This window comes from Chimaeribacter coloradensis (genome assembly GCF_002858715.1).
Taxonomy (GTDB): Bacteria; Pseudomonadota; Gammaproteobacteria; order Enterobacterales; family Enterobacteriaceae; genus Chimaeribacter; species Chimaeribacter coloradensis.
This window is the reverse complement of record NZ_PJZH01000001.1, coordinates 283,837-497,230: the sequence shown is the minus strand read 5'-3', so window position 1 is coordinate 497,230 and position 213,394 is coordinate 283,837. Positions and strand designations below refer to the sequence as shown.

The window sequence follows — 213,394 nt, the reverse complement described above, 5'->3', positions numbered from 1 at the left end:
CCCGAGCGGCCAAAGGGAGCAGACTGTAAATCTGCCGTCACAGACTTCGAAGGTTCGAATCCTTCCCCCACCACCATCCTTTCAGATAGCAGTAACTCCCTGATAAGCATCCCAGTAACAATGAACTTCCCATTCGGGGAAAAACGAAGAACCTTCGGCCAAGATCCGGGCGTTTCAGCCATAAGTAAAGATGATACGCGTGCCCGGCCGGAGAGCGCCGGGCAGCAAAGGCGGGAATCAGGTGCGTGGGCTGCTTTTGCTCAGCGCGCCTTTGACCTGACCAACCAGATCACGGCGGAAATCCCCCAGGCGTGGTTTATCATCTTCCAGCCACGGCAGGGGGCGGCACAACTCCATCGCTTTGATGCCCAGCCGCGCGGTGAGCAGCCCGGCACCAATCCCCTGGGCCGCCCGGGCGGAGAGACGGGCAGCCAGATCCTGCGACAGCCAGTCCACCCCCACTTCACGGGCCAGCTCAGACGCCCCGGCAAAGGCCATATTCAACAGCACCAGCCGGAACAGCCGCAAGCGGCTGAAATAGCCCAGTTCTATGCCGTACAGCGCCGCAATCCGGTTGACCAGCCGCAGGTTGCGCCAGGCGATAAAGGCCATGTCCACCAGCGCCAGCGGGCTGACCGCAATCATCAGCGCCGATTCCGCCGCCGAATGGCTGATCTCCCGGCGGGCCTGCCTGTCCAGCACCGGCTGCACCAGCCGGGCATAGAGCGCCACCACTTCGCGGTCATTTTGCGTCTCATGCAGTGAAGCCTGCCAGCGCTGCAGCGCCGGGTGGCCCGGCTCAATCCCGGCCTGCCGGGCCAGGTTCTCGCAAAAGGCCCGGGCCTGCCCCACGCCGTGACTGTGCAACAGATCGCGCGCGGTATCGCGCATTTCAGCGCGCTGGCGCAACCGGTATAACCGCCGCCACTCGGTGATCAGCGACCCGGCCCCGGCCAGCACAATCAGCCCACCGGCCGCACAACCGCCCAGGGCGATCCACTGCTGTTCCAGCCAGGCCTGATGCGCCCACTGCACGCCCTGCGCGACGAGGCTGACGCCAAATATCGCCAGCCCCAGCGTCACCATGTTGCGCCACAGGCTGCGGCGTGGTTTCAGCACCTGCGTCACTACCGCTTCCGCCTCGCCTTCGCTCTCCTGCGGCTCCGGCCCGGCGGGCAGAAATTGTTCCGCCTCGCGCTCGCTGAACGCCTGCGCCGCGCGCAATACCGGCTGCGCCGGGGCATCAAGCGGCTGATCGAAATCGATGCGCGGTTTTATCGGATCGTTCATCGCAATTTATCTCCCAGTAAAAACTCCATGACGGCATCCAGCCGGATGTGCGGCAGCGGCGTGTCTACGGGAAGGGACGGCGGCCGGAACTGCTCAAAGCGGAACCCCTGCTGCTGCCAGAACGCCCCGCCCGGCAGGCGCGCCGGCACTTCGCCGGGGAACACAGTCAGCGGCGCGCCATCTTCCAGCCGGTGCCCCTTCAGCGCCGGCACCGGCTGCCCCTGATACTCAATGATGCCGCTCTGGGTCGCCTGCACCGAGGCCAGGCCGACGCAGTCCATGCTGATGCCCTCAAAGGCGGCATTCTGCCACGCCTCCTGTACCAGCTGCTGAAGCAAGGAGACCAGGTTGGCATGCTGCTCGCCGGTGATGTGGTCCGCTTTGGTGGCGGCGAACATCAGCTTATCAATGCAGGGGGCGAACAAGCGGCGGAACAGCGTGCGTTTGCCGTAATGGAAACTCTGCATCAGCTGGGTCAGCGCCAGGCGCATATCATTGAAGGCATGCGGGCCGCTGTTGAGCGGCTGGAGGCAGTCCACCAACACAATCTGCCGGTCGAAGCGCACAAAGTGCTCTTTGTAGAAACCCTTGACGACGTTCTGGCAATAGTAGTGGTAGCGCTCACGCAGCATGCCGAAGTTGGTCTGCTTGCCGGCCTGCGCCAGCCGCGCCTCCCCGATGCCGTTAACGTCCGGCCAGGGGAAAAATTGCAGCGCCGGCGCACCCGCCAGCTCCCCGGGCAGCACAAAGCGCCCCGGCTGGATAAAGTGCAGCCCCTCCTGCTTACAGCGCACCAGATAGTCGCTGTAAGCCTGGGCGATGGCCGCCAGCAGGTTTTCATCCGCCGGGGCGAAAGGATCGCACTTCCGGCAGAGGGCGAGCCAGGGTTCCGCCCAGGTCGCGCGCTCCCCCTGTAACAGCCCGGCCATCTGCAAAGACCAGCCGGCGTAGGATTGATCCAGCATCGGCAGGTCGAGCAGCCATTCGCCGGGGTAGTCCACAATTTCCAGGTAGAGCGTCGAGGTCTCTTTGAGGTGGCGCAACAGGGAGGCCTGCGAGCGGAAACGCAGCGCCAGCCGCATTTCACTGACGCCGCGTGTCGGCAGCGGCCAGGCGGGCGGCGTGCCGTGCAGCGCCGCCAGCCCTTCATCGTAACGGAAGCGGGGAATACCCAGGTCGCGCTGGGGCACGCGTTTCACGCCCAGCAGGCGATCTTCGCGGGCGGCGGCGAACAGCGGCAACCGGGCACCGCTGTGCAGATGCAGGAGTTGGTTAACGAAGGCGGTAATAAAGGCGGTTTTGCCGCTGCGGCTCAACCCGGTGACGGCCAGCCGCAGATGGCGATCCATGCCGCGGTTGACCAGAGAATTCAGTTCATTTTGTAATCGTCTCATTCGGCTCCCTGGTGAAACGTCCAAACAGCGCGGTAAACCCGCGTTTCAGTAGTGGTTCCAGCACCAGCGCCAGTACAAAGCGCAATGGGCGGCTGCCCACCACACCCAGAATACGGGCAGCCACACCGGCCGGTCCATAGCTGATCGCCATCATAAACAGAAAGCGCAGCACTTTTTTAAGGGTAACGCCGGACGCCGAGCGTGTCATAAGTTAACTCCAGAGTGAATGATTCTGCATGATGTTAAGGCGGCAATCAGCCATAAAAACGGCGCGTACCGCCGGGCGATACGCGCCGTCATGGGTAAACTCAAAGCTGGCGGAAACGGCTGCGCACCCCGAAGGTTTCCGATGTGACATAGCGCTCTACCTCGCGTAAGCGGCGCTCACTGTGGCGCAGCACCGCATCGGCTTCGTCCAGCAGCTCATGGGGCGTGGCCGCCTCTTCACCGCTGAAACGGCTGGCAGGTGCCGGGTCGAGCACAAAGCTGAGGATGATGTACGCCAGCACGGTAAAGGCAAACAGCCCGAAGAACAGCGAGAGCACCACCATGACCCGCAGCAGCTTGACCGGCACGTTAAAGTAGTGGGCCAGCCCGGCCAGCACCCCTTTCACCATGCCCTCTTCCGGCACCCGGTAGAGTTTTTTCTCTGTGAAATTATTCTTCATTATGACTCTCTCCAGTGCGGGTGTTCAGCATCCAGGATCTCTTCCAGCGCCCGGATGCGCTCTTGCATCCGGCGTGCATCCTGCGTCAGTTGGGTCAGGTGTTGCACATCCTGCTGGCTGAGCTGCCCGCCACGCTGCTGGCGGCTGCTGTAGTGCAGCCAGAGCCAGATCGGCGCCACGAACAGCACGAAAATGGTCAGCGGAATTGCTAAAAATAAGACGCTCATTCCTTCTCCTTAATGTGTGACATAAGCGCGGCAACCGGCCCGCGCATGGGCCGGCATTCCCTGTCCCTGTTATTCCGGGCGCTGCATTTTGGCTTTCAGGGCCGCCAGTTGCGCACTGATCTCATCATCTGCTTTCAGTTCCGCAAACTCCTGACTGAGCGACTTCTGTTTGCCGAGGCTGACGCTCTCCGCTTCCGCTTCCATCTGGTCGATGCGGCGTTCAAACTGCTCGAAGCGCACCATCGCCTCGTCGAGTTTGCCGCTGTCGAGCTGGCGGCGCACCTCACGTGACGAAGAGGCTGCCTGGTGGCGCAGCGTCAGCGCCTGCTGGCGGGCGCGGGTCTCCGTGAGCTTTTTCTCCAGCTCGCCGATTTCGCCCTTCATGCGGCCCAGCGTCTCTTCCACCACCGCCACTTCGGTTTTCAGGGTGGTGACCAGATCGGCCAGTTTCTGCTTCTCGATCAGGGCAGCACGGGCCAGATCGTCTTTGTCTTTACGCAGCGCCAGCTCGGCCTTCTCCTGCCACTCCGCCTGCTGGGTCTCGCCCTGCTCAATGCGGCGCAGCAACTGTTTTTTCTCTGCCAGCGCGCGGGCAGAGGTTGAACGCACTTCCACCAGCGTGTCTTCCATCTCCTGAATCATCAGGCGGACCAGCTTCTGCGGGTCTTCGGCTTTGTCCAGCAGGGAGTTGATGTTGGCATTTACGATGTCAGCAAAACGCGAAAAGATACCCATAAAACACTTCCTCTTTGACGGTCACGCGGCAATGGCCGCAAAATTTTTCTCTCGCCAGCCGCCTGTTGCGTTGGCGGATTTCTGTAACGCAAAGGGTAATACAATTGCCGTGCCAACTTTTGGCAGAAAATATCTTCTTGAAATAACAGCGCTTTATGAAAAAGAGTCTGCTAGCCTTAAGGTGAGACTGGTCAATTTAACCAATGGGTGGTGAATTTAATCATGAGTGAAACCCTGGATAACCTGCTGGGTGAGGCCAACAGCTTTATTGACGTGCTGGAACAGGTGTCGCAACTGGCGAAGCTGAACAAACCGGTGCTGGTGATTGGCGAGCGCGGCACCGGCAAGGAGCTGATCGCCCACCGGCTGCACTACCTCTCCGAGCGCTGGCAGGGGCCGTTTATCTCCCTGAACTGCGCCGCGCTGAATGAAAACCTGCTCGATTCCGAACTGTTCGGCCATGAGGCCGGGGCGTTTACCGGCGCGCAGAAGCGCCACCTGGGCCGTTTCGAGCGCGCCGATGGCGGCACGCTGTTTCTGGATGAGCTGGCCACCGCGCCGATGCTGGTGCAGGAAAAACTCTTGCGGGTGATTGAGTATGGCCAGCTGGAACGCGTCGGCGGCAGCCAGCCGCTGCGGGTGGATGTGCGGCTGGTGTGCGCCACCCACGCGGATCTCCCGGCGCTGGCGGCAGCGGGCCGGTTCCGCGCTGACCTGCTCGACCGGCTGGCGTTCGATGTGGTGCAGCTCCCGCCGCTGCGGGAACGCCAGCAGGACATCATGCTGCTGGCTGAACATTTCGCCATTCTGATGTGCCGCGAGCTGCACCTGCCGCTGTTCCCCGGCTTCAGCGAGCGCGCCACGTCCACACTGCTGGGCTACACCTGGCCGGGCAACGTGCGTGAGCTGAAAAACGTGGTTGAGCGCTCTATGTACCGCCACGGCACCAGCGACGCACCGCTGGATGAGATCATCCTTAACCCCTTCCGCCCGCGCGCGCCTGCCGCTGCCCCCGCCGCCGAACCCGGCAGCCTGCCTGCGCTGCCGCTCGACCTGCGGCACTATCAGCACCAGCAGGAGCACGCGCTGTTACAGCAGGCGCTCACCCAGGCGCACTACAACCAGCGCCGGGCGGCCGGGCTGCTGGGGCTGACTTACCACCAGCTGCGCGGGCTGCTGAAAAAACATGCGTTGCTGGCCGGTGATGCGCCCGATGGGGCAAAAAACCCCTGACTCAGCCGGCCACAAAGGTGCAACAGATTGGGGTGATCGCCAGAGTACGGTACAATCATCTTATTGCTTACTTAACAATGAAGCGTTTATGCGAGTCTTAACTTACTGGGTGCTGGCGCTGGCCGGGCTGGCCGGCAGTGTCTGCGCCGCACCGAAACCGGTGCCCGCCACCCCGCCCGACATCCGCCAGAGCGGCTTTGTCTACTGCGTCAGCGGCATCCTCAACACCTTCAACCCGCAGATGGCCAGCAGCGGGCTGACGGTGGACACATTAGCCGCCCAACTCTATGACCGCCTGGTGGATGTTGACCCTTACACCTACCGGCTGATCCCGGAGCTGGCGCAACGCTGGGAAGTGCTCGACAACGGCGCGACCTACCGTTTCCACCTGCGCAAAGATGTGCCGTTCCAGACCACCGGCTGGTTCCGCCCCACGCGCCTGATGAATGCCGACGATGTGCTTTTCAGCTTCCAGCGGATAGTGAACCCCCGCCACCCTTACCATGAGATTAACGGCGGCAGTTACCCCTACTTTGACAGCCTGAAATTTGCGGACTCCATCAAACGCATCCGCAAGATTGATGATTTTACCGTGGAGTTCCGCCTGAACCAGCCGGACGCCTCGTTCCTCTGGCACCTGGCAACCCATTATGCGCCGGTGCTCTCCGCAGAGTACGCCGGCGACCTGACCCGCCGCGGCCATGAGGAGGAGCTTGACCGCCAGCCGGTGGGCACCGGGCCGTTTATGCTGAACGAGTACCGTGCCGGGCAGTATATCCGCCTGGCGCGCAACGGCGCCTACTGGAAAGGGGTGCCGCGTATGCCGCAGGTAATCATCGACCTCGGCGCGGGCGGTACCGGCCGCCTCTCCAAGCTGCTCACCGGCGAGTGCGATGTGCTGGCTTACCCTGCCGCCAGCCAGCTCACCATCCTGCGGGACGACCCGCGCCTGCGGATGACCCTGCGCCCCGGCATGAACGTCGCCTACCTGGCGTTCAACACCGGCAAGCCGCCGCTGGACAACCCCAAAGTACGCGAGGCGATTGCGCTGGCCATCAACAACCAGCGGCTGATGCAGTCGATCTACTACGGCACGGCGGAGACGGCGGCCTCGATCCTGCCGCGCGCCTCCTGGGCCTACGACAACGCCGCGCAGGTCACGGAATATAACCCGGAGAAAGCGCGCCGCCTGCTGCAAAGCCAGGGCATCTCCGGGCTGCAACTCTACCTCTGGGTGCCGACCGCCTCGCAGGCCTATAACCCCAGCCCGCTGAAAACCGCCGAGCTGTTGCAGGCCGATCTGGCACAGGTGGGCATCCAGATTGTCATCGTGCCGGTGGAGGGGCGCTACCAGGAGGCGCGGCTGATGGAGATGAACCACGACCTGACGCTCTCCGGCTGGGCCACCGACAGCAACGACCCGGACAGCTTCTTCCGGCCGCTGCTGAGCTGCGCGGCGATCCATTCGCAGACCAACTATGCTCACTGGTGTAACCCGGAGTTTGACGCCCTGTTGCAGCGCGCCCTGCTCTCCCAGCAGCTCTCCCAGCGGATGGATGAGTACCAGCTGGCCCAGCGCATCCTGGAGCAGCAGCTGCCGGTGCTGCCGCTGGCCTCCTCACTGCGGTTGCAGGCCTACCGTTATGACATCAAGGGGCTGGTGCTCAGCCCGTTCGGCAACGCCTCCTTTGCCGGGGTGTACCGTGAGGCTCCGGAAGGAACACAACCATGATTATCTTTACCCTGCGCCGCCTGTTGCTGCTGCTGATCACGTTGTTCCTGCTGTCGCTGGTCGGGTTCAGCCTGAGCTACTTCACCCCGCACGCCCCCCTGAGCGGCGCGGCGCTGCTGGACGCCTACAGCTTCTACTTCCAAAGCCTGATGCAGTGGGATTTCGGCGTCTCCAGCATCAACGGCCAGCCGATCCGCGAACAGCTGCATGAGGTGTTCCCGGCGACCATGGAGCTGTGCGTGCTGGCGTTCGGACTGGCGCTGCTGATTGGCATCCCGCTCGGCATCACCGCCGGGGTGATGCGCCACAAGTGGCCGGACACGCTGATCAGCATGCTGGCGCTGATCGGCTTCTCTATGCCGGTGTTCTGGCTGGCGCTGCTGCTGACGCTGTTCTTCTCGCTGCACCTCGGCTGGCTGCCGGTCTCCGGGCGGCTCGACCTGCTCTACCAGCTGAAACCGGTGACCGGCGTGACGCTGATTGATGCCTGGCTTTCCGACTCCCCCTACCGGGACGACATGCTGCTCAGCGCCCTGCGTCATATGGTGCTGCCGATTGCCGCGCTGGCCGTGGCCCCCACCACCGAGGTGGTGCGCCTGATGCGCATCAGCACCGATGAGGTGTTCAGCAAGAACTATATCAAGGCGGCGGCCACCCGCGGCCTGTCGCGCTTTACCGTGATCCGCCGCCACGTGCTGCACAACGCGCTGCCGCCGATCATCCCCAAACTGGGGCTGCAGTTCTCCACCATGCTGACCCTGGCGATGATCACCGAAGTGGTGTTCAGCTGGCCGGGCCTGGGCCGCTGGCTGATCAACGCCATCCGCCAGCAGGACTATGCCGCCATCTCTGCCGGGGTGATGCTGGTCGGCGCGCTGGTGATTGTGGTCAACGTGCTCTCCGACATTCTGGGCGCGCTGACCAACCCGCTGAAACATAAGGAATGGTATGCCCTTCGATAATGTCTACCACGAGAAGCGGATTGCCGGGCCGCTGCGGGCGATGTGGCGCGCGTTCTACCGCGACACCCTGGCGATGATCGGCTTCTACGGCGTGGTGCTGCTGATGCTGCTCTGCGTGTTCGGCCACTACCTCGCCCCCTATACCCTCGACCAGCAGTTCCTGGGCTACCAGCTGTTGCCGCCCTCCTGGTCGCGCTACGGTAACGTCTCCTTCTTCCTCGGCACGGACGACCTGGGGCGAGACATCCTGAGCCGCCTGCTCTCCGGTGCCGCCCCGACCCTCGGTTCCGCCGCAGTGGTGACGGCGGCGGCGGCGCTGTTTGGGCTGATCCTCGGGGTGCTGGCGGGCATCACCCACGGCCTGCGCTCGGCGGTGATGAACCATGTGCTGGATACCCTGCTTTCGATCCCCTCGCTGCTGCTGGCGATCATCGTGGTGGCGTTTATCGGCCCGAAGCTGGAACATGCGATGCTGGCGGTGTGGCTGGCGCTGGTGCCGCGCATGGTGCGCACCGTTTACAGCGCGGTGCATGACGAGCTGGAGAAAGAGTATGTGGTGGCCGCCCGGCTCGACGGGGCGTCCATCCGCTACCTGCTCTGGTATGCCATACTGCCTAATATTGCCGCAGTGCTGGTCACCGAATTTACCCGCGCCCTCTCAATGGCGATCCTGGATATTGCCGCCCTGGGCTTCCTGGATCTCGGCGCACAGCTGCCCTCGCCGGAGTGGGGGGCGATGCTGGGCGACTCGCTGGAGCTGGTCTATGTCGCGCCCTGGACGGTGATGCTGCCGGGCGCGGCGATCATGGTCAGCGTGCTGCTGATCAACCTGATGGGCGACGGGATGCGCCGGGCGATAAACGCGGGGATTGAATCATGAAACAGGCCGTTATGCGGCGTCACCTTACCCGCCGGGAGGGCCAATAATGCCTCTGCTTGATATCCGTAACCTGACCATTGAATTTATGACGCCGGATGGCCCGGTCAAAGCGGTTGACCGCGTCAGCATGGCGCTGATGGAGGGCGAAGTGCGCGGGCTGGTGGGTGAATCCGGCTCCGGCAAGAGCCTGATCGCCAAGGCGATCTGCGGCGTCACCAAAGATAACTGGCGCGTCACCGCTGACCGGTTCCGCTTTAATGACATTGACCTGCTGCAACTGACGCCGCGCGAGCGGCGCAAGGTGGTCGGCCATAATGTCTCCATGATCTTTCAGGAGCCGCAATCCTGCCTTGACCCGTCCGAGAGCATCGGCCGCCAGCTGATGCAGGCGATCCCCGGCTGGACCTACAAAGGCAAGTGGTGGCAGCGGCTGCACTGGCGCAAGCGCCGGGCGATTGAGCTGCTGCACCGGGTCGGCATCAAGGATCACAAAGACATCATGGGCAGCTTCCCCTACGAACTCACCGAAGGGGAGTGCCAGAAGGTGATGATCGCCATCGCGCTGGCCAACCAGCCGCGTCTGCTGATCGCCGATGAGCCGACCAACGCCATGGAGCCGACTACCCAGGCACAGATTTTCCGCCTGCTGGCGCGGCTCAACCAGAATAACAACACCACCATTCTGCTGATCAGCCACGACCTGCAGACCATGAGCAAGTGGGCTGACCGCATCAATGTGCTCTACTGCGGCCAGACGGTGGAGAGTGCGACCTGTGAGGATCTGCTGGCCGCGCCGCACCACCCTTACACGCAGGCGCTGATCCGGGCGATGCCCGATTTCGGCCGTTCCCTGCCGCACAAAAGCCGGCTGAACACCCTGCCGGGGGCGATCCCGTCGCTGGAGCATCTGCCGATCGGCTGCCGGCTGGGGCCGCGCTGCCCCTACGCACAGAAAAAATGCATTGAGACCCCGCCGCTCAAGCCGGTGAAAACCCATGCGTTTGCCTGCCACTTCCCGCTGAACATGGAGAAGTCGTGATGGCCGAGACCCTGTTTGAGGTGCGCAACCTCAGCAAGACCTTCCGTTACCGCACCGGCCTGTTCCGGCGCATGAACGTGGAGGCGGTGAAGCCGGTGAGCTTTACCCTGCGGGAGCGCCAGACGCTGGCGATCATCGGCGAGAACGGCTCCGGCAAATCAACCCTGGCGAAAATGCTGGCGGGTATGGTGGAGCCAAGCGGCGGCGAAATGCTGATCGACAACCATCCGCTGGCCTTCGGCGATTACGGCTACCGCAGCCAGCGCATCCGCATGATCCTGCAAGACCCCAGCACCTCTCTGAACCCGCGCCAGCGCATCGGCCAGTTGCTGGATGCCCCGCTGCGCCTGAATACTGACCTGGATGCCGCGGCACGCGTACAGCGCATCAACCAGACGTTGCGCCAGGTGGGGCTGCTGCCCGACCACGCCGCCTACTACCCGCATATGCTGGCGTCCGGCCAGAAACAGCGCGTGGCGCTGGCGCGGGCGTTGATCCTGCAGCCGCAGGTGATCATCGCGGATGAGGCGCTGGCCTCGCTGGATATGTCCATGCGCTCACAAATTATTAACCTGATGCTGGAATTGCAGGAAAAACACGGCATATCGTATATCTACGTCACCCAGCATCTCGGCATGATGAAACATATCAGTGACCAGGTGCTGGTGATGCACCAGGGCGAGGTGGTGGAGCGCGGCTCTACTGCGGAGGTGCTGGCGGCCCCGCTGCATGACCTCACCCGCCGGCTGATTACCAGCCACTTTGGCGAAGCCCTGACCGCCGATGCCTGGCGGCGTGATACCCGCTAAGCCACACTGATCGGAGCAGATGGCGAATCATCTCCTAATTTCGTCCGGGCATGCTAGAATCGCCCGGTTTATTAACGCGGAAGCGCGGCCCGGCGCTGCTGCCGGGCAGTCAGGCTTCCGCACGCACAATGACCACAAGGATTATTGCTATGGGTTTTCTTACCGGCAAACGCATTTTGATTACTGGCGTTGCCAGCAAACTTTCCATCGCTTACGGTATCGCTCAGGCTATGCACCGCGAAGGCGCGGAACTGGCCTTCACTTACCAGAATGACAAGCTGAAGTCCCGCGTTGAAGAGTTCGCGACCGAGCTGGGTTCCAACCTGGTGCTGCCGTGTGACGTGGCAGAAGATGCCAGCATCGATGCAATGTTTGCTGAACTGGCTAAATCCTGGCCGAAATTTGACGGTTTCGTTCACTCCATCGGTTTCGCCCCGGCTGACCAGCTGGACGGCGACTACGTGAATGCCGTGACCCGTCAGGGCTTCGGTGTGGCCCACGACATCAGCTCCTACAGCTTTGTCGCGATGGCGAAAGCCTGCCGTACCATGCTGAACCCGGATTCCGCCCTGCTGACCCTCTCTTACCTGGGTGCAGAGCGCGCGATCCCGAACTACAACGTAATGGGCCTGGCCAAAGCCTCCCTGGAAGCCAACGTGCGCTATATGGCGAACGCCATGGGCCCGGAAGGCGTGCGTGTGAACGGCATCTCTGCCGGCCCGATCCGCACCCTGGCGGCGTCCGGCATCAAGAACTTCCGTAAGATGCTGGCCCACTGCGAAGCGGTTACCCCGATCCGCCGTACCGTAACCACCGAAGACGTGGGCAACTCCGCCGCGTTCCTCTGCTCCAACCTGGCAGCCGGTATCTCCGGTGAGATCCTGCACGTAGACGGCGGCTTCAACATCGCTGCCATGAACGAGCTGGAAATCAACTAAGCCTCTCTCCGGCAGCGCCTCTGCTGCCGGGTGACCCAACCGGCCCCGGGCCGGTTTTTTTATGCCCTTCACCTTCTGGGAGTGCCCTCCTGCCCTGCGGCGGGGCTGAACTTTCCCTCTCCCCATTTTCTGCCGGAATTGTGATTTAAAACGGATAAACCCCTGCGTCTTCCCCGGTTAATCACCTCATCTGGTAAAAACATTTTTTTCAACCTGAAATTTAAGCCAGAAATGGGATCTTCTTCACGTTTTCAGGCTGAGACAAAAAAGCAGCGAATCTTCTGCCTTCATTGAAAAGGGGAATATAGGGGAAAAGGCCACCCTGCCCTTATCATCTTCAATCAGACTATTCAGAGATAAGCAGATGAACCATAAGTGGGCTAAAAAGCAGAATATATCACTGATAAAAAATTGGATGGCGATTAATCAATATAATAGTTTGGAAAAGCCGCTGAACATAAACGTTAATCCTGCATAACATTTGCAACACCTGCTCATTATGCCACTGGGAATATATGTAACAGGTTATGTCAAATAGCTTGCCTCATTGACAAAGATCGTGAACATTACCTGCCGCTATCCATCTTATAACAATGCAAAGGATGCTTTCGGCATCACTTCTGCGCCATCCCTGTGCAACTTAAAACAGGCTGTGAATAAAGAGGTTTCAGTGTCAACATCAAACAAACAGACATCACAAGACGTCAGCTTAAACGCCTTTAAACAACCCAAAGCGTTTTACCTGATTTTCTCCATCGAACTCTGGGAACGGTTCGGCTTTTACGGTTTACAGGGCATCATGGCGGTGTACCTGGTCAAACAGCTTGGCCTGAGTGAAGCCGACTCCATCACCCTGTTCTCCTCCTTCAGCGCGCTGGTGTATGGCTTTGTGGCCATCGGCGGCTGGCTGGGGGATAAAGTCCTCGGCTCCAAACGCGTGATTATCCTCGGCGCGCTGGTGCTGGCGGTGGGTTATGCCTGCATCGCCTACTCTAACCACGACGTCTTCTGGGTTTACGTCGGTATGGCGACCGTGGCCGTGGGCAGCGGCCTGTTCAAGGCCAACCCCTCTTCCCTGCTCTCCACCTGCTATGAGAAAGATGACCCGCGCCTCGATGGGGCCTTCACCATGTACTACATGTCGGTGAATATCGGTTCCTTCTTCTCTATGCTGGCGACGCCGTGGCTCGCGGCCAAATATGGCTGGAGCGTGGCCTTCTCCCTGAGCGTGGCCGGGATGCTGATCACCCTGGTGAACTTCCTGTTCTGCGCCAAATGGGTCAAAAACCACGGTTCCAAACCCGATTTTGAACCGCTGCAGGTAAACAAACTGCTGATGACCCTGGTGGGCGTTGTTGCGCTGGCGGCGGCCTCAACCTGGCTGCTGCACCACCAGGACATCGCCCGCATGGCGCTGGGCGTGGTGTCACTGGGGATTATCATCATCTTCGCCAAAGAGACCTTTGCCCTGCACGGCATCGCCCGCCGCAAGATGATCGTGGCGTTCCTGATGATGCTGGAAGCGGTGGTGTTCTTCGTGCTCTACAGCCAGATGCCAACCTCCCTGAACTTCTTCGCCATCCATAATGTGGAGCACAGCCTGTTCGGCTTCCAGATGGAGCCGGAACAGTATCAGGCCCTGAACCCGTTCTGGATCATGCTGGCCAGCCCGCTGCTGGCGGCGTTCTATGCCAAAGCGGGTGACCGCCTGCCGATGCCGCACAAATTCGCGATCGGGATGGTGCTCTGCTCCGCCGCGTTCCTGGTGCTGCCGTGGGGCGCGACCCTGGCGAACGACGCCGGGATTGTCTCCGTCAACTGGCTGGTGCTGAGCTATGCGTTGCAGAGTATTGGTGAGCTGATGATCTCCGGCCTGGGCCTGGCGATGGTGGCGCAGCTGGTGCCGCAGCGCCTGATGGGCTTCATCATGGGTTCCTGGTTCCTGACCACCGCGGCCGCGGCCATCATTGCCGGGAAAGTGGCAAACCTGACCGCCGTGCCGCAGGACATCACCGATGCCCACGCCTCCCTGGCGATCTACAGCCATGTCTTCCTGCAAATCGGCATCGCCACCGGCGTGATCGCGCTGCTGATGATTATCGCCGCGCCGAAACTGCACCGCATGACGCAGGATACCGAGCAGGAACGCAAAGCGATGGATCTGGCGAAAGCGCGTTAATCCGCCGCCCGTTATCTGCAAAAACGCTCCCCCGGGAGCGTTTTTTTATGCCTGTGGCCCGGCGTGCATCAGGATCAGCGCTTTCGCCATGCAGTTTTCCACCCCGGCGACAAAGGAGACCGGCGCGATCAGCCCCACCTGCGCCTGATGCGCCTGATCCGCCCCCTGTTTCAGTGCGTCTGCCAGCGCCGCATAGAGCGGGGTCTGGAGGGCGATCGCCTGTAACAGCATCGCCTTTTTTACCGGGTAGAGCCGGGACAGCAGCAGCTGCGCCCGTTTCCCCGCCTCGCCCCCCTGTTTGCTGACCACCTCAAGCTGGGCCAGTGTGCGGTTGAGTTGCTGCATCAGGCTTTCACTCATGATTGACCTCCCCTTGTGCCGGCAGTGAGAGTAACGGCATCAGCCGCCCGGCATAGCTGACCCGGCGGCTGTACTCTTCCAGCGCCGGGTGGGCATCCACCGGTTCATCCAGGTTGCGCAACGTCTCCTGCTGGGCGGCGTACAGCGACGTCACCATGCCGACCATCCGGGTGCTCAGGGCCTGCCCCTGCGCCTCTGCCTGCTCAGCATCATTCAGCGCCTCCAGCGCCTGCCGCCGCCGCGAAGCGCCGGTCTGCGGGTCGTCCAGCACCTGCCGGGCGGTGTTGCGCAATTCTGCGGCACTGGTCAGGTAGAGCGCCATATAGCCTGAGCCGTTGGCCTCGAAATCCTCCGCCAGCAGACCGGCCAGCTGGCCCACCACCGGCTGGTAGGCGTTCATCAGCAGCCTGACCCGGGTGAGTTTGCGCTGGAAGTAGTACCGCTGCCCCAGCGTCTCCCCCATCGCCCGGATCTGTTTCGTCACCATCACCGGCAGAAACATGCCCAACGCCAGCTGGGTATTATCCAGCAGGCCGTTAAAGGCTGCGGTGGCCTCCGGCGTCCGCTCCTGGCGCAGCAGCGCCTGCATCGCCTCGCCGTAGCGTTGCAACGCCCGGGCGGCCGCCACGCGCTGCACCGTGTGCTCCAGCGGCAGATCCTGCCGCGGCGGGATGCCGCTGTCGCGGGTCAGCAGCAGGAACTGCTGCTGATAGGCCATGCGGTTAATGCCCTGATGCATCATGATCAGCGCCTGTTCACTGAGTTTGCCCGCCTCGGCATTCTGCCCGGCAAAATTTTCGGCGGTGTGCTGCGGTTGCGTATCGGCGGCGCACCCCGCCAGCAGGCAGGCGACAAGTAACGCCAGTGCCGGCCACACTCTTTTTACCCAGCTTCTTTTTATCGATTTGCTTTCTATAGACATCGTGCCCTGTTCCCCTGCCCGTTACACAGGGATAACCTTAGCCTGCCGGGATCGCGCCCGGCAGAGGGCGCGCGGCTAAATGAGGAAAAATGAGGAAGATGAGTGAGGCAGAGGGCGGCTTACCCGGGTTACAGGTGGCTGACCCAGTTCAGGTGGGTCGGCGTCCCGGCGGCCGGCGGCGGCGCATTCAGCAGCGCGGTGCGGACATCACGCGATGACATGCCATACTCCTGCACCAGCAGGCGGCGCAGGGTGGCGGGCGACAGGCCGCAGCGGCGGGCAATGGCCGTCAGGCTCAGATCCGAGAGGGAGGTGGTACGCATCAGCCGCCGCGCCAGGGTGGCGCGCCGGTTACGGATAAACAGCGCAATGCCACCCATCGGCTCAAACAGCCGGTAGAGCGCCGCGCGTGACAGGCCAAACTGCCGGCACAGCATCTCCGCCGTCAGCGGCTGCGCCAGATGCTGCTCAATATAGAGGCAGACCTGCTCCAGCCGCGAGCTGTGGGCGAACGGTGCCTCGACCGGCACGCCCGCCACCAGCGACAGGGTGTGCAGGATCAGCGCCGCCGCCCCTTCGCCGGTCGCCAGCACCTCCGGCTCGCTCAGGGTGTCAAACACCTGCAACATACCGTTGAAATGCTGGCGCAGCAAAAAGCTCATCGGCGACGCGGCAGGCAGCACCCGGCCATGCAGCGCGGCAATATCCAGGCTCAGGGCGACCGTGTGTTTCGGCAGAATAATGTACTGGTAGGTGCAGAGATGGGGCGGCGAGCTGCTGGGGTGAACATGGATGGCGATCGGTTGCGAGGAGTCCTGGATCAGGATGTCCCCCTGCTGCACCGAGAAACGGCGGCCAAAACAGCGGCACTCCATGCCGCCCAGCACCATGATGAAAATCAGCACATGATCGGGCATTGAGAAAATATTGCCGCGCTGGCGATGAATATCATGCTCACTGACGTTCAGTATCCCGCCGACCAGACGGCCGAAGTTATAGCCAGTGACCTCCCAGTCAAACCCGGTGAAGGCCTGCCGTGACAGCTCCAGCTTGAGGCCGGCCGAGGACATGCCATCTTCCCACTCATAAAAACGCGTATCGAAATCCTCATAGATATGGGCTGAATCGGTAATTTTTCGCGTAATAAGGTGGCTCATCGTCCTCTCCGGGCGCAGGCACAAGGGTAAGGCCCCCGGTGCAGTGTCGTCCGGAAGCGGTTTCTTTCATTATCGGCATGGCGTGGCGGATATTTACTGCCTCCGGTGGATTTTTGAGCGGGCCTTTTGCTTTTGCCGCCCGCCCCCTTCTATAGTCATGGTAAGGCAGCCGGCCGGTTGCCCCTTTCAGGGAGGTGCGCGATGCTGACGATTCTGGGGAGAACCTCCTCGATCAATGTCCGGAAAGTGTTATGGACCTGCGATGAGCTGGCGCTTGATTATCAGCAGGAGATGTGGGGCCACGGCTTTCAGTCTACCCACCAGCCTGCGTTTCTGGCGCTGAACCCCAATGCCCAGGTGCCGGTGCTGCGGGACGGGGAATTTGTGCTGTGGGAGTCCAATGCCATCTGCCGTTATCTGGCGGGCGGACCGCCGGGCAGCGCCCTCTACCCGCAGGAACGGCGCGCCCGGGCGGATGTCGACCGCTGGATGGACTGGCAACTCGGCGATCTCAACAGCGCCTGGCGCTATCTGTTCAACGCCCGGATGCGTAACACCCCCGCCGAGCCCGATCGCACCCTGCTGGCGGAGAGTGAAGCCAGCTGGAACCACCACCTCACGCTGCTCGCCCGCCGGCTGGAACAGACCGGGGCCTATGTCACGGGGCATGAATTTACCCTGGCGGATATTGTGCTGGGCCTTTCGGTGCACCGCTGGCTGATGACGCCGGTGTCACGCCCGTCACTGCCGGCCATCGACCGCTATTATGACCGGCTGCGTGAACGGCCTGCGTTTGCCCGGTACGCCACTCAGCAGTGGCCCTGATGTGATAGGTGCACGGCAATTAATTGCTCGCGCAAAGTAATCACTCTTTGCTACCCTTTATCCTGCTGAGAATTCAGCAACATGACCGTTTTTTCCCCACTTTACCCGCTACCTGAGAAGACGATGGAAAAAAGAAAATTCCTGGATGAATCGCGCCAGCTCAAGCGGCTGAATGCCCTGACCCGGCGGCAATCCCACGTCTATAAATGGTTTGCGATTGTTGCCGCCCTGGACTGCCTGCTGGTCTCATTCTATGACCAGGATATGCGCAATATCCTTTTCTCCGGGGCGGTCTGCGCGGTCAGTACCTATCTCTATTTACGTGACCGCGCCAGGGCGCGCCGCTACCGCCGGGAGTGGGATGAGAAGTTCGGCCCAAAGCCGTGAGCGGTGCGGCGGCGCTTAGCGCCTGACAGGACGCGCCGCATGGCGGTTCAGACGGTTTCCCCCGGCCGGATAAAATAGGGCGGGCGGCACTTAGAGCGTGATAAACAGTTGATGATACTTAAATAATCAGAATGGCGTTATGATTGGCTGGCAAAATCAAAAAAGCCAGTAAAATAATTCACTTATCCTTCGCCCTGCGCGAGACGCCGCCATATTTCAGTGCTAATCTTGCCGCATTCCCCTGCTCAGGACGTTTGAAAATGCTCAATGACATTGCCATATGTCAGGCTGTGCTGAATGCACTTCCGGAAGCCACCCTTATTAAAGATGATTCACTGAAACTGGTGTTTGTGAACCAGCGAGCCTGTGAGTTTTTCGGTTATTCCTATGACGAAATGGTTGGGCAGGATTTCACCTTTTTCATGACGGCTGAGCAGTCCGCACGGCACACCAGCCGTGTGCTGAAGGTATTAAAAAGCGGTGAGCCGCTGGAGAGCGAGGAGATCATCACCGACGCGGCCGCCAAGAGCCGCACGGTGCTGATCCGTAAAACCCGGATCGTGATGAACAACCGTTTCTTCGTGCTCTCTATCCTCAGCGACATCTCCCTGCTGCGCAGCTCTGAGGCGCAGATCCGCTATCTCGCTTACCATGACACCCTGACCGGCCTGCCGAACCGCACCTCCCTGAATGAGGAGCTGAACCAGCTGGCCGCCCGCAGCCTCTACCATCCGCAGCATTGCGCGCTGCTGGTGTTTAACCTCAACCATTTCACCGTGCTGAATGACACCTACGGCTACCAGTCCGGTGACAGCATCCTGTGTGAATTTGGCCAGCGCCTGCGGGCGCTGATTGGTCAGCAGGGGCTGCCGGCGCGGCTGGGCGCGGATGAGTTCGCCCTGTTGTTGCGCGGCAAATCCTCGGTGGCGGAGGTGGAGCCGGTGGCCAACGCCATTATTTCGATGATGCATGAGCCCTTTACCCTGACACAGGCCAAGCCGGTGGTGACGATCTCCTGTGGGATCGTCAGCATCAACAGCGAAAACCTCACGGCCGGGGAGATCCTGCGGCGCGGTAATGCCGCCCTGCGGGAGGCGCAGCGCCAGGGGCAGAATACCTTCTGCTTCTACTCCGAGGCGCTGGATGCCGGGTCAGAAAACAAGCGGGTGATGGTGAAGGCGCTGGCGGAATCCCTGACCAAAGAGGGCGAGCTGACCTGCGTCTACCAGCCGATTTTGCGCAGCAGCGATGAGAAGATCATCGGGGTTGAGGCGCTGGCGCGCTGGACGCACCCGCAGCTGGGGCCGGTGCCGCCGGTGCAGTTTATCGCGCTGGCGGAAGAGACCGGGCTGGTCAGCCAGCTTGGCGAGTCGGTGCTGCGCCAGGCGTGCCGCCACATCCGGCCGCTGGGGGATCTGCGGCTGGCGATTAACGTCTCTGCGGTGCAGTTACGCGAAACGCAGTTTGCCGAGAAAACCCTGGCGCTGCTGCAGGAGGAGGGGTTCCCCTGCCACCGGCTGGAGCTGGAACTGACTGAAACCGCCGTGCTCAACGCCGACGCGCGCAGCCTGCAACAGCTGAAGCAGCTGCGTACCGCGGGCATCAAAATTTCGCTGGATGATTTCGGCACCGGTTACTCCAGCCTGAGCCTGCTGAAAGACATTGCGGTGGACAGCGTCAAAATCGATCGCTCCTTTGTGCAGTACGTCAATGACGTCACCGACACGGCGGCGATTGTCACGGCCGTGTCGCAGCTCGGCCATAAGATGAAGCTGAACGTCATTGCCGAAGGGGTGGAGAATACGTCGCAAAAGAGCTTCCTGCTGACGGCCGGCTGCTCCCATATGCAGGGTTTCCTGTTCTCACGCCCGGTGCCGGTGGATGTGCTCGCCGCCCTGCTGCCCGCCGCCTGAGGGTATGGCCGTCCCTGCCGCGGCAGGAACGGCAACCTATAAGCAAAATCAATAATACCTTTTTTGGTATTAATTCATTCAATTGGTACTTCGCCCTGCGCTGCGTCATAGTCTTTACAGGCGGCCACCCCCGCTTAAAGAAGCCTAAAATCAATCCACTATGGAACAGCTTATGACGCACTCTGCCCCCCTGACCGGCCCTTACGGCACCCCTGCGGTGACCCTGGCCCGTGGCGCGCGTGCTGCTGATAAATCCAAGAAACAGTCGCTCATTTGACCGGGCGCTGTCCCGTCAGGTGAGATGACAGGACAGCGGTACCACGGCAACGTGATTCCCCCCTGACCTCTTCTCCCTGACGGTACCCTACTTTTACAAGGAGAAGTCTATGTCACATTTTTCAGGTATCTGGGTTCCGCTGGTTACCCCGTTCCGCCAGGGCGCGCTGGATCTGCCTGCGCTGCAACAGCTCGCCACCTCCCTGATTGCCCGCGGCGTGTCGGGCGTGGTGGTCTGCGGCACCACCGGTGAGGCGGCGGCGCTGAGCCATGATGAGCAGTTACAGGCGCTGGACGCGGTGCTGGACGTGGTGCCGGGCGCACAGGTGGTGATGGGGCTGGCCGGTAACCACCTGCCGTCGGTGCTGGCGATGCAGGATGCCATCCAGCAGCGGCCGGTGGCCGGGCTGCTGGTCGCGGCACCTTACTATATCCGCCCGACCCAGGCGGCGCTGGCCCACTATTTCACTACCCTGGCCGACCGCACCCACCTGCCGGTTATTCTGTATAACGTTCCTTACCGCACCGGCATTGCGCTGGAGTGGGAGACGCTGCGCACCCTGAGCGATCACCCGCGGATTGTCGCCATCAAAGATTGCGGCGGCAATGCTGAGCTGACGCTGGACCTGATCAACGACGGCAAGCTGGATGTGCTGACCGGTGAAGACACGCAGATGCTCACGGTGCTGGCGCTGGGCGGCACCGGGGCGATCACCGCCTCTGCCCACCTCTGCCCGGAACGCTTTGTGGCACTGGTGCAGCAGGTGGCCGCGGGTGACCTCCCGGCCGCGCGCGCCACCTTCTTCGGCCTGCTGCCGATGATCCGCCTGCTGTTCTCCATTGCCAACCCGGTGGCGATCAAATGCGCGCTGGCGCTGGACGGCCAGATGGAAAACGAGCTGCGTGAACCGATGCTGCCGGCCCCGGCAGAAGTGGAACAGGCGCTGCGCGACTACTTTACTCTGCATCTGCACTGAACCCCCGGCGGCGAACCGGTGCCCCTGCGCCACGCCGCTGTTTTATTTGCTTTTGCGCACGGTTGCCCCCTGACTTTTCCCCCATCCACTTCTAGGATAAAGGCTTAATCAACCCCCCGATGGAGCCTTTACCATGAAACTGTATTACAAGCCGGGTGCCTGCTCGCTCTCCCCCCATATTGTGCTGCGTGAAGCCGGGCTGGACTTCAGCATTGAGAAGGTCGACCTGGCCTCAAAAAAGACCGAACACGACGCTGACTTCCTGGAGATTAACCCGAAGGGCCAGGTGCCGGTGCTGCAACTCGATGACGGCAGCATCCTGACCGAGGGCGCGGTGATTGTGCAGTACCTGGCCGACCAGAAGCCTGACCGGCAGCTGCTGCCGGAAGCGGGCAGCGCGGCGCGTTACCATGCGCTGGAGTGGCTGAACTATGTCGCTACGGAGCTGCACAAAGGGTTCAGCCCGCTGTTCAACCCGCGCCTCCCGGAAGAGGCGAAAGCGGTGATGCGTGAGCTGCTGGAGAAGAAGTTTGTGTTCCTGGATGGGCAACTGGCGGATAAAGAGTATCTGTTGGGCAGCCGCTTCAGCGTGGTGGATGCCTACCTGTTTACCATTCTGGGCTGGGCCAAGGCGCTGAAATTTGATTTTTCCGGCCTGCCGCACCTGCGCGCCTTTATTGACCGCATGGCGGCCCGCCCGGCGGTGGATGCGGCGCTGTTCGCGGAAGGGCTGAAATAACGCAGACGCGTTCCCAAAAGCAGGGGCAGCGCATGCCCCTGCCGGGCTTCAGAGTTTTTCTGCGCTGAAGTGGTGGGTCGGGCGGGCGATCGCGTCCTGTGCGGCCACCACCTGCAACTCATACTCCCCCATCTCACGCGTGGTCAGCATCACGTCGTAGACCGCCGCCGTCACATGCTCCAGTGCCTTGTCCAGCGGTTCGCCCTTCAGCAGGTTCACCAGCAGCAGGCCGCTGGTCAGGTCGCCGACGCCCACCGGCTGGCGATCCGGGAAGGTCACCAGCGGGCGGCTGATGTGCCACGCCTCATCCGCCGTCACCAGCAACATCTCAAAGGCGTCGGCACTGCGGGCCGCGCGGGCCAGGTGTTTTACCAGCACCACTTTCGGCCCCTGGGCGCAGAGCGCGCGCGCCGTGGCCACCGCCTCCTCCACGCTGTTGATTGCCCGGCCGCTCAGCTGCTCCAGTTCAATCAGGTTAGGCGCAATCACATCGCTGCTCGGCAGCGACTGCGTGCAGTGGAACTCCGCCACGCCCGGCGCGACGATGCAGCCCTTTTCCGGGTGGCCCATCACCGGGTCACAGAAGTAGAGCGCCTGCGGGTTGGCCTCCTTCACGCGGCGGACAACCTCCTGGATATGCTCGCCCTGCTCGGAGGAGCCGATATAACCGCTCAGCACCGCATCGCACTTTTGCAGCTGGCCGATGTCCGCAATGCCCTGCACAATCTCAGTGAGGTGGCTGGCGGGCATCACGCAGCCGGTCCAGCGGCCATATTGGGTATGGTTGGAGAACTGGACGGTATTGAGCGGCCAGACGTTCACGCCCAGGCGGCGCATCGGGAATTCGGCGGCACTGTTACCGGCGTGGCCGAATACCACATGCGATTGAATAGAAAGTATATTTTTCATAGCAACACCCTGCTGACTTACCCTTACCAAAAGCGCCGTTACGGCGGCATGTCGTGTTCAACCGGTCAGGCCGGTTTGCGTTATTGTCCCGCGACGCGGGTAAAAATAAAGGGGGCATTACGCCCCCTTCTGACTCTGGTGCCGGTTATTTCCAGCTCACCAGGCAGTAATGTTTCTTGCCGCGGCGCAGCAGGGTGTATTTGCCGAACAGGCGGTCATCCGCGGTGAAGCGGTATTCGGCGTCAGCCTGTTTCTCACCGTTCACCTGCACCGCATTGGAGGTGATCATGGTGCGCGCCTGCCCGCGGGAAGGCACCAGCTCAGCGTTGACCAGCGCCTGTTGCAGGTCAGCATCCTGTTCCAGTTCGATGGTCGGCATCCCGTCCTGCGCCAGTTGCGCAAAGTCCGCCTCGGTCATCTCACCCAGCGCCCCGGAGAAGAGGCTGGCGGTGATGCGGCGGGCCGCGGCCAGCCCTTCTTCACCATGCACCATCCGGGTGACCTCTTCCGCCAGCACATACTGCGCGCGCGGGGCTTTGCCGCTGTTTTTGTCTTCCTCTTCCAGGGCGTTGATCTCCTCCAGGCTCAGGAAGGTGAAGAACTTCAGGAAGCGGTAGACGTCGGCGTCTGCGGTGTTGATCCAGAACTGGTAGAACTTGTACGGGCTGGTTTTTTTCGGGTCGAGCCAGACGGCGCCGCCCTCGGTTTTCCCGAATTTGGTGCCGTCCGATTTGGTGATCAGCGGCACGGTCAGGCCAAAGACCTGTTTCTGGTGCATACGGCGCGTCAGGTCGATGCCGGAGGTGATGTTACCCCACTGGTCAGAGCCGCCGATCTGCAGCTCAACGCTGTGCAGGCCATAGAGCGAGGCGAAGTCATACCCCTGCAACAGGTTGTAGGAGAATTCGGTGAAGGAGATGCCGCTGTCTTCACGGTTCAGGCGCTGCTTCACCGCTTCCTTGTTGATCATCTGGTTCACGGAGAAGTGCTTGCCGATGTCACGCAGGAAGGTCAGCACATTCATGTTGCCGAACCAGTCGTAGTTGTTGGCGGCGATGGCGCTGTTGTCACCGCAGTCAAAATCCAGGAACGGGGAGACCTGGCGGCGGATCTTCTCCACCCACTCCGCCACGGTGTCGCTGGTGTTGAGCTTACGCTCCGCGGCTTTGAAGCTCGGGTCACCGATAAGCCCGGTCGCCCCGCCCACCAGCGCCACCGGCTTATGCCCGGCCAGCTGGAAACGTTTGAGGCAGAGTAACGGAACCAGATGGCCCAAGTGCAAGCTGTCTGCGGTGGGATCGAAACCGCAATAGAGTGCAATTGGCCCTTGCGCCAGTCGCTCTGCTAACGCTTTTTCATCCGTAACCTGGGCGATAAGGCCCCGCTCTTGCAATTGTGCAATCAAATTACTGCTGGTCATCAATGACTCCGTGAGGGTTGATAAGTGTGCTGCCCTGCCGCTTACCGGGCCAGGCGTGGCCTGTGGATAAGGGCGAAATTCAGAAAGGACATAGAATAAAGCGCCCGTAGCCCGAGCGCCAGAAGTAAGCACGGTTTTTACGGTTCAGGGGGCGAGACGGTCGATTTTCCAGCCATCCGCCTGGCGCTGATAGATAAACCGGTCGTGCAGGCGGTGCTCGCCGCCCTGCCAGAACTCCACCGAGTCAAAGGCCACGCGGAACCCGCCCCAGAAACTCGGCAGCGGCACTTCGCCATGCTGGAATTTCTGCTTCAGCTCGAGGAACTTGCTCTCCAGCACGCCGCGCGCCGAAATCCGCGAGGATTGCTGCGACACCCAGGCACCAATCTGGCTCTCTTTCGGCCGGCTGCTGAAATACTTCATCACCTCCAGCGTGGAGAGCCGCTCCGCACGCCCCAGGAAGCTCACTTGGCGCTCCAGCGTATGCCACGGGAAGTGCAGGCTGATTTTGGGGTTGTGGCTGAGGTGTTGCGCCTTGCGGCTGCCGAGGTTGGTGTAGAACACCAGCCCTTTTTCGTCATAATGTTTGAGCAGCACGATGCGCTGGAACGGCTGGCCGCTTTCGTCAACGGTGGCCACGCACATCGCGGTGGGGTCTGCCAGCTGGGCGTCGCACGCCTGCTGGAGCCAGAGGCTGAAGAGATCCAGCGGATCGTCCGTCAGGTCGTGGCGGCGCAGGCCGCCTTTAGTGTATTCGCGCCGTAGATCGGCGATAGAGAGTTTTTCAGTCATAGCCCATGCGATCCTGTCAACATGTACAACACGGCCAGCCTCCGGCCCGCCGGGTGGCGGTACCCGGTCAGCGGCTGACCACACAATCTGAGATAATTACCTCATCGTCCCGCTGGATCAACGCTTTCTCACCCTGTGACCAGTAGGTGTAACGGCCGTCGCTGTATTTGGCACCGGAGGCCGCCTCCACGTGCGGCAGGTGCAGCTGTTCGCCATCCAGCAGCAGGCTGACGCTCTCGCGGTCAGCGGCCTGGGTGACCGTGAGCGGCAGCGTGCCGCACTGGTAATGGATAACCTGCGCCACCGGCTTAGTGAAATGGCTGCATCCGGCCAGCGCCAGCAGCAGCGCCGCCGGGATACTCTGTTTACGCATTGTTTTCCTCACGCTTTGGGCAGCCTCAGCACAGGTGTGCACCGGCCGCAGGGTAAATCGCGCCCAGCACCGCAGCCTCTGAGGCACCGGTCACTGACGGCAGGTTGCCCGGCAGCCCGGAGAGTGTCCGGGCGGCCAGCCAGGCAAACGCCAGCGCTTCCATATCGTCCCCGCTGATGCCGAACGGGTCAGTGGGGCTGACCTCGGTGCCCGGCAGCAGTGCCGCCAGGCGGGCCATCACCAGCGGGTTACGCGCGCCGCCGCCGCAGACCAGCAGCCGCTCACAGCCGCCGCTGAGCAGCACCTGCTCGGCGATAGTGACCGCCGTCAGCTCTGCCAGGGTGGCCTGGACATCCTCCGGGGCCAGCCCCGGATAGGCCGCCAGATGGCGCTCCAGCCAGGCGAGGTTGAAATACTCCCGCCCGGTGCTTTTCGGGGCCGGGGCCGCAAAATAGGGGTCTGACAGCATCTGCTGCAACAGCGCAATCGCCGGCCGCCCCGCCAGCCCCAGCGCGGCATCCTCGTCGTAGGGCAGCGCGCGCTGACGCCAGATCCAGGCATCCATCAGCATGTTGCCGGGGCCGGTGTCGAAGCCGCGCACCGGCTGGCCCGGCAGCAGCAGGGAGAGGTTGGCGATGCCGCCGATATTGAGCACCATCCGCCGTTCGCCGGGGTGGGCGAGCAGCGCGTCATGGAACGCCGGTACCAGCGGCGCACCCTGCCCGCCCAGCGCAATATCACGCCGCCGGAAGTCGCCCACGGTGGTGATGCCGGTCAGGGCCGCAATACGGTGGTTGTCACCCAGCTGCATTGAAAACGGGGCCTCCCCGCCGGGTTCATGCCAGACAGTCTGGCCGTGGCACCCGATCGCCGTGACATCGCCCGCGGCCACGTTTTGCTCAGCCAGCATGCTCTGAATCGCCTCCGCAAAGAGCTGGCCAAGCCGGGCGTCCAGTTGCCCCACCTGTGACAGTGTCACCTGTTGCCCCTGGCACATCCCGAGGATCGCCTGCCTGATTGCCGGCGGCATCGGGTGGGTGTAGCGGCCGAGCTGGGCCACCCGCTGTTCATCAATGGCGGCCAGCACCACATCAATCCCATCGAGGCTGGTGCCTGACATAACGCCGATATAACGGCCTGATTTCATAACCTGTCCTCTTACTGCGGTATCATCGTTCTCTCTTCACTACATCAGATTTACGGGGTTAACGCCATGAAAGCGGCTGATTTTTTAACATTTCCGCGATCGCGCTCCCTGCGCAGGGCACTTCATGGCTGCGGGGCTGTCAGAAACGTAAATGACCGTTTATTATCAGTTGACGTCCCAACGGGTATGCTGGCCCGCAGCGAACCGGCAACATAGCGGTTAAGCCGGTTATCAGCCATACTTTTACCGGTCGTCATCATCATTACGTCGCCAGGCAGGAAGTGCCGGGGACGGAGCGTAAAAAATAGGAGTTTTTTATGATTAAGCGTCTTCTCGTGGTGGCATTAACGGGCGCAACGCTGGCAGGTTGTGTCAATGACAGCGGCCTGTCCGGCGATGTCTACACTGCCGATCAGGCCAAACAGGTGCAGAACGTGACGTACGGCACCATTGTTTCTACGCGCGCAGTGCAGATTCAGGGCGGTGAAGAGAACAACGTTATCGGTGCCATTGGCGGCGCGGTACTGGGCGGGTTCCTGGGTAACACCATTGGCGGCGGCTCCGGCCGGAGCCTGGCGACCGCCGCAGGCGCAGTGGCCGGTGGGGTCGCGGGTCAGGGCGTCCAGGGTGCGCTGAACCGCAGCAACGGCGTGGAGCTGGAGATCCGCAAAGATGACGGCAACACCATCATGGTGGTGCAGAAAGCTGATGCCAGCAAATTCAGCGTTGGCCAGCGTGTCAGCCTGGCGAGCAGCGGCAGCACGGTAACGGTCTCTCCGCGCTAAGCGGCAGCGCCCGATGTAAAACCGGCGGCCAAGGGCCGCCGGTTCTGTTTCTGTGCTGTGAAGTCTTCAAAAATTATTATTTATTTTGTAATTCAATAATATTCTCTTCTAATTTCTCAATCAGTTTTGTCAGTACCTCGACCTCATGTGGCGTAATGCCGGCCAGAATCTCCCGGCGGGTAGAGTCGATCACGTTTTCGACTTGATTAATCACCGGCGCGGCCGCGTCCGTGAGCTTGATACGTTTGGCCCGGCGATCGTTGGCGCAGGTATGGCGCGTGATAAGTCCCTTCTCTTCCAACTGGTCAAGCGTGCGGACCAGCGACGGCTGCTCAATCCCAATGGCTTTTGCCAGCTGGATTTGTGACTGCTCAGGCGGTAGCCTGTTGATATTGTGCAACGTCACCCAGTGGGTCTGGGTCATTTCCAGTGGCTTGAGCCGGTGGTCAATCAGGGCACGCCATACACGTACCAATCGTGCTAAATCAGAACCTAAGTTGGACTCCAATTGTCCCTCCTTATAATTAGCGTGCTAACATTACTTCCCAGAGTGTAGCCTATTTTGGAGAGATAAGAACCCAAATTCAATTATATATAACATTATAATGATGTCTGGTTTAATAATTTATGACGTGAATCATTGATACGCTTTTAAAACAAATTATGTATTCATCAAAAGGATAATACCATTGTGAATATTCCCTCCTTTTTGGCTGCCGACCCCTTTCAGGAGGTGGTATTTGGTGCCTCTCTCTATTTCCCCCCGATATTTAAGGCGTTTGCACTGGGTCTTGTATTATGGCTGGTGATACATCACGTCTTACGTGAAAAGATCTATGCCGGTGACATCTGGCACCCGGTGTTGATGGATCTTGCCCTGTTTGTGCTCGCGGTAAGTGTTTCCCAATGGATTTTGGTGAAGTGGTAAATAAATAATGACATTTAAAAGCCTAAAATATTTCTCTACTCTGTTGATCTGCGTCGTGGCAATTTTCGCAGGATGGTGGTTGTGGAATTATTACATGCAGTCACCCTGGACGCGTGACGGAAAAGTCCGGGCAGAAGTGGTCACCATTACCCCTGAAGTCTCCGGCCGCCTGATCACTATTCCGGTGCGGGATAACCAGTTTGTCCGCGCCGGTAGCCTGCTGTTTGCCCTCGATCCTGAACCTTTCCGGATAGCGCTGGACAACGCCCGCGCCACACTGGCCAATGCCGATGCCGGGCTGGCGAAGGCGACCCATGAACTGGCGCGCCGCCAGGGGCTGAAGGGGGTGATCTCTGCGGAAACACTGGATGAAGCGCGGCTGGCGGTGAAATCGATGCAGGCGCAGTATCAGCAAGCACAGGCGGCGGTGGCCCAGGCGCAGTGGAACCTGAGCAAAACCCGGCTGGTGGCCCCCACTGACGGCTATATCACTAACCTGCAGGCCCGGCAGGGAAACTACGCCAGCGCCGGGACGCCGCTGGTGGCGCTGGTGGATGCGCATTCGTTCTATGTGATGGGCTATTTTGAAGAGACCAAGCTGCGCCATATCCGGGAGGGGGATCGCGCCCGGCTGGTGCTCTATGACGGCGATGTGCCGCTGACAGGCCGGGTGGAGGGCATCGGGCGCGCCATCTCTGACCAGAGCCTGGACAGCAGCGGCACCCTGCTGATGGAGGTGAAGCCCAATGTTCCCTGGGTGCGGCTGGCACAGCGGGTGCCGGTGCGCATCGCCCTGGAGCAGGTGCCGGCCGGGGTAAGGCTGGTGGCCGGCACCACCTGCACCATCTCAATCGGGGAGTAGGCGCGTGACCCTCTCCCGGCTGACCTGGCCCCGCACGCCCTGGGGTAACGCCACCGCCGCCCAGTGGCGCTATGCGCTGCGCAACAGCCTGGCGATGGCGCTGGCGCTGTGGGTGGCGTTTTACCTGCAACTGGATGAGCCGACCTGGGCGCTGACCTCGGCGGCGGTGGTGAGTTTCCCTACCGTGGGCGGCGTGATCAGCAAAAGCCTGGGGCGGATTGCCGGCAGCCTGCTGGGGGCGGCGGCCTCGATCCTGATCGCCGGGCACTGCCTGAACGACCCGTGGCTGTTTACGCTGGTGATTGCCGCCTGGATCGGCAGCTGTACCTTTGTCGCCAACCATTATCAGAATAACGTCTCCTACGCCTTTGCCCTGGCCGGGTATACGGCAGCGATCATCGCTTTCTCCACGGTTAACCTCACCGACACACAGGCGATCTGGGACGTGGCGCAGGCGCGGGTCTGTGAAGTGGTGACCGGCATTCTGTGCGGCGGGCTGATGATGATGATCCTGCCCAGCACCTCTGACGGCAGCACCCTGCTCGCCTCCCTGCGCAGCCTGCATACCCGGCTGCTGGAGCATGCCGCCATGCTGTGGCAGCCGGAGGTCAGCCCGCGTATCCGTACTTCCCATGAAGGGGTCATCAGCCAGATTCTGACGCTGAACCTGCTGCGCATTCAGGCCTTCTGGAGCCACTACCGCTTCCGGCGGCAGAACCGCACCATCAATTTCCTGCTGCACCAGCAGCTTACGCTGACCAGCGTGATCGCCGGCATCCGCCGGATGCTGCTGAACTGGCCCTCGCCGCCGGCGCACCTGCCGGCGACGCTGGAGCAATTACTGGCCCAGCTGGCCCGCCCGCACACCACCTACTATGAGCTGGCTAAGACACTGCAACCTCTGGCCCCGGCCGGGGATGCGGATTTCCGGCAGCGGGCGCTCTGGCTGCGCCTGCACCACTTCTGCCGCCTCTACCTGCAAAGCGGGCGCTGGTTACGGCGCATTGAGCATGCCGGGCCGGTGACAACGCTTGCCCCGCCTGCCACCCGCCGCCTCGCCCGCCATACCGACACCTATGAGGCGGCCTATAATGGCCTGCGCACTTTTTTATGCATCGTCATCGGCTGCGCTTACTGGATCACCACCCAGTGGGAAGCGGGCAGCGCCGGGCTGACGCTGGTGGCGATTAGCTGTGTGCTCTACTCCTCCACGCCCTCGCCCATCAACAGTATTACCACCCTGCTGAAGGCGATGCTGCTGCTCTCGATCGCCACCTACCTGATCAAATTCGGCCTGATGGTGCAGATCAGCGAGTTATGGGTATTTACCTGTTTCCTGTTGCCGCTGCTGATCACCATGCAACTGCTTAAGTTGCAGCAGGCCCGTTACGCCGCGCTGTGGGGGCAGTTGATTGTGTTCAGCGGATCGTTTTTATCCATTGCCAACCCGCCGGCGTATGACTATCAGGCCTTTATCAACGACAGCCTGGCAAAACTGGCCGGGGTGATGCTGGCCGGGGTGGCGTTCCAGGTGCTCAGGCCAAGTTCCGACACGCGGAAAAGCCGCCGTTTGATCCGCGCCCTGCGGCGTGACTTCATTGACCAGTTACGGCCGCGGCCGCAGCGCACCCAGGCTGATTTTGAGTCACTGATTTATCACCGCATCAGCCAGCTCAATCAGGGTAAGGATGAGGTGTCGCGCATCTGGGTATTACGCTGGGGGGTGGTGTTGCTGAACTGCGCCCAGGTGGTATGGCAACTGCGTGAGTGGGAGACGCGGGCCGACCCGCTGGCCCTGGTACGGGACCGCTGCCTCCGCTGCCTGATGGGGATCATGACCGAGCGCGGCGTCAACCCTGTTGCGCTGGCGGAGAGCCTGGATGAACTCCAGACCATGAGTGAGGCGCTGGCGCGCCACCCGACACCGGCCGCACGCGACCTTGCCGGCGTCATCTGGCGGCTCAGCGCCTCGCTGTCACAGTTGCAGCAGGCGGTACCGGACAGCGCGCCCCCGGCGCTGAAACCGGCCTGATACCCAGGCCGGGCCGGGGTGCCGGGTCAGATCACGCCGCAGGCGATGCGGCCGCCCCCGCCGCCGAGCGGCATCGGCATATCCGCGTGGTTATCGCCCCCGGCATGGATCATCAGCGCCTTGTTATCAATCTCTGAGAGCTGTTTCAGGCGCGGGGCCAGCACCTGATCGCTGGCGCTGCCGTCCTCATGCACAAACAGCACCGGCAGGTCACCCAGGTGGCCGTTTTCATACGGCCCCAGATGTTTGCCGGTTTTCTGCGGGTCGAAGTGATCGCCGGCCGCCTGCGCCGCCACTTTTTTGCCGTCTTTCATCGCCGCATCGCAACTGCCGTTCTGGTGGACATGGAAACCATGTACCCCCGGCGGCAGAGAGGTCAGTTTTGGCGTAAACAGCAGGCCATATTGCGTTTCGCTGATGGTAACGGTGCCAATGGCTTTGGGTTCGCCGTCGGCAGAGACCAGGTTCATGGTGACATCTTTGCTGGCGGCCTGTGCCGCGCCACAGACCATTACCGCCACCAGCGCCACGCCGGAAAGAGAATTCATGCTGCCTCCAGTGCCTGTTGATTCAGAACCCTGAGTATAGGCAACCTCCCCCTGTTCCGTGCTGCCGCCTCGCTTGTCTCCGGGACAACCCTGCGGATTGTGACGCAGATCACTTTTTCATCAGGGCACGTCATACCCCAGCGCCGCCTTACGGATGCGGAACCACTGCTGGCGGCTGAGCGACAGGGAGAGGGCCGCGCACGCCTCCTGCACCCGCGCAATCTTCCCGGTACCGAGGATCGGCAACGGCCGGCTCGGCAGCCGCAGGATCCAGGCGTAGACCACCTGTTCCGGTGACTGTGCGCCAATCTCCCCGGCGATCGCCTCCAGTTCATCACGCAGCGCCTGGTAGCGCGGTTCGGTAAACAGGCGGCCGCCGCCCAGGCATGACCAGGCCATCGGCCGGACGCGCAACTGCTGGCACTGGTCCAGCGTGCCGTCGAGGGTCACCGTCTGGTTCAGCGGGGAGATCTCCACCTGGTTGGTCGCCAGCGTAAACGGCAGGCGCGATTGCAGCAGGCTGAACTGGGCCGGGGTAAAGTTGGAGACGCCGAAATGGCGCACTTTGCCGCTGCTGTGCAGGGTGGTAAAGGCGTCGGCCACCTCGTCGGCGTCCATCAGCGGGTCCGGCCGGTGGATAAGCAGCAGGTCGAGGTAGTCGGTATGCAGGTTTTTCAGCGACTGCTCCGCACTGGCCACGATGTGCGCCCGGTCAGTGATGTAGTGGCCGAGGGCGTGGTCCGGCCTGGCCGTCGTGGCGATGCCGCACTTGCTCACGATCTCCATGCGCTCACGCAGCGCGGGCTTCAGGCGCAGCGCGTTACCGAACGCGGCTTCGCACTGGTAGTCACCGTAAATATCGGCGTGGTCAACGGTGGTGATGCCCAGTTCAATATGCTGCTCCATAAAGGCCAGCAGCGCCTGCGGTGACATTTCCCACTCCATCAGCCGCCAGTAACCGGCAATCAGCGGGGAGAATTCAGGGCCTTGCGGAGAAATCTGACAACGTTGATGCATAACCGCTTCCTCAGAAAAGATAAGGTGCCCAGCATACACAAATGCCCGGCCGGACTCGACGGCAGCGCCGCGCTTTGCGCGTTGCTTCGCAAGAAACAGGAAAAATCCGGGGTGTTAAAACAGGGAGGGTTGTTCCGGCGGCGGATCCTCAGCCTGACGCGCCAGCCGCTGTTGCCGCAGGAAACGCTGGCGGCAGAGGTAGAGCACGTGCCGCTTCTGGGCATCGCTCAGGGTGCCCCAGTTAAAACGCTCCTCCCGGCTGCGCAGGCAGCCGCGGCAAAACCCTTTGGCATCCATCTGGCAGATGCCGCGGCAGGGGCTGGGAATGGCAAAAAACTCCAGTTGCTCGGCCATGAACCTCTCCTCGGAAACCTGCAATTGCGCGGCACGGGCGGTGAATAAAAGGTAATACCGTTAATTGAAGCCCCTTTCTCCCCGGCTGGCAAGGCAACCGTGCCCGGCCGCGGTGCGATTATTCAACGCGGCTGATGGATCCTGTCTATGCTTCATGCAGGCGTACGCGCCGTTTTCCCTTCGCCCGGGGTCAGGCGGGTTACCCGCCTGTTTAAGGTTCTCTTAAGTTTCAACTGATAACCTGTGCTGACTCCTTTCAGACGGATCTCCTATTTCAATGCGAACTTTGCGAACGTTACACTGTAACTCCCTGGTCTATGTGCTGGTGACGGCACTGCTGTTTGTGGTGTTCCAGAACCTGTTATTCCTGCATAAGACCTGGTCACTGATCAATTTTGGCCGGGCACACGACGTCCTGTTCGCCATGACGGTACCGCTGGTGCTGTTTCTGGCGCTGAATATTATTTTCAGCGTGCTGGCCCTGCCCTATATCCGCAAACCCCTGATCATTGCGCTGCTGCTGTGCGGCGCGGGCGTCAACTACTTCATGTTCAGTTATGGCGTGGTGATTGACAGCAACATGATGCAGAACACCTTTGAAACCACGCCGCAGGAAGCCGGGGCGTTGCTGACGCCGGAGTTGCTGCTCTGGCTGCTGGGGGCCGGGGTGCTGCCGGCGCTGCTGATAAGCCTGATCAAGGTGCGTAACCGCCGCCCGTGGTGGTACATGCTGGGGCTGCGGGCTGCAAACATTCTGGCGTCAGTGGTGATCATTCTGCTGATTGCGGCCTTCTTCTATAAAGATTACGCGTCGCTTATCCGCAATAACCGCTCAATTGTGAAGATGCTGACGCCCTCCAACTATGTCAGCGGGACGATCTCCTTCGCCCACCACCGCTATTTTGACGAGAACCTGCCGCTGGTCCGCATCGGTACGGATGCCCATAAAGGCCCGGTGATTCTGGCGCAGCCGAAAAAAACGCTGGTGGTGCTGGTGGTCGGCGAGACGGCGCGTGCTGAGAATTTCTCCCTGGGCGGCTATGACAAACTGACCAACCCCCGGCTGGCGAAACAGGGGGTCAGCTATTTCCGCCACGCCTCCTCCTGCGGCACGGAGACGGCGGTCTCTGTGCCCTGCATGTTCTCCACCATGCCGCGTGAGCACTATGACGCCACGCTCGCCAGCCACCAGGAGGGGCTGATGGATGTGTTCAAACATGCGGGGGTGAATGTGCTGTGGCGCGAAAATGACAGCGGCTGCAAAGGCGTCTGTGACCGGGTGCCGCATCAGGATGTGACCCAGCTCAAGCTGGCGGAATGGTGTAAAGGCGACCTCTGCCGCGACGGCGCGCTGCTCGCCGGGCTGGATAACTACATCAATGGTCTGAAGGATGACAGCGTGATCGTGCTGCACCAGATCGGCAGCCACGGCCCGGCCTATTACCAGCGTTATCCGGCGGAGTTCCGCGTCTTCACGCCGACCTGCGACAGCAACCAGATCCAGAACTGCGATCATGAAAGGCTGGTCAATACCTATAACAATACGCTGCTCTACACCGACGCCATGCTGGATGACACCATCAATGCCCTGAAACAGCACAGCGACAGGTTCAACACGGTGATGGTTTACCTCTCAGATCATGGTGAATCCCTGGGGGAGAACGGCATGTACCTGCACGGGACGCCCTATTTGTTCGCCCCGTCGCAGCAGACCCATATCCCGTTTTTGATCTGGATGTCGCCGCAATATGAGAAGAGTTACGGCATTGACCGCCAGTGCCTGAATACTCTGGCCGCTAACGAGGCCGTTTCCCAGGATAACCTCTTCTCCCTGATGCTGGGGCTGATGAACATCCGGACGCAGGCGTACCAGCCGGCGCTGGACATCATGCAGCGCTGCCGCCACAGCTGACACCCTCTGCACTCCCCTGGCCGGCGTGATAAGACGCCGGCTTTTTTATGCCCCCGCGTTTACCCCTTCAGGCAACCCGCCGCCGCGCTGCGCACATTTAAACAATCTGCCGCGGCCCTGCCCTTGCATAGTGTCCGCTGATATTCGTTTGTTTTCTGGAGATAAGATGAGCACACTTTTCACGCCGTTAACCGTCGGCACACAGACCCTGCCGAACCGCGTTTTTATGGCCCCGCTGACCCGCCTGCGCAGCATTGAGCCGGGCGACATCCCCACTGAGCTGATGGGCGAGTACTACGCCCAGCGTGCCGGTGCCGGGCTTATCATCTCCGAAGCGACCCAAATTTCCTTCCAGGGCAAAGGCTATGCCGGTGCGCCGGGCCTGCACACCCCGGAGCAGATCGCTGCCTGGAAAGCCATCACCGCCCGGGTGCACGCCCAGGGCGGCCACATGGCCGTGCAGCTCTGGCACGTCGGCCGCATCTCCCACCCGGAACTGCAACCGGGCAAACAGCTGCCGGTAGCACCTTCCGCCCTGCCGGTGAATACCCGTACCACGCTGCGTGATGAGGCAGGCCAGCCGGTCCGGGTGGATTGCCCGGTACCGCGCGCGCTGGAGACCCATGAAATCCCGGGTATTGTGGAGGATTTCCGCCAGGCCGCGGCCAACGCCGTTGAGGCAGGTTTTGACTATCTGGAGCTGCACGCCGCCCACGGCTACCTGCTGCACCAGTTCATCTCCCCGGAATCGAACCAGCGTACCGACCAGTATGGCGGCAGCCTGGAGAACCGCGTGCGCCTGACGCTCGAGGTGGTGGATGCCGCAGTGGCCGAAGCGGGGGCTGACAGCGTCGGTATCCGTATTTCGCCGCTGGGCACCGTCAGCGGGCTGGGCAACGGCGAAAACGAGGTGGAAGATGCGCTCTACCTGATTGAGCAGCTGAACCAGCGCAAACTGGCCTATCTGCACATCTCCGAGCCGGACTGGGTCGGCGGGGCCTCGTATACCGAGACTTTCCGCGATGCGGTACGCGCCCGTTACCAGGGGGTGATTGTGGGTGCCGGCGGCTATACGCAGGAGAAAGCGGAGACGCTGATCGCCAAAGGCTATATTGATGCCGCGGCCTTTGGCCGTGACTACATCGCCAACCCGGACCTGGCCGAACGTTTCCGCCAGGGCGCGCCGCTGAACGAACAGCGTACTGAGCTGTTCTACGGCGGCGGCGCGGAAGGCTATACCGACTACCCGACGCTGTAACCGCACGTCATGCGCCGCTTCAGGCGGCGCTTTTTTGCATCACATTGAATTTATTCGCCTGCGAAGGCTATACTTAACTGTTTTTACCTTAATGGCGTGGGAGTCTCCCGCGCCCAAACTTGTTATCAGAGGACAATATGCGCTTACTCCATACCATGCTTCGCGTCGGTGATCTGCAACGCTCCATCGACTTCTACACCAAGGTATTAGGCATGCGTCTGCTGCGTTCCAGTGAAAATACCGAATACAAATACTCCCTGGCGTTTGTGGGTTACACCGACGAGAGCGAAGGCGCGGTGATTGAGCTGACCTACAACTGGGGTGTTGAGAGCTACGAAATGGGCACCGCTTACGGCCACATCGCGCTGGGCGTGGACGATGTCGCCGCTACCTGCGACCAGATCCGCAACGCGGGCGGCAACGTGACCCGTGAAGCCGGCCCGGTCAAAGGCGGCACCACGGTGATTGCGTTTGTTGAAGATCCGGATGGTTACAAAATCGAACTGATTGAAAACCGCCACGCCGGCCACGGCCTGGGCAACTGAGTCCCTGCCTGACGGGTGCGGCTCCGCACCCGTTTCTCCCGCCCTGTTTTTCCCCGCCTGCATCCGCTGCAAAAATTTGCCATAATGCGCGCTGAATTCGGACAAGATAAGAAACTGATGGCTGATAAAAGTGATCTCAACGCCCTGAGTGGCCGCTTCCGCGGGTTCTACCCCGTCGTCATTGATGTTGAAACCGCCGGTTTCAACGCCCGCACCGACGCCCTGCTGGAGATTGCCGCAGTAACCCTGCGCATGGACAGTGACGGCTGGCTGATGCGTGACGAAACCCTGCATTTCCACGTCGAGCCGTTTGAAGGGGCGGTGCTGCAACCGGAAGCCCTGGCGTTTAACGGGATTGACCCGCACAACCCGCTGCGCGGAGCCGTCAGCGAATATGACGCGCTTCATGCCATTTTCAAAGCCGTGCGCAAAGGCATGAAAGAGCAGAACTGCAACCGGGCGATTATCGTGGCGCACAACGCCACCTTCGACCACAGCTTCCTGATGGCCGCAGCGGAACGGGCCGGGCTGAAGCGTAATCCCTTCCACCCGTTTGCCACTTTTGACACCGCCGCGCTGAGCGGGCTGGTGCTGGGGCAGACGGTGCTGGCCAAAGCCTGCATCACCGCCGGGATTGCGTTTGACAGCACCCAGGCACACTCGGCAATTTATGACACGGAGCAGACGGCGCTGCTGTTCTGCGAGCTGGTCAACCGCTGGAAACGGCTGGGCGGCTGGCCGCTGGCGACGCCCGATGAGGCACCTGAGGCCGAGGGCTGAGGGCTGAGGGCTGCCCTGCCGGGCAACGCCGGCGCAAAAGAAAACGGGCGGCCCTGAGGCCGCCCGTTTTTTTGCATGGCGGGCCACTGCCCGCCCGATACGCTTACTGCTGGTCTTCCTGAGACTTGTGCTTCTCAGCAGTCTCTTTGATCAGCTGCTGCAGTTCGCCGCGCTGGTACATCTCCAGAATGATGTCACAGCCGCCGACCAGCTCGCCATCCACCCACAGCTGCGGGAAAGTCGGCCAGTTGGCATATTTCGGCAGTTCGGCGCGGATGTCCGGGTTCTGCAGGATGTCCACATAGGCAAAGCGCTCGCCACAGGCAGACAGCGCCTGCACCGCCTGAGCGGAGAAGCCGCAGCTCGGCAGCTTCGGTGAGCCTTTCATGTAGAGCAGGATCGGGTTTTCAGAGATCTGGGCCTGAATTTTATCAATCGTCGTCGTCATTATCTTGCTTCCTCACGCCATTAGCTGGCTGTTATGCGTCACGTCAAATCGGCACTGGGTCTATTGTAACGATGGCAGCTACCGGATAAAAACGCCATTTTTTACAGGGTTTTTCCCGCCGCCCGGCCACACAGCGCATGACCTGCCACCCGGAATCAATAAACATTCATTCAGAGTAGCACTATTATCCGGGGCTTTTCACCCTAAAACCCTGGTGCTTCACCGGCCGTTTTTCTTCGCTAACCCGTTGAGCAGAGAATAAAATAGCAGCAAATGGGCCTGTTTTTTCATTTGTGAAAAAAGCTATTAACGTTTTCTGACAATATGAATTAGAATCGATGCGTTTCGTGCTTTTTTGTGCGGCGGGTTTCAGGAATACTGAGCCTCCTTTGTCGTTCTTTCCGGGGCCATTTTTGGTAGCGTTACTATGCGTTTAATCGTCACGCTTTTTGTCCTGTTGTTGACACAACTGTTTATGAATCTGGCGCATGCGTCGCCACACGCCCGTGTTTCCGCTGAACCGCGTAAAAGCCACGTCAGCGAGGCCAAAACAGACGATCGCAAAAAGCGCAAGCCGGTGAAAACCAGCGCCAAAAAGAAAAGCAGCGCCCCGGAAAAGTCACGCGTGGTGAAAGTGACCACCAAAAGCGGCAAGAGCCGTAAAACGGCCTCGACGCGGCTGGTGAAAGTGACGCCGCCTAAAAAAGGTTACAAAAAACGTTATGGCCGCCAGCGTGCGGGCGGCAGTGACGCGCAGGAATTGGCGCAGATCAGCAAGCCGCTGACGCTGAGCCCGGCGCACAAAAAACGCTACCAGCACGCCAAGCAGACGGCGATGGCCAAGCTGATGAACCAGGTCGGCAAGCCGTACCGCTGGGGCGGCACCTCGCCCAATACCGGGTTTGATTGCAGCGGGCTGGTCTATTACGCCTACAAAGATGTGATGAAGATCCGGATGCCGCGCACCGCCAATGAGATGTACCACCTGCGTGATGCCGCGCCGGTCAAACGCGGTGAGCTGGAAACGGGCGATCTGGTGTTCTTCCGCATCAATAACCGCGGCGCCGCTGACCATGTGGGCGTCTATCTCGGCAACGGCAAATTTATTCAGTCACCGCGTACCGGCGAGGAGATCCGCATCAGTTTCCTCGACAACGACTACTGGCAGGATCATTACGTGGGCGCCCGCCGGGTGATGACACCGAAAACCATCCGCTGAGTGCGGCAGTCATCGCGATAAAAAACGCCGGTTTCCCGGCGTTTTTTTATGCGCATTTTTTATGATGTCATGTTGTTCAGTGCAGCACGGCGGTAAAGCTGTACACTAAAATCATTGCCAGCGCGCCCACGGTGGTGATGAGCGACATCTTCAGATCACTGTCCATTATTCCTCCTTTGTCAGAAACAGAAAAGACCACACACTCTGTGTGCCTGCGCTAGTTTCCCACTAAATAAAGAAATTCCTAAGCTATTTCGGCTGGCGCGGCACAATTTTCCCCTTTCCCTTTTCACCATAATGAGTGAAAATTCGCGGTTTACGCACTGCGTACCCGGCTGGCTGTTATGCCCCACCGCGTAATTCAGCGAAGATGACCGCTCCCTCCCCCCAGAATCCACTGCACTTCTTTCAGCGGGCAGGAGAAAAAACGCAGGCAAACGATTAACATAATAGTTACGTGCTGTAACACGTACTATCAGGAGTCATTTTTCCCATGGCAACGATCAAAGATGTCGCCAGGCGTGCCGGCGTATCCACGACTACCGTGTCACACGTCATTAATAAAACACGTTTCGTCGCTGAAGAGACCAAGGCGGCGGTCTGGGCTGCCATTAAGGAATTGCACTATTCACCCAGCGCCGTGGCGCGCAGCCTGAAAGTCAACCACACCAAATCGATCGGCCTGCTGGCGACGTCCAGTGAAGCGCCCTATTTCGCCGAAGTGATCGAGGCGGTAGAGAACAGCTGCTACAGCAAAGGCTACACGCTGATTCTGTGCAACTCCCATAACAACCTCGACAAGCAGCAGGCCTACCTGGCGATGCTGGCGCAAAAGCGCGTGGATGGGCTGCTGGTGATGTGCTCCGAATACCCCGACCAGCTGATCGGCATGCTGGAGGAGTACCGCAACATCCCGATGGTGGTGATGGACTGGGGGTCGGCGCGCAGCGATTTCACCGACTCGATCATCGATAACGCCTTTGAAGGCGGCTACCTGGCCGGGCGTTACCTGATTGAGCGCGGCCACCGCGACATCGGGATCATTCCCGGCCAGCTGTCGCGCAACACCGGCGGCGGGCGGCACCAGGGCTTTTTGAAAGCGATGGAAGAGGCCAACATCCCGGTGCGGGAGGAGTGGGTGGTTCAGGGCGATTTCGAGCCGGAATCGGGCTATAAGGCAATGCACCAGATCCTGACCCAGAAGCAGCGCCCGACGGCGGTGTTCTGCGGCGGTGACATCATGGCGATGGGCGCGATTTGCGCCGCGGATGAGCTGGGGCTGCGCGTGCCGCAAGATGTGTCAGTGATCGGTTATGACAATGTGCGCAACGCGCGCTACTTCTCCCCGGCGCTGACCACCATCCACCAGCCCAAAGAGCGCCTCGGCGAGAACGCCTTTGCCATGCTGCTGGACCGCATCACCAGCAAACGTGAAGATCCGCAGACCATTGAAGTGCATCCGAAACTGGTGGAGCGCCGCTCCGTGGCGGACGGCCCTTACCGCGACTACCGCCGTTAATCCCCCTGCCGGGCTGCCTTGTGCGGCCCGGTTTGTTAATGCTGCCCTTCCCCGCGCAGCCACTCGCGGTTCAGCGTGTCACTCTCCCCAAGATAATCCAGCAACCAGCCCAGCGCAGGCGACGACTTCTCCTGCGCCCAGGTCAGGCAGCAGGCGCTGTCCGGGAAGGGCTGCTTCAGCGTCAGCACCACCAGCTCGCCGCGGTCAATCAGCGGCTGCACCATATGCGCCGGGATCATGCCGACGCACAGCCCGGCCAGCAGGCAATCCAGCGCGCTGGTCCAGTCCGGCACCACCAGCCGCCGCTGGTTATCGAGCGTCCAGGTGTCGCGTTTCGGCAGGCTGCGCGAGGTGTCTTCCAGGCAGAGCGCCGGATAGGGCCGCAGCTGGTCATCCGTGAGCGGCGCGGCCTGCTGCGCCAGCGGGTGGCCGCGGCTCACCACGCAGTGCCACGGCATAAAGCCCATATCGCGGAAGCGGTAGCCGCCGCCCACCGGCACAGCCTGGGTCGCGCCGATGGCGGCATCGACCCGCCCGTCGGCCAGCGCGTCCCAGACGCCGTTAAACACCTCCGGGGAGATCAACAGCTCCATATCCGGGAATTCACGGTAGAAATCCAGCACCAGTTGCCGGGTGCGATCGGCCCGCACCACCCTGTCCACCGCGATGCTCAGCTGGCCGCGCCAGCCGTTGGCCACCTGCTGGCACTGCCGCCGGGTAGCCTGCATTTTTTTGATAAGCAGCCGCGCCTCCTGCACGAAAACCCGCCCGGCCTCTGTAATAACCACATCCCGGTGGCGGCGCTCAAACAGCTCCACCGCCAGCCACTGCTCCAGCTGCCGCACCGTATAGCTGACGGCAGAAGGCACCCGGTGCAGCTCCTGCGCGGCCGCACTGAAACTGCCGGTGCGGGCCACGGCATCAATCACTTCCAGAGAGTATTCAGACCACATATTCTGCCTTCAATTTTTTTCACAGCATGGTGCAAATTTTACCGTTTCACAACCCCCCGGTGCTACCGTAGAGTGCGCGACGGTATAGGTTTTTTGTATTACCTCTGACGAAAAAATTGAGATTACTTATGACACGCTCCCCTTTTTTCATGCTCTATCTCGCTGTGCTGAGTATGCTTGGCTTCCTTGCCACGGATATGTACCTGCCCGCCTTCGCCCTGATGCAGGAAGATCTCGCCCTGTCGCCTAATGCCATCAGTGCCAGCCTGAGCCTGTTTCTGGCCGGTTTTGCCTGCGCCCAGCTGATCTGGGGGCCGCTTTCTGACCGCATCGGCCGTAAGCCGGTGCTGGTGCTGGGCCTGCTGATGTTCGCCGCCGGTTGTGCCGGGATGATGTGGGTGACCAATGCCCACCAGCTCTGGCTGATGCGCTTTGTACAGGCGGTGGGGGTCTGCTCCGCAGCCGTAAGCTGGCAGGCGCTGGTGGTGGATCGCTACAGCGCCCAGCAGAGTAAAAAAGTGTTCGCCACCATCATGCCGCTGGTGGCGCTCTCCCCGGCGCTGGCCCCGCTGCTGGGGGCGTGGCTGCTGAACCATTTCGGCTGGCGCAGTATTTTCCTCGCCCTGCTGGCCATTACGCTGCTGCTGCTGATCCCGACGTTACGGCTGAACGCAGCGGCCCCGGCGGCGGGCGCAGCACCGGCCCCCAAAACCAGCCTGTGGATGCTGCTCAGCTCCCGGGTGTTCAGCGGCAATGTGCTGATGTATGCCGCCTGCTCCGCCGGTTTCTTTGCCTGGCTCACCGGTTCGCCGTTTATCCTGCACGCCATGGGCTACAGCCCGGATGACATCGGCCTGAGTTATGTGCCGCAGACGTTCGCTTTCCTGCTGGGCGGCTTCGGCTGCCGGATGGTGGTGAGCCGCCGTGACGGCAAAGTGCTGATCCCCTGGCTGCTGGCCGGTTATGGCCTCAGCATCGCGGCGCTGTTCCTGCTGGCCTGGCTGGCGCAACCGGGCCTCGCGGCACTGCTGGTGCCTTTTTGTGTGATGGCTCTGGCAAATGGCGCGCTTTATCCCATAATTGTTGCGAATGCATTGCTGCCTTTCCCGCAAAACACCGGTAAAGCGGCGGCGTTGCAGAATGCGTTGCAGTTAGGGTTGTGCTTCGTGGCCAGCCTGGCCGTATCCGCCTTTATCAGCCAGCCATTGATGGCCACGGTGAGCGTGATGCTCATGACGGTAGGGTTAGCGCTGCTGGGTTTTTATCTGCAACACGGTGCGGTAAACAGCCCCCAGCCGGCGGCAACAGGGCTGAAAAACAGTAACCAGGCGGCATAATCGCCTTAGTTAATAGTTACTTAAAGAATATACGGGCCGGAGGCGATTTGCTGTTGAGTATCGTTTCCGGCGCGCTTATACTCGGTTTTAGCCAATAAGAATAACGATTTTACAAATCTTTTATTACAGCGCTTTTGGTGCGGATGGAACGCACCGGCTTTATCAGGGATGACATCTCCGCCGCCTGCTCCGTGGGCGATCTGGGGTGCTTCCTGCTTTTTCCTCTGTTCATAGTCGGATATCAGATACGGCGGGCGACCGCGGGTTCTTGTATACGCCTGCAAACTGTTGATGCTTTTCCTTGCAGGTTATAAGTCAGAAGAAAGATGATGGAGAAGCTATGAGTTCATCGTGTATAGAAGATCTAAGCATCCAGGATAATCAATGGTACCGCATTGCCCATGAGATGCTCAGCATGGCGGATATCGAAATCAACGGCTCCCGGCCTTTCGATATTCAGGTGACCCACCCCGATTTTTTTAAACGTGTGTTACAGGAAGGCTCGCTGGGGCTTGGCGAGAGTTATATGGACGGCTGGTGGACCTGCGAACGGCTGGATATCTTTTTCCACCGCGTGATTGCTGCCGGGCTGGAAAAGAAGCTTCCGCACCACCTGAAAGATACCCTGCGCATTGCCGCCGCCCGCCTGACCAACCTGCAATCCAAAAAACGGGCCTGGATCGTCGGCAAAGAGCATTACGATCTCGGTAATGACCTCTTCTCCCTGATGCTTGACCCCTACATGCAGTACTCCTGTGGCTACTGGAAGGAAGCGGACACGCTTGAGCAGGCACAGGAGCACAAATTACGCATGATCTGCGAGAAGCTGCAGCTGAAACCGGGCATGACCCTGCTCGACATCGGCTGCGGCTGGGGCGGGCTGGCGGCGTTTGCCGCGCGCCATTACGGCGTGGCGGTCAGCGGCGTGACCATCTCCGCGGAGCAGCAGAAGCTGGCCCAGCAACGCTGTGAGGGGCTGGACGTCACCATTCTGTTGCAGGACTACCGCGATCTGGACCAGCAGTTTGACCGTATTGTCTCGGTGGGGATGTTTGAGCATGTGGGGCCGAAGAATTACCAGACCTATTTCGATGTGGTCTCCCGCAACCTGAAGCCGGACGGCCTGTTCCTGCTGCACACCATCGGTGCCAATAAAACCGATATGCATGTCGACCCGTGGATCGACAAATATATCTTCCCCAACGGCTGCCTGCCCTCGGTGAAACATATCGCCCAGGCGAGCGAGGGGCTGTTTGTGATGGAGGACTGGCACAACTTCGGCGCGGACTACGACCGCACGCTGATGGCATGGTATGAGCGCTTCCTGGCCGCTTGGCCACAGCTGGCCGGTGATTACTCTGAGCGCTTCTACCGCATGTTCACCTACTACCTGAACGCCTGCGCCGGTGCCTTCCGCGCCAGGGACATTCAGCTCTGGCAGGTGGTGTTCAGCCCGCATGGGGTCGAAGGTGGGATCCGCGTCCCGCATTGACGTTGACCCAAACATTGCCCATAAAAAAACCGGTCACGTGACCGGTTTTTTTTGCCTGATGTTCAGGTCATCAGATATAGACCCGCAGGTATTCAGAGAGGCAAAGCACCGCCATCGCCTGTCCATACGGCATGGAGGTGAGCGGGATTTCCCGGTAGAAGTCGAGATCATTGCCCATCGCCGTGCCGAAGGAGACCTGCGTCAGCTCGCCCTGGCTGTTGATGTGGCGCACCACGCCCTGCGCCGCCCGCAGCCCCATTTCTGCATACTCTTTGCCGACGTAGCGCTTGCGCACCGCTTTCAGGATGCCGTAGGCAAACCCGGCGGTAGCCGAGGCCTCCAGGTAGGAATCGCGGTCATCAATCAGCGTATGCCAGAGGCCGGAGGCATCCTGATACTCTTGCAGCGCGGCGATCTGGCTCTCCAGCACCTGTAACAGGAAGCGGCGGGTGGCGTCCTGCTCCGGCAGTTCCAGCATCTCGATAAAGTCCGGGATGGCAACGGTCAGCCAGCTGTTGCCGCGCGCCCAGCGCGCTTCGGCAAAGTTATGGTTGCCTTCAAACGTCCAGCCGTGGAACCAGAGGCCAGTTTTGCGATCCATCAGATACTGCACATGCAGCATAAACTGGTATTTCGCCTCTTCGATATATTCCGGCCGGTTGAGCAGCTTGCCAATCTTCGCCAGCGGCAGCACGCTCATCATCAGGGTGTCGTCCCACATCTGCTGATGGTTTTCATTGTTGTAAACAATATGCTGTAAACCGCCCTTCTCCGTGCGCGGCATCTGGTACATCACCCAGTCGGCCCAGGCTTCCAGGTAGGGCAGCCAGCTCTGGTTGCGCGTCTCTTCATAGCGGTAAGCCAGTGTCAGGAACGGGCACATGGTGTTGACGTTTTTGGTCGGCATCGGCTCTTTGAAGCGCGCCGCAAACCAGTCATCAATAATGGCCAGCGCCTGCGGGTCATTGGTCTGCTGGTAATATTTATAGATGCCGTACAGCCCGACGCCGTGCGTCCACTCCCAGCCCGCCCAGCCTTTGGTATCAATGACGCGGCCGTCATCCAGCCGCAGCAGGAATTCGCCGGTTTCATCTTTGATATTGATCAGGTTATCGGCCGTGAGCCGGATCAGGCGCGTGACTTCATCACGGGTAATAAAGTAGTCAGGCTGGCGCAGCAGTTCACTCTGTTTGACGGGGAATACGTTCATTTTTCACCTTTGCAAAAGAACAAGTCAGGGCTTATCTCTGCAGTGTAGGGAGGTGAAAACCGGGCTGCCTTTGGCTGACTGCCACGCTGCGCCGGGGGCTGGCAACACCGGAAAGGGCACGCCGCTGCGCCGGTGGTTTTGTGATCGCCGCCACAATGAAAAAACCCGGCGTTAAGCCGGGTTTGCATAGGGCAGGCGGAGGTTATTCCGCGAGGTTTTCGCCGATCGCTTTGGCGGTGGCGATCGCCGCCTCACGGCTGGCGAGCACCCGCTCCACGGTGTCAACAATGGCCTGGGTCTGCGGGTCGATCTCGATGTTCACTACCTCCCCCAGGCGCTTTTTGCCGAGCGTGGTGCGCTCCAGCGTCTCCGGGATCAGGTGGACGCAGAACCGGTCTTTGACCACCTCGCCTAAGGTCAGGCTGATGCCGTCGATGCCGATATAGCCTTTGTGCAGGATATATTTCATGTACTCCGCATTGGCGATGCGGAACCAGACCTGCCGGTTGTGCTCCGAGGTGACGATTTTGCTGATCTCCGCAGTGCAGATGATATGGCCGGACATCAGGTGCCCGCCAATCTCATCACTGAACCGCGCCGCCCGCTCCAGGTTGACCCGGTCGCCCACCTGCAGGGCGCCGAGGTTGGTCAGGCGCAGCGTCTCTTTGATCAGATCGAAGCTGACGCGGTCACCGTCAATGGAGGTTACCGTCAGGCAGCAGCCGTTGTGCGCCACGGAGGCCCCCAACGCCAGGCCGGGCAGCATCTCCGCCGGGAACTGCACCACATGGGTACGGAAGTTCGGTTTTTCGTCAATCGCGACCAGGGGCGCGGTGCCCTGAACAATACCGGTAAACATCAGCAAGCCTCTTTCATATTTTCAGGCGTTATCAATCTACCCAGTGTGCCGCAGTTTGCCCGGCTTGCCAACTCAGGGCTTTTCGCTGCCGGGGTTTGCTTCGCCGGGGTGCAGGGGTACAATCTTGCACTTATTCTTATTTTCTTTCTTGCCGCCAGTGACGGCCGGCTCCCCTGCTCTTTCCCCATAACAAGAAGGTGTTAGCGTGCAGAAGTATCTGATCGAAGCACGGAGTTTATTGGCGTTAGCCATCCCGGTGATTATTGCGCAAATTTCCCAGACCGCGATGGGCTTTGTCGACACCATCATGGCCGGCTCTGTCAGCGCGACGGACATGGCGGCGGTGGCGATCGGCACCTCCATCTGGCTGCCGACCATTTTATTCGGTCACGGCATCCTGCTGGCGATGACGCCGGTGGTGGCGCAGCTGAACGGCGCGGGCCGCCGCGATCGCATTGCGCACCAGGTGCGGCAGGCGTTCTGGCTGGTGGCGGCGCTGTCGCTGCTGGTGATTGGGGTGATTTCACAGAGCGGCCACCTGCTGAACCTGATGCAGGACGTAGACCCGGCGCTGGAAGCCAAAGCCGTGGGCTATCTGCATGCGATTATGTGGGGTGCGCCGGGCTACCTCGGGTTCCAGGTGTTGCGCAACCAGTGTGAGGGGCTGTCAAAAACCAAACCGGGGATGGTGATCGGCTTTATTGGCCTGCTGGTGAATATCCCGGTTAACTACATCTTTATTTACGGCAAGTTTGGTGCCCCGGCGCTGGGCGGCGTGGGGTGCGGCGTGGCTACCGGCACAGTGTACTGGGTGATGTTCCTGCTGATGGGCTGGTACGTAAAACGCGCGCCCTCCATGCGTGACATCCATTTACAGAGCAAACCGGCCCTGCCGGACTGGCATATCCTGCGCCGCCTCACCCTGCTGGGGCTGCCGATTGCGCTGGCGCTGTTCTTTGAAGTGACGCTGTTTGCCGTGGTGGCGCTGCTGGTCTCCCCGCTCGGCATCGTGCCGGTGGCCGGGCACCAGATCGCCCTGAACTTCAGTTCGCTGATGTTTGTAATCCCGCTGTCAGTGGGCGTCGCGGCGACGATCCGCGTCGGCCACCGCCTTGGTGAAGGCTCGCCTGAGGCGGCGCGGGTGGCGGCCTATGCCAGCCTGGGTACCGGCGTGGCGATGGCCTGCTGCACTGCCGTGTTCACCGTGCTGATGCGGGAGAAAATCGCCCTGCTGTATAACGAAAACCCGGCCGTGGTGGCGATGGCCAGCCACCTGATGCTGCTGGCGGCGATCTACCAGATCTCTGATTCGTTGCAGGTCATCGGCTCCGGCGTGCTGCGCGGTTATAAAGATACGCGATCTATCTTCTTTATTACCTTTGTCGCCTATTGGGTGCTGGGCCTGCCGGGTGGCTACCTGCTGGCGCTGACCGATGTGCTGGTGCCGCGCATGGGGCCGAGCGGTTTCTGGTGCGGCTTTATTCTCGGGCTGACCTTCGCGGCGGTGATGGTGATCTGGCGGATGCGCCGGCTGCAACGCCAGCCGGCTGCCGCGATCCTGAAACGCGCGGCCCACTGAGGCCCTGTCCGCTCCCGGCCGCCGCCGGGAGTGCTGAAAAAAACAGCGGAGTGCGCACTCGCTCGGCAATCGCGTGAAATCTGGAAGAAAATTGCGTTTTTCCGCTTGCCAGTACCCGGCCGCGCCGTTAATATTCGTCCCCGTTGCCGGCACCGGTAATCAGAAAAGTGATGCGTCCGTAGCTCAGTTGGTTAGAGCACCACCTTGACATGGTGGGGGTCGGTGGTTCGAGTCCACTCGGACGCACCAAAATTTCTGGCAGTGATAATGTGATGATATGTGCGTCCGTAGCTCAGTTGGTTAGAGCACCACCTTGACATGGTGGGGGTCGGTGGTTCGAGTCCACTCGGACGCACCACATTACATCAGCTTCTCCGATGCGTTCTTAGCTCAGTTGGTTAGAGCACCACCTTGACATGGTGGGGGTCGATGGTTCGAGTCCATTAGAACGCACCATTCTCATGCTTCTCCTGTTTTCCCTCTCTTCTGATTCCCTGATTGCTCTCTTACTCCGTCTGCTCTGCCCTTTTCCGGCCTGCCCTGCTGCGTGACGCCTTTACCTGACTTCAGCAGATGAAAACCAGCGGTTAACACGTTGCGCAACAACCCCGGCTAAAAAGTTTCATTTGCGTCACATTCCTGATCTTTTGTATTAATCAAGCCGTCTCTTTCTGATTTTTGTTTTGTTTCCCCGTCGCTTACCCTCTATAATGCGGAACGTCATTTCAATTGAAAGGTTTCAGCGCCTTGAACTGTCGATACGCCTTACAATTATTACCCCGACCTCTTCAACCGGCCGATGCCACGCCCGGCGCTGTTTCAACACCTATTTTCACAATCCTGCTGCCATCGCCTATCCTTAGGTATGTTTTGCAGCGCCCAACACCGTTCCTATTCCACGCTGGTCGCACAGCGCCCAGCCATACGCACTTTTCAATCCATCACAACTTGTAGAAATCATTGTCATGAAAAAGACCAAAATTGTTTGTACGATCGGCCCGAAAACGGAATCAGAAGAGATGCTGACCAAGCTGCTGGATGCCGGCATGAATGTGATGCGTCTGAACTTCTCCCACGGGGACTACGAGGAACATGGCCAGCGCATCAAAAACCTGCGCGCGGTTATGGAGAAGACCGGCCACAAGGCAGGCATCCTGCTGGACACCAAAGGCCCGGAAATCCGCACCATGAAACTGGAAGGCGGGAAAGATGCGCCGCTGGTGGCCGGCCAGACCTTCACCTTCACCACTGACCAGAGCGTGATCGGTAATGCTGAGCGTGTGGCGGTGACCTACGCCGGTTTCGCCGCTGACCTGAAAATCGGCAACACCGTGCTGGTGGATGACGGCCTGATCGGCATGGAAGTCATCGAAGTCACTGAAACGGAAGTGATCTGTAAAGTCCTGAACAACGGTGACCTGGGCGAGAACAAAGGCGTTAACCTGCCGGGCGTCTCTATCCAGCTGCCGGCGCTGGCTGAAAAAGACAAACGTGACCTGATCTTCGGTTGTGAGCAGGGTGTTGATTTCGTGGCAGCCTCGTTCATCCGTAAGCGTTCCGACGTGCTGGAGATCCGCGAGCACCTGAAGGCCAACGGCGGCGAGCAGATCCAGATCATCTCTAAAATTGAGAACCAGGAAGGCCTGAACAACTTCGACGAAATCCTCGACGCCTCTGACGGCATCATGGTGGCGCGTGGTGACCTGGGCGTGGAAATCCCGGTTGAAGAGGTGATCTTCGCGCAGAAGATGATGATTGAGAAGTGTAACCGCGCCCGCAAAGTGGTGATCACCGCCACCCAGATGCTGGACTCCATGATCAAGAACCCGCGCCCGACCCGTGCAGAAGCCGGTGACGTGGCCAACGCCATCATCGACGGCACTGACGCCGTGATGCTTTCCGGTGAGAGCGCCAAGGGTAAATACCCGCTGGAAGCGGTCACCATCATGGCGACCATCTGTGAGCGCACCGACCGCGTGATGCAGAGCCGCATTGATACCCTGAACGACAGCCGCAAGCTGCGTATCACCGAGGCCGTCTGCCGCGGTGCAGTGGAAACCGCTGAGAAGCTGGATGCCCCGCTGATCGTGGTAGCTACCGGTGGCGGTAAATCTGCTAAAGCCGTGCGTAAATACTTCCCGCATGCCACCATTCTGGCGCTGACCACCAATGAAGTGACGGCCCGCCAGCTGATCCTCAGCAAAGGGGTGATCACGCAGGTGGTGAAAGAGATCGCCTCCACGGATGACTTCTACCGCATCGGTAAAGAAGCAGCACTGGAAAGCGGCCTGGCCCAGAAAGGCGATGTCGTGGTGATGGTCTCCGGCGCGCTGGTGCCAAGCGGCACCACCAACACCTCTTCGGTCCATGTGCTTTAATTAAAAAGTGACAGTCTGAACAGAATATAAACGCCGCCCTTCAGCGGCGTTTTTTTCATGTGCCGGATCGCTATTTTCAGAAAAACGCTACTTTTTTAAGCGAACAAAAGTTAAGAGTGTTCTGAGAGAAGCAGCATGTTTTCGCTGGTTTTTTTAAGATTTAAGTAAAACCAGATGCTTCTTTGAGCGAACGATCAAAATAATGTGCTTCTGCCCTAAAAATTTATTCTCATTAGAAAAAGGTTTGTGTAATACTTGTAACGCTACATGGAGATTAACTCAATCTAGAGGGTATTTATAATGAATCGCACTAAACTGGTACTGGGCGCAGTAATCCTGGGTTCTACTCTGCTGGCAGGTTGCTCCAGCAATGCTAAAATCGATCAACTGTCTTCCGACGTTCAGACTCTGAACGCTAAAGTTGACCAGCTGAGCAACGACGTGAACGCAATCCGTTCTGACGTCCAAGCCGCTAAAGACGATGCAGCACGCGCTAACCAGCGTCTGGACAACCAAGCTCACGCTTACAAAAAGTAATCGAGCTCGGCTAATAAAAATGGCGCACAGTGTGCGCCATTTTTTTCGCCTGTAATTATCTTCCTGTCATCATCTTTCTGCCCGGCGCTCTGTCCCTCTTCCGTTTTTCAGGCTCGCGTCCTGTCTCTTCTCTGCCCCAACTCAGGCCCTGCCCTGTTTACTGCACGTCCCTGCGCAGTATAACGATTATTGCAGGCTCTGTGGCGGCTCAGCGTCCGTTACCGGTGCAGCGGGCTGGCTGCTGGCACTCTGCGGCATAATCGCCTCTGGAACGCGCTCATTGGCTTCCGGCCCGGTGTTGACGAGAACCGGCATTCCGGAGCGGCGCGCGATCGCCTGCTTCACCACGTCGGCATTGGTTTCCGGCGTCTTGATAAACGCATTGATCACCTTGGTTTTCGCAATCGGCATGGTTTGCGGGTCATCCTTATCCGTATGGGATAACGGCTGATGCACCTCAATGTAGCGTTTGCCGTCCGGCTCCACCGCCACTTTGATGGGCTGGTTGATTACCTGCACCCGCGTGCCTTTCGGCACCTGGTTAAACAGCGCTTCGATGTCAGCCGCCCGCAAGCGGATGCAACCGGAGCTGACGCGCATCCCGATGCCGAAATTGGCATTGGTGCCGTGAATCAGGTAGACGCCGCCCCCGGCCGCCATACGCAGCGCAAACAGCCCCATCGGGTTATCCGGCCCGGCAGGCACCACGGCCGGCAGGGTGATGCCCTGCTCTTCCAGATAGTGCTTGCGGATGTTGGCGGTCGGCGTCCAGGTCGGGTTGGGGATCTTCTGGATGATGGAGGTCACCATCGTCGGCGTATTGCGGCCAAGCTGGCCGATGCCGATCGGGTAGACCACCACCTTATTCTCCCCTTTCGGATAGTAGTAGAGCCGCAGTTCGGCGAGGTTAATCACAATGCCTTCGTGCGGCGTGTCCGGCAGCAGCATCTGGGTGGGGATGGTCAGCACCGAGCCAGGCGCAGGGAGGTAAGGGTCGGTGCCCGGGTTGGCTTCCAGCATCCCCAGCAGGCCGATTTTATAGTCGGCGGCGATCATCTCCAGCGAGCGGCCGTCATTGGGCACGGTATAAGTTACGTTTTCGCCAATCAGCCGGCTGTTGTCCGGCGGCAGCGGGTAGTCAGTGGAAAAGGCAGAAAACGAGGTGAACAGCCAGAGGGTGCTGATGAAGGTCAGCAGCAAACGTACTTTTTTCATACCTGATTTATCCTTATCACGTCACACAAAGGTGGGTGGCGATCCTGGTGCCCGGAGGCCAGGCCAAAGAAAAAGCCGCGCCAGAGGCGCGGCTTACAGGACGTTTAAAGCTCTGCAGCGTTGGTGCGGATGGCGCGGATCATCGCCTCCAGCCCCTGCGATCGCGAGGGGGTAAGATGCTGGCTCAGCTCCAGCTCAGCAAAGAACGGGCGCACATCCAATGCCACGATCTCCTGCGGGGTCATGCCGCTATAGAGGATAAAGACAATAGTCAGCAGGCCTTTCACAATGGCCGCATCGCTGTCACCCTGGAAGGTGACCCGGCCATCGCTGTTCTCCATCGCAATCCATACCTGGCTCTGGCAGCCGGAGATACGGTAGCGGTCCTGACGAAGTTCCTCACTCAGCGGCGGCAATTTTGCCCCCAGCTCAATCACATACAGGTACTTCTCTTCCCAGTTTGCGCAACGGGAGAAGTTGCGCAGCAATTTTTGTTTGTCCGGCAACGTCGCCATAAAGCCTATCCTGCCTCAGTTAACATAAAAAGCGGCCGGGCTTCAGCCCAACAGCCGGTGGATCCGCAGCAAGCCGGCCACCAGACGGTCCACTTCTTCACGGGTGTTGTACATGGCCAGAGAGGCGCGGCACATGGCCGGAACCTGATAAAACGCCATCAGCGGCATCGCACAGTGGTGCCCGGTGCGGATGGCAATGCCGTACTGGTCGAGGAAACTGCCGACGTCATAAGCGTGGTGTTTGCCCAGATTAAACGGGATCACCCCGGCGCGGTCGGCCGGGCCATACAGCGTAATATCCGGCACCTGCGCCATCGCTTCCAGCGCGTAACGCATCAGCGAGGTTTCGTAGTCATGGATGGCGTCCAGGCCCACCGATTCGACATAGTCGATCGCCGCGCCCAGCCCCATCATACCGGCGGTATTGGGGGAACCCGCCTCAAAGCGCCACGGCGCGGCCACGAAGGTGGTCTCACCGGTCAGGCTGACTTCGCGGATCATCGACCCGCCCCCTTCCCACGGCGGCATCTGCTCCAGCAGCTCCGCTTTGCCGTAGAGAATGCCAATACCGGACGGCCCATACAGTTTGTGGGCCGAGAAGACGTAGAAATCGCAATCCAGCGCCTGCACATCCACTTTCTGGTGCATCACCGCCTGCGCCCCGTCCACCAGCACTTTCAGCCCGGCAGCTTTCGCCTGCGGGATAATCTGTTCCAGCGGGTTAATGGTGCCGAGCACGTTAGAGACCTGCGTCAGCGCCAGCAGTTTGGTGCGCGGGGTAATCAGCTGCTCCAGCATCCCCGGTTGCAGCTCGCCCTCTGGCGTCAGCGGCCAGACGTCGATGTGCAGCGAGCGCGCCTTCGCCAGCATCTGCCACGGCACGATGTTGGCGTGGTGCTCCATCTCGGTGATCAGGATGCGATCGCCGGGTTGCAGGAAGGTGTTGCCGAAACTGTTGGCGACCAGGTTGATCCCTTCCGTCGAGCCTTTGACGAAGATGATCTCCTCCGGCGAGGCGGCATTGATAAACCGGGCCACCTGCGCGCGGACGCCTTCCATCTGCTCGGTGGCTTCCGCGCTGAGGGTATGAATGCCGCGATGAACGGCGGCATAACCGTGGCGGTAAAACGCCGCCTCACGGGCGATCACCTGCTCCGGCTTCTGCGCGCTGGCTGCGCTGTCAAGATAGGCCAGCGGCTGGCCATTTACTTCACGCGCCAGCAGCGGAAAGTCCTGCCGTATCCGTTCAATCGGGTAACTCATTGCTGGCCTCCACGTAAGCGCCCGGCGATACGGTGCAATACCGTTTCGCGCAGGGCGTCGTCCTCCAGCGCCTCGGTGAGTTCGGCGGCAAAGGCGAAGATAATCATCTCCTGCGCCGCATCACCGGCAATGCCGCGTGAACGCAGGTAGAACAGCTGCTCATCATCAATGCGCCCGACGGTGGCACCGTGGCTGCATTTTACGTCATCGGCGTAAATTTCCAGCTGCGGCTTGGTGTCCACTTCAGCCTGCTTGCTCAGCAACAGGTTGTTGTTGGTCATCTGGCCGTCGGTTTTCAGCGCATGTTTAGCCACTTTGATCATGCCGTTGAACACCGCTTTGGCGCGGTCATGCACGATCACTTTATGCATCTGGCGGCTCTGGCAGTACCCCTGATTGTGCTCGAGGTAGGTGCGCGTGTCGCTGATCTCATCATCCACCGGCAGTACCAGGCTGTTGATGTTCAGCGTGGTGTTCTCACCGTTCAGCTGTGCGCTGGTGTTGTGGCGGGAGAGGCCCGCGCCCAGCAGGAAGCTGTGGCTGGTCACCTGGGCATCACGACCCACCACCAGATCGTTATGGGCGAAGTGGTAGCTCGCCTGGCTCTCAAACGCCAGCTTGATGTGGCTCAGTACCGCGTTGTCACCGATTTCCGCCGTGAGGCGCGCGCCGGTGAAGTGGCCGTTCTCGCTCAGGCTGAGGTAGTGCTCAATCACCTGGGCCTGGGCACCGCGGCCGATCTCCAGATGGTAACGGTGATGCACGGTATTGATCTCAGCCGCCTCTGCCCGGCCGCTGGAGATATGCAGCAGGTAGAGCGGCTTGCCGGCCTGTTTGCCGGCCGGCAGGCGGATCAGCTGCGGCTGGTGCGCCAGGCTCTCCGTCAGGTGCAGGAACACCTCGGACTGAACCGGCTCCGGCAGCGCATTATGCAGCGACGGCGTCAGCGTTTCGACGATAAATTCGCCGGTAGCGCTGTCGCTCAGTTCCGCATTGAACACACCGTCCACAAACACCAGGCGGTAAGCCTCTACCGGCAGGGCGCGCTCATCGCACTCACTGCGGCTCAGCGGCTGCGCTTGTGGGGCGAAGAACTGTTTGCCCAGCAGCGGGGAGACCGGCGTATATTTCCAGTTCTCCATTTTCGCGTGCGGGAAGCCTAGGCGCATTACCTGTTGCCAGTGGTTATGGGCGTGGGCGGAGTGCTCCCCGCCGCGGCTCTCAAATAACCGGTAAAGCTGTTGCATCGCGTGCGGGCTGCCGGCCTGGGGTGCATCACTCTTGCTCGGTAAGCCAGCCATAACCCTGCTCCTCTAACTGTTTGACCAAGGTAAAGTCACCGGACTTCACGATACGACCCTGATACAGCACATGCACGAAATCGGGCTTGATGTAGTCCAGGATGCGCTGGTAGTGGGTCACGATGATGAACGAACGCTTGCCGTCACGCAGCGCGTTAACGCCGTTGGAGACGATTTTCAGCGCGTCGATGTCCAGGCCGGAATCGGTTTCATCCAGAATGCAGAGTGACGGCTCCAGGGCAGCCATCTGCAGGATGTCGTTACGCTTTTTCTCACCGCCGGAGAAGCCGACGTTGACGGAGCGGGTCAGCAGGTCAGACGGCATCTTGAGCAGTTCAATCTTCTCTTCGATGAAATCAGCGAAATCAAAACGATCCATCGCTTCCTGGCCGCGGTATTTACGCACGGCGTTCACGGCGGTCTGCAGGAAGAAGTTGTTGCTGACGCCCGGGATTTCCACCGGATACTGGAAGGCCATGAACACCCCTTCCCCCGCCCGGTCTTCCGGGTCGAGTTCCAGCAGGTCTTTTCCGTTGAAGAGGACATCACCGTCAGTGACCTCATACTCTTCACGGCCCGCCAGCGTGGCTGACAAGGTGCTTTTCCCGGAGCCGTTCGGCCCCATGATGGCGTGAACCTCGCCCGGCTTGATCTCCAGATCGATGCCTTTGAGGATCTCCTTGTCTTCGATGCTCACTTTTAAATCTTTAATGCTTAACATGTCTGTCCTTTAGCGCGCCTGCGCCCTGTTCAGCGTGGACCTGCACGCTCTTGACCGCAAAATCCGGTGTTGTTCAACATTGATAACGTTCTGAACGGGAGCCGATTCCGCTCCCGCGCCGGTTACCCGACGCTGTGTTCGAGGCTTATCGCCAGCAGTTTCTGTGCTTCTACGGCAAACTCCAGCGGCAGCTCGGAGAACACGTCTTTACAGAAGCCGTTTACGATCATGGAGATCGCGTCGTCTTCACTGATGCCGCGCTGCAGGCAGTAGAAGAGCTGGTCGTCACCAATTTTCGAGGTGGTGGCCTCGTGTTCGAGCTGGGCGCTGTTGTTGCGCACTTCCACGTAAGGGAAAGTGTGCGCCGCACTGTCCGGCCCGATCAGCATCGAGTCACACTGCGTAAAGTTACGCGCGTTCTCGGCACCCGGCAGCACTTTCACCAGGCCGCGGTAGCTGTTCTGGCTCTGCCCGGCAGAGATACCCTTCGAGATGATGGTCGATTTGGTATTTTTGCCGATGTGGATCATCTTGGTGCCGGTGTCCGCCTGCTGTTTGCCGCTGGTCAGCGCCACAGAGAAGAACTCACCGATCGAGTTGTCCCCTTTCAGGATCACACTCGGGTATTTCCAGGTGATCGCCGAGCCGGTCTCAGACTGGGTCCAGGACATCTTCGAGCCGTTGCCTTCGCACAGTGCACGTTTGGTCACGAAGTTCAGGATCCCGCCGCTGCTCTCTTTGCTGCCGGAGAACCAGTTCTGCACCGTGGAGTATTTCACTTCCGCGTCTTTGTGCAGGATCACTTCCACCACCGCCGCGTGCAGCTGATAGGTGTCACGCACCGGTGCGGAGCAGCCTTCGATGTAGCTGACGTAGCTGCCTTCATCCGCAATCAGGATGGTACGCTCGAACTGGCCGGTTTTGGCCGCGTTGATGCGGAAATAGGTCGACAGCTCCATCGGGCAGCGCACGCCCTTCGGCACGTAGACGAAGGTGCCGTCAGAGGCGACGGCGGCGTTGAGCGCAGCAAAGAAGTTGTCCTGCGCCGGTACTACGGTGCCGAGGTATTTGCGCACCAGATCCGGGTACTCCTGGATCGCCTCACCGAAGGAGCAGAAAATCACGCCATGCTCAGAGAGCTTGTCACGGTAAGTGGTGGCCACGGAGACCGAGTCAAAAATGGCGTCAACGGCCACTTCCGCCCCTTCACGTACCGGTACGCCCAACTGGTTGAACGCCGCTTCCACTTCGCTGGTCAGGTAGTTTTTGTGGGTCTCCAGCGCCGGCACGCCCAGCGCATCCGCCGCGGAGGGCTGTTGCGTGGCGCCGGGCTGCGAGCCGCAGACGTCATCACAGCTGCCGCAGGAGGGCGCGGAGTAGTAGCTGTAGTCCTGATAGTCGAGCGGCTTGTAATAGGCTTTCAGCCAGTGCGGCTCTTCCATCTTGGTCCAGGCGTGGTACGCCTTCAGCCGGAAGTCGAGCATCCATTCAGGTTCATTACGCTTGGCGGAGATGGCACGGACCACATCCTCATTGATGCCGGAGGCCAGCTCGTCGGTCACCAATTGGGTAAAGAAACCTTCCTTGTATTTGCTGCCCTCACCGACCCAAGCCTGTACGTTCTCAGGAATTTCTACATTGCTTCGTGTCATGTTGGAGTCACTTAAACGCCAAAGCTCTCGCCACACCCGCAGGCGTGCTGAGCTCTAGGATTGTTGAATTTAAAAATCTGATTCAGCCCTTCACGGACGAAATCGACCTCAGTGCCGTCGATAAACGGCATCGCTTTCAGCGGGACATACAGCCGGGCACCGTCGCGCTCATAGACCAGATCGTCTGCGGCCGGATTTTTGGTCAGATCCAGCACGTAGGCGAAGCCGGCACAGCCGGATTGCTTCACCGCCAGTTGCAGCCCCTTGACCTCCGGGTCCTGCTCCACCAGCTTTTTGACCTGCCGGGCCGCGGCATCGGTTAATGAAAGCCCCTGCCAGATATTCTCTTCCAGCGAGAACGTCCCGACATTTTCCTTTGGCAACGTGTTGTCTGTCTGCATCGTAACCACCTCGTGATGAGCAAAAATTGTGCGCGCCGCGCGTCACTGTTAACGAAAAAGCGGCGTCACCCAATCTGATCTTACCAAAATTATAGTGTATCGGCGCTGGCCCTGAATGGCGCTGCCGGTCAGGAAACGCTGTCTCATGGCGACTATCTTAGTGATAAGATTAATCACTTCAACCTCTTGTTTTGAGAGGGTATCCCGATGAGGGCTTTCCTGACGGGGCGCCGGGCAGGCAGGTCTGGTCATGCTGTGGTTCATGCCCGCTGCCGGCCGGGCCGAACGCGTTGAAATCGTTGTGAATTTAATGTTAACAGATTAATGCTTAACGGTATATCTCATGTAACATCTTAGACAGCCATTGGTCATTAAACATTCATCGGCAATACCTATTTATCTTACAGCTCCTGACTATGAAGCGAAACCGGTTTAAAAAAGGATGTGATGTTCCGGTTAACGAGAGATGAAAAAGTACGCAAACAGCCATTGATCGCCGCCTCGTTTATTCATATGATAATAATTATCATTCATGATTTACGGAGCCGCTATGACGGCGTCATTTAATGCCTGGCTACAGGGCAAAATCGATGAGTATAAATTTCAGGTGCGCGACGCCACTGTCGACTTTTATATGGCCGACGCCGCCCTGAAACGCCCGCAGGCGACAATTGAACAGCTTACCCGCTTTAACCGCCAGTGCCTGGAGCTGGCCAACCTCTGCGCCATGAACGGCGACGAAGAGAGTTACCTCCATGCGCTGTGCAAGCTCCATAACCGGCTGATCATGGAGATCAACAACCCGGAACGGGCTTACCTGTTCCGGGTGCAGTGTTACCACTTTGCGCGCCATACGCTGAAACTTATCTGCCAGCACTACGCCCGGCTGGGTATCTGGGAGAAAGCCACCGCTTTCCAGGACGATTTTGTCAAACGCGTGCCGAACCCGCTGTAAGCACTTACGCCCCGTTTAGCCGTTGCGGATGGCGGTGGTCAGCCGCGCCGCACAGCAGTGCTGCCCCGCCTCATCATAGATGTCGATCTGCCACACCTGATGGCTGCGCCCGCTGTGCAGCGCCCGGCAGACGCCGCGCACGCTGCCGTGGCGCACCGCCCGCAGGTGGTTGGCGTTGACCTCCAGCCCCACCACCTGCTGCTGCCCTTCCGTGCAGAGGTAACCGGCCACCGACCCCAGCGTCTCCGCCAGCGCCACCGAGGCACCGCCATGCAGCAGCCCGAACGGCTGGGTGGTGCGGCTGTCCACCGGCATGGTGGCCTCCAGATGATCCGCCTCCAGCCGGGTAAAAAGAATGCCCAACTGCCCGACCAGGCAGCCGGCGCTCATCTGGTTGAGCGCCGCCAGTGTGGTAGTGCGTTTCCACAGGCTCATACCAGCTCCAGCAGCGCCTGAAGCGGATGGCGCAGCCCGTTGCCTTCGATGCGTTTCACCTGGCTGCGGCAGGAGTAGCCGGTCGCCAGGCAGCGCTGGCGCGGCAGCCGTTGCAGGGACTGGTGCCAGGAGAGCTCATAGATCCCCAGCGAGTTGGCGATGTTTTTCGCCTCGTGCCCATAGGTGCCGGCCATGCCGCAGCAGCCCACGCTGATGTTTTCCAGCTTCGCGCCGAAGCGGGCGAAAATGTCCGCCCACTGCTGGCTGCTGGAGGGCAACGAGGTGGTTTCGGTACAGTGGCCGAACAAATACCACGACTCCCCGCTGATCTGCTGTACCGGCCGCGCGGCCAGCGCCTGTTGCAGCCACTCATGCACCAGCTGCACCTGGAAACTGCCGCGGCGGCTGCCGAGAATTTCGCGGTACTCTTCGCGGTAACAGAGCACCAGCGCCGGGTCCACCCCCACCATCGGCATCCCCAGCTGGGCGATGCGGTTGAGGAAGTCGGCGGTTTTAGCGGCGGTTTTGGCAAAGCGCACCAGGAACCCTTTGATGTGCTGCGCTTTGCCGTTCGGCGCAAACGGCAGCAGCACCGGTTTCAGCCCCAGCTTATCCACCAGATAGACCAGATCGCTGACCACTTCCGCATCGTAGAAGCTGGTGAACGGGTCCTGCACAATCAGCACATACTCATGGCGCTGGCTCTTCGGCACGCTTTCGAGCTGTTCCAGCGTCATGGTCACGGCGCGGTGGCCGATCAGCTGCTGCTTCAGCGTCGGGCTGGAGAGCAGCGGCAGGTCTACCATGCCGAGGGCGTTGCGGCTCATCTCGCGCACCCAGGGCTGTTTGAAGAAGAAGTTAAACACCCGCGGCGCTTTCGCCATCAGCGGGGTGTAGCTCTCCACCCCGGCCACCAGGTGATCCCGGGCCGGGCGCAGGTAGCGGGTGTGGTAGAGCTGGAGGAAGCGCGCGCGGAAGCCGGGCACGTCAATCTTGATCGGGCACTGGGTCGAGCAGGCTTTGCAGGCGAGGCAGCCGGACATCGCCTCTTTCACCTCATGGGAGAAGTCATACTCGCCTTTGTTGGCGTGCCAGCTGTTGCGCATCTTCTCGATCATGCCGCGCAGGCTGATGCGGTTTTCCGCCAGCCGTTTTTCCAGCTCCAGCGGGTCGACGCCCTGCTCTGCCAGCAGCCGCAGCCACTCCCGCACCAGCCCCGCCCGCCCTTTCGGCGAGTGGATGCGGTTGCCGGTGATCTTCATCGACGGGCACATCGGGCTTTTCACATCGAAGTTGAAGCAGAGGCCGTTGCCGTTGCACTCCATCGCGCCGCGGAATGACGTCCGCACCGCCAGCGGGATGCGCCGGTCAAAGGTGCCGCGTTTCACCGCGTCCACTTTCATCATCGGCGCGTCACTGTTCAGCGGAGCGCAGATCTTGCCGGGGTTGAGGCGGTTGCCGGGGTCAAAGGCGGCCTTGATGCGGCGCAGCTCGGTAAACAACGCTTCGCCAAAAAAGGCCGGGCTGTATTCGGCCCGGAAGCCTTTGCCGTGCTCGCCCCACAGCAGGCCGCCATATTTGGCGGTGAGCGCCACCACCTGATCGGAAATCTGCTTCAGCAGCACCTCCTGGCGCGGGTCGCACATGTCCAGCGCCGGGCGCACGTGCAGCACCCCGGCATCGACGTGGCCGAACATGCCGTAGCTGAGGTCGTAGCTGTCGAGCAGCGCGCGGAACTCCACAATATAGTCAGCCAGGTGCTGGGGCGGCACGCAGGTATCTTCGGCAAACGGCAGCGGCTTGGCCTGCCCTTTGGCGTTGCCGAGCAGCCCCACCGCCTTTTTGCGCATCGCATAGATGCGCTCAATCTCCGCCAGCTCGCCGCACACCTGGTAGCCGATCACCCCGTCCTTGCCGTCGGACATCAGGCCGTCGAGCCGGGAGCAGAGATCCGTGACCTGGTTTTCGATCAGGTCATGGTCGTCACCGGCGAACTCCACGATGTTCAGCCCGAGCATCTCTTTGTCCGGCACGTCTTTGATCAGATCTTTCACCGAATGCCAGACGATGTCCTCGCGGGCCAGGTTCAATACTTTGGAATCCACCGTCTCCACGGAGAGGGCGTTGGCGCGCACCATAAAGGGCGCGTTGCGCAGCGCGGAGTCGAAGGAGTCATACTTGATGTTCACCAGCCGCCGCACTTTCGGGATCGGCGTGATGTCGAGGCGCGCCTCGGTAATAAAGGCCAGCGTGCCCTCGGCACCGGTGAGGATGCGCGTCAGGTCAAAGGTCTGGAGATCGTCACTCAGCACATGGCGCAGGTCGTAACCGGTGAGGAAACGGTTCAGCTTCGGGAATTTCTCCAGGATCAGGCTGCGCTGTTCGCGGCAGCGGGTCAGCACGGTGCGGTAGATGGTGCCGATCGGCGAATCCTCTTTCGCCAGATGCTCCGCCAGCGCGGTGGGCATGGCGCGGGTGTCGAGGATCTCCCCGCCCAGCAGCACGGCGCGCAGCCCCAGCACATGGTCAGAGGTTTTGCCGTACACCAGCGAGCCCTGCCCGGAGGCGTCGGTGTTGATCATGCCGCCCAGGGTGGCGCGGTTGCTGGTGGAAAGCTCCGGCGAGAAGAAGTAGCCGAACGGCTTCAGGTAGGCGTTGAGCTGATCCTTGATCACCCCCGCCTCGACCTTGACCCAGCCCTGCTCGGTGTTGATGTCGAGGATGCGGTTCATGTAGCGCGACATGTCCACCACAATCCCGCTGTTCAGCGCCTGGCCGTTGGTGCCGGTGCCGCCGCCGCGCGGGGTGAAGACCAGGCTGCGGAAACGCTCTTCCGCCGCCAGCCGCGCCAGCAGGGCCACGTCCGCCGTGGAGCGGGGAAACACCACCGCATCCGGCATCAGCTGGTAGACGCTGTTATCGGTGGCCATGGTCAGGCGGTCGGCATAACTGGTGGCGGTGTCACCGTTAAAGCCGTTTTTCTCTAATGCTTCCAAAAAATCGAGCACCCGCTGAATCAGCCCCGGTGCCTGAGAAATCTGTGGGATCATGACGATTGACCCTGTCCATATAAGAGTGTGTTCACGCCTGATCCCCGGAAAACCGGATGCACAGGCCCTTCCCGTCTGCCGTGCCTTGTCGTGTTGTTGTTTGAGGAGTCGCGGCGTGCGGCACATGCAGCGCTACAGAAAATTACCACACTTCTTTTTTCTGCGCGCCGTCACCTTACCATAAACTTTTCTGAGGCAGGCGATTGCAACTAATCCCCGTTGCCGCGGGAAAAAATGCCTATAATGCGCCATGATTTAGCGGTTAGACGTTGGCATTGTTGCCTTTTCTTGAGATGAGATCCTTCCATGATGTATTCGAATAAGAATTATGATCTGCCCCAGATCATGTTTGGCGTGCTGTTCATCTCGCTGATGACCATCGCCAGTATCTGGGTGGTACAGCCTTTTATCCTGGGCTTTGCCTGGGCCAGCATGGTGGTCATCGCCACCTGGCCGCTGCTGATTAAAGTGCAGGCGCTGCTGTGGGGCCGGCGCTCGCTGGCGGTGGTGGTGATGACGCTGCTGCTAATCCTGCTGTTTGTGCTGCCGATCGCCCTGCTGGTCAACAGCGCGATTGAGAACGGCGCGCCGCTGGTGGATCTCGCCAGTGACCCGTCGAAGCTGCAACTGCCGGCGCTGGAGTGGCTGCATGACATCCCGATGGTCGGGGACAAGTTCTACAACGGCTGGCACAGCCTGCTGGATGGCGGCGGCAGCGCCCTGATGGCGAAAATGCAGCCCTACATCGGCCGCACGGCCAGCTGGGTCGGCATTCAGGCAGCGCACCTCGGCCGCTTTATTATGCACTGTGCGCTGATGGTGCTGTTCAGCGCCCTGCTCTACAGCCGCGGTGAGCAGGTCGGCATGGGCATCCGCCACTTCGCTTTCCGTCTGGCAGCGGAACGTGGTGATGCCGCCGTGCTGCTCGCCGGCCAGGCGATCCGCGCCGTGGCGCTCGGCGTGGTGGTGACCGCCATTGTGCAGGCGGTACTGGGCGGCGTCGGGCTGGCGATTGCCGGCATCCCTTATGCCACGCTGCTGACGGTGGTGATGTTTACCCTGTGCGTGGCGCAGCTGGGGCCGTTGCTGGTGCTGATCCCGGCCATTATCTGGCTCTACTGGTCAGGCGACACCACCTGGGGCACGGTGCTGCTGGTCTGGAGTTGCGTGGTGGGCACGCTGGATAACGTGCTGCGCCCGGTCCTGATCCGGATGGGGGCGGATTTGCCGATGATCCTGATCCTGTCCGGCGTGATCGGCGGCTTGCTCGCCTTCGGGATGATCGGGCTGTTTATCGGGCCGGTGGTGCTGGCGGTCTCTTACCGTCTGATCTCGGTCTGGGTCAGTGAGGCCCCGGAACCGGAAAAAGATATGCGTGACGCAGCGCACGGTCTGGATGAATTAAAATAAAAATAGTTAAGGCGGATTCAGTAGGGTTACTGAATCCGCCCCGGCCGTTTCCCGGTTATTTTCCCGTCGCTAAGCCCATCCCCCCGTTGATAAAAGCGTAAGACGCTTGTCAGAAAACCGGTTTATTTATCATTATAAATAATCATGTTCTCTTGAAATGCTTAAGTCACCGTAATCATTTATGTCACAATGCCATAATGATTAGGATGATTCTTAAAGACTCCTTACGCCCATCTCTCTAGTATTGTTGGTAATTCGGATTTCAACCCACTGATTTATATACAACCTTTCCCCTGAGTGAGTATAGCTAATCATCGAATTGCTGTGTGTAGTCTTTGCCCGTCATCCTATGATGGGCTTTTTTTTTGCCGGTACCTGCCGTAACCGGATAATTACTCAGCCTTTTAATTAACCCACGCCAAAAATCCCACGGGGCTAATTCCCGGCAACGTGAAAAACTGCCCTCTTATTTTCTCACTGAGGCGGATGTTAGCGTTTTTTAAGGGCGGATTTATAAACGCGGCCGCAACAGAAAAAAAAGCCGGTAAGGTAAAGCGGTTTACACCAGAGCAGGTAAAAAAAGCGGAATAATAACGGGATTGATAATAACGTGACGGTGGCATCACCTTTATTTCTGTGATGCCACCGGGTCAGGGGTTATGCCGGTTGTTCAGCCAGCGCCAGCCAGGTCTGTACCACCGTATCCGGGTTAAGGGAGAGGCTGTCGATCCCCTGCTCCATCAGCCAGGCGGCGAAATCCTCATGGTCAGACGGCCCCTGGCCGCAGATGCCCACATATTTGCCCTGACGCTTGGCCGCCTGAATCGCCATCGCCAGCAGCGCTTTCACCGCCTCGTTACGCTCATCAAACAGCTCGGAGACCACCCCGGAGTCGCGGTCCAGCCCCAGCGTCAGCTGTGTCATGTCATTGGAGCCGATGGAGAAGCCGTCAAAGTACTCAAGGAACTGATCGGCCAGCAGCGCATTGGAGGGGATCTCACACATCATGATCACCTTAAGGCCGTTTTCGCCGCGTTTCAGCCCTTGCGCCGCCAGCTCCGCCACCACCGCCTCTGCCTGCGCCACGGTACGCACGAACGGCACCATGACCTCGACGTTAGTCAGCCCCATGTCGTTGCGTACCCGCTTCATCGCCTCACACTCCAGCGCAAAACAGGCTTTGAAGCTGTCGGAGACATAGCGCCCGGCACCGCGGAAGCCCAGCATCGGGTTCTCCTCGTGCGGCTCATACTTCTCGCCGCCGACCAGGTTGGCGTACTCGTTGGACTTAAAGTCAGAGAGGCGCACAATCACGCGTTTCGGCCAGAAAGCCGCGCCCAGGGTCGCGATCCCTTCGGTCAGCCGCGCCACGTAGAACTCAACCGGGTCATCATAGCCCTGCATCAGCGTGTTGATCTCCGCCTGCAGCGCCGGCTCCTGCTGGTCGAACTCCAGCAGGGCGCGCGGGTGGACGCCGATCATGCGGTTGATGATGAACTCCAGCCGCGCCAGCCCGACCCCCTCATTCGGCAGGCAGGCGAAATCGAAAGCGCGGTCCGGGTTACCGACATTCATCATGATTTTCAGCGGCAGCGACGGCAGCTCATCCACCTCTGAACTGTGGACGCTGAAATCCAGCACTTCGCCATAGACGTAGCCGGTATCCCCTTCCGAACAGGAGACGGTGACCTGCTGGTTTTCCTGCAAACGCTCGGTGGCATCGCCACAGCCGACCACGGCCGGGATGCCCAGCTCACGGGCGATGATCGCCGCATGGCAGGTACGGCCGCCGCGGTTGGTGACGATCGCCGAGGCTTTTTTCATGATCGGTTCCCAGTCCGGGTCGGTCATGTCGGTGACCAGCACATCACCGGGCTGGATGCGGTTCATCTCACTGATGTCATGGATCACTTTCACCGGGCCGGCCCCGATGCGGTGGCCGATGGCGCGCCCCTCCACCAGCACCTTGCCGCTGGCGTTGAGCTGGTAGCGCTCCATTACCTGGCCGTTGGAGCGCACGGTTTCCGGGCGCGCCTGCACGATGAACAGCTTGCCGGTGTGGCCGTCTTTCGCCCACTCAATGTCCATCGGCCGTTTGTAGTGCTGCTCGATCAGCACCGCCTGCTGCGCCAGCGCCTGCACTTCCTCATTGCTCAGGCAGAAACGCCCGCGCTGCGCCTCCGGCACATCCTCAATCTGCACCTGTTTGCCGTGCTCCTGGCTGTCGGCGTAGACCATGCGGATTTTTTTCGAGCCGAGCGTGCGGCGCACAATCGCCGGGCGGCCGTTGGCCAGCGTCGGTTTATGCACGTAAAACTCATCCGGGTTGACCGCGCCCTGCACCACCATCTCCCCCAGGCCATACGCGGCGGTGATGAATACCACCTGGTCAAAGCCGGATTCGGTATCAATGGTGAACATCACGCCGGAGGCCGCCAGATCGGAGCGCACCATCCGCTGCACGCCGGCGGAGAGCGCCACGCCGCGGTGGTCGTAACCCTGGTGCACCCGGTAGGAGATGGCGCGGTCATTGAACAGTGAGGCAAACACATGCTTCACCGCCACCAGCACCGCATCAAACCCCTGTACGTTGAGGAATGTCTCCTGCTGCCCGGCGAAGGAGGCGTCCGGCATATCTTCGGCGGTGGCCGAGGAGCGCACGGCAAACGATGCCTCGGCATCATCGGCGGAGAGCGTCTCATAGGCTTCGCGGATCGCCTGCTCAAGGGAGGGCTGGAAAGGTGTTTCGATAATCCACTGGCGGATCTGGTTACCCGCTTGCGCCAGTTGGGTGACATCATCAATATCGGTCTGGTCCAGCAGTTCATAGATACGCTGGTTGACGCCGCTCTGGTCCAGGAATTCATTAAACGCCTGGGCCGTGGTGGCAAAGCCATTGGGCACAGAGACGCCCAGTTCAGAAAGGTTTGTGATCATTTCACCCAGGGAGGCGTTCTTGCCGCCCACTTTATCAACGTCATGCATACCGAGCTGGTTGTACCAGAGGATATTACACACGTCAGACTTTTCATTGGACATCGAAGCAATCCTTTTGACATTCAGTAAGATACAAACGGAAGCATTTCTGGCTGATTATTCAGCAGTCTCAGCCTAGCACAATGATCCATATGGATTGGATTGGTGAATCGATACAACTGTCCCAATCTCCGCGCTTTAGGATTAATCCCGGCTGTTTCCGCCGTGGTGAAAACGTGACAATCGGTGCAGGGGGCGGCGCGCGCCCCGGATTAACAAGGAGTCCTGCATGGAAAGGTGTGTGTTCTATATCTCAGACGGAACGGCCATTACGGCAGAAGTGCTCGGCCACGCGGTGCTGTCACAATTCCCGGTGAAGGCGACCATTTTTTCCCTGCCGTTTGTGGAGAACGAGGGGCGCGCCCGGGCGGTCTGCCAGCAGATCAATGAGATCCACCAGAAAACCGGCGTCCGCCCGCTGGTGTTCTATTCGATTATCTCCCCGGCGGTGCGTGACATCATCAACAGCAGTGCCGGGTTCTGCCAGGACATCGTGCAGGCGCTGGTGGCCCCGCTGCAACAGGAGCTGGGCGTCGACCCGACCCCGGTGGCCAACCGCACCCACGGCCTGACCGAGAGCAACCTCGGCAAATATGACGCGCGTATCGCCGCCATCGACTACACCCTGGCGCACGACGACGGCATCTCCCTGCGTAACCTCGATCAGGCGCAGGTGATCCTGCTCGGCGTCTCCCGCTGCGGCAAAACGCCCACCAGCCTCTACCTGGCGATGCAGTTCGGCGTGCGCGCCGCCAACTACCCCTTCACCGCCGACGACATGGACAATATCCAGCTGCCGGCCGCGCTGCGCCCCTACCAGAACAAGCTGTTCGGGCTGACCATCAACCCGGAGCGGCTGGCGGCGATCCGCGAGGAGCGACGGGAGAACAGCCGCTACGCCTCGCTGCGCCAGTGCCGGATGGAGGTGGCGGAGGTAGAGGCGTTGTTCCGTAAACACCAGATCCGCTACCTCAACAGCACCAACTATTCGGTGGAGGAGATCTCCACCAAAATCCTCGACAGCTTCGGCATGAGCCGCCGGCTGTTCTGACCTTCTGCGCCGGCAGGTTGCCGCTGCCGGTGCGTTCTTTTGCTGCATTACTTGTCTCTGCATCAATCGCGGCCGCATAACGCCGCACAGATGGTTGAAATCATCGTAATTTGCTTTATTGTGATCGCCATCACTTCCCGGCATTCCTGCCGCAGCGAAGACCCAATTTGAGACCGTTATGAACAAAACCGATGAATTGCGGACCACGCGCATCGACAGCCTGATCACCCCGCACACCCTGGCAGAACGCCTGCCGGTCTCTGCGGCGGTGGCCCAGGGTGTGACCACAGCGCGTCAACGTATTGAAAAGATTATTACCGGCGCGGATAAGCGCCTGCTGGTGGTGATTGGCCCCTGCTCGATCCACGATGTGGAAGCGGCCATTGACTACGCGCAACAGCTCAACGCCCTGCGGGTGCACTATCAGGACCGGCTGGAAATCGTGATGCGCACCTATTTTGAGAAGCCACGCACGGTGGTGGGCTGGAAAGGGCTGATCTCCGACCCGCACCTCGACGGCAGCTTCCAGGTTAACCAGGGCATTGAGCTGGCGCGCCGCCTGCTGCTGGCCGTCAATGAGCTGGGCCTGCCGACCGCCACCGAGTTCCTGGATATGGTGATCGGGCAGTATATTGCGGACCTGATCAGCTGGGGCGCGATCGGCGCCCGCACCACCGAGAGCCAGATCCACCGTGAGATGGCCTCCGCGCTCTCCTGCCCGGTGGGCTTTAAAAACGGCACCGACGGCAACACCCGCATCGCCATTGATGCGATCCGCGCCGCACGCGCCGCCCATATGTTCCTCTCACCGGACAAACATGGCCAGATGACGGTCTACCAGACCAGCGGTAATCCTTACGGCCATGTGATCATGCGCGGCGGCAAAAGCCCGAACTACCAGGCGGAATACCTGCAACAGGCGTGTGACAACCTGCGTGAATTTGGCCTGCCGGAGCGGCTGGTGGTGGACTTCAGCCACGGCAACTGCCAGAAAGTGCACCGCCGCCAGCTCGACGTGGCCCAGGACATCTGCAACCAGATCCGCAACGGCAGCACACAGATCGCCGGGATCATGGCGGAAAGCTTCCTGGTGGAGGGCACCCAGCAGGTGATCGCCGGGGAGCCGCTGACCTACGGCCAGTCGATCACTGACCCTTGCCTCAGCTGGAATGACAGCAAAACGCTGCTGGCGATGCTGGCCGACGCCGTCGACAGCCGCTTCTGAGCGGTGCCCGCGCCGGCAAAAGAAAAAGCCTTGCATCTGCAAGGCTTTTTTTATGGCCGGATTAACTGGAGCAGGAGATCTCCAGACGTTTGCCCCAGTCCGGCGGCAGGGCCGCGAACTCATCAAAGGCCGGATCGTCGCTGTACGGGTCACGCAGCGCCTGATGCAGCCGCGTCAGCATACTGATGTCATCTTTTTCTGCGCCGTCAATCGCCTGCTGCGCCAGGTAATTGCGCAGGATAATGCGCGGGTTGACCGCTTTCATCGCCTGCTGGCGCTCGCCGTCGCTGACACCCTCTTCCCGCAGCCGTTCACGGTAGCCCTGATACCAGCGGTCAAACGCCTCACGGTCGATAAACTCATCGCGCAGCGGTGAACGTTCCTGATCCTGCTGCACGTCGCTCAGCAGGCGGAACGTCCGGGTGTAGTCACGCCCCTCTTTGGCCATCAGGCCCAGCAGGCCGGTCAGCACATCGTTGTCTTTGGCGCTCTGGGTAAACAGCCCCAGCTTGGCGCGCATCTTTTCGCCGAACGCCGCCATCAGCGCCGGTTCATAGGCTTTCAGCGCCTCCTGCAACACCTCGGTAGGCATCAGCTCCGAGAGCGCCTGTGCCAGCCGGTGCAGGTTCCAGAAGGCCACCGCCGGCTGGTTGTCAAAGGCGTAGCGCCCCTGATAGTCCGAGTGGTTGCAGATGTAGCCGGGCTGGTAATCGTCCAGGAAACCAAACGGGCCGAAGTCGATGGTCAGGCCGAGGATCGACATATTGTCGGTGTTCATCACCCCGTGGGCGAAACCGACCGTCTGCCAGTGGGCCATCAGCCGCGCGGTGCGCTCTACCACATCGGTGAACCAGCGCGCGTAGCGATCCGGGGCCTGGGCCAGGTGCGGCCAATGTTTGGCAATCACATACTCTGCCAGCTGCTGTACCTGCTCCGGCTGCTGGCGGTAGTAGAAGTGCTCAAAATGGCCGAAGCGCACATGGCTTTCCGCCACGCGCAGCAGCATGGCACCGCGCTCCTGCCGTTCGCGGTAGACCGGCTCATCGCTGGTGACGATGGTCAGCGCGCGGGTGGTCGGGATACCGAGATGGTGCAGCGCCTCTGATGCGAGGAACTCACGCACCACTGAGCGCACCACGGCGCGGCCATCGCCCATGCGTGAGTACGGGGTCAGCCCCGCTCCTTTCAGGTGCCAGTCCATATGGCGGCCGTCGCCGAGCCGTTGCTCGCCCAGCAGGATGCCGCGCCCGTCGCCGAGCTGCCCGGCCCAGACGCCGAACTGGTGGCCGCTGTAGACCTGCGCCAGCGGCTGCATGCCCGGCAACAGCCGCTCCCCGGCCCAGACCGGTGTGTTTTCTGTACTGAACCAGGCATCCTCCAGCCCCAGATCCCGCGCCAGCGGTTCACTGTGGTAGAGCAGGCGGGCGTTTTTCAGTGGGGTGGGTGTCAGGGCGGTATAGAAGCCCGGTAGTTGGGTAAAGTAGGTATTATCAAATTGTGGCATTAATGTATCCCCCTGCTGACAGTGTAGAACGCCGGGCGGGGAATGCCTACCGGGCAATGCCCGGCGGCACGCAGCCTGCCGGCGATTTCAGCGGAATTCGGGGGGAACGTCGAGCAGCGTGTCGAGCTGGCTGTCATCCCGGCTGGGCCAGAGCTGGCCCTGAACGCCGGCCAGCGGCAACTCAGAAAAGGCGTTGAAGTACGCGGGTGTATCCACCCCTTCAATAATGATGCCGTGGCAGAAACGGTTCACGTTGCGGATCAGGGAGGGCATCACGATGGTGAAATGCTCACCGTCCACCAGTTGCCAGAAGAAGGTTTTATCCACTTTCACATAGTCAAACAGCCCGTCGAACAGCGGCGTCAGGGTGGCATTGCCGGAGCCGAAGCTGTCCAGCCAGAGGGTGAAGTCGCGGCGCAGCGCCGAAAGCACCGGGTTACGCTTGCCGCTGGAGAGCGCCGGGTAGGACTCGGCAATCTCCAGGTGGATAAACGGCAAGGCTTTCAGGTGGCGGCGCAGCAGCGGCTCCTGCACGATGGCGCGGGCGCACGCCTCACCCACATTCAGGTTCAGCGGCACCCCGGCCCGGCGGAACCATGCCGCGTGCTGCTCGGCCCAGGCCAGCTGCTCCATCAGCAACGCCACAATCTGCGGCCGCTCCAGGGATTTCAGCACCAGTTCAGTAGGGGCGCTGAGTTTATGGTCTTCGCTATTAAAACGGACGAGCAGTTCAATGGCCAGCAGTGCCCCTTGCAGCGTATAAACAGGCTGGTAAAAAAAGCTGCTGATGAACGTCGTATCACGTTGTATTTTCATCTCAGTTCCGAGCAGGCGTGAGGAGATCGCCGGGGTGAGCGCCGCCGGCCCCCGGCCGGGCCATGCCGCCCTGCCTCCGGCACGGCACGCACTATGTGTAGATATGAAGCATTATCTTGTTTTCCAAGAAAAATTTAAAGACAGGGCCGGTTTTTTAAGAATTTATCTTGCCGCTCTCCTGATACCACGCATCCTCATTAGTTAAGCATTAACTGGTTAAAAAGTAACCATACAGCGCACATTCTGCTACCTGCGGCACGCAGGCGATTATTTGAGTACCTGCGCCAGCCAGGCGGCCAGCGCCTGGAGTTCGGCCTGCTGCTGCGGGTAGTCCACGGCCAGCGCCAGGCAGCGGGCAGCCACCGCCTCACTCTGGTAGGCGCAGCCCACCAGCCGCCCGGCCAGCGCCTGAAAAGGCTCCGGCTGGAGGCTGTCAGTGAAGAGTTGCGCCCGGCTGATGTGCCCATGCTCAATGTCCAGGTAGAGATCGATGCCGCCCCAGCTAAAGCGTTCATCCAGCAGGTGGCTGAAGGCGGGAGCCTTGCCGAAATTCCATGCCCAGCTGCTCTGCCGGGCAAACTGCTCAGGGAAGCCCGGCAGATCCGGGAAGACGTCCGGCGAGATCACCTCGGCCTCCACCTCTTCGCCATACCACGCAAAGAAGGCGTCGGTCACCGCACGGCATACCTGTTCATGGGTCAGGCCGGGGTGCAGCTCACTCAGGTTGGCCACCCGCCCGCGCACCGAGGTGATGCCCTTGGCCTGGAGCTTTTTGATGTCGGGGTTCAGGTAGTTGGCCAGGCGGCTGAGGTCAGCATCCAGTAGCAGGGTGCCGTGGTGGAAACCGCGGTCGGCCGTCTCCCGGTAAGCGGAGCCGGAAATTTTCCGCTCGCCCTGCGGGGTGCTGACCACCAGATCGTTGCGCCCCGATGCCGATGCCGGGATGCCCAGCGACTGCAAGGCGTTGAGGATGATCTGCGTGGAGACGGTTTTGTCATACTCTGGTTTACCGGCCATAAAGGTAAAGCAGGTATTGCCCAGATCGTGGAACACCGCCCCGCCGCCGCTGCTGCGGCGTGCCAGCTTGATGCCGTCCTGCTCCATGCGCCGGGTGTTGCACTCTTTCCACGGGTTCTGCGCCTGCCCGATCACCACGGTTTCCGCGTTGCGCCACAGGAACAGCACCCGCTGGGTGGTCATCTGCCGGAAGATGCACTCCTCCACCGCCAGGTTAAACCACGGGTCATAGGAGTCAGAAATAAGTAAACGTAAACCGGGTGCCATAGGCCCTCCTTGGGCGGGAGAAAGGAGCTAAATACGCCGCGCCTGCCAATAAACGCGCTTCCAGTAGACATTGTCGAGGGATGACCGGGTCACCCCCTGGCTGGTGGAGGCGTGGATAAAGGTGTCGTCGGTGTCATAGATGCCGACGTGCAGGCCATTTTCACCGCTGCCGGTTTTGAAGAAGATCAGATCGCCGGGCAGCAGCTCATCCCGCGACACTTTGGTGCCGATGCGGGTCTGCGCTTTGGTGGTTCGCGGCAGTTGCAGATCGAACCGATCCTGGAAGGTCAGGTAGACGAAGCCGGAGCAGTCCACCCCGCCGTGGCTGAGGCCGCCGTAGCGGTAAGGGGTGCCGTGCCACTGCTGCAATTGGTCGTTAAGCTGCGCTACCACGGTGATCGAGTCCGCCAGCCGTCCGCTGGGCGGCGGCGCATGGCTGCTGCACCCTACTAAAACGCCACTGATGAAAATAATGCAGATGAGTAACGGCCAACGTCGCATGGCAGCGCATCCTTGATGGAGAAGCGGAACAACCCTTATTTCCCGGGGGGAAATCTCCTTGCACCCGCAGTGAAGGTCGCGGGGCGCGATGCTCAATGTAGCCTGATTTTTTCCGCTGTTCCAACGGAAACGTGATGTTTTTGCAAGGAAATAGGCGTTTTATGCCGTGCTGCCACATAATTTGGCTTAATGTTCGGCATCAGGCGGTGCGGGTAATGAGCCACTGGCGGTCGGCCGCCTCATGCCGCTGGAATGCCACCCCGTAGACCGGCTCCAGCATGGCCGGCTGCATCACCTCTGCCGGGGCACCCGCGGCCACCAGCCGCCCCTGGTGCAGCAGCCAGACGTCGTCGGCCTGATGCAGGGTATGGTTGAGGTCGTGGGCGCTGAGGATGACGCACAGCCCATGATGGCACAGCTCAGCAATCAGCTGATCCAGCGCCGCCTTCTGGGCCACGTCCAGGCTGTTGGCCGGTTCATCCAGCAGCAGCAGCCGGGCGTGGGGATTGATCGCCGGCCAGATTTGCAACAGCACCGCCATCAGCCGTACCCGCTGCCATTCGCCGCCGGAGAGCGCGGTGGTGGGCCGCGCCAGTTTGTCCGCCATGCGCAGTTGCCCGGCCAGCCGGGCAATGACAACTTCAACCGCCTGCGCTGCCGCACCCAACGGCTGATGCAGGGCGAGGTACTGGAACACCGGCATCATGGAGACCGGCGGCTGCTGCTGGCTGAGGTAAGCACGGCACCCGGCCTGCTGCGGCCCCTGCTGCCTGAGCAGCGGCTCGCCTGCCAGCCGCGCCTCCCCCTGGCTGCCCGCGACCCCGGCCAGCGCTGCCAGCAGCGAGCTTTTGCCGGCCCCGTTCGGGCCGATCAGGTGTACCTGCCGCCCGGCGGCCGCCTCCGCGCTGAACGGGGCCAGACGCCCCGCCACCGCAAATTGCCGGAGTTGCAACATCCCTATTTGGCCAGCGCGATCTTGATCGCTTCCATGATGATCGGGTCTTGCGGGTCCATGTCCGGCGCGAAACGCTGGATCACGGTGCCGTCCCGCGCGACCAGGAATTTCTCAAAGTTCCACAGAATATCCTGGGAGAACTTCGGCTCGCGCCCTTTGCTGGCCAGGCGGTTGTAAAACTCGCTGCCTTCCGCCTGTACCGCCGTCGGACAGGCTTCGACCAGCGTCTGGTAAAGGGCGTGGCGGTTGTCGCCATTGACCTCAATTTTGCTGAACATCGGGAAAGTGACCCCGTAGGTGCTGCGGCAAAATGCCTGAATCTCCTCTTCGGTGCCCGGTTCCTGGCCGGCAAACTCATTGCTCGGGAAGCCCAGCACCTCGAAGCCACGTGGGTGCCACGCCTCGTAAATCCCTTCCAGTTGCTCATACTGCTTGGTCAGGCCACATTTTGACGCGACATTCACAATCAGCAGCACAGAGCCTTTATACGCCTCCAGGGTGGTGGGTTTGCCGTCAATGGTTTGCAGCGGGGTGCTAAAATCGACTTTATTCATCACATCTCTCCTTCTGTTAGCGTGTTCCGGGCAGCACTCTGCCGCGGAGAAAAGGGAAACCAGTGGGACGGCGGCCTTACGCCTGCCGCTCTTTCAGCCGCACCAGTAACCAGATAAACACCGGCGCGCCGAGGGTGGCGGTGACCACGCCAATCGGCAGTTCGGCCTCCGGCAGCAGCGTGCGGGCCAGCACATCCGCCAGCAACAGGATGGCCGCCCCGGCCAGCGCACAGCCTGGCAGCAGGCGGCGCTGGTCAGTGAGGCCGCAGAGCCGCAAAATGTGGGGAATCACCAGCCCGACGAAGCCGATCACGCCCGCCAGCGCCACGCTCACCCCCACCAGCCAGCCCACGGCCAGCACCAGCAGGTTACGCCACAGGGCGACATCCAGCCCCAGTTGCCGTGCCGGCACCGCGCCAAGCGCCAGCAGGTTCAGCGCCTTGCCCTGCGCGCCGAGCCAGAGGGTCACCGGCAGCAGCCCCAGCATCAGCCAGCCCTGCTGCCAGTCTACGCCGCCGAAGCCGCCCATCATCCAGTACATCAGCTGGCGCAGATCGAGCTCGGTGCTGAAATAAACGGCCCAGGTCATCACGGCGCTGCAGACAATCCCCAGCGCCACGCCGACTAATAATAGCCGCGCATTGCTGAGTAAGCGCCGCCGGGCAACCATCAGTAACAAAAAGGTGACAATCAGCGCCCCGGCCACCGCGCTCAGGCTGATCAGCCAGCCGGGCACGCTCCCCTGCCCCAGCAGCAGCGCCATCACCAGCGCCACCCCGGCACCGTTCGCCACACCCAGCAGCCCCGGCTCGGCCAGCGGGTTCTCAAACAGCGACTGCATCACCGCGCCGGCCATCGCCAGCGCAGCCCCTGCCAGCAGCACGGCCAGGGTGCGCGGCAGCCGGATCTGCCAGACAAACAGCCGGCTGTCCGGTGCCCACCAGTGCGCAGGCCAGATCCAGGCCTCCCCGGCGCTGAGGCTCAGCACCATGACACCGGCCAGCATCAGCGCCAGCAGCAGCAGCCCCCGGCGATCGCGGCGGCGCTGCTGTTGCAGCAAGCGGGAAAAGGTCAGGTCAGCGGGAGCGCGGTGCATGGCAGTATCCGGGGCGGTAAGGCCGGTAAATCAAGGGGATCGGTTCCTCATCCTACCGGGAAGCGGGCCTTAGCTCCAGCGGGGAAACCGGAAGGCGAACAACGTATAAAAAATCAGGCCGCATTGCGCGGCCTGATTGTCAACAGGAGGGATTAATGGTGGGGGCCATTCCCCTGCGGTGGAACCGGCTGGCCATTGCCACCGTGGCGATCGTCGCCATGATTCCCATTGTTCCCATTGTTCCCATTACCATGATTGCCGGGATTCCCGCGGCCATGATCCCCATTACCGCCGCGGTCGTCGTGGCCGCGGTTATCATGGCCGCGCGGGCCGTTGTCATGCTGCGGGCCATGTTTGTTTTTGTGCTCATGCCACCACTGCGGCGGCCGCCAGTCGTAGCCGTCCCAGTAGTAACCGCGGTTATCCTGGTCACCCAGATGTAATGAAACGCCAGGAACATTAATATCAAGAGACACGCCTGCCTGCGCAATCGCCGGCAGTGCCAGAACGCCGCACAACACCACACTACGCAACAGGAAAGAAGAAGTTTTCATTTTATGCTCACCTTATTTAATTAGGCATGGCTTCTTATATCAACTCTTTATTTTTGCCGCTATCACCGCAAAGCGGATTTGCACATCACTTTCGGTGATCTTACGAAATCCTTACACTTAATCGCCCCCTCGCCCGTTTATTTTTATCGGCCGCGAATAAGTACCGCCCTTAACAACTCTTAACGATAAGCTTACGTGCTTTATTTATTGGCGCTTTTATACTGAGGAGGCTTTCAATTAGAGGGTTATAAAAATGATGCGTAAATTAATTGCACTGTTTGGTATTGCTCTGGTGGTGACCTCTCTTTCCGGTTGCCTGTTCCCGCCTCCGGGCGGCGGTGGCTGGGGCGGCGGCCACGGCGGGGGTGGCCACGGCGGCGGCCCGGGTATGCGTTTCGACCGCTAAGCCGTTCTTTTCGATAACGGGTTTATTTGACTTAGTACAGCATAACCACGTTATAGCCATAGATAAAAGGGAGCGATGCTCCCTTTTTTATTTTCTCTGCCTGCCTTTCTTTTCTTTTTTTCTCTGCCTTTATATACGCTTTACAGATATCAGAATAATCCTGAAGTTAATTTACCTTTCCTGAAATAAAAATAAAAAGCACGCACCGCTAAAATAAGCGGGAGAAAACGGCCGATATACACACGATAGGTTAATACCAAAAGAAAAGGCCGCACAAGGCGGCCTTTTTTTAACAGGGTGATTGCTTACTCTTTCGGCGTCGCATTTTCTACCCGGCTTTTTAACTTCTGCCCCGGACGGAAAGTGACCACACGACGCGCCGTAATCGGAATGTCCTCGCCCGTTTTCGGGTTACGGCCCGGACGTTGGTTTTTGTCGCGCAGATCAAAGTTGCCAAACCCCGACAACTTGACTTGTTCTCCATTTTCCAAAGCACGGCGTACTTCTTCGAAGAACAACTCCACCAGGTCTTTGGCATCCCGTTTGCTCAGCCCGAGCTTTTCAAACAGGTGTTCTGACATTTCAGCTTTAGTAAGCGCCATAGGTTCAATCCCTCAAGGATGCTTGGAATCGCTGTTTCAGAGCCTCTACACATTTTGCAACGGTAGCGGCGATCTCCTCTTCTTCCAGTGTACGAGCGGTATCCTGCAATACCAGACTGATAGCCAGGCTCTTAAAACCGTCTGCCACGCCCTTGCCACGGTACACATCAAACAAGTTTACGCCAACTACCTGATTTGCGCCAACTTTCTTACATTCGACCAAAATATCGTCTGCGGGAACGTTTTCTGCCACTACAATCGCGATGTCACGGCGGTTTGCCGGGAAGCGGGAAATCTCGCCCGCATCAGGCAGGACGCGGTCTGCGACCTTATTCCACAGCATTTCAAACACCACGGTGCGTCCGTTCAGATCCAGCTTGCGCTCCAGCTCCGGGTGCACGACCCCAATGAAACCAATACGTTCGCCCTGCAAATAAATCCCGGCGCTCTGGCCCGGGTGCAGAGCCGGGTTGGCCTCAGCGCGGAACTGAATCCCGGCGGATTTACCGGTAAGATCCAGAATTGCTTCGAGATCGCCCTTCATATCGTAGAAGTCAACCGGCTGGCGCGCCAGGTCCCAGTGCTCTTCGTAACGATGGCCGGCAATAACCCCTGCCAGCATGAGATCCTGCCGGATAGCGAGATCTGCCGCACTATCAGGCACAAAACGCAGGCCGCTTTCAAACAGGCGTACGCGTCCCTGCTGGCGGTTCTGGTTGTAGACCACGGCAGAGAGCAGGCCGGTCCACAGAGAGAGACGCATCGCGGACATCTCAACCGAAATCGGGCTCGGCAGAATCAGCGCCTCTTCACCCGGATGCAGCAACGCCTGCACTTTCGGGTCAACAAAGCTGTAGGTGATCGCTTCCTGGTAACCGCGGTCCACCAGCAGGGTTTTCACCCGCTTCAGTGACAGATCCGCTTCGCGATGGGTGGTCATCTCCAGGTTCGCTTTGACCGGGACATCCGGGATGTTGTTGTAGCCATAGATGCGGGCCACCTCTTCCACCAGATCCTCTTCGATCTGCATATCAAAGCGCCAGCTTGGGGCTACGGCCTGCCAGCCACCGTCAATGACGGTTACGGTGCAGCCGAGGCGGGTCAGAATGTCACTGACTTGCTGGTCGTCGACATGAATGCCGATCAGGCGGTCGAGTTTTTCACGGCGCAAGCTGATGGTGGCCGGGCGCGGCAAAGTGGCCTCGTGGGTGACATCAATCACCGGGCCGGCCTCACCGCCGCAGATCGCCAGCAGCAGCGCGGTGGCTCGCTCCAGGGCCTGAGGTTGCAGTGCCGGGTCTACCCCGCGCTCATAGCGGTGTGAGGCGTCAGTGTGCAGGCCGTAGCGGCGTGCGCGGCCGGTGATCGCCAGCGGATCGAAGAAGGCACACTCCAGCAGGACGTTTTGCGTCTCGCCATTGACGCCGGAATGCTCGCCGCCAAAAATGCCGCCCATCGCCAGCGCTTTCTGGTGATCGGCAATTACCAGGGTGTCATCACGCAGTTTGACGTTGGTACCGTCCAGCAGCGCCAGCGACTCATCCGGTTGCGCCATACGCACCACGATCCCGCCGTCAATGCGGTCGAGATCGAAAGCGTGCATTGGCTGGCCCAGCTCGAGCAGCACATAGTTGGTGACGTCAACCACCGGGTCAATGGAGCGGATGCCGCAACGGCGCAGCTTCTCACGCATCCACAGCGGGGTGGCGGCTTTCACATTGATGCCTTTGACCACGCGGCCAAGGTAACGCGGGCAGGCTTCTGTGGCCTCAACCTTGATTGGCAGGGTATCCGCAATGGTCGCAGCGACCGGTGCGATCGCCGGCGCATTGAGTACCATCTGGTTATTTACCGCCACGTCACGTGCCACACCAATCAGGCTCAGGCAGTCTGCCCGGTTCGGCGTCACGCTGATTTCAATGGTGTTGTCATCCAGCTTCAGGAATTCGCGGATGTCAGTGCCGATCGGCGCATCTTCCGGCAACTCAATGATGCCGCTGTGATCATCGGAAATACCCAGCTCGGAGAAGGAGCAGAGCATCCCTTCAGACGGCTCGCCACGCAGTTTCGCGGCTTTGATTTTGAAATCGCCCGGCAGCACAGCGCCCACGGTGGCGACGGCCACTTTCAGGCCCTGGCGGCAGTTTGGCGCACCGCAGACGATGTCCAGCAGGCGATCGCCGCCGACATTCACTTTGGTGACGCGCAGTTTGTCCGCGTTCGGGTGCTGGCCGCACTCCACCACATGCCCGACCACGACGCCGTGAAACGCCCCGGCCACCGGCTCAATGCCGTCCACTTCCAGGCCCGCCATGGTGATTTGGTCGGCCAGTTCATTGCTGCTGATGGCTGGGTTTACCCACTCACGCAACCAGAGTTCACTGAATTTCATGTGATATTCCCGCCTTACTTAAACTGTTTGAGGAAACGCAGATCGTTTTCGAAGAATGCACGCAGATCGGTCACGCCGTAACGCAACATGGTCAGGCGCTCCATACCCATGCCGAAGGCGAAGCCGGAGTAAACTTCCGGGTCAATACCGACGTTACGCAGCACATTCGGGTGCACCATGCCGCAGCCCAGCACTTCCAGCCATTTGCCGTTTTTGCCCATCACATCCACTTCCGCGGAAGGTTCGGTGAACGGGAAATAGGAAGGACGGAAGCGGATCTGCAGGTCGGCCTCGAAGAAGTTATTCAGGAAGTCGTGCAGTGTGCCTTTCAGGTTGGTGAAGCTGATGTCTTTATCAATGATCAGCCCTTCCATCTGATGGAACATCGGCGTGTGCGTCTGGTCGTAGTCGTTACGGTAAACGCGGCCCGGCGCGATGATGCGGATCGGCGGCTGCTGGGCCTTCATGGTGCGGATCTGTACGCCGGAAGTCTGGGTGCGCAGCAGGCGGGTGGCATCGAACCAGAAGGTGTCGTGGTCAGCACGGGCCGGGTGATGGCCGGGAATGTTCAGCGCATCGAAGTTATGGTAATCATCTTCGATCTCAGGGCCGGTCGCCACGGAGAAGCCCAGCTCGCCGAAGAACTGTTCAATACGGTCAATGGTGCGGGTGACCGGGTGCAGGCCACCATTTTCCATGCGGCGGCCCGGCAGGGAGACGTCGATGGTCTCTTCGGCCAGCCGTGCATTCAACGCGGCACTGTCCAGATCCTGTTTACGGGCATTCAGGGCGTCCTGCACCTGCTGCTTGGCGTCATTGATCACCGCACCGGCGGCCGGGCGCTCTTCCGGCGTCAGCTCACGCAGTGACTGCATCTGCAAGGTAAAATGACCTTTCTTGCCAAAATATTCGACGCGTACCAACTCCAACGCGGCAACATCCTGGGCATCTTCTACGGCTGCTTTCGCGTTGGCAACCAGCTCTGCGAGATGTGGCATTGCTTTCCTCTTCTTCAGGCCGGATGGCCTGATGTCTGTTTATTATCCGTGCCGGTCAATGGGGTGACGGCCTGTAACCTGCTGATTCTTTGCACAGCACCGCCTGAGCCGTGCGTAACGCCAAAAAAAAAGCCTCCGCGAGGGAGGCTTTGGCGCTATTTTCCGTTTCTTCTCTTACGCGCAGAAGCCTCCTGAAATCAGGCGCTAAAGTAAAAAAAGAAGCGGAAAACAACAGCATTCATGCGTGCATTACCTTAAAAATCAACTGACGGCTATTGTCAGGTCTTGCGGGGCAAAAAGTCAAACGTTCTCTTTGAATTACAACGTAAAAGAGGGAGCAAGCTCCCTCTTTTAACTGACTTACGCCAGTGCTGCTTTCGCTTTCTCAACCAGTGCGCTGAAGGCCACTTTGTCGAAGACGGCGATGTCAGCCAGAATCTTACGGTCGATTTCAATAGAGGCTTTTTTCAGGCCGTTAATGAATTTGCTGTAAGACATGTCGTTCTGACGGGCTGCGGCGTTGATACGCGCAATCCACAGTTGACGGAACTGACGTTTCTTTTGACGACGGTCACGGTAAGCGTATTGACCAGCTTTGATAACAGCCTGGAATGCAACACGGTATACGCGAGAACGGGCACCGTAGTAGCCTTTCGCCTGTTTTAAGATTTTTTTGTGACGTGCACGTGCAATCACACCACGTTTTACGCGAGCCATATGCTCTCCTGAGTATTATTCTTGATTAAAAAAAGTGTAATTATGCGTACGGCAGACATGCGACGACAAGGACCAGATCACTCTTGGATACCATGCCTTTAGGACGCAGATGACGTTTACGCTTAGTAGCTTTTTTGGTCAGAATATGACGCAGGTTAGCGTGCTTACGCTTGAAACCACCGTTGGCGGTCTTTTTAAAGCGTTTAGCGGCGCCACGTACGGTTTTGATCTTTGGCATTTTAATTTCCACTTCGCATTGTTAATTACAACGAACCAGAAGGCGAAAAAATCCCACGCTACGCGGACGCAGCGCGGGATTGATTACTTGGAAGCCTTACTGTTTCTTCTTAGGTGCGAGCACCATAATCATCTGACGGCCTTCGATCTTCGTAGGGAAGGATTCGACAACGGCCAGATCAGAATCTTCACACAGGTCTTTACGGACGCGGTTAAGCACTTCCATACCGATCTGTTGGTGCGCCATTTCACGCCCACGGAAACGCAGGGTGATTTTGGCTTTATCGCCATCTTCCAGAAAGCGAACCAGGTTGCGCAGTTTGACCTGATAGTCGCCATCATCGGTACCAGGCCGGAATTTGATTTCCTTGACCTGAATAACTTTTTGTTTTTTCTTCTGTTCTTTTGTGGACTTGCTCTTCTCGTAGAGGAATTTGCCGTAATCCATCACGCGGCATACCGGCGGTTCGGCATTGGGGCTGATTTCGACTAAATCAACGCCTGCTTCCTCAGCTTTCTCAAGAGCTTCATTCAGACTGACAATACCAATCTGCTCGCCATCGACGCCTGTAAGGCGCACTTCTTGGGCGCGAATTTCTCTGTTAATGCGATTCGGACGCGCCGGTTGAACTCTTTTTCCGCCTTTAATACTTTATTCCTCCAGTTGATGAAGACTTCTGCTGCGTATCTCGCTGAGCAGTTTGTCTACGACTTCGCTGACGTCCAGGCTCCCCAGGTCTTTACCACGGCGGGTGCGAACGGCCACTTTGCCTGTTTCCACCTCTTTATCACCGCAAACCAGCATGTAGGGAACACGACGCAGCGTGTGTTCACGAATTTTAAAGCCTATCTTCTCGTTTCTCAAGTCCGCTTTCACACGAATGCCGACTTCCTGCAATTTTTTGGTCACTTCATGGACGTACTCTGCCTGGCTGTCGGTGATGTTCATCACCACAACCTGCACCGGCGCAAGCCAGGTTGGGAAGAAGCCGGCGTACTCTTCGGTCAGAATACCGATGAAACGCTCCATTGACCCAAGGATAGCGCGGTGAATCATGACCGGGACCTGGCGGTCGTTATTCTCGCCGACATAAGAGGCGCTTAAACGGCCCGGCAGAGAAAAGTCGAGCTGCACGGTACCACACTGCCACGCGCGATCCAAACAATCATGCAGGGTAAATTCAATTTTCGGGCCGTAGAAGGCGCCCTCACCCGGCTGATATTCAAACGGGATCCCGTTTTCAGTCAGGGCAGCGGCGAGGTCCTCTTCAGCGCGGGTCCACATCTCATCAGAACCGATGCGTTTTTCCGGGCGGGTGGACAATTTTACCACAATTTTTTCAAAACCAAAGGTGCTGTACATGTCGTACACCATCTTGATGCAGGCGTTCACCTCGTCACGCACCTGATCTTCTGTACAGAAGATATGCGCGTCATCCTGGGTGAAGCCGCGTACGCGCATCAGGCCGTGCAGCGCACCGGACGGCTCGTTGCGGTGGCAGCTGCCGAACTCCGCCATACGCAGCGGCAGGTCGCGGTAAGATTTCAGCCCCTGGTTGAAGATCTGCACGTGGCCCGGGCAGTTCATCGGCTTGATGCAATATTCACGGTTTTCGGACGAGGTGGTAAACATCGCCTCTTTGTAGTTGTCCCAGTGGCCGGTTTTTTCCCACAGCACACGGTCCATCATGAACGGGCCTTTGACTTCCTGGTACTGGTAGGCCTTGAGTTTCATGCGCACAAAGGCTTCCAGCTCACGGAAGATTGTCCAGCCGTCATTGTGCCAGAACACCATCCCCGGTGCCTCTTCCTGCATGTGGTAGAGGTCGAGCTGCTTGCCGATGCGGCGGTGGTCGCGCTTGGCCGCCTCTTCCAGGCGCTGCAGGTAGGCATTCAGCTGTTTCTTGTCTGCCCAGGCGGTGCCGTAGATACGTTGCAGCATCTTGTTGTTGCTGTCGCCACGCCAGTACGCGCCGGAGGTCTTCTGCAGCTTGAAGTGGTGGCAGAAGCGCATGTTCGGCACGTGCGGGCCGCGGCACATGTCCACGTACTCTTCGTGATGGTAAAGGCCCGGGCGGTCATCATGGCTGATGTTCTCATCCAGGATCGCCATTTTATAGGTCTCACCACGGGCGGCGAAGGTGTCACGCGCCTCCTGCCAGCTCACTTTCTTCTTGATGACGTCGTAATCTTTGTCCGCCAGCTCATGCATACGCTTTTCGAGCAGATCCAGATCTTCCTGCGTCAGCGTGCGGTCGATGTCGACATCGTAATAGAAGCCGTTATCGATCACCGGGCCGATCGCCATTTTGGTGTCCGGCCAGAGCTGTTTGATGGCATGGCCCAGCAGGTGCGCGCAGGAGTGGCGCAGGATCTCCAGGCCTTCCGGATCTTTGGCGGTGATAATGGCGAGCTGGGCGTCAGTGTCGATCAGGTCGACGGCGTCTACCAGCTCCCCATTCACACGGCCGGCGATGCAGGCTTTTGCCAGGCCGGGGCCGATGTCCAGGGCGACATCCATCGGGGATACGGCGCGGTCATAATGACGCTGGCTTCCATCAGGAAGAGTAATAACAGGCATGATAATTCCTTATCTACAGTGGTGAACCACACGACAGTTCACATGCAGTAATAAATTTGAGTGTATTTTCAACGTAATGGATAAAAATCTAACCCACAATTGTTACATTTCCATCCATACGGGCAACAAGTTTGGCGGCCCGCCAGGCGGCAGACAGCCTGCGGATAGTAACACTAAATAATTTAGGGATTCCAACCTCTTTCTTCGGATTTCTCTGAGCAAGAATCCGGCCCGGCACGCTTTTCACCGGGCCGGGCCGCGGCTCAATGGGCTGGGGCGGGTGAAGCCAGCACCCCGGTGCCTGCCGGCAGCGTGGTGAAACGGCTCAGGATCGTCTGCCAGGTCTGGTTCGGGTCGAGGTCCGGGAACTGCTGCGGATAGATAAACTTCGCCAGGAACTCCAGCCCGACGATGTTATATGGGTGGTTATAGAAGTTGTGGTAGATGCCGTAGAAGCGCTGGTTGCGGATGGCCGCCACTTCGCTGAAGCCCGGGCGCTTTTTCATGGTATTGAACGCGGCATCCACCTGCGGCTGCGTGACGTTGTAACCGAACGGCACCGCGGCATTATTTTTACTCGCCCACTGGGAGCCGGAAACGATATAGACATCTGGCTTCAGGCTGATCACCTTCTCCAGTGAAATGTCGCCGGTGGCTCCCGGCAGCAGCGAGGAGCCGATGTTACGCGCGCCCACCGCTTCTACCAGCGCGCCCCACCCGACATGCGCATGGGTAAAGCAGCAGGCGTCCAGCCCGCCCAGCCCGGCTTTGGCTTCGATAAACACCAGGGGTTTAGGGTTCACGCTTTTCACCTTATCCAGCACCGCCTGATAGTGCTGCTGATAAAAGTCCGTGTAGGCTTTGGCTTCCTGCTCGCGGTTCAGCGCCTCACCCAGCAGGGTGACGCTTTTCGGCGTGTCCTCTACCGGTTTCAGCATGGTGTCGATAAACAGCACCGGCACGTTCAGCGCTTTCATTTTTTCCAGCACACCGGTTTCGGTCAGGGAGGGTTTGGCGCGCAACTGCGCCACCATCAGATCCGGGCGTTCGGCAATCACGCTCTCCAGGTTGACCTCGCCTTTATCACTGAAGCCCATATCCAGGATTTTTTTCGCTTCCGGCCATTTCTTGTCGAGGAGTTCCCAGGTCGCACCGTCACTCTTTTTCAGCAGGTTATTCCAGGCCACCACGCGGGCAAACGGGTCTTGCCGGTCAAGCAGGGCCAGCGTCAGGATGTCACGGCCATCCTGCACAATAATGCGTTTTGGCTCCTGTTTCAGGGTAACGGCCTGACCGGCAGTGTCAGTCAGGGTAAGGGGATAAGTTGATGCCATCGCCGGGGCGGCACAGCAGAAGGCCACAACGGCAGACAGCAGGGAACGGGAACGCGGCACGGGAAACTCCTGTAAAAAAATGTGCAGGGATAGTAATGAGAATTGATTACATTATCAATCATGCACATTTGCCGGTTCCCTTTTCCCTCTCACCTGCGGGTCATCACGCCTCCGGCAACAGGGACTGATAGGCGTTATTGACCTTCCAGAGGTAGCGCGGTGCCTGCGGGGCGGGATGGTTCGCCTGGATGTGGGCATAAAAGGCGTTGGGCGAGAGCCGGTTAATGGCGCGCACCGCCTGCTTGCGATCCGGCGAGAAGGTGCGCAGCAGCGCCCCGGCCCCGTTTACATAAGCGACCGTGACGGCATAACGCAGCGTCAGCGGGTCGTCGATCCCGGCCAGTTGCCGCTGGAGCATACTGAGGTAAGCCGTGCCCAGCTCGATATTGGTCTCAGGATCTTTCAGCTCGCGGCTGCTCGGCTGCCCGCGCCGCCCCTGAAGCTGGTAGGCGTCCCGCCCGGCGGTGGACGCTTTCAGCTGCATCAGCCCGATGGCATTGGAGTGGCTGACCACATCCGGGTTGAAGCCGGATTCCACCTGGATAATCGCTTTGACCAGCGTTTCATCCACCCCGTAGCGCCGTGCGGCCTGGTGAATCGTCTGATTGTAGGCCAGGGCATTCATATTGGTGCCGGTAAAGACGTTACCGCGGGTCTGGTGCTCTTTCTTTTCGCCGGCACACCCCGCCAGCAGCAGCACTGCCAGCAAATAGCTCAGTTTTCGGTTCACGCACATTCCCTTTTCCACTGCGTTAGTAAATTCAGCCGGCGTCAGGATACCCACTCCGCGGCGCTACCTGAATAAGAATATTGAACTATTCTGAATAATATCCCAATAAACAATGAGGTGAATTATGGCGCTGTCACATTCTGACCCCTATGTGGTCACCTTCCGCTACCAGGAGCAGGGGCTGGCGGACCTGGCAAAACTCACCAATCAGCTGACGCTGGCCGGGTTTACCACCTCGCTGACCAGTGGTGACGGCGTGCTGCATGAGCTGGGTACCAACAGCTACGGCGTCAGCAGCCTGCACAGCAAAGAGGATGTCATTGAGCTGGCGACGCGCCTGGGTGAAACGGCGCTGGGCCAGACGCCGGAGGTGACATTGACCACGCTGGACGACTACCTCCGGCAGATTGAACAGGTGAAATTGTCGCCGAAAGCGTGATCCCCGGTGTGGCGGATTGCACAAATTTTGCGCTTTTTTCAGGCGTACTATCAATCGCGTATATACTTCCTAGGGCAAGCTGCCCCGGCAGCGCCCTTCCGGCGTCTGCCTGTGCGCCAGATCGTTTTTTATCAGTGCCCCGGCGGCGCTGATGAATCACCGGCCGGACGGAGGGTACTACCATGTGGCAAGCCATTAGTCGTCTGTTGAATGATCACCTGGGGGCCGCGGAGATACGCGAGCGTGTCGAGCTGCCCGGCGGAGAGATCCACCCGGCCTGGCGGGTCAGCTACGGCGAGCATCAGGTGTTCGTCAAAGCTGACCAGCGTGAGCTGCTGATGATGTTCACCGCCGAAGCGGACCAGCTCGAACTGCTGGCGCGCAGCAAAACGGTGCAGGTGCCGCAGGTCTATGGCGTGGGCAGCGACCGGGACGACAGCTTCCTGCTGCTGGAGTATATCCCTCTGCGGCCGCTGGATGAGCAGGCCGCCTACCGGCTGGGCCAGCAGCTGGCGGCGCTGCATCAGTGGAGTGAGCAGCTGCAGTTCGGGCTGGACTTCGATAACGACCTGGCGACCCTGCCGCAGCCCAACAGCTGGCAGCGGCGCTGGAGTACCTTTTTTGCCGAGCAGCGCATCGGCTGGCAGCTCCAGCTGGCGGCGGAAAAGGGCATGGTATTCGGCAATATGGAAGAGATTATCGATCTGGTGAAACAGCGGCTGCATAACCACCAGCCCCAGCCTTCCCTGCTGCACGGCGATCTCTGGCCGGGGAACTGCGCCCTCGGCCCCCACGGCCCGGTACTGTTTGACCCGGCCTGCTACTGGGGTGACCGCGAGTGTGACCTGGCAATGCTGCCGCGTTACCCTGACCTGCCTGCCCAGCTTTATGACGGCTACCAGAGCATCTGGCCGCTGCCGGAGGACTTCCCCACCCGCCAGCCGCTCTACCAGCTCTACTATCTGCTTAACCGCAGTAACCTGTTCGGCGGTCAGCACCTGGTGGCGGCCCAACGCGCCGTAGACCAGCTGCTGCACCCGGAGCCGTTCTGAACGCATAAAAAAACCCGGCAGCACCGGGTTGTTTCAGGCTTCTGTTGCCTCAGGCGATAAGCCCCAGCAACTTCAGCATCAGCCAGGCGATAACCGCGATCACCACCGGCAGGATATAGAGTGGGAAAATCTGTAAAAAGATCGTGTGGCGCGGCAGAACGATCCGCTCTTCCACCTGCGCCCGCGAGCGCCCTTCACTGCCGCGCGCCTGTTCCAGAATCATCTGGTCCTCCACCCCTTCGCGGATATGGCGAACCTGCCGCGACATACGCGCGCCGGAGGCCTGCAGCGCCAGCCCCACAAAGATCAGGATATAGATGATGGCGAACATCAGGTTCGCCCCGCTCAGCCCCTGCCCCAGCACGGGCACCGGCGAGTTATGCCAGAAAACGTTCAGGAACGGGGTATTGAAGCGGACCATATCGATCATGACATGCAGGAAATCCAGCATGACGGCATTGATGCCCTGAGTCTGCTTGCTCTGGCTGTAGATAAAGTTCAGCAGCGATACCATTGTCGACAGCAGGGCCGGAATAAATACCACCCAGCCTGCTACCCGTTTGAGCACGGCAACGCGCCCAGCCTGTTGATACGTCATGTATTCCCCTTGTAAAGACGTCTTTCCTGTCAGCAAGTGTACCTACAGATGTAAAAAGCGCCCAAACTTTTAATCATTTAGCCGGGTTGCCGCGCGATGTGAACAAAGCATATTCAGCCTGGGGCGGGCAGTGCTAAAGTGGTGGCAGTCACCTTCCCTTTCCCGGTTTTAAGGAGCGTCTGCGCATGGCCTATGTCCGACCGATACATGCAGCAATTTTTGATATGGATGGTTTGTTGATTGATTCAGAACCGCTATGGACCCAGGCGGAGCTGGATATCTTCGGCAGCCTGGGGCTGGATCTCAGCCAGCGGGACGCCCTGCCGGACACGCTGGGGCTGCGCATCGATCAGGTGGTCGAGATGTGGTATCAGGCGATGCCGTGGCAGGGGCCCAGCCGGGCGGAGGTCACGGAAAGGGTCATCGCCCGCGCCATTGCGCTGGTAGAGCAGCACCGCCCATTGCTGCCCGGCGTCAGCCATGCGCTGGAACTCTGCCGGGAACAGGGGCTGAAGATCGGCCTCGCCTCGGCGTCACCGCGCTATATGCTGGATAAGGTGCTGGCGATGTTCGGGCTGGAGGACTTTTTCCCGGTACGGGTATCGGCACAGCCCCTGGCCTACAGCAAACCGCACCCGGAAGTTTACCTGCTGGCGGCAGCGCAATTGGGGGTAGACCCCCTGAACTGCGTGACCCTGGAGGACTCCGTTAACGGCATGGTCGCCACCAAAGCGGCCCGGATGCGGTCGATTGTGGTGCCGGCCGCAGAGAACCGTGACGACCCGCGCTGGGCGCTGGCGGAAGTGAAACTGGCATCGCTGGCGGATCTGCGCGCTGAGCATCTCGCCTGACCCGCTTCTCCGGCACAATCGCCTGATACGCGGCCGGGCGGGAACCGCTGCCCGGCCGCTGTTTTCTGCTAAAGAAAATCATCCCGCTTCGGCGAGAAGGTATCAATCAGGATGCTGCCCGCCTCCAGGGCGACCACGCCATGCATCTCATGCTTCACCGCCCGGTAGGCGTCACCGGTTTTCAGCACCTTTTTTACCCCCTCGATCTCCACTTCAAAGCTGCCTGCGGCAACGTAGGCGATCTGATCATGGATATCGTGCTGATGTGGCGTGCCGATCGCCCCTTTTTCAAAATGTACCGCCACCATCATCAGTTCATCGCTCCAGGTCATCACTTTGCGCTTAATGCCCTGCCCCAGATCGTCCCACGGGGTCTCCTGATCGAAAAAGAAGGTGTTCATTGCTTGCTCCTGTCGCTAAGGGGTTACAGCGCCCCATACTACGGGCTAGCCGCGTGCCGTCAGCGCAAAAATAGCAAAAGCATGACGCCCTTCAAAAAATAAATAAAACGTCATTTCATATTTATTGAATTCATATCTCGCAGGCACTATGCTTTTTTCAGAACGAGGATGAACCGGGCATACTCCAAAGAGGCGGGCTGGCGCTGCCACGCGGCCCACCTCTTTGCCCGGTGCATTCCCTCCTACGGGCCTTCGCCCGCTCCGCCACTCCCTCAAGAGGCACTGACATGCAAGTCCGTCAAAGCATTCACAGCGAACACGCCAAACACCTCGACACCGCCGGGTTACGCCGGGAATTCCTGATCGAGAAGATCTTCGAAGATGACACCTACACCATGACCTACAGCCATATCGACCGCATCATCATCGGCGGCATCAAGCCGGTGCAGAACAGCGTGTCGATTGGCGGTGAAGTGGGTAAGCAGCTGGGCGTCAGCTATTTCCTTGAACGCCGCGAGCTGGGGGTCATTAACATCGGCGGGCCGGGCCTGATCGTGGTGGACGGCGACACCTTTGAAGTCGGCACTGAAGAGGCGCTTTACGTCGGCAAAGGGGCGCAGGAGGTGGTCTTCAGCAGCGTTGACGCCGCGCGCCCGGCCAAGTTCTACTACAACAGCGCCCCGGCCCACACCACCTTCCCGACCCGCAAAATCACGATGGCGGAGGCCTCCCCGCAGACGCTGGGCGATGACGCCACCAGTAACCGCCGCACCATCAATAAATTTATCGTGCCGGACGTGCTGCCGACCTGCCAGCTCACCATGGGGCTGACCAAACTGGCTGACGGCAACCAGTGGAACACCATGCCGTGCCATACCCATGAGCGCCGCATGGAGGTCTACTTCTATTTCGATATGGATGAGGACACCGCCGTCTTCCATATGATGGGCGAGCCGCAGGAGACCCGCCATCTGCTGGTGCACAACGAGCAGGCGGTGATCTCGCCGAGCTGGTCGATCCATGCCGGGGTCGGCACCAAGCGCTATACCTTTATCTGGGGCATGATCGGTGAAAACCAGGTATTTGATGATATGGACCACGTGGCCGTGGCCGACCTGCGCTGACCGGCCCCCTGCCGCTGACGGCATAACCCGCGCCCATCCGGCTGCGACCAAGAGAAGCGAGAGATGATGCTGAACGCGTTTGAACTGAAAGAGAAAGTGGCCCTGGTCACCGGCTGCAACACCGGCCTGGGCCAGGGAATGGCGATCGGCCTGGCCCAGGCGGGCTGCGACATCGTCGGCGTCAACATGTCGGACCCGGACGAGACCCGTCAGGCGGTCGAGGCGCTGGGACGGCGCTTCCTGACGGTAAAAGCTGACCTGAGCCGCACAGACGTGATTCCGTCCGTGGTGGAGCAGGCGATTAGCGGCTTCGGCAAAATCGATATTCTGGTCAACAATGCCGGCATCATCCGCCGGGAGGATGCGCTGGCCTTTACCGAGCAGGACTGGGACGACGTGATGAACGTCAATATCAAAACCCTGTTTTTCCTGTCTCAGGCGGTGGCGCGGCAGTTTATCAAACAGAGCACCGGCGGGAAGATCATTAACATCGCCTCTATGCTCTCATTCCAGGGCGGTATCCGCGTACCCTCGTACACCGCTTCCAAAAGCGCGGTGATGGGCGTTACCCGGCTGCTGGCCAACGAGTGGGCCAGGCACCGGATTAACGTCAATGCCATCGCGCCGGGCTATATGGCCACCAACAATACCCGGCAGTTGCGTGACGACGAAGACCGCAGCAAAGAGATTCTGGACCGCATCCCGGCCGGCCGCTGGGGCGCACCGGAAGACATGATGGGGCCGGTGGTGTTCCTCGCGTCAGCCGCGTCCGATTATGTTAATGGCTATACGCTGGCGGTTGACGGCGGCTGGCTGGCACGGTAACGTCTCTGCGCATCACGACAACGCGGCCCCGGCCGCGTTTTTTTATTGTTTTTACCTTCCCCTCTCCGGCGTCGCCTGCTTGCAAATAGTTACAGGGTAACGGCTTCCGCGCTGCAACAATATGTTTTATACTGGATAAATTACCAGTTTTTCAGTCAGGATTGTCGTATGACTGCCGAAGGGCATCTCATTTTTTCTGTTGCCTGTGCCATTTTTGCCAAAAAGGCAGAGCTTTCCCCTGAACTGGCACAGGGTGACTGGTGGCATATTATTCCCGGTGCGCTGGTGACCTCACTGCTGCCGGATATTGACCACCCCAACTCTCTGCTGGGCCAGCGGCTGAAATGGCTCTCCTTGCCCATTTCGCGCCTTTGCGGCCACCGGGGCTTTACCCACAGCCTGCTGGCCGTCGCCGGCGGCATCTTCCTGTTCCGCTCTCAGGTGCCCGCTGACTGGGGCATTCCCCTGGATGTACTGCATGCGATGATCGTCGGCTATCTGAGCCACATCATGGCAGATATGCTCACCCCGGCGGGCGTCCCGCTGCTGTGGCCCTGCCGCTGGCGCTTCCGCCTGCCAATCCTCAACAGCCAGAGAGGCAACCAGTTAGAGCGCACGCTCTGCCTGGTGCTGGTCGGGCTGGCGGTGTGGTGGCAGCAGGGGCCGGGCTTTATCGACACCCTCCACCTCCAGAACATCGGCCAGTTCCTGAAGAACATTACCTCGATCTGAGCGCCTTATCGCCATCTTGCTCAAATAGCACCCTGAATTGCAGGAAAAGTTATAAGCCATAAGATCTGGTTATAAGCGCCTCTATTGCGGCCTGTTACCCTATGCGCAAGCAAAAGTCAGGGGAAACCGTCTGAAAAAGCGGACGCCCCGGCACAATGCACTATAAATTGGATAACTTCTGGAGAGTTGGGTATGAATCTTCCGCTCGTGATTAACGTAGTGGTCTTCGTTGCCCTCCTGTGGCTGCTGGCGCAAACCCGCCATAAGCCGTGGAGCCTGGCAAAAAAAGTATTAGTGGGGCTGGTACTGGGCGTGCTGTTTGGCCTGGGCCTGCAGGCTGTTTACGGCTCAGACAGCGACACGCTGAAGACCTCGATCAGCTGGTTTAACATCGTCGGTAATGGTTATGTGCAGCTGCTGCAGATGATCGTGATGCCGCTGGTGTTTGCCTCTATCCTGAGTGCGGTAGCGAAGCTGCATAATGCCTCCTCGCTGGGGAAAATCAGCGTGCTCACCATCGGCACCCTGCTGGTGACTACCATGATTGCGGCGCTGGTCGGCGTGCTGGTGACCTGGCTGTTCCACCTGACGGCGGACGGCCTGGTACAGGGCGCGCAGGAGACGGCCCGTCTGGCCGCTTTGCAGACCAACTATGCCGGTAAGGTGGCGGACCTCACCGTTCCGCAGTTGCTGCTCTCTTTCGTGCCGAAAAACCCGTTTGCCGAACTCACCGGCGCCAGCCCGACCTCGATCATCAGCGTGGTGATCTTCGCGGCGTTCCTGGGTGTGGCGGCACTGCAACTGCTGAAGGATGACAAAGCCAAAGGCGAGCGTGTGCTGGTGGCCATCGACACCCTGCAATCCTGGGTGATGAAGCTGGTGCGCCTGGTGATGAAACTCACCCCGTACGGCGTACTGGCGCTGATGACCAAAGTGGTGGCCGGTTCCAACCTGCAGGACATCATCAAGCTCGGCAGCTTCGTGGTCGCCTCTTACCTCGGTTTGGGCATCATGTTTGTGGTCCACGCCCTGTTCCTGGCCGGCGTCGGCGTCAACCCGGGCCGCTTCTTCCGCAAAGTCTGGCCGGTGCTGACCTTCGCCTTTACCAGCCGCTCCAGCGCTGCAACTATCCCGCTGAGCGTGGAAGCGCAAACCCGTCGCCTGGGCATCCCGGAATCGATCGCCAGCTTCTCCGCCTCCTTTGGCGCGACTATCGGGCAGAACGGCTGTGCGGGCCTCTACCCGACCATGCTGGCGGTGATGGTGGCCCCGACCGTGGGCATCAACCCGTTTGATCCGGTCTGGATTGCGACCCTGGTGGGCATCGTGACCCTCAGCTCTGCCGGTGTGGCGGGTGTGGGCGGTGGCGCGACCTTTGCCGCGCTGATTGTGTTGCCGGCGATGGGCCTGCCGGTGACCCTGGTGGCGCTGCTGATCTCCGTGGAACCGCTGATCGACATGGGGCGTACCGCCCTGAACGTCAGCGGCTCAATGACCGCCGGGACAGTCACCAGCCAGCTGATGCGCCAGACGGACAAAACCCTGATGAATGCCGACGAGACCGCAGAACTGGCGCACCGCTAAGCCTGCCGCCCCACGGCGTTCCCAAAAAAACCGGCGCGATAAGCGCCGGTTTTTTTATGCCCAACAGAGCGGGTCAGAACGGGTAGTCGTGGTAGCCCATCTGCTCCGAGATATTGCGGGCCGCGGTGTGCAGCATCGCCACATAATCCACTTTGGCCTCTTCGGAGAAGCGGATGGTCGGGAAAGACATACTCAGGCCGGCAATCACCACCCCGAAGCGGTCGAACACCGGCACCGCCAGGCAGCGCAGCCCCTCTTCCTGCTCTTCGTTGTCTTCGCCGTAGCCCTGCTCGCGCACCAAGTCGAGCACCGGCATCAGCTCCTCCGCACTGCCGACCGTGCGCGTGGTACTGCGGGTAAACTCCACCTCTTTGAGAATCTCCGCCACGTCTTTGCGGTCGCGCCACGCCAGCAGCACTTTGCCGATGGCAGTGCTGTGCAGCGGGTTACGGCGGCCGATGCGCGAATACATGCGCAGGTTATACATCGAGTCAATTTTATGGATGTAGACGATGCTGTCTTCATCCAGCGCGCCGAGGTGAATCGTCTCACGGGTCAGTTTCGACAGCTCACGCATTTCGATGTCTGCGCTGCGGATCAGGTCAACGTTCTGCAACGCCTTGGCCCCCAGCTCAAACAGCTTCAGCGTCAGCGAGTATTTTTCCGACTCCCCCTCCTGCGCCACGTAGCCCAGCGACTTCATGGTTTGCAGAAAGCGATAGACGGTGCTTTTCGACATCATCACCCGCTGGGAGAGTTCCGTGATCCCAATTTCCCGCTCTTCGCCCAGCGCCTGAAGGATGCCGAACACCTTCAGCACAGAGGAGACGGAGTCCGGTTGTTTATCAAAATCTGCAATAGCCATGGTTGCCTTACCTTCTCCGGGGCCCGTGCGGGCCGCCCGGATCAATGAGTTTCAAAAAAATCAGAACAGTAATTCAGTATAAGAGAAATAACGCCTGGTTAGCAATCTACGGCACTTTTGCCCGCCTTTCACCCTTTCTTGCAAGCAAGTCGAAAATATCTCACCGCCGTCACAATTTAATGAAACGCGGGTTTATTTTTTTTATTTATACGTTTTAATTGAATTTATCCCCCCCATTACGGGCACTGCTCCTTGTTGCCCCGCCAGAGTGAGAGACCCATGTATACCTTGCGCAGCTATGATTTTTTCCCGCGCCAGGAGGATGCCGTGGCCCTGGCATTCCGTGAGCCGCAGGAGCCGTTTCCTGAGCATACCCACGACTTCAATGAAATCTTTATTGTGGATGGCGGCAGCGGGTTACACGTTCTGAATGATTTCCCCTACACCATTAATTGCGGCATGTGTTTTTACATCAATGCGGCCGATCGCCACCTGTTTGAGCAGGTCGACGATCTGCGGCTGGTCAATATCCTCTACCGGCCCAACGCCTCGTTTACCTTTATTAAAAACTTCAGCCACCTGCTGCCCTCGCCGGATGACGGCTGCGTCTGGAGCATCAGCCCGGCGCTGAAAAAATCGCTGAAAAGCCTGCTGGATGAGATGAAACTTCAGGTGGAGCAGGAGCCGCTGATTGAACAGTGCCGACAGGAGACGCTGTTTCTGCGCATCCTGATGCTGCTGCGCCAGGGGCGCTACCGCATCACCCACACCGGCTCCAATCAGGATAAACTGCAACAGATCCTGCTCTATCTGCAACAGAACCCGCAGGATGAGATTAACTGGGAGGCCCTGGCCGATCGCTTTTACATCACGCCACGCACCCTGCATCGCCAGTTCCTCAGCCACACCGGGCAGACCCCGCAAAAATACCTGAACACCCTGCGGCTTAACCGGGCGAAATACCAGATCCAATCCACCGATGACACGCTGACGGAGATCGCCTTTGCCTGCGGTTTCAGCGACAGCAACAACTTCTCGACCTCGTTTAAAAAAGCGTTCGGCGTCAGCCCCAGCCAGTTGCGTAAATCCCTGCACTATAACTGACCAGAACGGCAGAGGTTGCTTAAAAAAAAGAGTGACCACCCGCCGGAAAGGCCGCGCTTAAATAGTTAGCGTGTTAATATTTCAGGCATCACCTGTTTACTATCAGACTGTTTTCATGACCGCAACCCCTGCTGACGGCTTGCCCGTCCCCCAGCGTTATGGCGCGATCCTGGCCATCGCCCTGGGTATTATTGTCTCTGTGCTGGATGGCGCGATTGCCAACGTGGCCTTACCGACCATCGCCCGGGATCTGAACGCCAGCCCGGCGTCCTCGATCTGGATTGTGAATGCGTACCAGCTGGCGATTACCATCTCCCTGCTCTCGCTCTCCTCATTGGGGGATATTCTGGGCTACCGCCGCGTTTACCAGGCGGGGCTGCTGGTATTCAGCATCACCTCCGTGCTGTGCGCGCTGGCCGACTCACTGACGACCCTGACCATCGCCCGCGTCTTACAGGGGTTTGGTGCGGCGGCGATCATGAGCGTGAATACCGCGCTGGTGCGCATCATCTACCCGCAGCGCTATCTGGGGCGCGGCATGGGCATCAATGCGCTGATTGTGGCCGTCTCGTCGGCGGCCGGGCCGACCGTGGCCTCCGCCATCCTCTCCTTTGCTGACTGGCCCTGGCTGTTTGCCATTAACCTGCCGATCGGCCTGGTGGCGCTGGCGCTCGGCATGAAATTCCTGCCTGCCAACCCCAGCCGCCGTACAGGACAGCGGTTTGATCTGCTGAGCGGCGTGCTGAACGCGCTGACCTTCGGTTTGTTGATTACCGCCCTGAGCGGCTTTGCACAGGGGCAGAGCCTGCTGCTGACGCTGGGCGAACTGCTGGCGCTGCTGATTGTGGGTGTGGTGTTTGTCCGCCGCCAGCTGAATCAGCCCTTCCCGCTGCTGCCGGTTGACCTGCTGCGTATCCCGATCTTTTCGCTTTCCATCGGCACCTCGATCTGCTCGTTCAGCGCGCAGATGCTGGCTTTTGTCTCCCTGCCGTTCTTCCTGCAAACCGTGCTGGGGCGCAGTGAGGTGGAAACCGGCCTGCTGCTGACGCCGTGGCCGCTGGCGACGATGGTCATGGCACCGATTGCCGGCAGGCTGGTGGAGCGCTATCACGCCGGGCTGCTGGGCGGCATCGGCCTGCTGGTGTTCGCCTGCGGCCTCTATGCCCTGGCGCTGCTGCCCTCCCACCCCAGCGATGTTGATATCATCTGGCGGATGATCCTGTGCGGTGCCGGGTTCGGGCTGTTCCAGTCACCTAACAACCACACCATTATCAGCGCCGCGCCGCGTGAACGCAGCGGCGGTGCCAGCGGGATGCTCGGCACCGCCCGCCTGCTGGGCCAGACCACCGGGGCAGCCCTGGTGGCGCTGATGTTTAACCTGTTTTCACAAAGCGGCACCCACGCGTCTCTGCTGTTAGGCGGGACGCTGGCCGCCGGCGGTGCCGTGGTCAGCTTCCTACGGATGACCCAGCAGAGCGCCCCGGCCGCATAACGCCGGTCTCCTGTTGAAGGCCTAAAAATGAAGGCAAAAAAAGCCCCGCACACTGGCGGGGCTTTTTATTATCCGGTTACGGTCAGTTCAGGTACTGGCCGCTGCGCAGCGCTTCAATGCGCTTATCCAGCGGCGGGTGAGACATAAACAGCTCGCTGAGTGATTTATTCTTACCGTTAATGCAGAACGCCATCAGGCTGCCCGCTTCCTGCGGCTCGTGGCTGGTTTTCAGCCGCTGCAAGGCGGCGATCATCTTGTCACGCCCGACCAGCTTCGCAGAACCGGCGTCAGCGTGGAATTCACGGTGGCGCGAGAACCACATGGTGATGATGCTGGCCAGAATACCGAACACCAGCTCCAGCACGGTCGCGACCGCAAAATAGATCAACGGGTTGCCGTTGCTGCCGCCCTCTTCCTCCCGGTTGCCGCCGAGGAAACCGGCTGCCACCTGCGCCAGCAGGCGCGAGATGAAGATCACGAAGGTGTTCACCACCCCCTGGATCAGGGTCATGGTCACCATATCGCCATTGGCGATGTGGCTGATTTCATGGGCCAGCACCGCTTCGGCTTCCGCCTGGCTCATGTTCTGCAACAGGCCGGTACTTACCGCCACCAGCGACGCATCACGGCGCGCACCGGTAGCAAAGGCGTTGATGTCCGCGGCGTGGTAGATCGCTACCTGCGGCATGGCGATGCCCGCCTGCTGTGACTGCACGCGGATGGTGTCGAGCAGCCAGCGCTCGGTAGCATTACGGGGTTGTTCAATCACTTCGCCGCCGACCGAACGCAGCGCCATCCATTTGGACATCAGCAGCGAAACCAATGCGCCGCCAAAACCAAACAGCCCGGCCATGATCATTAACCCCATGACACTGCTTGATTGGATCCCTGTCAGGCTGAGTACCAGCCCGAAGACCACCATCACCGCCAGGTTGGTCAGCAGGAATAACGCTATACGCATCATAAAATGGTCACTTCCTCATTGTTAGTTCATGCAGGCAACATGCCTGCCTTGTGATCGTATGGTCTTGGCGGGAGGTTTCAAGGGATAGGTGCGCTTAAGCTGCTAAAATCACAAAACTTTACAAAATGCAGCGATCTGTCTCGCATTGTGAGGAGACTTAACCAAAACAGGCCAGCCAGATGGTTAAAAGGTGCGCACCGGCCCCTTCCGCAGGCATAAAAAAAGCGCACCGGAGTGCGCTTTTTTCAGGATGGGCCGCTTATTTCGCCGCCGCATTCCCCTCGGTAGATTCCGCCTGGGAGAGATCCAGCGCGATGTGCGCCGTCTCATCCAGGTAGGGGTCCGGCTGCTGGTAATCTTTCGGCAGATCGTCGAGAGATTTCAGCGGCTTTTTGCCTTCGCGTTTGAAACGTTCATTGATCCGGTTCAGGCGGATGGCGTCATCATCATGGTTCTCTTTTTCGCGCTGGGCAAAATTGAGTGACACGATGTCACGCTTATCTTTGGTCGCCTTGTACTTCTCAATGTCCTGCGCGATGCTCTGGAACTCCGGATCGTTGGCGATGCGGGCCGCATGCGTTTTCAGCAGTTCCGGCACAAAGGGTTTCATGTCGCCGGTTTTGCTGTAGGTAGCCGCATTAATGCTGTCCCACGGCAGGGCGTTATCTTCGAACGCCTCGCCGGTTTCCGCCGCTTCGACGCCGGTCGGCATCAGGATATCCGGCGTGACCCCTTTACGCTGGGTACTGCCACCGTTAACGCGATAGAACTTCTGGATGGTGTACTGCACCGAGCCCAGCGCCGGCCACTCAGGGCGCAGCATCTGGTCGTAGATACGGTTCAGGGAGCGGTACTGCTGCACGGTGCCTTTACCGAAGGTCGGCTCACCGACAATCAGCGCACGGCCGTAATCCTGCATGGCGGCCGCAAAGATCTCAGACGCCGAGGCGCTGAAGCGGTCAACCAGCACCACCAGCGGCCCTTTGTAGTAGACCACGCCGTCAGTGTCGCTGTCTTCACGCACCTTGCCGTTGTTGTCCCGCACCTGCACCACCGGGCCGCTCGGGATAAACAGGCCGGAGAGCGACACCGCCTCGGTCAGCGCGCCGCCGCCGTTGGTCCGCAGGTCGATCACCAGGCTGTTGACGTGCTGTTTTTCCATCTTCTGCAGCTGCACTTTGACGTCATCCGTCAGGCCCACGTAGAAGCCCGGGATATCCATCACCGCCACTTTCTGCTTGCCGAAGGTTTTCACCGTCATCTTCACGGCGCGGTCTTCCAGACGGATGCGCTCACGCGTCAGCGTCACGGTACGGGTTTTGGTGCCCTTCCCGGCCGGCAACACTTCCAGGCGCACTTTACTGCCCTTCGGCCCTTTGATCAGCGCGACCACATCATCCAGACGCCAGCCAATCACATCCACCATCGGTTTGCCGCTCTGGCCTACGCCCACGATGCGGTCGCCCACGGTGATGTTTTTGCTTTTCGCCGCCGGGCCGCCCGGCACCATGGAGTTAATCATGGTGTAGTCATCATCCTGCTGCAGCACCGCACCGATCCCCTCCAGGGAGAGGCTCATCTCGGTATTGAACTGCTCGGTGTTGCGCGGGGAGAGGTAGTTGGTGTGCGGATCAATCTCATGCGCGAAGGCGTTCATGATCAGCTGGAACACATCCTCGCTGTTGCTCTGCGCCAGGCGTTTGATGGCGAAGTGGTAGCGTTTGCTGAGCACCTCGCGGATCTCTTTCTCATCTTTGCCGGTCAGCCTGAGGTTCAGCTCGTCATATTTGACTTTGGCGTCCCACAGGCTGTTCAGCTCATTGATGTCCTTAGGCCACGGCGCTTTGCTGCGGTCAAGGTCAATGGTGTCGTTGCCGGTAAAGTCCATCGGTCTGGCCAGCACCGTCAACGCATATTGGAAGCGTTCAAACCGGCGTTTCTGCGCCAGGTTGAACAGGGCATAGGCGGTATCGAGCTTGCCGGTTTTCAGCTCCTCGCCCAGGCTGGTTTTTTTATCCGCAAACTGCGCCACATCGGCGGCCATCAACACGTTGTGGTTGAAGTCCAGCATATTGAGGTAGCGATCGAAGATTTTTGCGGAGAAGTTCTCATCAAGGTCAAACTGACGGTAATGGGAACGGGTGAAACGCGCCGTCACACGTTCGCTGACGGTGGCGTCCTGCGGCTCCTGCTGGAGCTGAGGCAGCGTCTCAAGGGTGACGGGGGCCTCATTGGCGAAGCTTGCGCCCGCCAGAAACAGGCCCGCCGCAATGGCGGTAACTCTGACAAATTTGTTCATGCCTGGGTTGGCCTCCGTATCAGAACTGCAAGTGTTCTGCGCGCACGATCATCGCCAGACCGGAGGAGAGCTGCACACGGACACCGTCTTTGGCAATTTCCAATACGGTGGCATCCATCGCGCTCTTACCGGCCCGGACTTTGATCTCTTGGCCAATCTGCAGTTTTGAGATGTCGGTGACGGGCACCAGACGTGCCGGGCTCTCCTCACGTTCAGCGCGAGGCGCTTTCGCCTGTTGCGGACGTGGTGGGCGCGGCTTGCGGGCCTCCTGGGCAGCACCGTTTTCACGGCGCGGCGCAGGTTTTTTACCCGCCGGACGTGGGCGGCGTGCAGCTTCCGGGGCATCCCCGTTGGCGGCGGCCGCTTCGCGGCGCTTGGCCTGCTGTTCGGCACGTTGCGCCTGGACGCGGGCTTTCGCCTCTTCCAGCTGCTTACGCGCATGTTCAACATGCTGCTCTTCAAGCTCGCCGCATGGGTTGCCGTCTAAATCGACGCGCTGGGCACCGACTTTAACGCCATACAGGTAACGCCAGCTTGAGGTATAGAGGCGCAGGGCGGAACGCAATTGCGTTTTGCTGAGGTTCTCCTCAGCCTGGACGCGCTCCACAAGATCCTGAAAAATGCCGATCTTTAACGGACGCGCTTCGCCTTCGGCGGTGAAACAGAGCGGGAACCGCTCAGCCAGATAGGCGATGACTTCTTTACTGCTGTTCAACTTAGGTTGATTTTCCATGAAATTTCCTGATTACAACGGGTTTGCCAACCGGCGCAGGCATGAACAGGCGCCATTATAATGACGCCATCAGTAAATGCCACGTTATCCGTTAATCATCGTGAGAAAGGAGGACATATTTTGCCGCGTCGCACTGTTCCAGTTGCGCGCAAAGCCCCTCAACCACCGCGATCAGGCCGGTTTCATCCTCCTGATCGAAGCGTTGGTATACGGTGCTGTCGATATCCAGCACCCCGATGACCTGCCCGTTGACCCGCAGCGGCAACACAATTTCTGCATTGCTGGCGGCATCACAGGCGATGTGGCCCGGGAAGGCGTGGACGTCACCCACGCGCTGGACAGCGCCTTGCGCCACGGCCGTGCCGCACACACCTTTGCCGACCGGGATGCGCACGCAGGCGATTTTCCCCTGGAACGGCCCCAGCACCAGGGTCTTACCGTCCATCAGATAGAAGCCCGCCCAGTTCACACCCTCAAGGCGCTCATACAGCAGCGCACTGGCGTTGGCCAGTGTGGCGATAAAATTGGTTTCGCCGGCCAGCAGCGCGCCCATATCACGTTTTAATTCCGCGTAGAATTCAGTTTTATTCATGTTATGACCATAGAATCTGTGGGGTAATCAGCGCGGCACGGCGCTTAGCCCCTATAAAATAAGCATTAAATGCGTATCGTCACAAGGTTAATCGGAGGTTACTTCACAAAACCCCCTGTGCCGGGGTATGTTGGCCGCAGAAAGTCGTCGGATTTATCTGAGCCATGCCTGACCGCATCCCCATTTCACGCTACGCTAAGTATCCAGATGTGCATCAAAAAACGATTGTCCCCTCCGGCCGGTACCGCCGGGTGCGGATTGTGCCCCAGATAACGCGCAGGGAACGCACATTTTTTTGTAACCAGGTGGCACAGACCCCTTACAGGCTGTTTACGCACCTTCTGCCGAGTCCGGGATCATGAAAATAGAGACACTCTCCGGCCCGTTGCCACAGGCCCGTTACCAGCGTTGCAGCGAATGCGACATGCTGTTTACCCTGCCCCCCTTGCGGGGCACGGAGTCCGCCTACTGCCCGCGCTGCAATGCCCGGGTAGAGAAAGGGCGCGACTGGTCGCTGACGCGCCTGGCGATCGTGGCCGTGACCGCCCTGCTGCTGATGCCCTTTGCCTTCAGCGAACCGCTAATCAGCATCCGCCTGCTCGGCACCCGCATCGATGCCTCGCTGCTGGAGGGGGTCATGCTGATGACCGACCAGGGCTCGCCGCTTACCGGCAGCATGGTGCTGTTCTGTGCCGTGGGCGCGCCGCTGACGCTGGTGCTCTCCCTGCTCTACCTTTATATCGGGCGGCGGCTCGGCATGAACCTGCGGCCGGTGCTGCTGATGCTGGACCGGCTGAAAGAGTGGGTGATGCTCGACATCTACCTGGTGGGCATGGGCGTGGCCTGCATCAAGGTCAAAGAGTATGCCGACATCACGCCGGGTCCTGCGCTGGCCGCCTATCTCGCGGTGATGCTGCTGACGATCCTGCTGCTGATCCACCTGAACGTGGAGCAGTTGTGGGCGCGCCTCTACCCGCAGCCGCAGCCGCCGGGCACGCCCGACAGCCTGCGCCTCTGCCTGCCGTGCAAATTCACCGGCCACCCGGACGCCCGCGGCCGCTGCCCGCGCTGCCACGTGCCGATGCGCCCGCGCCGCCGCCACAGCCTGCAAAAAAGCTGGGCGGCGCTGCTGGCCGCGATGATTTTCCTGCTGCCGGCCAACCTGCTGCCGATCTCCGTCATCTATGCCAACGGCCAGCGGATGGACGACACCATCTTCTCCGGCGTGGTCTCCCTCGCCACCTCCGGCAATATCCCGATTGCCGGTATCGTCTTCATCGCCAGTGTGCTGGTGCCCTTTACCAAGGTCATTGTGCTGCTGGTGCTGCTGCTCAGCATCCATTTCCGTACCCAGCACAGCCTGAAAACCCGTATCCGGCTGTTGCGGCTGGTGACCTGGATTGGCCGCTGGTCGATGCTCGACCTGTTTGTGATAGCGCTGATGATGTCGCTGATCAACCGCGATCAGCTGCTCTCGTTTACCATGGGGCCGGCTGCCTTCTATTTCGGCAGCGCGGTGTTCTTAACTATCCTGGCCGTACACTGGCTGGATAGCCGTTTGATTTGGGATGCACATGCAACACGAAACGCCGACTACACCGACTGAGGCGCGGGTAAAAAACAAGCGCCGGATCTCACCGTTCTGGTTACTGCCCTTTATTGCCCTGATCATTGCCGGGTGGCTTATCTGGAGCAACTATCAGGAGCGCGGCACCACCGTCACCATCTCCTTCCAGTCTGCGGCGGGCATCGTCGCCGGCCGCACCCCGGTGCGTTATCAGGGGGTGGATGTCGGCACCGTGCAGACAATCAGCCTCAGCAAGGATCTGCACAGCATCCTGGTCAAAGTGAGCATCCGCAGTGAGCTGGAAGATGCGCTGCGTGACGGCACCCAGTTCTGGCTGGTGACGCCCAAAGCCTCGCTGGCCGGGGTCTCGGGGCTGGATGCGCTGGTCGGCGGCAACTACATCGGCATGATGCCCGGCCCGGGCGAGCCGAAAACCCAGTTCACCGCCCTGGATACCCAGCCCAAATTCCGCCTGAACACCGGCGAGCTGATGGTGCACCTGCGCGCGGCGGATCTCGGCTCCCTGAATACCGGGTCGCTGGTCTACTACCGCAAGATCCCGGTCGGCAAGGTCTATGACTACGACATCGCGCCCGGCAAAGAAGGGGTAACGATTGACGTGCTGATCGACCGCCGCTTCGCCAACCTGGTGAAGCGTGACAGCCGCTTCTGGAACGTTTCCGGCTTCCAGGGGGATTTCAGCCTCCAGGGCGCGTCGGTGAAGATGGAGAGCCTGGCGGCGCTGGTCAACGGCGCGATCGCCTTTGACTCGCCCACCGGCGGCACCCAGGCCACCCCGGAGCAGACCTACCCGCTCTACCCCGATCTGGCCCACAGCCAGCGCGGGGTGCTGATCAAACTCGACCTGCCCTCAGGCGACGGCCTAAATGCCGGCCACACACCGCTGATCTACCAGGGGTTACAGGTCGGTACCCTGACGGCAGTGACGCTGAACAAGGGCGGCAAGGTCACCGGTGAACTGACGGTAGACCCGTCGGTGGTGGAGCTGATGCGCAGCAACACCCGCATCGAGCTGAACAGCCCGAAACTCAGCCTGAACGATACCCGCCTCAGCGCCCTGCTCACCGGCAGCACGCTGGAGCTGATCCCGGGCGACGGTGACCGGCAGGATCACTTCACGGTGCTCGACAGCAGCCTGAAACTGCTGCAGCAGCCGGACGTGCTGACGCTGGCGCTGCTCGCCCCGCAGACATACGGCATTAACCCCGGCCAGCCGCTGATCCTCTACGGCATCAATGTCGGCCAGGTACTGACGCGTGACCTCACCGATGCCGGTATCCTGTTTAAAGTGGGGGTCAGACCCGAATACCGCCACCTTATCCATCAGGACAGTAAATTTGTGGTTAACAGCCGGGTCAATGTGAAACTGGGGCTGGATGGCTTACAGGTCACCGGGGCCAGCGCCGCAGAGTGGATTGACGGCGGCATCAAAATCCTGCCGGGCACGAAAGGTGCCCCGGCGGGCCGCTACCCGCTCTACAGCGATGAGCAGAAAGCAGAGGAAGGCACCCAGGGCGACACCCCGAAACCGACCCTGACGCTGACCGCCGACAGCCTGCCGGATGTGCAGGCCGGCTCGGTGGTGCTCTACCGCAAATTCCAGGTCGGCGAAATCACCGACATCCGCCCGCGCGCCAACGCCTTTGACGTGGATGTCTACATCCAGCCGGAGTACCGCAAACTGCTCACGGACAAGAGCATCTTCTGGGCGGAGGGCGGCGCGAAAGTGCAGCTGAACGGGGCCGGGTTCTCGGTGCAGGCATCGCCGCTGAACCGCGCGCTGAAAGGGGCAATCAGCTTTGACAACCTGGACGGCGCCACCTTTACCAAAGGGGTAAAACGGGTGCTTTACAACAATGAGACCGCCGCGCGCGCCGTGGGCAGCCAGATCACCCTGACCACCTTTGACGCCAGCAAGCTCTCACCGGGGATGCCGATCCGCTACCTGGGCATCGACATCGGCCAGGTGGAGTCCCTGAAGCTGACGCCGGAACGTAACCAGGTGGACGCCAAAGCGGTGCTTTACCCGGAATATGTGCAGACCTTCGCCCGCACCGGCACCCGTTTCTCTATTGTCTCCCCGGAGATCTCCGCGGCCGGGGTGAGCAACCTCGACACCCTGATCCAGCCCTACATCAATGTAGAACCGGGCGCAGGCGGCCATATGGCGCGCGTCTTTGAGTTGCAGGAAGCCACCATCACCGATTCGCGCTACACCGACGGGCTGGGCATCGTGCTGGATGCGGCGGAAACCGGCTCGCTCTCCGTGGGCACGCCGATCCTTTACCGCGGTATTGAAGTCGGCACCGTCACCGGCTTCTACCTCGGCGCAATGGGTGACCGGGTACACGTCACACTGCGCATCAGCAAAAAGTACCAGCACCTGGTGCGCAACAACTCAGTGTTCTGGCTGGCCTCCGGCTATAACCTGCAATTCGGCCTGACCGGCGGCGTGGTGAAAAGCGGGACCTTCCAGCAGTTTATCCGCGGCGGCATCGCCTTTATGACCCCGCCGAGCATTCCGCTGGCACCGAAGGCGCTGCCCGGCAAGCACTTCCTGCTTAACAGTGAGGAGCCGAAAGGCTGGCAGGCGTGGGGCACCGCCATCCCGCAGAACTGATCGCGGGCAGCTACGGCACACTCTTAAAAGCAGCCTGCGGGCTGCTTTTCTTTTTTACCGCAGCCTGCGGCGGCGGCCATTTCACCGCGGCAGCGCAGCTGTGCTAGACTGCGCGCCACTTTTATTGCGCTTGCGGACCCTCCCCTGTGGCTAAACACCTCTCTGCTTTCCTGCCGCCTGAATTCCTCGCGGCCACCCGCGCCATCATGCCCGCTGAGCTGGCGATGGACGACTTTATCGCGGCCTGTCAGCGCCCGTTGCGCACCAGCCTGCGCGTCAATACCCTGAAAATCAGCGTGGCAGACTTCGTCACCCGTGCCGCCGCCTACGGCTGGCAGCTCTCACCGGTGCCGTGGTGCGACGAGGGGTTCTGGATTGAACGCAGCGACGACGAAAGCCGGCGGCTCGGCAATATGCTGGAGCACCTGGCCGGGCTGTTCTACCTCCAGGAGGCCAGCTCGATGCTGCCGGTCAGTGCGCTGTTCAGCGATAACGCGCCGCCGGAGCGGGTGCTGGACGTGGCCGCCGCCCCCGGGTCGAAAACCACCCAGATCGCGGCGCGGATGGGTAACCTCGGCGGCATCGTCGCCAATGAATACTCGGCCAGCCGGGTGAAAGTGCTGCACGCCAACATCAGCCGCTGCGGCGTCAGCAACAGTGCGCTGACCCACTTTGACGGCCGGGTGTTCGGCGCAGCGCTGCCGGAAACCTTCGACGCCATTCTGCTGGATGCGCCCTGCTCCGGCGAAGGGGTGGTGCGCAAAGACCCGGACGCGATGAGCAACTGGTCGCCGGAGAGCATCGTCTCCATCGCCGCCACCCAGCGCGAGCTGATCGACAGCGCGTTCCATGCGCTGAAGCCGGGCGGTACGCTGGTCTACTCCACCTGTACCCTCAACGCGCAGGAGAACCAGGAGGTCTGTGGCTGGCTGCTGGCGCGCTACCCCGGGGCGGTCACGGTGGAGCCGCTGGACGGGCTCTTCCCCGGCGCGCAACGGGCTGCCACGCCGGAAGGCTTCCTGCACGTTTTCCCGCAGCTCTTTGACAGCGAAGGGTTCTTTGTGGCGCGGCTGCGCAAAACCGCCGCCATCGCCTCCCTGCCCGCGCCGACCTATAAAGTGGGCGCGTTCCCCTTCTCCCCGCTGCCGGGCAAAGAGCGCGACGCCGTGACGCAGGCGGCCCGTGCCGCCGGGCTGCCGCTGCCGGCGACCCATTCGCTGTGGCTGCGTGACAAGGAGATCTGGCTGTTCCCACAGGCGCTGACGCCGCTGTTCGGCAAGGTGCGTTTTTCGCGCATCGGCCTGAAGCTGGCGGAACGCTTCCCGAAAGGCTACCGCTGGCAGCATGAGGCGGTGGTGGCGCTGGCGGACACCGCAGGCCATGCCGCGCTGGAGCTGGACGCAGAGCAGGCACAAAGCTGGTTTATGGGGCGCGATCTCTACCCGGACGTTTTACCGGACGCAGAGGAGATCATCCTCACCTGGCTGGGGCAACCGGTGGGGCTGGCCAAGCGCATCGGCAGCCGGATCAAAAATGCCCTGCCGCGTGAGCTGGTCAGGGACGGGGCCGCCTTTGTGCTGCCACCCCAGGCCTGACTGCCGGCAAACAGATACTCAGCGGGCGTAAGGCCCGCTTTGCTTATTAATCCCGGCGTGATAACCCGGTTTCCTTGATTAAAAAATCATCATATCCTCTCAAAAATCCTCCATATATATTAATAATTCTGATTGATCCACCCTCCCTCGCTGTTTATCTAAATTATCAATTATTTACTCTTATTTAACCTGTTACTTACCTTCTGTTAATTTCCTCACGTAAAAAAGCCGCCATAGAGTAAAAAATAGACAACATCCACGAAGAAGGACTTTTTTTTATTTTTGAGAGGAAATATGACGAAATGTATTCTAATAATTAATCTTATTAACAAGATTAACCATTGCAGTCCACGGCAGGAGGCGCTTCCCCGCCCGCTGATCTCTCCCCCTGATGCAGCTTTTGCTTTTACTGAAAGGAACAGGTTATGAAGAAAACACAACTCACGCTGGCTTCTCTGGCGCTGATGATGCTGGCTCCCTCTGTACCCGTTTTTGCCGGTACTGTCACCGGTAACCTGGGCGTCACCCTGACGATAGGTGCCGGGTGCGAAGTGATCGGGGGCGACTCGACCGGCGCCGTGAACCAGTTCGGTACCCTGAGCTTTGGCGAATACTCTTCGCTGGCCAACATTATCAACTCCCAGTCCACCGATGCGGCCGGGACCGGTAACCTCCAGCTGCTCTGCACCACCGGCACACCGTTCACCGTGGCGCTGGATAACGGCCTCAACGCCGCAGGCGGCCAGCGGCGCATGGCCGGCACCGGCGGCACCTTTATCAACTACAACCTCTACCAGGAACCGGCCCGGACGACCCTCTGGGCACCGGGCACCCCGCTGGCAGCCACCGGCACCGGCACCCCGGTTAACCTGATCGTCTATGGCCAGGTGCCGGCGCAGGCGACCCCGGCCGCCGGCACTTACACAGACACCGTGACCATGACGGTGACCTGGTAACGACACCCTGATGACATACCGCAAAGGAAGGCGGGCCGGGTTAGGATTGGCCGCGGTGCTGATGGTGCCGGTGCTTCCCGCCACGGCCGTGACCAAGACCGCCAGCGTCGGTTTCAGCGCCACGCTGGTGGCCGCCTGCACCGCCGGCACCACCACCAACGGGACGGTGAGCTTCGGCACGCTCAATTTCGGCACAGTCTCTTTCCTCTCCCGCCCCGTCAGCGTAGCCGGCCAGCAAAACGCCGGTGCCATCCAGATCAGATGCAACAACGGCACCGCCTGGCGGGTGGGGCTGGGCGGCGGAAACAGCGGCAACACTGCCGCACGTTATCTGGTCGGCGGCCCCTCTGCGCAGCGGATCACCTACAACCTTTATACCAACGCGGCCTATACCACCGTCTGGGACAACGCCACCGGCGTGGCCGGTATCGGCAATGGGCAGACTGTCTACCTGCCGGTCTATGGCCGGATACCGGCGCAGGCGACGCCCGGCGTAGGGAGTTACAGCGACACGGTACAGGTCACCGTCACCTGGTAACGGGAGGGAACCGCGTTGATGCGATGCAGATGGCCGCTCTGGTGGCTGATGATGGCGCTGCCCGCCGGGGCGGACACCGGCGTGGATGACCTGAGCAAAAGCCAGGTGTTCACCCTGAGCGCCACCCTGGTCAACGGCTGCGTGCTGGGCAGCGGCAGTGCCGACGTCACCACCTTCGGCACGCTGAACTTCGGCAACGTGCCGTCGCTGGATACGCCGGTGGATGTGGTCTCCAGCCAGGGCAGCGGTTCGATCGTGCTGAAATGTACCCCCGGCACCCCGGTGACGCTGGCACTGGGCAACGGCAATAACGTGACAGGCTCTATTTCAGCCGGTCGCCGGCTGATCAAGGCCGAGACCGGTGAAACCCTGGCCTATCAGCTTTACCAGAATGCCGCCCGCACCACCGTGTGGGGCAACGGCAGTAATGGCGGCACCACCCTGGTGCTCAGCGCCACCGGTGCGGTGCAGGAGTACAAGATTTACGCCCGGCTGCTGAACACCGTGACCTTGCCCAGCGCAGGCACCTACAGCGACAGCGTGCTGGTCACCGTGACCTATTGATATTGACCTCTTGATGTAATGTGAAAAGGATATTTGGCATGAAGTTACCGGTATGGGCACCCCTGTGGTGCGCACTGCTCTCCCCCTTCCTCAGCGCACCGGCGCAGGCCGCTGCCGCGATCCTGATCTGGCCGATTGACCCGGCGATTGAGTCCACCCAACAGGCGTCCGCACTCTGGCTGGAAAACCGTGACAGCAAACCGGTCTACCTCCAGGTGCGTATCCTCCGCTGGCAGCAGGTGAATGGCGAAGAGCGCTACGACAGCCAGACAGAGGTGATCCCCAGCCCGCCGGTGGCCTCTATTGCCCCCGGCAAACGCCAGCTGGTGCGGCTGGTACGCAACAGCCAGGTGCCGCCGGGCCAGGAGCGTGCCTACCGCATTCTGGTGGATGAGGTGCCGCAGGGCGACGCCGCCCCGGAGAGCAACAGCCTGGGGCTGAAATTCCAGATGCGCTATTCGGTGCCGCTGTTCGTCAGCGGGCCGGGCATCTGGACCAAGCAGGACTTTGAGCACCCGCGCGACTATGCCACCGCCACCCAGCCGAAACTCCAGTTCCGCGCCGTCTCCGCCCAGGGCAAAGCCTGGCTGATGGTGCGTAACCAGGGCGTGGTGCATGCCCGTATCGCCAATGTCTCCTGGCTGGCGGGGTCCCGCCGCGTGCCGCTGAACACCGGCCTGCTGGGGTATGTGCTGCCGGGCCAGGAGATGCGTTTCCCGCTGGCTCAGACAGTGGGCGGAGCAACCCGGCTGGAGGCGACGGTCAATGACAACCCGCAGCCTGTTACACTTCACCCTTACTGACCGGTGCACCGGGGTGATTGCGCGCGCCGCGCCTGACAGGGGGCGCTGATGCCCTGCCCGCACAGAAAGCCGCTGATGATCCTGCTGGCGCTGCTCAGCCCCGTTGCCGGGGCGGAGGATCTGCCGCCGCCCCCGGTGGCGGCACCCGCGCCCGATCTCCCGCCGCCGCCCACGGCGGTGGCGATGCCCGATACGCTGCTCTACCTGGAGATTGTGGTTAACGGGCAGCCTGGCGGCCAGGTGCTGCCGGTCGAGTACCGCGGCGGCCACTACTATTTAACGCCTGACCAGCTGCGCGAGGCCGGGGTGCCGCTGACGCAGTCCGGCAGCCAGCCGGTGGCGGTTGACCAGATCGACCCGCGATTGCAGGTGAGCTACAACGGTGAGAGCCAGCAATTACTGATCTCGGTGCCGGGTGACTGGCTGCCGGAACAGCGCGTCGGCGATGGCCCGCGTGAGAATTTCCTGCCGGCCGAAAGCAGCACCGGTTTGCTGTTTAACTATGATGTCTACGCCAACCAGACGCCGCACAGCCCGTCGCGCGGCTACGCCTCCGCCTGGACGGAGCAGCGGCTGTTCGGTGGCTTCGGCGCGCTGACCAACAACGGCATCTACCGGCGTGACCTCGGCGGCGTGCCGGGCGTCAGCGCAGAGAACCGCTACATCCGCTATGACACCCAATGGCAATACAATGATGACGTGAACCGGATGAGCTACAGCGTCGGGGATGTGATCACCGGCGCGCTGCCCTGGAGCAGCGCGGTGCGGCTCGGCGGGCTTCAGGTGGCGCGCAACTTCTCTACCCGCCCCGACCTGATCACCTACCCCCTGCCCGCCTTTGCCGGGCAGGCCGCGGTGCCGAGCACCGTCGATCTCTATATCAACAGCTATAAAACCAACAGCAGCCAGGTGAACCCCGGCCCCTTTACCATCGACAGCGTGCCTTACGTCAGCGGCGCGGGGGAAGCCACCGTGGTCACCACCGATGCCCTGGGGCGGCAGGTTTCCACCGTGGTGCCGTTCTATGTCGCCAGTGAGCTGTTGCAGGCGGGCCTGACCGACTACAGCTTCAGCGCCGGGGCATTGCGGCAGAATTACGGCATCCGCTCCGCCGATTACGGCGAACCGGCGGCCAGCGGCCTGGTGCGCCACGGCCTGACCGACTGGCTGACGCTGGAGGCGCAGGCGGAAGGCGCGCCCGGCATGGCGGTGGGCGGCGTCGGCACCGGGCTGCGGCTCGGCCGGTTTGGGGTGCTGAACCTCGCCTGGAGCGGCAGCCAGAGCAGCGCCGATGCGTTTGACCAGTCGGAACAGGCCGCCCAGGCGGTCGACCCGCGTGACAACACCGGCGTGGTGGACAGCGACGTCACCAACACCCTGGACGGCGTCACCGGGCTTATCGCGCCGCCGGAGGGCGGCCGCGGCAACCAGGCCTCGTTCGGTTATACCTACAGCAACCAGCTTTTCAGCCTGAGTGCCCAGCGCATCCTGCGCAGCGAGCGCTACGCCGACCTCTCCAACTACGACACCCGCTCGCGCCTGAGCCGCCGCAGTGACCAGCTCACCGGCAGCGTCAGCCTCGGGCGGTTCGGCACCCTCGGCAGCGGGTATTTTGACGTGCGCGACGCCCGCGGCGTGCGCACCCGGCTGGTTAATCTTAGCTACAGCAAAAGCTTCTGGCATAACATCTCTTTCTACGCCACCGCCAACCGCGCCATCGGCGGTGAGGGGTTCAACGCCCAGCTGATGATCAGCATCCCGTTCGGGGACGCAGGCACCGCCAGCTTCAGCGCCACCCGCGACACCGACAACCAGTGGAACGGCCGCGCCACTTACAGCCGCGCCATCCCCACCGACGGCGGTTTTGGCTGGAACATCGCCTATGCTGACGGGCAGGTCAGTGACAGCCAGTACCAGCAGGCTGACCTGAGCTGGCGCGGTGACCACATTGAAACCCGCGGCGGGCTGTACGGCAGCCGCAGCAACCTCACGCGCTGGGGCGAAGTCAGCGGGTCGCTGGTAGTGATGGGCGGCGGGCTTTACGCCACCCACCAGGTCAATGACGCCTTCGCGCTGGTCTCCACCAGCGGCTACAGCGGCATCCCGGTCTCCTATGAGAACCAGAAGATCGGCGAAACCGACGAGCGCGGCTACCTGCTGGTGCCGTCCGTGACCTCGTTCTACCATGCACGTTTCCAGATCGATCCGCTGAACCTGCCCGCCGACGTCAGCACCCCGACGGTGGAGCAGACGCGCGCCATCCGCCGCGACAGCGGGTTGCTGATCACCTTCCCGGTCAAGGCGCTCTCCTCGGCCAACCTGACGCTGATCGGCCCGGACGGCAAACCGCTGCCCAACGGCAGCCCGGTCAGCCTTGCCGGGTCGGCGCAGAAGAGTTACGTCGGCTGGGATGGCCTGGTGTGGCTGGAGGAGGTGCAGCAGGAGAACCACCTGACCATCACCCGTGCGGATGATGGGTCACGCTGCCGGGTGACCGTGCGGCTGCCGCGCCCGCAGGGCATCCATAACCTTGGGCCGCTGGTTTGCCGGCCATGACTGACAGGAGCCAGAGATGAACACCGTACCCTTTTCCCCCGCGCGCGCCGTGAAATGGCTGGGGCTGCTGCTGGCGCTGTCCGCCGGTGCGGCCCAGGCCGACTGCGCCATCACCAACGGGACGGTGAACCTCGGCACCCGCAGCTCGTTTACCGTCTACAACAGCCAGTTCAACGCCCAGGGCACCGGCGGGCTGAGCTGTAGCGGCGTGACGATCAACCTGCTGACCAACAACACGGTGCGCGGCACCATCCAGTCCACCACCAACGGCATGCGGCTGGCCAACACTGACGGCTCCGGCGATACCATCCCCTACCTGATCTACCCGGACGCCAACTACCAGTACGCCTTCAGCACCGGCCAGACCATGGACTACGGCAGCCTCGGCCTGCTCACTGCGCTGTTCCAGTCCACTAACGTCACGGTGCCGATCTACATCCGCACCACCGCCGGGGCCAATGTGCGCTCCGGCACCTATACTGATGTGATTAATATCAACTGGACCTACTCCGTCTGCACCCTGGGGCTGGTCGGGGCGTGCCTGAGCGCCTGGACCGGTACCGGCGTCGCGCCCGTGACGGTCACGGCGATCATCACCAAAGATTGCGCCATTAACAGCGCCCCCAATGTCAACCTCGGCAGCGTGGCGCTGGTCGGCCAGTTCAGCGCCGTCACCTAGAGCGTGACGTTGACCTGCACCAAAACCGAGGGCTATAAAACCTATTTCACCACCGGCAGCAACTACGTCAGCCCGTGGCGGCGGATGCGCAACGGCACCACCAGCAACTACCTGCAGTACCAGATTTACCAGGCCAACGGCACCACCGTCTGGGACAGCAGCAGCAAACTCACCGGCGTGGGCAGCGGCCTGAGCCAGAGCATCTCCTATGTGGTGCGCGTTAACGCCGCCCAGGCGGAACAACCGGCCGGCAACTACAGTGATACTGTCAGCCTGGTGCTGGAATATTGAGCGGCGGGCCGCATTGCCCGTTTTGGAGAGCGCATCATGCAACATGATGACAACCATGAAACCCGGCGTCTGGCGCAGCTGGAATCGATGTATGCCACTGCGCCGGCCGGGCTGTGCTTTATCGATCTGGACGCGCGCTATGTGATGGTCAACGAGGCGATGGCAGGCATTCTGGAGATGCAGCCCGCGCAGATGATCGGCCATGAGGCCGGTGAGTTTATCCCGGCCTTCCGCCCGCTGATCAATGAGGCGCTGGCGTATGCCGCCCGCCAACAGGCGATGCCGGACATGGAGTTCATCCTGGGGGAGCGGGCCTATTTTGTCCGCATCAAACCAGCGCAGGATCATCAGGGGCAGCTCAGCGGCCTGTCACTGGCGATGATTGACCTGACCGGCCTGAAGCAGATGGAGCGGGCCTTGCGCGAAAGCCAGGAGCATTACCGCAATATGGTGGAGCTGAACCCGCAAATCCCCTGGACGGCCGACCCGCACGGCCTGCTGACGGACGTCAGCAGCCGGTTTCAGCGCATTACCGGGTTGTCACATCAGGCGATCCTCGGCGACCGCTGGGTGCAGGCGCTGCACGCCGAGGATCGCCGCCGCGCCCTGGAGCGCTGGCACGCGTGCGTGAAAAGCGGCACGCCGCTGGATATGGAGGTGCGCTTCTGCCACGTCGAGCGCGGCTGGAACTGGATGCGCCTGCGCGCCGCGGCGCGTTACTCCCCTGAGGGGCAGTTGATACGCTGGTACGGCACCGCCGAGGACATCCATGAGCGCAAACTGCTGGAGCTGAAGCTGGTCAAAGCCAACCGCCGTCTGGAGATTCAGGCGCACACCGACGCGCTGACCCGGCTGCCGAACCGGCGCGAGTTCAAAAGGGTGCTCAGCCATGAGTTTATGCGCGCCCGGCGCGCCCTCTCACCGCTGTCGCTGATCATGATCGATATCGACTACTTTAAAGCGTTTAATGACCACTACGGCCACCTGTCAGGCGATGCCTGCCTGCGGCTGGTGGCGCGCACCCTGCGCCGGGCGCTGAAGCGCAGCACCGACGTGGCTACCCGCTTCGGCGGCGAGGAGTTTGCGGTCATCCTGCCCGACACCGGCCCGCCGGGCGCACAGGTGGTGGCGCAGCAGCTGATGGAAGCGGTGCGCGGGCTGGGCATCCACCATCAGGGCAGCCTGTTCGGCAACGTCACCATCAGCCTAGGCACGGCCACCTGGCACCCGGCGGAGGCCGGGGATGAGATTGAGCAGGCGGACATTATTAATGCTGCCGATGAGGCGCTCTACCTCGCCAAAAACCGCGGGCGCAATCAGGTAACCATGATGGCGGTCACACCCCGCCTCACGCCGCGCTGATCGCCCGCCTGTTCCGGTAGCCGCCGCTGGCAATTTCATCCGGCTCGGCTACGCTCAACAGAGGAGGCCAGACTGGTCATACCTCACCCGCCAGCCACTGAGGATCGTACTATGGGCAAAAGCACTGTAAAAATCGGCAGTTATGAGATCGACGACGCAGAACGTTCCGCGCCGGATCACACCGGCACGAATACGCTGCGCATTCCCTGCAAGTCTGACCCGGAGCTCTGTATGCAACTGGACGGCTGGGACGATCACACCAGTATTCCGGCACTGCTCGATGGGCAGCAGTCGATCCTTTACAAAGAACATTATGATAAGGCGGGGGATGCCTGGGTGATGCGGTTAGAGAGTTAGGCCGGACGCGCCCGGCCCTGCGGCCCCGCGCAACGGTGTTACCCCTGTGGCGCGGAGAGCGCGATGCCGCGGCCGGCGAAGAAGCGGGCGAAGGTGGTCAGCGGAAGCGTGACGCAGGACTGGGTTTCCGGGCGGTCGCCGGAGGGGTTGTGGAAGGTGATGTGGCTGTCGTCCGCCTGGGACACCAGCACCAGGTGGCCGCCGGTGTGGGGAGGGTCGGTTTCAGGCCGGCGGATTGACGGGTGAACAGAGGCGATAAACCAGCTGTACGCTGTGAGCAGCGGCGCGATCTCTGCTGCCGCCAGCCCGGTGCGGACGGCGGCCGCCATCTGCCACGCCTCCTGCACATAAGCGACAAAGGGCGCGTAAATCAGCCCGCGGATCTTATCGCCTTCACGCACATAGGTGCCGTACGGCAGGCTGTCGCGCGTGAGATGCAACAGCGGCGGCGGGGTGTGGCCGCTGGCGGCCAGCGCCATCTTCAGACAGCACATCCCGCAGAGATGGTTGGCCCACTCTGCAAACTCCGCCTGTGACTGCGCACCGGAGGCTGCCCAGCCGGCGACTTCCAGCAGAGAAAGCCGCCCGTCAATAATCGCGGCTGCCGCAGCCGGGGATTCCCACTGGCTAAAATAGGGCACCGCCCCCGGCATTCCGCGTGCCTCAGAACGTCTCGATGACACGGAAATTCATCAGCACCAGCGTCATCTGCGGGGAGAACATCTCATACTCCTCGAAAAACGCCTGCTGCTGCTGACGCCAGCCAGCCAGCGTCCCGTCGCCCTCATTTTCCGCTTTCGCGTGGGATTCCGGCACCTGGTCAAACGGCACCAGATCGGTGGCGGTCAGCTCAACTGCGCACACCGGCTGGTTACGCCCGTCCACAATCACGAACTGATCGCCCACCTGCGGCACGCCCTCATCGTCCAGCGCCGCACAGGTCGCGGTCTTGGTGCCGTCTACCACTTTCTGCGCCAGCGCATTGGCCTGTGCCTCGTTATCCGCAAACGCCCAACGCTCTAAATCCTGATACTTTTCCGGCAATGTTTTCATTATCTCGCTCACTTTTTCCGCCCGGCACCCGGCCAGGCCTGTTCTGTCAGGTAAAGCCCGGCGCACGGCCGGGCATAAAGGGTCAGGGGGCGGCGGCCGGGGCCCCGCCGCAGCGCACCGGCAGTGACTGCGGCCACTGGCGCTCACTGCCGCGGCCATAGAGCACCCGCATTCCGCACACCTGCCCGACCCGCGCCAGCGGCTTACCATTGGCGTCAATCATCATTGCGTCCTGCGCACTGGAGACAATCGCTACCCCGCCCTCAAAGGGAGACGCCGCCTCAAACACCGGCGGGATAACAAACTCGCCCTGCGCATCCACAAACCCGTAGCGCCCGCCGGTTCTGGCGAACGCCAGCCCCTCTGCCGGCAGCCCCAAATCCTGATAATGCAACACCCCCAGCGGCTGGCCTTTGGCATCGATCCAGCCCATATCGCCGGGCCCTGCCGCCAGCACCGCCCGCCCGCCGCTCATCCGGCTGCCGTGCCCGGCGACGGTCAGCGCCACCCGGCCGTTAGTGTCAGCATAGCGGGTCGTGGCCTGGCCGCCATTGTCGAGGATACTGAAACTCATCTCGCTGGCGGCAGGCCAGTACCATGGCCCGCCCGGTAACGTCCCGACGACGCTGCCCTGCGCATCGATCACCTGCGTCACCTGCCCCTGCGCCCGCAGCGCGCGGCCGTTGACGAAGGCGCTGCCCGCGCCACGCCCGTCGGCGGCAATCTGCCAGCCGCCCTGCGCGTTCAGGTAACCCTCCTGCGGCAGGCGGGAGAGCTTCAGCCAGTCGCCCAGCGCGTGGATGGTGGTGTCCTGCTCGTTCAGCTCGGGGCGGCCGTCGGCAGACAGCAACCACGACTGCCCGTCCGGCGCACCGGCCAGAATGCGGCCGCCGCTGAACGGCGTCTGGGTCAACCCGCGTGTGGGCGGCACGCGCGGCTTTCCATCCGTGCCGATCAGGGTACGCAGGGCGGCGGTTTCACTGCCCGCGTCGGCGGGCAAGGCAGCGAACCACAGCGCCGGGTTAATGCGCACCAGAGCCGCATACTCCGGCGCAATCGCCCAGCTGTTCTGGGAAGTGATCACGCCCCAGCGGCCATCCGGCTGCTGTACCTCCGCCTGCCCGTCAGCATAACGGCCCACCTGCCGGTAGGCCGGAGCGGCCACTACCCGTTGCGCCACGGCGTCGAAGATGCCCCAGGGAGCCTCCTGCGCGGCGCTGTCGCGGAAGCGGAACCAGCCATCGCCGATAGACGCAATCTCTATCTCATCCGGCAACGCATAGCGCTTGCCCTGATGATCCAGCGCGCTCAGGGTGCCGTCGCGGTAAACGAACGCATACCCCTGCACAAACGCCGAAATGTTATCTTCGCCAAACGGCAGGCGCTGCTGCCCCTGGCTGTCCACCAGCCCCATGCCGTCGCCGGTGGTGACAATAAATTGCAACGGCGCGCCCCCGGCGGCCCCGGCGTCGGCACCGTCCGCCAGGCTCACTGACAGCCATGACGCCTGCTGCAGCAGCGAGCCGTCAGCACGCAGCAGCCCGGCGTTGCCGCCGCCCGCTTCCGCTGGGTCGATACGCGCCAGCGGCATCTCCGGTTGCACCGTGCGCTGGGTGAGGTCGTTGCCGTAAAGCGGTTGCAGCGGGTGCCCCGCCAGCGCCTCCAGCGTACGGGCGCTGAGCAGCGCCTTGCCCTGCGGGCCGATGACGTTCAGCAGCTTGCCGCGCGCGTCGCGCAGCCAGAGGCGGCCGTTCACCCGCTCCACGGTGGCGGCCTGTGCCAGCCAGGGCGCGTTGCCCAACAGGGTGCCGTCCGGCGCAATCACGCCATTGATGTTGCCGCCCGGCCCGGCGCGCGTCACCAGATAGGGCAAGGTGTCATGCTCATCAATCACGCTGCCCGCCGGCAGCGTCACCGGGGCCGCGCTCCCGTCCAGGTAGAGGTTTACCGGCCCTTTGCCGCGCTCCAGCACTGCGCGGTCATGGATGCTCAGGGCCGACACGGCCCCTTCCGGCAGGGTGCGCATCACCGCGCCGCGGCTGTCGAGCAGGTCAACCTGCCCATCGGCCTGCGTCGCCTGCCAGATGTCGCGGGTCAGCGGCTCCGCCGCACGGTAGCTTCCCGCCACCTGCGACCCGTCCGCACGGATAAAGGTGATGCCGTTTTCACCCTCGGCCCGCGCCAGCCCGCTGCCCTGCGGCGGCACGGTGATGGCGCTGAACTGCGGCGCGACCCGCCACGCCAGGCCGGCATCGGCGATGCCGTAGCGGTTTTCGGCGTCACGGGCGATAAACAGCCCCTCGTGGCCGAAGGGCTGCACAATCTCCATCTGGTCGCGGGCGTTGTGGCGTTGGCCATCCGGTGAGAGGAACACCGTGTGATAGGTGAGGCGGATGTGGATCGGGTTGCCGTCCTGCAGGGCAACACTCTCCACCCGATCGTCGAACGGCTGGCCGACCGGCTCGCCGCGGCGGTTAATCAGCTGCGGGCGGCCTTCCCGGGTGACCACCGCCACGCCGGGCTGGGTAAAATCGGCGGCGCTGTCAAACTGCGGCGCAATCGCCCATTTGCCGCTGAGGTCGATGTAACCCCATTTGCCCTGCCGGCGGGCGGCGGCCAGATCATAATGGTAATCACTGACCGCCTCGAACACCGGACGGATCGCCAGCTGGCCGGTGCTGTCCAGAAACCCCCAGCGGTGGCCGCTCAGGCCGGGGGCCAGCGCGACATCATCCACCGGCAGATCGGCAGCGGGCAGCAACACAGCCGCCCGCCCCTGATGCACATCACGGATGCAGAGGTTTATTGCCTGCGGCAGCGCCGCGCGCGCCCTCGCCTGTGCCCCCTCTTGCACCGGGCTGCTGCAGGGCGTTTCCGCCGCGGCGGCCACCTGCTGGCTTAACGCCAGCAGGGTCAGCACACCGCCTTGCCGCAAGACCCGGCCAAAGAGGGGTTTCATTTTCCGGCTCCCTGCGGGCTGCCTGCACAGGTCACGGCCTTGGCAGGCCATACCGGATGGCCTTTGGCATCGGTGACGATGCGCTGATTACAGCGCACCAGCAGTTGCGCCTGCACTTTGCCGTTGGTGTCGATCATCTGGGTCACCCCTTTATGCACGACCCAGGCGCGGTGGTCACTGAACTCCCCGGCGTCGCTGTAGGCCGGTTTAATCACAAAGCGGCCGGTCTTGTCGATATAGCCGTTCAGCGGCCCAAAGGTGGCCCGCTTCACCGCGCGGGCGCGGGCATTTTTCAGCGGCCCCAGCTGGTCAAACGCGGGGGCGACCACGGTTTTGCCCTCGGCATTCACAAAGCCGTAGCGGTTATCCGCGCCGCGCAGCCCCACCAGCCCCTCGGAGGCGGTGGCGGTGACCAGGCTGTCCAGCCCGGCGAAACGCTGGATCTCGCGGCCGCTGAAATCACGCAGCACGCTCTGCTGGGCGGCCGGGTCGTTATCCGCCACACGCACCATGCCCACCAGCGGCACCGCGCCCGGCGCATCCGGGATCGGCTGGCCGCCGTGGCTGTCGATCAGGGTGGTGCGCTGGTCACGCTGGGCCACGGCCCACTGGCGCGGGCCGGTAAAGGCCAGCGGCGCGGTGTAGATCGGCGCGACCTGCCATTCACCCTGGGCATTGATCGCCCCGAAACGCTGGCCGAAGTTCAGCAGCACCCGGTCACCCTCAATGTTCGCCTTCTCAACCGGCACGGCCTTCGCCATCACGGTGCGGCCTTCGCCGTCCAGCAGGGCCACGCCGCCCTCTGCCGGTTTCACCAGCCAGTGGTCACGGCCCACGGCACGCGGTTTCTCCAGCAGGTCTTCTGCCAGCGGCAGGCCGTTTTCCGCGCTGACCAACTGGTAACGGCGCGCCTCCCCGGTGCCGGTAGTGGTCAGGTAGAGGCCGTTGCCCATCGCCAGCGGTTTTTCACTCTGCTCAGCATCCGGCGCGATAGCCCAGCCCCCGGCCGGGTTGATCACGCCCCAGGCAGTGCCGCTGCGCGCCAGGGCGTAACCGTTGCTGAAAGGTTCAATCTGCTCATAAACAGGCGCGATGATTTCGCGTTTGCCCGCGATGTCCCACAGGCCCCAGCGCTGCTGGGCACCCTCACCGGCCGCCGTCAGTAACAGGCCACCGGAAAGCCCTTTCGCCATTTGCAGCGTCCGGGTCGGGACATCCATCACGTTGCCGCTGCGATCGATGATGCGCCGGCTCTCGGTTTTCCCGTCGGTGACGGTGGCCCAGCCATAGGCCCCCTCAAACGGCTGGATCTGCACGAACTGCGGCGGGATCACCCACTGGCCGTTGGCGTCCACTGCGCCTGTTTTCTGCGTCTGGGTACGGATGCGCAGCGGGGCGGCGGTGTCGCTTTCGATGGCAGCCCACTGCGGGTCAGAGAAGATTTCGCCGTGCGCGGTCAGCAGCGCCGGCGGCTGTTTTTTGTCTGACGGCGTCAGAACGGCCAGCGGCAGACGCTGCTCCGCCTGCGCATCATCCGGCGACGGCTGGCCGCCGAGCAATTTCACCTGGTAACCGGCCAGCGCCTTCAGGGTCGCCTCAGAGAGCAGGCTGACGCCGCGGCTGTCGACGATCTGCACCAGGCGCGGGTTCTCTTTGCCCTGGGTAATCCACAGCGCCTGCGGCTGGATGTCGAGGCGCGCGTTATCCGCTTTGATCAGCTGCACGCTGTTTTGCGGCCCGATCATCACCACGCCCTGATCGCTGGTGCCGACCCACCACTGGTGCCACGGGCGCAGTGTCGCGTCCAGACCGGCGGGCAGATCCTGCTGTTTCTCCAGCGCCGCATTCAGCAGCTGGCGCGCGCCCTCTTGCGTGGTGACCAGCCAGTTGCCCTCCGGCAGCGCGGTCACCGCTTTGTAAGTCTGTTTGCTGCGCACCGCGCCCTGGCGGTTAATAAAGGCCCAGCCGTTTTTGCCCTGTACTGCCAGCGTGTCGCCGTTCAGCACCGGCAACGTGCGGCTCTTGATGCTCATCGGTTCGATGGCCCAGCGGCCGGTCTCATCCAGATAGCCCCAGTAACCGCTGGTGCGGGAATCACGCTGTTGCACCGGGGTCAGGCCCGATTGCGGTGCCTCAAGCGCCATTACATCGTCCGGCAGGGCCAGGGCGCGGTTGGTGTCCGCCTGCCACAGCGCCGGGGCAATCTGCATCTGTACGCTGGCCAGCGACTGGCCGCCGACAAACCCGGCACTCTCCGGGTTGACGGCAAACGGCAGGGTCCGGGTCACTGCGCCCTGTTTGTCGATCAGCAGCAGGCGGCCGTCTGCTTCCACCAGCGCGGTGCCTTCAGCATTAAACGGCGTGGCGCGGCTGAAGCGCGCCGGGATCACCCAGTTGCCGCGCTGGTCGATGTAACCATAGCGGCCGTTCTGTGCCACGGCGGCCAGCCCATTGCTGAACCCCTGGGCATCACTGAACGCCGGATCGATCGCCAGATGACCGGTGGTGTCGAGGTACCCCCAGCTGCCCTGCTTCTCTTTACCGCTGCCGAGCAGCACCGGCGACAGCCCCTGCTGGAACGGCTGCTGGCAGGCCTGCTCACCCTGCACATGGGTGCACCCTTTCAGCCAGCCTTCATCGGCGCTGGCCGGAAACAGAAAAATGGCGTTAATCGCCAGTGCCAACGCGCTGAGTGCTCCTGCGCGGGTAAAATGTTCGGCGTGATGCATCCGATTCCCTTTATGGCAAAAGTAGATAAAAGTGTAGCGTATTCCGTACCGGCCTAAGCCCGGTACATCATTGCGCAGCAACGGCCGGCGGGGTTTGCACGCGTGCGCCGTTACGGTTCCTGTGCCCGGTTGTCAACGGAATAACCGCTGCCCACCGGACAAATAAGCAACAAATTGTAACTATAAATCCGGGGAACGCGTGCCGCCGCCGGGCAGCGGCACGTTTTTTTCACATGCCCGGATAACCGCAGCGTTTATAACATAGGCGCGGAAGTTTTAAAAACCGGCCAACACGTCAAATGGTTAGCTTTTCCTGCCGCCGGACTCTTTCGGATTCTTTACCTGTCAATGCCCCTATCCTGACGCTGCTTTTTGTGGGGTTTTCCTTGCCTGACTCCAATAAAACGAGCGGGATGAAGCTGTTAAGAGTGCTATCTTTAACATGACAGGACATCAGATCCGTTACCTCTATAAATGAATCTAAGGAGAACACCATGAAAGTTGGCTTTGCAGGGCTGGGCGCCATGGGCAGCGCCATGGCAAAGAACATCCTCTCGGCCGGCCATACGCTGACCGTCTGGAACCGCAGCCCGCAGGCGGCGGACACCCTCGCCTCACAAGGGGCCACGGCGGTTGATGACCCGACCGGGCTGGCACATGTGGATGTGCTGATCACCATGCTGGCGGATGATGCGGCCACCTGGTCGGTGGTGGTCGAGAGCGGCCTGCTGGCCCAGATGATACCGGGGACGGTGCATGTCAACATGGCGACCATTTCCGTGGCGCTGGCGCAGGAGCTGGCAGCGCTTCACGCGGCGCGCGGCATCAGTTATGTGGCGGCACCGGTGCTGGGGCGGATTGACGTGGCGGCGGCGGGCAAGCTGAATATTCTGGCGGCAGGCGAGACCCCGGCGCTGGCGCGGGTGCAGCCGCTGTTTGATGTCATGGGGCAGAAGACCTGGCATTTCGGCGAACAGCCTGAACAGGCCAACGTAGTGAAAATTGCCGCCAACTTTGCGCTGGCCAGTGCGATCGAAACGATGGCGGAAGGCGCGGCGCTGGTGCGCAACCACGGGGTCGCCGCGCCTGATTTCCTTGAGATGCTCTCCGGCACCCTGTTCAACTGCCCGGCCTACGTTAACTATGGCAACATGATTGCGGCACAGCGCTATACGCCGGCCGGGTTCAAACTCACGCTGGGGCTGAAAGACGTCAACCTGGCGCTGGAAGCCGGAAACAACAGCCACACCCCCCTGCCGTTTGCCGGGGTGCTGAAAGATAACTTCCTGGACGCGATCGCCCAGGGCGACGGCAACCTCGACTGGTCGGGGCTGGCAACAGTGGCAACCCGCCGCGCCGGGCTGAAATAGCGGCCGCTGTTACTCCAGCGTTTTAACCGGCCGGGCTGGTGTCCCGACGCAGACACTGTTGTCCGGCAAGTCATGCACTACTGTACTGCCCGCCCCTACCACCACATTATTGCCCAGCGTCACGCCCGGGCAGAGGGTGACGTGCGCCCCGAGCCAGACATCATCGCCGATGGTAATAGGTTTGACGAACTCCTCCCCGGTCGCCCGCTGCGTTTTGTCGAGCGGATGCCCGGCTGTGGCGATCACCACATTGGGGGCAATAAAGACATTGTTGCCGATGACGACGGGCGCACCGTCGAGAATGGTCAGCCCGTGGTTGGCGTAGAAGTTGTCACCTATATGTATGTTGTAACCATAATCCACATACAGCGGCGGCTCGACGTAAAAAGTGCCTTTAAACCGCATCAGTTCGGCCAGCCGCGCCTCGCGCCCGGGCAGATCGTCGGTGTCATGCTGGTTAATCTGCTGGCAGCGCTTTTTAGCCCGTTTGCGATCCTGTGTGAGCTCCGGGTCGTTCGCCTGGTAGATCTCACCGGCCAGCATCTTCTCTTTTTCCGTTTTCATCCTTGTCCCTTCTGCTGATAAAAGAGAGGGTGTTATACCCCGCAAACGCGCGGCTGTCATGGCCCTCCCCGGCACAGTGCCGATCGGCCGGCGTGCCGCAGCCTGAGGTTAATGCCGCTTATTGCTTGTTTTCCCGATTGATTAGCCGGCCGCATTGACGGCTGCCTGCGCCGCATCACCTTTGTTAATGCAGGCCCTTCTTTCTTACATAAATAATCCTGGCGTCCTGCCTGCGGTTATCTTTGCCGGTGGGAGAGATCATCACCCGATTGTGTCCCGGTTAACCGGTATTGATAAGCCGCGCAAAACAGTTCCGCCCTTTACCATTACGGGTGAAATGAGAAAATTTATCGCTTATCTGATTATTTATTAAAAAGGATCTGCCCCGCCTCATTACTATCAATGATGGATAATGTTCTTCGCCGTATGAATTACATTAATCCTTCCTCTTATTTTGCCCGTTTTTACCGGTAACTTTTCTTTGCCGGACAATTAAATAGCCGCTGAAAATCCGCTGAGTAATTATCCGAAAAAAAGTTTCTTCACTTTCAGACAACGAGCGTTTACTTGTTTGTTATTCCACAAAGAATATTATATAAGTTTTTGATTTTTAATTATTTTATATATTATCTTTTATTTAAGAGGATTCTTATTTCATCGCAGATTACCCTTTATTCTATTAATTAAGCCTGCCGGGTGTTGCGCAAAGAAAAGAATTCTTTACACTTTGCGCTGTTAACTCAGGCGAGGAATTTCTCATGGCAGTAAATAAGCGCTTTGATGCGCTCGACAGCTTTCGTGGCCTGTGCGCCATGTCGGTAGTTGTCTACCACGTAAATATGGTGGGCAGCGTTACCGAACTCTCTTTCTTCCGGGCCAGCCACCTGCTGGTGGATTTCTTCTTTGTCCTGAGCGGTTTTGTGCTGGCTCACGGGTATGGATTTAAAAGCGGCCTTCGCTTTAAGGACTTTTTTATATCCCGCACCTTCAGGATCTTCCCGCTGCATATCTTTATGCTGGGCGTGTTTATCCTGCTTGAGATCGCGAAATGGCTCGCCTATAAAAAGGGCTTTGTTTTTAACAGCATTCCCTTCACCGGCGTGACCGCCCCGCAGGAAATCCTGCCGAACCTGGTGCTGGTGCAGTCCTGGACGCCGCTGACCAACCCGCTGAGCTATAACTTCCCGTCGTGGAGCATCAGCGTGGAATATTACATGTACATGATCTTCTTCGCGCTGACGATGCTGCGCGGGGTGGGCAAGTACCTGGCCTGGGCGGCGATCTCCTGCTCAGCGCTCTATATGCTGCTGCACGATCACCATGGCATCACCGAGAATGTGCTGCGCGGGCTGAGCTGTTTCTTTGGCGGCTGCCTGACCTATGTGCTCTACCGCAAAGTGGCAGACCGCATTGACCTCAGCTATACCGCCGGCTCCCTGCTGGAGATGGTGGTGCTGGCCGGCACCATTACCGTGGTAGCGCTGCCGGTCCCGGAGAAAACCCTGACCTGCATCCTGCTGTTCTGCCTCTGCGTATTCACTTTCTCCCTGGAAGTGGGTGCGGTCTCCCAGGCGATGAAGCGGCCGTTTTTCCTGCGGATGGGCGTGCTCTCCTATTCGATTTACATGACCCATGCGGCGATCCTGTTCTGCCTGCTGTCACTGATGATCGTGCTGCAAAAAGTTACCGGCTGGCAGATCGCGCCGATGGTGGGTGACAAACGCTACCTCGACTTTGGCGGCCCGGTTATTAATGATCTGGTGCTGCTGGCGATCCTGGCGCTGGTTATCTTTATTGCCGGCATCACCAACCGACGTATTGAGAAACACTGGCAGCAGGTTGGCCGGTCGCTCACCCAGAGTTACGCCCTCCGACGTGCTGAAAAATAAGAAGAATATCTCCCCTCTGATTGGCCTCTCCGGAGGCCTTTTTTCTGCCTGCCGCCTCGTATGAGGCTTTTCTGATTCATCACCTTTTTATGACAATTCTTAAATATTTGTCATCGTTGTCTGTTTACATTCGTGCGTTTGCCTTAATTTGTCCGCCACTGTAAAGGAACGCAGTATGAAAGCACCAAAAAACTGGTCTCCGGAACTGGAAGGCCTGCGGGGACTGGCCTCTCTGTGGGTTCTGCTGGGCCATATCTGCATTTTGATCAACTTCTCTTTCCCGCTGTTATCGGACCCGAGCATGGGTGTCGATCTCTTCATCCTGCTTTCCGGGTTCCTGATGGCAAAAAACTATCAGGAGCGGCGTGAGGCAGAGCCGTGGACCGCCGCCGCGACCTTCAAAAAATTCTGGTTACGCCGTTATTTCCGCATCGCGCCGCTCTACTATGTGCTGCTGGTGGTGGCGATCGGTTTCGGCCCGTTCTTCGGTGAGATGCGCGACATTATCTCGTCGTTTTACCCGGCGACCGCCACCGAGGTGTCACGTTATGCCGATCAGTCCTTCGGCAACCTGGCGACCCACGTGCTGTTCCTGTTCGGGTTCCTGCCGCACTACGCCTTTAATACCGTCCTGCCGGACTGGAGCATCGGGCTGGAGATGCAGTATTACGCGCTGTTCCCGTTCATTATGCTGGCGATTATGCGCTTCGGTTACCTGCCCACCTGCCTGGTGCTGATGCTGGCCGGGATCGTGCTGAAGTTTGCCCTGCCGGGGTATGTGGAAGCCTTTAAGATGCCGTCGCTGATTTTCCTGAAGCTGCATATGTTTGTGGCAGGGATGCTGATCGCCGAGGCAGTACGCCGGATGCAGGTGCGCTATCTGCTGCTGGCGCTGCTGGCACCGGTCATCAGCATTTTCCTGACCATTGGCTGGCATAAGGTGCGTATCGGCATGGAGGCCGCGATGATTCTGCTGATGGCCGCCATTCTGTGGAAGTTCCGCGCCGGCAGCGCGATGGCATCGGTGATGGCCCTGCCGCGCCGCCTGCTTACACTGCGTTTCAGCACCTTCCTCGGTGATGTCTCCTACTCGGTCTATATGCTGCACCTGCTGATTGTGATCCCGGCCTGTGGTCTGCTGCTGAGCCAGACAGGCCTGGCGCAGCAGAGCGCGATCCTGCGTTTCCTGGTGGTCGCCGCGATCTGCCTGCCGGTAACCTACCTGCTGGCGATGCTGCTCTATAAAGGCGTGGAAAAACCGGGCATTAAGCTGGGGAAATATGTGCTGAAGCAAAACCGGGCTGAGCCGCGCATTGAGCCGCTGGCCTGAGGCAGGCCACTGCCGGGCTACGGTCAACGCATAACAGTGCAAGTGGCCGATCGGACGCCCTTTACCTAAGAATTATCTTAGAAAAGGTCACAGATAGCTTAACTGTTAAGGGCGGCAACGATTACACTTATCTAAGATTAATCTGAGATAGGTGAACAAGATGGCACTCGCTATTTTCCTGCTGTGCACTGCCGCATTGGTGCTCGTTTCATTAAAAGTGCGTGACTGATGCGCGCGGCGGGCCGATGTGTAACCCCGGTCAATCCGCCCCCGAAGCCCGGCACAACCTTGCCGGGCTTTTTATTGCCCTCATTTTGCCGGTTTTCCCTGCGTTTCCCCGCGTAAAAAACGCTATGCTGACAACAGCAAACCGGGGAGATGCACATGCTGCTTTACCACTATACCAACCAGGCGGGCTTTCTCGGCATTATGGAGAGCGCGACCCTCTGGGCCACTAAAATCCAGTACCTGAATGACAACAAAGAGTTTTTTCTGGCGCTGACCATCGCCGATGAGATCCTGAAAGAGCGGCTGCGCACGGAGATTAACCGGGAAGTGGTGATCCGCCTGATCCGCTTCCGGGAAGCGCTGCCGCGGATGAATGACGTGAATGTCTGCGTCTGCTCCCTGTCGGAGAACGGCGACCTGCTCAGCCAGTGGCGCGGTTACGCTGCCGGGCTGGGCGGTTATTCCATAGGCTTTGATTATGAGGCGCTGAAAGCGGGTTTTAACCAGCATGATTATGTGCTGATGAAATGCCGTTACCAGCCCCAGGAGCATGAGGCCTTTATCAATAACGTGATCGACACCATTCTGATGATGTTTGAAGGCCTGCCGGAGCCGGATCACGACAATATCGAAAAGCCCTCTGCCGCGTCGCGCCTGTTTCAGGAGCACCTCTCCTGCGTGGCCGCCGTGCTTAAAGACAGCAGTTTCAGCGAAGAGGCAGAGTGGCGCGCCATCTCCCGCCGTTCCCTCAGCCCGGCCGAACTGGCGTTCCGCCCCGGCCACTCCACCCTGACCCCGTACCACAAGCTGCCGTTCGACAACCGGCAACACGGCTGCTTACGTGAAGTGATTGTCGGCCATACCCCCAACAGCGATCTCGCCATCGCCGCCACCCATACCCTGATGCAGAAAATGGGCCTTCAGGTCGCCCTGCGCGCCAGCCAGATCCCGTTCAGGAACTGGTGAGGAGCAAGCCTTTGTTTATTAAGAAATAAAAAAAGACCGAATACGATTCCTGTTTACGATGCATTGAATTATTTTAGTTTAATATCAAATGCTTACCATAAAAAACAGGCACTTTTTTAGGTTGTAATACTTATCACTACATCCGTTGAAGATCAAACGGTTGCCAACAAGTTCGGAACCCGGTTCGGGAAAATTTGGCACCGTATTTCTGCTCATAGCGTTCATCGTGACACCAAAACATGCAAAGGTTTGGCGTAGAGTACAAACCTTTGCATGTTCCAAATCCGTCCCACTCACACCATTCCAAATGAGAGAACATGAGCTTTACAAGATTGTAAAGAAAGGTGGGTTCACCCATAAACTCCAGGGGAAATGCTTTGCATCGCCTGATTGACTACACTCATTGTAGTATTCATAATCTACGGCCAGACTACTTTTTGGGTAGTCAAAGGAGGTTGAATATGTATAGCGAACACAAAACAGCGCAAATGGCTGGTTACCTGCTGCTTAAGCGTGGCGGGCGCATGGCATATATCAAGCTCATGAAGTTGCTGTACTTAGCTGATCGCGAGTACATGTTAAGCTATGGCGACTCAATGACTGGTGACAGGGCTGTGTCAATGAACAATGGCCCAGTTTTATCACGCACTTACGATTTGTTAAAGTCCGGAAGCCCAGAGGAAGAATCTCCTTGGTATGATTGGATCTCTGGCGAGACCAATTATGAAGTTTCTGTTAAAAAAGCTGTCCAAGAACTGGATGATGATGTATTTGACGAGCTTAGTCGAGCAGACAAAAGAATCCTGGATAAAGTTTTTGCAGAATACGGAAACCTCAAGCGTTTCGAGCTGTGTGAGTTAACTCACAGAATCTGCCAAGAATGGCAGGATCCACATGGTTCTTCAACGCCAATCAGCCCTCAGGATATTTTCAGAGCTGGCGGAAAGACAAAGGAAGAGGCGGATTTTCTCGTTCAAAGAATGAGAGAGCGTGATGAACTCAAAAAATTCAGCAGCGAGCTTGCCTAATGGCATACTCACCATACAGGAAAGGTACTATTTTGGCCCCTGTGGGTGGGACCAACCATCTTCACATCATCTGCAATGATCCCGCTTATGACGCAGTGAATGGTTGTGAATGTGTATTAGTTGTGAACATCACAACAGTGTATCCCAACGCGCCCCATGATCCCGCCTGCATTTTACATGCAGGCGATCACCCTTTCGTAAAACATGATAGTTATGTCTATTACGCAGATGCTATTATTTGGAAAATCCCTAATGTTGTTGCCCGCAAACAAAGCGGGGAATTAATTCAGCATGCCGATATGGATGATAGAGTCTTTCAAAGGGTTCTTGCCGGGTTTGAGACATCTGACTTTACATCAGGCAAAGTGTTAAAGTTTTACAGGAAGAATTGCTAAAAAGCTCCTCTTCTCAACCGCCAACAATTGCCCTCCCCTGCCGATAACATCATTACCTGAAGTTGCAAGCATTGGGATCACAATAAGAATACACACGTAAATCTTTTTCCCGCCTTACGTGAGCTTTTTACATCTACCTACCGCTTCACAACCCGCCGTTCAGATTGTATAGCTGGAACGTGCGCTCTTCTCCTCTACAGTAGAAACCTCCCGGCACGTAGTGATAGTAGAGGTCAATCCCTCAGGCAAAGAGCAACCGCGTAACCTTTCTTACTGTCGTAAGGTGAACGGATTTCCATACAGTGGATTCTGGTCGGTTCTTCGGAATAAGTGCCTAGCCCCGCCGTTTCTGATGGTGAGACATAGCCATCGACCACTACTGAGGCATCAACACGCACATGAACCTCTTCCAATAGTGCTACCGGCGTCCATTCATCACGGCGGTCTGACCGTTTAACCTGCTCCTGATTAATATCAAACGCTGAGTTTTCGAGCGGCGCATTAATATATGCCCCTTTATACCCGCCTTCTCCATCATTCAGAGACTGCTCCCACCCCCCTGCTTCTTCATCCCAAACCTCACCATAAACCAGCTCACCAAATTCATCTCGCTGATACCGGTCTGCCCAAGTGAACGCCGTGTCCCCAAGTAACATGGTAAAGGTTCTCGAATGAGCGCTGAACTCCTTACCCCCCACTTTCGCCAGACGAACCTTGCTCCCTTCCCATGCAACCAAAGAACTCACCAGGATTGTGTCTTACGTGATGTTCTCGAACATCTTCACGATGTCAGTAAACGTCACGTTCTGAGCCAGAGTACCGGCGATATTGACGTTGCCATTGGAAAGTACCTGGAATTTGGTGTTGGCAGAACTGGCGGCACCGGAAGCACCATCACCGAATGCCAGGCTTCTAAGGGTGTTGTTCAACGTGCGACGCCCGAAGGTGATCGCACCGGAAGCGGTAGCCTGGCTGTTGTTGCCCGCGATAACGGCGGACAGGTCACCTGATGCCGTGTTGCCACCACCGCCAACAACCATCGACTGAGCACCACTGGAGACTGCGTTTGTCGTGCCGATGTTGGTGGAGTTAGCGCCGCTGGCTGTTCCGGTCGTAACGCCAATATTGGCCGACGATTGCCCGGAGGCAATACCCGCAGTGGTGCCGATGTTTACTGCATATTGGCCTTCCGTCCAGCTTGCGTTACTTGCCATGTTGCCCAGCGGTTCGCTTTGGCTGCGCAATTATTTGCTCCTACGTTGAAGCTGACCTCACCATAGGTGACACAACTATTCGCTGTGGCAAGGTTTGCGGAGTAGTTACCAGTGTCAAGGATGGTTGCCTGAACCACCTCATACAAAGGGTCTGTTTTGGTGCTGTAGTCGGCACCGGTATTTGTCAGGGTGACGCTGGTGATCCCCCCCTTAGAATCGACTGTATAGGTCGCGGCTGAGGCGGTGGTAGGCGCGGCCAGGCGGTCATAAAACGCTACCGAGCCATTGGCGCTGTAGCTGGTTCCCGCTGACACCACAGCAACTGACGCAATAGTGCCGTTGTTGTTTACGTTAACCTTGAGAATTGCCCCTCGCCTACCGCCTGCATAGGCATCCACAGAGGCAATATTTACGGCATGTAAACCCGTCGCCCAGCCCCGGCGCGAGCCGATGTTCACTCCGGTTCCGCCGGTCACGAGAGACGTGATAGAGCTGATATTTGAGCCCCGGAAACCGCCATCAACCCTGCGGTCTTCTGACTCGATATTCACTGATTGTGGCACCGTGGCGCGGCATTGACGGGCAGAGTAGTTGCCGGAGACGTTCCCCATCGCATAACTGTAGATTGCCCCTACGTTAACTGCGCGGGATGGGCCGCCAGAGCGGCTGTTCTGCGATGCAATCAGCGCGTACAGGTCACGCGTGCTGCGGCCGGAGGGCTGATAATCCCCTGTCAGGAGGTTCTGATACCTGGCTTCGTATTCGCCTGTATCAGTGGTGCTCGAGAGCAACGCCCCACCTGTAGGCATTTGCAGCGTTACGTTATTGCCTGTGTCCAGAGATGGAGAGATGAAATTGCCATTGATATACGTGTTGCCGGCTGGCGGGCATCAACCAGATAAGACCGGCCGGCGAGGTTTACAATTTTGCCAGTAAGCACAGCCTCAAGCGCAGCGAACCGCGCTGAATCATTGGTCGCACCATCACCGTCAATATCAGCGATATCCAGGGCGGAAATAGAGTTTGCATTCTTACTGTGCTGAGGTCTTGAACCTGCGAAAGAATAAGGCTGCTTGATCGAAATCAGAGCATCGCTGTACCCATCGCTGGCATTATTTAACTGCTGCCGAAGCTGATCAGGGTCGTAGCGCAACACGTTCGGGAAGTAAAACTGTTGAACCCCAAAGAGGTCGTATACGGCCATTGAGTGGCCTTCAACCGTGACGATTTTCGCTACCTGGCCGTTGTATACCGGGAAACCACCGAGGTTGATGAAAATAGGCTGAGGAATGGGGATGTAACTACCATCCTCGTTCTCCACATAAGCCTGGATTCGGTTTGCGGCAATAGTTGGGTCGGTATCAATCTTGCCAAGGTAAATGCGACCTCCGGCAAGCGCCTTAAATACTCGCGCCGCAGTGAACAGTTGTGACGGCATAGATACAACAACATTTGGCGTAATATCGGCCACTGGTTCTCTCCTGAGGTCAACCCCAGAGGCAGAAGGAAGCACACTGCCGCTCACAGCTGTGAGGGCTATGTTATTGAAGAATGTCCTTCTTTGCATGTTGTACTCCATCATATTAAAAGGATGAATAAGACACTTTTTATCTGAAAATTGGAAGAATTATGATGTGAGATAATTGTAAGGAGGCCTCGCGATCTTCTTAATCGCGAAGACTAGGCATAAAAGAAGCCCCGACATGTGCCAAGGCTGGTTGTTTTTTATTGTTTCAGTAAATTACTTGTAATTATTATGGAGGAAAAATGGAAAAAAAAACTCATCTCGGTACAAAAATTTATAGCGATCTCAAAAAAACCATACTGGTTCTTCTTGTGATTACTTTCGTTTCTGTAATTTTAGCGTCCTCATATTTTGCATATGAGAAATACTCTAATTACATAAATGAAAAGAGAATTATCGATAAAGCTGTTTCTTATGCAGAAGGTAAGAAGCCCGCTGAGTTTTTCAGGACTGATTTAGGCGATATAATAAATTTACAAGTATGGGATATAAATGACTCTGATCAGCATCTTCTTGTGAAAGTAAATGGCTTGAGTTCCGTGTTTACACAAAGCGTTCAAGACACATACGTCAGGCTTAATCATGTTGCTGGAAAAGCATGTTATTTTGCAGAGGCGGAAGTCAAAGATGGTAAAGTAACCGCCTTCTCCTGTGATGGAAAGATTTACGATAGAAAAAAATAGCTGCGACTGGCCAGAGCACATCAGTTGCTGTCAGTCCCGTTTAGCCAGTTAATCAAACCAACCTTTGCAATGGCCTGCTGTTCTCTAGTTGTTAGAGTGGCAGCCCATCTCTGATATTGCTGGCTCCTTACCAAGGCTCTCTCGGCGGCCTGCTTTGCATTAGCTAACCTTATAGAGTCAGCGCCCGCCATCAGTCTCGCCGCGTTTCTGAATTCACGTGAGGCGATTAGCTTATCTGCGGCCACCGTTCGGGCTGTCTTTGCACGACTGATAGTGGAAGCAATTACAGATGCAGCACCTGCACCCGGCAGACCAATAGAAGATGTTACTCCTTCAGCCGCCGTAGCTTTTCTTCCTACATCATATATTTTCGAAATCATCCCACCGTCTTTATCGAACTGATCTAACAGCGACTGGATCCGCCCTGTGGTTATCTCATTAGTTTTAGCTGTTCTAATGCCATTAGCGACGATATAAAGATCATGAAGGCGCTTGCTAACATCTGAAGGCAGATTGTCAGTAACTCGGTTTAAGGTTCCACTTTTTTGTGCGCCGGAGTACCAGTCTACAAATCCAGGAATGTGAAGCTGTGATTCTTTTCTGGAGCCAAGTGTGAATACATCATTACGTGCTGACGCCACGACTTCTTGTCTTAACCCTGGAGGAGTTGCATTCATTAGACGATCAAAGCCTTGCACATTTCCCTTCCGCAACCCCTGAATTGCAGGAGTTAGCTTGCTGGTATATGTACCACTTAAGTCCTTACCGAGTGCTGTTACCAGGTGGTCTTCCCGTTCTTTCCTTTGTGAAACCAGGTTTTTTGCCATCGCCCACTTGTCGCCGATCCCATACGCTCCAGCAACCTTCTCTTGATCCGTTGTGATGGCTGAATAAAGTTGCTTAAGCTCTGCAGTAGTTTGGTCTTTGAATGGCCCCTCACCTCGACTAATGGCGGCATCTATCTGTTTGCGTGTGTTATCCAGAAGAGCATATGTTGGAGGAACGCGTGTGATTGAGCCGTCATTTGCTTTCGACGTTTTGGTTGCAAGCTTACGCATCACAAATTTTTCAGCTGAAGAAAGGTTTTCAAACCCACCTAAATCAGCTGCTTTTTGATTCAAAAGCGCCAGCGTTTCATCTGCATTAGCTGAGGTTCTTGGGGAAATTGCGCCACTAATCTCTGAATAGATTGAGTCAGATCTTCGGGAAAGATCATCTATAGCTCGCGTAGACTCAGTTTTAAATCTATCGGAGAGTGCAACTTTGTTTTGTGTTCCTCCGGCTTCTGCAATTAGGTCATCAGCCTTTTGCGCTAAAGAGCCTATAGCTGAGGCTTCTTGTGCTGCAAGTTGGCTTGCAGGGATAGATTTTAAGCCTTGTTCTATTGCACGGTATGCAGGCGGGATAACCCTTCCGACCATCTTATTTACTCTGCGGTGAGACGCGGCGGAAGAAAACCCGGTCTGGTCACACCCGATGGGCTTACCCAGGCATTTTCAGAAGCACGGGAAATGAGCGGAATTCAATTCGGGCCAAACCCGCCCACTTTTCACGAAATACGCAGCCTCGCAAGTCGGCTATATGAAGTAGAAAATGGCGAAGAGTTTTCCCAACGATTGCTCGGACACAAGAATTTGTCCATGACCAAAAAGTATCTGGATTCCCGAGGGCAAGAGTTTGTAATGGTATGATGCGGATATGAGATTTTCGGGAAAATTTCGGGAATTTTCGTTACCACCACAATAAAATCGTTATAAAACAACATCATAAAAAAAGACCGAATACGATTCCTATATTCGGTCTAGGGAAATGGCTCTTGGGAGAGAGCCGTGCGCTAAAAGTTGGCATTAATGCAGGCTGTTACGCCTTGCACTTTAAAGCGTAGACGAGACAGGTGATTTTTCCAGCAGTGCTGCCGGGCTGCAGGGGTGACAGACAGGCAGGAGTTCACTTTTGTGATAACAGTCCCAAAACAAGCTCTTAACATTGGCGTTCTGCCATTTCCCTGACGCATGACTGTGCCGGACGCCCTATTCGCAGAGGGTCAGCGCTTTCTGCTGCACCGCGGCCAGGCTCATCTTCTGCCCCGGCTGTTGTGGGTCATCAAGCTGGATGATGGAAATCGGCTTCGCGTTGACTTTACCCGCCTTGACCTCAGCTTCCGCCACGTCGTTAAGCGGGTACTGCACCAGCGTGCTGTCATTGATGGCATAGAGCGCATGGCCTGCGCGGCACTGCAACATCACCTCCTCACGCGTAAACGGCCATGCCTTGCCGAACTGGAAACGGCTTACGGTCACGATGTCGGCGGCGACCGCGCTGCTGCACACACCGGCCAGCACCAGAGAGAGGATTACTTTTTTCATCAGAACGTCCTTTATGCTATTCAGAACAGAAACTTAGTTTACCGCCACCGGCTCCAGGGTCGCAAACACGCTGACCAGCAGGATCACCAGCAGCGAAAGCCCCAGCAGCAGGGCGGTCACCCGCACTACGCCGCGGCGCGCCTGTGCCGGTGCGGTGGTAAAGCGCGGTACGATGCGGTAACGGTTATAGAGCGCCAGGCCGACCATCACGGCCACCAGCGCGGCTTTCACCAGCAACAGCATCTGGTAAGGCGAGCGGCGGTCAAGGGGCCAGCCCTGCACAATCAACCAGGTATCGATCACGCCGGTGGCGATCACCAGCGCCACCGCCAGATGGCCAAAGGTGGAGAAGCGCAGCAGCGCGCGCACTGCTTCCCGGCGCCACGGCCCGCACCGGCTGAAATGCAGGCAGAAAAGTAACGGCAGCAGGCTGCCGGACCAGTAAGCGGCGGCCAGCAGATGCAGGGTATGGTTCGCGCGCTGCGAAACCCCGGCCGCCCCTTCCCGCATGGCGGCATGCCCGACGCTGCCCAGCCCCGCCAGCAGCGCCGTGGCTGCCACTAAAATCAGCATATCGCGCGAGCGATCCGCCGGCAGCAGCAGGCTCAGCAGTAACAAGGCCGCCGCCAGCAGGTGCCAGCGCCAGACCTGCCCAAAGGCGGTGTCCAGTACCGCGACCCAGATAGGGAACGCCGTGACATCCTGCCAGCCCTCGCCCATCAGCCCGCCCTGTACGGCCACCATCAGGCACGCGGTGATCAGGGTCAGCACCCCCGCGCCCCCCTGCCAGTAGCGCAGGCGGTGCAGCAGTACGGCCCCGAACGGCGGCGGCGCAAGAAGGCGGGTAAACACGCTGATACCGAACAGTTGCATTACCGCCAGAAAATGCACATCGCGGCAGGCAACCCAGGCCAGGGAAAGCGTACTCATTTTACAGTGAAACGGTAGGTTCCCTGGGTGCGATGGCCATCAACGGAGACAACCTTCCATGACACCTGATACTCCCCGGTAGGCAGCGCCTTATCCAGCGGCACCTGCAGGCGCGTCTTGTCGCCGTTCTCACTGCTCAGCTGCGCGGAGGGAAAGGTCACCGCCAGCGGGCCCGCCAGGGTAACCCGGCTGAAGCGCGGCTCCACGCCCTCGGTGAACGTTAACACCAGCTGCTGCGGGGTGCCCTGCACCAGCGCATTGGCTGCCGGGGCAGAAGAGACAAGGTGGGCATGGGCAAAGGCAGCGGGGGCCACGGCGGCCGTAAACAGGAAAGCGCATAACACACGAAGAGCAAGGAATGCTTTTGACATAACAGACGTCTCTCAGGCGGCGGGGTAAATTTGCGCCTACTTTACCCGATTCAGCTATGGAGATGTTGCAAAAAATGCATCAGGTTATAACGCCGGGGTGAAAATGGGTGGGGTATTTCTTCACATAAAAAAAGGCCTGCACCGGGGGGTACAGGCCAATACATGCGCGCAAAATGCTTACGCCGCCGGATCAGTGCCCGGGGTCATGTTTTTTAATTCTTTATCAATAATAAACAAGCCGTTGCCGGTATTGCTCACCATGCCCAGTTTGTCGAGCACGGATTTGAACAGCTTCTCTTCTTCATGCTGTTCAGCCACATACCATTGCAGGAAATGGAAAGTGGAGTAGTCTTGCAGCGTCATCGCCAGATGGGCCAGCTCGTTGATTTTACGGGTAATCAGCTGCTCATGTTCATAGGTCAGGGTGAAGATATCTGCCAGGGAGGCGAATTCAACCGGCGGCGCGGCGATGGTGCCGAGCAGCGGCAAGGCCCCGGTGTCACTGACGTAATCAAACAGGCGCTGCATATGTTCCATCTCTTCACGCGAATGTGATTTCAGGAAAGCCGCCGCCCCCTCGAAACCTTTATCACTGCACCAGGCACTCATCTGCAGGTAGAGGTTAGCGGAATAGAACTCCAGGTTCAGTTGCTCGTTAAGCTGGCTGACCATTTGTGGCTTTAACATATAAGCATCCTTATCAATAACAGGCGAAGACGTATTTAATAATTTCGCGCATTATGCCGAGATTATTTTAAATTAGAAACAACAAGATTAACAAATGCGGCAAGTTAATTTTATCCCATTGAATATACTTATTATTTTATTTAATAATCAAGCAACCATTCTGCGCCGTTTATTATTTAATGATAAGCGTTTTCATTGCCGAAAATAGGGTAAAACGAATCGTTCTTATTTATATTTTATCTTGCCGTGTTTTTCTGCCGGCTTCCCAGCCCTGGAGGCAGCGCGCTGCACCTTGCCATTTGCCTGGGCTTGCTTTATTTTTGCCGCAGCATAACCAACGCCCGGCAGGAGAGAAGAATGGGATATAACCTGGCTGAACTGACACCCGATGAGATGAACCGGATCAACGTAGATTTGGCTGCGTCCGGCGTCGCTTTTAAAGAGCGTTACAATATGCCGGTGGTGCCTGAACTGGTTGAGCGCGAGCAGCCGGAAGCGCTGCGCGCCTACTTCCGCGAACGCGTGGCGTTCTACCGCAGTGAATCGCACAACTATTCACGCCTGCCTTACGAACCGAAAATGAAGTAAACGCGGCCCCGGTGGCGGGGCCGGGGGTTACACCTTGCCGGCAAACTGGTCGGTGGCGCGGATCAGGCGATCCAGGATGCCCGGTTCATCAAAGGAGTGCCCCGCCCCCTCGATAATATGCAGTTCCGCCTCCGGCCAGCGGGCGGCCAGATCCCAGGCATTCTGTACCTGACAGGCCATATCGTAGCGCCCATGCACAATCACCCCAGGGATATGGCGGATGCGGGTAACGTTCTCCAGCAGTTGATCGTCCCGCTCAAGAAAACCGCCGTGGCTGAAGTAGTGGTTTTCAATGCGGGCAAAAGCCAGCGCAAAATCATCTTCCCCAAACGAGGCGGCATTCACTGCCGGCATCAGCGTCACGGTCTCCCCTTCCCACAGGCTCCAGAGGCGCGCGGCCTCCAGCTGCACCTCCGGGTCGCTGCCCGTCAGGCGGCGGCGGTAGGCACCAATCACATCGCCGCGTTCCTCTTCTGACAATATAGAAAGCACCCGCTGCCACTTATCCGGGAAGAAGCGGGAGGCCCCGTCCTGGTAGTACCAATCCAGCTCCTGCCGGCGCAGGGTGAAGATGCCGCGCAGCACCAGTTCACTGACGCGCTCAGGGTGGGTTTCGGCATAGGCCAGCCCCAGCGTGGAGCCCCAGGAGCCGCCGAACACCAGCCATTGCTCCGCGCCGGCCATCTCCCGCAGCTTCTCCATGTCTTCGATCAGGTGCCAGGTGGTGTTGTTGTCCAGGCTGGCGTGAGGCCGGGAACGGCCGCAGCCGCGCTGGTCAAACAGCGTGAGATTGTAGTGCGCCGGGTCAAACAGCTGCCGGTGGATCGGCGAGCAGCCGCCGCCGGGGCCGCCATGAATAAACACCGCCGGTTTGCCTTCCGGGTTGCCGCTGCGCTCCCAGTAGATCTGATGTCCGTCACCGCTGTTCAGCCACCCGCTGGCGTAAGCTTTGATAGGCGGATATAACCCCTTTAATACCGTCATCTGCTGTTTTCCGATCTGCCTGATCCCAGCGGTTACTAAAACCGATTGTTACATTTGCGTCAATGAATTAGCAATTATATGTAGCAATTCCGGTTTTTTCGGCCATTTTGTCGCCACTGTTGCGCTACATTTTGCTCAAAAAGAGTTCGTAAAAAAAACAGGTAGTTTTAAAAATTTAGGTTAATAGCGCTTGAAAAATTTTCTTAATCAGCTGTTAATAAGGGTGCATACCAACCCAGCCACCGCGACAGAGAGGCCACCATGAGTAAGGGAATGGATAGCAAAAAGAATGCGAAGAAGAAGCCGTTGAGAACCCCAGCTGAAAAGCGGGCGGATAAACGTTCAAAAAAGGCGCATCCGCAAGAATGAGTCCGGCTGAACCGCGTACTTAAACCCGCTCAGGCGGGTTTTTTTATTGTCTCTGATATCGAAAGGATTGAGTGCATGAGTCGGATTGTTATTGCAGCGGCACAATATTGCAGCGTGCCATGTGATATCGAGAAAAATGTCTCGTTACATCGCGAGTTTATCGCCCTGGCCGCCGAAGAACAGGTGAACATGCTGATCTTCCCGGAACTGTCGATTACCGGGTATGAAATTTCCCATGCGCCGGAACTGGCCCTGATGCTCGGCGACCCCCGCCTTGAGCCGCTGCGTCAGGATGCACAACGCCATAACATGACGGTGGTGTTTGGCGCCCCCATTATTACCGATGACCGGGGCACCTGCTGCATCGGCGCGGTGACCTGTGAAGCCGACGGCACGCTTTATGCTTACACCAAGCAGCATCTTGCCGGGAATGAACCGGCTTACTTTTCGCAGGGCGAAGGCGGCCCGCTGGTGCAGGTGCAGGGCTACCCGGTGGGGCTGGCCATCTGTGCCGATGTGCGCGTGCCGTCCCATCCGGCGAAGGCGGCCCTTTCCGGGGCACAGGTCTATACCGCGAGCGTGCTGTTTTCTGAAGAGGGTTACCGCGAAGATACCGAGACGCTGGAATCCTACGCCCGGCAGCATCAGATGGCGGTGCTGATGGCCAACCACGGCGGTTATACCGGCGGCTGGCAACCGGCCGGCAAGAGCGCCATCTGGGCCGAAGGCGGCCGCTGCATTGCGCGCGCGCCCAGCCGCGGCAATGCGCTGGTGGTCGGCACCCGCCATGAGGGGCAGTGGCAAGGGCATGTATTATCATTAGAGTAGACCGAGGCTTACAAAAAAGGAGCGCCTATGACCCTGCGAGTCATTGATACTGAAACCTGTGGCCTGGATGGCGGCGTGGTCGAGATAGCGTCTGTGGATTTGGTTGACGGGCAGATCGTGAACCCGATGAGCGATCTGGTCTCACCCGATCGCCCAATCAGTATTGAGGCGATGGCGATACACCACATTACCGAGGAGATGGTGGAAGGCAAACCGCGGATTGCGAAGGTCATCGGCCGTTATCACGGCAGCCCTTACTACGTGGCCCATAATGCGGCGTTTGACCGCGCCATGCTGCCGGAAATGCATGGCCGCTGGATCTGTACGGTAAAACTGGCCCGGCAGGCGTTTCCCGGCCTGAAATACAGTAATCAGCATTTACGCTACGCCCTGCGGCTGAAAGTGGACGTGCCAGAAGGGCTCTACCCGCACCGCGCGCTGTATGACAGCTACGTCACCGCCGCGCTGTTGCAGCGCATTATGCAGGAGACCGGCTGGAGCGCCGAAGAGATGGTAGCGATCACAGCGCAGCCCGTGCTGCTGCGTACCATGAAATTCGGTAAATACCGTGGCCGCCCGATTGAAACCGTGGCCCAGGAAGACCCCGCCTATCTGCGCTGGATGCTGAAATCGATCGACGATCTCAGCCCCGACATGCGCTATACGCTCAACCACTATCTGGCCCCCTGAATGACAGGCCTTTCTTCAGGCCCACGGCAGGCCTGACGGGGGATGCGGCGGCGTATGCCGCCGCCTGCCCTCAGGACGCCTGGCTCAGCGCCAGCACGAAGGCATACTCCATGGCAATATCCTCGTAAGCTTTGAAACGGCCCGATTTGCCGCCATGCCCGGCATCCATGTCGGTGTACATCAGCAACTGGTTATCGTCCGTTTTCATCTCACGCAATTTCGCCACCCACTTGGCCGGCTCCCAGTATTGCACCTGCGAGTCATGCAGCCCGGTGGTCACCAGCATATGCGGGTAAGCCTTGGCCGTGATCTGGTCATAGGGGCTGTATTCCAGCATGCAGCGGTAGTACGCTTCCTGATTGGGGTTGCCCCACTCGTCATACTCGCCGGTGGTCAGCGGGATGCTCTCATCCAGCATGGTGGTCACCACATCCACAAACGGCACCTGCGCCACGATGCCGTGATACAGCTCCCCGGCCTGGTTAATCACCGCCCCCATCAACAGGCCGCCGGCGCTGCCGCCCATCGCATAGACCCTGCCCGCATCACCATACTGCTGCGCCACCAGCGCCTGGGTGACATCGATAAAGTCATGGAAGGTGTTCATCTTGTTGAACAGCTTGCCGTCCTCATACCACTGCTGGCCCAGTTCGCCGCCCCCGCGGATATGGGCAAGGGCGAAAACAAACCCGCGATCGAGCAGGCTGAGGCGGCTGGTGCTGAAGGACGGGTCCATGCTGCTGCCGTAAGAGCCGTAGCCATAGACCATCAGCGGGTTGCTGCCCGGGGTAAACAGGTCACGCCGGTAGACCAGCGACACCGGCACCCTGACGCCGTCCCGCGCGGTGACCCACAGGCGCTCACTGGCGTAGCGGCTGCTGTCAAAATTCTTCACCTCCTGCTGTTTCAGCAGGGTGCGCTCGCCGGTCTCCATGTTGACCTCAAACATAGAGCTGGGCGTGGTCATCGAGGAGTAGCCATAGCGCAGCAGGTGGGTATCCGGCTCCGGGTTGTACGCCAGCCAGGTGACGTAGGTCGGGTCATCAAAGCGGATCTCTTTCTGTTCGCCGCTCTGCCAGTGGATCTGGCGCAGGTGGGTCAGCCCCTCACTGCGCTCTTCCACCACCAGCCAGTCACGGAACAGATTGAAGCCTTCCAGCATCACGTTGTCACGCGGTGGGATCACCGCCTGCCACTGCGCTTCTTCCGGCTGTTCTGCCCGGTAGAGGCCGAAGTTTTTGCCGTCTTTGTTGGAGCGGATATAGAACCGGCCCTGATAGTGATCGAGCGCGTACTCATGGTCACGGCGGCGCGGCGCAAAGACCTGCGGCGCGGCCTCAGGCTGGTCAGCATCCAGCAACAGGATCTCGGAGGTAGTGGTGCTGCTGAGGTGAATCAGGATAAAGCGCTCGGAGGTGGTTTTCTCCAGGCCGACGTAGAAGGTGTCATCCTGCTCTTCGTAGATCAGGGTGTCCCCGGCCGGGTCACTGCCTACCACATGGCGGTAGACCTGGTACGGCAGCAGGGTTTTGTCATGTTTGCGCACGTAGTAGAGCGTGCGGGCATCATTGGCCCATTCAACGCTGGCCGAGGTGTTGGTGATCACCTCATCGGCCCAGTCGTCACTGCCGATCTGCTTGATGCGGATGTCATACTGCCGGCGGGAGAGAAAATCCTCGGCCAGAGCCAACTGGCGGTTATCCGGGCTGACTTCCATCGCGCCCAGCGTATAGAACTCATGCCCTTCGGCGCGTACGTTGGCATCCAGCAACACGTCCCACTCTGCAGCAGCCTCAGCGGGCTGGCGCAGGTAGAGGGGGTATTCTTTACCGGGCTGGTAGCGGGTCTGGTAGCGAAAGCCGTGGCGCACATAGGGCACGGAGGCGTCTTCCTGCGGAATGCGGTCCACCATCTCCTGATAGAGCGCTTCACGTAACGGCTGGTAGGGCTGCATGGCCTGCGCGGTATAGGCATTCTCTGCCGTCAGGTAGTCCAGCACCTCAGGCCGTGTGCGGTCATCGTCACGCAGCCAGTAGTAATTATCGATCCGGGTATCACCGTGGACGGTGATTGGATGGGGGCGTTTCTCTGCTTTTGGTGGTGTGGTCATGAACTGATCCCTGGCACTGCCATTATGAACCGACTGAAAAGATGCGGGGCGCGGGCGACGGGCGTCCGGCGTTTCTGCACGGTCATCATACGTCATGCTGCGCCGGAAGCGCGGGCGCTCCGTAGCAACATATTAATAACGAAAATAATGATAGACCCTAACAGAGGGTGAACTCAATGCAGGTGAGGTGCTCAATACCGGGGTAGATGCGCTGGATGACCTGCTTCAGTTCGGGAAGGGTCATGTTCTCCTGCCGGGCATGGGCATCATTCAGGGCGGAGAAGGCGACCGGCGTCACGGCAAGCACGCGCAGGCGGCAGAAGAACACGCCGTCTTCATAGCGTGAGACCTGCAAAATATCACCCGGCGCGACGTCAGCCTCGCTGCCGTGACGCAGGGTGATGGTTTTACGGCCTGCCAGGATGTCCGCTTCGAAGCGGCGGTAGAAGGTGAACGGAATCACGGCATCACTCCCTGATGGCGCAGGCTCAGGCGGCCTGCTCGTCACTGTCGGCGGCCTTGCCGCGGCTTTTGGGCTTCAGGCGCGCAGGTTCTGCGGCCTCTTCGCCTGTGGCCAGCACGCTCTCCAGCGAACCGCCCCGCAGCAGCTGCGCCAGCGGGTCTTTATGTTCCGCCAGGAAGAAGCTCAGCTGCTCGCGCTCACTCTCTTCCATCTCCAGCGCAGAATGGGCCAGCCATTCAGACAGGGTATCGGCCAGATCCAGCATTTTGTCGTAAGCGTCAGCTTCTTTCTTGGTCGCAAACGTCATCTTTTCCTCGCCTTGTCGCACCACGACATATTTTACTTCAACCGTCATGAGTGATAATCCTCTTAATGGCACACTACTGTATGAATATACAGTTTAAGTAAATCGGGGCGCAGAGGCAAGCCCTTTTACACATTCCGGAACCTGCCTCGCAAAAGAAAAACTACTTCAATAATCGGGCTTTACAGCTTTTGCCTTTGATTTTACCTTGCTGCAGCTGCGACAACGCCCGGCGGGCGCTGGCCCGGCGGATGGCCACATAGGCATGGACCGGGAACATGTCGATTTTGCCCACTTCCGCCGCCGTCAGCCCGGCGTCACCGGTGAGCGCGCCCAGGATGTCACCGGGGCGGATTTTCGCCTTACGGCCGCCGTCGATGCAGAGGGTCGCCATCTCCGGCTCAAGCGCTGCCGGTGGGCTGGCGAGCAGCTTCTCGGCCGGTTGCCACAGGGGTTTCAGGGAGAGGTAATCCTCCAGCGCGTGCACGCGCACCATCTCCTGCGGCGTGCAGAAGCTTACTGCGGTGCCGCGCATCCCGGCGCGGCCGGTACGGCCGATGCGGTGGACGTGCACTTCCGGGTCGAAGGAGAGCTCATAGTTGACGACCAGTTCCAGGTCTTTGATGTCCAGCCCGCGCGCGGCCACATCGGTAGCCACCAGCACGCGGCAGCTGCGGTTGGCGAAACGCACCAGCACCTGGTCACGGTCGCGCTGCTCCAGGTCGCCATGCAGCGCCAGGGCGCTGATGTTTTCATCCGCCAGCGCCTCATAGACCTCCTGGCAGTCGCGTTTGGTGTTGCAGAACACCACGCAGGAGGTGGGCTGATAGTGGCGCAGGGTGCCGGTGAGCAGCCGCAGCCGTTTTTCGCGGGTGGTCTCGACAAAGATCTGCTCAATGGTGGTCTGCTCTTCGGCAGCGGCGATCTCCACATCCAGCGGTGCCTGCTGCACACGGGCGCTGATGCGGTCGATGCCTTCCGGGTAGGTGGCAGAGAAGAGCAGCGTCTGGCGTTTTGGCGGGGTGTAGCGGATCACCTCGTCGATGTCATCGCTGAAGCCCATGTCCAGCATCCGATCTGCTTCATCCAGCACCAGCATGCGCAGGGCATCGAGGGAGAGGGTCTGTTTGCGCAGGTGCTCCTGAATGCGCCCCGGCGTGCCGACCACGATATGCGGCGGATGCACCAGGGAGTCGAGCTGCGGGCCCATCGGCTGGCCGCCGCACAGGGTCAGGATTTTGATGTTCTGGGTGAAGCGGGCCAGGCGGCGCAGCTCTTTGCTGACCTGGTCTGCCAGCTCACGCGTCGGGCATAACACCAGCGCCTGGGTGACGTACTGCCCGGCCACAATCTTGTCCAGCAAGCCGATGCCGAACGCGGCGGTTTTACCGCTGCCGGTCTGGGCTTTGGCGCGGACGTCGCGCCCGCTGAGAATAGCCGGCAGGGAGGCCGCCTGTACCGGGGTCATGGTGGCATAACCGAGTTCCGCCAGGTTGGCGAGTTGCTCCGCCGGCAGCGGCAGGGAAGAAAATGAAAGTGTGCTCAAGACAGTAACTCTTATGGTAATCAGAAGGAGGCGGGAGTGTGCTGCTATACAGTCAGTTCCAGCAAACGCCCATCATAACAGAGCCGGTGCCCTGCGTGTTAATGGTGGCTGAAAGTGGCGAAAAAAACCGCAGCAAAAAACAGGTTTATTCTTCGGGCCTGAGGTGACGGGCTGCCGCTGCGGTAAAGCATGGCAGCTACACAGCGTGCCGATAAAAAATGCCGGTAAAAACAGCGCCGCCCGGCCGGTTACGCGATACACGCCCTGCGCCCTGCCCTGTTGCCGACGGCCCGTGGCCTGATAGTTGTCTGTGGGAATACCGGCGGCGGAGGGAGGGCAGGACGCGCATTTTCAGGATGGCAACCGCGATGGCAGTGACCACGCAAACGTTTTCGTTTATACTGCGCGCCGTTTCCTCTTATCCGTTAACCCCGTAACTGAATAGGTAAGTCATGTTGATCCTTGGAACTGCCCTGCGCCCCTCTGCCACCCGCGTTATGCTGCTGGGTTCCGGTGAACTCGGTAAAGAAGTGGCCATCGAATGCCAGCGCCTTGGCCTGGAGGTGATTGCCGTTGACCGCTACGCCGATGCCCCGGCGATGCACGTTGCCCACCGCAGCCATGTGATTAACATGCTGGATGGTGACGCGCTGCGGGCGGTGATTGAGCATGAGCGCCCTGACTTTATCGTGCCGGAGATTGAGGCCATCGCCACCTCAATGCTGGTGGAGCTGGAGCAGCAGGGCCACAACGTGGTGCCTTGCGCGGAAGCCACCCGCCTGACCATGAACCGTGAAGGCATCCGCCGCCTGGCTGCTGAAACGCTGGGGCTGCCTACCTCCACCTACCAGTTTGCCGACAGCGAAAGCGCCTTCCGGCAGGCGGTGGAGGCGATCGGCCTGCCCTGCATCATCAAGCCGGTGATGAGCTCCTCCGGCAAGGGCCAGAGCCTGATCCGCGAGGCGTCACAGCTGCAGGCAGCCTGGGAGTATGCCCAGCAGGGCGGCCGCGCCGGCGGTGGCCGGGTGATTGTCGAAGGGCTGGTGCGTTTTGATTTTGAGATCACCTTGCTGACCATCAGCGCCGTGGACGGCATCCATTTCTGCGACCCGATCGGCCACCGTCAGGAAGAAGGCGACTACCGTGAATCCTGGCAGCCGCAGCAGATGAGCGCCCTGGCGCTGCAACGCGCGCAGGCGATTGCTGAGAAAGTGGTGACAGCGCTGGGCGGCCGCGGGCTGTTTGGCGTGGAGCTGTTTGTCTGTGGGGATGAAGTGATCTTCAGCGAAGTCTCGCCGCGCCCGCACGACACCGGCATGGTGACACTGATTTCACAGGATCTGTCGGAATTCGCCCTGCACGTGCGCGCCTTCCTCGGCCTGCCGGTGGGCCAAATCCGCCAGTTCGGGCCGTCTGCATCGGCGGTGATCCTGCCCTCCCTGACCAGCAGCGATGTGCGTTTCAGCGACGTCGGCCAGGCGCTGACCGGGCATAACCAGCTCCGCCTGTTCGGCAAGCCGGAGATTGCCGGTACCCGCCGTTTAGGGGTTGTGCTGGCCACCGGTGACAGCGTGGAACAGGCCGTGGCGCGGGCGGTGCAGGCCGCCGCCGCCGTCACCGTCAGTGGCTGACCGCCCGGCTGCATAAAAAAACGGGCGCGTCGGCGCCCGTTCTCTCAGCAGATCCCCCGGTTAATAACCGTGGTCATCCTCGTCATCTTCGTCTTCTTCATCTTCTGCGTCCTGATCCTCGTCGTCAGGCTCGTCATCCTCAAAGCGCACCGCAACCTGCCCGCCCTGATGGGATTCCCGGATCTCCTGCGCCACCACGGCGATCGCCTGGCCGCTGCTCATCCCCTCCTCCATCAGCTGATGGATGCGCTCTGCAGCCTGTTGCTGCTCCTGATGTGAAAGTGCCGGCATACCCGCTTGCATGGTTCGTCTCCTCTGTTGACCGGCACAGTATACGCGCCGGCGGCCTGATGGCCTACCGGCATGGTGAGCGCGGGCCACCCTTTTTCACCCGCCGCGGTTCTGTGGTAGGCTGGGCGACTCTTTTCCGCTGCCCGGCCTGCCCGAGACCATGTACGCTACCCAAACCCTGACTTACACCCCCGATGCGCTGCTGACGCGCTTTGCCCCCCTTTCCGGCCGCCCGTGGGCGATGCTGCTGCACTCCGGCCGGGCTGACCACCTGCATAACCGGTTCGATATTCTGGTGGCTGACCCGCGCATCACGCTGGTGACCCGCGGCGAAGAGACGCGGATGACCGGCGCAGAGGGCGAACGCAGCAGCCCGGATGATCCTTTTCAGTTGGTGGCAGAGGCGATGGCGTCACTGGCGCTGCCGGCCACGCCGGATGCTGACCTGCCGTTTGTGGGCGGCGCGCTGGGGCTGTTTGGTTACGATCTGGGCCGCCGGGTCGAGGTGCTGCCCAGCCTGGCTGAGCAGGATCTCGCCGCGCCGGACATGGCCGTGGGGATTTATGACTGGGCGTTGATCGCCGACCATCACCGCCAGCGGTTAACGCTGGTGTGCCACGGCGACCTGACGGCCCGGCTGGCCTGGCTGGAGGCACAGGCCGCCCTGCCCGCCCCGGCGGATGATTTTCAGCTCAACGGCGAGTGGCAGGCCAACCTGAGCCGCCAGGCTTATGGCGAGCGCTTCCGCCAGGTGCAGGCTTACCTGCGCAGCGGCGACTGCTACCAGATCAACCTTACCCAGCGCTTTACCGCGCCCTACCAGGGCAGCGAATGGGCGGCATTTACCCGCCTCAACGCCAGTAACCGCGCGCCGTTCTCCGCCTTTTTGCGGCTGCCGGATCAGGCGGTGCTGAGCGTCTCGCCGGAGCGCTTCCTGTGGCTGGCGGAACACAACATCCAGACCCGGCCGATCAAAGGCACCCTGCCGCGGCGCCCTGACCCGGCAGAGGACGCGCAACAGGCGGCGCGGCTGGCGGCCTCGGAGAAAGACCGGGCAGAAAACCTGATGATTGTCGATCTGCTGCGTAATGACATCGGCCGGGTAGCGGAGCCGGGCAGCGTGCGGGTGCCGGAGTTGTTTGTGGTCGAGCCGTTCCCGGCGGTACACCACCTGGTGAGTACCATCACCGCCCGGCTGCCGGCAGACCGCCACGCCGCAGACCTGCTGCGCGCCTGTTTCCCCGGCGGCTCCATCACCGGCGCGCCCAAAGTACGGGCGATGCAGATTATTGAGGAACTGGAGCCGCAGCGGCGCAACGCCTATTGCGGCAGCATCGGCTACCTCAGCCTGTGCGGCACCATGGACACCAACATCACCATCCGTACCCTGCTGGCCGAGGCGGGCCGCCTGCACTGCTGGGCGGGCGGCGGCATCGTCGCTGACAGCGATGAACAGGCCGAGTATCAGGAGACCTTTGACAAGGTGGCGCGCATTCTGCCGCAGCTGCGCCCGGTACCGGAATGCCGGGAGGAGACGGCGAAATGAGCGACTATACGCTGGATGAGTTTATTACCCGTTTTATGCTGCAACAGCCCGCCCCGGCGCGGCCGCTGCGTGATGTGCGCCAGGCCGCCGTGCTGCTGCCGGTGGTCTGCCGCCCGGAGCCGACGCTGCTGCTGACCCGGCGCGCCGATACCTTGCGTAAACATGCCGGGCAGGTGGCGTTCCCCGGCGGCTCGGCCGACCCGGATGACGCCTCCCTGATCGCCACGGCGCTGCGCGAGGCGCATGAAGAGGTCGGTATTCCGCCCGCCTCTGTGCGGGTGCTGGGGATGCTGGGGCCGGTCGAGAGTTCCACCGGGTTTCAGGTCACGCCGGTGGTGGGGCTGATCCCGCCGGAGACGCCGCTGGTGCCGAATGCGGAGGAGGTGGCGGACATCTTTGAGATGCCGTTGCAGGAGGCCCTGCGGCTCTCGCGCTATACCCCGCTGGAGATTGAGCGGCGCGGCATCCGCCACCGCATCTACCTGAGCTGGTATCAGCATCAGTTTGTCTGGGGCATGACGGCCGGGATTATCCGTGAGCTTTCCCAGCATGTGGGCCGCCCGGAAGAGACCGCCAGCATGAATCCCTCTTTGAACGCCGGTTAACCGCCACAACATCCTTAAGATCCGCCTTTTTTGTGCGCACTTTTTCTGAGTGGCTGTCAGGAAGGCGATCTTTATCACCGTATTTATGGTAATCTTCTGTATATTAGCCCCCTGCCATGATTTGCTACTGTAAAAGCCCCTGATTTTTGTACGAGAAACTGGTAACTGCCGCCGTCACGCTGTTTTATGGCAGCATTTTCTCAGCCGGGGTTTGCGCTTGCCATTAGGTAATCTCATGCGAAAAAGCAGTGGCAGGCCGGGTAACCTCACTACACTAAACAAGCAATCCTCTGGTTATTTTTACACCAGTCGCCCCGTTTCCCCTGAAGGAGTTTCAGCGTGATCAGCGTTTTCGACATGTTTAAGATCGGCATTGGCCCGTCGAGTTCCCATACCGTGGGGCCGATGAAAGCGGGCAAACAGTTTGTTGACGATCTCGTCAGCCGCGATCTTCTGCCTGCCGTGACCCGTATTGCCGTGGAGGTCTACGGCTCCCTCTCCCTGACCGGGAAAGGCCACCATACGGACATCGCCATTATCCTCGGCCTGGCCGGTAACCTGCCGGACAGCGTGGATATTGACGGCATTCCGGCCTTTATCCGTGATGTGGAGGCGCGCCAGCGCCTGCTGCTGGCCAATGGCCGCCACGAGGTGGAGTTCCCGCGTGACACCGGCATGGTGTTCCGCCAGGACAACCTGCCGCTGCACGAAAACGGGATGCAGATCCACGCGTTCGCCGGCGACGCGCTGCTCTACAGCAAAACCTACTACTCCATCGGCGGCGGCTTTATCGTGGATGCGGAGCATTTCGGCCAGGCAGATCAGCAGGCGGTCAGCGTGCCCTACCCGGTCAGCCACGCCAGTGACCTGCTGGCGCACTGCCGCGAGACCGGGCTGTCGCTCTCGGGCCTGGTGATGCAGAACGAACTGGCCCTGCACGGCAAAGAGGCGATCGAGCGCTACTTCAGCCAGATCTGGCAGACCATGCGTGCCTGCATCGACCGCGGCCTGAACACCGAGGGCGTCCTGCCCGGCCCGCTGCGGGTGCCGCGCCGCGCCTCCGCCCTGCGCCGGATGCTGGTCTCCTCGGACAAGCTCTCCAGTGACCCGATGAACGTGATTGACTGGGTGAATATGTTCGCGCTGGCGGTCAATGAAGAGAACGCCGCCGGAGGCCGGGTGGTCACGGCCCCGACCAACGGCGCCTGCGGCATCGTGCCGGCGGTGCTGGCCTATTACGACCACTTTATTGAGCCGGTGACGCCGGAGATTTACATCCGCTACTTTATGGCTTCCGGCGTAATTGGCGCGCTGTATAAGATGAACGCCTCTATTTCCGGCGCGGAAGTGGGCTGCCAGGGCGAGGTCGGTGTTGCCTGTTCGATGGCGGCGGCCGGTCTGGCAGAGCTGCTGGGGGCCAGCCCGGAGCAGGTGTGCGTGGCGGCGGAGATCGGCATGGAGCACAACCTGGGGCTGACCTGCGACCCGGTCGGCGGCCAGGTGCAGGTGCCGTGCATTGAGCGTAACGCCATCGCCTCGGTGAAAGCGATCAACGCCGCGCGGATGGCGATGCGCCGCACCAGCGCGCCGCGCGTCTCGCTGGATAAGGTGATTGAAACCATGTACGAGACCGGCAAAGACATGAACGCCAAATACCGTGAAACCTCACGCGGCGGCCTGGCGATCAAAGTCCAGTGTGACTAAGCCTCCGGGCCGGTTAACCCTGTAGCGCCATTAATCGTTCTGCCGGGCCGCCCCTGCGGCTGCCCGGCCTCTTTCCCCTCCCCCCGCGCCTTGCCTGATTCTTTCGGCCATTTTCTGGCTGGCCTGCTAATTTTGTATCACTATTACTCATGTTTCAGACAGGCAGCCCCAAAATAATAACCCCCTGCATTGCCTGTAGGTTGCGGCCCGCCCGCCGCTTTTTTCTGCCCTCGGTATGAGGTCAGGTGTCATCAGGGAGCCGTCACCGGCGCTGTCCTTGTACGGCGGATCGTCTGTGCCCCGTTTATGGATTGCCGGCTGTTTTTTATAAAGGAACCCTATGCTGACACCCGACCATACCAGTGCCAAATACCGCCTTTACCGCTGGGGCCTTGCCGCCGGCATCGGCCTGTTGTCATTACTGATTATCCTTGGCCTGCGTTTTTATGAGGAGAGCCGCCGCATCGCCGCCGCCCAGCAGACGCTGGTCGCCCATACCGCACAGCAACTGGATATGCTGATCTGGCCGGTGGACCGCTCGCCGCTCGGCTATGACGCCTTCTATGGCATGCCCTGCCCGCAGATCCAGCTGAAGCTGCTGCGGCAGGCGGCCGACCTCCAGACGTTGCGGTCAATTGTGCTGGTGCGTGACGGGATGCTGATTTGCTCCAGCCTGATCGGCCCGCTGAACCTGCCGTTCAGCAGCGTGTTGCCGGATCTGCCGGACCATGAAAAGCAGCTGGCGCTGCGCAGCACCCCCGGCCTTAACCGCGGCGAGCCGCTGATGCTGATGTGGAAGCCCTTCGGCCCAAATGACGACAGCGGCCAGATCTATACCTTTAATATCCGTTTGCTGGCGCGTTTCCTGCTGGAACCGCAGCCGCCCTACGCGGACCGGCTGGTGCTGAACGTCTCCGGCAACAGCCTGGAATACCATAAAAACGGCCTGACCCCGCAGGTGCAGCTGAGCGGCCTGCCGCAATATACCCACCACTCGCCGCACTACCCGTTCTCTATCTCGCTCTATGCCCGCCCGGCCTACCAGCTGGCATTGGCGCAGCTGCTCAGCCACCTGCCGCTGGCTCTGCTGATCAGCCTGCTGGTGATGGCGGCGGTCTATGTCGCCGCCGGGACGCGCATGAGCCTGGCCCACCCGCTGAGCCATGCGCTGGCGCGCGAGGAGTTCGCCATCTTTTGCCAGCCGATTGTTAACTGCCACAGCGGCCGCTGTGTCGGCATTGAGACGCTGCTGCGCTGGAACAGCCCGCGCTTCGGGCCGGTGCCGCCGGATGTGTTTATCCCCCTTGCGGAACAGCATGCGCTGATTGTGCCGCTGACCCGCTACCTGATGGCGCAGGTGGCGGAGAATTTCGCGCTGTTCCCGCAGGACCCGGCGTTTTACATCAGCGTGAATGTGGATTCGCGTCACTTCCACCAGCAGCAGATTTTGCAGGATGTTGAGCAGGTCTGGCTGGCGAAACAGCCGTCGGCGACGCTGATGATTGAGCTGACCGAACGCAGCCGGTTAACGGATATTGACGGCAACCAGATCCACCGGCTGAAAGCGCTGGGTGTGCTGCTGGCGATTGATGATTTCGGCACCGGCCATAACTCCCTGAGCTACCTGAAAGGGCTGAACCCGGATGTGCTGAAGATCGATCAGTCTTTTACCGCCGCCATCGGCACCGATGCGGTGAATGCCACGGTCACGGATATGATCATTACGCTGGCACAGCGCCTGAAGCTGAAGCTGGTGGTGGAAGGGGTGGAAACCGCTGAGCAGATCGCCTATTTGCGTGAGCGGCAGGTGGAGGCGGTACAGGGCTATTACTATGCCCGGCCGCTGCCGATCCAGGATTTCCCGGCCTGGCTGGCGGCATTTCATGGCGACCCGGCGGCAGGGGAAAACGAGGCATAACGCGGAAAGAGAAACGAAAAGGCCGCGGCGGGTGCCGCGGCCTGAGAGGGTTATGCCTGAACCGGCTCCTGCTCCGGGAGCGCTTCAACGTAGACCAGATCGATGCGGTAGTCGGACACGGCGCGGATCTCGAAGCGGAAACGGTGCAGCTCCAGCACTTCCCCGGCCTGCGGCATCTGCCCCATGTGGGAAAGCAGCAGACCGGCCAGTGAGGCGTAGTCCTCGGACGGGCTGACCAGCTCCGAACAATCCAGCGCCTGCTCCAGCGAGTGGACATCCGCCCCGCCTTTCACCAGCCAGCCGCGCCCCTCGGGCACGATGTCCGGGGTTTCATCTTCATCCGGGAATTCGCCGGCAATCGCTTCCAGCACATCCAGCGGCGTCACCAGCCCCTGAATCACCCCGAACTCGTTACTCACCACCACCAGCCGCCCTTTGGCACGGCGCAGCACGGCCAGCAGGTTGATGACGTCCATGGTCTCCGGCACGATGATCGGCGGGGTCCGGGCCGCGAAGGCGACAATGTCCTCCCCCTGCTCCAGCGCCACCAGCAGATCCTTGGCGCGCACTACCCCGATCACCTCATCCAGCGAGCCGCGGCAGATCGGGAACAGGCTGTGCGGCGTATCCAGCAGCTGAAGGCGGATCGCCTCCGGCTCCCGATCGCAGTCCACCCAGGAGATTTCGGTGCGCGGGGTCATGATGCTGCGCAGCGAGCGCGAGGCCAGCGTCAGAACGCCGCTGATCATATAGCGCTCCTCTTCCGCAAAGGCCCCGGCCGGGACGTCGCTCTCCGGCTGCTGCGGGTCGGCATCCTGGCGGCGGCCGCCCATCAGGCGCAGGATCGCCTCGGCGGTGCGTTCACGGCGCGGGCGGCGCGATTCATGCTTGATGAAGTTGCGGCGCGCCACCTGGTTAAACAGCTCAATCACGATGGAGAAGCCGATTGCCGCGTAGAGGTACCCTTTCGGGATGTGGAAACCAAACCCTTCCGCCACCAGGCTGAGGCCGATCATCAGCAGGAAGCTGAGGCAGAGCACCACCACCGTCGGGTGGGCATTGACGAAGCGGGTCAGGGATTTCGACGCCAGCAGCATCACCCCCATCGCGATCACCACCGCGGTCATCATCACGGCCAGGTTGTCCACCATGCCGACGGCGGTGATCACCGCATCCAGCGAGAAGACCGCATCCAGCACCACGATCTGGAACACCACCAGCCAGAAGCTGGCGTAGCCGCGGTTGTTCCCGGCGCTGTGGTCGTGCCCCTCCAGCCGCTCGTGCAGCTCGGTGGTGGCTTTGAACAGCAGGAACACCCCGCCCAGCAGCAGAATCAGGTCACGCCCCGAGAAGCTCAGGCTGCCGATGGAGAACAGCGGCGCAGTGAGCCGTACCAGCCAGGAGATCAGCGACAGCAGGCCAAGGCGCATGACCAGCGCCAGCGACAGGCCGATAAGCCGCGCCTTGTCACGCTGATGCGGCGGCAGTTTGTCCGCGAGAATGGCGATAAACACCAGGTTGTCGATACCCAGGACAATTTCCAACACCACCAGCGTCAGTAAACCCGCCCAGATTGAGGGATCAAGCAAAAATTCCATATCAGGCTCCAGAATAAGAACAGGTCAGGCGGGCAGCGGCCGGATGCCGTGCAGCAGCACGCCGCGTCAGGCGCAGCGGGGCATTACAGCGGACATATACGGGGGAAGTACAGGGTAACAACAGTGAGCGGGCGATCGTGTGCGTGCCGCAGCGGGGCGTGGAAACACAATCGTTAAAGGTAAAGCGACTTCGGTGACGGTCCATAAGGTGGGGTTGACCCCTTCACTCCTCATTAAAATAAGAAACAGCACTGTAACAGGATTTTTAAAACGCGACTACCATCTGATCTTACCATTTGAATTAGTTTGTAACACCTCAGGTGATTTTAGCGCCGCCTTCCGTGATGGGTATCAGGCATCGTTAAATAGCAGAGCAGCATCACATAAATTATTTCTTCGCTGACTAAAATAAATGGGTCTTTTGAAGAAGTTATTACAGCCTTATGAATTTATTGATCTATTTCTGGGAAAACTGATTTTCCCGGGCGGGCATAGTGCATCTTTTTACAGGGTACAGCGTGGCAGGAACCGGCGCTGGACGGTGATCAACAGGAGGTAGCGGGTGAGCATTGCGATTGTCATTGGCACACACGGGCTGGCAGCGGAGCAGCTGCTGAAAACCGCAGAGATGATATTGGGCACGCAGGAGAATGTGACTTCTATCGATTTTGTTCCCGGTGAAAACGCAGAAACATTAATAGAGAAATACCGTGAGAAAATAAAAGATCTTGAGACCTCTGAGGGCGTGCTGTTTCTGGTGGATGTCTGGGGCGGCAGCCCGTTTAATGCGGCAAGCCGCATCGCCCATGATGAGGAGCAGGTTGACGTGGTCACCGGCGTCAATATTCCGATGCTGACAGAAACCTTTATGGCCCGGGATGACAATCCCACGCTGGCGGAGCTTGCGGCGCTGGCAATGGAGAGCGGGCGTGCCGGGGTGAGATCCCTGAAAACACCGGAGCCGGAGCCGGAGCCGGAGCCTGAGCCTGAACCGGTCACGCCACCGCCGCCCTCCCCGGCGGCCGCTGCCCCGGCGCAGCCTGCCGGGCCGGGCGGCCATATGAAGATTGGGCTGGCGCGCATCGACGACCGCCTGATCCACGGCCAGGTGGCGACCCGCTGGACCAAGGAGACCAAAGTCTCGCGCATTATTGTGATCAGTGACGAGGTCGCCGCGGATAACGTGCGCAAAACCCTGCTGACCCAGGTCGCCCCGCCGGGTGTCACCGCCCATGTGGTGGATGTCGCCAAGGCGGTGCGGGTCTGGAATAACCCCAAGTATGCCAATGACCGCGTGATGCTGCTGTTTACCAACCCCACCGATGTGCTGCGGGTGGTGCGGGAGGGGGTCGACATTACCTCGGTGAACATCGGCGGTATGGCCTTCAGGCAAGGGAAAACCCAGGTCAACAACGCCGTCTCGGTGGATGAAAAAGACATCGCGGCTTTCCGGGAGCTGGCTGACCGCGGCATTGAGCTGGAGGTCAGGAAAGTCTCCAGCGACAACCGCCTGAAGATGATGGATTTAATCAACAAACTTAACGGCTGACCCGCGCCTGCGCGGCCCTTTACATCATCAGGCCGGGTGCCTGGAGGAGAGAGTGCAATGGAGATTTCAACGCTTCAGATTGTGCTGATATTTATTGTTGCCTGTATTGCCGGGATGGGGTCTGTCCTGGATGAGTTTCAGTTTCACCGGCCGCTGGTGGCCTGTACGTTAATCGGGATGGTGCTGGGGGATATTGAGACCGGCATCAAAATCGGCGGGACGCTGGAGATGATCGCCCTGGGCTGGATGAACATCGGTGCCGCCGTGGCCCCGGACGCCGCCCTGGCCTCGATCATCTCCACCATTCTGGTGATCGCCGGCGGGCAGTCGATCGGCGCGGGGATTGCGCTGGCGATCCCGCTGGCCGCTGCCGGGCAGGTGCTGACGATCATTGTGCGTACCCTGACCGTGGCCTTCCAGCACGCAGCGGACAAAGCCGCCGAGCGCGGAAGCCTCTCCGCCATCAGCTGGCTGCACGTCTCCGCGCTGATTTTACAGGCGATGCGCATCGCCGTGCCGGCGGCGATTGTGGCGGTCTCGGTCGGCACCAGCGTGGTTCAGGACCTGCTTAACTCCATCCCGGCGGTGGTGACCAACGGCCTGAACATCGCCGGCGGCATGATCGTGGTGGTAGGTTACGCGATGGTCATCAACATGATGCGTGCGGGTTACCTGATGCCCTTCTTCTACCTCGGTTTCGTCACGGCTGCCTTTACTGACTTTAACCTGGTGGCGCTGGGCGTGATCGGGGTGGTGATGGCGGTGCTCTACATCCAGCTCAGCCCGAAATATAACCGGGCAGCCGGGGGTGCGGCCACCGCTGCACCGGCCAATAACGATTTAGATAACGAACTCGATTAAGCACAGGGGCACGCAGATGAGTGATAGTCATAATCCAGACCAGGCCGTCACCGGCCAGAAAAAACTGACCTCCAGCGATGTGCGCGGCGTCTTTTTACGCTCCAACCTGTTCCAGGGTTCGTGGAACTTTGAACGTATGCAGGCGCTGGGGTTCTGCTTCTCAATGGTGCCGGTGATCCGCCGCCTCTACCCGGAGAACAACGACGAACGTAAACAGGCGATCAAACGCCACCTGGAGTTTTTCAACACCCACCCCTACGTGGCCGCGCCGGTGCTGGGCGTCACGATGGCGATGGAGGAGCAGCGCGCGAACGGCGCGCCGATCGATGACGGGGCGATCAACGGCCTGAAGGTCGGGCTGATGGGGCCGCTGGCCGGGGTCGGTGACCCGATCTTCTGGGGCACGGTGCGGCCGGTGTTTGCCGCGCTCGGGGCGGGCATCGCGATGGACGGCAGCCTGCTCGGCCCGCTGCTGTTCTTTGTGCTGTTCAACCTGGTGCGGCTAATTACCCGTTACTACGGCGTGGCCTACGGCTACCGCAAAGGGGCGGACATCGTCAGTGATATGGGCGGCGGCTTCCTGCAAAAGCTCACGGAGGGGGCGTCGATTCTCGGCCTGTTTGTGATGGGGGCGCTGGTCAACAAGTGGACGCATGTGAATATCCCGCTGGTGGTCTCGCGCATTACCGACCAGACCGGCAACACCACTGTGACCACCGTCCAGACGATCCTTGACCAGCTGATGCCGGGGCTGGTGCCGCTGCTGCTGACGTTCGGCTGTATGTGGCTGCTGCGGCGCAAGGTCAACGCGCTCTGGATCATTGTCGGGTTCTTTGTCATCGGCATTGTTGGCTACGCAATCGGCCTGCTGGGGCTGTAAGCGCCGTAACATGCACCGCCGGGGGCCACGCCCCCCGGCGTTATTTTGTCTGAACCAGACCGGGAGGGGGCATGACAGTGACAGACGGGTTCTTGCTGGTCAGCATTGTGCTGATCCTGGCTTATGCCATTTATCTTGAGTGGCTGGTTCCGCGCCGCCGCGGCAAGACCTTGTTACGGGTTAATTTATTGCGCAAAGGCCGGGTGGACAGCCTGATCTTCATTGCCCTGCTGGGCATCGTTATCTACCGGCATTATACCGGCCGGGGTGAGGCGTTAACGCTTTATTTACTCACCTTTCTGCTGATCGCCGCCTGTTATATTTCTTTTATCCGCCGGCCGGTATTACTGTTTAAACCTGAAGGGTTTTACTACGGCAATCTCTTCATTGGCTATGACCGTATCCGTCAGCTTCATTTAACTGAAGAGGGCGTGCTGATGATCCAACTGGAACAGCGAAAATTGCCTATTCACGTACAAAATATAAGCGATCTTGATCAAATTAAACACATCTTGTTTAAAAATCAGGGAGATAGTAATTAATTTGTTTATAGCCTTGGCTATATTCAATGTATAGCCAAGGCTATATCTGACTCTATTTCCAGCAATACCAAAACCGGCAATGCCATTTTCCTAATAAAAAGGCAAGGGTTATTCCCCGCACAAGATGATGGTTATTTCAGCATAATGAGTAAAGGGGCTTATTCCCCTGCAAATTACGTGTTGTCTGCGAATAAAATATTATGTTAAGGTTGCGCCGTCATTGGGGAGTAGCCGGTTTCTGAACAACTTTTCAGAAGCGCCCGTATCAACATACTCGTTTCAGAAAGAAACGTGGTGCGGGCAACCAGGTCAGGTTGGCGAGACCATAGGCATGTAACTCTGCGTTGGCTGGGGGTGGGTTACGTGCATATGGAGAGACCCAGCCGAGGCTTTTTTTCAATGAACCTTTCCGCAACGCTTATTCTTGCCTTTGGCATGTCAATGGATGCTTTTGCTGCGTCTATCGGCAAGGGTGCCACGTTGCACCGCCCGCGTTTCCGCGAAGCCTTCCGCACCGGCCTGATTTTCGGCGCAATTGAAGCCATTACCCCACTGATCGGCTGGGGGCTGGGCCTGATGGCCAGCCGCTATATTATGGCCTGGGATCACTGGGTGGCGTTTGCCCTGCTGTTCATTCTCGGTTCACGCATGATCATGGAAGGGATGAAAACCCCGGCGGCGGATGAACCCTGCAAAGATTGCCACAGCTTCTGGGTGCTGGCCGCCACCGCCGTCGCCACCAGCCTGGATGCGCTGGCTATCGGCGTCGGGCTGGCGTTCCTTCAGGTCAATATTATCCATACCGCCCTGGCGATTGGCATGACCACCATGCTGATGGCCACACTGGGGATGTTGATTGGCCGCTTTATCGGCCCCATGCTCGGCAAACGCGCCGAGATGCTGGGCGGCGTGGTGCTGATCGGCATCGGCTGCAATATCCTGCTGCAACATCTCGGCCTGCTGGCCTGACGCCCCCCGCTATACCGCCGGCTGCCGCTGATGCAGCCGGATGACGAAATCTGTTTCACACGCCAACCCGTTTTCGCCCAGCTGCCGCCGTGCTTCATCGCCGGCGCGCCAGGCAAACGGCGTCATCTGCAGGAGTTGCAGCGCTGCCGCGCCCGTCAGCGTCATGGGGTAGGCCAGCGTCTGCTGGCGCACACGGGTAAAGCCGGGGAACTGCTCATCCTGCTCCGGATGCAACTGCACATCGTCATAGACTGCCGCCTTGAGTTGATACAGGTGCCGCGGCCCCGGCGCGACCGTCAGCACTACCCCGCCCGGTTTCACGGTGCGGGCCAGCTCCTGCGCATTACAGGGCGCGTAGATCCGCACTACTGCGTCGAGGCTGTTATCTTCGAACGGCAACCGGTGGCTGGACGCCACACAGAAGCTGGCCTGCCGGTAGCGCTTGGCCGCATAGCGTACCGCCACTTTGGCCACGTCCAGCCCGTAAACCGTCATCGCCCTGCTCTGCTTCAGCTGGTCAGCGATGGCGGCGGTGTAATAGCCCTCGCCGCAGCCGATATCCAGCAGCGCCTGCGCGTCAGGCGGTAACTCCGCCTCCAGCATGGCACAGACCTGCTGCTGCAACGGCCGGTAATGCCCCGCATCGAGAAAATCGCGCCGTGCCTGCATCATCTCCGGGCTGTCACCGGGCTGTTTTGATCGTTTATGCTGCACCGGCAGCAGGTTTACATACCCCTCTTTGGCGCGGTCAAACTGGTGGTTTTGTTCGCAGCGCCATTGCTGGGCGTAAGGCTGCAACGGCAGGTGACAGAGGGGACACTGGTAAGCCATGAGAAATTCCGTAAGCGCGGCGCAGGCCGCCAGTCATTGAGGAGCGCCAGTCTAATCAACCCTGCCGGCCCGTGCAACCGTGGGGCTGGTCAAGCAGGGGGCGCACTGGCTACACTGATGGCCTGACCCTTTCAGCCCGGACGGCCCCTGTACCATGACCTCTCCCATCCCCTATCATTCCCCGCTGCTCAGCGCGATCCCTGCCCTCGCCTATGGCTTCGGCAGTAAACAGGCGCTGATGCCGACGGCGCTTCAGCCCTACCGCGCCTCGTCGCCTGAGAAAAAACAGGTACACGGCACCCGGATTGTGGAGATTACCCATGCTGCCCAGCTCTGCGGCGACGCCGACGGCTTGTTTACCCGCCAGCCGGGGATTTTATTGACGGTGCTGACGGCCGATTGTCTGCCGGTGCTGTTCAGCCGCCGCGACGGTAACGCGATAGGGGTGGTGCATGCCGGCTGGCGCGGCCTGTTGGACGGCATCCTGGAAAGGATGGCGGAGCGGATTGCGCAGGAAGAGCCGCTGGAGGAGTGGGTGGCGGTGATTGGCCCGGCGGCCCATGCCTGCTGCTATCAGGTGAGTGACGAACTGGCCGGCACCTTTCTGCAGCGGTTACCGGAACTGCCGGCGCAGCAGGTCATGCCGCGGCCGCGCTATCTTGACCTGCCGGGGATTGCCGCTGCCAAATTGCAGGCGCTGGGGTTTGGGGCGGTGGACAACGGCGCGCCCTGCACCATCTGCACGCTTAACCCTGCCGCTGACGGGCCGCGTTACGCTTTTACCAGCTTCCGCCGCAACAGCCACCGGCAGGCCGCAGACCCGGCGCACCCCGGCATCCGCGGGCGTAACCAATATTCCGGGCTGGTGATCCTGCCGTAAACTGCGCCCATAAAAAAACCCGCACGTGGCGGGTTTTTTTCACAGCTGACGCTGCTTAGATTGCAGTTACGTTAACTGCAGACGGGCCTTTCTGGCCGTCCTGGATTTCGAACTCAACGTTCTGGCCTTCAGCCAGGGTTTTGAAGCCGTTACCCTGGATAGCAGAGAAGTGTACGAACACGTCTTTGCTGCCGTCAGCTGGGGTGATGAAACCGAAACCTTTGGATTCGTTGAACCACTTAACTTGACCTTTGATCTTTGCCATCTTGAGTATTTCCTTTGGATTGTTTAAACCGCCCGGAGGCGTTACATAGACAAACTAGAGTCGTTACTGCTTGAGGCACTAAGATAAAAATCGGCAGAGAAGCGGTATTCAACGTGAACGTCTTTACTCAGAACTTCTTTACTGAAAATGCCACACATATACAGAACTGTACCTCGTTTTACCCAGATGCGTTATCACATACTCTGTAATCAATGGCAAGCCATTTTTAATCACTGATGGACATGTAGCACATATTTGAAACGGTTAAACGCGTTGGCCATCGCCTGAAGCGAAAATAAGTTGATAGCCACGCTATTTTCTGCTCTGTATTTTACGCCTTCCACAACCGGGGTGTATCCCTGTGCATTGTGGCCAAGCAATAACAACCTGAACCCGATTATTGATCATTTATCCGCTGGCGGTAAGCGCCGGAACACGATAAATGATAATTATTATGCGATTTTATCAGCTTATAACAGCATAGCAATGCCGGTTTTCAGCTTATGAAAAAGCGTTATTTGACTTAAGTCATAAGGTTATCTTTTTAACGCTCTGTTTTTAAAGATAAAGTTGACGCTGCCGTTTATCGTCTTTCCGCCTTCGCCTCATGGCTGCCGGGGCAGGCCCCCTCACACTCTGTGCCTTTCTCTCCCCGCGCTTTGCAGCGCCCTGTCACCCTTCCCCTTCTACCCGCAGATTGTGACAGTCTGATGAAAACTCAGGGGTTTACCCGCCAGCGCCCGGTGCACCGGGGTACCCATCAGGGTGCAAAGGCTCCCTGAGATGGTGCATGCTTCCCGGCAGGTTTACCCCGTATATTTTATTCCAGATAAAGAGAAGCGCCGGCCATAATAATGATGCCGCGCCGGATAAGTAAAAAGCGCACGTATAAACGCTGGGCTATTAACGCATCGCCTGTTTAAAACATAAAAGCAGAGGATGATAAAATTCACCACTCCGCTGTTATAATTATGAGAAAATATCATCATAAATTAAATAACCTTCTCATCACCGCACACCCATTATTATTCTGCTTTTTCTCACAATTACAGCTTACCAGGCATTGATAAGAAATTTTTCAGGTTTTACCCGCAATTTATGCCTGTTAATGGCAGTGTGATGGGGTCTGGCCATGCCTGCCCTTCTCAGAGGCGCTTTCGCCTGCCCGGCCGGACAGCAGGCGCAAGGCCAACAGACGCCTGAAATCCCTACAGTTAGCAAGCCTTCCTGCCGGGCTGGGCATGGCAGCCCAGCCAGATGACTGTAATTCTCATTAAACCCGTTAACTTAAACAAATTGATAACATTTAGCCGCCCTGACCCGCCTGCATTATTTCTCATTACACGTTTCTGAAAAACGGCAATTTCAGGGCGGCGCGGGGTTTATTGCTGCGGGGACGGCGAAGTAACCGGTAAAGATAAATTAATACGGCCGCCGATTTTCAGCGCGCAAAACGCCTGGTCCGATATATTTTCAGCGGAAATAGCCTGCTGCAAAATGCGGGGCGGCTCATCCAGAGATTCGTCCGCTAATTCAAACACTCCCCAGTGAATCGGGATAGCGCGGCGGCAATTGAGCTGCTTAAACAATTGGGCCGATTGCTGCGGGTCCATGTGTTGCGGCCCCATGAACCACCGTGGTGCATAGGCACCGATAGGTAAGGCCGCCAGGTCAAACGGCCCCAGCCGCTCGCCAATCTGATGCAGCAGCGGCGTGTACCCGCTGTCCCCGGAGAAATAAAGGCGCAGCGACGGGTGGGTCACCACCCAGCCACACCACAACGACCGGTTACGATCCCACAGCGTGCGCATGCTCCAGTGTTGCGCTGGAACGCAGTGGAAAGCCAGCCCGGCATGGTGCTGAACATCCCACCAGTCCAGCTCTTCTACCTGCCGTGCGCCGCGTCGGGTCAGCCATGTTTTCATGCCTAACGGCACGAGAAAGGTCACACCGGGGAAACGTTTAAGCAACTTTTTGACCGTTTGCTTGTCAAGATGATCATAGTGATTGTGCGAAAGCAGCACCACATCAACAGGCGGCAACTGGTCAACGTCTGCCGCCACCGGGGTTTTCCGGCGTGGCCCGTAAAAAGCAAGGGGTGAGGCCCGTTTGGAAAGGGCCGGGTCCGTCAGGATATAGCGGCCCTGAACACGGAACAGGATGCAGGCGTGGCCCAGCCACCAGGCGGCATCTTCACTGCCGCTGAAATCGGGCTGCTGCCACCAGTCGGCGATGAACCGGGCGTAGCCCTGTTCCGGCGGTTTAGGCAGCCCCTGCTGCTTGCGCTCCTCCTGCCAGCGCCGGAAATCCCCTTCACCGCGTGTCTGTGTCTGTTGCGGGTTACGGAACCCCTCAGGCGTGTGGTGGGCTTTGCTGGCATCGTAATAACGGTTTTTGTGGGCCATCGCGGTGCTCCCTGGCAAATAGGCCTGTCAACGGAATGCGGGCAGGCAGCATGGCCGTTCAGCCCATGCCTGACCAGGAAAGTGGTAACACAAAGGGGGCCGTGAGGGCACCCGTTAAATGTTTTGAATTTGTTAATAGCCCGGCGGGCGCCTTCTCTTCACCCCGCGGGCACGACAGGGCCGTTGCCCTGTCCCTACCGGATATCTGTAAGGAGTGAAGATGAATCAGCAAGAGAAGTGTTCCCCCCACCCGCGGGCAAAACGGCGCAGTTCACCGCTGGCCCTGCTGCGCCGGGGCGTCAGCCGCGCCTGGCAGCGCAGCACCCTGCCTGCGCGCAGCGTCGCCGTGTTGAAAATGATCGTCAATGGGCTGGTGTTAACCCTGATTATGGCGAGTGTCGTGGTGATTGACGTGGTGGCCACGCTGATCCATGCGCTCTGCCGGCTCTCCGGCGGCCGCAGCCTGCGTGACGCCGGCCACCATGCCCCGTGAGTTATTCATTATGTGCCGGACAGTAAAAAGCCAGCCTCACGGCTGGCTTTAACCGGGTGCGGGCGGCTCAGGCAGCGGCCATCCCGCACAGTTTGCTGAGATTGCGCGCCCCCGCCATGACGGTGGCAACATACGACTGCCGCCGTGTCACCACCTCAACGGCCACCCGGGCCCCTTTGTAATTAACCAGATAAGTAGAAGGCCAGCCCTGTCGGCGTCGGCCATAGGCTTTTTCGTGGCTGTCGATGGCAGCATGGGCCACGACCAGATGGGAGAGATTTTTATCGCCTTTGATGATGCGCTTCATAATGGACTCCGCCTTAGACAATTCTGTCACAATGAAGAAACATTAATCAGTTGAAAGGTCTGACTTTTTAACTCACCCTATTTATATAGCTTAATTTCAGGCGCCTTGCAGCATCGGCATCTGGCTCAGTAAAAAACACTCCATCGCGGCCCGCAGCGGGCAGGTATTGTAGGCCAGCCACTCGCCGGTGGGGTTAGTGATGCACGCCACCCACTGCTGGCCGGGGTTATCGGTCGGGAAGCGCAGGTTGATGCGGTAATTACAGATGATAGGCCAGGCGTCGGCCGGATTGTTGCAGTAATCCTTGCCCTTCATGCCGCCGTACGGGTACCACTTGTCGGGGTTTTCGCCGGTAAGCTCGGCGATAGTGCGATTAATATCGCTGTCGTGTTCTTCAGACCAGTCAATCATCAGGAAACCTCGCCCTGTTAAAGAGTGGCCTCAGCTTACGACGGCATTACGTCACTTTTATGACAGGTAACGGGGAGAGGAGGAGTGGGAGAGAAAGGCGCGGAACAGGCGGGAGCCTGCTCCGCAGAGGGTCAGCGTTCCGGCACAAAGCCTTTGAAGTGGAGGATCGCCTCCTCCTGAAGCGGCGGGGCCTCTGCCCCCCCACGCCCGGCCAGCTGGGTCAGCAGCTCCGTCTGGCGGCGCTGCTGCTCCGCAATCTCCGTCAGCAGCCGGATCTGCTCATTGGCCCTGACGCTGGCGCGGTTCACCATAAACCAGACCACCAGCAGCAACAGGGCGCTCAGCAGTGATAACGCCAGCGATAACCCACCCGACGAATCCAATAAAAAAGTCAACATGGCTTGTCCTGCCAGCAAAAATAACCAGGCGCTTATCCTACCATCCGCCGGGCAGCGCTGAACAGCACTGCCCTACCAGGGGATAAAAGAGGTGACGGAACACATGCCGAGGGTGAAGTTGCCGCCCTGATCGCAGTAGCTGTTCAGTGCGAGCAGATAAAGCGCGATGCAAGCCACCCCGATAACGACGGCAGTTGCCAGCATTTTTAATTTCAAACCGATGCCCCCTGGCCGCTGAGATAATGACGTATGCTACGCACCCTATCTTAAACCGGGGTTTAACTGATGCCGCATTGGCTCCGGCCCTGGCCGGCGGGCGGCCTTACACCGCGCCGTGGGTGGTACGCATCAAAAAACCCGCCGTGGCGGGTTTTTCTTATTCAGCGGCGGTGAATTTCAGGTCAATCAGCGCGATGGCTTTCTGAACCGCCCGTTTGGTGACTGCATCAGCACCCGCCGGGTGGCGGTCAAAATCGATGCTTTTCAGCTGGTGGGACATTTTATCGCGCACCTCAGCCGGGGCGATGACGTCAATCACATCCAAAATCTGTTTAATCACCAGCTGGCAGGCGACCAGGTCGGAGACCAGCTCCTGATCCTGCGTCAATAAGTCTGACATGCTTTACCTCAGTTTAATCAAGTGCTCTGTTTAGCAACCGCAGTACCACGTGTTGCGGCGGCAAGCATACCACGCGTTTACGCCGGGCTGAAAACAGAAAACCCGCCGCAGCGGGTTTCCGGGGACCATCAGTTTCATGTGAGGATTAGTTCGCCACTGCGAGCACCAGCCACGCTACCGTGCACCAAAAAGCAACACAACCGGCCAGAACATACGATAAAGGTGATTGAATCATATAGTGCATAACGACCTCGCATCGACAACTGTGTTATGGAATTATCTCCAGGGAGATTAAGATTAATCTTACACCATAATCCGAGGTGCGGGGCTGATTTGCCGGATAATTACTGCAATAGCCCCTGGCTATTTTCCGAAATGTTGCCGGTGTCACAAACCTGGCATCTTACTGTGCATTTTTACCCTCGCTGGTGCCGGCAGGATAACAATAATGTGCAATTTTGGGGCACTGCCTCAAGGCGGCGCAGTGGCCTGCACCGCGCCGGAAGCGTTAACCGGCTATGCTTGAGGCATGGAAAAGCGTGGCCAGCCCGCCCTGGCGTGCCGGTTTTTAACCAAAAGGATCCCTGACGATGTATGCCCTGATTCTGTCGATTTGCTACCTGGGAGGTGGCTGTGATGACCTGGTTATCGACGCCTTTAATACAGAGCAACAGTGCCTGATGGCGATGGATGAACAGCGGCTGCGCCATGCAGCCTGCTACCCGATTGAGGACTTCATTGAGGGCTACGGTTTTCCGGCCGGGGAGCGGGCGGATTTTTAAACAGGGCGCAGGCCTGTAAAATTTCACCCCAGAGGGCGATAAAGGTTGCCTGACGATCCTCAGATGCTAGATTGATGATAATTTGCACATGCCGGGGTGAGGTATGAAGTTCTCGGAACAAGAAATTCAACCGCTGTGGGACGAAGTGGCGCGGATGATCGGTGAGGGGGTCATTACACTGCGGCATCAGGCACGCCCGCTGAGCACGGACGCGCTGATTGATCTGCTGGCACAGCAGCTTTATGCCACCCCGGATACACAACGCCGTATCCTGCTCGGGGCGGCCATCAATATGCTGAAAGACAAAAGCAGAGTGAATTAACGGCGCGGCCATGCGTGCCCCGCCGCATGCTTAGTCGGCAATCGTCAGCTCTGCGGTTTTCAGGCACTTCTCCAGCACCACGTAGTTCTGCCCGTCCAGGAAGAGATAATCGTTAACGATCATCCAGCGCACCATGGCATCAAAATCATCCATTAATGCCCGGGCATCCGCCTCTTCCTGCGCAATGCGCCGGTTTTCTGCGCCGTGGCAGAAGTAGTACTCATAGGCCGGTTCAGTGACGAAAATACTGCTCGGCTCATCCTCTTTATTGCTCAGCCGCTCGATATGCCAGTCACGCCGTGACTCGCCCAGCAACCCGTCGGCCAGCGCGCGGTTCAGCGTCTGCTGGGGGTTGAGATCGTGGGGCTGGGGTAACGCGGCCAGCGCGGCCTGGCGGATAACCTGGTACAACAGGATAAACGTATTCATCGGTAATCAGACGCCCCTCTGTGAGCCGCGCCACCATGGCGGGCTTTCCGGACATGCAAACACACCTTCTTTTGCCCCCGCTTTTTAACATCCGGCCGGGGCGGCGGCAATCCCTGTCTGCACCGGCGGATCAGTCGTTATCGTGCCGGTCGCGCTGGGCAAAGATGAACATGCGCTGGGCCACCTCGTCCGCCCCTTTGATCATGGTGGTCTGGCGGGTGTTGCCCTGGTTTACCGCCCGGTTAAACGCCAGCTCATGCGCCTGTTCAACCAGGGCAATCACTCTGTCACGGGTCGGTTTATCCACGGCACCCAGCAGGGTCGTAATAATGGCCTGATAGGCATGAGACGCATAAGTCAGGCTTTTTTCACGCTGTTCCAGCACCTCAATGCGGGCGGTGAGTTCTTCAAGCGAAGCATGATTTTCCATGGCACTCTCCCTCTGAAACGGGGACATCGTCGAAAAGACGTTGCCTGCGGGCAGGACACCCGCAGGCGATGAAGCGTAGTGATGAAATAAAGTCTAGCAGAGGAACCGCGCAAACGCGGCTTAGCGGCGGGCAATGATCCAGACGGCGTGGATAATCCCGGGGATGTAGCCCAGCAGGGTCAACAGGATGTTCAGCCAGAACGCCCCGCCGAAACCGACCTGCATAAAGACACCCAGCGGCGGCAGAATGATGGCGATAATGATACGAATCAGATCCATAGAGCCTCTCCTTTTTGTCGTCAGCTTCTTTAAGCGTAGACGATTTCACTGAGTAATCAAGGCTATACAAAATTTTACAAACGCCCTGCGGCCTCAGGGCGTGATAACCCGCGCCAGGCCGGGCGCATCCTGCCCGGCCTGCCCGCTCAGCGCTGTTCGTCCCGCTGATCCACGTCGTCGGCATCCTGATGGGCAGGAATAATGTTGTTCTGGTAAAAAGCGACCTCTTCGCCCTGCTTCAGCTCCCACTGATCAAAAGGAATATCTGACGACGGCGAGACCACCACCACATTCCCGATCAGCGCCTCACCTTCACGGCGCGCCAGCATCACATCCAGCAGATAAACATGGGTCAGGTCACGGGTTTCCAGCCGCACAATATCCCCTGCCACTACCCTGTGGGTGCCGGCCGGGTGTTGGGTCGTAAACTGCACATCCGTTCTCATGGTGTCGCTCCTTTTTTATGGGTAACTATCATAAGGATAGATGATACTGCGCCGCCTTGCCGCCCGATCTTGCACTGCCGCGCCGGGCAGAAACGGCCGGCCCCGGCCTCAGCGGTAGAGCACCGCCTCTGACACCCACTGGTTCGGCACCTGCGTCGGGTCAACGCGGGTCACGAAGTAGTAATGGGCCCCGGCCGCATCCGCTTTTTTCTGGATCAGCTCCGCCGCGCTCATCGGGTTGCCGTACACCGTCACCGAGGCGACGCCCACTTGCGTCAGGTTGGCGGTCTGTTCACGGCGGATCTCCTGGGCGTGCGCCCCCGGCGACAGGGTGCCGAGCGGCGCGCGTTCGGTCAGGCTACAGGCGCTCAGGCTGAGCGCCAGCAAAACAGGCAGCGCGAGGTTCATTCGCTTCATGATCTTATTCCATTAGGGGAAGAATCGCCCAGCATACCGCTGTGCGGCCACTGCCCGCCACCCTCTTTCATCACCGGCAGGCGGCGGCAGTTTAAATAAAAGCTAAACAAAAACGTCATAATAATTGCGACACCCCTCATAAAACACTAAGTGGGGTAGTCCCTCCTTCCGGGGGCGGTGTAATATCGCTTCTAATCGCAACTTCCTTTTCTTTTCTTCTTCTACGGCGTGTTTAACCCATCCCGTGCATAGTGAGGATACGCCCTGTGGCAATGAGTTTCCCCGCACTGTTTTCCCTGCTGCTGTTTGCCGTGTCGATTGCCATCTGCCTGCGTAAGGGCATTACCAACCTCTTTTGGCTGGTGGGCCTGCTGGCGACCTCGCTGGCGTTTATTTTGCTGAACCTGATCCACTACGCCAGCAACTATTTCACCGGCAACGGCATCAATGACTCGGTGCTCTATACCCTGACCAGCAACCTGGAAGGCGCGGGGATGGGCAAATACCTGCTGCCGGGGCTGGCGCTGCTGGGCGGGCTGGTGCTGCTGTTCTGCGCCGTATTGTGGGTGTTGCTGCGTGCGCGGCGTCTGAAGAACCGCCCGGTCTACAGCCTGATCGCCTTCGCGCTGGTCAGCGCGTCGCTGGTCATCACCCCGGCCACCGGGGAGATCTACACCATGATCAAATCCCGGCACGCGGACAAGGGCGAAGAGTTCTACACCTACTATAAAATCCCCTCGACGCTGATCAGCGGGAAAAAGCGCAACCTGGTCTATATCTATGCGGAAAGTTTTGAGCGCACCTATTTTGATGAGCAGGAGTTCCCGGGGCTGACGCCGGATCTGGCCGCCGTCAAACAGCAGGCGCTGGATTTCAGCCAGACGGAGCAGCTGCCCGGCACCGGCTATACCATCGCCGGGATGGTGGCGTCGCAATGCGGCATCCCGCTGTTTGCCCCGTTTGACGGCAATGCCGCCGGGTCTGTGGAGGGGTTCTACCCCGGTAAAATCTGCCTGGGCGACATCCTGAAAGCCTCCGGCTACGCCCTCTCCTTCTATCAGGGGGCGGATCTGGCGTTTGCCGGCAAAGGGCAATTTTTGACATCGCACGGGTTTGATCAGGTCTTCGGCCGCAAAGAGCTGCAGCCGCGGCTCAAAGACCCGGCCTACGTCAACGACTGGGGGCTGTATGACGACAGCCTGCTGGACCAGGTCTATCAGCAGTTTGAGACACTGTCGGAAAAGGGGCAGCCGTTCGCCCTGTTTACCCTGACGGTGGACACCCACCACCCGGACGGCTACGTCTCACGCAGCTGCCGCAAAAACGCCTACATGGACGGCGGCAAAGAGAATAAATCCCTGAGTGCCATCCTCTGTAACCAGGAGACAGTGGCAAACTTCATCCGCCGGATCCAGCAGTCGCCCTACTATAAAGACACGGTGATCGTGGTCTCGTCCGACCATCTGGCGATGAACAACACCGCCTGGAGCCGGCTCACCCGCCATGACCGCAAGGATCTCTTCTTTATCCTCGACGGCAGCGGCGCGCAGCACGGCGTGAATGACCAGCCGCGCAGCACGCTGGACAACGGTGCCACGGTGCTGGATCTGCTCGGCGGGGACAACTTCATCGGCCTCGGCCGCAGCACGCTCTCCAACACGTCGCTGGTCGCCACCACCCCCACCCTGAGCGACAAAATCACCGCCTGGGTGCCGGCGCTGATTGAGCTGTGGGGCGTGCCGAAAAGCATCACCCGTTATCAGGTTGACCCGGCCCACCACCGCTTCTCCTTCTCCGGCAGCACCTTTACCTACCCGCTGGTGCTGAAGATCGGCAACCGTAAAATTGAGCCGAAGTTTGAGACCTACCTGCTGGCCCCGCTGACGCAGCAGCTCTCCGAGTTCCGGCCCGGCGAACTCTTTGTCTGGGTCGACGCCTGCGCGCGCATCAGCCTCATCTGGCCCGGCTCGCCGCCGTCCGGCCTCTGTCTCGCCTCCGGCAAGCTGGGGTCACGCCCTGACATCCGGCAGATCGCGGAACAGGGTGACCAGGGCACGGTGCGTTTCCCGCTCGACAAACACAGTGACACCCTCTACCAGCAGACGGTGGCGCAGCTGAAACAGGCGACGCCACCGGCGGAAAAAGGGTAAAAAAAACGGGAGCCGCAAGGCTCCCGTTTCTCAGGCGTGATGACAATTACATGTTGCTGATGATGTCGTCGCCGAACTCGCTGCATTTACGCAGGGTGGCGCCGTCCATCAGGCGTTCAAAGTCATAGGTCACGGTTTTGGCCGCAATCGCGCCTTCCATGCCTTTCACGATCAGGTCTGCTGCTTCGAACCACTGCATGTGGCGCAGCATCATCTCAGCGGAGAGGATCACGGAGCCCGGGTTCACTTTGTCCTGGCCGGCATACTTCGGCGCCGTGCCGTGGGTCGCTTCGAACAGGGCGCACTCGTCACCGATGTTGGCACCCGGTGCGATGCCGATCCCGCCGACCTGTGCGGCCAGCGCATCAGAGATGTAGTCACCGTTCAGGTTCATACAGGCGATCACGTCATATTCAGCCGGGCGCAGCAGGATCTGCTGCAGGAAAGCGTCGGCGATCACGTCTTTGATGACGATCTCTTTGCCGCTGTTCGGGTTCTTGATCTTCACCCACGGGCCGCCGTCAATCAGCTCACCGCCGAACTCGTCGCGGGCCAGCTGGTAGCCCCAGTCTTTGAAGGCACCTTCGGTGAATTTCATGATGTTGCCTTTGTGCACCAGGGTCAGGGAGTCACGGTCGTTGGTGATCGCATACTCAATGGCCGCACGCACCAGGCGCTTGGTCCCCTCTTCGGAGCACGGCTTCACGCCGATACCACACTGCTCTGGGAAACGGATCTTCTTCACGCCCATTTCGTTCTGCAGGAAGTTGATGACCTTGTCCGCTTCCGCAGAACCGGCTTTCCACTCGATACCCGCATAGATGTCTTCGGAGTTCTCACGGAAAATCACCATATCGGTGTCTTCCGGGCGTTTCACCGGGCTTGGGGTGCCCTGGTAGTAACGCACCGGACGCAGGCAGATGTAGAGATCAAGCTGTTGACGCAGGGCCACGTTCAGGGAGCGGATACCGCCACCGACCGGGGTGGTCAGCGGGCCTTTGATGGCCACACGGTATTCACGGATCAGGTCAAGGGTCTCTTCCGGCAGCCAGACATCGTCGCCGTACACTTTCGTAGATTTTTCGCCGGTGTAAATTTCCATCCAGGAAATTTTACGCTCACCCTTGTAAGCTTTCTCAACCGCTGCATCCACAACCTTGATCATGGCGGGGGTAACATCGACGCCGATACCGTCACCTTCGATGAACGGGATGATCGGGTTATGCGGAACAACCAGTTTACCCTGAGCATCAACCGTAATTTTATTACCTTCCGCCGGAACAACTACTTTGCTTTCCATTAACCTCTCCTTCAAAGCGCACTTTGTTAATGATTTGTAAGATGCGTGTCAATACTACTTGAATATTCACCCCGCGCCAATCTGAAACCGTTATCCGCTATAATGCGCCTATTGTGAACAACGTTAAAGAACATGAAAAAATTCCCTGTTAAAAATCACCACGTTAAACGATTCAGCGCCCCGGCTGCCGCCGCGAAAGAAAAAACCAGCGGCCCGCGGCGGATTGTGCTGTTTAACAAACCCTTCGATGTCCTGCCGCAATTTACCGATGAAGCCGGGCGCGCCACGCTGAAAGATTTCATTCCGTTGTCCGGGGTTTACGCCGCCGGGCGGCTCGATCGCGACAGCGAAGGGCTGATGGTGCTGACCAATGACGGCAAACTTCAGGCACAGCTCACCCAGCCGGGCAAACGTACCGGGAAAATCTACTATGTTCAGGTAGAGGGCGAGCCGGACGAGGCCGCGCTGGCGGCGCTGCGCCACGGCGTGACGCTGAAAGATGGCCCGACCCTGCCCGCCGGGGTGGAGCGGGTCGCGGAGCCTGAGTGGCTCTGGCCGCGCAACCCGCCGATCCGCGAGCGCAAGGCGATCCCCACCGCCTGGCTGAAGATCACCCTCTATGAGGGGCGCAACCGGCAGGTGCGGCGGATGACCGCCCACATCGGCTTCCCGACCCTGCGGCTGATTCGCTACGCGATGGGCGCGGCCACCCTGGGCAATCTTGCGCCCGGCGAATGGCGTGAGGTCACGCACCTTTAGCCCTGTGTTATCTGTTCAAGGAGAATGTATGTTCAAACCCCATGTCACCGTGGCCTGCGTGGTACAGGCCCAGGGCAAATTCCTGGTGGTCGAGGAGACCATCCGCGGCAAGGCGCTGTGGAACCAGCCCGCCGGGCACCTGGAAGCGGATGAAACGCTGGTCCAGGCGGCGGAGCGTGAGCTGTATGAAGAGACCGGCCTGCGCGCCTCTGTGCAGCACTTCCTGCGGCTGCACCAGTGGATCGCGCCGGACAACACGCCGTTCCTGCGCTTCTGCTTTGCGATCGACCTGCCCGCTCCGCTGCCCACCGCGCCGCAGGACAGCGACATCGACCGCTGCCTCTGGCTCCCGGCCGGAGAGATCCTCCACGCCCCTAACCTGCGCTCGCCGCTGGTGGCCGAGAGCCTGCGCTGCTGGCAGCAGCCGGCACGCTACCCGCTCTCCCTGCTGTCGGCGTTCCACTGGCCGTTTCCGCAGTAGACAATTTGTGTGATTGTTACATTCTGCGGTGCAGCCGCCCCGGCAACGTGGTAAAATCCGGCGCTCATTTTTAACAGGCATGGCCGGCCTGCCCCGCAGCCCCGCCATGCCGTGCGGCACGCGCGCGCTGCGCTGCCGCCTGGTATACAGGCTCGTGAGATTCCCATGTCAGATAACAGTCAGAAAAAAGTAATCGTCGGCATGTCCGGCGGCGTCGATTCCTCGGTTTCCGCTTACCTGTTGCAGCAACAGGGCTATCAGGTGGCCGGGCTGTTTATGAAGAACTGGGAAGAGGACGACAACGAAGAGTACTGCACCGCCGCCACCGACCTGGCCGACGCGCAGGCGGTGTGTGACAAGCTCGGCATCGAGCTGCACACCGTGAACTTTGCCGCCGAATACTGGGACAACGTGTTTGAGCTGTTCCTGGAGGAGTACAAGGCCGGGCGCACGCCGAACCCCGATATTCTCTGCAACAAAGAGATCAAGTTCAAAGCCTTCCTGGAATTTGCCGCCGAAGATCTGGGCGCGGACTACATCGCCACCGGCCACTATGTGCGCCGCCAGGATGTGGACGGCGTCAGCCGTTTGCTGCGCGGCGTCGACGGCAACAAAGATCAGAGCTACTTCCTCTACACCCTGAGCCACGAGCAGATCGCCCAGAGCCTGTTCCCGGTGGGTGAGCTGGAGAAGCCGGAAGTGCGCCGCATTGCGGAAGCGCTGGATCTGATCACCGCGAAGAAAAAAGACTCCACCGGCATCTGCTTTATCGGTGAGCGCAAATTCCGTGACTTCCTCGGCCGTTACCTGCCCGCCCAGCCGGGCCGCATCGTCAGCGCCGACGGCGTCGACATGGGGCAGCACCAGGGGCTGATGTACCACACCCTCGGCCAGCGCAAAGGGCTGGGCATCGGCGGCGTCAAAGATGGCGGCGAAGATCCGTGGTACGTGGTGGACAAGGATGTGGAAAACAACATCCTGGTGGTGGCGCAGGGCCATGAACACCCGCGCCTGATGTCCACCGGCCTGATCGCCCAGCAGCTGCACTGGGTTGACCGCCAGCCGCTGACCGGCCCGCTGCGCTGCACGGTGAAAACCCGTTACCGCCAGCAGGACATCCCCTGCCTGGTCACGCCGCTGGATGATGAGCGCATTGAGGTGCGCTTTGATGAGCCGGTGGCGGCCGTCACGCCGGGCCAGTCCGCCGTGTTCTATCTGGATGAGGTTTGCCTCGGCGGCGGCATCATCGAACAACGTATTCAGGGGTAACTGTGGCGAAAAACTACCATGACATCACGCTGGCGCTGGCCGGGATCTGCCAGTCCGCGCGGCTGGTGCAGCAACTGGCCCAGGAGGGCCAGTGCAACCGTGACGCCCTGGCGGTGTCGCTGAAAAGCGTGCTGGAAACCAACCCCGCCTCGACCCTGGCCGTGTTCGGCAATGACCCCGGCAACCTGATGCTGGGGCTGGAGACGCTGATGGGCGTGCTGAACGCCAACCGCCAGGGGCCGGGCGCGGAGCTGACCCGTTACACCCTCAGCCTGATGGTGCTGGAGCGCAAGCTCAGCGCCAGCAAGGGCGCCCTCAACACCCTTTCTGACCGCATCAGCCAGCTTGAACGCCAGCTGGTGCATTTCGATCTGGAGTCCGACACGCTGATGAGCGCCATGGCCGCGATTTACGTCGACGTGGTCAGCCCGCTTGGGCCGCGCATCCAGGTCACCGGGAACGCCGCGCTGCTGCAAAACCCTGCCATCCAGGCGCGGGTACGTGCGGCGCTGCTGGCCGGCATCCGCGCGGCGGTGCTGTGGCAGCAGGTGGGCGGTGGCCGCCTGCAATTGATGTTTTCGCGTAACCGCTTGTTCGAACAGGCCAAACAGATTCTCGCCCAATGTTAACTATCACACCCCTGGAGTTGCTACCGATGGAATTATCCTCACTGACCGCCGTTTCCCCCGTTGATGGACGCTACGGTGATAAAGTCAGCGCGTTACGCGCTATTTTCAGCGAATTTGGTTTGCTGAAATTCCGCGTGCAGGTTGAAGTACGTTGGCTGCAAAAACTGGCCTCCTGCACCGGCATCGCCGAAGTTCCTGCATTTGATGCCGACGCAAACGCTTTCCTTGATGAGATTGTCGCCCGTTTCAGCGAACAGGACGCGCAGCGCATCAAAGAGATTGAGAAAACCACCAACCATGACGTCAAGGCGGTGGAGTATTTCCTGAAAGAGAAAGTGGCTGCTGTCCCGGCTCTGCACGCGGTGTCTGAATTCATCCACTTCGCCTGCACCTCGGAAGACATCAACAACCTCTCCCACGCGCTGATGCTGAACACCGCGCGCGACGAGGTGGTGCTGCCCTACTGGCGTAAGCTTATCGATGCGCTGAAAGCGCTGGCCCATGAGTACCGCGACATCCCGCTGCTCTCCCGCACCCACGGCCAGCCGGCAACGCCCTCTACACTGGGCAAAGAGTTCGCCAACGTCGCCTACCGCATGGAGCGCCAGTACCGCCAACTGGCCCAGGTGGAGATCCTCGGCAAAATCAACGGCGCGGTCGGCAACTATAACGCCCACCTGGCCGCTTACCCGGACGTGGACTGGCACCAGTTCAGTGAGGAATTTGTCACCTCTCTCGGCATCACCTGGAACCCCTACACCACCCAGATTGAGCCGCACGACTACATCGCCGAGCTGTTCGACGCCATCGCGCGTTTCAACACCATCCTGATCGATTTCGACCGCGACATCTGGGGCTACATCGCCCTGAACCACTTCAGGCAGAAGACCATCGCCGGCGAGATTGGCTCCTCCACCATGCCGCACAAGGTCAACCCGATCGACTTCGAAAACTCCGAAGGCAACCTCGGCCTGGCCAACGCGGTGCTGGGCCACCTGGCGAGCAAACTGCCGGTCTCCCGCTGGCAGCGTGACCTCACCGACTCCACCGTGCTGCGTAACCTCGGCGTCGGCATCGGCTATGCAGTGATCGCCTACCAGGCCAGCCTGAAAGGCATCAGCAAGCTGGAAGTCAACGAAGCCAACCTGGCCTACGAGCTGGACCACAACTGGGAAGTGCTGGCGGAGCCGATCCAGACCGTGATGCGCCGTTACGGCATCGAGAAGCCGTATGAGAAACTCAAAGAGCTGACCCGCGGCAAGCGCGTGGACGCCGCCGGGATGCAGGCCTTCATCGACGGCCTCGCCCTGCCGGACGAGGAGAAGACCCGCCTGAAAGCCATGACGCCGGGTAACTACCTCGGCCGCGCGGTGCAGATGGTTGATGACCTGAAATAAGCCCACCCGGCATTACGCTTCGTCCCATCGGGCGGCCTTCACGGCCGCCCGTTTTTTTCTGCCCCGTCCGTTGATACCGTGTTTAGCCGATGCCCCGGCGGTTTACCTGTGGTTTACCTTCCCCGGCGATAATAGGCGCGGTCAGCCGCGAGAAAAGTCGCGGGCAAACGGCGCACATCCTGCCATAATGGCGGGCTGAGCCTGACACCCGGCAACATACTCATGGCAGCATTTCAGAGGAAACAGGTATGCGCGTTTTGGTCGTGGAAGATAATGCCCTGTTGCGCCACCATCTGGCGGTGCAGATGCGGGAGATGGGGCATCAGGTAGATGCCGCGGAAGATGCCAAAGAGGCGGACTACTTCCTGCATGAACATGCGCCGGACATCGCGATTGTCGATCTCGGCCTGCCGGGCGAGGATGGCCTGAGCCTGATCCAGCGCTGGCGCAGCCACCAGACCACGCTGCCGATTCTGGTGCTGACCGCCCGTGAAAGCTGGCAGGACAAGGTGGCGGTGCTGGAGGCAGGGGCGGATGACTACGTCACCAAGCCTTTCCACCTGGAAGAGGTGATCGCCCGGATGCAGGCGCTGATGCGCCGCAACAGCGGGCTGGCGTCGCAGATCATCAGCCTGCCGCCGTTCCAGGTGGATCTGTCGCGCCGTGAGCTCAGCATCAATGAGCAGCTGATCAAGCTGACGGCGTTTGAGTACACCATCATCGAGACGTTGATCCGCAACGCGGGCAAAGTGGTCAGTAAAGACGCCCTGATGTTGCAGCTCTACCCGGATGCGGAACTGCGCGAGAGCCACACCATCGATGTGCTGATGGGCCGCCTGCGCAAGAAGATGCAGGCGGGTTACCCGCACGAGGTGATCACCACGGTACGCGGCCAGGGCTACCGCTTTGACCTCCGCTGACGGCTGCCGTGCCTGAGATGCCGCCGCGATGATCCGCCGCACGCCCTTCTCACTCCGCGCCCGCTTTTTGCTGGCCACGGCGGCGGTGGTGCTGGCCCTGTCACTCGCTTACGGGCTGGTGGCGGTGGTCGGCTACATCGTCAGCTTTGACAAAACCGCCTATACCCTGCTGCGCGGCGAAAGCAACCTCTTCTTCAGCCTGGCGCAGTGGCGCAACAACCGCCTGACCATCGCGGTGCCGCCGGATCTCGACCTCAACTCCCCCACGCTGGTGCTGATTTATGACCAGGACGGTACGCTGCTGTGGCACCAGCGCGCCGTGCCGGGGCTGGAGTCCCGCATCCCGCGGGAGTGGCTGCGCAAGGGCGGCTTCTATGAGCTGGACGCCGACCCGCACCTCAGCAGCACGGTGGTGGGCAACAACCCCCACGCCCAGCGCCAGCTCAAGGGCTATGAGCAGGATGAGCCATCGCTGACGCACTCGGTGGTGGTGAATAACTACGCCGCCACCGCCCGCCTGCCGCCGCTGAGCATTGTGGTGATCGACACCATCCCGCAGGAGTTGCAGCGCAGCGACCTGGTCTGGCAGTGGTTCAGCTATGTGCTGCTTGCCAACCTGCTGCTGGTGATCCCGTTGCTGTGGTTGGCCGCGCACTGGAGCCTGCGGCCGATCAAGGTGCTGGCGCGGCAGATCGGCGAGCTGGAGAAGCGCGAGCGCGACGTGCTGGAGGTGACGCCGCCGCAGGAGTTGCGCAGCCTGGTGCGCAACCTCAACCTGCTGTTGAACAATGAGCGCGGGCGCTCCCTGCGCTACCGCACCACCCTCGCCGATTTGACCCACAGCCTGAAAACCCCGCTGGCGGTGCTGCAATCCACCCTGCGGGCGCTGCGCGGCGGCAAACAGCTCACCATAGACGAGGCGGAGCCGGTGATGCTGGAGCAGATCAGCCGCATCTCCCAGCAGATCGGTTACTACCTGCACCGCGCCAGCCTGGACTCAGAAAAAAACGTGCTGACGCGCGAAATCCACTCCGTCTCCGCCCTGCTCGACAGCCTCTGCTCGGCGCTCAACAAAGTCTACCAGCGCAAAGGGGTGGTGCTGACGCTGGATATCCCGCCGGAGCTGACCTTTATCGGCGATAAGAATGACTTTATGGAAGTGATGGGCAACCTGATCGACAACGCCTGCAAATATTCGCTGGAGTTCGTGGAGATCAGCGCCGTCCCGGCGGAGCAGCAGCTGGTGCTGGTGGTGGAAGATGACGGCCCCGGCATTCCGCCCGCCAAACGTGAGCTGATTTTCCAGCGCGGCCAGCGGGCCGATACCCTGCGCCCCGGCCAGGGCATCGGGCTGGCGGTGGCCAGTGAGATCATCGCCCGCTATCAGGGCAGCATCACCCTCAGCGACAGCGCGCTCGGCGGCGCGCAAATGACGGTGGCCTTCGGCCGCCAGCATAACGAGGCTGCGGAATAAACCGCCGCCCGGCGGCTTTTGCGCAGGGAAATGCACGCGCCGCGCGCCGCATCCGTTATACTCGCAGCTAGTCTCCCCCGTTTACTGGAATACACAATGGATTACCAACTTGACCTCGACTGGCATGACTTCCTGCAACGCTACTGGCAAAAGCGCCCGGTTATCCTGAAGCGCGGCTTCAAAAACTTTATCGACCCGATTTCCCCGGATGAGCTGGCCGGGCTGGCGATGGAAAATGAGGTCGACAGCCGCCTGGTCAGCCATGAGGCGGGTAAATGGCAGGTCGGCCACGGGCCGTTCGCCAGCTTTGATCACCTGGGTGAGACGAACTGGTCGCTGCTGGTACAGGCGGTGGACCACTGGCATGAGCCGTCTGCGGCGCTGATGCGCCCGTTCCGCCACATCCCCGACTGGCGCATGGATGACCTGATGATCTCCTTCTCCGTGCCGGGCGGCGGCGTTGGCCCGCACCTCGACCAGTATGACGTCTTTATCATCCAGGGCACCGGCCGCCGCCGCTGGCGGGTAGGCGAAAAGGTGCCGATGAAGCAGCACTGCCCGCACCCGGACCTGCTCCAGGTGGAGCCGTTTGACGCCATCATTGATGAAGAGATGGAGCCGGGCGACATCCTCTATATTCCGCCGGGCTTCCCGCACGAAGGCTATTCGCTGGAGAACGCCCTGAACTACTCAGTGGGCTTCCGCGCGCCGAACGGCCGCGAGCTGGTGAGCGGCTTCGCCGACTATGTGCTGTCACGCGAGCTGGGCAGCAAACGCTACAGCGACCCGGATCTGCCGGCACGTGAGCAGCACGCGGACATCCTGCCGCAGGAGCTGGATGGCCTGCGCGGCATGATGCTGGAGCTGTTGCAGCAGCCGGAGCACTTCGAGGGCTGGTTCGGTGAGTTTATCTCCCAGTCGCGCCATGAGCTGGATCTGGCCCCGCCGGAGCCGCCGTATCAGGCGGGTGAGATTTATGAGTTGTTACAGGGCGGCGAAGTGTTGCAACGCGTCGGCGGCCTGCGGGTACTGCGGATTGGCGATCGCTGCTTCGTGAACGGCGAGCGTATGGAAACTGACCACGCCGCCGCGGCCAATGCGCTGTGCCAGCACTTCACGCTGGACGCCTCCCACTTCGGCGACGCGCTGGATGACCCGTCCTTCCTGGCGCTGCTGGCGGCGCTGGTGAACAGCGGTTACTGGTACTTTAAAGACTAACCTGATTCAGGCTTGCCGGTCAGGCAGGAAGGCCGGGCAGCGTGTGCTGCCCGGCCTTTTTTATGCGGCTTTTATGCCGTTCTGGCGCGCTGGGCGGTAAGTTCGGCAATGCGCGTAATCACCGACACGGATTTCTTCATCCCCTCCAGCGTGGCGAACTCATGTTTGCCGTGGTAGTTGTAGCCGCCGGTGAAGATGTTCGGGCAGGGCAGCCCCATAAAGGAGAGCTGCGCGCCGTCGGTGCCGCCGCGGATCGGTTTCATCACCGGTTCGATGTCATTGTCCCGCATCGCCTGCGCGGCAATCCCGATGATGTGCGGGTGCTTCGCCACCTGCTCACGCATGTTGTAGTAGCTGTCCTCCAGCGTCACCTCGATGTAGCAGTCCGGGTGCAGCCCCTCGCCCACCTGTTCCGCTACGCTGATCAGCTGCTGCTTGCGCGCCTCAAATTTCTCGCGGTCAAAGTCCCGGATGATGTAGTGCATCTCGGCGCGGTCAACGCTGCCTTTCATGCTGTTCAGGTGGAAGAAGCCTTCATAACCGGCGGTCTGCTCCGGCGTCTCTCCGGCCGGCAGCGCCTGGTGGATGCGGGTCGCCAGCGTCAGCGCATTCACCATCACCCCTTTGGCGGTGCCGGGGTGAACATTATTACCGACGATTTTTATCGTGGCGGAGGCCGCGTTGAAGTTCTCATACTCCAGCTCGCCCACGCCGCCGCCGTCCACGGTATAGGCCCATTCCGCACCAAAGGCGGCCACGTCGAAGAAGTGCGGCCCTTTGCCGACTTCCTCATCCGGCGTAAAGGCGATGCGGATGTCGCCGTGCGGGATGTCACGCTGTTTGAGCTGCGCCATCGCCGTCATGATCTCGGCGATCCCGGCCTTGTCATCCGCGCCGAGCAGGGTTTTGCCGTCGGTGGTGATCAGCGTCTGCCCCAGCAGCTGGTGCAGCACCGGGAACATCACCGGTGACAGCACCTCCTCGCCGCTGCCCAGCGCCACATCGCCGCCGCGGTAGTTCTCCACAATCTGCGGGTTCACATTTTTCGCCGTGAAATCGGGCGAGGTGTCGAGGTGGGAAATAAACCCGATCACCGGCACCGGCCAGTCCACGTTGGCCGGCAGGGTCGCCATCACGCAGCCGTGCTCGCTCAGGGTAATCGCCTCCAGCCCCAGCGCGGCCAGCTCCTGTTGTAACGCGTGGGCCAGTTTCCACTGCCCCTCGGTGCTGGGCACCTGGCGGACATTCACTTTTGACTGGGTGTCGATGGAGACGTAATGCAGAAAACGATCGAGTAAGTTATCCATAGTCTATCCTCTGAGAGCCGCGTGCCATTATGCGCAGCCTGGTGGGGGCCTGTATTGCGTCAGGTCAGTTTTCATCTTTGTTAACCTTAGCGTTTATTTGACGGATTGGGCTGCCGCCGCGCCATTTGCCGGGTTTTTCCCCGCTCAGGCGGCGCAACCATTGGTGATACCGGCAGTTTCACGTAGAATTCCCCCCCTCCGAGATCTGACTCACTGTATGAGACGATAGCCTGCTGCACGCTGCCTGACCGGCAACCTGAGCACAAGAAAAGAGTGCCCCGATAAATGACTGAAAACCTGTCTCCGACCCCATTGGTCACCCTGAGCGGACTGAGTAAAGCCTTTGACGGCAAAACCATTATCCGCGATCTCAACCTGACCATTAATCATGGTGAATTCCTGACCCTGCTCGGGCCGTCGGGCTGCGGCAAAACCACGGTGCTGCGCCTGATTGCCGGGCTGGAAGAGACCGACAGCGGCACCATCACCCTGGATGGCCAGGATGTGACCGCCGTCCCGGCCGAGCACCGCCACGTTAACACGGTGTTCCAGAGCTACGCCCTGTTCCCGCACATGAGCGTGTTTGAGAATGTGGCCTTCGGCCTGCGGATGCAGAAGACGCCGGAGGCGGAGATCGCCACCCGCGTCACCGAGGTGCTGCGGATGGTACAGCTCGATGAGTTCGCCCAGCGCCGCCCGCACCAGCTCTCCGGCGGCCAGCAGCAGCGGGTGGCGATCGCGCGCGCCGTGGTAAACCGCCCGCGGGTGCTGCTGCTGGATGAGTCGCTCTCGGCGCTGGACTACAAGCTGCGCAAGCAGATGCAGAACGAGCTGAAGGCGCTGCAACGCAAGCTCGGCATCACCTTTGTGTTCGTCACCCACGACCAGGAAGAGGCGCTGACCATGTCGGACCGCATCGTGGTGATGCGTGACGGGCGGATCGAGCAGGACGGCACCCCGCGCCAGATCTATGAGGAGCCGGAGAACCTGTTTGTCGCCAGCTTTATCGGTGAGATCAATATCTTTGAGGCAGAGGTGATCCGCCGCCTGGATGACCAGCGCGTGCGCGCCTGGGTCGAGGGGCGCGAGTGTGACATCACCGTGAACCAGCTGGCGGTGACGCCGGGCCAGCGGCTGAATGTGCTGCTGCGCCCGGAGGATCTCAAAGTGCAGGAGATCAACGAAGGGGACGCCGCCGAGGGCTTTATCGGCCATGTGCGCGAGCGCAACTACAAGGGCATGACGCTGGAGTCCACCGTGGAGCTGACCAGCGGCAAGCTGGTGATGGTCAGCGAGTTCTTCAACGAAGATGACCCGGATGTGGACCACTCGCTGGACCAGACCGTGGCGGTGACCTGGATCGAAAGCTGGGAGGTGGTGCTCGCCGATGAACAGCTCACGTAAGCTTTTCCAGCGCGGGGTGATTATGCTGGTGGTGGCCTGGCTGACGCTGTTTGTCTTCCTGCCGAACCTGATGATTATCGGCACCAGTTTCCTGACCCGCGACAACGACAGCCTGGTGCGGATGGTCTTCTCCCTGGACAACTACCGCCGGCTACTGGACCCGCTGTATGCCGATGTGCTGCTGCACTCGCTGAATATGGCGCTGGTCGCCACCCTCTGCTGTTTGCTGATCGGCTACCCGTTCGCCTTCATTCTGGCACGGCTGCCCGCCCGTGTGCGGCCGCTGCTGCTGTTCCTGCTGATTGTGCCGTTCTGGACCAACTCGCTGATCCGCGTTTACGGGCTGAAGATTTTCCTCAGCACCCGCGGCTACCTGAATGAGTGGCTGATGGCGCTGGGGCTGATTGATACCCCGCTGCGCATCATGTACACGCCGCTGGCGGTGATCCTTGGGCTTATCTACATCCTGCTGCCGTTTATGGTGATGCCGCTCTACGCCAGCATCGAAAAGCTCGACAAGGCCTACCTGGAGGCGGCGCGTGACCTGGGGGCGGGCAAGCTGCAGACCTTTGTGCGCATCATCCTGCCGCTGACTATGCCGGGCATCATCGCCGGCTGCCTGCTGGTGATGCTGCCCGCGCTGGGGCTGTTCTACATCGCTGACCTGATGGGCGGCGCGAAAAACCTGCTGATCGGCAATGTGATCAAGAGCCAGTTCCTCAACATCCGTGACTGGCCGTTCGGCGCGGCCACCAGCATCTGCCTGACGCTGGTGATGGGCCTGATGCTGCTGATCTACTACAAGGTGGCAAAAGCGCTGAATAAAAAAGGAGAGCTGGAATGATCGGACGCGGATTGCGCGGCGGCTTTATGGCGCTGGTCTACGCTTACTTTTACATTCCCATCATCATCCTGATCGTGAATTCGTTTAACAGTTCGCGCTTCGGCGTGAACTGGCAGGGCTTCACCACCCGCTGGTACAGCACCCTGATGAACAACGACAGCCTGATCGAGGCGGCCCGCCACTCGGTGACGATGGGGGTGCTCTCCGCCACCTTCGCCACGCTGATTGGTGCCCTGACGGCGGTGGCGCTGTTCCGCTACCGGTTCCGCGGCAAGCCGTTCGTCAGCGGGATGCTGTTTGTAGTGATGATGTCACCGGACATCGTGATGGCGATTTCGCTGCTGGTGCTGTTTATGCTGGTGGGCATCTCGCTCGGCTTCTGGTCGCTGCTGTTTTCCCACATCACCTTCTGCCTGCCGTTTGTGGTGGTGACCGTCTATTCACGCCTGAAAGGGTTTGATGTGCGGATGCTGGAGGCGGCGCGCGATCTGGGTGCCGGGGAGATCACCATCCTGCGCAAAATCATCCTGCCGCTGGCGATGCCCGCCGTGGCCGCGGGCTGGCTGCTGAGCTTTACCCTGTCGATGGATGATGTGGTGGTGTCGTCGTTTGTCACCGGGCCGGACTACGAGATTTTGCCGCTGAAGATCTACTCGATGGTCAAGGTCGGGGTGTCGCCGGAGGTGAACGCGCTGGCAACGCTGCTGCTGGGGCTGTCGCTGGTGCTGGTGCTCGCCAGCCAGTGGCTGCTGCGTGACCGCACGCCCCGCTAGGGCGGCAACCGGTTGCTTCCTTTCGCGCCGGGCGCTCTTTATACTGGGCGCCTGGCTTTTTAATGGACGCGGCGTCGTCCGGATGGTGATACGCCACACCCGTGCCGGGGCGCACCGGGGATGTCGTGGATAATTCAGGGGTAACAATGAAAAAAACAGCACAGTGGCTGGCCGCCGGTTTACTGGCCGCCAGCGCCTTCGCCCAGGCGGATGACGGCAAAACGCTCTACTTCTATAACTGGACGGAATATGTGCCGCCGGGCCTGCTGGAGCAGTTCACCAAAGAGACCGGCATCAAGGTGATCTACTCCACCTATGAGTCCAACGAAACCATGTACGCCAAGCTGAAAACCTACAAAGAGGGTGCGTACGATCTGGTGGTGCCGTCGACCTATTTTGTGGCGAAGATGCGCAAAGAGGGCATGTTGCAGAAGATCGACAAAAGCAAGCTCAGCCACTTCTCCGCGCTGGACCCGAACCTGCTGAACAAGCCGTTTGACCCCAGCAATGACTACTCGATCCCCTACATCTGGGGCGCAACGGCGATTGGCGTCAACAGCGACCAGATCGACCCGAAAACCATCACCCGCTGGGCCGACCTGTGGAAGCCGGAATACAAAGGCAGCCTGCTGCTGACGGACGACGCGCGTGAAGTGTTCCAGATGGCGCTGCGCAAGCTCGGCTACTCCGGCAACACCACCGATCCGAAACAGATCGAGGCGGCCTACCAGGAGCTGCGCAAGCTGATGCCGAACGTGCTGGCCTTTAACTCCGACAACCCGGCCAACCCTTACATGGAAGGGGAAGTGAACCTGGGGATGGTCTGGAACGGCTCCGCCTATGTGGCGCGCCAGGCCGGTACGCCGCTGACGGTGGTGTGGCCCAAAGAGGGCGGGATTTTCTGGATGGACAGCCTGGCGATCCCGGCCAACGCCCATAACGTGGAAGGCGCACACAAGCTGATCGATTTCCTGCTGCGCCCGGAAGTGGCGGCCCAGGTGGCAGAGACCATCGGTTACCCGACGCCGAACCTGGAAGCGAAGAAACTGCTGCCGCCGGAGGTGGCGAATGACCCGTCCCTCTACCCGTCTGACGCGGTGATGAAAAACGGCGAATGGCAGAATGACGTGGGCAGCGCCAGCGAGCTGTATGAAACAAGCTATCAGAAACTGAAAGCGGGCCAGTAACCGCCCCGCCGCCGGGCGCGCCCTGCGCCCGGTGATCAGATGATTACTGCCACTGCCCTTCCCCGCCGGCAATCATCTGCCGCACAAAGGCCGGCACAACCTCACTCGCCAGCCCATATTTCCGTTCATTGAACTGGCTCTCCACCTGGCTCGGCTCCAGGTTCAGCTCCACGGTATGCGCGCCGCCCAGCCGGGCTTCGTGCACAAACCCGGCCGCCGGGTAGACGTGGCCGGATGTGCCGATCGAGATAAAGTAGTCCGCTTTGGCCAGCGCCTGGTAGATCTCATCCATGCCGATCGGCATCTCGCCGAACCACACCACATGCGGGCGCAGCGGCGACGGGAACTGGCAACAGTGGCAGCGGTCATCCACCGTCAGGTCACCCGGCCACTCAATCACCTGGCTGGAGCGGGTACAGCGCACTTTCAGCAGCTCACCGTGCATATGCAGCACGCGCTGATTACCGGCGCGCTCATGCAGGTTATCGATGTTCTGCGTCACCAGCAGGAAGTGGTCACCCAGCGCCCGCTCCAGCTCTGCCAGCGCCAGGTGCGCGGCATTCGGGGCGATCTCCGGCTGCTGCAACTGCCGCCGCCGCGCGTTATAGAACGCCTGTACACGCGCCGGGTCGCGCTGGAACCCCTCCGGCGTGGCGACATCCTCCACGCGGTGCTCTTCCCATAGTCCGTCCGCGGCGCGGAAGGTGCGGATGCCCGACTCTGCGGAGATCCCCGCGCCGGTTAATACCACCACAAAAGGTTTTTTCATCTCAGTAACCGCCATATTGTCGCGATGGAAAATGCGTGAGCGAAAACGTTGGTGCCGCAAATGTTTCAGCTTGCGGAACCGGCGCAGTCTGTGGCGTGTGTGCATGGCACCTGCTCCTCTGTACTGCGGTGAGAACTCCGTTAGTCTAACAAATTTAGGCAGGCCGCCCCGCGTGCGCCACCTGCATCGCCATAACGTGCTTTTTCAATGCGCGGCAGCTCACTGCCGGGCAGCAGGTGGCGCGGCAGGCGTGCCGCCAGCGCCGGGTAGATCTCCGCCACGTTCGACAGCCCGCCGCCGATCACCAGCAGGTGCGGGTCCAGCAGGGTCAGCAGGTTGCCGAGGCAGGCGGCCAGCAGGTCTGCGTAGCGCGTGAAATGGGCCACGGCGGCCGCCTCCCCGGCACGGCAGCGCGCCATGATCGCCGGGGCCGCGAGCGGCTGCCCGGTGGCAAGGGCGTATAACCGCTCAAAGCCGCGCCCGGAGAGGTAATTCTCAATACAATCCACCTGCCCGCAGCCGCAGGTGACCGACGGCGTGTCACGCCCGAGGATCGCCAGCGCATCCACCGGCAGGCGCATATGGCCGAACTCCCCGGCCACGCCGTTACGCCCGCTGAAGACGCGGCCGTTGAACACCAGCCCGCCGCCGACCCCGGTGCCGAGGATCAGCCCCAGCACGCTGGGGCAGGCGCGGAACTCCTCATCCCAGGCCTCAGAGAGGGCAAAACAGTTGGCGTCGTTGTCGATGCGTACGTCACGCCCCAGCAGGCGCGCCAGATCTTCGTGCAACCGCTCACCGGAAGCCGCCGGGACATTGGCGGAAAACAGGGTGCCGTCAGCCTTGATCAGGCCGGGGATGCCGATGCCGACGCGCCCGCCGCCCACTGCGGCGTCCGCCTCCTGCACCAGCGCCACCAGCGCCGCCAGCAGGGTGGCGTAATCCCCCTGCGGGGTCGGCACCCGCTTCTGCCATAGCGGCGTGAGCTGCGCATCAAACGCCGCCAGCTCAATTTTGGTGCCGCCCATATCGATGCCGTAATACATGACAGCCCCCGCCCTTACTGGCCGCCGCTCAGCACCCGCGCCGGGTCGATGCGGCTGGCGCGCCGCGCCGGGTACCAGCTGGCGATCAGGCTCAGCAGGATGGCAGTCAGCAGCACCCCGCCCACATCCAGCCAGTGCAGCTCAGACGGCAGGAAATCGATGAAGTAGATATCCCCGGAGAGGAACTGATGCCCGATGACGTTCTCCAGCCCGCGCATGAGCGGGGTGAGCTGCAACGCCGCCACCACGCCAACCACCACGCCGCTCACGCTGCCTACCAGCCCGGCCAGCAGCCCGTACCAGATGAAAATGGCACGGATCAGCCGGTCGCCTGCGCCCAGGGTGCGCAGCACGGCGATGTCACTGCTTTTGTCTTTCACCGCCATCACCAGCGTGGAGACAATGTTGAAGCAGGCAACGCCGATCACCAGCACCAGCGCCAGGTACATGATGGCGCGCACCATCTCAATATCGCGGTACATGTAGCCGTAGGTGCCGATCCAGCTGCGGATATAGACATAGGCTTCGGTGACTTTGCCCGCCTCGCGCACCAGGGTATTGGCGCTGAACGGGTCATTGGCCTTGATGGCGATGCCGGTGACACTGTCACCCATGTCGAGGTAGCCCTGCGCGTCGGCCAGCGGCACCATCGCAAAACTGTGGTCGAGCTGGCCGCTGAGTTGCAGGATGCCGGTCACCCGCAGGCGGATGCGTTTGGGTTGCAGCAGTTTGCCCTGCGGGTCGCTGTTGGGGATCATCACCGTGACAGAGGAACCCGCCTTGACGCCCAGTTCATCGGCGATGCCTTTGCCGAGGATCACCTGCTGCTCACCGGCGCGGAACTGCGCCCAGGCGTCGCCCTGCACAAAGTGCGGCAGCGCGCTGAGCTGCGCCTCCTGTTTCGGGTCTACGCCTTTGACCTGCACCGCGCGCAGTTTGGCCCCGCTCTCCAGCAGGCCGGTGAAATTGATATAGGGCGCAGCCGCCGCCACGCCCGGCACCGCGGCGACTTTGGGCAGCAGCCCCTGCCAGCCGGTAAACGGCTGGTCTACCGGCTCGATTTCGCCGTGCGGCACCACTGCCAGAATACGGTTATTCAGCTCGCGTTCGAAGCCGTTCATCGCGCTCAGGCCGACAATCAGCACCGCTACGCCCAGCGCGATCCCGACGGTAGAGATAATGGAGATCAGCGACACCATGCCGCTGCGGCGACGGCCGCGGCTGAAGCGCAGGCCAATCACCAGCGAGAGAGGCAGCCCCATTACTGCGCCCCCAGCAGGGAAACATCCTGCTGCAGCCGGCCGTCACGCATCTCCAGCTGGCGGGTCAGGCGGCGTGCCAGCGTCAGGTCATGGGTGACCACCAGGAAGGCGGTACCCTGGCGCACGTTCAATTCGCCCAGCAGTTCAAAAATACTGTCGGCATTGCGCTGGTCGAGGTTGCCGGTCGGCTCATCCGCCAGCACCAGCGACGGGTTGTTGACCAGTGCGCGCGCAATGGCCACCCGCTGGCGCTCGCCGCCGGAAAGCTCTGACGGCCGGTGGCCGCTGCGCTTCTCCAGCCCTACGGCGGCCAGCATCTCACGCGCTTTTTCCTGCGCGGCGGCCGCCCCGCCGGTGCCGATCAGCAGCGGCATCGCCACATTCTCCAGTGCGGTGAAATCGGGCAGCAGGTGGTGGAACTGGTAGATAAAGCCCAGCTCCCGGTTACGCAGCGCCGCTTTGGCGCGGGAAGACATGCTGCTCAGCGGCGTGCCCTGGAACACCACGTCGCCGGAGGTCGGCGTGTCCAGCCCGCCCAGCAGGTGCAGCAAGGTACTTTTGCCCGACCCGGAGCTGCCCACGATCGCCATCATCTCGCCCGGCTGCATGGCAAAGGTTACATCGCGCAGCACCGAGGTTTGCAGCTTGCCTTCCTGATAGGTTTTGCACAGGCTGTCGCACTGCAATAAAGGATGGTTACTCATAACGTAAAGCCTCAGCGGGTTGAACGGCGGCAGCGCGCCATGAAGGGTAAAGCGTAGAAAGCAGGGCCACCGCCATCGCCACCAGCGCGATGCTGATGACCTGCAGCGGCTCAATGTCGACCGGCAGCGATGCGCCGTCCATTACCATGCCGAGCGCGGGCATAAGGGTGCCGAGCTGGCTGGCCAGCAGCGTCCCGAGCAGCGCGCCCAGCAGCGCGCCGATAATCCCGGCGCTGGCCCCCTGCACCATGAACACCGTCATAATCTGGCGGCGCGTCAGCCCCTGGGTTTGCAGGATCGCCACCTCGCCCTGCTTCTCCATCACCAGCAGGCCCAGGGAGGTAATGATGTTGAAGGCGGCCACCGCCACGATCAGGCTCAGCAGCAGCCCCATCATGTTTTTCTCCATGCGTACCGCCTGGAACAGCTCGCCTTTGCGGTCACGCCAGTCTTTCCACTGGGTGCCGGGCGGCAGCGGCTGTTGGCTCAGGGTGTCCACCGTGAGCGGCTGTTCCAGCGTCAGGCGCCAGCCGGTGATGTTGCCCGCCGGGTAACGCATCAGGCGCGAGGCGTCCTGCTGGTTCACCAGCAGCTGGTAGCCGTCCACTTCACTGTTGGCGGCAAAGGTGCCGGCCACGGTAAACAGGCGCTGGCTCGGGATCCGCCCCATCGGGGTGAATTCACTGGCGCTGGTGACCATCAGCCGCAGGGTGTCGCCGCGTTTAACGCCGAGCTGGCCGGCCAGCTGTTCGCCCAGAATGACCTGGTAACTTTTTGGCTGGAGCTGCTGCTGCTGCACGCCCACCAGGTAACGCGCCAGCGGGTCGGCCTCGTCCGGGTTAACGCCCAGCATCACCCCGACCGCCACGCCGCGCGCGCTCTGCAGCACCACATCGCCGGTGGTCAGCGGCACAATTCGCTGCACGCCCTGCAGGCCGTTCAGGCTGTCAGCGGGGATGTTCTGCGGGTTCAGAGAGCCTTGTGGGGTGGTGATCAGCGCCTGGGGCATCAGCCCGAGAATGTTTCTCTCGAGATCGCGCTCAAAGCCGTTCATCACGGAGAGGACGGTGACCAGCGCCATTACGCCAAGCGTAATACCGATGGTGGAAAGCCAGGAAACAAACCGGCCGAAGCGGTCTGAGGCCCGCCCGCGCATGTAACGCAGGCCGATAAATAACGCGACAGGTTGATACATGAAATCCGTTTTATGACAGTTGCTAAAGCAAAGTGATCAAGGATAATAAAGGCTACAACCGCATTAGGGAACCACTTCCTTAAGTAAGTACTTATCTATTCACTGCCGGACTTTCAGGGTTGCTTATACTTACTGCATCGCGTCTTCTGCGCTGTTGCGCCAGCCTGACGCGTGTGGTGCCGCAAACAGGCGGCGCTGCCCCACGCCGGGCATGATGCCCGGCTGACCGGAACGGCCCGTTGCTGAACAAGAGAATGTAAAACTGCCTATGCCTCACACATACCGTTACTCCCTGCCTGCCCGCCGCGGCGACGTCCGCGTGCTCGGGCAACTGACCGGCTCCGCCTGCGCCGTAGAGTGTGCAGAGATCATTGAGCGCCATGATGGCCCGGTGATGCTGATTGCCCCTGATATGCAGAACGCCCTGCGCCTGCGTGATGAGATCCAGCAGTTTACCTCCCATATGGTGACCGCGCTGTCCGACTGGGAAACCCTGCCCTACGACAGCTTCTCCCCGCATCAGGAGATCATCTCCGCCCGCCTCTCCAGCCTCTACCAGTTACCGACCATGGCGCGCGGGGTCATTATCCTGCCGGTCAACACCCTGATGCAGCGGGTCTGCCCGCACGCCTTCCTGCACGGCCACGCGCTGGTGATGCAGAAAGGGCAGCGCCTGTCGCGTGACAAACTGCGCGCCCAGCTTGAGCAGGCGGGTTACCGCAGCGTGGATCAGGTGATGGAGCATGGCGAATTCGCCACCCGCGGCGCACTGCTGGACCTCTACCCGATGGGCAGCGAGGAGCCGTACCGCCTCGATTTCTTTGATGATGAGATCGACAGCCTGCGGGTGTTCGATGTGGATACCCAGCGCACCCTGAGTGAAGTGGACCACATCAACCTGCTGCCGGCGCATGAGTTCCCCACCGACAAAGCGGCGATTGAGCTGTTCCGCAGCCAGTGGCGCGAAAAATTCGACGTGCGCCGCGAGCCGGAGCACATCTACCAGCAGGTCAGCAAAGGCACTTTCCCGGCCGGCATCGAGTATTGGCAGCCCCTGTTCTTCAGTGAGCCGCTGAGCACGCTGTTCAGCTACCTGCCGGACAACGCCCTGCTGGTGAATACCGGCGACCTGGAAGCCTCGGCCGAGCGTTTCTGGCAGGATGTGACCCACCGCTATGAGAACCGCCGCGTTGACCCGATGCGCCCGCTGCTGGCGCCGGAAACCCTCTGGCTGCGGGTGGATGCGCTGTTTGCCGAGTTGAAACAGTGGCCGCGCGTGCAGATGAAAACCGAGCCGCAGCCGGAGAAAGCCGCTAACACCAACCTCGGCTATGAGCCGCTACCGCCGCTGGCGGTGGAGCCGCAGCAGAAAGCGCCGCTCGACACCCTGCGCCGCTTCACGGAGTCCTTTACCGGCAGCCTGATCTTCTCAGTCGAGAGCGAAGGCCGCCGTGAAACGCTGCAGGAGATGCTGGCGCGCATTAAAGTGCGGCCGGTGCTGATCGAGCGGCTGGAGCAGGCGGCAGAGCCGGGCCACTACCTGATGATTGGTGCCAGTGAACGCGGCTTCCTTGACCGCCCGCGCGGGCTGGCGCTGGTGTGTGAAAGTGACCTGCTGGGCGAGCGCGTCAGCCGCCGCCGCCAGGACAACCGCCGCACCATCAACACCGAGACGCTGATCCGCAACCTGGCAGAACTGCACCCCGGCCAGCCGGTGGTGCACCTGGAGCACGGCGTCGGCCGCTATGCGGGCATGACCACGCTGGAAGCGGGCGGCATCAAGGCGGAATACCTGATCCTGACCTATGCCGGGGAGGACAAGCTCTATGTGCCGGTCTCCTCGCTGCACCTGATCAGCCGCTACGCCGGCGGCGCGGACGAAAACGCCCCGCTGCACAAACTCGGCGGCGAGGCCTGGGGCCGGGCGCGGCAGAAAGCGGCTGAACGGGTGCGGGATGTGGCGGCGGAGCTGCTCGACATCTACGCCCAGCGCGCGGCCAAAGAGGGCTACGCCTTCAAACATGACCGCGAACAGTATCAGCTGTTCTGCCAGTCCTTCCCGTTTGAGACCACCCCGGATCAGGAGCAGGCCATCAATGCGGTGCTGAGCGACATGTGTCAGCCGCTGGCGATGGACCGGCTGGTGTGCGGCGACGTCGGCTTCGGCAAGACTGAAGTGGCGATGCGCGCGGCCTTCCTGGCGGTGGAAAATAATAAACAGGTGGCGGTGCTGGTGCCGACCACCCTGCTCGCCCAGCAGCACTATGACAACTTCCGCGACCGTTTCGCCAACTGGCCGGTGCGCATTGAGCTGATGTCACGCTTCCGCAGCGCCAAAGAGCAGCAGGTGGTGATTGATGAAGCGGTGGAAGGCAAGGTCGATATTATTATCGGCACCCATAAGCTGCTGATGAGCGATCTGCGCTGGAAAGATCTCGGGTTGCTGATTGTCGACGAGGAGCACCGCTTCGGCGTGCGCCACAAAGAGCGTATCAAGGCGATGCGCGCGGATGTGGACATCCTCACCCTGACCGCCACGCCGATCCCGCGCACGCTGAACATGGCGATGAGCGGGATGCGCGACCTCTCCATCATTGCCACCCCGCCGGCACGGCGGCTGGCCGTGAAAACCTTTGTGCGTGAGTATGACAGCCTGGTGGTACGCGAGGCGATCCTGCGTGAGGTGCTGCGCGGCGGCCAGGTCTACTACCTCTATAATGACGTGGAAAATATCGAAAAAGCGGCCCAGCGGCTCACCGAGCTGGTGCCGGAGGCGCGGATTGCCGTGGGCCACGGCCAGATGCGCGAGCGCGATCTGGAGCGGGTGATGAACGACTTCCATCACCAGCGTTTCAATGTGCTGGTCTGTACCACCATCATCGAAACCGGCATCGACATCCCCAGCGCCAATACCATCATTATTGAGCGGGCCGATCACCTCGGGCTGGCGCAGCTGCACCAGTTGCGCGGCCGCGTGGGGCGTTCCCACCATCAGGCGTATGCCTACCTGCTGACCCCGCCGCCCAAGGCGATGAGCAGCGACGCGCTGAAACGGCTGGAGGCGATCGCCTCGCTGGAGGATCTGGGGGCCGGGTTCGCCCTGGCGACGCACGACCTGGAGATCCGCGGCGCGGGCGAGCTGCTGGGCGAAGACCAGAGCGGCCAGATGACCACCGTGGGCTTCACGCTCTATATGGAGCTGCTGGAGAGCGCGGTCAATGCGCTGAAAGAGGGGCGTGAGCCGTCGCTGGAGGATCTCACCAGCAGCCAGACCGAAGTCGAGCTGCGGATGCCGTCGCTGCTGCCGGAAGACTTCGTGCCGGACGTCAACACCCGGCTCTCCTTCTATAAGCGCATCGCCAGTGCTAAACAGGCGGGTGAGCTGGAGGAGATCAAAGTAGAACTGATTGACCGCTTCGGCCTGCTGCCGGACGCGGCGCGCAACCTGCTCGATATCGCGGCCCTGCGGCTGGCGGCGCAGTCGCTGGGCATCCGGCGTATTGAGGGCAACGAGCGCGGCGGCTTTATTGAGTTCGGTGAGCAGAACCGCGTCGACCCGGCTTACCTGATCAGCCTGTTGCAGAAAGAGCCGCAGGTCTACCGGCTGGATGGCCCGACCAAGCTGAAATTCAACCGCGATTTAGCCGAGCGCAAACTGCGGATAGCGTTCCTGGACAAGCACCTGAAAGCCTTTGCTGAGCACACCCTCTGACCCCTGCCGGGCGGCGGCCGTCGCCCGGTTTTCCCTATAAGAAAGCCCGCGCCAATGTTAACGCCACTCGCTTACCCAGCCTCAGGCGGGTAAACGATCAGAACTAACACTGTGCGCGGGCGCAATTCTTTATATCGTGCGATCAGGTGCGGTTGCTGTCGTTCAGGATCAGCTGGCCGTTGCGATCCAGCGGGATCTGGCTGCCGGGCTGACGATCCATCCGCACTTTGCCCTGCTGGTCACCGATTTTATAGGTGACGTCATACCCCAGGGTTTTCTGGGTTTTGTCATACACCGTGCTGCACTGATGTTTGGTGGTGGTGTAGGTGTCATTTTCCTGCAGGCTGCTCTGCGCGCGGTTACCGGCGTAACCGCCGGCCAGCGCCCCGGCCACGGTCGCGACATCCCGGCCGCGGCCGCCGCCGAACTGGTGGCCCAACACCCCGCCCGCCACTGCGCCCAGCACGGAGCCGGTGATCTGGTGCTCATCCTGCACCGGGCGGCGGTGGGTGACGGTCACGTCACGGCACTCCTGGCGCGGCGTTTTCACGGTTTCTGTAATCGGTGTGGCGTTTACCACCTGCGCATACTGCGGGCCGGAGAACGCGTCCATATTGCTGGCCACTGCCGCGATACCCATTGCCGCGGCGATGCCGATGCCGATACCTGCTGCCATTGATTTATTCACAGGACACTCCTCCCGGTTCACTCTTACATAATTTTTTACACCCGGCACCCCTTGCTGTGAGCAGATCGTCTGTGCGCCGGAGGAGGCAACCTGCCCCCTTCTGATGGAAAAGAGTGTGCCTCTGGATTTTGCATCCGGCAATAAGCGCAATGGACGAAAAGTGGCATTTTCACGCGCCAAACAGCGGGTTTAGGAGTTGTCTGAAGGGTAAAGCGCGCTTAAGTAAAATTTTATGCTGGCGCAGTGCGGTGGGAAAAAACATAAGGCCCGCTGGGGAAGCGGGCCCTGGTCACTCAAACAGGCTTAATGTAATTTCAGGCGTGGGCGGATCACCCGGTTAATGCTGCCGACCAGCACCATCAGCCCGGTGCGCAGGTAGCCGTGCAGTGCCACCTGGTGCATACGGTAGAGCGAGACGTAGACGAAGCGCGCGATACGCCCCTCGATCATCATCGACCCGCGCATCAGGTTACCCATCAGGCTGCCCACGGTGCTGAAGCGGGAGAGCGACACCAGCGAGCCGTTATCTTTGTAGATATAGGGCTTGAGCTTGTTGTCGTGGCCGTTCAGCTGCAACAGCAGGTTGTCATAGCAGCGCGACGCCATCTGGTGCGCCGACTGGGCGCGCGGCGGCACGAATTTGCCGTCCGGCTGCGGGCAGGAGGCGCAGTCACCGATCGCATAGATGGACGGGTCGCGGGTGGTCTGCAGCGTCGGCTCCACCACCAGCTGGTTGATGCGGTTGGTTTCCAGGCCGCCGATCTCTTTCATAAAGTCGGGTGCCTTGATCCCGGCGGCCCAGACCATCAGGTCAGCCGCGATGTACTCGCCGCCTTTAGTGTTCAGGCCGCCCGCATCGGCGCTGGTGACCATGGTGTGGGTCAGCACGCGTACGCCGAGTTTGGTCAGCTCCTGATGTGCCGCCGCAGAGATGCGCGGGGGCAGCGCGGGCAGAATGCGCTCACCCGCTTCCACCAGCGTCACATTCAGGGCCTTGTTATCCAGCCCCTGGAAACCGTAGCTGTGCAGCTGTTTCACCGCGTTATGCAGCTCCGCAGACAACTCCACGCCGGTGGCCCCGCCGCCGACAATGGCGATGTTGACCTGCCCGCCGTTTGCCGGGTTGGCGGAGAATTTCAGGAACAGGTTGAGCATCTCGTTATGGAAACGGTGCGCCTGATGCGGGTTGTCGAGGAAGATACAGTTCTCTTTGACGCCCGGCGTACCGAAGTCATTGGAGGTGCTGCCCAGCGCCATCACCAGGTAGTCGTAGCTGATTTCACGCTCGGCCACCAGCACGTCACCCTGGGCATCGCGGATCTCCGCCAGTTGCAGGGTTTTGTTTTCGCGGTTGATGTCGGTGACTGACCCGAGCTGGAACACGAAATGGTGGTTGCGGGCGTGGGCCAGGTAACTCAGCTCATCTACCCCGGCATCCAGGGAGCCAGTGGCCACCTCATGCAGCAGCGGCTTCCATAAGTGGCTGTTATTGCGGTCGACCAACACAATCTCAGCCTTGTTTTTGCGGCCTAATTTGTTACCCAGGCTGGTTGCCAGCTCCAGCCCGCCTGCACCACCACCGACGATGACGATCTTTTTCTTTGGCGTAGTCAATTTGACCCCCTCAAATGTGAACCAATTGTAATCTAAAGGTTAAAAATATTGTCCTTAGAAAACATAGGGTTCGCGTAAATTAAACCTGCATCTGGAGCCAGAATAGCATGGGAGGTTATTTGGTCATACCAAAATTGATATGCATCAAACTTTTTTGTTTATCTTGTAGACAACAGGCAATTTTAATGCATGTAAATCATCAGGTTATTAAGAATAATCTCAGCCGGCAGCGCGCCTGAGGCGTGCAAAAAAAAGGCGATAAAAGGCGATTTAATCAACAAAAACAGCGGGGTTAACCGGCCGGGCGCGGGCCTCGGCCCGGCCGGTTACACGCTTCAGCCGGTGGTTTTAAAGGCGTTGATACGTTGCAGATGTGGGGAGAGGTTTTTAAATTTATGGCTCTGCTGTTCATCCCAGATAATGGGGTAGAAAGGATGGAGCGCGGCGGCACTGCGGCGGCTGTCCAGCACCTCATCGTGGCGGGAAAGGATCAGCAGGCCGCGGTCGCGGTTACGCTCGCGGAAATCGGTGACGCACTTGGTGGCGATGTCGAGGTACTCTTCCGGCCGGTCGATCTTGCCGGGCATATTTTCTTCCGGCCAGAGGTTAGGGTTGACGATAACCTGCCGGATACCGCAGAGAAACCCGATGCGTTCGGCCCAGAAGCCGCCCAGCCCCACCCCGCAAATCAGCGGGCGATCGTCCCCGCTTTGCTGGAGCGCTTTGTCCGCCTCTTTCAGCAGGAACTGCATATCGTGGCGCGGATGCCGGGTGCTGTAGCTGATCAGCCGGACATCGGGATCGATGAATTGCAGTTGCAGCACTTTTTCGTGATTGCCGGGACTGGTCGAATCAAAACCGTGCAGATAGATGATCATGTTGTTCCCCGTGTGATGTGAAACGGCCCCGGCACACGGCCGGGGCCGGACAATCACCCGGCGTGCTGCTGCTTATGTGCCTGCCAGCGGGCGTCGAGGTCTGTCAGCTCACGGTTGGCCTGTTTCCAGCGCGGCGCATTTAACAGCTCTTGCCGGGTGTATTTACCACGATGATACAATTGCGCAACCTGCCCTGCGTTGACCGGGGTCAGGTTATCCAGCACGCTGACTGCCCCTGCGCGGTGGTTGCAGACCAGAATCATGTCGCAACCGGCATCCAGCGCCGCCTGGCCGCGCTCCGCATAGCTGCCCATGATCGCCGCGCCTTCCATCGACAGATCGTCAGAGAAGATGATGCCGCCGAAGCCCAGCTCCTGGCGAAGCACCTGCTTGAGCCACCATGGCGAGCCGCTGGCCGGGCGCGGGTCGGCCTCCGTATAGATGACGTGCGCCGGCATGATGGCATCCAGCCGGCGGCGGGCAATCAGCTCACGGAAGATCAGCATGTCATGCTCACGGATCTGCGCCAGCGGGCGCGGGTCACGCGGCGTCTCTTTGTGCGAGTCCGCCGCTACCGCCCCGTGGCCGGGAAAGTGTTTGCCGGTGCTCTTCATTCCGGCGCTCTGCATCCCCAAAATAAAGCGCTCGGCCATCGCCAGCGCGACTTGCGGCTCCTCATGGAAGGATCGCTCGCCAATTGCCGCACTGCGGTGGCCGATGTCCAGCACCGGGGCGAAGCTGATGTCGATGTCCATGCTAATCATCTCAGCGGCCATCAGCCAGCCCGCCTCTTCGGCCAGCCGCCCGGCCTCCTGCGGGTCATTCAGCGCGGCAAAAGATTGTGCTGCCGGCAGGCGGGTAAAGCCGTCGCGGAAGCGCTGCACCCGGCCGCCCTCCTGATCCACCGCCACCACCAGCCGCTCATGCGATGCCTGGCGGATCTGGCGCACCAGCTCACGCAACTGTGCCGCATCATGAAAATTACGGCTGAACAGGATCAGCCCGCCCACCAGCGGGTGGCGCAGAATTTCGCGCTCTTCCGCATCCAGTTCATACCCTTCTACATCTAACATTACCGGACCCACGGTACTCTCCCTTCACTGCCTGTTGGGAACCTGTTGGTTCCGCTGTTATCGACTCTGTAACCGGGCGTGCAGGCCATCGGCCGCCGCCCTGAATGAATGCGTGCCTGTCTGTTGCCAGCGCACTTCGTACCACATCAGCATCAGGTAGTCGATCCACGGCAGCCACTGCTGCACCGCTGCCTGAAGCCGCGCGGCATCGCCATACCCGCCTGCGGCACAGTAGGCCGCGACCAGGGTTGCCTGCTGACGGGGTGACCAGTGGTTGCCGCGCACCAGCGCCGCCAGCTCACAGGCGATGTCACCGTCCGCCGCGTACTCCCAGTCAATCAGCCGCCAGCCGTCGCCGGTGGTGATGATATTACCGGCATGGATGTCCATGTGCAGCGGCGCGATCTTCACCACCGGCGGCAGCGGCGACCGCAGCAACGCCTGGTGGAAGCGCTGCCAGCGGGGCGTCAGGCGGGCGCGATCGATCTGGTGCCGGTAGCGGGCCAGCGTCACCTTCAGGGCCAGCGGCGAACCGCCGCGCGGCTGGCTGTGCAGCCTGACCAGCAGCGGCACCAGCGGCCCCTCAGGCCGGCAGGCCGCCTCCGGCAGCGGGCTGCCCGCGATCCACTCCAGCAGCAGCCAGTTCTGATGTAACCCCCGCGGCCGCGGCCCCACCCCGCCCGGGTGCCGGGTGCGTAACATCCGTAACTCCCGGCGGCGGCTGACGCCCATTTCCGCCATCTCTCTGGTCTGGCGGCGGGCCAGGTACTCCCCCTGCGGCGCCCGGATGTGCCAGCTCTCCCCCGACAGCCCTGCCACCGGGCTAAAACAGCAACCGGCGGTATTCACCGCCGGCAGGATCTGTTTCAGGCTGACAAGCAGGCTGGTATCAACGCTGTACGTCACCGCTGCCCGACCAGACAATTTCACCGGTCTGCACCAGCATCAGCTGCATCTCCAGCGTCGGGGCTTTGGCGCTGCCGCTGGCGTCGCTGTAGAGCACATACTGCGCTTTAAGGTAGCGCGCCAGGCCGATGGCTTTGCTGCGGGAGACAAGGCTGTCATCCGCGGAGAGGCCCAGCGTCTGTTTTGCCTGAATCAGCTGGCTGGCCGGCACCACCGAGAAGGTATTGCCGGCACCCAGCGCATCATACAGCGCGGCCGTGGCGGCGCTGGCCTGCAGTGAGCCGTTGGTGCTGTTTTTCACATTGTCTACCAGCAGCACGCCGCCGCTCTCGACGCCGTCCGCTTTCAGCATCTGGGCCACCAGCGGCTGCACGCTGGCCGGCCAGTCGATCGGTTTCTGCATTTTCGGCGGCTGCGGCACGGTCTGTGACGCCGGCGGCAGCGTCGGCTGCGGCTGGGGTTGCGGCTGCTCAGGTTGCGGCTGGCCCGGGATGGTGGTGACCGGTGCCTGAGGCTCTTCCGGCGGCCGGGTCATACACCCGGACAGAATTAACGCGGCCGCGGCCACAAGTAGAAGCTTTTTCATTTACCCTCTCCGGTAACTGATTAAAGATAAAGATAAAGACGCACGCTGTCGGCATCCAGGTTGCCCATCAGCGAATAGATCGTGGCCGTTGATGCCGGTGCGAGCGTAATGGTGCGCGGCGGCTGTAACGGCAGCAGATCCAGCCCCTGCGCATCGTACCAATAAAAACGGTAATGCACGGTTACCGGCGTCGTCTGGCTGTTCGACAGCACCGCTGCCGCACTCTTGCGCCCGGAGGCGTCGGCGATGGTGGGCTTCCCGGCGATAATCCCTGCGGTCAGCACCGGTGACTCCATCACCACGGTTTGCTGTTTATTCAGCGCAATTTTCTGCGGCGTACTGCACCCTGCCAGGGCGATGCCTAGCAGCAGGAGCAGCCCCGCCCGCCTGTAAACCTGCATAATTGTCTTCCTGTCAGCGTGCCAGCATCGGGCCGAGCGCCCGGCCGCCCACCAGGTGCATATGAATGTGATACACCTCCTGGCCGCCATGCCGGTTGCAATTCATGATCAGGCGGTAGCCATCCTCCGCGATCCCCTCTTGCTCAGCAATTTTCGCTGCCACGGTAAACATCCGCCCCAGGGCGTGCTCGTGCTCCGCAGCCACATCGTTGACCGTTGGGATCAGCAGGTTCGGCACAATCAGGATGTGCGTCGGTGCCTGTGGCGAAATATCCCGGAAGGCGGTGACCAGCTCATCCTGATAAACCACATCCGCAGGGATTTCACGGCGGATAATTTTACTGAAAATTGTCTCTTCGGCCATGGCTGTTGTCCTTGAATAACGCGTGAATGATGTACGCAGTATGAGTGACCTTTTCCATTTCTTTCAACCTCATTCCATACATTCGGTGCTGACTGCCGGAGAAAAGAGCAGCCCCGCCGGGCCGTGGTGGCCCGCCCGGCAGGCGCGGCCACGATGAAGCAGGCGTAATGAATGGCTGCGGAGCAGCCGGTGTAGAGAGAAAACGGCGTACGCGCCGGGCGTTACTCTTTGACCAGCGGGTCGCTCGCCAGCGTCATCTCTTTGTTCCGGTAGAGGGAGGAGATTTTGCGGGTTAACGGCTTTTCTATCTTCACATGGAAAAGCACGCCGCAGGAGACCGCACATAAAGACATCGTGATACCGATGAGGTCGTCATTCAGGCGGGTGTTGTTGGTCAGGACTCGGCTGATAAACGCAAAGTTAACATGCAGCAGATAGATGCTGTAGGAGGCATCCCCCAGCAGCATCAGCGTTTTCTTGCAGCGCGAATGCGCCTTGAAATCGCCGGCCTGCAACAGCAGCAGCACCACAAAGAAGGCCGGCATGCCGTAGGTCACCAGCCGCGGCAGCCCGTAGTGGGTCATGGCCTCGGCCACCAGCGTCAGCCCTATCACGCCTGCCAGGGCATACTCAATGCGGAGAGTGAGGGGCCACTGCGCCCGCAGAATAAAGAAACAGCAGGCGCCCAGGATAAAATCGATCATCAGCGTGTCGCCCACCATAAACTGGAAGTTCACCCAGTTCAGGCGCGCCCCTTTCAGCTCAAACAGGTTCACCAGCAGCACCATAGTAAAAATCAGCGCACAGGCGCTGAGGATCGCCTGCCGCTTGTTTTTGGTCATCAGAATGGCGGCGGCATAGATGAAATAAAAAAACATTTCGTACATCAGCGTCCAGGCGACCCCTAATAACGGGTAGTAGTATGGCGCATTGGTAAACGAAGGCAGCAGCAGTAAATTCCCGATCAGGGTGTAGGAGAACAGCGCCTCGCCCAGATGAGGAGCGTTTACCAGATATTTCAGCACATAGGGCGTGACTAAAATCAGGTAAACCGGGTAGATCCTGATGGCCCTTTTTATCAGGAAATCTATCGCGGTTTTTTTTGAACTGATAAAGGTCTCTTTAAGCGTGTAACTCATAATAAACCCGCTTATCACAAAAAATATATCGACCCCAAACCCGCCGATGCCTGACAGGCTTAGCGCGCGGGAGATCTCCCCTGCCGGCCAGGTGTGGTTAAACACCACCAGCAAGGCGGCAAAGGCTCTCAGGTATTGAAGGGTATCTATTTTTGTCTTCACCGCGCATCCTTAACGTAGAGATCACCAGAGTGAAAATAAGCGCCCCATATCCGGCAGGCCTTTTTATAAAAATGATCAATGGTGATGGTGATTGAGGGGCTTATGCATAAAACATGACAAATTTTAGTTATGCCGGAATTAAACGCCAACTAACGCCCGGCATTTAATTTGACCTGTTGATCGGGATCACAGCGGTTTTCACCCCATTATGGCCGGTGCCTGGAGGTGAGCAGAGGGGATGCGGACAGAAACCGCAGAGTGATAAACGGGCAACGCAGGCATAAAAAAAGGGAGGCTTTCGCCTCCCTCTGTTGCTCCCCAGCTGACATCAGTGATTACGGATGTAATCGTCCATGTCGGTTTTGAGGTTGTCAGATTTGGTGCCGAAAATCGCCTGGACCCCGGAACCGGCCACGACCACCCCGGCTGCGCCCAGTTTCTTCAGGCCCGCCTGGTCTACTTTAGAGACATCCGCCACGCTGACGCGCAGACGGGTGATGCAGGCATCCAGGTTGGTGATGTTCTCTTTGCCGCCGAATGCGGTAACCAGTGCCGCAGACATTTCGCTGCCGCTCTGGGTGGAACGCTCACCGTTCGTGTCTTCACGGCCCGGCGTTTTCAGGTTCAGCTTGGCGATCAGTACGCGGAAGATCGTGTAGTAGATCAGGCCATAAATGATACCGATGATCGGGAACAGCCAGATTTTGCTGCTGTTACCACTCAGCACGACGAAGTCGATCAGGCCGTGCGAGAAGCTGGTACCGTCACGCATACCCAGCAGGATACAGATCGGGAACGCCAGACCGGCCAGAATCGCGTGGATGCCGTACAGCACCGGTGCCACGAACATGAAGGAGAACTCGATCGGCTCGGTGATCCCGGTCAGGAACGAGGTCAGCGCAGCGGAGATCATGATACCGCCCACTTTTGCCCGGTTTTCCGGTTTCGCGGAGTGCCAGATGGCAATCGCGGCAGCCGGCAGGCCGTACATTTTGAACAGGAAGCCGCCGGAGAGTTTGCCTGCTTCCGGGTCACCCGCCATGTAGCGCGGAATATCGCCGTGGAAGACCTGGCCGGCTGCGTTCACATATTCGCCAATCTGCATCTGGAAAGGTACGTTCCAGATATGGTGCAGACCGAACGGCACCAGCGCGCGCTCAATGACCCCGTAGATACCGAACGCCACCACCGGGTTCTGGTATGCGGCCCATTGGGAGAAAGTCTGAATCGCGGTACCCACCGGCGGCCAGATGAAGGAGAGCAGCACGCCCAGGATAATCGCTGCCAGGCCGGAGATAATCGGCACAAAGCGTTTACCGGCGAAGAAGCCGAGGTATTCCGGCAACTGGATGCGGTAGAAGCGGTTAAACATGTAGGCCGCAATGGCCCCGGCGATAATCCCGCCGAGCACGCCGGTATCCGCCAGGTGTTTGGCTGCGATCTCTTCGGCCGGCAGGTGCAGCACCAACGGTGCTACGACGGCCAGCGTTTTCACCATGATGCCGTAGGCCACCACCGCCGCCAGTGCGGAAACCCCATCGTTATTGGTAAAGCCAAGCGCGACGCCGATAGCAAAGATCAGCGGCATATTGGCAAACACCGAACCGCCCGCCTCCGCCATCACATGGGAAACCACGAGCGGCAGCCAGCTGAAGTTGGCGGAACCGACACCGAGCAGAATACCTGCAATGGGCAGTACCGACACCGGCAGCATTAGCGATTTACCTACTTTTTGTAGGTTGGCAAATGCATTCTTGAACATAATTGAGTGTGCTCCTGAGTAATAGTGCTTTTGGTACTACTGGCACCTGACAGCAGAGATGGCGCGGTCTGGTGTGCAGCCGGGACGGGGGAGAAAGCCCCGGCTGTCAGGGCGTCTGAAGCGCCCCTTTAATTTTTACGAAGAGTAAAATAAATGCCGTTTGTAATGTTTGATAACAGTCACGTTTCTACAAATAAAAGATGTATCTTTCATTTCCAGCATGAATTTTCTCCAGAAAAAGGAGGGGAAACGCGAAGCAACCGCTAAAACAGCACAGCGGCGCCCTGTTTTATCCGGTATTAATTACGAACCGGAAAATAAAGCGCCGTGTGCAGGGTCAGGTAAAGGTTAGGCCAGGGAGGGCGGTGTCACATGGAATAATTGGGAAAAGTTTCGGGTGGTGGCTTCTGCCAGCTGTTCCAGCGACACCCCTTTCAGCACGGCCATATACTCCGCCACATCCCGCACGTAGGCAGGCTGGTTCTCTTTGCCGCGGTGCGGCACCGGGGCCAGATAGGGGGAGTCTGTCTCAATCAGCAGGCGGTCCAGCGGCACGTAGCGCGCGGCGTCCCGGATCTGCTCCGCATTACGGAAAGTCAGAATACCGGAGAAGGAGATGTAGAACCCCAGGTCCAGCAGCGCTTTCGCCGTGGCCTGATCTTCCGTAAAGCAGTGCAGCACGCCGCCGCACTGATCCGCCTGCTCCTCCCGCAGGATAGCCAGCGTATCTTCACGCGCATCACGGGTATGGACGATCACCGGCTTGTTCAGCTCACGCCCGATGCGGATATGGTCCCGGAATGACTGCTGTTGCACATGCAGGTTCTCTTTCTGGTAGTAGTAGTCCAGGCCGGTCTCCCCCATCGCCACCACTCTGGCATCAGCAGCCAGCTGGCGCAGCGTCTCCACGTCATAAGGCTCCTCCATATTCAGCGGGTGTACGCCGCAGGAGAAGACCACATCCGGGCGCTCGCCCACGAGTTCGCGCATCGCGGTGTAGCCCGGCAGCGTGGTCGCCACCGCCAGGAAAAATTTCACATCGCGCTGGTGGGCTTTCGCCAGGGCATCGTCAACGCCAGTATGGAGATCCTGATAGTTCAACCCATCAAGATGGCAGTGTGAATCAACTAACAACATAATTTTAAACTCGACAACCAGTTAGTAAGCAGAATCCGGCGCGGCAAGCAACGCTTCCCACGCCAGCAGGTGTTCGGTGAGCAACAGCTCACGGTTGACGGCATTGACCGTCAGCAATTGGTGCCGGCAGGTCAGCCAGCCCTGCATCAGCGTTTGCAGGGAGCGCAGCCCCTGTGTGCCTGCCAGCATCGCCACCAGCGGCTGCTGATCCTGGTTGAGCAGGTAGGCCGCAGCCCCCTGCTGCCACTTCATGGCATCCAGCAACAGCGTGCACAACCAGTGTAGACGCTCAGCCGCGTCCTCGTGGTTAAGCACCGGCAGCAGGGCCAGCATGTCACGCGCCGGTAACAGGCTGTGCAGCTGCTGGCAGAGCTGCTGCCGCTGCTGCCAGCGCTCCGGCTGTAACAGCGCCGCGGCGGCCAGCGGTGCGCCGTGGCTGAGCTTCAGCGCGGTCTCCACGCTTTGGGGGTCAACCGGCTGCTGGCGCTGAATCCACTGGCTGCTCAGGGAGAGCGGCGGGTTTTGCAGGTGCCAGTAGCTGCACCGGCTGCGCAGGGTCGGCAGCAGGCGCGAGGGGGTGCGGCAGCCGATCAGGAAATAGGTCTTCTCCGGCGGCTCTTCCAGCGTCTTTAATAGGGCGTTGGCGGCGGCCTCTGTCAGCCACTCCGCCTGCGCCAGCCAGACCACCTTCGCCCCACCCTGCTGTGCATGGGTGTAGAGCCCGTCAATCACCTGCCGTACCCGGTCAATCCCCAGGCTCGCCTTGCCTTTCTCCGGCGTCAGCACATGCCAGTCGGGGTGGTTCCCCGCCAGCATCAGGCGGCAACTGTGGCACTCCCCGCAGCTTTTCTCGCCCTGTGGGTGCTGGCATAACAGCCAGCGGCTCAGCCCATAGACCAGCGCATCATCCCCGTTGCCCTCATCAGCGTGGATCAACAGGGCGTGATGGCCGCGCCCGGCCTGGTACTGGGCAATCAGCTGGCGGTAAGGCGCGTTCAGCCACGGGTACCAGTTCATCAGACGTGCCCTTCCTGTTGCAGCCAGGTACGCAGGGTGGTGGTGATCTGCGCGGACACCTCCGGCAGCGGGCGGGCGGCATCAATGGTTTTAATACGCGGGTCGGCGGCGGCCAGCGCCTGATAACGGGCACGCGTACGTTCAAAGAACGCCAGCGACTCCTGTTCAATACGGTCGAGTGCACCACGCTGGCGGGCGCGCTCCAGGCCAACTGCGGGCGGCAGATCCAGGTAGAGGGTTAAATCGGGGCAGAAGTCGCCTAATACGATGTCCCGCAGGGCGGCCATCATTACCGGGTCGATGCCCCGGCCGCCACCCTGGTAAGCCTGGGAGGAGAGATCGTGCCGGTCACCAATCACCCACGCCCCGCGCGCCAGCGCCGGTTTAATCACGGTTTCTACCAGCTGTACCCGCGCGGCATAAAGCATCAGCACTTCGGCTTTGTCCGTCAGGACTTCGCCTTCAATGCCCTCTTTGATCAGGGTACGCAGGCTTTCGGCCAGCGGCGTGCCGCCCGGCTCCCGGGTAAAGACCAGATCGGTGATCCCGGCCTCGTGCAGCGCCGCCACAATGGTGTCACGGGCGGTAGTTTTTCCGGCGCCTTCCAGCCCCTCAATCACAATAAATTTGCTGTTCATGGTCTGTCAGCGCCCCGCACTGGTTTTCAGGATTTCACGGTAACGTTGTACCGCTTTGTTATGGTTTTCAAGGTTGGTGCTGAAGGTGTGCCCGCCTGTGCCGTTGGCGACAAAGTAGAGATACGCGGTTTTCGCCGGGTGGGCCGCTGCCTGCATCGAGGCCAGGCTCGGCATGGCGATCGGCGTGGGCGGCAGCCCGGAGATCACATAGGTGTTATAGGGCGTCGGCGTTTCCAGATCTTTCCGGGTGATATTGCCTTTGTAGGCCTCGCCCATGCCGTAAATCACCGTAGGGTCAGTTTGCAGGCGCATCCCGATGCGCAGACGGTTAATAAATACCGAGGCCACTTCATCCCGCTCGTCACTGACGGCCGTCTCTTTTTCAATAATTGAGGCCATGGTCAACAGATCGTTCGGCGTTTTGTAGGGCAGATTAGGTGCACGTTGTGACCAGATCTCCTCTACCGTTTTCTGCATCCGCGTATAAGCGCGTTTGAGCAGCGAAAGATCGCTCATGCCTGCTGTATAGAGGTAGGTGTCAGGGTAGAGACGCCCCTCTACCGGTTCACCGGGCTTCATGCCCAGCGCGGCGGCGATGGCCGCCTCGTCTTTGCCTGTGAGCTGATGTTTCAGATAAGGCGCTGCCTGCATGACCTGTAACCAGTCATGCAGGCGCAGCCCTTCGATCAGGCGAAGCGCGAACTGCGCCTCTTTACCGCTGACCAGCAGCGCCAGCATGTCACGGACCGTCATGCCCGGCGTGAAGCGGAAGGTGCCGGCTTTCACGTTTGCCAGTGAAGGCTCAATCCGCAGCAGCCAGGCAAACCACGGGCTGGGTGCCAGCACCTTTTGCTCCGTCAGCAGCGCTTCCAGGCCGGTGCGGCCGGTGCTGGCCGGCAGGGTAAAAATAGTTTCCTGGCTGATGGCCAGCCGCTGGCCGGCAAAGTCTTCCGCGCGCTGGTAAATAAACACCGCGGCCGCCAACAGCGCCGCGATCAGTAAAACAACAACTCTGAGTTTCTTCTTCATTCAACAGCCATTGGTTAACAATAAGGAATCAGCGTCTGGCAGAGCGCCCGCGATTGATAACGCCACTCACCGATGGCATTGACCGGCAGCAGCGGCATCAGGGCATTACAGATAAAAACTTCTTCTGCCTCTGCCAGCGCCGCCGGCGGCGCGCGCACGATCTCTGCCTGATAGTCGGGGTGGTCTGCCAGCAGCGCCAGAATATGCTGGCGCATAACCCCGTCTACCCCGGAAAGGGTGACGTCCGGCGTCATTACCCGCCGCCCGCTACGCCAGAATAAATTAGCCGCACAGCATTCCACCAGCATCCCGGAGGTGTCAAGCACCAGCGCCTCGTCGGCGGTTGTCTGCTCAAGATGCATGCGGATCATCACCTGCTCCAGCCGGTTGAGGTGTTTAATGCCGGCCAGCAAAGGACTCTGCGCCAGCGCGACCGGGCTGACGGACAGCGTGACGCCGCGCTCACGCCAGGCACCATAGTGCGCCGGGTACAAGGATGTTGTAACGATACGCGTGGGCTGAAGGCAACCGGCCGGGCTGTAGCCCCGCCCGCCGCTGCCGCGGGTAATCACCGCTTTCAGCACGCCCTGCCCCTGTTCCTCTGCCGCCTGTACCATCTCCTGCGTCAGGGCCTGCCAGTCCACGCCTGAGATCATCAGGGCTGCGGCACCGCGTTGCAGCCGCGCGATATGCGCAGGCAGCCACTGCACATGGCCGTCAAGCACGCGGGCGGTGGTAAAGCAGCCATCACCAAACTGTACTGCGCGATCGCTGAGAGCGATGTCCGTCGCAGGGTGGCCATTGAGCCAATACATCTGAGTCCTCCGGGCAGGTTCTGTTATGGGCGCGCGCCTGGTAACTGAGACTGAGCATTGCCGCAGAGGTTCCTGCAGCAGCCCCGCCCACAGGATCCTGCGCCCATAAAAAAGCCCGGCAGAGCCGGGCTTAGGATGCTTCTCGCCTGAGCGTTGTCGTTTTTTATACCCGACGGAATACCAACGAGCCGTTGGTGCCGCCAAAGCCAAACGAGTTGCACAAGGTATATTCCAGATCGCTTACCTGACGCGCCTCATGCGGCACGAAGTCCAGATCACACCCTTCATCCGGATTATCCAGGTTGATGGTCGGTGGGACTACCTGGTCACGCAGCGCCAGCACCGTAAAGATAGACTCCACTGCGCCTGCTGCACCCAGCAGGTGGCCGGTCATCGATTTGGTGGAGCTGACCATCACGCGCTTGGCTTCTTCGCCAAACACCGATTTCACCGCCTGCGCCTCAGCCTTGTCACCCGCAGGGGTCGACGTGCCGTGCGCGTTGATGTAACCGATGTGCTGAGGGGTCAGGCCGCAATCCAGCAGGGCGTTTTTCATCGCCATGGCGGCGCCTGCGCCATCTTCCGGCGGTGACGTCATGTGATAGGCGTCGCTGCTCATGCCGAAGCCAACGACTTCTGCATAGATTTTCGCGCCGCGCTTTTTCGCATGTTCATACTCTTCCAGTACCATGATGCCTGCGCCGTCACCCAGCACAAAACCATCACGATCTTTATCCCACGGGCGGCTGGCCGCCTGCGGGTCTTCATTGCGGGTAGAGAGTGCGCGTGCCGCACCGAAGCCGCCCACGCCCAGCGGGGTACTGGCTTTCTCTGCGCCGCCTGCCAGCATCACGTCAGCATCGTTATAGGCGATGATACGCGCGGCATGGCCGATGTTATGCACACCGGAGGTACAGGCTGTCGCAATGGAGATGCTCGGGCCACGCAGGCCATACATGATGCTCAGGTGACCGGCGATCATGTTGACGATGGTGGAAGGAACGAAGAACGGGCTGATTTTGCGGGGGCCACCATTGACCAGTGCGGTATGGTTCTCTTCAATCAGACCCAACCCGCCGATGCCGGAACCAATGGCCGCGCCAAAACGCGTTGCATTCTCTTCAGTGACCTGAATACCGGAATCCTGCATGGCCTGAATACCGGCCGCAACTCCATATTGAATGAAGGCGTCCATCTTGCGTGCATCTTTACGCGAGATGAAATCTTCACAGTTAAAATCCTTTACTAAGCCGGCAAAACGCGTTGCATAGGCAGTAGTATCGAAATGGTCGATTAGGCTGATGCCGCTCTGACCGGCAAGGAGAGCTTTCCACGTGGACTCTACAGTATTGCCGACAGGAGACAACATGCCCAGTCCGGTCACAACAACTCGACGCTTAGACACGGTTGTCCTCCAGGGAGGGAAAATAGGGATACTCAGGGACAAAAAAACTTAGGCGGTCGAATGACCGCCTAGATATGTTCGCTTACTGCTGGCTAGCCTGGATGAAATCAATAGCTGCCTGAACAGTAGTGATTTTCTCAGCTTCTTCGTCCGGAATCTCAGTATCAAACTCTTCTTCCAGAGCCATTACCAGCTCAACGGTGTCAAGAGAATCAGCGCCCAGGTCATCAACAAAAGAAGCGTTGTTTAAAACTTCTTCCTGCTTAACACCAAGCTGCTCAACGATGATTTTCTTAACGCGTTCTTCGATAGTGCTCATACTCTTAAATTTCCTATCAAAACTCGCTTTCGCGATGGTTTTCGTAGTGTATAAAATGTTGAAAAAGATGCAACTAAATCCCGGCTGGTCAAACCACGATTTTACGCTATTTTGCGGTGTTTACCCCAAATAACGCAAATAGTTTTCGTGATTTTTAAATCATATACATGCCGCCATTGACATGTAAGGTTTCACCGGTGATATAGCCAGCCTCATCAGAGGCTAAAAAAGCAACAGCGCTGGCGATTTCTTTAGCTTCCCCAAGCCGGCTAGCCGGAACCTGGGCCAAAATGCCTGCGCGTTGATCTTCTGTCAACGCCTGTGTCATGTCCGTCTCAATAAAGCCGGGCGCCACGACGTTGACCGTAATGCCACGTGAAGCCACTTCACGTGCCAAAGATTTGCTAAAACCAATCAGACCCGCTTTAGCCGCCGCGTAGTTCGCCTGCCCTGCATTACCCATGGTACCGACAACGGAACCGATGGTAATGATACGGCCAAAACGCTTTTTCATCATAGCGCGCATTACCGCTTTTGACAGGCGGAATACGGATGTCAGATTGGTGTCCAGGATATCCTGCCACTCATCATCTTTCATACGCATCAGCAGGTTGTCACGGGTAATGCCGGCATTGTTGATCAAAATGTCGATTTCGCCGAACTCCGCGCGGATTGTTGCCAGCACGGCGTCAATCGATGCGGAATCTACCACATTTAACATCAAACCTTTACCGTTATCGCCCAGATAGGCGCTGATAGCTTCAGCCCCTTTCTCACTGGTCGCCGTGCCGATAACTTTGGCACCCTTTGCAACCAGCGTTTCAGCGATTGCACGGCCGATACCGCGGCTTGCCCCGGTCACCAGGGCAATTTTTCCTTCGAAGCTCATTGTTTTCCTCTTTTTATTGTTCAAGCGCCGCTGACAGGCTGGCCGTATCATTTACGGCGGCCGCGGTCAGGGTGTCAACAATACGTTTGGTCAGCCCGGTCAATACTTTACCCGGCCCGACCTCAATCAGGTGCGTTACGCCCTGGGCTGCCATGAACTCCACGCTCTCCGTCCAGCGGACCGGGCTGTAGAGCTGGCGCACCAGCGCGCTGCGGATCGCTTCCGGCGACTGCTCAACGGCAACGTCGACGTTGTTCACCACCGGCAGAACCGGCGCTGAGAAGGTGACGCTTTCCAGCGCCTGTGCCAGCTTCTCTGCCGCCGGTTTCATCAGGGCGCAGTGCGAAGGCACGCTGACCGGTAATGGCAGCGCACGTTTGGCACCGGCCGCTTTACAGGCCGCATTGGCGCGCTCTACCGCCTCTTTGTTACCGGCAATCACGACCTGGCCCGGCGAGTTAAAGTTCACCGGGGAGACCACCTGCCCCTGGGCAGACTCTTCACAGGCTTTGGCGATGGCGTCGTTGTCCAGGCCGATGATAGCGGACATCGCCCCGGTGCCTTCCGGCACCGCTTCCTGCATCAGTTTGCCGCGCAGCTCAACCAGACGGATAGCTTCCTGGAAATCAAGCACGCCCGCACACACCAGCGCCGAGTATTCGCCCAGGCTGTGGCCTGCCAGCAGCGCCGGGGTCGCCCCGTTCTGCTGCTGCCAGACCCGCCAGATGGCCACTGAGGCCGCCAGCAACGCCGGCTGGGTCTGCCAGGTTTTATTCAGCTCTTCTGCCGGGCCTTGTTGCACCAGCTGCCACAGGTCATAACCCAGTGCCTCAGAGGCCTGGGCA

The 213,394-nt window shown here is 60.0% G+C and carries 212 protein-coding genes, 3 tRNA genes, 1 other RNA gene, 1 pseudogene, 1 riboswitch and 1 other annotated feature (1 of these 219 cut by a window edge); of the genes and pseudogenes, 97 read left to right on the top strand and 120 right to left on the bottom strand.

The window, feature by feature from the left end:
* Window positions 1-237: 237 nt before the first annotated feature.
* From CYR32_RS02315 to pspA, 6 genes are all read right to left on the bottom strand, one after another.
* Window positions 238-1,290, bottom strand: a complete 1,053-nt coding sequence (locus CYR32_RS02315) for a TIGR01620 family protein (RefSeq protein ID WP_101822114.1) — start codon at window positions 1,288-1,290, stop codon at window positions 238-240.
* The gene (locus CYR32_RS02310) at window positions 1,287-2,684 is read right to left on the bottom strand and encodes a YcjX family GTP-binding protein (protein WP_101822112.1); all 1,398 of its coding nucleotides are present in this window, start codon (window positions 2,682-2,684) and stop codon (window positions 1,287-1,289) included. Before CYR32_RS02310 ends, CYR32_RS02315 begins: the two co-directional genes overlap by 4 nt.
* Window positions 2,665-2,892 carry a phage shock protein PspD gene (locus CYR32_RS02305; RefSeq protein ID WP_101822110.1) on the bottom strand — a complete coding sequence of 76 codons (228 nt, stop codon included), beginning with the start codon at window positions 2,890-2,892 and terminating at the stop codon, window positions 2,665-2,667. The genes CYR32_RS02310 and CYR32_RS02305 overlap by 20 nt, the downstream gene beginning before the upstream one ends.
* Before the next feature lie 100 nt (window positions 2,893-2,992).
* Window positions 2,993-3,352, bottom strand: coding sequence for an envelope stress response membrane protein PspC (pspC, locus tag CYR32_RS02300; protein WP_101822108.1), 360 nt, complete (start codon window positions 3,350-3,352; stop codon window positions 2,993-2,995).
* Window positions 3,352-3,579 carry an envelope stress response membrane protein PspB gene (gene pspB, locus CYR32_RS02295; protein ID WP_101822106.1) on the bottom strand — a complete coding sequence of 76 codons (228 nt, stop codon included), beginning with the start codon at window positions 3,577-3,579 and terminating at the stop codon, window positions 3,352-3,354. Before pspB ends, pspC begins: the two co-directional genes overlap by 1 nt.
* Before the next feature lie 69 nt (window positions 3,580-3,648).
* Window positions 3,649-4,314, bottom strand: a complete 666-nt coding sequence (gene pspA, locus CYR32_RS02290) for a phage shock protein PspA (protein ID WP_101822104.1) — start codon at window positions 4,312-4,314, stop codon at window positions 3,649-3,651.
* A 222-nt stretch (window positions 4,315-4,536) separates the two neighbouring features.
* Between pspA and pspF the strand changes: the two genes are divergently transcribed.
* The 8 genes from pspF (at window position 4,537) to dtpA (ending at window position 14,086) form a co-directional block, all read left to right on the top strand.
* The gene (gene pspF / locus CYR32_RS02285) at window positions 4,537-5,547 is read left to right on the top strand and encodes a phage shock protein operon transcriptional activator (protein ID WP_101822102.1); all 1,011 of its coding nucleotides are present in this window, start codon (window positions 4,537-4,539) and stop codon (window positions 5,545-5,547) included.
* Between the two features lie 88 nt (window positions 5,548-5,635).
* Window positions 5,636-7,279 carry an ABC transporter substrate-binding protein SapA gene (sapA, locus tag CYR32_RS02280; protein WP_101822101.1) on the top strand — a complete coding sequence of 548 codons (1,644 nt, stop codon included), beginning with the start codon at window positions 5,636-5,638 and terminating at the stop codon, window positions 7,277-7,279.
* The gene (gene sapB, locus CYR32_RS02275) at window positions 7,276-8,241 is read left to right on the top strand and encodes a putrescine export ABC transporter permease SapB (protein ID WP_101822099.1); all 966 of its coding nucleotides are present in this window, start codon (window positions 7,276-7,278) and stop codon (window positions 8,239-8,241) included. The genes sapA and sapB overlap by 4 nt, the downstream gene beginning before the upstream one ends.
* Window positions 8,228-9,121: a putrescine export ABC transporter permease SapC gene (sapC, locus tag CYR32_RS02270; RefSeq protein WP_101822097.1), complete on the top strand. Its 894-nt coding sequence runs from the start codon at window positions 8,228-8,230 to the stop codon at window positions 9,119-9,121. Before sapB ends, sapC begins: the two co-directional genes overlap by 14 nt.
* Before the next feature lie 46 nt (window positions 9,122-9,167).
* Window positions 9,168-10,160 carry a putrescine export ABC transporter ATP-binding protein SapD gene (gene sapD, locus CYR32_RS02265; RefSeq protein ID WP_101822095.1) on the top strand — a complete coding sequence of 331 codons (993 nt, stop codon included), beginning with the start codon at window positions 9,168-9,170 and terminating at the stop codon, window positions 10,158-10,160.
* Window positions 10,160-10,969 (top strand): putrescine export ABC transporter ATP-binding protein SapF, encoded by an 810-nt coding sequence (gene sapF, locus CYR32_RS02260; RefSeq protein ID WP_101822093.1) that lies wholly within the window; start codon window positions 10,160-10,162, stop codon window positions 10,967-10,969. Before sapD ends, sapF begins: the two co-directional genes overlap by 1 nt.
* Before the next feature lie 149 nt (window positions 10,970-11,118).
* Complete coding sequence (gene fabI, locus CYR32_RS02255) at window positions 11,119-11,907, top strand: enoyl-ACP reductase FabI (RefSeq protein ID WP_101822091.1); 789 nt, start codon at window positions 11,119-11,121, stop codon at window positions 11,905-11,907.
* 670 nt (window positions 11,908-12,577) lie between these two features.
* Window positions 12,578-14,086: a dipeptide/tripeptide permease DtpA gene (gene dtpA, locus CYR32_RS02250; protein WP_101822089.1), complete on the top strand. Its 1,509-nt coding sequence runs from the start codon at window positions 12,578-12,580 to the stop codon at window positions 14,084-14,086.
* A 45-nt stretch (window positions 14,087-14,131) separates the two neighbouring features.
* Here the strand turns inward: dtpA and CYR32_RS02245 are convergent, their stop codons facing one another.
* The 3 genes from CYR32_RS02245 to CYR32_RS02235 form a co-directional block, all read right to left on the bottom strand.
* Window positions 14,132-14,446, bottom strand: a complete 315-nt coding sequence (locus CYR32_RS02245; protein WP_101822087.1) for a hypothetical protein — start codon at window positions 14,444-14,446, stop codon at window positions 14,132-14,134.
* Window positions 14,439-15,368 carry a hypothetical protein gene (locus tag CYR32_RS02240; protein WP_146000657.1) on the bottom strand — a complete coding sequence of 310 codons (930 nt, stop codon included), beginning with the start codon at window positions 15,366-15,368 and terminating at the stop codon, window positions 14,439-14,441. Before CYR32_RS02240 ends, CYR32_RS02245 begins: the two co-directional genes overlap by 8 nt.
* A 128-nt stretch (window positions 15,369-15,496) precedes the next feature.
* Window positions 15,497-16,525, bottom strand: a complete 1,029-nt coding sequence (locus CYR32_RS02235) for an AraC family transcriptional regulator (protein WP_101822083.1) — start codon at window positions 16,523-16,525, stop codon at window positions 15,497-15,499.
* 201 nt (window positions 16,526-16,726) lie between these two features.
* On the opposite strand from CYR32_RS02235, the gene CYR32_RS02230 reads away from it, so the two are divergent.
* The 5 genes from CYR32_RS02230 (at window position 16,727) to gstA (ending at window position 21,642) form a co-directional block, all read left to right on the top strand.
* A complete protein-coding gene (locus CYR32_RS02230; RefSeq protein ID WP_101822081.1) occupies window positions 16,727-17,350 on the top strand; it encodes a glutathione S-transferase family protein in 624 nt (207 codons plus the stop codon).
* Between the two features lie 123 nt (window positions 17,351-17,473).
* A complete protein-coding gene (locus tag CYR32_RS02225) occupies window positions 17,474-17,737 on the top strand; it encodes a hypothetical protein (protein ID WP_101822079.1) in 264 nt (87 codons plus the stop codon).
* Window positions 17,738-17,997: 260 nt separating this feature from the next.
* Window positions 17,998-19,650 carry a sensor domain-containing protein gene (locus CYR32_RS02220; protein WP_101822077.1) on the top strand — a complete coding sequence of 551 codons (1,653 nt, stop codon included), beginning with the start codon at window positions 17,998-18,000 and terminating at the stop codon, window positions 19,648-19,650.
* Window positions 19,651-20,036: 386 nt separating this feature from the next.
* Complete coding sequence (gene dapA, locus CYR32_RS02215) at window positions 20,037-20,903, top strand: 4-hydroxy-tetrahydrodipicolinate synthase (protein WP_101822075.1); 867 nt, start codon at window positions 20,037-20,039, stop codon at window positions 20,901-20,903.
* Window positions 20,904-21,036: 133 nt separating this feature from the next.
* Window positions 21,037-21,642 carry a glutathione transferase GstA gene (gene gstA / locus CYR32_RS02210; protein ID WP_101822073.1) on the top strand — a complete coding sequence of 202 codons (606 nt, stop codon included), beginning with the start codon at window positions 21,037-21,039 and terminating at the stop codon, window positions 21,640-21,642.
* Between the two features lie 48 nt (window positions 21,643-21,690).
* Here the strand turns inward: gstA and pdxY are convergent, their stop codons facing one another.
* From pdxY to anmK, 5 genes are all read right to left on the bottom strand, one after another.
* Window positions 21,691-22,551 (bottom strand): pyridoxal kinase PdxY, encoded by an 861-nt coding sequence (gene pdxY, locus CYR32_RS02205; RefSeq protein ID WP_101822071.1) that lies wholly within the window; start codon window positions 22,549-22,551, stop codon window positions 21,691-21,693.
* 145 nt (window positions 22,552-22,696) lie between these two features.
* A complete protein-coding gene (gene tyrS / locus CYR32_RS02200) occupies window positions 22,697-23,971 on the bottom strand; it encodes a tyrosine--tRNA ligase (RefSeq protein WP_101822069.1) in 1,275 nt (424 codons plus the stop codon).
* A 144-nt stretch (window positions 23,972-24,115) separates the two neighbouring features.
* Complete coding sequence (pdxH, locus tag CYR32_RS02195; protein ID WP_101822067.1) at window positions 24,116-24,763, bottom strand: pyridoxamine 5'-phosphate oxidase; 648 nt, start codon at window positions 24,761-24,763, stop codon at window positions 24,116-24,118.
* A gap of 67 nt (window positions 24,764-24,830) precedes the next feature.
* A complete protein-coding gene (locus CYR32_RS02190; protein ID WP_101822065.1) occupies window positions 24,831-25,136 on the bottom strand; it encodes an MliC family protein in 306 nt (101 codons plus the stop codon).
* Between the two features lie 25 nt (window positions 25,137-25,161).
* Entirely contained in the window at window positions 25,162-26,283 is a 1,122-nt protein-coding gene (gene anmK / locus CYR32_RS02185; RefSeq protein WP_101822063.1) for an anhydro-N-acetylmuramic acid kinase, read from the bottom strand.
* 317 nt (window positions 26,284-26,600) lie between these two features.
* On the opposite strand from anmK, the gene CYR32_RS02180 reads away from it, so the two are divergent.
* The gene (locus CYR32_RS02180) at window positions 26,601-27,068 is read left to right on the top strand and encodes an outer membrane lipoprotein (RefSeq protein WP_101822061.1); all 468 of its coding nucleotides are present in this window, start codon (window positions 26,601-26,603) and stop codon (window positions 27,066-27,068) included.
* A gap of 76 nt (window positions 27,069-27,144) precedes the next feature.
* On the opposite strand, the gene slyA is transcribed toward CYR32_RS02180, so the two are convergent.
* On the bottom strand, window positions 27,145-27,576 hold the full coding sequence (gene slyA / locus CYR32_RS02175; RefSeq protein ID WP_101822059.1) for a transcriptional regulator SlyA: 432 nt from the start codon (window positions 27,574-27,576) through the stop codon (window positions 27,145-27,147).
* 183 nt (window positions 27,577-27,759) lie between these two features.
* On the opposite strand from slyA, the gene CYR32_RS02170 reads away from it, so the two are divergent.
* From CYR32_RS02170 to CYR32_RS02160, 3 genes are read left to right on the top strand one after another with little or no spacing between them, the layout of a single operon-like run.
* Window positions 27,760-27,996, top strand: coding sequence for a DUF1656 domain-containing protein (locus tag CYR32_RS02170; RefSeq protein WP_241523730.1), 237 nt, complete (start codon window positions 27,760-27,762; stop codon window positions 27,994-27,996).
* A gap of 7 nt (window positions 27,997-28,003) precedes the next feature.
* Window positions 28,004-28,858, top strand: coding sequence for an HlyD family secretion protein (locus CYR32_RS02165; protein WP_101822057.1), 855 nt, complete (start codon window positions 28,004-28,006; stop codon window positions 28,856-28,858).
* A gap of 4 nt (window positions 28,859-28,862) precedes the next feature.
* Window positions 28,863-30,890 carry an FUSC family protein gene (locus tag CYR32_RS02160; RefSeq protein WP_101822055.1) on the top strand — a complete coding sequence of 676 codons (2,028 nt, stop codon included), beginning with the start codon at window positions 28,863-28,865 and terminating at the stop codon, window positions 30,888-30,890.
* A gap of 26 nt (window positions 30,891-30,916) precedes the next feature.
* On the opposite strand, the gene sodC is transcribed toward CYR32_RS02160, so the two are convergent.
* The 3 genes from sodC to CYR32_RS02145 form a co-directional block, all read right to left on the bottom strand.
* Window positions 30,917-31,438 (bottom strand): superoxide dismutase family protein, encoded by a 522-nt coding sequence (gene sodC, locus CYR32_RS02155; RefSeq protein WP_101822053.1) that lies wholly within the window; start codon window positions 31,436-31,438, stop codon window positions 30,917-30,919.
* A gap of 120 nt (window positions 31,439-31,558) precedes the next feature.
* Complete coding sequence (locus CYR32_RS02150; RefSeq protein WP_101822051.1) at window positions 31,559-32,455, bottom strand: aldo/keto reductase; 897 nt, start codon at window positions 32,453-32,455, stop codon at window positions 31,559-31,561.
* 114 nt (window positions 32,456-32,569) lie between these two features.
* On the bottom strand, window positions 32,570-32,809 hold the full coding sequence (locus CYR32_RS02145) for a DUF1289 domain-containing protein (protein ID WP_101822049.1): 240 nt from the start codon (window positions 32,807-32,809) through the stop codon (window positions 32,570-32,572).
* Between the two features lie 277 nt (window positions 32,810-33,086).
* Here CYR32_RS02145 and eptA point away from each other — a divergent pair, with 277 nt between their 5' ends.
* The 4 genes from eptA (at window position 33,087) to rnt (ending at window position 37,304) form a co-directional block, all read left to right on the top strand.
* Complete coding sequence (gene eptA / locus CYR32_RS02140; protein WP_101822047.1) at window positions 33,087-34,721, top strand: phosphoethanolamine transferase EptA; 1,635 nt, start codon at window positions 33,087-33,089, stop codon at window positions 34,719-34,721.
* A 166-nt stretch (window positions 34,722-34,887) separates the two neighbouring features.
* The gene (gene nemA, locus CYR32_RS02135) at window positions 34,888-35,979 is read left to right on the top strand and encodes an alkene reductase (protein WP_101822045.1); all 1,092 of its coding nucleotides are present in this window, start codon (window positions 34,888-34,890) and stop codon (window positions 35,977-35,979) included.
* Between the two features lie 137 nt (window positions 35,980-36,116).
* A complete protein-coding gene (gene gloA / locus CYR32_RS02130) occupies window positions 36,117-36,524 on the top strand; it encodes a lactoylglutathione lyase (protein WP_101822043.1) in 408 nt (135 codons plus the stop codon).
* A gap of 84 nt (window positions 36,525-36,608) precedes the next feature.
* On the top strand, window positions 36,609-37,304 hold the full coding sequence (gene rnt / locus CYR32_RS02125) for a ribonuclease T (protein ID WP_101822160.1): 696 nt from the start codon (window positions 36,609-36,611) through the stop codon (window positions 37,302-37,304).
* A 103-nt stretch (window positions 37,305-37,407) separates the two neighbouring features.
* On the opposite strand, the gene CYR32_RS02120 is transcribed toward rnt, so the two are convergent.
* Window positions 37,408-37,752 (bottom strand): Grx4 family monothiol glutaredoxin, encoded by a 345-nt coding sequence (locus CYR32_RS02120; protein WP_101822041.1) that lies wholly within the window; start codon window positions 37,750-37,752, stop codon window positions 37,408-37,410.
* Between the two features lie 427 nt (window positions 37,753-38,179).
* On the opposite strand from CYR32_RS02120, the gene CYR32_RS02115 reads away from it, so the two are divergent.
* A complete protein-coding gene (locus tag CYR32_RS02115) occupies window positions 38,180-38,971 on the top strand; it encodes a C40 family peptidase (RefSeq protein ID WP_101822039.1) in 792 nt (263 codons plus the stop codon).
* A 76-nt stretch (window positions 38,972-39,047) separates the two neighbouring features.
* Here the strand turns inward: CYR32_RS02115 and cydH are convergent, their stop codons facing one another.
* The gene (cydH, locus tag CYR32_RS02110; protein ID WP_101822037.1) at window positions 39,048-39,137 is read right to left on the bottom strand and encodes a cytochrome bd-I oxidase subunit CydH; all 90 of its coding nucleotides are present in this window, start codon (window positions 39,135-39,137) and stop codon (window positions 39,048-39,050) included.
* 327 nt (window positions 39,138-39,464) lie between these two features.
* On the opposite strand from cydH, the gene purR reads away from it, so the two are divergent.
* Window positions 39,465-40,490: an HTH-type transcriptional repressor PurR gene (gene purR / locus CYR32_RS02105; RefSeq protein WP_072930900.1), complete on the top strand. Its 1,026-nt coding sequence runs from the start codon at window positions 39,465-39,467 to the stop codon at window positions 40,488-40,490.
* 35 nt (window positions 40,491-40,525) lie between these two features.
* On the opposite strand, the gene punR is transcribed toward purR, so the two are convergent.
* The gene (gene punR / locus CYR32_RS02100; RefSeq protein ID WP_101822035.1) at window positions 40,526-41,443 is read right to left on the bottom strand and encodes a DNA-binding transcriptional activator PunR; all 918 of its coding nucleotides are present in this window, start codon (window positions 41,441-41,443) and stop codon (window positions 40,526-40,528) included.
* Window positions 41,444-41,571: 128 nt separating this feature from the next.
* Here punR and punC point away from each other — a divergent pair, with 128 nt between their 5' ends.
* Together punC and cfa are read left to right on the top strand one after the other, a co-directional pair.
* Entirely contained in the window at window positions 41,572-42,780 is a 1,209-nt protein-coding gene (punC, locus tag CYR32_RS02095; protein WP_101822033.1) for a purine nucleoside transporter PunC, read from the top strand.
* A gap of 340 nt (window positions 42,781-43,120) precedes the next feature.
* Window positions 43,121-44,272 carry a cyclopropane fatty acyl phospholipid synthase gene (cfa, locus tag CYR32_RS02090; RefSeq protein ID WP_101822031.1) on the top strand — a complete coding sequence of 384 codons (1,152 nt, stop codon included), beginning with the start codon at window positions 43,121-43,123 and terminating at the stop codon, window positions 44,270-44,272.
* 70 nt (window positions 44,273-44,342) lie between these two features.
* Here cfa and bglB read toward each other — a convergent pair whose 3' ends face one another.
* Complete coding sequence (bglB, locus tag CYR32_RS02085) at window positions 44,343-45,482, bottom strand: beta-galactosidase BglB (RefSeq protein WP_101822029.1); 1,140 nt, start codon at window positions 45,480-45,482, stop codon at window positions 44,343-44,345.
* A 202-nt stretch (window positions 45,483-45,684) separates the two neighbouring features.
* The gene (locus CYR32_RS02080; protein WP_101822027.1) at window positions 45,685-46,341 is read right to left on the bottom strand and encodes a riboflavin synthase subunit alpha; all 657 of its coding nucleotides are present in this window, start codon (window positions 46,339-46,341) and stop codon (window positions 45,685-45,687) included.
* A gap of 205 nt (window positions 46,342-46,546) precedes the next feature.
* On the opposite strand from CYR32_RS02080, the gene CYR32_RS02075 reads away from it, so the two are divergent.
* From CYR32_RS02075 to CYR32_RS02050, 6 genes are all read left to right on the top strand, one after another.
* On the top strand, window positions 46,547-47,920 hold the full coding sequence (locus CYR32_RS02075) for an MATE family efflux transporter (RefSeq protein WP_101822025.1): 1,374 nt from the start codon (window positions 46,547-46,549) through the stop codon (window positions 47,918-47,920).
* Between the two features lie 172 nt (window positions 47,921-48,092).
* Window positions 48,093-48,169 (top strand) — tRNA-Val (locus CYR32_RS02070).
* 32 nt (window positions 48,170-48,201) lie between these two features.
* A tRNA-Val gene (locus CYR32_RS02065) sits at window positions 48,202-48,278 on the top strand.
* A gap of 21 nt (window positions 48,279-48,299) precedes the next feature.
* Window positions 48,300-48,376 (top strand) — tRNA-Val (locus tag CYR32_RS02060).
* Window positions 48,377-48,885: 509 nt separating this feature from the next.
* The gene (gene pykF / locus CYR32_RS02055; RefSeq protein ID WP_101822023.1) at window positions 48,886-50,298 is read left to right on the top strand and encodes a pyruvate kinase PykF; all 1,413 of its coding nucleotides are present in this window, start codon (window positions 48,886-48,888) and stop codon (window positions 50,296-50,298) included.
* Between the two features lie 300 nt (window positions 50,299-50,598).
* On the top strand, window positions 50,599-50,835 hold the full coding sequence (locus CYR32_RS02050) for a major outer membrane lipoprotein (RefSeq protein WP_004943717.1): 237 nt from the start codon (window positions 50,599-50,601) through the stop codon (window positions 50,833-50,835).
* 186 nt (window positions 50,836-51,021) lie between these two features.
* Here the strand turns inward: CYR32_RS02050 and CYR32_RS02045 are convergent, their stop codons facing one another.
* The 7 genes from CYR32_RS02045 to sufA all read right to left on the bottom strand — a co-directional run bounded on the left by CYR32_RS02045 (window position 51,022) and on the right by sufA (window position 57,903).
* Window positions 51,022-52,050 carry a L,D-transpeptidase family protein gene (locus tag CYR32_RS02045; protein WP_101822020.1) on the bottom strand — a complete coding sequence of 343 codons (1,029 nt, stop codon included), beginning with the start codon at window positions 52,048-52,050 and terminating at the stop codon, window positions 51,022-51,024.
* A gap of 104 nt (window positions 52,051-52,154) precedes the next feature.
* Window positions 52,155-52,565 carry a cysteine desulfuration protein SufE gene (gene sufE / locus CYR32_RS02040; RefSeq protein WP_101822018.1) on the bottom strand — a complete coding sequence of 137 codons (411 nt, stop codon included), beginning with the start codon at window positions 52,563-52,565 and terminating at the stop codon, window positions 52,155-52,157.
* 42 nt (window positions 52,566-52,607) lie between these two features.
* On the bottom strand, window positions 52,608-53,828 hold the full coding sequence (gene sufS, locus CYR32_RS02035; protein ID WP_101822016.1) for a cysteine desulfurase SufS: 1,221 nt from the start codon (window positions 53,826-53,828) through the stop codon (window positions 52,608-52,610).
* Window positions 53,825-55,129 (bottom strand): Fe-S cluster assembly protein SufD, encoded by a 1,305-nt coding sequence (sufD, locus tag CYR32_RS02030; RefSeq protein WP_101822014.1) that lies wholly within the window; start codon window positions 55,127-55,129, stop codon window positions 53,825-53,827. The genes sufS and sufD overlap by 4 nt, the downstream gene beginning before the upstream one ends.
* The gene (gene sufC, locus CYR32_RS02025) at window positions 55,104-55,850 is read right to left on the bottom strand and encodes a Fe-S cluster assembly ATPase SufC (RefSeq protein ID WP_101822012.1); all 747 of its coding nucleotides are present in this window, start codon (window positions 55,848-55,850) and stop codon (window positions 55,104-55,106) included. Before sufC ends, sufD begins: the two co-directional genes overlap by 26 nt.
* A 122-nt stretch (window positions 55,851-55,972) precedes the next feature.
* Complete coding sequence (gene sufB / locus CYR32_RS02020; RefSeq protein WP_101822010.1) at window positions 55,973-57,502, bottom strand: Fe-S cluster assembly protein SufB; 1,530 nt, start codon at window positions 57,500-57,502, stop codon at window positions 55,973-55,975.
* 11 nt (window positions 57,503-57,513) lie between these two features.
* Window positions 57,514-57,903, bottom strand: a complete 390-nt coding sequence (sufA, locus tag CYR32_RS02015; protein WP_420912814.1) for a Fe-S cluster assembly scaffold SufA — start codon at window positions 57,901-57,903, stop codon at window positions 57,514-57,516.
* Window positions 57,904-58,453: 550 nt separating this feature from the next.
* On the opposite strand from sufA, the gene CYR32_RS02010 reads away from it, so the two are divergent.
* Window positions 58,454-58,858: a hypothetical protein gene (locus tag CYR32_RS02010; protein WP_101822008.1), complete on the top strand. Its 405-nt coding sequence runs from the start codon at window positions 58,454-58,456 to the stop codon at window positions 58,856-58,858.
* 15 nt (window positions 58,859-58,873) lie between these two features.
* Here CYR32_RS02010 and CYR32_RS02005 read toward each other — a convergent pair whose 3' ends face one another.
* Together CYR32_RS02005 and ydiJ are read right to left on the bottom strand one after the other, a co-directional pair.
* A complete protein-coding gene (locus CYR32_RS02005) occupies window positions 58,874-59,293 on the bottom strand; it encodes a hotdog fold thioesterase (protein WP_101822006.1) in 420 nt (139 codons plus the stop codon).
* Window positions 59,290-62,343 carry a D-2-hydroxyglutarate dehydrogenase YdiJ gene (ydiJ, locus tag CYR32_RS02000; RefSeq protein WP_101822004.1) on the bottom strand — a complete coding sequence of 1,018 codons (3,054 nt, stop codon included), beginning with the start codon at window positions 62,341-62,343 and terminating at the stop codon, window positions 59,290-59,292. Before ydiJ ends, CYR32_RS02005 begins: the two co-directional genes overlap by 4 nt.
* 306 nt (window positions 62,344-62,649) lie before the next feature.
* On the opposite strand from ydiJ, the gene ydiK reads away from it, so the two are divergent.
* A complete protein-coding gene (gene ydiK, locus CYR32_RS01995) occupies window positions 62,650-63,753 on the top strand; it encodes an AI-2E family transporter YdiK (protein WP_101822002.1) in 1,104 nt (367 codons plus the stop codon).
* Between the two features lie 253 nt (window positions 63,754-64,006).
* Window positions 64,007-64,121, top strand: an RNA gene (gene rprA, locus CYR32_RS01990) — antisense sRNA RprA.
* A gap of 289 nt (window positions 64,122-64,410) precedes the next feature.
* Here the strand turns inward: rprA and ppsA are convergent.
* Window positions 64,411-66,792, bottom strand: a complete 2,382-nt coding sequence (ppsA, locus tag CYR32_RS01985; RefSeq protein WP_101822000.1) for a phosphoenolpyruvate synthase — start codon at window positions 66,790-66,792, stop codon at window positions 64,411-64,413.
* A 226-nt stretch (window positions 66,793-67,018) separates the two neighbouring features.
* Here ppsA and ppsR point away from each other — a divergent pair, with 226 nt between their 5' ends.
* Both ppsR and CYR32_RS01975 read left to right on the top strand, forming a co-directional pair.
* Window positions 67,019-67,840, top strand: a complete 822-nt coding sequence (ppsR, locus tag CYR32_RS01980; RefSeq protein WP_101821998.1) for a posphoenolpyruvate synthetase regulatory kinase/phosphorylase PpsR — start codon at window positions 67,019-67,021, stop codon at window positions 67,838-67,840.
* 178 nt (window positions 67,841-68,018) lie between these two features.
* Window positions 68,019-69,065: a 3-deoxy-7-phosphoheptulonate synthase gene (locus CYR32_RS01975; RefSeq protein ID WP_101821996.1), complete on the top strand. Its 1,047-nt coding sequence runs from the start codon at window positions 68,019-68,021 to the stop codon at window positions 69,063-69,065.
* Between the two features lie 61 nt (window positions 69,066-69,126).
* On the opposite strand, the gene CYR32_RS01970 is transcribed toward CYR32_RS01975, so the two are convergent.
* The 8 genes from CYR32_RS01970 to CYR32_RS01935 form a co-directional block, all read right to left on the bottom strand.
* Entirely contained in the window at window positions 69,127-70,569 is a 1,443-nt protein-coding gene (locus tag CYR32_RS01970) for a protein adenylyltransferase SelO (RefSeq protein WP_101821994.1), read from the bottom strand.
* Window positions 70,570-70,656: 87 nt separating this feature from the next.
* Window positions 70,657-71,385: an EAL domain-containing protein gene (locus CYR32_RS01965; protein ID WP_101821993.1), complete on the bottom strand. Its 729-nt coding sequence runs from the start codon at window positions 71,383-71,385 to the stop codon at window positions 70,657-70,659.
* Window positions 71,386-71,652: 267 nt separating this feature from the next.
* A complete protein-coding gene (locus tag CYR32_RS01960) occupies window positions 71,653-72,669 on the bottom strand; it encodes a lipoate--protein ligase (RefSeq protein ID WP_101821991.1) in 1,017 nt (338 codons plus the stop codon).
* A 27-nt stretch (window positions 72,670-72,696) separates the two neighbouring features.
* Window positions 72,697-73,170 (bottom strand): C40 family peptidase, encoded by a 474-nt coding sequence (locus CYR32_RS01955; RefSeq protein WP_101821989.1) that lies wholly within the window; start codon window positions 73,168-73,170, stop codon window positions 72,697-72,699.
* A 199-nt stretch (window positions 73,171-73,369) separates the two neighbouring features.
* Window positions 73,370-74,125: a vitamin B12 ABC transporter ATP-binding protein BtuD gene (gene btuD, locus CYR32_RS01950; RefSeq protein WP_101821987.1), complete on the bottom strand. Its 756-nt coding sequence runs from the start codon at window positions 74,123-74,125 to the stop codon at window positions 73,370-73,372.
* A 2-nt stretch (window positions 74,126-74,127) separates the two neighbouring features.
* Window positions 74,128-74,679 carry a glutathione peroxidase gene (locus CYR32_RS01945; RefSeq protein WP_101821985.1) on the bottom strand — a complete coding sequence of 184 codons (552 nt, stop codon included), beginning with the start codon at window positions 74,677-74,679 and terminating at the stop codon, window positions 74,128-74,130.
* Window positions 74,680-74,755: 76 nt separating this feature from the next.
* Window positions 74,756-75,775 (bottom strand): vitamin B12 ABC transporter permease BtuC, encoded by a 1,020-nt coding sequence (gene btuC / locus CYR32_RS01940; protein ID WP_101821984.1) that lies wholly within the window; start codon window positions 75,773-75,775, stop codon window positions 74,756-74,758.
* A 152-nt stretch (window positions 75,776-75,927) separates the two neighbouring features.
* Window positions 75,928-76,329: a DUF2502 domain-containing protein gene (locus CYR32_RS01935; RefSeq protein WP_101821982.1), complete on the bottom strand. Its 402-nt coding sequence runs from the start codon at window positions 76,327-76,329 to the stop codon at window positions 75,928-75,930.
* Window positions 76,330-76,582: 253 nt separating this feature from the next.
* Between CYR32_RS01935 and CYR32_RS21620 the strand changes: the two genes are divergently transcribed.
* Window positions 76,583-76,735 (top strand): hypothetical protein, encoded by a 153-nt coding sequence (locus CYR32_RS21620; protein WP_165698156.1) that lies wholly within the window; start codon window positions 76,583-76,585, stop codon window positions 76,733-76,735.
* Window positions 76,736-77,040: 305 nt separating this feature from the next.
* Here CYR32_RS21620 and ihfA read toward each other — a convergent pair whose 3' ends face one another.
* The 10 genes from ihfA to CYR32_RS01890 all read right to left on the bottom strand — a co-directional run bounded on the left by ihfA (window position 77,041) and on the right by CYR32_RS01890 (window position 86,386).
* Window positions 77,041-77,337, bottom strand: a complete 297-nt coding sequence (gene ihfA, locus CYR32_RS01930; protein ID WP_004717732.1) for an integration host factor subunit alpha — start codon at window positions 77,335-77,337, stop codon at window positions 77,041-77,043.
* A 4-nt stretch (window positions 77,338-77,341) separates the two neighbouring features.
* Entirely contained in the window at window positions 77,342-79,729 is a 2,388-nt protein-coding gene (gene pheT / locus CYR32_RS01925) for a phenylalanine--tRNA ligase subunit beta (RefSeq protein WP_101821980.1), read from the bottom strand.
* Between the two features lie 14 nt (window positions 79,730-79,743).
* A complete protein-coding gene (pheS, locus tag CYR32_RS01920) occupies window positions 79,744-80,727 on the bottom strand; it encodes a phenylalanine--tRNA ligase subunit alpha (protein ID WP_101821978.1) in 984 nt (327 codons plus the stop codon).
* Between the two features lie 122 nt (window positions 80,728-80,849).
* Window positions 80,850-80,974 (bottom strand) — a sequence feature (Phe leader region).
* Window positions 80,925-80,969: a pheST operon leader peptide PheM gene (gene pheM / locus CYR32_RS21615; RefSeq protein WP_165698166.1), complete on the bottom strand. Its 45-nt coding sequence runs from the start codon at window positions 80,967-80,969 to the stop codon at window positions 80,925-80,927. (Overlaps the previous feature by 45 nt.)
* A gap of 113 nt (window positions 80,975-81,087) precedes the next feature.
* Entirely contained in the window at window positions 81,088-81,444 is a 357-nt protein-coding gene (gene rplT / locus CYR32_RS01915; RefSeq protein ID WP_013576134.1) for a 50S ribosomal protein L20, read from the bottom strand.
* Between the two features lie 40 nt (window positions 81,445-81,484).
* Window positions 81,485-81,682, bottom strand: a complete 198-nt coding sequence (rpmI, locus tag CYR32_RS01910; protein WP_101821976.1) for a 50S ribosomal protein L35 — start codon at window positions 81,680-81,682, stop codon at window positions 81,485-81,487.
* Between the two features lie 96 nt (window positions 81,683-81,778).
* Window positions 81,779-82,330, bottom strand: coding sequence for a translation initiation factor IF-3 (gene infC / locus CYR32_RS01905; RefSeq protein ID WP_072930963.1), 552 nt, complete (start codon window positions 82,328-82,330; stop codon window positions 81,779-81,781).
* A gap of 3 nt (window positions 82,331-82,333) precedes the next feature.
* Window positions 82,334-84,262, bottom strand: coding sequence for a threonine--tRNA ligase (gene thrS / locus CYR32_RS01900; protein WP_101821974.1), 1,929 nt, complete (start codon window positions 84,260-84,262; stop codon window positions 82,334-82,336).
* 263 nt (window positions 84,263-84,525) lie between these two features.
* Window positions 84,526-85,596 carry an ABC transporter substrate-binding protein gene (locus CYR32_RS01895; protein ID WP_101822156.1) on the bottom strand — a complete coding sequence of 357 codons (1,071 nt, stop codon included), beginning with the start codon at window positions 85,594-85,596 and terminating at the stop codon, window positions 84,526-84,528.
* 163 nt (window positions 85,597-85,759) lie between these two features.
* The gene (locus CYR32_RS01890) at window positions 85,760-86,386 is read right to left on the bottom strand and encodes a transglycosylase SLT domain-containing protein (protein ID WP_101822154.1); all 627 of its coding nucleotides are present in this window, start codon (window positions 86,384-86,386) and stop codon (window positions 85,760-85,762) included.
* Window positions 86,387-86,510: 124 nt separating this feature from the next.
* Here CYR32_RS01890 and ghoS point away from each other — a divergent pair, with 124 nt between their 5' ends.
* Window positions 86,511-86,825 carry a type V toxin-antitoxin system endoribonuclease antitoxin GhoS gene (ghoS, locus tag CYR32_RS01885; protein ID WP_101821972.1) on the top strand — a complete coding sequence of 105 codons (315 nt, stop codon included), beginning with the start codon at window positions 86,511-86,513 and terminating at the stop codon, window positions 86,823-86,825.
* 182 nt (window positions 86,826-87,007) lie between these two features.
* On the top strand, window positions 87,008-87,877 hold the full coding sequence (locus CYR32_RS01880) for a fructosamine kinase family protein (protein ID WP_101821971.1): 870 nt from the start codon (window positions 87,008-87,010) through the stop codon (window positions 87,875-87,877).
* A 49-nt stretch (window positions 87,878-87,926) separates the two neighbouring features.
* Here the strand turns inward: CYR32_RS01880 and CYR32_RS01875 are convergent, their stop codons facing one another.
* On the bottom strand, window positions 87,927-88,475 hold the full coding sequence (locus tag CYR32_RS01875) for a YniB family protein (protein ID WP_101821969.1): 549 nt from the start codon (window positions 88,473-88,475) through the stop codon (window positions 87,927-87,929).
* A gap of 185 nt (window positions 88,476-88,660) precedes the next feature.
* Here CYR32_RS01875 and hxpB point away from each other — a divergent pair, with 185 nt between their 5' ends.
* Entirely contained in the window at window positions 88,661-89,326 is a 666-nt protein-coding gene (hxpB, locus tag CYR32_RS01870) for a hexitol phosphatase HxpB (RefSeq protein ID WP_101821967.1), read from the top strand.
* Window positions 89,327-89,394: 68 nt separating this feature from the next.
* Here hxpB and CYR32_RS01865 read toward each other — a convergent pair whose 3' ends face one another.
* Together CYR32_RS01865 and CYR32_RS21610 are read right to left on the bottom strand one after the other, a co-directional pair.
* Window positions 89,395-89,727, bottom strand: coding sequence for a cupin domain-containing protein (locus CYR32_RS01865; RefSeq protein WP_101821965.1), 333 nt, complete (start codon window positions 89,725-89,727; stop codon window positions 89,395-89,397).
* Window positions 89,728-89,772: 45 nt separating this feature from the next.
* Window positions 89,773-89,937: a hypothetical protein gene (locus CYR32_RS21610; RefSeq protein ID WP_165698164.1), complete on the bottom strand. Its 165-nt coding sequence runs from the start codon at window positions 89,935-89,937 to the stop codon at window positions 89,773-89,775.
* Window positions 89,938-90,014: 77 nt separating this feature from the next.
* Here CYR32_RS21610 and kduI point away from each other — a divergent pair, with 77 nt between their 5' ends.
* The 4 genes from kduI to CYR32_RS01845 all read left to right on the top strand — a co-directional run bounded on the left by kduI (window position 90,015) and on the right by CYR32_RS01845 (window position 93,992).
* Window positions 90,015-90,851 (top strand): 5-dehydro-4-deoxy-D-glucuronate isomerase, encoded by an 837-nt coding sequence (gene kduI / locus CYR32_RS01860; protein WP_101821963.1) that lies wholly within the window; start codon window positions 90,015-90,017, stop codon window positions 90,849-90,851.
* Between the two features lie 63 nt (window positions 90,852-90,914).
* Window positions 90,915-91,676, top strand: a complete 762-nt coding sequence (gene kduD, locus CYR32_RS01855; protein ID WP_101821961.1) for a 2-dehydro-3-deoxy-D-gluconate 5-dehydrogenase KduD — start codon at window positions 90,915-90,917, stop codon at window positions 91,674-91,676.
* Window positions 91,677-91,844: 168 nt separating this feature from the next.
* A complete protein-coding gene (locus CYR32_RS01850) occupies window positions 91,845-92,408 on the top strand; it encodes a metal-dependent hydrolase (protein WP_101821959.1) in 564 nt (187 codons plus the stop codon).
* 192 nt (window positions 92,409-92,600) lie between these two features.
* Window positions 92,601-93,992 carry an L-cystine transporter gene (locus CYR32_RS01845; protein WP_101821957.1) on the top strand — a complete coding sequence of 464 codons (1,392 nt, stop codon included), beginning with the start codon at window positions 92,601-92,603 and terminating at the stop codon, window positions 93,990-93,992.
* A 73-nt stretch (window positions 93,993-94,065) separates the two neighbouring features.
* Here the strand turns inward: CYR32_RS01845 and kdgR are convergent, their stop codons facing one another.
* Window positions 94,066-94,857 (bottom strand): DNA-binding transcriptional regulator KdgR, encoded by a 792-nt coding sequence (gene kdgR / locus CYR32_RS01840; protein WP_101821955.1) that lies wholly within the window; start codon window positions 94,855-94,857, stop codon window positions 94,066-94,068.
* 279 nt (window positions 94,858-95,136) lie between these two features.
* Here kdgR and rhaS point away from each other — a divergent pair, with 279 nt between their 5' ends.
* Complete coding sequence (gene rhaS / locus CYR32_RS01835; RefSeq protein WP_101821953.1) at window positions 95,137-95,961, top strand: HTH-type transcriptional activator RhaS; 825 nt, start codon at window positions 95,137-95,139, stop codon at window positions 95,959-95,961.
* Window positions 95,962-96,076: 115 nt separating this feature from the next.
* Window positions 96,077-97,453, top strand: a complete 1,377-nt coding sequence (locus CYR32_RS01830) for an MFS transporter (RefSeq protein WP_101821951.1) — start codon at window positions 96,077-96,079, stop codon at window positions 97,451-97,453.
* A gap of 82 nt (window positions 97,454-97,535) precedes the next feature.
* Here CYR32_RS01830 and htpX read toward each other — a convergent pair whose 3' ends face one another.
* The 4 genes from htpX to CYR32_RS01810 all read right to left on the bottom strand — a co-directional run bounded on the left by htpX (window position 97,536) and on the right by CYR32_RS01810 (window position 102,041).
* Window positions 97,536-98,417, bottom strand: coding sequence for a protease HtpX (htpX, locus tag CYR32_RS01825; RefSeq protein ID WP_101821949.1), 882 nt, complete (start codon window positions 98,415-98,417; stop codon window positions 97,536-97,538).
* A gap of 259 nt (window positions 98,418-98,676) precedes the next feature.
* Window positions 98,677-100,716 carry a carboxy terminal-processing peptidase gene (gene prc, locus CYR32_RS01820; RefSeq protein WP_101821947.1) on the bottom strand — a complete coding sequence of 680 codons (2,040 nt, stop codon included), beginning with the start codon at window positions 100,714-100,716 and terminating at the stop codon, window positions 98,677-98,679.
* A gap of 19 nt (window positions 100,717-100,735) precedes the next feature.
* A complete protein-coding gene (proQ, locus tag CYR32_RS01815; protein ID WP_101821945.1) occupies window positions 100,736-101,449 on the bottom strand; it encodes an RNA chaperone ProQ in 714 nt (237 codons plus the stop codon).
* Between the two features lie 91 nt (window positions 101,450-101,540).
* On the bottom strand, window positions 101,541-102,041 hold the full coding sequence (locus CYR32_RS01810; RefSeq protein WP_101821943.1) for a GAF domain-containing protein: 501 nt from the start codon (window positions 102,039-102,041) through the stop codon (window positions 101,541-101,543).
* A gap of 358 nt (window positions 102,042-102,399) precedes the next feature.
* On the opposite strand from CYR32_RS01810, the gene yebS reads away from it, so the two are divergent.
* The 12 genes from yebS to CYR32_RS01755 all read left to right on the top strand — a co-directional run bounded on the left by yebS (window position 102,400) and on the right by CYR32_RS01755 (window position 115,950).
* Window positions 102,400-103,647: a membrane integrity lipid transport subunit YebS gene (gene yebS / locus CYR32_RS01805; RefSeq protein ID WP_101821941.1), complete on the top strand. Its 1,248-nt coding sequence runs from the start codon at window positions 102,400-102,402 to the stop codon at window positions 103,645-103,647.
* Window positions 103,616-106,249, top strand: coding sequence for a PqiB family protein (locus CYR32_RS01800; RefSeq protein ID WP_101821939.1), 2,634 nt, complete (start codon window positions 103,616-103,618; stop codon window positions 106,247-106,249). The genes yebS and CYR32_RS01800 overlap by 32 nt, the downstream gene beginning before the upstream one ends.
* 206 nt (window positions 106,250-106,455) lie before the next feature.
* Window positions 106,456-107,844 (top strand): 16S rRNA (cytosine(1407)-C(5))-methyltransferase RsmF, encoded by a 1,389-nt coding sequence (gene rsmF, locus CYR32_RS01795; protein WP_420912817.1) that lies wholly within the window; start codon window positions 106,456-106,458, stop codon window positions 107,842-107,844.
* Between the two features lie 425 nt (window positions 107,845-108,269).
* Entirely contained in the window at window positions 108,270-108,800 is a 531-nt protein-coding gene (locus CYR32_RS01790) for a Csu type fimbrial protein (protein WP_101821935.1), read from the top strand.
* Between the two features lie 10 nt (window positions 108,801-108,810).
* A complete protein-coding gene (locus tag CYR32_RS01785) occupies window positions 108,811-109,338 on the top strand; it encodes a Csu type fimbrial protein (RefSeq protein WP_241523729.1) in 528 nt (175 codons plus the stop codon).
* 18 nt (window positions 109,339-109,356) lie between these two features.
* Window positions 109,357-109,902 carry a Csu type fimbrial protein gene (locus CYR32_RS01780; RefSeq protein WP_101821933.1) on the top strand — a complete coding sequence of 182 codons (546 nt, stop codon included), beginning with the start codon at window positions 109,357-109,359 and terminating at the stop codon, window positions 109,900-109,902.
* Window positions 109,903-109,940: 38 nt separating this feature from the next.
* Window positions 109,941-110,705, top strand: a complete 765-nt coding sequence (locus CYR32_RS01775) for a fimbrial biogenesis chaperone (protein WP_101821930.1) — start codon at window positions 109,941-109,943, stop codon at window positions 110,703-110,705.
* Between the two features lie 75 nt (window positions 110,706-110,780).
* On the top strand, window positions 110,781-113,261 hold the full coding sequence (locus CYR32_RS01770; RefSeq protein ID WP_420912816.1) for a fimbria/pilus outer membrane usher protein: 2,481 nt from the start codon (window positions 110,781-110,783) through the stop codon (window positions 113,259-113,261).
* Between the two features lie 16 nt (window positions 113,262-113,277).
* A complete protein-coding gene (locus CYR32_RS01765; RefSeq protein WP_241523728.1) occupies window positions 113,278-113,940 on the top strand; it encodes a spore coat protein U domain-containing protein in 663 nt (220 codons plus the stop codon).
* A 9-nt stretch (window positions 113,941-113,949) separates the two neighbouring features.
* Window positions 113,950-114,231 (top strand): Csu type fimbrial protein, encoded by a 282-nt coding sequence (locus CYR32_RS21810; RefSeq protein WP_241523727.1) that lies wholly within the window; start codon window positions 113,950-113,952, stop codon window positions 114,229-114,231.
* A gap of 36 nt (window positions 114,232-114,267) precedes the next feature.
* Window positions 114,268-115,593, top strand: coding sequence for a GGDEF domain-containing protein (locus CYR32_RS01760; RefSeq protein ID WP_101821929.1), 1,326 nt, complete (start codon window positions 114,268-114,270; stop codon window positions 115,591-115,593).
* A 111-nt stretch (window positions 115,594-115,704) separates the two neighbouring features.
* Window positions 115,705-115,950 (top strand): DUF1480 family protein, encoded by a 246-nt coding sequence (locus tag CYR32_RS01755; protein WP_101821927.1) that lies wholly within the window; start codon window positions 115,705-115,707, stop codon window positions 115,948-115,950.
* 38 nt (window positions 115,951-115,988) lie between these two features.
* On the opposite strand, the gene CYR32_RS01750 is transcribed toward CYR32_RS01755, so the two are convergent.
* From CYR32_RS01750 to CYR32_RS01735, 4 genes are all read right to left on the bottom strand, one after another.
* Window positions 115,989-116,603: a hypothetical protein gene (locus CYR32_RS01750; RefSeq protein WP_101821925.1), complete on the bottom strand. Its 615-nt coding sequence runs from the start codon at window positions 116,601-116,603 to the stop codon at window positions 115,989-115,991.
* A gap of 10 nt (window positions 116,604-116,613) precedes the next feature.
* Window positions 116,614-117,003: an ASCH domain-containing protein gene (locus CYR32_RS01745; RefSeq protein ID WP_101821923.1), complete on the bottom strand. Its 390-nt coding sequence runs from the start codon at window positions 117,001-117,003 to the stop codon at window positions 116,614-116,616.
* An 82-nt stretch (window positions 117,004-117,085) separates the two neighbouring features.
* Complete coding sequence (locus tag CYR32_RS01740; protein WP_241523726.1) at window positions 117,086-119,962, bottom strand: WG repeat-containing protein; 2,877 nt, start codon at window positions 119,960-119,962, stop codon at window positions 117,086-117,088.
* Entirely contained in the window at window positions 119,959-122,691 is a 2,733-nt protein-coding gene (locus tag CYR32_RS01735; RefSeq protein ID WP_101821919.1) for a WG repeat-containing protein, read from the bottom strand. The genes CYR32_RS01740 and CYR32_RS01735 overlap by 4 nt, the downstream gene beginning before the upstream one ends.
* Window positions 122,692-123,185: 494 nt before the next feature.
* On the opposite strand from CYR32_RS01735, the gene CYR32_RS01730 reads away from it, so the two are divergent.
* Complete coding sequence (locus CYR32_RS01730) at window positions 123,186-124,061, top strand: NAD(P)-dependent oxidoreductase (protein ID WP_101821917.1); 876 nt, start codon at window positions 123,186-123,188, stop codon at window positions 124,059-124,061.
* A gap of 9 nt (window positions 124,062-124,070) precedes the next feature.
* On the opposite strand, the gene CYR32_RS01725 is transcribed toward CYR32_RS01730, so the two are convergent.
* Complete coding sequence (locus CYR32_RS01725) at window positions 124,071-124,625, bottom strand: sugar O-acetyltransferase (protein WP_101821915.1); 555 nt, start codon at window positions 124,623-124,625, stop codon at window positions 124,071-124,073.
* Between the two features lie 758 nt (window positions 124,626-125,383).
* Between CYR32_RS01725 and CYR32_RS01720 the strand changes: the two genes are divergently transcribed.
* The 5 genes from CYR32_RS01720 to CYR32_RS01700 all read left to right on the top strand — a co-directional run bounded on the left by CYR32_RS01720 (window position 125,384) and on the right by CYR32_RS01700 (window position 130,461).
* Complete coding sequence (locus tag CYR32_RS01720) at window positions 125,384-126,514, top strand: acyltransferase family protein (RefSeq protein ID WP_101821913.1); 1,131 nt, start codon at window positions 125,384-125,386, stop codon at window positions 126,512-126,514.
* Window positions 126,515-126,689: 175 nt separating this feature from the next.
* A complete protein-coding gene (locus CYR32_RS01715) occupies window positions 126,690-127,844 on the top strand; it encodes an acyltransferase family protein (protein WP_101821911.1) in 1,155 nt (384 codons plus the stop codon).
* A gap of 384 nt (window positions 127,845-128,228) precedes the next feature.
* Window positions 128,229-129,038, top strand: a complete 810-nt coding sequence (locus tag CYR32_RS01710) for a DUF2971 domain-containing protein (RefSeq protein ID WP_165698163.1) — start codon at window positions 128,229-128,231, stop codon at window positions 129,036-129,038.
* Window positions 129,039-129,499: 461 nt separating this feature from the next.
* Window positions 129,500-130,066 carry a Panacea domain-containing protein gene (locus CYR32_RS01705; protein ID WP_241523725.1) on the top strand — a complete coding sequence of 189 codons (567 nt, stop codon included), beginning with the start codon at window positions 129,500-129,502 and terminating at the stop codon, window positions 130,064-130,066.
* A complete protein-coding gene (locus CYR32_RS01700) occupies window positions 130,066-130,461 on the top strand; it encodes a hypothetical protein (protein ID WP_101821906.1) in 396 nt (131 codons plus the stop codon). The genes CYR32_RS01705 and CYR32_RS01700 overlap by 1 nt, the downstream gene beginning before the upstream one ends.
* A gap of 233 nt (window positions 130,462-130,694) precedes the next feature.
* Here CYR32_RS01700 and CYR32_RS01695 read toward each other — a convergent pair whose 3' ends face one another.
* The 4 genes and pseudogenes from CYR32_RS01695 to CYR32_RS21805 form a co-directional block, all read right to left on the bottom strand.
* A complete protein-coding gene (locus CYR32_RS01695; RefSeq protein WP_165698162.1) occupies window positions 130,695-131,198 on the bottom strand; it encodes a peptidase G2 autoproteolytic cleavage domain-containing protein in 504 nt (167 codons plus the stop codon).
* Window positions 131,199-131,219: 21 nt separating this feature from the next.
* Entirely contained in the window at window positions 131,220-131,675 is a 456-nt protein-coding gene (locus CYR32_RS21350; RefSeq protein WP_146000655.1) for a hypothetical protein, read from the bottom strand.
* Window positions 131,633-132,466 (bottom strand): hypothetical protein, encoded by an 834-nt coding sequence (locus CYR32_RS01685; RefSeq protein ID WP_146000654.1) that lies wholly within the window; start codon window positions 132,464-132,466, stop codon window positions 131,633-131,635. Before CYR32_RS01685 ends, CYR32_RS21350 begins: the two co-directional genes overlap by 43 nt.
* Before the next feature lie 322 nt (window positions 132,467-132,788).
* Window positions 132,789-133,146 (bottom strand): annotated as a pseudogene (locus CYR32_RS21805) (phage tailspike protein); the annotation flags it as partial.
* A gap of 296 nt (window positions 133,147-133,442) precedes the next feature.
* Between CYR32_RS21805 and CYR32_RS01675 the strand changes: the two are divergent.
* On the top strand, window positions 133,443-133,883 hold the full coding sequence (locus CYR32_RS01675) for a hypothetical protein (RefSeq protein WP_101821898.1): 441 nt from the start codon (window positions 133,443-133,445) through the stop codon (window positions 133,881-133,883).
* Between the two features lie 20 nt (window positions 133,884-133,903).
* Here the strand turns inward: CYR32_RS01675 and CYR32_RS21345 are convergent, their stop codons facing one another.
* A complete protein-coding gene (locus tag CYR32_RS21345; RefSeq protein ID WP_146000653.1) occupies window positions 133,904-135,304 on the bottom strand; it encodes a hypothetical protein in 1,401 nt (466 codons plus the stop codon).
* A 15-nt stretch (window positions 135,305-135,319) separates the two neighbouring features.
* Between CYR32_RS21345 and CYR32_RS01670 the strand changes: the two genes are divergently transcribed.
* Window positions 135,320-135,574 (top strand): tyrosine-type recombinase/integrase, encoded by a 255-nt coding sequence (locus CYR32_RS01670; RefSeq protein WP_241523724.1) that lies wholly within the window; start codon window positions 135,320-135,322, stop codon window positions 135,572-135,574.
* A gap of 339 nt (window positions 135,575-135,913) precedes the next feature.
* On the opposite strand, the gene CYR32_RS01665 is transcribed toward CYR32_RS01670, so the two are convergent.
* The 4 genes from CYR32_RS01665 to ftnA form a co-directional block, all read right to left on the bottom strand.
* Complete coding sequence (locus CYR32_RS01665) at window positions 135,914-136,249, bottom strand: YebY family protein (RefSeq protein WP_101821894.1); 336 nt, start codon at window positions 136,247-136,249, stop codon at window positions 135,914-135,916.
* A gap of 33 nt (window positions 136,250-136,282) precedes the next feature.
* Entirely contained in the window at window positions 136,283-137,179 is an 897-nt protein-coding gene (copD, locus tag CYR32_RS01660) for a copper homeostasis membrane protein CopD (protein ID WP_101821892.1), read from the bottom strand.
* On the bottom strand, window positions 137,176-137,550 hold the full coding sequence (copC, locus tag CYR32_RS01655) for a copper homeostasis periplasmic binding protein CopC (RefSeq protein WP_101821890.1): 375 nt from the start codon (window positions 137,548-137,550) through the stop codon (window positions 137,176-137,178). The genes copD and copC overlap by 4 nt, the downstream gene beginning before the upstream one ends.
* Window positions 137,551-137,727: 177 nt before the next feature.
* Window positions 137,728-138,237, bottom strand: a complete 510-nt coding sequence (gene ftnA, locus CYR32_RS01650) for a non-heme ferritin (RefSeq protein WP_101821888.1) — start codon at window positions 138,235-138,237, stop codon at window positions 137,728-137,730.
* A gap of 357 nt (window positions 138,238-138,594) precedes the next feature.
* Here ftnA and CYR32_RS01645 point away from each other — a divergent pair, with 357 nt between their 5' ends.
* Window positions 138,595-138,825 carry a DNA polymerase III subunit theta gene (locus CYR32_RS01645; RefSeq protein ID WP_101821886.1) on the top strand — a complete coding sequence of 77 codons (231 nt, stop codon included), beginning with the start codon at window positions 138,595-138,597 and terminating at the stop codon, window positions 138,823-138,825.
* Between the two features lie 27 nt (window positions 138,826-138,852).
* Here CYR32_RS01645 and pip read toward each other — a convergent pair whose 3' ends face one another.
* Entirely contained in the window at window positions 138,853-139,809 is a 957-nt protein-coding gene (gene pip / locus CYR32_RS01640) for a prolyl aminopeptidase (protein ID WP_101821884.1), read from the bottom strand.
* Window positions 139,810-140,253: 444 nt separating this feature from the next.
* Here pip and CYR32_RS01635 point away from each other — a divergent pair, with 444 nt between their 5' ends.
* Window positions 140,254-141,006 (top strand): carbon-nitrogen hydrolase family protein, encoded by a 753-nt coding sequence (locus CYR32_RS01635; protein WP_101821882.1) that lies wholly within the window; start codon window positions 140,254-140,256, stop codon window positions 141,004-141,006.
* A 27-nt stretch (window positions 141,007-141,033) separates the two neighbouring features.
* The gene (gene exoX / locus CYR32_RS01630) at window positions 141,034-141,696 is read left to right on the top strand and encodes an exodeoxyribonuclease X (RefSeq protein ID WP_101821880.1); all 663 of its coding nucleotides are present in this window, start codon (window positions 141,034-141,036) and stop codon (window positions 141,694-141,696) included.
* Between the two features lie 70 nt (window positions 141,697-141,766).
* Here the strand turns inward: exoX and CYR32_RS01625 are convergent, their stop codons facing one another.
* The 4 genes from CYR32_RS01625 to dbpA form a co-directional block, all read right to left on the bottom strand.
* Window positions 141,767-143,806 carry a S9 family peptidase gene (locus tag CYR32_RS01625; RefSeq protein WP_101821878.1) on the bottom strand — a complete coding sequence of 680 codons (2,040 nt, stop codon included), beginning with the start codon at window positions 143,804-143,806 and terminating at the stop codon, window positions 141,767-141,769.
* A 157-nt stretch (window positions 143,807-143,963) separates the two neighbouring features.
* Window positions 143,964-144,269 (bottom strand): N(4)-acetylcytidine aminohydrolase, encoded by a 306-nt coding sequence (yqfB, locus tag CYR32_RS01620; protein ID WP_101821876.1) that lies wholly within the window; start codon window positions 144,267-144,269, stop codon window positions 143,964-143,966.
* Window positions 144,270-144,294: 25 nt separating this feature from the next.
* A complete protein-coding gene (locus CYR32_RS01615; protein WP_101821874.1) occupies window positions 144,295-144,624 on the bottom strand; it encodes a YebG family protein in 330 nt (109 codons plus the stop codon).
* Between the two features lie 112 nt (window positions 144,625-144,736).
* Window positions 144,737-146,119 (bottom strand): ATP-dependent RNA helicase DbpA, encoded by a 1,383-nt coding sequence (gene dbpA / locus CYR32_RS01610; RefSeq protein WP_101821872.1) that lies wholly within the window; start codon window positions 146,117-146,119, stop codon window positions 144,737-144,739.
* Between the two features lie 452 nt (window positions 146,120-146,571).
* Here dbpA and purT point away from each other — a divergent pair, with 452 nt between their 5' ends.
* Window positions 146,572-147,750: a formate-dependent phosphoribosylglycinamide formyltransferase gene (purT, locus tag CYR32_RS01605; RefSeq protein ID WP_101821870.1), complete on the top strand. Its 1,179-nt coding sequence runs from the start codon at window positions 146,572-146,574 to the stop codon at window positions 147,748-147,750.
* A 60-nt stretch (window positions 147,751-147,810) separates the two neighbouring features.
* Here purT and CYR32_RS01600 read toward each other — a convergent pair whose 3' ends face one another.
* Window positions 147,811-148,053: a YoaH family protein gene (locus CYR32_RS01600; protein WP_101821868.1), complete on the bottom strand. Its 243-nt coding sequence runs from the start codon at window positions 148,051-148,053 to the stop codon at window positions 147,811-147,813.
* 148 nt (window positions 148,054-148,201) lie between these two features.
* On the opposite strand from CYR32_RS01600, the gene pabB reads away from it, so the two are divergent.
* From pabB to CYR32_RS01580, 4 genes are all read left to right on the top strand, one after another.
* Window positions 148,202-149,587: an aminodeoxychorismate synthase component 1 gene (pabB, locus tag CYR32_RS01595; RefSeq protein WP_101821866.1), complete on the top strand. Its 1,386-nt coding sequence runs from the start codon at window positions 148,202-148,204 to the stop codon at window positions 149,585-149,587.
* Window positions 149,584-150,192: a CoA pyrophosphatase gene (locus CYR32_RS01590; protein ID WP_241523723.1), complete on the top strand. Its 609-nt coding sequence runs from the start codon at window positions 149,584-149,586 to the stop codon at window positions 150,190-150,192. The genes pabB and CYR32_RS01590 overlap by 4 nt, the downstream gene beginning before the upstream one ends.
* Window positions 150,193-150,531: 339 nt before the next feature.
* The gene (gene sdaA / locus CYR32_RS01585; RefSeq protein WP_101821862.1) at window positions 150,532-151,896 is read left to right on the top strand and encodes an L-serine ammonia-lyase; all 1,365 of its coding nucleotides are present in this window, start codon (window positions 150,532-150,534) and stop codon (window positions 151,894-151,896) included.
* A gap of 340 nt (window positions 151,897-152,236) precedes the next feature.
* Window positions 152,237-153,814, top strand: a complete 1,578-nt coding sequence (locus CYR32_RS01580; RefSeq protein WP_101821859.1) for an EAL domain-containing protein — start codon at window positions 152,237-152,239, stop codon at window positions 153,812-153,814.
* A gap of 50 nt (window positions 153,815-153,864) precedes the next feature.
* Here the strand turns inward: CYR32_RS01580 and CYR32_RS01575 are convergent, their stop codons facing one another.
* Entirely contained in the window at window positions 153,865-155,412 is a 1,548-nt protein-coding gene (locus CYR32_RS01575; RefSeq protein WP_101821857.1) for a TerC family protein, read from the bottom strand.
* A gap of 562 nt (window positions 155,413-155,974) precedes the next feature.
* Between CYR32_RS01575 and manX the strand changes: the two genes are divergently transcribed.
* The 5 genes from manX (at window position 155,975) to mntP (ending at window position 160,213) form a co-directional block, all read left to right on the top strand.
* Window positions 155,975-156,961 (top strand): PTS mannose transporter subunit IIAB, encoded by a 987-nt coding sequence (gene manX, locus CYR32_RS01570; RefSeq protein WP_101821855.1) that lies wholly within the window; start codon window positions 155,975-155,977, stop codon window positions 156,959-156,961.
* Window positions 156,962-157,018: 57 nt separating this feature from the next.
* Window positions 157,019-157,822, top strand: a complete 804-nt coding sequence (locus CYR32_RS01565) for a PTS mannose/fructose/sorbose transporter subunit IIC (RefSeq protein WP_101821853.1) — start codon at window positions 157,019-157,021, stop codon at window positions 157,820-157,822.
* Between the two features lie 16 nt (window positions 157,823-157,838).
* Window positions 157,839-158,702 (top strand): PTS mannose transporter subunit IID, encoded by an 864-nt coding sequence (locus CYR32_RS01560; RefSeq protein WP_101821850.1) that lies wholly within the window; start codon window positions 157,839-157,841, stop codon window positions 158,700-158,702.
* Between the two features lie 71 nt (window positions 158,703-158,773).
* The gene (locus CYR32_RS01555) at window positions 158,774-159,244 is read left to right on the top strand and encodes a DUF986 family protein (RefSeq protein ID WP_101821848.1); all 471 of its coding nucleotides are present in this window, start codon (window positions 158,774-158,776) and stop codon (window positions 159,242-159,244) included.
* Window positions 159,245-159,454: 210 nt separating this feature from the next.
* Window positions 159,455-159,631, top strand: a riboswitch (yybP-ykoY riboswitch).
* A 12-nt stretch (window positions 159,632-159,643) separates the two neighbouring features.
* Window positions 159,644-160,213: a manganese efflux pump MntP gene (gene mntP, locus CYR32_RS01550; protein WP_101821846.1), complete on the top strand. Its 570-nt coding sequence runs from the start codon at window positions 159,644-159,646 to the stop codon at window positions 160,211-160,213.
* Window positions 160,214-160,222: 9 nt separating this feature from the next.
* Here mntP and rlmA read toward each other — a convergent pair whose 3' ends face one another.
* Window positions 160,223-161,044, bottom strand: a complete 822-nt coding sequence (gene rlmA / locus CYR32_RS01545; protein WP_101821844.1) for a 23S rRNA (guanine(745)-N(1))-methyltransferase — start codon at window positions 161,042-161,044, stop codon at window positions 160,223-160,225.
* A 154-nt stretch (window positions 161,045-161,198) separates the two neighbouring features.
* Between rlmA and CYR32_RS01540 the strand changes: the two genes are divergently transcribed.
* Window positions 161,199-161,924: a purine nucleoside phosphorylase YfiH/LACC1 family protein gene (locus CYR32_RS01540; RefSeq protein WP_420912813.1), complete on the top strand. Its 726-nt coding sequence runs from the start codon at window positions 161,199-161,201 to the stop codon at window positions 161,922-161,924.
* A 55-nt stretch (window positions 161,925-161,979) separates the two neighbouring features.
* Here the strand turns inward: CYR32_RS01540 and cspE are convergent, their stop codons facing one another.
* The 3 genes from cspE to CYR32_RS01525 form a co-directional block, all read right to left on the bottom strand.
* Entirely contained in the window at window positions 161,980-162,189 is a 210-nt protein-coding gene (gene cspE / locus CYR32_RS01535; RefSeq protein WP_002221949.1) for a transcription antiterminator/RNA stability regulator CspE, read from the bottom strand.
* 41 nt (window positions 162,190-162,230) lie between these two features.
* A complete protein-coding gene (locus CYR32_RS01530; RefSeq protein WP_072925258.1) occupies window positions 162,231-162,347 on the bottom strand; it encodes a DUF2627 domain-containing protein in 117 nt (38 codons plus the stop codon).
* A gap of 1,224 nt (window positions 162,348-163,571) precedes the next feature.
* Window positions 163,572-164,594 carry an MBL fold metallo-hydrolase gene (locus tag CYR32_RS01525; RefSeq protein WP_101821842.1) on the bottom strand — a complete coding sequence of 341 codons (1,023 nt, stop codon included), beginning with the start codon at window positions 164,592-164,594 and terminating at the stop codon, window positions 163,572-163,574.
* A gap of 220 nt (window positions 164,595-164,814) precedes the next feature.
* Between CYR32_RS01525 and CYR32_RS01520 the strand changes: the two genes are divergently transcribed.
* Window positions 164,815-165,087 carry a hypothetical protein gene (locus CYR32_RS01520; RefSeq protein WP_101821840.1) on the top strand — a complete coding sequence of 91 codons (273 nt, stop codon included), beginning with the start codon at window positions 164,815-164,817 and terminating at the stop codon, window positions 165,085-165,087.
* A gap of 67 nt (window positions 165,088-165,154) precedes the next feature.
* Here CYR32_RS01520 and CYR32_RS01515 read toward each other — a convergent pair whose 3' ends face one another.
* The 5 genes from CYR32_RS01515 to CYR32_RS01495 all read right to left on the bottom strand — a co-directional run bounded on the left by CYR32_RS01515 (window position 165,155) and on the right by CYR32_RS01495 (window position 166,822).
* Window positions 165,155-165,394 carry a DUF4060 family protein gene (locus CYR32_RS01515; protein ID WP_072925267.1) on the bottom strand — a complete coding sequence of 80 codons (240 nt, stop codon included), beginning with the start codon at window positions 165,392-165,394 and terminating at the stop codon, window positions 165,155-165,157.
* Between the two features lie 96 nt (window positions 165,395-165,490).
* Window positions 165,491-165,805, bottom strand: a complete 315-nt coding sequence (locus tag CYR32_RS01510; RefSeq protein ID WP_101821838.1) for a phage protein NinX family protein — start codon at window positions 165,803-165,805, stop codon at window positions 165,491-165,493.
* 131 nt (window positions 165,806-165,936) lie between these two features.
* Complete coding sequence (locus CYR32_RS01505; protein WP_101821836.1) at window positions 165,937-166,203, bottom strand: YebO family protein; 267 nt, start codon at window positions 166,201-166,203, stop codon at window positions 165,937-165,939.
* Between the two features lie 72 nt (window positions 166,204-166,275).
* The gene (gene mgrB / locus CYR32_RS01500) at window positions 166,276-166,407 is read right to left on the bottom strand and encodes a PhoP/PhoQ regulatory lipoprotein MgrB (RefSeq protein ID WP_101822144.1); all 132 of its coding nucleotides are present in this window, start codon (window positions 166,405-166,407) and stop codon (window positions 166,276-166,278) included.
* A 172-nt stretch (window positions 166,408-166,579) separates the two neighbouring features.
* The gene (locus CYR32_RS01495) at window positions 166,580-166,822 is read right to left on the bottom strand and encodes a DUF2766 family protein (protein WP_072925280.1); all 243 of its coding nucleotides are present in this window, start codon (window positions 166,820-166,822) and stop codon (window positions 166,580-166,582) included.
* Window positions 166,823-167,412: 590 nt separating this feature from the next.
* Between CYR32_RS01495 and CYR32_RS01490 the strand changes: the two genes are divergently transcribed.
* Entirely contained in the window at window positions 167,413-167,604 is a 192-nt protein-coding gene (locus tag CYR32_RS01490; protein WP_101821834.1) for a YdfD/YebW family protein, read from the top strand.
* 103 nt (window positions 167,605-167,707) lie between these two features.
* Window positions 167,708-167,926 carry a hypothetical protein gene (locus CYR32_RS01485; RefSeq protein ID WP_101821832.1) on the top strand — a complete coding sequence of 73 codons (219 nt, stop codon included), beginning with the start codon at window positions 167,708-167,710 and terminating at the stop codon, window positions 167,924-167,926.
* A gap of 30 nt (window positions 167,927-167,956) precedes the next feature.
* Here CYR32_RS01485 and CYR32_RS01480 read toward each other — a convergent pair whose 3' ends face one another.
* The 5 genes from CYR32_RS01480 to bsmA all read right to left on the bottom strand — a co-directional run bounded on the left by CYR32_RS01480 (window position 167,957) and on the right by bsmA (window position 169,927).
* Window positions 167,957-168,355 carry a hypothetical protein gene (locus tag CYR32_RS01480; protein ID WP_101821830.1) on the bottom strand — a complete coding sequence of 133 codons (399 nt, stop codon included), beginning with the start codon at window positions 168,353-168,355 and terminating at the stop codon, window positions 167,957-167,959.
* A 130-nt stretch (window positions 168,356-168,485) separates the two neighbouring features.
* Complete coding sequence (locus CYR32_RS01475; protein ID WP_101821828.1) at window positions 168,486-168,785, bottom strand: hypothetical protein; 300 nt, start codon at window positions 168,783-168,785, stop codon at window positions 168,486-168,488.
* 120 nt (window positions 168,786-168,905) lie between these two features.
* Window positions 168,906-169,064 (bottom strand): YqaE/Pmp3 family membrane protein, encoded by a 159-nt coding sequence (locus CYR32_RS01470; RefSeq protein ID WP_101821826.1) that lies wholly within the window; start codon window positions 169,062-169,064, stop codon window positions 168,906-168,908.
* Between the two features lie 146 nt (window positions 169,065-169,210).
* Window positions 169,211-169,510: a hypothetical protein gene (locus tag CYR32_RS01465; RefSeq protein WP_101821824.1), complete on the bottom strand. Its 300-nt coding sequence runs from the start codon at window positions 169,508-169,510 to the stop codon at window positions 169,211-169,213.
* Window positions 169,511-169,618: 108 nt separating this feature from the next.
* Entirely contained in the window at window positions 169,619-169,927 is a 309-nt protein-coding gene (gene bsmA / locus CYR32_RS01460; RefSeq protein ID WP_101821822.1) for a biofilm peroxide resistance protein BsmA, read from the bottom strand.
* 272 nt (window positions 169,928-170,199) lie between these two features.
* Between bsmA and opgB the strand changes: the two genes are divergently transcribed.
* Window positions 170,200-172,077, top strand: coding sequence for a phosphatidylglycerol--membrane-oligosaccharide glycerophosphotransferase (gene opgB, locus CYR32_RS01455; RefSeq protein ID WP_101821820.1), 1,878 nt, complete (start codon window positions 170,200-170,202; stop codon window positions 172,075-172,077).
* Window positions 172,078-172,123: 46 nt separating this feature from the next.
* On the opposite strand, the gene icd is transcribed toward opgB, so the two are convergent.
* Window positions 172,124-173,377, bottom strand: a complete 1,254-nt coding sequence (gene icd / locus CYR32_RS01450) for an NADP-dependent isocitrate dehydrogenase (RefSeq protein WP_101821818.1) — start codon at window positions 173,375-173,377, stop codon at window positions 172,124-172,126.
* Between the two features lie 132 nt (window positions 173,378-173,509).
* On the opposite strand from icd, the gene rluE reads away from it, so the two are divergent.
* The 8 genes from rluE (at window position 173,510) to CYR32_RS01410 (ending at window position 181,524) form a co-directional block, all read left to right on the top strand.
* The gene (gene rluE, locus CYR32_RS01445; RefSeq protein WP_101821816.1) at window positions 173,510-174,136 is read left to right on the top strand and encodes a 23S rRNA pseudouridine(2457) synthase RluE; all 627 of its coding nucleotides are present in this window, start codon (window positions 173,510-173,512) and stop codon (window positions 174,134-174,136) included.
* A gap of 28 nt (window positions 174,137-174,164) precedes the next feature.
* On the top strand, window positions 174,165-174,617 hold the full coding sequence (locus CYR32_RS01440; protein WP_101821814.1) for an NUDIX hydrolase: 453 nt from the start codon (window positions 174,165-174,167) through the stop codon (window positions 174,615-174,617).
* 165 nt (window positions 174,618-174,782) lie between these two features.
* Complete coding sequence (gene mnmA, locus CYR32_RS01435) at window positions 174,783-175,886, top strand: tRNA 2-thiouridine(34) synthase MnmA (RefSeq protein WP_101821811.1); 1,104 nt, start codon at window positions 174,783-174,785, stop codon at window positions 175,884-175,886.
* A gap of 2 nt (window positions 175,887-175,888) precedes the next feature.
* Window positions 175,889-176,515 (top strand): high frequency lysogenization protein HflD, encoded by a 627-nt coding sequence (hflD, locus tag CYR32_RS01430; protein WP_101821809.1) that lies wholly within the window; start codon window positions 175,889-175,891, stop codon window positions 176,513-176,515.
* A 26-nt stretch (window positions 176,516-176,541) separates the two neighbouring features.
* The gene (purB, locus tag CYR32_RS01425) at window positions 176,542-177,912 is read left to right on the top strand and encodes an adenylosuccinate lyase (protein WP_101821807.1); all 1,371 of its coding nucleotides are present in this window, start codon (window positions 176,542-176,544) and stop codon (window positions 177,910-177,912) included.
* A gap of 248 nt (window positions 177,913-178,160) precedes the next feature.
* Window positions 178,161-178,832 (top strand): two-component system response regulator PhoP, encoded by a 672-nt coding sequence (gene phoP / locus CYR32_RS01420; RefSeq protein ID WP_101821805.1) that lies wholly within the window; start codon window positions 178,161-178,163, stop codon window positions 178,830-178,832.
* Between the two features lie 28 nt (window positions 178,833-178,860).
* On the top strand, window positions 178,861-180,306 hold the full coding sequence (phoQ, locus tag CYR32_RS01415) for a two-component system sensor histidine kinase PhoQ (RefSeq protein ID WP_101821803.1): 1,446 nt from the start codon (window positions 178,861-178,863) through the stop codon (window positions 180,304-180,306).
* A 96-nt stretch (window positions 180,307-180,402) separates the two neighbouring features.
* Window positions 180,403-181,524, top strand: a complete 1,122-nt coding sequence (locus CYR32_RS01410; RefSeq protein ID WP_101821801.1) for a ribosomal protein uL16 3-hydroxylase — start codon at window positions 180,403-180,405, stop codon at window positions 181,522-181,524.
* Between the two features lie 71 nt (window positions 181,525-181,595).
* On the opposite strand, the gene pepT is transcribed toward CYR32_RS01410, so the two are convergent.
* Complete coding sequence (gene pepT, locus CYR32_RS01405; RefSeq protein WP_101821798.1) at window positions 181,596-182,831, bottom strand: peptidase T; 1,236 nt, start codon at window positions 182,829-182,831, stop codon at window positions 181,596-181,598.
* A gap of 285 nt (window positions 182,832-183,116) precedes the next feature.
* Between pepT and potA the strand changes: the two genes are divergently transcribed.
* From potA to potD, 4 genes are all read left to right on the top strand, one after another.
* The gene (gene potA / locus CYR32_RS01400) at window positions 183,117-184,235 is read left to right on the top strand and encodes a spermidine/putrescine ABC transporter ATP-binding protein PotA (protein ID WP_101821796.1); all 1,119 of its coding nucleotides are present in this window, start codon (window positions 183,117-183,119) and stop codon (window positions 184,233-184,235) included.
* A complete protein-coding gene (potB, locus tag CYR32_RS01395) occupies window positions 184,219-185,079 on the top strand; it encodes a spermidine/putrescine ABC transporter permease PotB (protein ID WP_101821793.1) in 861 nt (286 codons plus the stop codon). The genes potA and potB overlap by 17 nt, the downstream gene beginning before the upstream one ends.
* On the top strand, window positions 185,076-185,852 hold the full coding sequence (gene potC, locus CYR32_RS01390; RefSeq protein ID WP_101821791.1) for a spermidine/putrescine ABC transporter permease PotC: 777 nt from the start codon (window positions 185,076-185,078) through the stop codon (window positions 185,850-185,852). Before potB ends, potC begins: the two co-directional genes overlap by 4 nt.
* Window positions 185,853-185,998: 146 nt before the next feature.
* Window positions 185,999-187,039, top strand: a complete 1,041-nt coding sequence (potD, locus tag CYR32_RS01385; RefSeq protein ID WP_101821789.1) for a spermidine/putrescine ABC transporter substrate-binding protein PotD — start codon at window positions 185,999-186,001, stop codon at window positions 187,037-187,039.
* A gap of 43 nt (window positions 187,040-187,082) precedes the next feature.
* Here potD and cobB read toward each other — a convergent pair whose 3' ends face one another.
* From cobB to lolC, 5 genes are read right to left on the bottom strand one after another with little or no spacing between them, the layout of a single operon-like run.
* The gene (cobB, locus tag CYR32_RS01380) at window positions 187,083-187,913 is read right to left on the bottom strand and encodes a Sir2 family NAD+-dependent deacetylase (RefSeq protein WP_101821787.1); all 831 of its coding nucleotides are present in this window, start codon (window positions 187,911-187,913) and stop codon (window positions 187,083-187,085) included.
* Between the two features lie 35 nt (window positions 187,914-187,948).
* Window positions 187,949-188,854 carry an N-acetylglucosamine kinase gene (nagK, locus tag CYR32_RS01375; protein ID WP_101821785.1) on the bottom strand — a complete coding sequence of 302 codons (906 nt, stop codon included), beginning with the start codon at window positions 188,852-188,854 and terminating at the stop codon, window positions 187,949-187,951.
* A gap of 14 nt (window positions 188,855-188,868) precedes the next feature.
* Window positions 188,869-190,116 (bottom strand): lipoprotein-releasing ABC transporter permease subunit LolE, encoded by a 1,248-nt coding sequence (gene lolE, locus CYR32_RS01370; RefSeq protein ID WP_101821783.1) that lies wholly within the window; start codon window positions 190,114-190,116, stop codon window positions 188,869-188,871.
* Window positions 190,116-190,820, bottom strand: coding sequence for a lipoprotein-releasing ABC transporter ATP-binding protein LolD (gene lolD, locus CYR32_RS01365; protein ID WP_101821781.1), 705 nt, complete (start codon window positions 190,818-190,820; stop codon window positions 190,116-190,118). Before lolD ends, lolE begins: the two co-directional genes overlap by 1 nt.
* A complete protein-coding gene (lolC, locus tag CYR32_RS01360; RefSeq protein ID WP_101821779.1) occupies window positions 190,813-192,015 on the bottom strand; it encodes a lipoprotein-releasing ABC transporter permease subunit LolC in 1,203 nt (400 codons plus the stop codon). The genes lolD and lolC overlap by 8 nt, the downstream gene beginning before the upstream one ends.
* Before the next feature lie 268 nt (window positions 192,016-192,283).
* Between lolC and mfd the strand changes: the two genes are divergently transcribed.
* Window positions 192,284-195,727, top strand: coding sequence for a transcription-repair coupling factor (gene mfd, locus CYR32_RS01355; protein WP_101821777.1), 3,444 nt, complete (start codon window positions 192,284-192,286; stop codon window positions 195,725-195,727).
* Window positions 195,728-195,869: 142 nt separating this feature from the next.
* Here the strand turns inward: mfd and CYR32_RS01350 are convergent, their stop codons facing one another.
* The 19 genes from CYR32_RS01350 to fabD all read right to left on the bottom strand — a co-directional run.
* A complete protein-coding gene (locus CYR32_RS01350; RefSeq protein ID WP_101821775.1) occupies window positions 195,870-196,415 on the bottom strand; it encodes a glycine zipper 2TM domain-containing protein in 546 nt (181 codons plus the stop codon).
* Between the two features lie 303 nt (window positions 196,416-196,718).
* Window positions 196,719-198,029, bottom strand: a complete 1,311-nt coding sequence (locus tag CYR32_RS01345; RefSeq protein ID WP_101821773.1) for an NAD(P)/FAD-dependent oxidoreductase — start codon at window positions 198,027-198,029, stop codon at window positions 196,719-196,721.
* A 335-nt stretch (window positions 198,030-198,364) separates the two neighbouring features.
* Complete coding sequence (ycfP, locus tag CYR32_RS01340; protein WP_101821771.1) at window positions 198,365-198,907, bottom strand: alpha/beta hydrolase YcfP; 543 nt, start codon at window positions 198,905-198,907, stop codon at window positions 198,365-198,367.
* Between the two features lie 53 nt (window positions 198,908-198,960).
* On the bottom strand, window positions 198,961-199,992 hold the full coding sequence (nagZ, locus tag CYR32_RS01335; RefSeq protein WP_175578791.1) for a beta-N-acetylhexosaminidase: 1,032 nt from the start codon (window positions 199,990-199,992) through the stop codon (window positions 198,961-198,963).
* 45 nt (window positions 199,993-200,037) lie between these two features.
* Complete coding sequence (locus CYR32_RS01330; protein ID WP_241523722.1) at window positions 200,038-200,910, bottom strand: phosphotransferase; 873 nt, start codon at window positions 200,908-200,910, stop codon at window positions 200,038-200,040.
* Window positions 200,870-201,472, bottom strand: coding sequence for a penicillin-binding protein activator LpoB (gene lpoB, locus CYR32_RS01325; protein WP_101821765.1), 603 nt, complete (start codon window positions 201,470-201,472; stop codon window positions 200,870-200,872). The genes CYR32_RS01330 and lpoB overlap by 41 nt, the downstream gene beginning before the upstream one ends.
* Before the next feature lie 20 nt (window positions 201,473-201,492).
* Window positions 201,493-201,873, bottom strand: a complete 381-nt coding sequence (locus tag CYR32_RS01320; protein WP_101821763.1) for a YcfL family putative periplasmic lipoprotein — start codon at window positions 201,871-201,873, stop codon at window positions 201,493-201,495.
* A gap of 13 nt (window positions 201,874-201,886) precedes the next feature.
* A complete protein-coding gene (gene hinT / locus CYR32_RS01315; protein WP_101821761.1) occupies window positions 201,887-202,237 on the bottom strand; it encodes a purine nucleoside phosphoramidase in 351 nt (116 codons plus the stop codon).
* 221 nt (window positions 202,238-202,458) lie between these two features.
* The gene (locus tag CYR32_RS01310) at window positions 202,459-203,538 is read right to left on the bottom strand and encodes an acyltransferase family protein (protein WP_101821760.1); all 1,080 of its coding nucleotides are present in this window, start codon (window positions 203,536-203,538) and stop codon (window positions 202,459-202,461) included.
* A gap of 328 nt (window positions 203,539-203,866) precedes the next feature.
* Window positions 203,867-205,300 (bottom strand): PTS glucose transporter subunit IIBC, encoded by a 1,434-nt coding sequence (gene ptsG / locus CYR32_RS01305; protein ID WP_101821758.1) that lies wholly within the window; start codon window positions 205,298-205,300, stop codon window positions 203,867-203,869.
* A gap of 348 nt (window positions 205,301-205,648) precedes the next feature.
* Entirely contained in the window at window positions 205,649-206,437 is a 789-nt protein-coding gene (locus CYR32_RS01300) for a metal-dependent hydrolase (RefSeq protein WP_101821756.1), read from the bottom strand.
* Window positions 206,438-206,458: 21 nt separating this feature from the next.
* Complete coding sequence (gene holB / locus CYR32_RS01295; protein ID WP_101821754.1) at window positions 206,459-207,454, bottom strand: DNA polymerase III subunit delta'; 996 nt, start codon at window positions 207,452-207,454, stop codon at window positions 206,459-206,461.
* The gene (gene tmk / locus CYR32_RS01290) at window positions 207,454-208,092 is read right to left on the bottom strand and encodes a dTMP kinase (protein ID WP_101821752.1); all 639 of its coding nucleotides are present in this window, start codon (window positions 208,090-208,092) and stop codon (window positions 207,454-207,456) included. Before tmk ends, holB begins: the two co-directional genes overlap by 1 nt.
* Before the next feature lie 6 nt (window positions 208,093-208,098).
* A complete protein-coding gene (gene mltG, locus CYR32_RS01285; protein WP_101821750.1) occupies window positions 208,099-209,121 on the bottom strand; it encodes an endolytic transglycosylase MltG in 1,023 nt (340 codons plus the stop codon).
* A gap of 14 nt (window positions 209,122-209,135) precedes the next feature.
* Window positions 209,136-209,936 carry an aminodeoxychorismate lyase gene (pabC, locus tag CYR32_RS01280; RefSeq protein WP_101821747.1) on the bottom strand — a complete coding sequence of 267 codons (801 nt, stop codon included), beginning with the start codon at window positions 209,934-209,936 and terminating at the stop codon, window positions 209,136-209,138.
* A gap of 163 nt (window positions 209,937-210,099) precedes the next feature.
* Window positions 210,100-211,341, bottom strand: a complete 1,242-nt coding sequence (gene fabF, locus CYR32_RS01275; protein ID WP_101821745.1) for a beta-ketoacyl-ACP synthase II — start codon at window positions 211,339-211,341, stop codon at window positions 210,100-210,102.
* Between the two features lie 82 nt (window positions 211,342-211,423).
* On the bottom strand, window positions 211,424-211,660 hold the full coding sequence (gene acpP, locus CYR32_RS01270; protein WP_072925418.1) for an acyl carrier protein: 237 nt from the start codon (window positions 211,658-211,660) through the stop codon (window positions 211,424-211,426).
* 154 nt (window positions 211,661-211,814) lie between these two features.
* The gene (gene fabG / locus CYR32_RS01265; RefSeq protein ID WP_072925420.1) at window positions 211,815-212,549 is read right to left on the bottom strand and encodes a 3-oxoacyl-ACP reductase FabG; all 735 of its coding nucleotides are present in this window, start codon (window positions 212,547-212,549) and stop codon (window positions 211,815-211,817) included.
* A 13-nt stretch (window positions 212,550-212,562) separates the two neighbouring features.
* Window positions 212,563-213,394, bottom strand: partial view of an ACP S-malonyltransferase gene (gene fabD, locus CYR32_RS01260; protein WP_101821743.1) — the 3' portion only. The gene runs 98 nt beyond the window's last position; 832 of the gene's 930 nt are visible here — the last part of the coding sequence; its start codon lies beyond the right edge, outside the window; its stop codon occupies window positions 212,563-212,565.

Excerpts from the sequence above, each read along its gene's own strand:
- CYR32_RS02315 (WP_101822114.1), bottom strand. The coding sequence starts at position 1,290 with ATGAACGATCCGATAAAACCGCGCATCGATTTCGATCAGCCGCTTGAT.
- CYR32_RS02310 (WP_101822112.1), bottom strand. The coding sequence starts at position 2,684 with ATGAGACGATTACAAAATGAACTGAATTCTCTGGTCAACCGCGGCATG.
- CYR32_RS02305 (WP_101822110.1), bottom strand. The coding sequence starts at position 2,892 with ATGACACGCTCGGCGTCCGGCGTTACCCTTAAAAAAGTGCTGCGCTTT.
- pspC (WP_101822108.1), bottom strand. The coding sequence starts at position 3,352 with ATGAAGAATAATTTCACAGAGAAAAAACTCTACCGGGTGCCGGAAGAG.
- pspB (WP_101822106.1), bottom strand. The coding sequence starts at position 3,579 with ATGAGCGTCTTATTTTTAGCAATTCCGCTGACCATTTTCGTGCTGTTC.
- pspA (WP_101822104.1), bottom strand. The coding sequence starts at position 4,314 with ATGGGTATCTTTTCGCGTTTTGCTGACATCGTAAATGCCAACATCAAC.
- pspF (WP_101822102.1), top strand. The coding sequence starts at position 4,537 with ATGAGTGAAACCCTGGATAACCTGCTGGGTGAGGCCAACAGCTTTATT.
- sapA (WP_101822101.1), top strand. The coding sequence starts at position 5,636 with ATGCGAGTCTTAACTTACTGGGTGCTGGCGCTGGCCGGGCTGGCCGGC.
- sapB (WP_101822099.1), top strand. The coding sequence starts at position 7,276 with ATGATTATCTTTACCCTGCGCCGCCTGTTGCTGCTGCTGATCACGTTG.
- sapC (WP_101822097.1), top strand. The coding sequence starts at position 8,228 with ATGCCCTTCGATAATGTCTACCACGAGAAGCGGATTGCCGGGCCGCTG.
- sapD (WP_101822095.1), top strand. The coding sequence starts at position 9,168 with ATGCCTCTGCTTGATATCCGTAACCTGACCATTGAATTTATGACGCCG.
- sapF (WP_101822093.1), top strand. The coding sequence starts at position 10,160 with ATGGCCGAGACCCTGTTTGAGGTGCGCAACCTCAGCAAGACCTTCCGT.
- fabI (WP_101822091.1), top strand. The coding sequence starts at position 11,119 with ATGGGTTTTCTTACCGGCAAACGCATTTTGATTACTGGCGTTGCCAGC.
- CYR32_RS02245 (WP_101822087.1), bottom strand. The coding sequence starts at position 14,446 with ATGAGTGAAAGCCTGATGCAGCAACTCAACCGCACACTGGCCCAGCTT.
- CYR32_RS02240 (WP_146000657.1), bottom strand. The coding sequence starts at position 15,368 with ATGTCTATAGAAAGCAAATCGATAAAAAGAAGCTGGGTAAAAAGAGTG.
- CYR32_RS02235 (WP_101822083.1), bottom strand. The coding sequence starts at position 16,525 with ATGAGCCACCTTATTACGCGAAAAATTACCGATTCAGCCCATATCTAT.
- CYR32_RS02230 (WP_101822081.1), top strand. The coding sequence starts at position 16,727 with ATGCTGACGATTCTGGGGAGAACCTCCTCGATCAATGTCCGGAAAGTG.
- CYR32_RS02225 (WP_101822079.1), top strand. The coding sequence starts at position 17,474 with ATGGAAAAAAGAAAATTCCTGGATGAATCGCGCCAGCTCAAGCGGCTG.
- CYR32_RS02220 (WP_101822077.1), top strand. The coding sequence starts at position 17,998 with ATGCTCAATGACATTGCCATATGTCAGGCTGTGCTGAATGCACTTCCG.
- dapA (WP_101822075.1), top strand. The coding sequence starts at position 20,037 with ATGTCACATTTTTCAGGTATCTGGGTTCCGCTGGTTACCCCGTTCCGC.
- gstA (WP_101822073.1), top strand. The coding sequence starts at position 21,037 with ATGAAACTGTATTACAAGCCGGGTGCCTGCTCGCTCTCCCCCCATATT.
- pdxY (WP_101822071.1), bottom strand. The coding sequence starts at position 22,551 with ATGAAAAATATACTTTCTATTCAATCGCATGTGGTATTCGGCCACGCC.
- tyrS (WP_101822069.1), bottom strand. The coding sequence starts at position 23,971 with ATGACCAGCAGTAATTTGATTGCACAATTGCAAGAGCGGGGCCTTATC.
- pdxH (WP_101822067.1), bottom strand. The coding sequence starts at position 24,763 with ATGACTGAAAAACTCTCTATCGCCGATCTACGGCGCGAATACACTAAA.
- CYR32_RS02190 (WP_101822065.1), bottom strand. The coding sequence starts at position 25,136 with ATGCGTAAACAGAGTATCCCGGCGGCGCTGCTGCTGGCGCTGGCCGGA.
- anmK (WP_101822063.1), bottom strand. The coding sequence starts at position 26,283 with ATGAAATCAGGCCGTTATATCGGCGTTATGTCAGGCACCAGCCTCGAT.
- CYR32_RS02180 (WP_101822061.1), top strand. The coding sequence starts at position 26,601 with ATGATTAAGCGTCTTCTCGTGGTGGCATTAACGGGCGCAACGCTGGCA.
- CYR32_RS02165 (WP_101822057.1), top strand. The coding sequence starts at position 28,004 with ATGACATTTAAAAGCCTAAAATATTTCTCTACTCTGTTGATCTGCGTC.
- sodC (WP_101822053.1), bottom strand. The coding sequence starts at position 31,438 with ATGAATTCTCTTTCCGGCGTGGCGCTGGTGGCGGTAATGGTCTGTGGC.
- CYR32_RS02150 (WP_101822051.1), bottom strand. The coding sequence starts at position 32,455 with ATGCATCAACGTTGTCAGATTTCTCCGCAAGGCCCTGAATTCTCCCCG.
- CYR32_RS02145 (WP_101822049.1), bottom strand. The coding sequence starts at position 32,809 with ATGGCCGAGCAACTGGAGTTTTTTGCCATTCCCAGCCCCTGCCGCGGC.
- eptA (WP_101822047.1), top strand. The coding sequence starts at position 33,087 with ATGCGAACTTTGCGAACGTTACACTGTAACTCCCTGGTCTATGTGCTG.
- nemA (WP_101822045.1), top strand. The coding sequence starts at position 34,888 with ATGAGCACACTTTTCACGCCGTTAACCGTCGGCACACAGACCCTGCCG.
- gloA (WP_101822043.1), top strand. The coding sequence starts at position 36,117 with ATGCGCTTACTCCATACCATGCTTCGCGTCGGTGATCTGCAACGCTCC.
- rnt (WP_101822160.1), top strand. The coding sequence starts at position 36,609 with ATGCGCGCTGAATTCGGACAAGATAAGAAACTGATGGCTGATAAAAGT.
- CYR32_RS02120 (WP_101822041.1), bottom strand. The coding sequence starts at position 37,752 with ATGACGACGACGATTGATAAAATTCAGGCCCAGATCTCTGAAAACCCG.
- CYR32_RS02115 (WP_101822039.1), top strand. The coding sequence starts at position 38,180 with ATGCGTTTAATCGTCACGCTTTTTGTCCTGTTGTTGACACAACTGTTT.
- cydH (WP_101822037.1), bottom strand. The coding sequence starts at position 39,137 with ATGGACAGTGATCTGAAGATGTCGCTCATCACCACCGTGGGCGCGCTG.
- purR (WP_072930900.1), top strand. The coding sequence starts at position 39,465 with ATGGCAACGATCAAAGATGTCGCCAGGCGTGCCGGCGTATCCACGACT.
- punR (WP_101822035.1), bottom strand. The coding sequence starts at position 41,443 with ATGTGGTCTGAATACTCTCTGGAAGTGATTGATGCCGTGGCCCGCACC.
- punC (WP_101822033.1), top strand. The coding sequence starts at position 41,572 with ATGACACGCTCCCCTTTTTTCATGCTCTATCTCGCTGTGCTGAGTATG.
- cfa (WP_101822031.1), top strand. The coding sequence starts at position 43,121 with ATGAGTTCATCGTGTATAGAAGATCTAAGCATCCAGGATAATCAATGG.
- bglB (WP_101822029.1), bottom strand. The coding sequence starts at position 45,482 with ATGAACGTATTCCCCGTCAAACAGAGTGAACTGCTGCGCCAGCCTGAC.
- CYR32_RS02080 (WP_101822027.1), bottom strand. The coding sequence starts at position 46,341 with ATGTTTACCGGTATTGTTCAGGGCACCGCGCCCCTGGTCGCGATTGAC.
- pykF (WP_101822023.1), top strand. The coding sequence starts at position 48,886 with ATGAAAAAGACCAAAATTGTTTGTACGATCGGCCCGAAAACGGAATCA.
- CYR32_RS02050 (WP_004943717.1), top strand. The coding sequence starts at position 50,599 with ATGAATCGCACTAAACTGGTACTGGGCGCAGTAATCCTGGGTTCTACT.
- CYR32_RS02045 (WP_101822020.1), bottom strand. The coding sequence starts at position 52,050 with ATGAAAAAAGTACGTTTGCTGCTGACCTTCATCAGCACCCTCTGGCTG.
- sufE (WP_101822018.1), bottom strand. The coding sequence starts at position 52,565 with ATGGCGACGTTGCCGGACAAACAAAAATTGCTGCGCAACTTCTCCCGT.
- sufS (WP_101822016.1), bottom strand. The coding sequence starts at position 53,828 with ATGAGTTACCCGATTGAACGGATACGGCAGGACTTTCCGCTGCTGGCG.
- sufD (WP_101822014.1), bottom strand. The coding sequence starts at position 55,129 with ATGGCTGGCTTACCGAGCAAGAGTGATGCACCCCAGGCCGGCAGCCCG.
- sufC (WP_101822012.1), bottom strand. The coding sequence starts at position 55,850 with ATGTTAAGCATTAAAGATTTAAAAGTGAGCATCGAAGACAAGGAGATC.
- sufB (WP_101822010.1), bottom strand. The coding sequence starts at position 57,502 with ATGACACGAAGCAATGTAGAAATTCCTGAGAACGTACAGGCTTGGGTC.
- sufA (WP_420912814.1), bottom strand. The coding sequence starts at position 57,903 with ATGCAGACAGACAACACGTTGCCAAAGGAAAATGTCGGGACGTTCTCG.
- CYR32_RS02010 (WP_101822008.1), top strand. The coding sequence starts at position 58,454 with ATGACGGCGTCATTTAATGCCTGGCTACAGGGCAAAATCGATGAGTAT.
- CYR32_RS02005 (WP_101822006.1), bottom strand. The coding sequence starts at position 59,293 with ATGAGCCTGTGGAAACGCACTACCACACTGGCGGCGCTCAACCAGATG.
- ydiJ (WP_101822004.1), bottom strand. The coding sequence starts at position 62,343 with ATGATCCCACAGATTTCTCAGGCACCGGGGCTGATTCAGCGGGTGCTC.
- ydiK (WP_101822002.1), top strand. The coding sequence starts at position 62,650 with ATGATGTATTCGAATAAGAATTATGATCTGCCCCAGATCATGTTTGGC.
- ppsA (WP_101822000.1), bottom strand. The coding sequence starts at position 66,792 with ATGTCCAATGAAAAGTCTGACGTGTGTAATATCCTCTGGTACAACCAG.
- ppsR (WP_101821998.1), top strand. The coding sequence starts at position 67,019 with ATGGAAAGGTGTGTGTTCTATATCTCAGACGGAACGGCCATTACGGCA.
- CYR32_RS01975 (WP_101821996.1), top strand. The coding sequence starts at position 68,019 with ATGAACAAAACCGATGAATTGCGGACCACGCGCATCGACAGCCTGATC.
- CYR32_RS01970 (WP_101821994.1), bottom strand. The coding sequence starts at position 70,569 with ATGCCACAATTTGATAATACCTACTTTACCCAACTACCGGGCTTCTAT.
- CYR32_RS01965 (WP_101821993.1), bottom strand. The coding sequence starts at position 71,385 with ATGAAAATACAACGTGATACGACGTTCATCAGCAGCTTTTTTTACCAG.
- CYR32_RS01960 (WP_101821991.1), bottom strand. The coding sequence starts at position 72,669 with ATGGCACCCGGTTTACGTTTACTTATTTCTGACTCCTATGACCCGTGG.
- CYR32_RS01955 (WP_101821989.1), bottom strand. The coding sequence starts at position 73,170 with ATGCGACGTTGGCCGTTACTCATCTGCATTATTTTCATCAGTGGCGTT.
- btuD (WP_101821987.1), bottom strand. The coding sequence starts at position 74,125 with ATGTTGCAACTCCGGCAATTTGCGGTGGCGGGGCGTCTGGCCCCGTTC.
- CYR32_RS01945 (WP_101821985.1), bottom strand. The coding sequence starts at position 74,679 with ATGAATAAAGTCGATTTTAGCACCCCGCTGCAAACCATTGACGGCAAA.
- btuC (WP_101821984.1), bottom strand. The coding sequence starts at position 75,775 with ATGCACCGCGCTCCCGCTGACCTGACCTTTTCCCGCTTGCTGCAACAG.
- CYR32_RS01935 (WP_101821982.1), bottom strand. The coding sequence starts at position 76,329 with ATGAAAACTTCTTCTTTCCTGTTGCGTAGTGTGGTGTTGTGCGGCGTT.
- CYR32_RS21620 (WP_165698156.1), top strand. The coding sequence starts at position 76,583 with ATGATGCGTAAATTAATTGCACTGTTTGGTATTGCTCTGGTGGTGACC.
- ihfA (WP_004717732.1), bottom strand. The coding sequence starts at position 77,337 with ATGGCGCTTACTAAAGCTGAAATGTCAGAACACCTGTTTGAAAAGCTC.
- pheT (WP_101821980.1), bottom strand. The coding sequence starts at position 79,729 with ATGAAATTCAGTGAACTCTGGTTGCGTGAGTGGGTAAACCCAGCCATC.
- pheS (WP_101821978.1), bottom strand. The coding sequence starts at position 80,727 with ATGCCACATCTCGCAGAGCTGGTTGCCAACGCGAAAGCAGCCGTAGAA.
- rplT (WP_013576134.1), bottom strand. The coding sequence starts at position 81,444 with ATGGCTCGCGTAAAACGTGGTGTGATTGCACGTGCACGTCACAAAAAA.
- rpmI (WP_101821976.1), bottom strand. The coding sequence starts at position 81,682 with ATGCCAAAGATCAAAACCGTACGTGGCGCCGCTAAACGCTTTAAAAAG.
- thrS (WP_101821974.1), bottom strand. The coding sequence starts at position 84,262 with ATGCCTGTTATTACTCTTCCTGATGGAAGCCAGCGTCATTATGACCGC.
- CYR32_RS01895 (WP_101822156.1), bottom strand. The coding sequence starts at position 85,596 with ATGGCATCAACTTATCCCCTTACCCTGACTGACACTGCCGGTCAGGCC.
- ghoS (WP_101821972.1), top strand. The coding sequence starts at position 86,511 with ATGGCGCTGTCACATTCTGACCCCTATGTGGTCACCTTCCGCTACCAG.
- CYR32_RS01880 (WP_101821971.1), top strand. The coding sequence starts at position 87,008 with ATGTGGCAAGCCATTAGTCGTCTGTTGAATGATCACCTGGGGGCCGCG.
- CYR32_RS01875 (WP_101821969.1), bottom strand. The coding sequence starts at position 88,475 with ATGACGTATCAACAGGCTGGGCGCGTTGCCGTGCTCAAACGGGTAGCA.
- hxpB (WP_101821967.1), top strand. The coding sequence starts at position 88,661 with ATGGCCTATGTCCGACCGATACATGCAGCAATTTTTGATATGGATGGT.
- CYR32_RS01865 (WP_101821965.1), bottom strand. The coding sequence starts at position 89,727 with ATGAACACCTTCTTTTTCGATCAGGAGACCCCGTGGGACGATCTGGGG.
- kduI (WP_101821963.1), top strand. The coding sequence starts at position 90,015 with ATGCAAGTCCGTCAAAGCATTCACAGCGAACACGCCAAACACCTCGAC.
- kduD (WP_101821961.1), top strand. The coding sequence starts at position 90,915 with ATGATGCTGAACGCGTTTGAACTGAAAGAGAAAGTGGCCCTGGTCACC.
- CYR32_RS01850 (WP_101821959.1), top strand. The coding sequence starts at position 91,845 with ATGACTGCCGAAGGGCATCTCATTTTTTCTGTTGCCTGTGCCATTTTT.
- CYR32_RS01845 (WP_101821957.1), top strand. The coding sequence starts at position 92,601 with ATGAATCTTCCGCTCGTGATTAACGTAGTGGTCTTCGTTGCCCTCCTG.
- kdgR (WP_101821955.1), bottom strand. The coding sequence starts at position 94,857 with ATGGCTATTGCAGATTTTGATAAACAACCGGACTCCGTCTCCTCTGTG.
- rhaS (WP_101821953.1), top strand. The coding sequence starts at position 95,137 with ATGTATACCTTGCGCAGCTATGATTTTTTCCCGCGCCAGGAGGATGCC.
- CYR32_RS01830 (WP_101821951.1), top strand. The coding sequence starts at position 96,077 with ATGACCGCAACCCCTGCTGACGGCTTGCCCGTCCCCCAGCGTTATGGC.
- htpX (WP_101821949.1), bottom strand. The coding sequence starts at position 98,417 with ATGATGCGTATAGCGTTATTCCTGCTGACCAACCTGGCGGTGATGGTG.
- prc (WP_101821947.1), bottom strand. The coding sequence starts at position 100,716 with ATGAACAAATTTGTCAGAGTTACCGCCATTGCGGCGGGCCTGTTTCTG.
- proQ (WP_101821945.1), bottom strand. The coding sequence starts at position 101,449 with ATGGAAAATCAACCTAAGTTGAACAGCAGTAAAGAAGTCATCGCCTAT.
- CYR32_RS01810 (WP_101821943.1), bottom strand. The coding sequence starts at position 102,041 with ATGAATAAAACTGAATTCTACGCGGAATTAAAACGTGATATGGGCGCG.
- yebS (WP_101821941.1), top strand. The coding sequence starts at position 102,400 with ATGAAAATAGAGACACTCTCCGGCCCGTTGCCACAGGCCCGTTACCAG.
- CYR32_RS01800 (WP_101821939.1), top strand. The coding sequence starts at position 103,616 with ATGCAACACGAAACGCCGACTACACCGACTGAGGCGCGGGTAAAAAAC.
- rsmF (WP_420912817.1), top strand. The coding sequence starts at position 106,456 with ATGCCCGCTGAGCTGGCGATGGACGACTTTATCGCGGCCTGTCAGCGC.
- CYR32_RS01790 (WP_101821935.1), top strand. The coding sequence starts at position 108,270 with ATGAAGAAAACACAACTCACGCTGGCTTCTCTGGCGCTGATGATGCTG.
- CYR32_RS01785 (WP_241523729.1), top strand. The coding sequence starts at position 108,811 with ATGACATACCGCAAAGGAAGGCGGGCCGGGTTAGGATTGGCCGCGGTG.
- CYR32_RS01780 (WP_101821933.1), top strand. The coding sequence starts at position 109,357 with ATGCGATGCAGATGGCCGCTCTGGTGGCTGATGATGGCGCTGCCCGCC.
- CYR32_RS01775 (WP_101821930.1), top strand. The coding sequence starts at position 109,941 with ATGAAGTTACCGGTATGGGCACCCCTGTGGTGCGCACTGCTCTCCCCC.
- CYR32_RS01770 (WP_420912816.1), top strand. The coding sequence starts at position 110,781 with ATGATCCTGCTGGCGCTGCTCAGCCCCGTTGCCGGGGCGGAGGATCTG.
- CYR32_RS01765 (WP_241523728.1), top strand. The coding sequence starts at position 113,278 with ATGAACACCGTACCCTTTTCCCCCGCGCGCGCCGTGAAATGGCTGGGG.
- CYR32_RS01760 (WP_101821929.1), top strand. The coding sequence starts at position 114,268 with ATGCAACATGATGACAACCATGAAACCCGGCGTCTGGCGCAGCTGGAA.
- CYR32_RS01755 (WP_101821927.1), top strand. The coding sequence starts at position 115,705 with ATGGGCAAAAGCACTGTAAAAATCGGCAGTTATGAGATCGACGACGCA.
- CYR32_RS01750 (WP_101821925.1), bottom strand. The coding sequence starts at position 116,603 with ATGCCGGGGGCGGTGCCCTATTTTAGCCAGTGGGAATCCCCGGCTGCG.
- CYR32_RS01745 (WP_101821923.1), bottom strand. The coding sequence starts at position 117,003 with ATGAAAACATTGCCGGAAAAGTATCAGGATTTAGAGCGTTGGGCGTTT.
- CYR32_RS01740 (WP_241523726.1), bottom strand. The coding sequence starts at position 119,962 with ATGAAACCCCTCTTTGGCCGGGTCTTGCGGCAAGGCGGTGTGCTGACC.
- CYR32_RS01735 (WP_101821919.1), bottom strand. The coding sequence starts at position 122,691 with ATGCATCACGCCGAACATTTTACCCGCGCAGGAGCACTCAGCGCGTTG.
- CYR32_RS01730 (WP_101821917.1), top strand. The coding sequence starts at position 123,186 with ATGAAAGTTGGCTTTGCAGGGCTGGGCGCCATGGGCAGCGCCATGGCA.
- CYR32_RS01725 (WP_101821915.1), bottom strand. The coding sequence starts at position 124,625 with ATGAAAACGGAAAAAGAGAAGATGCTGGCCGGTGAGATCTACCAGGCG.
- CYR32_RS01720 (WP_101821913.1), top strand. The coding sequence starts at position 125,384 with ATGGCAGTAAATAAGCGCTTTGATGCGCTCGACAGCTTTCGTGGCCTG.
- CYR32_RS01715 (WP_101821911.1), top strand. The coding sequence starts at position 126,690 with ATGAAAGCACCAAAAAACTGGTCTCCGGAACTGGAAGGCCTGCGGGGA.
- CYR32_RS01710 (WP_165698163.1), top strand. The coding sequence starts at position 128,229 with ATGCTGCTTTACCACTATACCAACCAGGCGGGCTTTCTCGGCATTATG.
- CYR32_RS01705 (WP_241523725.1), top strand. The coding sequence starts at position 129,500 with ATGTATAGCGAACACAAAACAGCGCAAATGGCTGGTTACCTGCTGCTT.
- CYR32_RS01700 (WP_101821906.1), top strand. The coding sequence starts at position 130,066 with ATGGCATACTCACCATACAGGAAAGGTACTATTTTGGCCCCTGTGGGT.
- CYR32_RS21350 (WP_146000655.1), bottom strand. The coding sequence starts at position 131,675 with ATGGCAAGTAACGCAAGCTGGACGGAAGGCCAATATGCAGTAAACATC.
- CYR32_RS01675 (WP_101821898.1), top strand. The coding sequence starts at position 133,443 with ATGGAAAAAAAAACTCATCTCGGTACAAAAATTTATAGCGATCTCAAA.
- CYR32_RS21345 (WP_146000653.1), bottom strand. The coding sequence starts at position 135,304 with ATGGTCGGAAGGGTTATCCCGCCTGCATACCGTGCAATAGAACAAGGC.
- CYR32_RS01665 (WP_101821894.1), bottom strand. The coding sequence starts at position 136,249 with ATGAAAAAAGTAATCCTCTCTCTGGTGCTGGCCGGTGTGTGCAGCAGC.
- copD (WP_101821892.1), bottom strand. The coding sequence starts at position 137,179 with ATGAGTACGCTTTCCCTGGCCTGGGTTGCCTGCCGCGATGTGCATTTT.
- copC (WP_101821890.1), bottom strand. The coding sequence starts at position 137,550 with ATGTCAAAAGCATTCCTTGCTCTTCGTGTGTTATGCGCTTTCCTGTTT.
- ftnA (WP_101821888.1), bottom strand. The coding sequence starts at position 138,237 with ATGTTAAAGCCACAAATGGTCAGCCAGCTTAACGAGCAACTGAACCTG.
- CYR32_RS01645 (WP_101821886.1), top strand. The coding sequence starts at position 138,595 with ATGGGATATAACCTGGCTGAACTGACACCCGATGAGATGAACCGGATC.
- pip (WP_101821884.1), bottom strand. The coding sequence starts at position 139,809 with ATGACGGTATTAAAGGGGTTATATCCGCCTATCAAAGCTTACGCCAGC.
- CYR32_RS01635 (WP_101821882.1), top strand. The coding sequence starts at position 140,254 with ATGAGTCGGATTGTTATTGCAGCGGCACAATATTGCAGCGTGCCATGT.
- exoX (WP_101821880.1), top strand. The coding sequence starts at position 141,034 with ATGACCCTGCGAGTCATTGATACTGAAACCTGTGGCCTGGATGGCGGC.
- CYR32_RS01625 (WP_101821878.1), bottom strand. The coding sequence starts at position 143,806 with ATGACCACACCACCAAAAGCAGAGAAACGCCCCCATCCAATCACCGTC.
- CYR32_RS01615 (WP_101821874.1), bottom strand. The coding sequence starts at position 144,624 with ATGACGGTTGAAGTAAAATATGTCGTGGTGCGACAAGGCGAGGAAAAG.
- purT (WP_101821870.1), top strand. The coding sequence starts at position 146,572 with ATGTTGATCCTTGGAACTGCCCTGCGCCCCTCTGCCACCCGCGTTATG.
- CYR32_RS01600 (WP_101821868.1), bottom strand. The coding sequence starts at position 148,053 with ATGCAAGCGGGTATGCCGGCACTTTCACATCAGGAGCAGCAACAGGCT.
- pabB (WP_101821866.1), top strand. The coding sequence starts at position 148,202 with ATGTACGCTACCCAAACCCTGACTTACACCCCCGATGCGCTGCTGACG.
- CYR32_RS01590 (WP_241523723.1), top strand. The coding sequence starts at position 149,584 with ATGAGCGACTATACGCTGGATGAGTTTATTACCCGTTTTATGCTGCAA.
- CYR32_RS01580 (WP_101821859.1), top strand. The coding sequence starts at position 152,237 with ATGCTGACACCCGACCATACCAGTGCCAAATACCGCCTTTACCGCTGG.
- CYR32_RS01575 (WP_101821857.1), bottom strand. The coding sequence starts at position 155,412 with ATGGAATTTTTGCTTGATCCCTCAATCTGGGCGGGTTTACTGACGCTG.
- CYR32_RS01565 (WP_101821853.1), top strand. The coding sequence starts at position 157,019 with ATGGAGATTTCAACGCTTCAGATTGTGCTGATATTTATTGTTGCCTGT.
- CYR32_RS01560 (WP_101821850.1), top strand. The coding sequence starts at position 157,839 with ATGAGTGATAGTCATAATCCAGACCAGGCCGTCACCGGCCAGAAAAAA.
- CYR32_RS01555 (WP_101821848.1), top strand. The coding sequence starts at position 158,774 with ATGACAGTGACAGACGGGTTCTTGCTGGTCAGCATTGTGCTGATCCTG.
- mntP (WP_101821846.1), top strand. The coding sequence starts at position 159,644 with ATGAACCTTTCCGCAACGCTTATTCTTGCCTTTGGCATGTCAATGGAT.
- rlmA (WP_101821844.1), bottom strand. The coding sequence starts at position 161,044 with ATGGCTTACCAGTGTCCCCTCTGTCACCTGCCGTTGCAGCCTTACGCC.
- CYR32_RS01540 (WP_420912813.1), top strand. The coding sequence starts at position 161,199 with ATGACCTCTCCCATCCCCTATCATTCCCCGCTGCTCAGCGCGATCCCT.
- cspE (WP_002221949.1), bottom strand. The coding sequence starts at position 162,189 with ATGGCAAAGATCAAAGGTCAAGTTAAGTGGTTCAACGAATCCAAAGGT.
- CYR32_RS01530 (WP_072925258.1), bottom strand. The coding sequence starts at position 162,347 with ATGTGTGGCATTTTCAGTAAAGAAGTTCTGAGTAAAGACGTTCACGTT.
- CYR32_RS01525 (WP_101821842.1), bottom strand. The coding sequence starts at position 164,594 with ATGGCCCACAAAAACCGTTATTACGATGCCAGCAAAGCCCACCACACG.
- CYR32_RS01520 (WP_101821840.1), top strand. The coding sequence starts at position 164,815 with ATGAATCAGCAAGAGAAGTGTTCCCCCCACCCGCGGGCAAAACGGCGC.
- CYR32_RS01515 (WP_072925267.1), bottom strand. The coding sequence starts at position 165,394 with ATGAAGCGCATCATCAAAGGCGATAAAAATCTCTCCCATCTGGTCGTG.
- CYR32_RS01510 (WP_101821838.1), bottom strand. The coding sequence starts at position 165,805 with ATGATTGACTGGTCTGAAGAACACGACAGCGATATTAATCGCACTATC.
- CYR32_RS01505 (WP_101821836.1), bottom strand. The coding sequence starts at position 166,203 with ATGTTGACTTTTTTATTGGATTCGTCGGGTGGGTTATCGCTGGCGTTA.
- mgrB (WP_101822144.1), bottom strand. The coding sequence starts at position 166,407 with ATGCTGGCAACTGCCGTCGTTATCGGGGTGGCTTGCATCGCGCTTTAT.
- CYR32_RS01495 (WP_072925280.1), bottom strand. The coding sequence starts at position 166,822 with ATGTCAGACTTATTGACGCAGGATCAGGAGCTGGTCTCCGACCTGGTC.
- CYR32_RS01490 (WP_101821834.1), top strand. The coding sequence starts at position 167,413 with ATGTATGCCCTGATTCTGTCGATTTGCTACCTGGGAGGTGGCTGTGAT.
- CYR32_RS01485 (WP_101821832.1), top strand. The coding sequence starts at position 167,708 with ATGAAGTTCTCGGAACAAGAAATTCAACCGCTGTGGGACGAAGTGGCG.
- CYR32_RS01480 (WP_101821830.1), bottom strand. The coding sequence starts at position 168,355 with ATGAATACGTTTATCCTGTTGTACCAGGTTATCCGCCAGGCCGCGCTG.
- CYR32_RS01475 (WP_101821828.1), bottom strand. The coding sequence starts at position 168,785 with ATGGAAAATCATGCTTCGCTTGAAGAACTCACCGCCCGCATTGAGGTG.
- CYR32_RS01470 (WP_101821826.1), bottom strand. The coding sequence starts at position 169,064 with ATGGATCTGATTCGTATCATTATCGCCATCATTCTGCCGCCGCTGGGT.
- CYR32_RS01465 (WP_101821824.1), bottom strand. The coding sequence starts at position 169,510 with ATGAGAACGGATGTGCAGTTTACGACCCAACACCCGGCCGGCACCCAC.
- bsmA (WP_101821822.1), bottom strand. The coding sequence starts at position 169,927 with ATGAAGCGAATGAACCTCGCGCTGCCTGTTTTGCTGGCGCTCAGCCTG.
- opgB (WP_101821820.1), top strand. The coding sequence starts at position 170,200 with ATGAGTTTCCCCGCACTGTTTTCCCTGCTGCTGTTTGCCGTGTCGATT.
- icd (WP_101821818.1), bottom strand. The coding sequence starts at position 173,377 with ATGGAAAGCAAAGTAGTTGTTCCGGCGGAAGGTAATAAAATTACGGTT.
- rluE (WP_101821816.1), top strand. The coding sequence starts at position 173,510 with ATGAAAAAATTCCCTGTTAAAAATCACCACGTTAAACGATTCAGCGCC.
- CYR32_RS01440 (WP_101821814.1), top strand. The coding sequence starts at position 174,165 with ATGTTCAAACCCCATGTCACCGTGGCCTGCGTGGTACAGGCCCAGGGC.
- mnmA (WP_101821811.1), top strand. The coding sequence starts at position 174,783 with ATGTCAGATAACAGTCAGAAAAAAGTAATCGTCGGCATGTCCGGCGGC.
- purB (WP_101821807.1), top strand. The coding sequence starts at position 176,542 with ATGGAATTATCCTCACTGACCGCCGTTTCCCCCGTTGATGGACGCTAC.
- phoP (WP_101821805.1), top strand. The coding sequence starts at position 178,161 with ATGCGCGTTTTGGTCGTGGAAGATAATGCCCTGTTGCGCCACCATCTG.
- phoQ (WP_101821803.1), top strand. The coding sequence starts at position 178,861 with ATGATCCGCCGCACGCCCTTCTCACTCCGCGCCCGCTTTTTGCTGGCC.
- CYR32_RS01410 (WP_101821801.1), top strand. The coding sequence starts at position 180,403 with ATGGATTACCAACTTGACCTCGACTGGCATGACTTCCTGCAACGCTAC.
- pepT (WP_101821798.1), bottom strand. The coding sequence starts at position 182,831 with ATGGATAACTTACTCGATCGTTTTCTGCATTACGTCTCCATCGACACC.
- potA (WP_101821796.1), top strand. The coding sequence starts at position 183,117 with ATGACTGAAAACCTGTCTCCGACCCCATTGGTCACCCTGAGCGGACTG.
- potB (WP_101821793.1), top strand. The coding sequence starts at position 184,219 with ATGAACAGCTCACGTAAGCTTTTCCAGCGCGGGGTGATTATGCTGGTG.
- potC (WP_101821791.1), top strand. The coding sequence starts at position 185,076 with ATGATCGGACGCGGATTGCGCGGCGGCTTTATGGCGCTGGTCTACGCT.
- potD (WP_101821789.1), top strand. The coding sequence starts at position 185,999 with ATGAAAAAAACAGCACAGTGGCTGGCCGCCGGTTTACTGGCCGCCAGC.
- cobB (WP_101821787.1), bottom strand. The coding sequence starts at position 187,913 with ATGCACACACGCCACAGACTGCGCCGGTTCCGCAAGCTGAAACATTTG.
- nagK (WP_101821785.1), bottom strand. The coding sequence starts at position 188,854 with ATGTATTACGGCATCGATATGGGCGGCACCAAAATTGAGCTGGCGGCG.
- lolE (WP_101821783.1), bottom strand. The coding sequence starts at position 190,116 with ATGGGGCTGCCTCTCTCGCTGGTGATTGGCCTGCGCTTCAGCCGCGGC.
- lolD (WP_101821781.1), bottom strand. The coding sequence starts at position 190,820 with ATGAGTAACCATCCTTTATTGCAGTGCGACAGCCTGTGCAAAACCTAT.
- lolC (WP_101821779.1), bottom strand. The coding sequence starts at position 192,015 with ATGTATCAACCTGTCGCGTTATTTATCGGCCTGCGTTACATGCGCGGG.
- mfd (WP_101821777.1), top strand. The coding sequence starts at position 192,284 with ATGCCTCACACATACCGTTACTCCCTGCCTGCCCGCCGCGGCGACGTC.
- ycfP (WP_101821771.1), bottom strand. The coding sequence starts at position 198,907 with ATGATCATCTATCTGCACGGTTTTGATTCGACCAGTCCCGGCAATCAC.
- lpoB (WP_101821765.1), bottom strand. The coding sequence starts at position 201,472 with ATGAAAAAGCTTCTACTTGTGGCCGCGGCCGCGTTAATTCTGTCCGGG.
- CYR32_RS01320 (WP_101821763.1), bottom strand. The coding sequence starts at position 201,873 with ATGCAGGTTTACAGGCGGGCGGGGCTGCTCCTGCTGCTAGGCATCGCC.
- hinT (WP_101821761.1), bottom strand. The coding sequence starts at position 202,237 with ATGGCCGAAGAGACAATTTTCAGTAAAATTATCCGCCGTGAAATCCCT.
- ptsG (WP_101821758.1), bottom strand. The coding sequence starts at position 205,300 with ATGTTCAAGAATGCATTTGCCAACCTACAAAAAGTAGGTAAATCGCTA.
- CYR32_RS01300 (WP_101821756.1), bottom strand. The coding sequence starts at position 206,437 with ATGTTGTTAGTTGATTCACACTGCCATCTTGATGGGTTGAACTATCAG.
- holB (WP_101821754.1), bottom strand. The coding sequence starts at position 207,454 with ATGAACTGGTACCCGTGGCTGAACGCGCCTTACCGCCAGCTGATTGCC.
- tmk (WP_101821752.1), bottom strand. The coding sequence starts at position 208,092 with ATGAACAGCAAATTTATTGTGATTGAGGGGCTGGAAGGCGCCGGAAAA.
- mltG (WP_101821750.1), bottom strand. The coding sequence starts at position 209,121 with ATGAAGAAGAAACTCAGAGTTGTTGTTTTACTGATCGCGGCGCTGTTG.
- pabC (WP_101821747.1), bottom strand. The coding sequence starts at position 209,936 with ATGTATTGGCTCAATGGCCACCCTGCGACGGACATCGCTCTCAGCGAT.
- acpP (WP_072925418.1), bottom strand. The coding sequence starts at position 211,660 with ATGAGCACTATCGAAGAACGCGTTAAGAAAATCATCGTTGAGCAGCTT.
- fabG (WP_072925420.1), bottom strand. The coding sequence starts at position 212,549 with ATGAGCTTCGAAGGAAAAATTGCCCTGGTGACCGGGGCAAGCCGCGGT.